Annotated in this window: 202 protein-coding genes, 3 tRNA genes, 8 pseudogenes and 4 CRISPR repeat arrays (2 of these 217 only partly in view); of the genes and pseudogenes, 91 read left to right on the top strand and 122 right to left on the bottom strand. The window is 29.3% G+C overall.

The genetic code is table 11. The annotated features are described in order from the left end of the window. The 4 genes from larE to METOK_RS01290 form a co-directional block, all read left to right on the top strand. Positions 1-370, top strand: partial view of an ATP-dependent sacrificial sulfur transferase LarE gene (gene larE, locus METOK_RS01305; protein ID WP_013866443.1) — the final stretch only. Its footprint begins 446 nt before the window's first position; the window shows 370 of its 816 coding nt (coding positions 447-816); its start codon lies off the left edge, out of view; it ends in the stop codon at positions 368-370. A 136-nt stretch (positions 371-506) separates the two neighbouring features. After that, positions 507-1,652: an O-phospho-L-seryl-tRNA:Cys-tRNA synthase gene (gene pscS, locus METOK_RS01300; RefSeq protein WP_013866442.1), complete on the top strand. Its 1,146-nt coding sequence runs from the start codon at positions 507-509 to the stop codon at positions 1,650-1,652. Between the two features lie 179 nt (positions 1,653-1,831). Then, the gene (gene acs, locus METOK_RS01295) at positions 1,832-3,946 is read left to right on the top strand and encodes an acetate--CoA ligase alpha subunit (RefSeq protein ID WP_013866441.1); all 2,115 of its coding nucleotides are present in this window, start codon (positions 1,832-1,834) and stop codon (positions 3,944-3,946) included. 162 nt (positions 3,947-4,108) lie between these two features. Next, positions 4,109-4,543 carry a hypothetical protein gene (locus METOK_RS01290; RefSeq protein ID WP_013866440.1) on the top strand — a complete coding sequence of 145 codons (435 nt, stop codon included), beginning with the start codon at positions 4,109-4,111 and terminating at the stop codon, positions 4,541-4,543. A gap of 144 nt (positions 4,544-4,687) precedes the next feature. Here METOK_RS01290 and METOK_RS01285 read toward each other — a convergent pair whose 3' ends face one another. The 3 genes from METOK_RS01285 to METOK_RS01275 all read right to left on the bottom strand — a co-directional run bounded on the left by METOK_RS01285 (position 4,688) and on the right by METOK_RS01275 (position 8,491). Continuing rightward, entirely contained in the window at positions 4,688-5,353 is a 666-nt protein-coding gene (locus METOK_RS01285; RefSeq protein WP_013866439.1) for a metallophosphoesterase family protein, read from the bottom strand. 63 nt (positions 5,354-5,416) lie between these two features. Further along, entirely contained in the window at positions 5,417-7,033 is a 1,617-nt protein-coding gene (tfrA, locus tag METOK_RS01280; protein WP_013866438.1) for a fumarate reductase (CoM/CoB) subunit TfrA, read from the bottom strand. A gap of 225 nt (positions 7,034-7,258) precedes the next feature. After that, a complete protein-coding gene (locus METOK_RS01275; protein WP_013866437.1) occupies positions 7,259-8,491 on the bottom strand; it encodes a translation initiation factor IF-2 subunit gamma in 1,233 nt (410 codons plus the stop codon). Between the two features lie 496 nt (positions 8,492-8,987). Between METOK_RS01275 and METOK_RS01270 the strand changes: the two genes are divergently transcribed. Together METOK_RS01270 and cobI are read left to right on the top strand one after the other, a co-directional pair. Beyond that, on the top strand, positions 8,988-9,857 hold the full coding sequence (locus tag METOK_RS01270) for a shikimate kinase (protein ID WP_013866436.1): 870 nt from the start codon (positions 8,988-8,990) through the stop codon (positions 9,855-9,857). An 89-nt stretch (positions 9,858-9,946) separates the two neighbouring features. Beyond that, positions 9,947-10,642, top strand: a complete 696-nt coding sequence (cobI, locus tag METOK_RS01265) for a precorrin-2 C(20)-methyltransferase (protein WP_048057823.1) — start codon at positions 9,947-9,949, stop codon at positions 10,640-10,642. 9 nt (positions 10,643-10,651) lie between these two features. Here the strand turns inward: cobI and METOK_RS01260 are convergent, their stop codons facing one another. The 6 genes from METOK_RS01260 to METOK_RS01235 form a co-directional block, all read right to left on the bottom strand. Then, positions 10,652-11,524 (bottom strand): type II restriction endonuclease, encoded by an 873-nt coding sequence (locus METOK_RS01260; protein WP_013866434.1) that lies wholly within the window; start codon positions 11,522-11,524, stop codon positions 10,652-10,654. A gap of 22 nt (positions 11,525-11,546) precedes the next feature. Further along, positions 11,547-12,410 carry a DNA adenine methylase gene (locus tag METOK_RS01255; protein ID WP_013866433.1) on the bottom strand — a complete coding sequence of 288 codons (864 nt, stop codon included), beginning with the start codon at positions 12,408-12,410 and terminating at the stop codon, positions 11,547-11,549. 122 nt (positions 12,411-12,532) lie between these two features. Beyond that, positions 12,533-13,645, bottom strand: coding sequence for a histidinol-phosphate transaminase (gene hisC / locus METOK_RS01250; RefSeq protein WP_013866432.1), 1,113 nt, complete (start codon positions 13,643-13,645; stop codon positions 12,533-12,535). Between the two features lie 249 nt (positions 13,646-13,894). Further along, the gene (locus METOK_RS01245; protein ID WP_013866431.1) at positions 13,895-15,364 is read right to left on the bottom strand and encodes a TrkH family potassium uptake protein; all 1,470 of its coding nucleotides are present in this window, start codon (positions 15,362-15,364) and stop codon (positions 13,895-13,897) included. 180 nt (positions 15,365-15,544) lie between these two features. Then, positions 15,545-16,498 carry a 2-phosphoglycerate kinase gene (locus METOK_RS01240; RefSeq protein WP_013866430.1) on the bottom strand — a complete coding sequence of 318 codons (954 nt, stop codon included), beginning with the start codon at positions 16,496-16,498 and terminating at the stop codon, positions 15,545-15,547. A 179-nt stretch (positions 16,499-16,677) separates the two neighbouring features. Then, the gene (locus METOK_RS01235) at positions 16,678-17,688 is read right to left on the bottom strand and encodes an adenylosuccinate synthetase (RefSeq protein WP_013866429.1); all 1,011 of its coding nucleotides are present in this window, start codon (positions 17,686-17,688) and stop codon (positions 16,678-16,680) included. A gap of 315 nt (positions 17,689-18,003) precedes the next feature. On the opposite strand from METOK_RS01235, the gene METOK_RS01230 reads away from it, so the two are divergent. Next, the gene (locus METOK_RS01230) at positions 18,004-19,347 is read left to right on the top strand and encodes a phosphomannomutase/phosphoglucomutase (RefSeq protein WP_013866428.1); all 1,344 of its coding nucleotides are present in this window, start codon (positions 18,004-18,006) and stop codon (positions 19,345-19,347) included. A 76-nt stretch (positions 19,348-19,423) separates the two neighbouring features. Here the strand turns inward: METOK_RS01230 and hypE are convergent, their stop codons facing one another. The 11 genes from hypE to METOK_RS01180 all read right to left on the bottom strand — a co-directional run bounded on the left by hypE (position 19,424) and on the right by METOK_RS01180 (position 30,887). Further along, on the bottom strand, positions 19,424-20,428 hold the full coding sequence (hypE, locus tag METOK_RS01225; RefSeq protein ID WP_013866427.1) for a hydrogenase expression/formation protein HypE: 1,005 nt from the start codon (positions 20,426-20,428) through the stop codon (positions 19,424-19,426). 242 nt (positions 20,429-20,670) lie between these two features. Further along, positions 20,671-21,180, bottom strand: a complete 510-nt coding sequence (ilvN, locus tag METOK_RS01220) for an acetolactate synthase small subunit (protein ID WP_013866426.1) — start codon at positions 21,178-21,180, stop codon at positions 20,671-20,673. A 142-nt stretch (positions 21,181-21,322) separates the two neighbouring features. Next, complete coding sequence (locus tag METOK_RS01215) at positions 21,323-23,149, bottom strand: acetolactate synthase large subunit (protein ID WP_013866425.1); 1,827 nt, start codon at positions 23,147-23,149, stop codon at positions 21,323-21,325. Between the two features lie 260 nt (positions 23,150-23,409). Further along, the gene (locus tag METOK_RS01210) at positions 23,410-24,279 is read right to left on the bottom strand and encodes a TIGR00341 family protein (protein ID WP_048057991.1); all 870 of its coding nucleotides are present in this window, start codon (positions 24,277-24,279) and stop codon (positions 23,410-23,412) included. A gap of 199 nt (positions 24,280-24,478) precedes the next feature. Then, on the bottom strand, positions 24,479-25,849 hold the full coding sequence (gene purF / locus METOK_RS01205) for an amidophosphoribosyltransferase (protein WP_013866423.1): 1,371 nt from the start codon (positions 25,847-25,849) through the stop codon (positions 24,479-24,481). A 106-nt stretch (positions 25,850-25,955) separates the two neighbouring features. After that, on the bottom strand, positions 25,956-26,687 hold the full coding sequence (locus tag METOK_RS08820; RefSeq protein WP_232210827.1) for an RNA-guided endonuclease InsQ/TnpB family protein: 732 nt from the start codon (positions 26,685-26,687) through the stop codon (positions 25,956-25,958). Between the two features lie 40 nt (positions 26,688-26,727). Continuing rightward, complete coding sequence (locus METOK_RS08815) at positions 26,728-27,165, bottom strand: RNA-guided endonuclease InsQ/TnpB family protein (RefSeq protein WP_232210825.1); 438 nt, start codon at positions 27,163-27,165, stop codon at positions 26,728-26,730. Between the two features lie 317 nt (positions 27,166-27,482). Next, positions 27,483-29,423 (bottom strand): DUF2207 domain-containing protein, encoded by a 1,941-nt coding sequence (locus tag METOK_RS01195; protein ID WP_013866422.1) that lies wholly within the window; start codon positions 29,421-29,423, stop codon positions 27,483-27,485. Positions 29,424-29,584: 161 nt separating this feature from the next. Beyond that, the gene (locus METOK_RS01190) at positions 29,585-30,169 is read right to left on the bottom strand and encodes a LemA family protein (protein WP_013866421.1); all 585 of its coding nucleotides are present in this window, start codon (positions 30,167-30,169) and stop codon (positions 29,585-29,587) included. A 212-nt stretch (positions 30,170-30,381) separates the two neighbouring features. Beyond that, positions 30,382-30,570 carry a 50S ribosomal protein L37e gene (locus tag METOK_RS01185; protein ID WP_013866420.1) on the bottom strand — a complete coding sequence of 63 codons (189 nt, stop codon included), beginning with the start codon at positions 30,568-30,570 and terminating at the stop codon, positions 30,382-30,384. A gap of 101 nt (positions 30,571-30,671) precedes the next feature. Then, on the bottom strand, positions 30,672-30,887 hold the full coding sequence (locus METOK_RS01180) for an LSM domain-containing protein (RefSeq protein ID WP_013866419.1): 216 nt from the start codon (positions 30,885-30,887) through the stop codon (positions 30,672-30,674). A 314-nt stretch (positions 30,888-31,201) separates the two neighbouring features. Between METOK_RS01180 and leuC the strand changes: the two genes are divergently transcribed. Together leuC and METOK_RS01170 are read left to right on the top strand one after the other, a co-directional pair. After that, positions 31,202-32,476, top strand: a complete 1,275-nt coding sequence (gene leuC / locus METOK_RS01175; RefSeq protein WP_013866418.1) for an isopropylmalate/citramalate isomerase large subunit — start codon at positions 31,202-31,204, stop codon at positions 32,474-32,476. Between the two features lie 147 nt (positions 32,477-32,623). After that, on the top strand, positions 32,624-33,508 hold the full coding sequence (locus METOK_RS01170) for a sugar phosphate isomerase/epimerase family protein (RefSeq protein WP_198005234.1): 885 nt from the start codon (positions 32,624-32,626) through the stop codon (positions 33,506-33,508). Between the two features lie 44 nt (positions 33,509-33,552). On the opposite strand, the gene atwA is transcribed toward METOK_RS01170, so the two are convergent. The 7 genes from atwA to mtnA all read right to left on the bottom strand — a co-directional run bounded on the left by atwA (position 33,553) and on the right by mtnA (position 40,651). Next, on the bottom strand, positions 33,553-35,148 hold the full coding sequence (gene atwA, locus METOK_RS01165; RefSeq protein ID WP_013866416.1) for a methyl coenzyme M reductase system, component A2: 1,596 nt from the start codon (positions 35,146-35,148) through the stop codon (positions 33,553-33,555). A gap of 131 nt (positions 35,149-35,279) precedes the next feature. Continuing rightward, positions 35,280-35,729 carry a DUF134 domain-containing protein gene (locus METOK_RS01160; RefSeq protein ID WP_013866415.1) on the bottom strand — a complete coding sequence of 150 codons (450 nt, stop codon included), beginning with the start codon at positions 35,727-35,729 and terminating at the stop codon, positions 35,280-35,282. A 12-nt stretch (positions 35,730-35,741) separates the two neighbouring features. Continuing rightward, positions 35,742-36,071, bottom strand: a complete 330-nt coding sequence (locus tag METOK_RS01155) for an MJ1244 family protein (protein WP_013866414.1) — start codon at positions 36,069-36,071, stop codon at positions 35,742-35,744. A 168-nt stretch (positions 36,072-36,239) separates the two neighbouring features. Next, positions 36,240-37,487 carry a histidine--tRNA ligase gene (hisS, locus tag METOK_RS01150; protein ID WP_013866413.1) on the bottom strand — a complete coding sequence of 416 codons (1,248 nt, stop codon included), beginning with the start codon at positions 37,485-37,487 and terminating at the stop codon, positions 36,240-36,242. Between the two features lie 164 nt (positions 37,488-37,651). Beyond that, on the bottom strand, positions 37,652-37,933 hold the full coding sequence (locus tag METOK_RS01145; RefSeq protein ID WP_013866412.1) for a metal-sulfur cluster assembly factor: 282 nt from the start codon (positions 37,931-37,933) through the stop codon (positions 37,652-37,654). 176 nt (positions 37,934-38,109) lie between these two features. Continuing rightward, positions 38,110-39,426 carry an aspartate--tRNA(Asn) ligase gene (gene aspS / locus METOK_RS01140; RefSeq protein WP_013866411.1) on the bottom strand — a complete coding sequence of 439 codons (1,317 nt, stop codon included), beginning with the start codon at positions 39,424-39,426 and terminating at the stop codon, positions 38,110-38,112. Positions 39,427-39,673: 247 nt separating this feature from the next. Beyond that, positions 39,674-40,651 (bottom strand): S-methyl-5-thioribose-1-phosphate isomerase, encoded by a 978-nt coding sequence (mtnA, locus tag METOK_RS01135; protein WP_013866410.1) that lies wholly within the window; start codon positions 40,649-40,651, stop codon positions 39,674-39,676. Positions 40,652-41,074: 423 nt separating this feature from the next. Here mtnA and METOK_RS01130 point away from each other — a divergent pair, with 423 nt between their 5' ends. Together METOK_RS01130 and METOK_RS01125 are read left to right on the top strand one after the other, a co-directional pair. Then, positions 41,075-42,286 (top strand): molybdopterin molybdotransferase MoeA, encoded by a 1,212-nt coding sequence (locus METOK_RS01130; RefSeq protein WP_013866409.1) that lies wholly within the window; start codon positions 41,075-41,077, stop codon positions 42,284-42,286. A 199-nt stretch (positions 42,287-42,485) separates the two neighbouring features. Further along, a complete protein-coding gene (locus tag METOK_RS01125; protein WP_013866408.1) occupies positions 42,486-43,367 on the top strand; it encodes a DUF4013 domain-containing protein in 882 nt (293 codons plus the stop codon). 18 nt (positions 43,368-43,385) lie between these two features. Here the strand turns inward: METOK_RS01125 and fsa are convergent, their stop codons facing one another. Then, complete coding sequence (fsa, locus tag METOK_RS01120; protein ID WP_013866407.1) at positions 43,386-44,039, bottom strand: fructose-6-phosphate aldolase; 654 nt, start codon at positions 44,037-44,039, stop codon at positions 43,386-43,388. A 197-nt stretch (positions 44,040-44,236) separates the two neighbouring features. Next, positions 44,237-45,895 carry a tRNA uridine(34) 5-carboxymethylaminomethyl modification radical SAM/GNAT enzyme Elp3 gene (locus METOK_RS01115; RefSeq protein ID WP_013866406.1) on the bottom strand — a complete coding sequence of 553 codons (1,659 nt, stop codon included), beginning with the start codon at positions 45,893-45,895 and terminating at the stop codon, positions 44,237-44,239. A gap of 579 nt (positions 45,896-46,474) precedes the next feature. Between METOK_RS01115 and METOK_RS01110 the strand changes: the two genes are divergently transcribed. The 5 genes from METOK_RS01110 to METOK_RS01090 all read left to right on the top strand — a co-directional run bounded on the left by METOK_RS01110 (position 46,475) and on the right by METOK_RS01090 (position 48,516). Continuing rightward, positions 46,475-47,044 (top strand): DNA-directed RNA polymerase, encoded by a 570-nt coding sequence (locus METOK_RS01110; protein ID WP_013866405.1) that lies wholly within the window; start codon positions 46,475-46,477, stop codon positions 47,042-47,044. Between the two features lie 81 nt (positions 47,045-47,125). Continuing rightward, entirely contained in the window at positions 47,126-47,302 is a 177-nt protein-coding gene (gene spt4 / locus METOK_RS01105; protein WP_013866404.1) for a transcription elongation factor subunit Spt4, read from the top strand. Positions 47,303-47,342: 40 nt separating this feature from the next. Then, the gene (locus tag METOK_RS01100) at positions 47,343-47,819 is read left to right on the top strand and encodes a GTP-dependent dephospho-CoA kinase family protein (protein ID WP_013866403.1); all 477 of its coding nucleotides are present in this window, start codon (positions 47,343-47,345) and stop codon (positions 47,817-47,819) included. A 209-nt stretch (positions 47,820-48,028) separates the two neighbouring features. After that, a complete protein-coding gene (locus tag METOK_RS01095; RefSeq protein ID WP_013866402.1) occupies positions 48,029-48,340 on the top strand; it encodes a 30S ribosomal protein S24e in 312 nt (103 codons plus the stop codon). Beyond that, positions 48,340-48,516 carry a 30S ribosomal protein S27ae gene (locus METOK_RS01090; RefSeq protein ID WP_013866401.1) on the top strand — a complete coding sequence of 59 codons (177 nt, stop codon included), beginning with the start codon at positions 48,340-48,342 and terminating at the stop codon, positions 48,514-48,516. The genes METOK_RS01095 and METOK_RS01090 overlap by 1 nt, the downstream gene beginning before the upstream one ends. Before the next feature lie 183 nt (positions 48,517-48,699). On the opposite strand, the gene METOK_RS01085 is transcribed toward METOK_RS01090, so the two are convergent. After that, on the bottom strand, positions 48,700-49,740 hold the full coding sequence (locus METOK_RS01085) for a site-2 protease family protein (RefSeq protein ID WP_013866400.1): 1,041 nt from the start codon (positions 49,738-49,740) through the stop codon (positions 48,700-48,702). Between the two features lie 347 nt (positions 49,741-50,087). Here METOK_RS01085 and fbp point away from each other — a divergent pair, with 347 nt between their 5' ends. Beyond that, the gene (fbp, locus tag METOK_RS01080) at positions 50,088-51,233 is read left to right on the top strand and encodes a fructose-1,6-bisphosphate aldolase/phosphatase (RefSeq protein WP_013866399.1); all 1,146 of its coding nucleotides are present in this window, start codon (positions 50,088-50,090) and stop codon (positions 51,231-51,233) included. A gap of 162 nt (positions 51,234-51,395) precedes the next feature. Here the strand turns inward: fbp and METOK_RS01075 are convergent, their stop codons facing one another. Continuing rightward, on the bottom strand, positions 51,396-52,781 hold the full coding sequence (locus tag METOK_RS01075) for an SLC13 family permease (RefSeq protein WP_013866398.1): 1,386 nt from the start codon (positions 52,779-52,781) through the stop codon (positions 51,396-51,398). A gap of 24 nt (positions 52,782-52,805) precedes the next feature. Then, positions 52,806-54,161, bottom strand: a complete 1,356-nt coding sequence (gene truD / locus METOK_RS01070) for a tRNA pseudouridine(13) synthase TruD (protein ID WP_013866397.1) — start codon at positions 54,159-54,161, stop codon at positions 52,806-52,808. 337 nt (positions 54,162-54,498) lie between these two features. Between truD and METOK_RS01065 the strand changes: the two genes are divergently transcribed. The 5 genes from METOK_RS01065 (at position 54,499) to METOK_RS01045 (ending at position 66,363) form a co-directional block, all read left to right on the top strand. Continuing rightward, the gene (locus METOK_RS01065; protein WP_013866396.1) at positions 54,499-55,749 is read left to right on the top strand and encodes a tRNA(Ile)(2)-agmatinylcytidine synthase; all 1,251 of its coding nucleotides are present in this window, start codon (positions 54,499-54,501) and stop codon (positions 55,747-55,749) included. 109 nt (positions 55,750-55,858) lie between these two features. Further along, positions 55,859-56,497, top strand: a complete 639-nt coding sequence (gene radB, locus METOK_RS01060; RefSeq protein WP_013866395.1) for a DNA repair and recombination protein RadB — start codon at positions 55,859-55,861, stop codon at positions 56,495-56,497. Between the two features lie 241 nt (positions 56,498-56,738). Beyond that, positions 56,739-57,296: a dTDP-4-dehydrorhamnose 3,5-epimerase gene (rfbC, locus tag METOK_RS01055; protein ID WP_013866394.1), complete on the top strand. Its 558-nt coding sequence runs from the start codon at positions 56,739-56,741 to the stop codon at positions 57,294-57,296. A gap of 163 nt (positions 57,297-57,459) precedes the next feature. Next, a CRISPR array of direct repeats spans positions 57,460-62,848; the repeat unit is 30 nt; unit sequence ATTTCCATCCATCAATGGTCTGATTTTAAC. A gap of 76 nt (positions 62,849-62,924) precedes the next feature. Then, a CRISPR array of direct repeats spans positions 62,925-63,714; the repeat unit is 30 nt; unit sequence ATTTCCATCCATCAATGGTCTGATTTTAAC. Positions 63,715-64,227: 513 nt separating this feature from the next. Beyond that, a complete protein-coding gene (locus METOK_RS01050) occupies positions 64,228-65,679 on the top strand; it encodes a methanogenesis marker 14 protein (protein WP_048057822.1) in 1,452 nt (483 codons plus the stop codon). A gap of 135 nt (positions 65,680-65,814) precedes the next feature. Continuing rightward, on the top strand, positions 65,815-66,363 hold the full coding sequence (locus METOK_RS01045) for a restriction endonuclease (protein WP_013866392.1): 549 nt from the start codon (positions 65,815-65,817) through the stop codon (positions 66,361-66,363). A gap of 214 nt (positions 66,364-66,577) precedes the next feature. On the opposite strand, the gene radA is transcribed toward METOK_RS01045, so the two are convergent. Next, positions 66,578-67,546 (bottom strand): DNA repair and recombination protein RadA, encoded by a 969-nt coding sequence (radA, locus tag METOK_RS01040; RefSeq protein WP_013866391.1) that lies wholly within the window; start codon positions 67,544-67,546, stop codon positions 66,578-66,580. A 241-nt stretch (positions 67,547-67,787) separates the two neighbouring features. On the opposite strand from radA, the gene cbiT reads away from it, so the two are divergent. The 4 genes from cbiT (at position 67,788) to METOK_RS01020 (ending at position 73,359) form a co-directional block, all read left to right on the top strand. Further along, positions 67,788-68,348 (top strand): precorrin-6Y C5,15-methyltransferase (decarboxylating) subunit CbiT, encoded by a 561-nt coding sequence (cbiT, locus tag METOK_RS01035; RefSeq protein ID WP_013866390.1) that lies wholly within the window; start codon positions 67,788-67,790, stop codon positions 68,346-68,348. A gap of 138 nt (positions 68,349-68,486) precedes the next feature. Then, complete coding sequence (gene glgP, locus METOK_RS01030; RefSeq protein ID WP_013866389.1) at positions 68,487-70,046, top strand: alpha-glucan family phosphorylase; 1,560 nt, start codon at positions 68,487-68,489, stop codon at positions 70,044-70,046. Positions 70,047-70,265: 219 nt separating this feature from the next. Next, positions 70,266-72,338: an ATP-dependent DNA helicase gene (locus tag METOK_RS01025; RefSeq protein ID WP_013866388.1), complete on the top strand. Its 2,073-nt coding sequence runs from the start codon at positions 70,266-70,268 to the stop codon at positions 72,336-72,338. Between the two features lie 25 nt (positions 72,339-72,363). Beyond that, positions 72,364-73,359, top strand: coding sequence for a methanogenesis marker 12 protein (locus METOK_RS01020; protein WP_013866387.1), 996 nt, complete (start codon positions 72,364-72,366; stop codon positions 73,357-73,359). Positions 73,360-73,379: 20 nt separating this feature from the next. Here METOK_RS01020 and METOK_RS01015 read toward each other — a convergent pair whose 3' ends face one another. The 3 genes from METOK_RS01015 to METOK_RS01005 all read right to left on the bottom strand — a co-directional run bounded on the left by METOK_RS01015 (position 73,380) and on the right by METOK_RS01005 (position 76,950). Further along, complete coding sequence (locus METOK_RS01015; RefSeq protein ID WP_013866386.1) at positions 73,380-74,636, bottom strand: radical SAM protein; 1,257 nt, start codon at positions 74,634-74,636, stop codon at positions 73,380-73,382. 50 nt (positions 74,637-74,686) lie between these two features. Beyond that, positions 74,687-75,448 (bottom strand): bifunctional fructose-bisphosphatase/inositol-phosphate phosphatase, encoded by a 762-nt coding sequence (locus METOK_RS01010; RefSeq protein ID WP_013866385.1) that lies wholly within the window; start codon positions 75,446-75,448, stop codon positions 74,687-74,689. A 197-nt stretch (positions 75,449-75,645) separates the two neighbouring features. Continuing rightward, positions 75,646-76,950 (bottom strand): pyridoxal phosphate-dependent aminotransferase, encoded by a 1,305-nt coding sequence (locus METOK_RS01005; protein WP_013866384.1) that lies wholly within the window; start codon positions 76,948-76,950, stop codon positions 75,646-75,648. Positions 76,951-77,371: 421 nt separating this feature from the next. On the opposite strand from METOK_RS01005, the gene smc reads away from it, so the two are divergent. Further along, complete coding sequence (gene smc / locus METOK_RS01000) at positions 77,372-80,935, top strand: chromosome segregation protein SMC (RefSeq protein WP_013866383.1); 3,564 nt, start codon at positions 77,372-77,374, stop codon at positions 80,933-80,935. An 83-nt stretch (positions 80,936-81,018) separates the two neighbouring features. Here the strand turns inward: smc and METOK_RS08605 are convergent, their stop codons facing one another. After that, positions 81,019-81,162 (bottom strand): hypothetical protein, encoded by a 144-nt coding sequence (locus METOK_RS08605; RefSeq protein ID WP_013866382.1) that lies wholly within the window; start codon positions 81,160-81,162, stop codon positions 81,019-81,021. Positions 81,163-81,211: 49 nt separating this feature from the next. Beyond that, a CRISPR array of direct repeats spans positions 81,212-81,780; the repeat unit is 30 nt; unit sequence ATTTCCATCCATCAATGGTCTGATTTTAAC. A 560-nt stretch (positions 81,781-82,340) separates the two neighbouring features. On the opposite strand from METOK_RS08605, the gene purL reads away from it, so the two are divergent. Beyond that, the gene (purL, locus tag METOK_RS00995; RefSeq protein ID WP_013866381.1) at positions 82,341-84,545 is read left to right on the top strand and encodes a phosphoribosylformylglycinamidine synthase subunit PurL; all 2,205 of its coding nucleotides are present in this window, start codon (positions 82,341-82,343) and stop codon (positions 84,543-84,545) included. Positions 84,546-84,611: 66 nt separating this feature from the next. Here purL and cofH read toward each other — a convergent pair whose 3' ends face one another. Then, on the bottom strand, positions 84,612-85,691 hold the full coding sequence (cofH, locus tag METOK_RS00990) for a 5-amino-6-(D-ribitylamino)uracil--L-tyrosine 4-hydroxyphenyl transferase CofH (RefSeq protein ID WP_013866380.1): 1,080 nt from the start codon (positions 85,689-85,691) through the stop codon (positions 84,612-84,614). Positions 85,692-86,163: 472 nt separating this feature from the next. On the opposite strand from cofH, the gene mer reads away from it, so the two are divergent. Further along, on the top strand, positions 86,164-87,135 hold the full coding sequence (gene mer / locus METOK_RS00985; protein WP_013866379.1) for a 5,10-methylenetetrahydromethanopterin reductase: 972 nt from the start codon (positions 86,164-86,166) through the stop codon (positions 87,133-87,135). A gap of 79 nt (positions 87,136-87,214) precedes the next feature. Here mer and METOK_RS00980 read toward each other — a convergent pair whose 3' ends face one another. The 6 genes from METOK_RS00980 to METOK_RS00955 all read right to left on the bottom strand — a co-directional run bounded on the left by METOK_RS00980 (position 87,215) and on the right by METOK_RS00955 (position 92,925). After that, positions 87,215-87,394: a hypothetical protein gene (locus tag METOK_RS00980; RefSeq protein WP_048057821.1), complete on the bottom strand. Its 180-nt coding sequence runs from the start codon at positions 87,392-87,394 to the stop codon at positions 87,215-87,217. Between the two features lie 44 nt (positions 87,395-87,438). Next, the gene (locus tag METOK_RS00975) at positions 87,439-88,797 is read right to left on the bottom strand and encodes an FAD-dependent oxidoreductase (protein WP_048057820.1); all 1,359 of its coding nucleotides are present in this window, start codon (positions 88,795-88,797) and stop codon (positions 87,439-87,441) included. A gap of 220 nt (positions 88,798-89,017) precedes the next feature. After that, positions 89,018-90,277 carry a cation:proton antiporter gene (locus tag METOK_RS00970; protein ID WP_013866376.1) on the bottom strand — a complete coding sequence of 420 codons (1,260 nt, stop codon included), beginning with the start codon at positions 90,275-90,277 and terminating at the stop codon, positions 89,018-89,020. A 157-nt stretch (positions 90,278-90,434) separates the two neighbouring features. Next, positions 90,435-91,481 carry an mRNA surveillance protein pelota gene (locus METOK_RS00965; RefSeq protein ID WP_013866375.1) on the bottom strand — a complete coding sequence of 349 codons (1,047 nt, stop codon included), beginning with the start codon at positions 91,479-91,481 and terminating at the stop codon, positions 90,435-90,437. 78 nt (positions 91,482-91,559) lie between these two features. Continuing rightward, a complete protein-coding gene (locus tag METOK_RS00960) occupies positions 91,560-91,964 on the bottom strand; it encodes a Tfx family DNA-binding protein (RefSeq protein WP_013866374.1) in 405 nt (134 codons plus the stop codon). Between the two features lie 97 nt (positions 91,965-92,061). Further along, complete coding sequence (locus METOK_RS00955) at positions 92,062-92,925, bottom strand: ribose-phosphate diphosphokinase (RefSeq protein WP_013866373.1); 864 nt, start codon at positions 92,923-92,925, stop codon at positions 92,062-92,064. Positions 92,926-93,268: 343 nt separating this feature from the next. Here METOK_RS00955 and METOK_RS00950 point away from each other — a divergent pair, with 343 nt between their 5' ends. Next, positions 93,269-94,465: a GMC family oxidoreductase N-terminal domain-containing protein gene (locus tag METOK_RS00950; RefSeq protein ID WP_013866372.1), complete on the top strand. Its 1,197-nt coding sequence runs from the start codon at positions 93,269-93,271 to the stop codon at positions 94,463-94,465. 163 nt (positions 94,466-94,628) lie between these two features. On the opposite strand, the gene METOK_RS00945 is transcribed toward METOK_RS00950, so the two are convergent. Next, a complete protein-coding gene (locus METOK_RS00945; protein ID WP_013866371.1) occupies positions 94,629-95,549 on the bottom strand; it encodes a DUF1611 domain-containing protein in 921 nt (306 codons plus the stop codon). A gap of 254 nt (positions 95,550-95,803) precedes the next feature. Between METOK_RS00945 and METOK_RS00940 the strand changes: the two genes are divergently transcribed. Next, complete coding sequence (locus METOK_RS00940) at positions 95,804-96,241, top strand: CBS domain-containing protein (RefSeq protein ID WP_013866370.1); 438 nt, start codon at positions 95,804-95,806, stop codon at positions 96,239-96,241. Positions 96,242-96,346: 105 nt separating this feature from the next. Here the strand turns inward: METOK_RS00940 and METOK_RS08685 are convergent. The 10 genes and pseudogenes from METOK_RS08685 to METOK_RS00890 all read right to left on the bottom strand — a co-directional run. Continuing rightward, positions 96,347-96,892 (bottom strand): annotated as a pseudogene (locus METOK_RS08685) (ABC transporter substrate-binding protein); the annotation flags it as partial. Positions 96,893-97,138: 246 nt separating this feature from the next. Continuing rightward, positions 97,139-97,411 (bottom strand): annotated as a pseudogene (locus tag METOK_RS08810) (ABC transporter substrate-binding protein); the annotation flags it as partial. Positions 97,412-97,757: 346 nt separating this feature from the next. Continuing rightward, complete coding sequence (locus METOK_RS00925; RefSeq protein WP_013866368.1) at positions 97,758-98,900, bottom strand: Coenzyme F420 hydrogenase/dehydrogenase, beta subunit C-terminal domain; 1,143 nt, start codon at positions 98,898-98,900, stop codon at positions 97,758-97,760. An 80-nt stretch (positions 98,901-98,980) separates the two neighbouring features. Next, the gene (locus METOK_RS08945; RefSeq protein WP_048057819.1) at positions 98,981-100,102 is read right to left on the bottom strand and encodes a molybdopterin oxidoreductase family protein; all 1,122 of its coding nucleotides are present in this window, start codon (positions 100,100-100,102) and stop codon (positions 98,981-98,983) included. A 257-nt stretch (positions 100,103-100,359) separates the two neighbouring features. Beyond that, the gene (locus METOK_RS00915) at positions 100,360-101,664 is read right to left on the bottom strand and encodes a formylmethanofuran dehydrogenase subunit B (protein WP_013866366.1); all 1,305 of its coding nucleotides are present in this window, start codon (positions 101,662-101,664) and stop codon (positions 100,360-100,362) included. Positions 101,665-101,752: 88 nt separating this feature from the next. Further along, positions 101,753-103,723, bottom strand: coding sequence for a CoB--CoM heterodisulfide reductase iron-sulfur subunit A family protein (locus METOK_RS00910; RefSeq protein WP_013866365.1), 1,971 nt, complete (start codon positions 103,721-103,723; stop codon positions 101,753-101,755). A gap of 135 nt (positions 103,724-103,858) precedes the next feature. Further along, positions 103,859-105,018: pseudogene (gene vhuB / locus METOK_RS00905) on the bottom strand (F420-non-reducing hydrogenase associated-polyferredoxin VhuB). Positions 105,019-105,088: 70 nt separating this feature from the next. After that, positions 105,089-106,513, bottom strand: coding sequence for a Ni/Fe hydrogenase subunit alpha (locus METOK_RS00900; RefSeq protein WP_013866362.1), 1,425 nt, complete (start codon positions 106,511-106,513; stop codon positions 105,089-105,091). A 102-nt stretch (positions 106,514-106,615) separates the two neighbouring features. Beyond that, entirely contained in the window at positions 106,616-107,518 is a 903-nt protein-coding gene (locus METOK_RS00895; RefSeq protein WP_013866361.1) for an NADH-quinone oxidoreductase subunit B family protein, read from the bottom strand. Between the two features lie 89 nt (positions 107,519-107,607). After that, on the bottom strand, positions 107,608-108,030 hold the full coding sequence (locus tag METOK_RS00890) for a hydrogenase iron-sulfur subunit (RefSeq protein ID WP_013866360.1): 423 nt from the start codon (positions 108,028-108,030) through the stop codon (positions 107,608-107,610). A 422-nt stretch (positions 108,031-108,452) separates the two neighbouring features. On the opposite strand from METOK_RS00890, the gene frhA reads away from it, so the two are divergent. The 4 genes from frhA to frhB all read left to right on the top strand — a co-directional run bounded on the left by frhA (position 108,453) and on the right by frhB (position 112,011). Further along, positions 108,453-109,685: a coenzyme F420 hydrogenase subunit alpha gene (gene frhA / locus METOK_RS00885; RefSeq protein WP_013866359.1), complete on the top strand. Its 1,233-nt coding sequence runs from the start codon at positions 108,453-108,455 to the stop codon at positions 109,683-109,685. Positions 109,686-109,791: 106 nt separating this feature from the next. Further along, complete coding sequence (frhD, locus tag METOK_RS00880) at positions 109,792-110,295, top strand: coenzyme F420-reducing hydrogenase, FrhD protein (protein WP_013866358.1); 504 nt, start codon at positions 109,792-109,794, stop codon at positions 110,293-110,295. 115 nt (positions 110,296-110,410) lie between these two features. Continuing rightward, a complete protein-coding gene (gene frhG / locus METOK_RS00875) occupies positions 110,411-111,142 on the top strand; it encodes a coenzyme F420 hydrogenase subunit gamma (protein ID WP_013866357.1) in 732 nt (243 codons plus the stop codon). 20 nt (positions 111,143-111,162) lie between these two features. Further along, positions 111,163-112,011 carry a coenzyme F420 hydrogenase subunit beta gene (gene frhB / locus METOK_RS00870; RefSeq protein WP_013866356.1) on the top strand — a complete coding sequence of 283 codons (849 nt, stop codon included), beginning with the start codon at positions 111,163-111,165 and terminating at the stop codon, positions 112,009-112,011. Between the two features lie 132 nt (positions 112,012-112,143). Here the strand turns inward: frhB and METOK_RS00865 are convergent, their stop codons facing one another. From METOK_RS00865 to truA, 5 genes are all read right to left on the bottom strand, one after another. Then, positions 112,144-112,698, bottom strand: a complete 555-nt coding sequence (locus tag METOK_RS00865) for an endonuclease dU (RefSeq protein WP_013866355.1) — start codon at positions 112,696-112,698, stop codon at positions 112,144-112,146. Positions 112,699-112,748: 50 nt separating this feature from the next. Next, the gene (locus METOK_RS00860) at positions 112,749-112,976 is read right to left on the bottom strand and encodes a PLDc N-terminal domain-containing protein (protein WP_013866354.1); all 228 of its coding nucleotides are present in this window, start codon (positions 112,974-112,976) and stop codon (positions 112,749-112,751) included. Between the two features lie 147 nt (positions 112,977-113,123). Then, positions 113,124-114,167 (bottom strand): TDT family transporter, encoded by a 1,044-nt coding sequence (gene tdt / locus METOK_RS00855; protein WP_048057818.1) that lies wholly within the window; start codon positions 114,165-114,167, stop codon positions 113,124-113,126. A 204-nt stretch (positions 114,168-114,371) separates the two neighbouring features. Then, a complete protein-coding gene (locus METOK_RS00850) occupies positions 114,372-115,088 on the bottom strand; it encodes a hypothetical protein (protein WP_013866352.1) in 717 nt (238 codons plus the stop codon). 218 nt (positions 115,089-115,306) lie between these two features. Continuing rightward, complete coding sequence (gene truA, locus METOK_RS00845) at positions 115,307-116,098, bottom strand: tRNA pseudouridine(38-40) synthase TruA (protein ID WP_013866351.1); 792 nt, start codon at positions 116,096-116,098, stop codon at positions 115,307-115,309. A 248-nt stretch (positions 116,099-116,346) separates the two neighbouring features. Between truA and larC the strand changes: the two genes are divergently transcribed. Then, entirely contained in the window at positions 116,347-117,582 is a 1,236-nt protein-coding gene (larC, locus tag METOK_RS00840; protein WP_013866350.1) for a nickel pincer cofactor biosynthesis protein LarC, read from the top strand. Positions 117,583-117,708: 126 nt separating this feature from the next. Here larC and METOK_RS00835 read toward each other — a convergent pair whose 3' ends face one another. From METOK_RS00835 to comA, 4 genes are all read right to left on the bottom strand, one after another. Continuing rightward, complete coding sequence (locus METOK_RS00835) at positions 117,709-118,386, bottom strand: (Fe-S)-binding protein (protein WP_013866349.1); 678 nt, start codon at positions 118,384-118,386, stop codon at positions 117,709-117,711. A 1-nt stretch (position 118,387) separates the two neighbouring features. Further along, positions 118,388-119,098: a GTP-binding protein gene (locus METOK_RS00830; RefSeq protein ID WP_048057985.1), complete on the bottom strand. Its 711-nt coding sequence runs from the start codon at positions 119,096-119,098 to the stop codon at positions 118,388-118,390. 42 nt (positions 119,099-119,140) lie between these two features. Continuing rightward, entirely contained in the window at positions 119,141-119,920 is a 780-nt protein-coding gene (locus tag METOK_RS00825) for an ATP-binding cassette domain-containing protein (protein ID WP_013866347.1), read from the bottom strand. Between the two features lie 64 nt (positions 119,921-119,984). Then, positions 119,985-120,743, bottom strand: a complete 759-nt coding sequence (gene comA, locus METOK_RS00820) for a phosphosulfolactate synthase (RefSeq protein WP_013866346.1) — start codon at positions 120,741-120,743, stop codon at positions 119,985-119,987. Between the two features lie 466 nt (positions 120,744-121,209). On the opposite strand from comA, the pseudogene METOK_RS00815 reads away from it, so the two are divergent. Beyond that, positions 121,210-122,396: pseudogene (locus tag METOK_RS00815) on the top strand (TraB/GumN family protein). Positions 122,397-122,446: 50 nt separating this feature from the next. Here the strand turns inward: METOK_RS00815 and proS are convergent. Further along, on the bottom strand, positions 122,447-123,862 hold the full coding sequence (gene proS, locus METOK_RS00810) for a proline--tRNA ligase (protein ID WP_013866345.1): 1,416 nt from the start codon (positions 123,860-123,862) through the stop codon (positions 122,447-122,449). Between the two features lie 473 nt (positions 123,863-124,335). Between proS and leuS the strand changes: the two genes are divergently transcribed. From leuS to METOK_RS00795, 4 genes and pseudogenes are all read left to right on the top strand, one after another. Continuing rightward, a complete protein-coding gene (gene leuS, locus METOK_RS00805) occupies positions 124,336-127,266 on the top strand; it encodes a leucine--tRNA ligase (protein ID WP_013866344.1) in 2,931 nt (976 codons plus the stop codon). 138 nt (positions 127,267-127,404) lie between these two features. Next, a complete protein-coding gene (locus METOK_RS08600; protein WP_013866343.1) occupies positions 127,405-127,560 on the top strand; it encodes a hypothetical protein in 156 nt (51 codons plus the stop codon). Between the two features lie 11 nt (positions 127,561-127,571). Further along, positions 127,572-128,321, top strand: coding sequence for a serine/threonine protein kinase (locus tag METOK_RS00800; RefSeq protein ID WP_013866342.1), 750 nt, complete (start codon positions 127,572-127,574; stop codon positions 128,319-128,321). 130 nt (positions 128,322-128,451) lie between these two features. After that, positions 128,452-129,221 (top strand): annotated as a pseudogene (locus METOK_RS00795) (proteasome assembly chaperone family protein). 85 nt (positions 129,222-129,306) lie between these two features. Here METOK_RS00795 and METOK_RS00790 read toward each other — a convergent pair. From METOK_RS00790 to METOK_RS00780, 3 genes are all read right to left on the bottom strand, one after another. After that, a complete protein-coding gene (locus METOK_RS00790) occupies positions 129,307-130,002 on the bottom strand; it encodes a hypothetical protein (protein ID WP_013866340.1) in 696 nt (231 codons plus the stop codon). A gap of 127 nt (positions 130,003-130,129) precedes the next feature. Beyond that, the gene (gene fhcD, locus METOK_RS00785; RefSeq protein ID WP_013866339.1) at positions 130,130-131,035 is read right to left on the bottom strand and encodes a formylmethanofuran--tetrahydromethanopterin N-formyltransferase; all 906 of its coding nucleotides are present in this window, start codon (positions 131,033-131,035) and stop codon (positions 130,130-130,132) included. A 169-nt stretch (positions 131,036-131,204) separates the two neighbouring features. Beyond that, positions 131,205-131,993, bottom strand: coding sequence for a DUF7839 domain-containing protein (locus tag METOK_RS00780; protein WP_013866338.1), 789 nt, complete (start codon positions 131,991-131,993; stop codon positions 131,205-131,207). A 306-nt stretch (positions 131,994-132,299) separates the two neighbouring features. On the opposite strand from METOK_RS00780, the gene surE reads away from it, so the two are divergent. Together surE and METOK_RS00770 are read left to right on the top strand one after the other, a co-directional pair. After that, positions 132,300-133,097 (top strand): 5'/3'-nucleotidase SurE, encoded by a 798-nt coding sequence (surE, locus tag METOK_RS00775; RefSeq protein ID WP_013866337.1) that lies wholly within the window; start codon positions 132,300-132,302, stop codon positions 133,095-133,097. A 103-nt stretch (positions 133,098-133,200) separates the two neighbouring features. Further along, complete coding sequence (locus METOK_RS00770) at positions 133,201-133,848, top strand: TIGR00288 family NYN domain-containing protein (protein WP_048057817.1); 648 nt, start codon at positions 133,201-133,203, stop codon at positions 133,846-133,848. 374 nt (positions 133,849-134,222) lie between these two features. Here the strand turns inward: METOK_RS00770 and METOK_RS00765 are convergent, their stop codons facing one another. Further along, positions 134,223-134,576, bottom strand: a complete 354-nt coding sequence (locus tag METOK_RS00765) for a hypothetical protein (protein ID WP_013866335.1) — start codon at positions 134,574-134,576, stop codon at positions 134,223-134,225. A 229-nt stretch (positions 134,577-134,805) separates the two neighbouring features. Between METOK_RS00765 and METOK_RS08795 the strand changes: the two genes are divergently transcribed. The 3 genes from METOK_RS08795 to METOK_RS08785 are packed head-to-tail and all read left to right on the top strand — an operon-like array spanning position 134,806 to position 135,632. After that, positions 134,806-135,129 (top strand): hypothetical protein, encoded by a 324-nt coding sequence (locus tag METOK_RS08795; protein ID WP_052293958.1) that lies wholly within the window; start codon positions 134,806-134,808, stop codon positions 135,127-135,129. Position 135,130: 1 nt separating this feature from the next. After that, positions 135,131-135,460, top strand: a complete 330-nt coding sequence (locus METOK_RS08790; RefSeq protein WP_232210823.1) for a hypothetical protein — start codon at positions 135,131-135,133, stop codon at positions 135,458-135,460. Between the two features lies 1 nt (position 135,461). Continuing rightward, positions 135,462-135,632 carry a hypothetical protein gene (locus tag METOK_RS08785; protein ID WP_232210822.1) on the top strand — a complete coding sequence of 57 codons (171 nt, stop codon included), beginning with the start codon at positions 135,462-135,464 and terminating at the stop codon, positions 135,630-135,632. Here METOK_RS08785 and cobK read toward each other — a convergent pair. Together cobK and METOK_RS00750 are read right to left on the bottom strand one after the other, a co-directional pair. Beyond that, positions 135,625-136,395: a precorrin-6A reductase gene (cobK, locus tag METOK_RS00755; RefSeq protein WP_013866334.1), complete on the bottom strand. Its 771-nt coding sequence runs from the start codon at positions 136,393-136,395 to the stop codon at positions 135,625-135,627. The two genes, METOK_RS08785 and cobK, sit on opposite strands and share 8 nt — an antisense overlap. 46 nt (positions 136,396-136,441) lie before the next feature. Continuing rightward, positions 136,442-137,788 carry a CARDB domain-containing protein gene (locus METOK_RS00750; protein ID WP_013866333.1) on the bottom strand — a complete coding sequence of 449 codons (1,347 nt, stop codon included), beginning with the start codon at positions 137,786-137,788 and terminating at the stop codon, positions 136,442-136,444. Positions 137,789-138,039: 251 nt separating this feature from the next. On the opposite strand from METOK_RS00750, the gene METOK_RS00745 reads away from it, so the two are divergent. Beyond that, complete coding sequence (locus tag METOK_RS00745; RefSeq protein WP_013866332.1) at positions 138,040-139,662, top strand: DUF128 domain-containing protein; 1,623 nt, start codon at positions 138,040-138,042, stop codon at positions 139,660-139,662. A gap of 119 nt (positions 139,663-139,781) precedes the next feature. Here the strand turns inward: METOK_RS00745 and METOK_RS00740 are convergent, their stop codons facing one another. The 5 genes from METOK_RS00740 to lysS all read right to left on the bottom strand — a co-directional run bounded on the left by METOK_RS00740 (position 139,782) and on the right by lysS (position 146,510). Further along, a complete protein-coding gene (locus METOK_RS00740; RefSeq protein WP_013866331.1) occupies positions 139,782-142,061 on the bottom strand; it encodes a DHH family phosphoesterase in 2,280 nt (759 codons plus the stop codon). A 260-nt stretch (positions 142,062-142,321) separates the two neighbouring features. Continuing rightward, positions 142,322-142,858, bottom strand: coding sequence for a 2-oxoacid:ferredoxin oxidoreductase subunit gamma (locus METOK_RS00735; protein ID WP_013866330.1), 537 nt, complete (start codon positions 142,856-142,858; stop codon positions 142,322-142,324). Between the two features lie 144 nt (positions 142,859-143,002). Then, positions 143,003-143,806 carry a 2-oxoacid:ferredoxin oxidoreductase subunit beta gene (locus METOK_RS00730; RefSeq protein WP_013866329.1) on the bottom strand — a complete coding sequence of 268 codons (804 nt, stop codon included), beginning with the start codon at positions 143,804-143,806 and terminating at the stop codon, positions 143,003-143,005. Between the two features lie 160 nt (positions 143,807-143,966). Beyond that, positions 143,967-144,764 carry a hypothetical protein gene (locus tag METOK_RS00725; protein WP_013866328.1) on the bottom strand — a complete coding sequence of 266 codons (798 nt, stop codon included), beginning with the start codon at positions 144,762-144,764 and terminating at the stop codon, positions 143,967-143,969. 126 nt (positions 144,765-144,890) lie between these two features. Beyond that, positions 144,891-146,510, bottom strand: a complete 1,620-nt coding sequence (lysS, locus tag METOK_RS00720) for a lysine--tRNA ligase (RefSeq protein WP_048057983.1) — start codon at positions 146,508-146,510, stop codon at positions 144,891-144,893. A 318-nt stretch (positions 146,511-146,828) separates the two neighbouring features. On the opposite strand from lysS, the gene METOK_RS00715 reads away from it, so the two are divergent. Together METOK_RS00715 and METOK_RS00710 are read left to right on the top strand one after the other, a co-directional pair. Next, a complete protein-coding gene (locus METOK_RS00715) occupies positions 146,829-147,245 on the top strand; it encodes an NUDIX domain-containing protein (RefSeq protein ID WP_013866326.1) in 417 nt (138 codons plus the stop codon). A gap of 252 nt (positions 147,246-147,497) precedes the next feature. Continuing rightward, on the top strand, positions 147,498-147,815 hold the full coding sequence (locus METOK_RS00710) for a transcription factor S (RefSeq protein WP_013866325.1): 318 nt from the start codon (positions 147,498-147,500) through the stop codon (positions 147,813-147,815). A 12-nt stretch (positions 147,816-147,827) separates the two neighbouring features. Here METOK_RS00710 and METOK_RS00705 read toward each other — a convergent pair whose 3' ends face one another. The 4 genes from METOK_RS00705 to cdhD form a co-directional block, all read right to left on the bottom strand. Continuing rightward, the gene (locus tag METOK_RS00705) at positions 147,828-148,523 is read right to left on the bottom strand and encodes a DUF166 domain-containing protein (protein ID WP_013866324.1); all 696 of its coding nucleotides are present in this window, start codon (positions 148,521-148,523) and stop codon (positions 147,828-147,830) included. Between the two features lie 109 nt (positions 148,524-148,632). Continuing rightward, a tRNA-Gln gene (locus METOK_RS00700) sits at positions 148,633-148,705 on the bottom strand. 138 nt (positions 148,706-148,843) lie between these two features. Next, positions 148,844-150,310 (bottom strand): acetyl-CoA decarbonylase/synthase complex subunit gamma, encoded by a 1,467-nt coding sequence (gene acsC / locus METOK_RS00695; protein ID WP_048057816.1) that lies wholly within the window; start codon positions 150,308-150,310, stop codon positions 148,844-148,846. Between the two features lie 162 nt (positions 150,311-150,472). Beyond that, positions 150,473-151,696: a CO dehydrogenase/acetyl-CoA synthase subunit delta gene (gene cdhD / locus METOK_RS00690; RefSeq protein ID WP_013866322.1), complete on the bottom strand. Its 1,224-nt coding sequence runs from the start codon at positions 151,694-151,696 to the stop codon at positions 150,473-150,475. A gap of 312 nt (positions 151,697-152,008) precedes the next feature. Here cdhD and METOK_RS08595 point away from each other — a divergent pair. Continuing rightward, positions 152,009-152,098, top strand: a tRNA-Sec gene (locus METOK_RS08595). Between the two features lie 243 nt (positions 152,099-152,341). After that, on the top strand, positions 152,342-153,292 hold the full coding sequence (locus tag METOK_RS00685) for a hypothetical protein (RefSeq protein WP_013866321.1): 951 nt from the start codon (positions 152,342-152,344) through the stop codon (positions 153,290-153,292). 73 nt (positions 153,293-153,365) lie between these two features. Here METOK_RS00685 and METOK_RS00680 read toward each other — a convergent pair whose 3' ends face one another. Both METOK_RS00680 and lysA read right to left on the bottom strand, forming a co-directional pair. Beyond that, entirely contained in the window at positions 153,366-153,947 is a 582-nt protein-coding gene (locus METOK_RS00680) for a DUF1847 domain-containing protein (RefSeq protein ID WP_013866320.1), read from the bottom strand. Between the two features lie 115 nt (positions 153,948-154,062). After that, complete coding sequence (lysA, locus tag METOK_RS00675; RefSeq protein ID WP_013866319.1) at positions 154,063-155,379, bottom strand: diaminopimelate decarboxylase; 1,317 nt, start codon at positions 155,377-155,379, stop codon at positions 154,063-154,065. Positions 155,380-155,672: 293 nt separating this feature from the next. On the opposite strand from lysA, the gene METOK_RS00670 reads away from it, so the two are divergent. Together METOK_RS00670 and asnB are read left to right on the top strand one after the other, a co-directional pair. Then, positions 155,673-156,443: a coenzyme F420-0:L-glutamate ligase gene (locus tag METOK_RS00670; protein ID WP_013866318.1), complete on the top strand. Its 771-nt coding sequence runs from the start codon at positions 155,673-155,675 to the stop codon at positions 156,441-156,443. A 193-nt stretch (positions 156,444-156,636) separates the two neighbouring features. After that, positions 156,637-158,205: an asparagine synthase (glutamine-hydrolyzing) gene (asnB, locus tag METOK_RS00665; RefSeq protein ID WP_013866317.1), complete on the top strand. Its 1,569-nt coding sequence runs from the start codon at positions 156,637-156,639 to the stop codon at positions 158,203-158,205. 120 nt (positions 158,206-158,325) lie between these two features. Here asnB and dapF read toward each other — a convergent pair whose 3' ends face one another. The 3 genes from dapF to cobY form a co-directional block, all read right to left on the bottom strand. After that, entirely contained in the window at positions 158,326-159,234 is a 909-nt protein-coding gene (dapF, locus tag METOK_RS00660; protein WP_013866316.1) for a diaminopimelate epimerase, read from the bottom strand. 169 nt (positions 159,235-159,403) lie between these two features. Further along, positions 159,404-159,688, bottom strand: a complete 285-nt coding sequence (locus METOK_RS00655) for a PRC-barrel domain-containing protein (RefSeq protein ID WP_013866315.1) — start codon at positions 159,686-159,688, stop codon at positions 159,404-159,406. Between the two features lie 29 nt (positions 159,689-159,717). Continuing rightward, on the bottom strand, positions 159,718-160,311 hold the full coding sequence (gene cobY / locus METOK_RS00650) for an adenosylcobinamide-phosphate guanylyltransferase (protein WP_048057814.1): 594 nt from the start codon (positions 160,309-160,311) through the stop codon (positions 159,718-159,720). 412 nt (positions 160,312-160,723) lie between these two features. Here cobY and METOK_RS00645 point away from each other — a divergent pair, with 412 nt between their 5' ends. The 5 genes from METOK_RS00645 (at position 160,724) to carB (METOK_RS08935) (ending at position 166,609) form a co-directional block, all read left to right on the top strand. Continuing rightward, on the top strand, positions 160,724-161,311 hold the full coding sequence (locus tag METOK_RS00645) for a phospholipase D-like domain-containing protein (protein WP_013866313.1): 588 nt from the start codon (positions 160,724-160,726) through the stop codon (positions 161,309-161,311). Positions 161,312-161,378: 67 nt separating this feature from the next. Further along, a complete protein-coding gene (pyrI, locus tag METOK_RS00640; RefSeq protein WP_048057981.1) occupies positions 161,379-161,867 on the top strand; it encodes an aspartate carbamoyltransferase regulatory subunit in 489 nt (162 codons plus the stop codon). Positions 161,868-162,028: 161 nt separating this feature from the next. Next, the gene (gene sucC, locus METOK_RS00635; protein WP_013866311.1) at positions 162,029-163,114 is read left to right on the top strand and encodes an ADP-forming succinate--CoA ligase subunit beta; all 1,086 of its coding nucleotides are present in this window, start codon (positions 162,029-162,031) and stop codon (positions 163,112-163,114) included. 218 nt (positions 163,115-163,332) lie between these two features. Beyond that, the gene (carB, locus tag METOK_RS08940; protein WP_013866310.1) at positions 163,333-164,772 is read left to right on the top strand and encodes a carbamoyl-phosphate synthase large subunit; all 1,440 of its coding nucleotides are present in this window, start codon (positions 163,333-163,335) and stop codon (positions 164,770-164,772) included. Between the two features lie 25 nt (positions 164,773-164,797). Further along, positions 164,798-166,609, top strand: coding sequence for a carbamoyl-phosphate synthase large subunit (gene carB / locus METOK_RS08935; RefSeq protein WP_013866309.1), 1,812 nt, complete (start codon positions 164,798-164,800; stop codon positions 166,607-166,609). 86 nt (positions 166,610-166,695) lie between these two features. Here carB (METOK_RS08935) and METOK_RS00620 read toward each other — a convergent pair whose 3' ends face one another. Further along, on the bottom strand, positions 166,696-167,091 hold the full coding sequence (locus tag METOK_RS00620; RefSeq protein WP_013866308.1) for a CopG family ribbon-helix-helix protein: 396 nt from the start codon (positions 167,089-167,091) through the stop codon (positions 166,696-166,698). 318 nt (positions 167,092-167,409) lie between these two features. Between METOK_RS00620 and METOK_RS00615 the strand changes: the two genes are divergently transcribed. Beyond that, a complete protein-coding gene (locus METOK_RS00615) occupies positions 167,410-168,153 on the top strand; it encodes a UPF0280 family protein (protein ID WP_013866307.1) in 744 nt (247 codons plus the stop codon). Positions 168,154-168,181: 28 nt separating this feature from the next. On the opposite strand, the gene tmk is transcribed toward METOK_RS00615, so the two are convergent. Continuing rightward, entirely contained in the window at positions 168,182-168,769 is a 588-nt protein-coding gene (gene tmk / locus METOK_RS00610) for a dTMP kinase (protein WP_013866306.1), read from the bottom strand. 53 nt (positions 168,770-168,822) lie between these two features. Continuing rightward, on the bottom strand, positions 168,823-170,748 hold the full coding sequence (locus tag METOK_RS00605) for an OB-fold nucleic acid binding domain-containing protein (protein WP_013866305.1): 1,926 nt from the start codon (positions 170,746-170,748) through the stop codon (positions 168,823-168,825). A 446-nt stretch (positions 170,749-171,194) separates the two neighbouring features. Between METOK_RS00605 and thrC the strand changes: the two genes are divergently transcribed. From thrC to cas6, 12 genes are all read left to right on the top strand, one after another. Next, entirely contained in the window at positions 171,195-172,412 is a 1,218-nt protein-coding gene (gene thrC, locus METOK_RS00600) for a threonine synthase (RefSeq protein WP_013866304.1), read from the top strand. Positions 172,413-172,552: 140 nt separating this feature from the next. Further along, positions 172,553-173,059, top strand: coding sequence for a 3-isopropylmalate dehydratase small subunit (locus tag METOK_RS00595; RefSeq protein WP_013866303.1), 507 nt, complete (start codon positions 172,553-172,555; stop codon positions 173,057-173,059). A gap of 130 nt (positions 173,060-173,189) precedes the next feature. Further along, positions 173,190-173,837 (top strand): archaetidylserine decarboxylase, encoded by a 648-nt coding sequence (locus METOK_RS00590; RefSeq protein ID WP_013866302.1) that lies wholly within the window; start codon positions 173,190-173,192, stop codon positions 173,835-173,837. Between the two features lie 213 nt (positions 173,838-174,050). Beyond that, positions 174,051-176,600 carry a hypothetical protein gene (locus tag METOK_RS00585; protein WP_013866301.1) on the top strand — a complete coding sequence of 850 codons (2,550 nt, stop codon included), beginning with the start codon at positions 174,051-174,053 and terminating at the stop codon, positions 176,598-176,600. Between the two features lie 80 nt (positions 176,601-176,680). Further along, positions 176,681-177,712 carry a type I-D CRISPR-associated protein Cas7/Csc2 gene (cas7d, locus tag METOK_RS00580; protein WP_157198854.1) on the top strand — a complete coding sequence of 344 codons (1,032 nt, stop codon included), beginning with the start codon at positions 176,681-176,683 and terminating at the stop codon, positions 177,710-177,712. Position 177,713: 1 nt separating this feature from the next. Then, positions 177,714-178,157, top strand: coding sequence for a type I-D CRISPR-associated protein Cas5/Csc1 (gene cas5d / locus METOK_RS00575; RefSeq protein ID WP_013866299.1), 444 nt, complete (start codon positions 177,714-177,716; stop codon positions 178,155-178,157). 7 nt (positions 178,158-178,164) lie between these two features. Then, positions 178,165-178,347, top strand: coding sequence for a hypothetical protein (locus tag METOK_RS08775; protein ID WP_232210817.1), 183 nt, complete (start codon positions 178,165-178,167; stop codon positions 178,345-178,347). Between the two features lie 42 nt (positions 178,348-178,389). Next, entirely contained in the window at positions 178,390-180,381 is a 1,992-nt protein-coding gene (gene cas3 / locus METOK_RS00570) for a type I-D CRISPR-associated helicase Cas3' (protein WP_013866298.1), read from the top strand. An 8-nt stretch (positions 180,382-180,389) separates the two neighbouring features. Then, positions 180,390-180,908, top strand: coding sequence for a CRISPR-associated protein Cas4 (gene cas4 / locus METOK_RS00565; RefSeq protein ID WP_013866297.1), 519 nt, complete (start codon positions 180,390-180,392; stop codon positions 180,906-180,908). A gap of 12 nt (positions 180,909-180,920) precedes the next feature. Continuing rightward, a complete protein-coding gene (gene cas1b, locus METOK_RS00560; protein WP_013866296.1) occupies positions 180,921-181,886 on the top strand; it encodes a type I-B CRISPR-associated endonuclease Cas1b in 966 nt (321 codons plus the stop codon). A 9-nt stretch (positions 181,887-181,895) separates the two neighbouring features. Continuing rightward, a complete protein-coding gene (gene cas2 / locus METOK_RS00555; RefSeq protein ID WP_013866295.1) occupies positions 181,896-182,159 on the top strand; it encodes a CRISPR-associated endonuclease Cas2 in 264 nt (87 codons plus the stop codon). A gap of 24 nt (positions 182,160-182,183) precedes the next feature. After that, complete coding sequence (cas6, locus tag METOK_RS00550) at positions 182,184-182,885, top strand: CRISPR-associated endoribonuclease Cas6 (RefSeq protein WP_013866294.1); 702 nt, start codon at positions 182,184-182,186, stop codon at positions 182,883-182,885. A 371-nt stretch (positions 182,886-183,256) separates the two neighbouring features. Further along, positions 183,257-184,892: direct repeats of the CRISPR family, unit length 30 nt; unit sequence GTTAAAATCAGACCATTGATGGATGGAAAT. A 40-nt stretch (positions 184,893-184,932) separates the two neighbouring features. Here cas6 and METOK_RS00545 read toward each other — a convergent pair. Then, on the bottom strand, positions 184,933-186,138 hold the full coding sequence (locus METOK_RS00545) for a geranylgeranyl reductase family protein (protein WP_013866293.1): 1,206 nt from the start codon (positions 186,136-186,138) through the stop codon (positions 184,933-184,935). Positions 186,139-186,446: 308 nt separating this feature from the next. On the opposite strand from METOK_RS00545, the gene METOK_RS00540 reads away from it, so the two are divergent. Beyond that, entirely contained in the window at positions 186,447-186,638 is a 192-nt protein-coding gene (locus METOK_RS00540; RefSeq protein WP_048057978.1) for a DUF362 domain-containing protein, read from the top strand. A gap of 167 nt (positions 186,639-186,805) precedes the next feature. Then, the gene (locus METOK_RS00535; protein ID WP_013866291.1) at positions 186,806-187,828 is read left to right on the top strand and encodes an iron-containing alcohol dehydrogenase; all 1,023 of its coding nucleotides are present in this window, start codon (positions 186,806-186,808) and stop codon (positions 187,826-187,828) included. A gap of 33 nt (positions 187,829-187,861) precedes the next feature. On the opposite strand, the gene METOK_RS00530 is transcribed toward METOK_RS00535, so the two are convergent. The 5 genes from METOK_RS00530 to METOK_RS00510 all read right to left on the bottom strand — a co-directional run bounded on the left by METOK_RS00530 (position 187,862) and on the right by METOK_RS00510 (position 194,746). Then, positions 187,862-189,172: a DUF2117 domain-containing protein gene (locus METOK_RS00530; protein ID WP_083810061.1), complete on the bottom strand. Its 1,311-nt coding sequence runs from the start codon at positions 189,170-189,172 to the stop codon at positions 187,862-187,864. A gap of 396 nt (positions 189,173-189,568) precedes the next feature. After that, on the bottom strand, positions 189,569-190,414 hold the full coding sequence (speB, locus tag METOK_RS00525; RefSeq protein WP_013866289.1) for an agmatinase: 846 nt from the start codon (positions 190,412-190,414) through the stop codon (positions 189,569-189,571). A gap of 354 nt (positions 190,415-190,768) precedes the next feature. Then, entirely contained in the window at positions 190,769-191,758 is a 990-nt protein-coding gene (locus METOK_RS00520; protein WP_013866288.1) for a CPBP family intramembrane glutamic endopeptidase, read from the bottom strand. An 81-nt stretch (positions 191,759-191,839) separates the two neighbouring features. Beyond that, the gene (locus METOK_RS00515) at positions 191,840-192,982 is read right to left on the bottom strand and encodes a class I SAM-dependent rRNA methyltransferase (protein WP_157198893.1); all 1,143 of its coding nucleotides are present in this window, start codon (positions 192,980-192,982) and stop codon (positions 191,840-191,842) included. 114 nt (positions 192,983-193,096) lie between these two features. Continuing rightward, on the bottom strand, positions 193,097-194,746 hold the full coding sequence (locus METOK_RS00510) for an ABC transporter ATP-binding protein (protein WP_013866286.1): 1,650 nt from the start codon (positions 194,744-194,746) through the stop codon (positions 193,097-193,099). A 270-nt stretch (positions 194,747-195,016) separates the two neighbouring features. Between METOK_RS00510 and METOK_RS00505 the strand changes: the two genes are divergently transcribed. After that, positions 195,017-195,811 carry an N-glycosylase/DNA lyase gene (locus METOK_RS00505; protein ID WP_048057975.1) on the top strand — a complete coding sequence of 265 codons (795 nt, stop codon included), beginning with the start codon at positions 195,017-195,019 and terminating at the stop codon, positions 195,809-195,811. 102 nt (positions 195,812-195,913) lie between these two features. Here METOK_RS00505 and METOK_RS00500 read toward each other — a convergent pair whose 3' ends face one another. The 8 genes from METOK_RS00500 to METOK_RS00465 all read right to left on the bottom strand — a co-directional run bounded on the left by METOK_RS00500 (position 195,914) and on the right by METOK_RS00465 (position 201,268). Then, positions 195,914-196,783 (bottom strand): methanogenesis marker 8 protein, encoded by an 870-nt coding sequence (locus METOK_RS00500; protein ID WP_013866284.1) that lies wholly within the window; start codon positions 196,781-196,783, stop codon positions 195,914-195,916. Between the two features lie 168 nt (positions 196,784-196,951). Continuing rightward, positions 196,952-197,368: a cell division protein SepF gene (locus METOK_RS00495; RefSeq protein WP_013866283.1), complete on the bottom strand. Its 417-nt coding sequence runs from the start codon at positions 197,366-197,368 to the stop codon at positions 196,952-196,954. 12 nt (positions 197,369-197,380) lie between these two features. Further along, complete coding sequence (locus METOK_RS00490; protein ID WP_013866282.1) at positions 197,381-197,953, bottom strand: Era-like GTP-binding protein; 573 nt, start codon at positions 197,951-197,953, stop codon at positions 197,381-197,383. A 68-nt stretch (positions 197,954-198,021) separates the two neighbouring features. Next, on the bottom strand, positions 198,022-198,807 hold the full coding sequence (gene minD / locus METOK_RS00485) for a cell division ATPase MinD (RefSeq protein ID WP_013866281.1): 786 nt from the start codon (positions 198,805-198,807) through the stop codon (positions 198,022-198,024). Positions 198,808-198,910: 103 nt separating this feature from the next. Continuing rightward, the gene (locus METOK_RS00480; RefSeq protein ID WP_013866280.1) at positions 198,911-199,864 is read right to left on the bottom strand and encodes a hypothetical protein; all 954 of its coding nucleotides are present in this window, start codon (positions 199,862-199,864) and stop codon (positions 198,911-198,913) included. A 196-nt stretch (positions 199,865-200,060) separates the two neighbouring features. Then, positions 200,061-200,504 (bottom strand): DUF1890 domain-containing protein, encoded by a 444-nt coding sequence (locus METOK_RS00475; RefSeq protein WP_013866279.1) that lies wholly within the window; start codon positions 200,502-200,504, stop codon positions 200,061-200,063. Between the two features lie 9 nt (positions 200,505-200,513). Continuing rightward, on the bottom strand, positions 200,514-200,846 hold the full coding sequence (locus METOK_RS00470) for a DUF1894 domain-containing protein (RefSeq protein WP_013866278.1): 333 nt from the start codon (positions 200,844-200,846) through the stop codon (positions 200,514-200,516). 44 nt (positions 200,847-200,890) lie between these two features. After that, positions 200,891-201,268 (bottom strand): class III signal peptide-containing protein, encoded by a 378-nt coding sequence (locus METOK_RS00465; protein ID WP_013866277.1) that lies wholly within the window; start codon positions 201,266-201,268, stop codon positions 200,891-200,893. A gap of 220 nt (positions 201,269-201,488) precedes the next feature. On the opposite strand from METOK_RS00465, the gene METOK_RS00460 reads away from it, so the two are divergent. The 7 genes from METOK_RS00460 (at position 201,489) to METOK_RS00435 (ending at position 206,356) form a co-directional block, all read left to right on the top strand. Further along, positions 201,489-201,782, top strand: coding sequence for a transposase (locus tag METOK_RS00460; protein WP_048057813.1), 294 nt, complete (start codon positions 201,489-201,491; stop codon positions 201,780-201,782). Beyond that, complete coding sequence (locus METOK_RS00455; RefSeq protein WP_013866276.1) at positions 201,697-202,113, top strand: transposase; 417 nt, start codon at positions 201,697-201,699, stop codon at positions 202,111-202,113. Before METOK_RS00460 ends, METOK_RS00455 begins: the two co-directional genes overlap by 86 nt. A gap of 37 nt (positions 202,114-202,150) precedes the next feature. Continuing rightward, complete coding sequence (locus METOK_RS08370; protein ID WP_157198853.1) at positions 202,151-202,345, top strand: hypothetical protein; 195 nt, start codon at positions 202,151-202,153, stop codon at positions 202,343-202,345. An 84-nt stretch (positions 202,346-202,429) separates the two neighbouring features. Next, positions 202,430-202,903 carry a 5-(carboxyamino)imidazole ribonucleotide mutase gene (gene purE, locus METOK_RS00450; protein ID WP_013866274.1) on the top strand — a complete coding sequence of 158 codons (474 nt, stop codon included), beginning with the start codon at positions 202,430-202,432 and terminating at the stop codon, positions 202,901-202,903. Between the two features lie 223 nt (positions 202,904-203,126). After that, positions 203,127-204,407: a phosphomethylpyrimidine synthase gene (gene thiC / locus METOK_RS00445; protein ID WP_013866273.1), complete on the top strand. Its 1,281-nt coding sequence runs from the start codon at positions 203,127-203,129 to the stop codon at positions 204,405-204,407. 289 nt (positions 204,408-204,696) lie between these two features. After that, positions 204,697-205,314 carry a class I SAM-dependent methyltransferase gene (locus tag METOK_RS00440; RefSeq protein ID WP_013866272.1) on the top strand — a complete coding sequence of 206 codons (618 nt, stop codon included), beginning with the start codon at positions 204,697-204,699 and terminating at the stop codon, positions 205,312-205,314. A 91-nt stretch (positions 205,315-205,405) separates the two neighbouring features. Beyond that, entirely contained in the window at positions 205,406-206,356 is a 951-nt protein-coding gene (locus METOK_RS00435) for a nucleoside recognition domain-containing protein (protein ID WP_048057973.1), read from the top strand. A 130-nt stretch (positions 206,357-206,486) separates the two neighbouring features. Here METOK_RS00435 and rpl18a read toward each other — a convergent pair whose 3' ends face one another. The 3 genes and pseudogenes from rpl18a to METOK_RS00420 all read right to left on the bottom strand — a co-directional run bounded on the left by rpl18a (position 206,487) and on the right by METOK_RS00420 (position 207,837). Continuing rightward, the gene (gene rpl18a / locus METOK_RS00430) at positions 206,487-206,714 is read right to left on the bottom strand and encodes a 50S ribosomal protein L18Ae (RefSeq protein ID WP_013866270.1); all 228 of its coding nucleotides are present in this window, start codon (positions 206,712-206,714) and stop codon (positions 206,487-206,489) included. 76 nt (positions 206,715-206,790) lie between these two features. Beyond that, positions 206,791-207,470, bottom strand: a pseudogene (locus tag METOK_RS00425) (translation initiation factor IF-6). A gap of 115 nt (positions 207,471-207,585) precedes the next feature. Then, positions 207,586-207,837 (bottom strand): 50S ribosomal protein L31e, encoded by a 252-nt coding sequence (locus METOK_RS00420; RefSeq protein WP_013866269.1) that lies wholly within the window; start codon positions 207,835-207,837, stop codon positions 207,586-207,588. Between the two features lie 357 nt (positions 207,838-208,194). Between METOK_RS00420 and argB the strand changes: the two genes are divergently transcribed. Both argB and METOK_RS00410 read left to right on the top strand, forming a co-directional pair. Then, positions 208,195-209,079 (top strand): acetylglutamate kinase, encoded by an 885-nt coding sequence (argB, locus tag METOK_RS00415; protein ID WP_157198892.1) that lies wholly within the window; start codon positions 208,195-208,197, stop codon positions 209,077-209,079. Positions 209,080-209,130: 51 nt separating this feature from the next. Next, positions 209,131-209,793, top strand: coding sequence for an endonuclease III domain-containing protein (locus tag METOK_RS00410; RefSeq protein ID WP_048057811.1), 663 nt, complete (start codon positions 209,131-209,133; stop codon positions 209,791-209,793). A gap of 38 nt (positions 209,794-209,831) precedes the next feature. On the opposite strand, the gene METOK_RS00405 is transcribed toward METOK_RS00410, so the two are convergent. After that, positions 209,832-210,119 carry a SemiSWEET transporter gene (locus METOK_RS00405; protein ID WP_013866266.1) on the bottom strand — a complete coding sequence of 96 codons (288 nt, stop codon included), beginning with the start codon at positions 210,117-210,119 and terminating at the stop codon, positions 209,832-209,834. 218 nt (positions 210,120-210,337) lie between these two features. Here METOK_RS00405 and METOK_RS00400 point away from each other — a divergent pair, with 218 nt between their 5' ends. The 6 genes from METOK_RS00400 to METOK_RS00375 all read left to right on the top strand — a co-directional run bounded on the left by METOK_RS00400 (position 210,338) and on the right by METOK_RS00375 (position 215,502). Continuing rightward, positions 210,338-211,492, top strand: coding sequence for an ammonium transporter (locus tag METOK_RS00400; RefSeq protein WP_013866265.1), 1,155 nt, complete (start codon positions 210,338-210,340; stop codon positions 211,490-211,492). A gap of 152 nt (positions 211,493-211,644) precedes the next feature. After that, positions 211,645-211,983, top strand: a complete 339-nt coding sequence (locus METOK_RS00395; protein WP_048057810.1) for a P-II family nitrogen regulator — start codon at positions 211,645-211,647, stop codon at positions 211,981-211,983. A gap of 259 nt (positions 211,984-212,242) precedes the next feature. Next, positions 212,243-212,581 carry a P-II family nitrogen regulator gene (locus METOK_RS00390; RefSeq protein WP_013866263.1) on the top strand — a complete coding sequence of 113 codons (339 nt, stop codon included), beginning with the start codon at positions 212,243-212,245 and terminating at the stop codon, positions 212,579-212,581. 62 nt (positions 212,582-212,643) lie between these two features. Next, positions 212,644-213,891: an ammonium transporter gene (locus METOK_RS00385; protein WP_013866262.1), complete on the top strand. Its 1,248-nt coding sequence runs from the start codon at positions 212,644-212,646 to the stop codon at positions 213,889-213,891. 296 nt (positions 213,892-214,187) lie between these two features. Continuing rightward, positions 214,188-214,499 (top strand): MGMT family protein, encoded by a 312-nt coding sequence (locus METOK_RS00380; protein ID WP_013866261.1) that lies wholly within the window; start codon positions 214,188-214,190, stop codon positions 214,497-214,499. Positions 214,500-214,545: 46 nt separating this feature from the next. Then, the gene (locus METOK_RS00375; RefSeq protein ID WP_013866260.1) at positions 214,546-215,502 is read left to right on the top strand and encodes a hypothetical protein; all 957 of its coding nucleotides are present in this window, start codon (positions 214,546-214,548) and stop codon (positions 215,500-215,502) included. 242 nt (positions 215,503-215,744) lie between these two features. Here METOK_RS00375 and METOK_RS00370 read toward each other — a convergent pair. From METOK_RS00370 to METOK_RS00325, 12 genes and pseudogenes are all read right to left on the bottom strand, one after another. After that, a tRNA-Thr gene (locus METOK_RS00370) sits at positions 215,745-215,818 on the bottom strand. A gap of 89 nt (positions 215,819-215,907) precedes the next feature. After that, a pseudogene (locus METOK_RS00365) lies at positions 215,908-216,707 on the bottom strand (aspartate dehydrogenase). Positions 216,708-216,850: 143 nt separating this feature from the next. After that, positions 216,851-217,111 (bottom strand): PRC-barrel domain-containing protein, encoded by a 261-nt coding sequence (locus tag METOK_RS00360; protein ID WP_013866258.1) that lies wholly within the window; start codon positions 217,109-217,111, stop codon positions 216,851-216,853. Between the two features lie 69 nt (positions 217,112-217,180). After that, positions 217,181-217,861, bottom strand: a complete 681-nt coding sequence (locus METOK_RS00355) for a DUF2100 domain-containing protein (protein WP_013866257.1) — start codon at positions 217,859-217,861, stop codon at positions 217,181-217,183. A gap of 82 nt (positions 217,862-217,943) precedes the next feature. After that, on the bottom strand, positions 217,944-219,194 hold the full coding sequence (locus tag METOK_RS00350; protein WP_013866256.1) for an ornithine cyclodeaminase: 1,251 nt from the start codon (positions 219,192-219,194) through the stop codon (positions 217,944-217,946). Between the two features lie 123 nt (positions 219,195-219,317). Then, a complete protein-coding gene (locus METOK_RS00345; RefSeq protein WP_048057809.1) occupies positions 219,318-220,202 on the bottom strand; it encodes a radical SAM protein in 885 nt (294 codons plus the stop codon). Between the two features lie 14 nt (positions 220,203-220,216). After that, positions 220,217-220,705: a MogA/MoaB family molybdenum cofactor biosynthesis protein gene (locus tag METOK_RS00340; protein WP_013866254.1), complete on the bottom strand. Its 489-nt coding sequence runs from the start codon at positions 220,703-220,705 to the stop codon at positions 220,217-220,219. A gap of 226 nt (positions 220,706-220,931) precedes the next feature. Further along, on the bottom strand, positions 220,932-221,501 hold the full coding sequence (locus tag METOK_RS00335; RefSeq protein WP_013866253.1) for a hypothetical protein: 570 nt from the start codon (positions 221,499-221,501) through the stop codon (positions 220,932-220,934). Positions 221,502-221,684: 183 nt separating this feature from the next. Further along, positions 221,685-222,305 (bottom strand): radical SAM protein, encoded by a 621-nt coding sequence (locus METOK_RS00330; protein ID WP_013866252.1) that lies wholly within the window; start codon positions 222,303-222,305, stop codon positions 221,685-221,687. 90 nt (positions 222,306-222,395) lie between these two features. Continuing rightward, positions 222,396-222,554, bottom strand: a complete 159-nt coding sequence (locus tag METOK_RS08590; protein ID WP_013866251.1) for a hypothetical protein — start codon at positions 222,552-222,554, stop codon at positions 222,396-222,398. An 85-nt stretch (positions 222,555-222,639) separates the two neighbouring features. Then, positions 222,640-222,801 (bottom strand): hypothetical protein, encoded by a 162-nt coding sequence (locus METOK_RS08585; protein ID WP_013866250.1) that lies wholly within the window; start codon positions 222,799-222,801, stop codon positions 222,640-222,642. A 165-nt stretch (positions 222,802-222,966) separates the two neighbouring features. Then, positions 222,967-224,367: a tetratricopeptide repeat protein gene (locus METOK_RS00325; RefSeq protein ID WP_013866249.1), complete on the bottom strand. Its 1,401-nt coding sequence runs from the start codon at positions 224,365-224,367 to the stop codon at positions 222,967-222,969. A 268-nt stretch (positions 224,368-224,635) separates the two neighbouring features. Here METOK_RS00325 and METOK_RS00320 point away from each other — a divergent pair, with 268 nt between their 5' ends. Continuing rightward, positions 224,636-225,166 (top strand): class I SAM-dependent methyltransferase, encoded by a 531-nt coding sequence (locus METOK_RS00320; protein WP_013866248.1) that lies wholly within the window; start codon positions 224,636-224,638, stop codon positions 225,164-225,166. A gap of 285 nt (positions 225,167-225,451) precedes the next feature. Here the strand turns inward: METOK_RS00320 and METOK_RS00315 are convergent. The 4 genes and pseudogenes from METOK_RS00315 to cfbB all read right to left on the bottom strand — a co-directional run bounded on the left by METOK_RS00315 (position 225,452) and on the right by cfbB (position 229,850). Continuing rightward, positions 225,452-225,864 (bottom strand): annotated as a pseudogene (locus tag METOK_RS00315) (acylphosphatase). A gap of 108 nt (positions 225,865-225,972) precedes the next feature. Then, entirely contained in the window at positions 225,973-227,226 is a 1,254-nt protein-coding gene (gene hacA / locus METOK_RS00310; RefSeq protein WP_013866246.1) for a homoaconitase large subunit, read from the bottom strand. Between the two features lie 102 nt (positions 227,227-227,328). Continuing rightward, positions 227,329-228,300, bottom strand: coding sequence for a DNA integrity scanning protein DisA nucleotide-binding domain protein (locus METOK_RS00305; RefSeq protein ID WP_013866245.1), 972 nt, complete (start codon positions 228,298-228,300; stop codon positions 227,329-227,331). A 173-nt stretch (positions 228,301-228,473) separates the two neighbouring features. Continuing rightward, the gene (cfbB, locus tag METOK_RS00300) at positions 228,474-229,850 is read right to left on the bottom strand and encodes a Ni-sirohydrochlorin a,c-diamide synthase (protein WP_013866244.1); all 1,377 of its coding nucleotides are present in this window, start codon (positions 229,848-229,850) and stop codon (positions 228,474-228,476) included. Positions 229,851-230,059: 209 nt separating this feature from the next. On the opposite strand from cfbB, the gene METOK_RS00295 reads away from it, so the two are divergent. Next, positions 230,060-230,686: the 5' portion of a hypothetical protein gene (locus METOK_RS00295; protein WP_013866243.1), read on the top strand. It continues 183 nt past the right edge of the window; only the first 627 of its 810 coding nucleotides appear in the window; its start codon is at positions 230,060-230,062; its stop codon lies off the right edge, out of view.

Here is a 230,686-nt window from a genome sequence, read left to right as displayed (position 1 = left end):
ATATAATGAATATAATATAAAATCGCCGCTTGCAGAATTAAATTTTTCCAAAGATGATATAATAAATCTCTCAAAATATCTAAATATCGATATTCCAAAAAAAGATACCTGTTTAGCAACGAGAGTTTTAAATCCTCCTATTACAAAGGAAAAAATAAAAATGGTAGAAAGAGCAGAAGAATTTTTGGTTTCATTTTTGGATATTGAGGGTTATTTCAGAGTAAGACATTTTTACGATATTGCCATTATTGAAATAAATAAAGAGGAGATTTATAAATTTAAAATGGATATGGACAATTTAAAAATAATAAATGAGCAATTTAAAGAAATAGGATTTAAAAAGTGTGTGTTAGACATTAACTTAAAATAATCTTAATGGATATATATTATATTAATTTATTAATTATAGATTTTTTAAGATAAAAATTAAAAATAAAATAATATCAAAATAGGATAAGCTATAATCTATTTAATAAAAATATAAAAATAATAATTTAGGTGATTTTATGACTGAAAATATAAATTTCGACAAATACAAAAATATTAAAAGACATATGGGAAGAGAATTAATAGATTTAAATCCTATCCAAAGAGGGGGAATTATACCAGTAGAATCAAAAAAAGCAATATATGAATACTGTGATGGATACAGTGTTTGTGATTACTGTGGCGGAAGACTTGATAAGGTTGAAACACCGCCAATCTGTGAATTTTTAAATGATATGTCAAAATTTCTGAATATGGATATATCGAGACCAACACACGGAGCTCGGGAGAGTAAATTTATAGTCATGCATTCGATATGTAATGAAGGTGATTATGTAGTTCTCGATGAAAACGCCCATTACACATCCTATGTTGCTATGGAAAGGGCAAAATTAAATTATGCAGAGGTTAAAAATGAGGGTTATCCAACATATAGGATAAATCCCGAAGGTTATAAAGAGGTTATAGATAAATTAGAAGATGAAGGTAAAAATATAGGTTTAATACTGCTTACACATGTGGATGGAGATTATGGAAACCTTACAGATGCCAAAAAAGTAGGAAAAATTGCAAAGGATAGGGGCTATCCATTTTTATTAAATTGTGCATATAGCGTTGGAAGAATGCCCGTAAAAGGTAAAAAATTAAATGCCGACTTTTTAGCATGTTCAGGACATAAAAGTATGGCAGCATCTGGTCCTATTGGTATATTGTCAATAAGGGATGAATTTGCAGATAAGGTATTGAGAACTTCAAAAACTCATCCTGTTAAAGAGATTGAGATGCTTGGATGCACAAGTAGAGGAGCTCCGATAGTATCACTTATGGCTAGCTTCCCGCACATTGTGGAAAGGGTTAATCATTGGGATGAAGAAATTAAGAAAACTAGGTTTGTAGTGCATGAGCTCGAAGAGATTGGATTTAATCAAATTGGTATAAAACCAAAGGAACACGATTTAATAAAATTTGAAACGCCTGTGCTCGATGAAATTGCACAGAAAGATAAAAGAAGAGGTTATTTCTTCTATGATGAATTGAAGAAAAGAGGAATCGGCGGTATAAGGAGAGGAACCACAAAAGAAATAAAAATGAGTGTTTATGGTTTAACATGGGAACAGGTGGAATATGTTGTAGATAGCATTAAAGAAATTGTTGAAAATTGTTGAAAATAATCTTAATATAACTAAAAATTATTTTATTATTTTTAAAACACTTTAATTTTTATTTTTAATATTTTATTTTAAATAAAAAAAATAACAAATTTTATAAATTAAGTTAAGATATAATTATAAGATTAAGATATATATTATGAAATAATATTTAACTAAAAAAATTAGGGGTAAATATGCTTGATAAAATCTTTAATCCAAAATCCATTGCAGTAATTGGAGCATCCAGTATCGAGGGAAAAGTAGGGCATGCCATAATGAAAAATCTAATGGCATTTGGAAAAAATAATCCTGATAATAAAATTTATCCAATAAATCCAAAATATGACGAAATACTCGGCATTAAGTGCTATAAATCGGTGTTGGATGTTCTTCCAGACAATATCGATTTAGCGGTAATCACCATACCTGCAAAACTTATACCAAATATATTGGAAGAATGTGGAAAAAAAGGGATAAAGGGGGCTGTGATAATATCCGCAGGTTTTTCGGAGGTTGGCAATTACGAGCTCGAAGAGAAAGTAAAAAGTATAGCTAAAAAATATAATATAAGAATAATAGGTCCAAACTGTTTAGGTATAATAAACATGCACAACAGATTAAATGCTTCATTCAGTAAAGAATATTTTAAAGAGGGAAATATAACCTTTATATCACAAAGTGGGGCAATATTAACGGCAATACTTGATATAGCACCGCTTTTAAACTTGGGATTCTCAAAAATAGTAAGTCTTGGGAATAAGATTGATATTCAGGAAAGCGATTTAATGGAATATTTAATTCATGATGATACAACAGAGGTTGTTGTTTTCTATATTGAGGGGTTAAAGGATAAAAAATTTATAGAATCTGCAAAAAAACTTGCAAAGATAAAACCAATTATTGCCTTAAAAAGCGGAAAAACAGAGGCTGGAGCTAAGGCGGCATCTTCCCATACTGGAAGTTTGGCGGGAGATGCTCAAATATATAACGCTGCATTTAAAAAAGGAAAAGTTTTAACGGTGGAAACTTTTGAAGAATTGGTTAATTTAATGCATGTATTCTCAACACAGCCCCTTATGAAAAGTAATAAAATAGGAATTATTACAAATGCAGGAGGATTTGGAGTAATAGCTGCTGATAGCTGTAAAAAATATGGTTTAACCATTGAAGAATTTGAAGAATCCACGAGAGAAGAGTTAAAAAAATACCTTCCACCAACCTCATCCATTTCAAATCCTCTCGATTTAATAGGCGATGCCGATACCGATAGATATAAAAATGCATTAAATATCGTTAAAAATGATAAAAATATCGATGGAATGCTTGTAATACTTACACCGCAGGAGATGACTAAGCCCTTGGAAGTTGCCAATGTAATTGTTGAAACAAAGAACAAAATAAAAAATGAGGGAATAGGTAAGCCGATTGTGGCATCATTTGTTGGAGGGGCATCTATTAAAGGAGCAAAAAGCTATTTAAGAAAAAATGGAGTGCCTGCATATATATCTCCTGAAAATGGAGTTGAGGTATTGTCGAGCTCCTATAAGTATAATAAAATGAAGATAAAAGAGGATAACTGTGATTATTTAAATAGTATAAAAAAGGAATTATTAAAAATAAAAGAAAATTATAAAGATATTGTTAAAAATCTTCTTAAAAATCCAAATGAATACAATTCAAAGGAATTTTTAAAGATACATGGAATGAATGTTCCAAGAAAATATTTGGCAAAGACTATCGAAGAGGCAGAAGATTATGCCTCCAAGTTAGATAATATTGTAATGAAAATATCTTCTCCCAATATTATGCATAAATCAGACGCTGGATGTGTAATTGTTAAGCCAAAAGATATTAAGGAAGCATTTAACACCATTATGGAAAACGGAAAAAAATATTTGGAAAAAAATAGAATTAAAGGCGTTATTGATGGTGTTCTAATTGAAGAATATATTGAAGGTCTCGAAGTCATTGTGGGTGGAAAAAGAGACCCCGTATTTGGTCCCGTTGTAATGGTGGGATTAGGTGGGGTATTTGTAGAGGTCTTAAAGGATGTTTCCTTTGGTATCTATCCAATTACAAAGGATTATGCCTTGGATATGTTAAGGGAATTAAAATCATACAAAGTTTTAGAGGGAATTAGGGGAAGGCCTAAAAGGGATATTAACTTTATAGTTGATATTATGATTAGGTTGGGTGTAATAATGGATATTTATCCCGAAATAAAAGAAATTGATATAAATCCATTGTTTGTAAAAGAGGATGGAAAAGGTGGATATGTCGGTGATGCTTTGATTATTGTTGGAAAATAATAAAATAAACATAAAAAAATATTAAACATAAATATAAACATAAATATATAAAAACCTTAAAAATTTTAAGATATTAAGGTATTAAAGCATAAATAAGTTAGATATAAATTAGATATAAATATTCTATTAAGAAATTTAAAGTAAATAGCAAAACTGGGAGTTATGAATCTAATTCATATAAATGCATCATTAATGTTAATTATAATATTACTATTGATAACAGTTTTAATTATAGTATCAATATGTTTGGGACTTAATCAATATTTAACTTATAAAAAAGCCAAAAAATCGTGGAGAGTTCTTTATTATGCAGAAATGGACTTGTTAGAAAATTTTAAACATAATTTAGGAATGAGTGAAAAAGAATACTTAATTATGGTATTTATTCTTATTTTAAGTTCATTAATTTTTATAGATGATATGGCACTTCGTGTTATAACTATTACAACAATGATAAGTTTAGTTATTATTTTAAAAAAATCTAAAATAAGAAAAGTAAATATTTGCGATAAAGGTGTAATATTAGATAACGGAAGAGTAGCAGACTATTGGAAAGATTTTAAAGGATATAAAAGAATAAAAATTATATTTACTTAACTAAAAATTCATTATTATCAAAATTTGTTCTGTCTTTAAAATACAATAAAAAACTCGAAAATATTATTAAGAGATATTTAAAAGAAATAAATTAAAGGAATAAAGGAATGAAAAATAAAACTTTTAAATTTATAAATTAATTAATTATAAATCAATTAATTCTATACTTTTAATCCATACCTTACCATCTTTATCAAATATATCGGATATTAAGAATGAGCTCTGTGATGGATTGACAATATAGCTGTTATTTATTTTATCGATGCATTTACTCTCATGTATATGACCGCATATAACCAAAGATGGACTGTATTCCTCTATAATCTTTCTTATAGATGCGCTTCCAACATGGTTTCCTCCAACTCTATCAGCCATGGTATTTTTTGGGGGTGCATGGGTAACTAAAATAAAGTTATTTAATAAATCCTCTTTTTTCATGCCTTTAATTGCATTTTTAAATTTATTGTATAATTCTTCCTCGGTATATTCATTCGGTGTATTGAATGGTGTTGGATTACTTCCCCCTATGCCTATAAATTTTATATTGTTTATCTCTATACATTTTTCATCGATGTTTATATTCAATTCATTTAATTTAGTTATAGATTCCTCAGTGTCGCAGTTTCCAGGAACTGTTAAGACCTTAACATTTTCTTTTTCTTTTAAATATTTTAGATAATCGATTATTTTTAAATCCTTTCCAAAATGTGTAATATCACCAGAAACAACAATTGCATCTGGTTTATATATTAGGATTCTTTTGAAATTTATAATTTTACCGTGTAAATCGGTTAATGCCGCTATTCTCATGAAATCCCCCGTTGCCATTATTTTATAATTTAATAATGGATTATATAAATATTTATTAGCTTATTAATGGATTTTAATAAATTTTATATTGTTATTGCATACAACTAAATTTCCCTTCCATTCATCTTTTGTTTCTGGATAATCCGAACGATAGTGAGCTCCCCTACTTTCTCTCCTTTCCAATGCACATTTTATAATAATTTCTGCAACAGTAATCATATTTTTTAATTCAAAATATTTTTGGATTTCAATAATTCCATTTATATTTATATTTTCTGCTTTATCTCTTAAATTTTTTATCTCCAAAAGTGCCTTTTTTAGCCCTTCCTCATTTCTTACTATCGAAACATAATTCCACATAATATACCTGAGCTCCTCTATCAATTCAAATACATTATATGATATAGATGGATTATTCTTTTTATTTTCTAATTCATTGTTAATATCCATTATCACTTTATTTACATAGTCCTCAATATCTTTTAAATCAAATTCTGATTCTTCTGCAAATTCCCCTGCACTTCTTCCAGCAATTGCTCCAAATACCTGAGTATCGGCAAGTGCATTTCCCCCAAGTCTATTTGCACCGTGTATTCCGCCTGTAACTTCACCACAGGCAAAAAGCCCTTTTATATTTGTTTCACATTTTTCATTTATTTTTATACCTCCCATAAAGTGATGTGCCGTTGGTGCTACAATCATGGGTTCCTTTCTTATATCTACTCCAATACTCATAAACTGCTTAAACATTGTTCCAAGTCGCTCTTCGATAATTTTATCATCTAAATGAGATACATCTAAATAAACACCACCATTTATGCCCCTTCCCTCTTGTATCTCATTGTATATTGCCCTTGCAACGACATCCCTTGTTGAGAGCTCTAACCTATCTTTGTCATAATTTGCCATAAATCTTTCTTTGTTTTTATTGTATAGAATACCGCCTTCCCCTCTTACAGCTTCTGTAACGAGTATTCCTTTTCCAACCATTCCTGTTGGATGGAACTGCACCATCTCCATATCTATTAACTCCACCCCTTCATTATAAGCCATTGCAAAACCATCGCCAACCTTCTGAATTGGATTTGATGTAATTGGGTATAACTGCCCAGCACCACCTGTTGCAAGAACTGTGGATTTTGCATATATTGGAAAAATATTCCCTGTAATCATATTTAAAAACAGAGCTCCGTAGCACCTACCATCCATTACTATTAATTTTATTGCCATTACATCTTCCAAAACTTTAACCTTTTCAAGTTTATTTATATATTCCATCAATCCTGCCATGAGCTCATGTCCAGTTCTATCACCGCTATAACATGTCCTGTTAAAACTCTGCCCACCAAACGGTCTTTGAGCTATTGTTCCATCCTTGTTTCTGTCGAATATAGAACCAAATTTTTCTAAGTTTTTTAGTTCTTTTGGAGCATTTTTTACAAGAATTTCTACAAGTTTTGGATTATTTATATGAGCTCCCCCTTTTATTGTGTCTTCATAATGCTTTTTAAAATCATCCTTTGGATTCAATACTGCGTTATATCCTCCTTCTGCCATAACTGTGCATCCACTTTTACCGAAAAGCCCTTTAACTGCAATAATTACATTTTTATTTCTGCACTCTATGGCACATCTTGCCGCAGCTCCGCCACCACCTATAATTAAAACATCCGTAATCACAAAATCACCTAAAAATAACTTTTTATAATAATGCAATAATATATCTCATACTATACATTATAACCGCATATAAGATAATAAATACCAATTAACAATAAATACGCAAAAAAAGTAAAATAATTTATATTTATTTTTTATTTTTTATTTTAATTATTTTATTTAATTAATTATTTTTATTTATTTTAATTTTTTATTATAATTTATTATAATTTTATCATTTTTATTTTATTGAATAATTCCATAACCGATTAATCTCCATCTTGAACCTACCCTTCTGCTCATTGCCACTCTGTCTCCTTTATCGGCACATATTGGGAGTTTTAATTTTATATCAGCAATATCGTTTCTTGCAGATAATATTACACCAACTGTTGTTGCAGTCCCTACATTAAGCATTAATACCTCATTTGATTTCAACGGTTCGATTGTTAGTTCCTCTTTTGAACCCACGATTCTTTCAAGAAGATGAGCTTTTATGGTGATTTTATCAAGTGTTTCAGGTAATGTTCCCGGTTCTCCTGCAACACTACCGCTTAGAGCATCTGATTTTGTAAGGGCAGGGTCTAATTCTGTACCAACACCAACTAATCCACCTGGATAAGCTTTTTTAACCTTGGAACCTCCAACCCCAAGGGATGTAATCTTTGTAATAATTGGTTCCCAGTGTGTTTTATTGCCTTCTATAACTTTCAATCCCGGTTTTATTTCAATTTCTTTTCCAACTTCAAGAACTCCCTGAATAATACTTCCACCAATAACCCCTCCTTTAAGGTCTTTAATTTCGCTTCCAGGTTTATTGATATCAAAACTCCTTGCAACATACATTCTTGGTGGGAGCTCAGTATCCCTTTCAGGTGTTGGTATAAAATCTTCAATAGCCTTTAACAGCACATCAATATTTGCACCATGGTGTGCTGAAACTGGAATAATAGGAGCATTTTCTGCAACAGTTCCCTTTACAAACTCTTTTATTTGTTTGTAGTTCTCCTTAGCTTTTTCTTCATCTACAAGGTCTATTTTATTCTGAACAATTATTATATTTTTTATTCCTAAGGCATCCAATGCCATTAAATGTTCCTTTGTCTGTGGTTGTGGGCACTCCTCATTTGCTGCAATTACCAATATTGCACCGTCCATTAATGAAGCTCCTGAAAGCATTGTAGCCATGAGTGTTTCGTGTCCTGGTGCATCAACAAAAGATACCTTTCTAATGATTCTGGTTTTTGAACCACATCTTGGACATACGGGATTCACAGTATATGCCTCAGGTTCTGGACATTTTGGACATTTTCTTATCTCACAATCTGCATAACCCAATCTAATGGATATACCTCTTTTTAATTCTTCACTATGTGTGTCTGTCCATACTCCTGTAAGTTGTTTTGTTAAACTGGTTTTTCCATGATCCACATGCCCAACCATTCCAATATTTACTTCTGATTGTTTAACTCTTGCCATGTTATCCCTCTAAAATTTTTCCTTTTTATTAATAATAACCAAACATAAATTAAAATTTAATAAATTTATAAATTAAACTAATGATAAAATAGAATATAACATTTAATAATGTATATTATTTTACTTTTATCTTTTAAATGATTAATATCACATACCATTTATACGACACCATATATATAATTTACATTAAACTATAAAATAAAAAAATAAATAGGTATTAAAATTAGGGAATAAATTTTGATAAATTTATGAATAAAATAATATGAAATAATAAGAAAATAAAAAAGCAGCTAATGTAAAAAAATAGCAGGTAATGCAGAAAAATAATGGGTAAGATAAAATTATGGATAATATAACTAATAATTAAAATATAATAAAATAAAGCTATAATAAAATTTTAAAAATTAAAAATTAAATATTTAATAATTATAAAATATTATACTTGAATATAAGAATTGTAATTATAATCTAAAATTATAAAATATATGGTGAAAATATGAAATCCACAGCAGTATCTCCTGCATCTGGAACAATTATAAATGCAATAGCTACTGGAAAAGGTTCTGCATTTGGCATCGATTTAAAGGTAAAAGCCACTGTTGAGCTCTTGGATGATGGTAAAAAACACATAGTGGGAGAGGTAAAAGACCATCCGAATGTAAATACAAATCTCATAGAAACATGCGTAAGAAATGTTTTAAATTATTTTGAATTGGATTACTCGGCAAAAGTCATTACAGAAACAGAAATTCCAATAAAATCAGGTTTAAGTAGTAGCAGTGCAACATCAAATGCAGTAGTTTTAGCAACCTTCGGAGCTCTGGGAAAAAAATTAAACGATAAACTTATACTTGATTTGGCAATAAAATCATCCTTTGATGAAGGTTTAACTATTACTGGGGCTTATGATGATGCTACGGCTTCATACTATGGTGGAATTACCATTACAGATAATATAAATAGAAAAATAATTAAGAGGGATATTTTCAATATAGAGGGAATAAAAAATGATGAACTAAATGTTTTGGTGCTTATACCAAATTTAAATAAAAATGTAGATGTAAATAGGATGAAACTCTTAAAAAATTATGTTGAAGTGGCATTTAATGAGTGTTTAAATGGAAACTATTGCAATGCATTGTTTTTAAATGGAATTTTATATGCTTCTGCCCTTAATTTTCCTACAAATATTGCCATTGAAGCTATTGAAATGGGAGCTCTGACAGCAGGGTTATCTGGAACAGGACCATCATATATAGCACTATGTGACAGAGACCATACTGAGAAAGTTAAAGGAGCTCTTAAAAAATACGGTAATGTAATTGTTACGAAGTTAAATAACAACGGTGCTGAAATAGTTAAATAAACTATAAAAAAGATAAGATAATCCAAATAAACCAAAAAATATATATAATAACGATTAAATTAAATTTAAATTAATAAATGGTGGTAAAATTGGTAAATAAAGTTTATGGAATAGGCGTGGGACCCGGAGATGAAGAATTACTAACTTTAAAAGCTGTGAAAATATTAAAAAAGGTAGATACTATTTTTGTTCCTATATCCAAAAAAGGAAAAACTTCTGTGGCATACAACATCGTTAAAAATATCGTTGATGATAATAAAAATATTGTGGAATTGCTGTTTCCAATGAGTAAAGATAAGAATTACTTAAAAAAACACTGGAATGAGGCATTTAATATTATCAAAAACACAGATGGGGAGGTAGCAGTAATTACAATAGGAGACCCCACACTTTACAGCACATTTTCCTATGTTTGGAACTATTTAAAGGAAAATAATATTCCTGTTGAGATTATAAACGGTATTCCTTCACCTTTTGCAAGTGCTGGAAGATTAAATATTCCACTTGTTGAAGGGGACGAAAATCTGGTAATACTTCCTCAGGGAAAAGATTTGGAAAAATATTTGGGGTTATTCGATACTATCGTAGTTATGAAAACTAAACGATTAGGAGAAAAGCTTAAAACCCTTCTTGATGAAGAACATAAAGATAACTATCTTGTTGGTATTGTATGCAGGGCATGCTGTGAAAATGAGGAAATTCAAATAGGAAAAATCGATGAAATTGATTTTGATAAGGTAAATGAGTATTTATCTCTTGCTGTGATTAAAAGAATTAAAAATTAAAAATAATACCTACTTTAAAACTATATCTTTCAATATTCCGTCCTTAATCATTTTTAAATTTAATATTGTCACACCACTATTGAAACTCTCATTTAATGGGTTTTTAGCAGTAGTCCATCCCTTACCATCAGTTATCCATATAAATTTAACATTTTTATTGTTGTTATGTATAAACTCATTTAGTGTTTCATACTCTCCCGCTGTTGATTTTAATTTTGAACCGCCCCCACTATAAAAATTAACTTCGATGAGGTATAATATTTTAGTATTTTTGTTGTATAATGCAAAATCAAATTTTCTATTTGTTTTATCTAATATTAAATCTATCCTCCATTTATGTTTTATTTTATTTTTAGTGGCTTGAGGTATATACTCTAATTCTTTATGATTTGCTAAATTTTCCATAATATATTTTTCAACTATATTTTCCATTATTTTACCAGTCCTGTTTTTTCTTGCATTGGTATCCATACCTACCTCAACACCAAAAACATAATCTACTAAATTTTTTATTTTTTTATTTTTTAATAGCTCCTCCAATCCACTTTTTTTAAAAAATTCATAATATCTTTCAATTTCTTTATCCGATAAATTACTTTTTTCTTTAAAATCCAAATCTTCAACTTCCACATTCTCATTTAATATTTTTATTTCATCATCTCTTACAGCTATTAATATTGGAAAAACGGTAATAACTTCTGGATATTCTTTTAATAATCCAAAAAATTCTCCTTTAAAGTTTTCTTTTCCAATTAGATAGTTTAAGATACATAATCTCTTTTCTATCTTTTTTACATTATTTTCAACTTTATTCCAATCAACAAAAAAATCATAAGTTTTTATCGTATCAAGCAAATTATTAATAATATATTCAAAATCCATAGAACTCACCTAAAAATAATAATTAATAATTAGTAATTAATAATTCGTATATATTCCCTCTTTTATCCCCTTTACAGTTAATCATTCTCTTAGCAGTTATCTTTTTTATAAAATAGTTACTATATAATTGCCTAAAAAATTCAATGTCGTAGGAGTTACTCAACATTAACTTAGCCCCTCGTCTATCTAATTTTTTGTAGAGCTCTGATAATCTTATCTGATCACTATCTGAGAAATTGTATTTTGTATATGCTGTAAAAGAGGAGGTTTTATTTATTGGCTTATAGGGTGGATCAAAATATACAAAACTATCTTTATCAACATATTCTTCAATTATTTCAAAATCCCCACATAATATTTTTACATTTTTTAATAATTTAGATATTTGTTTTAAATTGTCCGCATCAAATATCTTTGGATTTTTATACATTCCATAAGGAACATTAAAACCACCTTTTTTATTAACTCTGTATAAACCATTATAACAGGTTTTATTTAGAACTATAAAATATGAAGCTCTTTTTATATCATCCATTTCCTCTTTTGATTTATTAAATTCTTCTCTAATATTATAATAAAAATTTTTTCTATTTTCATCACTTAATGATAAAAATCTATCTTTAATTTCAGATAGTTCATTGATTAAATTATTAACATCATTTTTTACAACCTTATATGTTAAAATCAAATCACTATTAATATCATTTATAACAACATCCCTGAGCTCATACTTCTGCAAAATATAAAAAAGAACAGCTCCACCACCAACGAAGGGCTCTATATATCTTTTAATCTTACCATCTTTTAAGTCTTTTGGTAGATTTTCATCTATGGAGTTTATAATTTGGGTTTTACCACCAGCCCATTTTAAAAACGGTTTAATCATCTAAATCCTCCTAAATTTTACATAAGTCTTGAAGTAAAATAAAATATAAAAAAGTAAATAAAGAGATAAAAAATATAAACCATATCTTATTTATTTCTAAATATTAAATATTAATTTATTAATTATTCAACAATATCCTTTAAAATCTCTAAAAATCTTCTATCCTCTTTAAAAGTTCCAATGGCTATTCTTACATACTCTCCATCAAGACCTTCAAAGGATTTGCAATCCCTAATAATTACACCTCTTTTTAGGAGCTCCTCACAAAACTCACCTGAGCTCATACCATTCTTAACCTCAACTAAGATATAGTTTGCCTCAGAGGGATAAACTTTTAACTCTTTAAATTTCTTTAATCCTTCGTATAGTATTTCTCTACTTCTTATACCATCATTTTTTGATTTATTGAAAAATTCTTTATCCCTCAGTGCTGTAATGGCACAGATTTGGCTTAATCTTGTTAAACTGAATATAGGTTTAACCCTCATCATATAATCTACGAGTTTTTTGTTTGTAATGCCATAACCTATCCTCTGACCTGCTAAACCAAATACCTTTGAGAATGTTCTTAAAACCAAAACATTGTCATATTTTAATGCCCAGTCTGTTAAATCGTATTCCTTTTTTGAGTATTCAATATAGGCGTGGTCTATTACCACCAAGGCATCTGTGGAATTTATGATTTTTTCGATATTCTTTTTATCGATAATATTTCCCGTAGGATTGTTTGGAGAGCATAAAAATATAATTTTTGTTTTATTTGTAATATTGTTTAAAACACTATCAACATCTAATTTAAAGTCATTTTCCTTGTCAAATTTTGCATATTTTATCTTTGCACCATATATTAATGCAGATATCCTATACTGTGTAAAAGTAGGTATTGGGATAATTACCTCATCGTCTTTATCTATTAATATTCTCATAGTAGCATCTATTACTTCGTCTGCACCATCTCCACCAACAATAATATTTTCCATAGGAGCTCCTGTAAATTTGGAGAGCTCCTCCATAAGTGTGGGATTTATAGGTTCAGGATATTGGTGAATTTTTGGAATTTCTTTTAATATCTCGTCTTTTATCTTTGGAGAACATCCCCATGGGTTTTCATTGGAACCTAATTTTATGATATCATTGGGATTTATTCCGTAATTTCTTGCTATTTCTTCCTTTGATTTTCCTGGAACATATGCTTTAAAGGTTTTTACAATATCCCTTATGTTGTTATCTATCAATTTATCACCTTTTAAGTTATTATTATTTTATTAATATTTTGAATTATTTTACTATTTTCATCTTTAATTTATTTTTTTAATTTAAATAACAACAATATAATAAACAAAATGAAAATATAATTCAATAGTATGTTCTATTAATGTTATTAAAATAATAAAGTATTTCTCTAATTAGTTTATTTTACTGTTATATTATTATTTCTTATTATTTCATTTCTATTTCTTATTATTATTTTGCTGTTTTATTTTTTATTTAGTTATGTATTTTTCATCCATATTATCTCCAATTTTACCTTTAATATATCGCATTTGTTTTGAATCCTTTATTTTTAATACCATGGGTAATATTATAAGGACATACACGGGTATTATCTCCAACCTTCCTACCCACATAGAGAATATGCCCAATAATTTTCCAATGGGATTTAAATTATAGCTTATTATATTTACAGAAAGACCCATATTTGCTACAAGTGAAACTGATTCAAAAAGTGATTTAAATGGCTCATATCCAAGAGATATGAATAAAAGTGTTCCAAGTATGTAATGTAATACATAAATAAAAGCCACAATATAGGCATCCACAATAAGATTTGGAGTAAGTGGATTGTTTCCAAGTTTTTTATATATCACTGCGTTGTGAGGATATACTGCCTCTTTTAATTTATAGTAAAAACTTTTTGCCATTATTGCAAGTCTTATAAGCTTTATACCCCCTGTTGTTGTTCCTGTGGAACCCCCAACCATCATAACAAGTATCAAAATGGCAATAGATAAATTGCTTAAATTTGGAATATTAACAGTAGAAAATCCCGTGCTTGTCATAGCAGAAACTACTGTAAAAAGTGCATCAATTGGGCTAATATTGGATGATAATACAATAATAAAAGAGGCTATAAATATAATAGGAATTGCCACCTTAGTTTGAATATCGCCTGTCCATCTTTTTCCAACTAATATTTTATGATGGACTGAAAAAGATACAATACCCCCAATTGCCATAATTATTATCATTATAATCTTTGCAAGATTGTTATATGGAAAACTTGAATTACTAACACTCATTCCACCAGTAGATATACCACACATGCATATATTTATTGCATCCCAAAGTGACAAACCACTTAAATAAAGTAGATTTATACCTATGGCAGTATATAATAAATAAATTTGCCATATTTTTTTAACGGTGCTTGATGTGCTTGGAAGTATTTTTTCTTCCCTAGCCTCAGCTCGGTAATATGCAGAAGCTCCTGTTTTTGATAGTATGGTAATAACCATTACAAGAACCCCTATACCTCCAACCCATTGCTCAAAACTTCTCCAAAATTGCAGTGTATGGGGAAGAGATTCTACATCACCTATAAGTGTAAATCCTGTTGTAGTCCATGCTGACATGCTTTCAAAAACACCATCTATATATCCAAAGTGAGATATACCTAAACAAAATGGTATTGCTCCAATTAACGATGCAAATAACCATGTCAATGCAGATATGACCATGGCATGTTTTAATTTAATATGAATCGGTTTTGTAAATTTATTTATCAAAATTCCCAGTATAATAACCGCTAAACTGGGATAAAAAAAATAATAGACAGGTTCATTAAAATATAATCCAACAAAGATAGGCACCATCATAACAAGCCCAATAATTGATATTAACATACCGAGCTCATGCAATATACCCAAAATATCCTTTTTGTTAAATACATCCATACTATCCCAATAATGAAAATAAGCAAAATAAAAGTCATTATTTTGAATTATTATAAATTATATTATTCCAAATCCATATAAAAAAAATTTTATTATTTATTTTTAATTATTATCTTAATTAATTATTATCTTATTTTTTATTTTTTTATATATTTTATTAATTTATCTTTTTTATTACTTTTAATACATATCATCTTCCCCGTTTTCTCCGTTTTCTGTTTTATCTAAATAATTAAATCGTTCTGTTATAATCTCTAAACATTTTTCTACGCTTTGGCTTATAGATACATTTTCAATTATTGGAACATCATTTTCTTTTGCCCTATCAACGATATATTGATTTATTTTCCTTATTATTTCAAAATTTTTCAAATATCGCTCCATAGGTCTTGCACTAACCTTAGCCCTTGCTGAAAATCTTTTTTTATGCATTTTTTCAGAGCTCAGTGTTAATATGATAGTAATGATATTTGGCATTGATGTATATTTCTCCTTCATAAATCCAGGAACTATATGGGTTCCCTCTATAATAATGCTTAATCCCTCAGTTAAACTTCTATCTATTAGGCTTTCAATACCAACCAATACAGGTTCTATATGCCTTTCAAATCCAAGTATATGTTTATCGCATACATTATCATCTAAACTTGGAATTCTAAGGGATTTCCACGCAGTATATGAAGATTCATAAAGCATCGGAACTAAATCTTTTGATATACTTCTCCTCATTACCTCTCTAATTGAATCAGTCCCTATAACGCTTGGTATTCCCAGTCTTGAAGCTAATTCAAAAGCTATTGTGGATGTTCCAACTCCACTTGCTCCACCAATCAGTATAATAATGGGGTGTTTTTTTAAAATTCGTCTCCATAATAAATATTTTTCAGCAATACTTTCATAATTTTTAGTTAATAGGTAATAATATACCCTTTTTCGGAGCTCATCCTTTGTAATACTTTCATACCCCTCATCTTCCAAAGTTTTTTCTATTTCCTTTGCTACCATATAAGCCTCACTTGGCTTCATTCCCGCAGCTGTTAATGACCTTGCAAGAAGACCTTTTGAAAATGGCATTTCGTAATTTTTACCACTAACGATTATTTTATCAGTAATACTTTTAAAATCGATACCCATACATATCCCTTATATTTTTATTAAACTTAAATTATTAAATTAAAACTATAACGGTATAAATATAACCAAAATTCCATATCTATTAAATTATATATAAATCTTATAAAAATATAATATACATTAAAATGTAAATATATAAAAAAGTAAATATATTTTTATTTTTATTTTATAATTATTTTTTATCTTAAATCTATTGTTTGATGGAGCTCAGGTCCTGTGGATATGATGGTAACTGGAACTCCCACTTTTTCTTCGATTTCTTTAATAAAAGCCTTTCCTTTTTCAGTTAAATTATCATAGTCAGTGATTCCATAGCATTCTTTATCATATTTGTCTAAACAGGTTATTGCTATTTGAGTAGCACCATTTAATCTACATACTCTTCTTGCAAGCTCATAGTCAAAGAATCCTACCCTTCTTCTTCTACCTGTAACTGTTCCATACTCTACAAGACCTAATTTTTCAGATTCATCAAATGACATCTCAGTAGGGAATGGACCTTCTCCAACTCTCGTAGGGTAGGATTTAAATACAACTACAACTTCATCAACTTTTGTAGGTCCGATACCAACATCAGCTGCAAAGGATGATGCAGTTGTGTCTTTTGAAGTAACATAAGGATAGCTTCCATAGTATAATGATAGAAGTGTTCCCTGTGTTCCTTCAATCAAAACATTTTCGCCATTGTCAAGTGCGTCATTTAGTGTGTTTGACACATCGCCTAAAAATGGTTTTAAAACCTCAATATCCTTTGCAAGTTTCAATGTTCTCATTGCCCTATCAACATTTGCTGGGCCGCATCCTGTCCCAGTGGAGCCTATTTCTTTTGATAAATGGTTGTTTGATTTATCCATTTCCTTATGTTTTTCTTCGATTATTCCACAGTGTTTATCTACAATCAACCTATCTTTTATATTGAATTTATCGAGCATTTCAATTTCTTTTAAAAGCACCTCAGGGTCAACCAAAACTCCTGCACCTATTGCAAGTTTGGAGCTCCTATTTGGGAATCCTGTTGGAACCATTCTTATACCGTACTTTTCACCATTAACTTCAACGGTGTGTCCTGCATTAGGACCTACTCCCCCTCTTGCAACTATTGAGGGATTATCTTTATCACATAAATAACTTATAATTTTACCTTTTCCTTCGTCGCCCCACTGGCCACCTACTACTATGGTGCATGTCATCGCTTAGACCTCCATAAAAATTAACCTTTAATTAATTTAATTATAAATTATTTAAAGATTTCTATTATTTACAATATATTCCAATTAATTAAGATGATTATAAGCTGGAAAATAGGACTATAAAAAGGATATAAAAAGTAAAATTAAAATAAAAAGAAAACTAAAATAAATCATTAATATGATATATAATAAATTAATAAAATAAAATGATAAATAAACTAAAATAACCAAAAAAATAAAATTAAAAAGAAAATTAAAAAATAAATAATTATGAAAATATATCTATAAATATAATTTTTTATCAATGGTGGTAATATGGTATTCAAAGCTTATGATATTAGGGGAGTTTTTAAAGAACAGATAGATGAAAATTTTGCATATTCCCTTGGAAAATCCATTGGAAAACAATATAACAATATACTTGTTGGAAACGATGTAAGGATAGGTTCAAAGGAGCTCACCAAACCATTTATATATGGACTATTAAAATCTGGTGCAAAAGTCTCCTACGCTGGAACAATCTCCACGCCATTGATATATTTTGGAACAAAGGATAATTACGATTTAGGGGTAATATTAACGGCATCTCACAATCCACCAGAATATACTGGATTTAAGATGTGCGATAAAAAAGCCATTCCAATATCACCAATAGATGAAATAAAGCCTATTTTTGAAGAATATAAATTAAATGAAACTCAGAAAAAGGAAATTGAAGAAATCGATTTGGATAAATTAAAGGTAGATATTATTACAGATTATAAAAGGTTCTTTTTAAATAGATGTGCATCTTGGGATATTAAAATAGCTGTTGATTTTGCAAATGGAAGCACATCACTTGCAGAAAAGGATATACTGGAAAAATTGGTGCCAAATCATGTATTTATAAATGATTATCCTGATGGAACATTCCCTGCACACCAACCAGATACATTGAAAAAATCCTGCCTTGTAGATATAATAAATGCCGTTAAAGAAAATAACTGCGACATGGGGGTAATATTTGATGGGGATGGTGATAGAATTGGAATAATAGATGAAAAAGGTAATGTTTTGCAGGGGGATATTTTAACGGCACTAATTGCCATAGAAATATTGAAGGAGAAAAATAAGGATAAAGAGAGTAAAGGTGAAAAAATAAAAATAGTATATGATTTAAGATGTAGTAAAATTGTCCCTGAAATTATTGAAAAATATGGCGGAGCTCCTATAAAAACAAGGGTGGGACACTACTTTATAAAAAAACTTATGCACGAAGTAGATGCAGAATTTGCAGGTGAGCTCTCAAACCACTTTTACTTTAAAGAGGTAGGATATTTTGAAAGTCCTTTGCTTGCTTTAAATTATATATTATGTGCTGTAAGAGATATGAAAAAACCGCTTTCTGAACTATCAAAGGAGTATAAAAAATACTTCCACAGTGGAGAGATAAACTTTAAAGTAAAAGACCAAAAATTAATAATGGAAAAACTAAAAGCTAAATACAGTAAATGTAAAATTGAAGAAATCGACGGCATATCTATATACTGCGATAATTGGTGGTTTAATATTAGAGCTTCAAACACAGAACCTCTTTTAAGGCTAAATTTAGAGGCCAATACTGAGGAGCTCATGCATGAAAAAATCGAAGAGATAAGAAATATTATTGAAGAATTATAATAATTATTTTAATTTTTTTATCAGAGGTCCTATATATAAAAAGTTAAATTATTTCTTCACTTCGATAAATTTTATATTAACAAACTCTTGGAATTGGGTCTCCAATAGGTGTATCTACAATCCTTTTACCAACTATTGTTTCCATGATAACCCTGTTGTGTTCTGATACAACCTCCCCAATTATTTGAGCATTTTTACCGAGAGGGTGTCTTCTTAAAACTTTTAGTGCTTTTTCAGCATCTTCCTTTTTAACAGCCATTACAACCTTCCCTTCATTTGCCACAGTCATAGGGTCAATACCAAGTGCATCAGCTATTGATTGGACTTCATCACTAATGGGGATTTTTTCCTCATAAATATTTATTCCTAATCCACTTTTTTCAGCCATTTCATTCAATGAATCGGCAAGTCCCCCTCTTGTTGGGTCTTTCATGGCATGAATATCTACACCTGCATCGAGAACATTTTTTATAAGATTATTCAATGGTGCAACATCGGATTTTAAATTGGTTTCAAATTCAAATCCTTCCCTTGATAAAAGTATTGCCATACCATGTTCTCCAATATTTCCAGATACAATAATTACATCTCCTTCTTTCATTCCAGAATCCCTAATGGCTTTTCCTCTATCTACAATACCAACTCCCGCGGAGGATATTACAATATCATCTACATTTGATACCTTTGTATCTCCTGTGATTATCGGAGCTCCGGCTTCTTTACAAGCTTCATTTATTGACTTCATTATTTTATCCAATTCATCTATATCAAAACCTTCTGGAAGCACTATTGATAAGGACAGTGCAAGAGGTTCTGCACCCATAACGGACAAGTCGTTTATTGTTCCGCAGACAGATAGTCTTCCTATATCTCCCCCTGGAAAGAATATTGGATTAACGGTATGACCATCAACTGTAAAAACGATTTCTTTATCACCAATCGGAATTGTGGCACCATCATCTAAATCTTTTAACCCTATCCCACCATTTACAGAGGTATTTTCTAAATTACCCAATATTGTGTTTTTAATTAAATCCTGCATAACTTTTCCGCCAGCACCATGCATTCTTGTTATTTTCATAAAATCATCTCCTTAGCTAATCATGTAATAAATAAAAAATAAATAAAATAATTAAAAGTTAAATTAATAAAAGTTTAAGTAATTAAGTAATTACAAAAGTAAATATTAAAAATAAGGAATAGTACTACAATATTCATTTAAGACCCACCATGGAAATATATGACATATATGGGATTAATTTTGATTTTTTTATAATTTATAATAATAACATTAGTTTATAATATTTATAACATTTATAACATTTATGATTTTTTTGATTTTAATATTTTTGGTCCTCTCATAAGTGCAGTTAATCCAGTTCTTGCCATTTCTTTAATGCCCATTGGCCTAACAAGCTCAATAAATGCATTGATTTTGTCTATATTTCCCGTAATTTCTACGGTCAATGATTCAGAACTTAAATCTACAATATTTCCTCTAAATATATTTGTATATTGTATTACCTGTGATTTACTACTTTCAGTAGGTGCATAGACTTTAATAAGACATAACTCCCTCTCAACACATTTTTTATCATCTAAATCACTTACTTTAATAACCTCTATAAGTTTATTAAGCTGTTTTACAACTTGTTCAAGAACTTCATCGTCTCCTTTAACTACAATAGTCATTCTAGACATATTTGGAGAATCTGTGGCACCAACTGTGATGCTCGAAATATTATACCATCTCCTCGTGAAAAGCCCAGCAATCCTTTGAAGCACCCCTGGGTTATTTAAAACTAAAACTGAGATAATATGAGTATGTTTCATAAAACCACCATTTGGTTAATGTTCCATTAAGTCGAATTACTATTATTATCATTATCATTTATTATCATTATATATTGTTATTTTTTATTTTTTATAAACTAAGAAGTTAATAATACGTTATAATTATTATAATAAATTAATATTAAATATTGGCTGTTTCAGATTCTGATGCTCCATGCCTCTTTACATTAAAAGTTTTGGGTTTTTCCTTATTGTTAGCCAAAAATCTTCTTTTTATTTCATCGAAACATATTATTTTTTCATTTGGATGCTCCCTTACAGGTTCTATGATATTTGTTAATTTGCCACCTGGTGGAACCATGGATAGTGCCTCAGCAGGGTCAATAATGAAATCAAGTAAGTAAGGCTCATCACTAATTATGGCTTCCCTAAGAGCCTCTTTTATTTCATCAGGTTTTGATATTCTAAGAGCATTTATTCCAAAACTCTCTGCAAGTTTTACAAAGTCTGGTGTTTCTCCGAAATTAACACTGCACTGTCTTTTTCCATAATATAGGTTCTGCCATTGATAAACCATTCCAAGGGTTCTGTTATCGAACAAACATAAAACAATAGGTATTTGATAATCCGCAATTGTCCCGAGCTCCTGTGAATTCATCATAAATCCTCCATCACCACTAACGCATATTACCTTAGAGTCTGGTTTAGCTATTTTGGCACCAATTGCAGCAGGGAATCCAAAACCCATTGTTCCTAAACCACCAGATGATAAAAATGACCTTGGAGCACATGATTTAAAGTAATGTGCCATCCACATTTGGTTCTGCCCAACATCTGTGGTTATTATTGAATTTTTATTAAGATTCAAATCGTTTATAACTTCCATCAATTCTTTTACTATTCTTTGAGGTTTAAGTGGTATATCATCGTAATCCATTTTAGGGGTACTTGATTTTTTTAGAGATGCTACATATTCCATCCATTTTTCATTTGGTTGAATGTCTATTTTTAGGATATGGATAAGCAAATCCTTTAAAACGATTTTTGCATCTCCAACGATGGGAACTTCAACTTTAACATTTTTTCCAATTTCAGCAGGGTCTATGTCAATATGAATAATTTTTGCGTATGGTGCGAAGCTTTTTATATCTCCTGTTATTCTATCTGAAAATCTACATCCTATTGCTATTAAAACATCACTTTCAGATACACAGTAGTTTGCAGCTTTTGTTCCATGCATTCCCACCATTCCAAGTGCTAATGGGTGCTCCTCTGGAAAACTACCTTTTCCCATCAATGTTGTGCATACTGGAATGTGGGTGAGCTCTGCAAACTTTATGAGCTCAGGTGTAGCATTTGCAATATTTACCCCACCACCTGCAATTATTACAGGTCTATTGGCTGTGGATATTAAGTTAGCAGCTTTTTTAATCTGTCTTGGATGGCCTATTGTGGTAGGTTTGTAGCCTATTAAATTTATTTTGGCAGGTATTGGATATTTTTCTAAATCCAACTCCCTTTCTTGAACATCTTTTGGTAAATCGATATGAACAGGTCCTGGTCTCCCTGTTTTTGCTATTTCAAATGCTGCTCTAAATGTTTCAGGAATTTCCTCAGTTTTGTGAATTTGAAAATTATGTTTTACTATTGGCATAAAAAGCCCAAGTGCGTCTATTTCTTGAAATGCATCATTTCCTATTAATTTTGTAGGGACTTGTCCTGTAAGGGCTACAACAGGGGAAGAATCTGCATATGCCGTAGCTACACCTGTTACAAGATTGGTTGCACCAGGTCCTGATGTTCCTACACATACTCCAACTTCTCCACTAGCTCTTGCATAGCCATCTGCTGCATGAGCTGCGGCCTGTTCATGTCTTGTTAGTATGTGTATGAAATCGCTATCATATAACGCATCATAGAATGGCAATAGTGCCCCACCAGGATACCCGAAGAGAATATTGACTTTTTCTGCTTCAAGTGCTTTTATCATTGCTTCTGCTCCTTTCATAAAACCACCAAATATACATTAAAATCTTTTAGATTTTTAGATTTTACGCTTTAATTCGTTGAAAAGATAATAATTTTGAGTATTGATAATTAATTAAATTAATATTATATAAATTTTTGTCTAATGAAATTTTCAACAAAAATAAGAAAAAAGAAAATTGAAGTTAATCCTTTATTTCACAACTTACAAAACCTCTAAGGGTAGTTATTATCTATTTATAATTTTTTAAATTAATTAAATTAATTAACTTATTTTAATGTTCATCTATGATTCCATAATTTATATTTTAATCCAACATATCCGCCAATATCCAATAGAATGATATTTATTATGAGAAACACAAATGTGGTGTATATTAACGCGATATCTTGTGTAGATAATGCCAAACCCACTAACAATGCAGGTATTAATATGGATACATCTATCGTAACTCCTATTATTTCATAATCTTTTCCAGATGCTATACTCATACCCCCCGACACTCCTGCAATAATTGCTATAATTGCACTTAACAATAAGGTGTTTTCATGAAGGTATGTTGTAATTATAGGTTTTGGTATATCAAATAAAATACCCAATAAAAATGCACAGGCTATAACTATTAAGGTGCATATTATTTCTTTTTTCATACCTTTATATACTAATTTTTTTTCTCTAATCACATTCCCAATGGCACTGGCCATTACAGTATCCACCAAGGGAGCTATAATCATGGCACCGATTAATGTGGGTATATTATGTTCAATTAAGCCAATAACTCCCATGACACTTGCCAATACGATTTTTATTATAACGTCCTTTGATAATTTCACCATTGATGTGGCTTTGTAGTAGAGCTCTAATGGTGAAAGTTTTGATGATGCTAAACCTTCATCCCTGCATGAAAATGTGATATTTGCAGGCATAATATTTATTGAACCATAACCTTTTTCGCCGATGCCCATTTTCCTCAGTTTTATAACTATCTTTTCGGCATCATTTGTCTTAGCATTGCAGGTAATTATTACTCCATCTTTTATTGAAGTTTTTAAAGGTTCAATTATAGATATAGAATATGCATTATGTTCTTTTAAAATATCCTCCACTTCATTTAATAGTTTTTTAGGCACTATTATTTTAATATACTTTATATAACTCACCCCTCTCTATTTTATTGAAATATATTATTTTATATTATATAAATTCCACCAACAATCTTGATAAAAAATAAAATAATAATAAAGATAAAAATTAATAAAAAAAGGAAAAAATTATAATTTATTTCGCAACTTAAAAAATCCCTAAGAAACTAAAAACTATCTTATATGTCCTGCATTTATTTTAAAAATTTTATTTTTTAAATTTAAGTGATATATCCGTAGGATAATTACCCGACACACATGCAAGACATAGATTTTTTCTGCCTATTGCTTTTATTAATCCTTCAATACTCAAATAACCCAAAGAATCAGCGTTTATAAATTCCCTTATTTCATCAACAGATTTTGAACTTGCAATTAATTCTTCCTTCGTAGGCATATCTATCCCATAAAAACAGGGAGATATTATTTTTGGAGAGCCTATCCTTAAATGGACTTCCTTTGCACCTGCTTTTCTGACCATATCTACAATTCTTTTTGAAGTTGTTCCTCTAACGATACTATCATCAATTAAAACTACTTTTTTATCTTTTAATATGGATTTTACTGGATTTAATTTTAATCTAACTGCTAAATTCCTCTCTTCTTGGGTAGGTAGTATAAATGTTCGTCCGACATACCTATTTTTTATTAAACCCTCATAATATGGAATATCCAATTCTTCGGAGTATCCTATTGCTGAGGTTATTCCAGAATCTGGAACAGGGGACACTATATCTGCATCACAGGGCTCCTCTTTTGCAAGTATCTTCCCAATATTTCGCCTTACATTATATACACTGATACCGTCAATTACTGAATCAGGTCTTGCAAAATAAACATATTCAAACATACAGGTTGAGGCATTTTTCGGGGATATGTTATCTGAAACATAGCAGCTCTCAATACCATCTTTATTGATTGTTACTATTTCTCCTGGATTAACATCCCTCACCAATTCGGCATCTACAACATCTAAACCACAGCTCTCCGATGAAATATAATAGTTATCATCATCTTTTCCAATGCACAACGGTTTAAAACCTTTTGGGTCTCTAACAGCTATAAGTGTATTGTTGTATAATATTATTAAAGAATAAGCTCCAATTAAATCCTTTGAAACATTTGATATAGACTGTATAATATCTTTTGTTTTTAGGAGCTCCTTTACAATGAGATGTGCCAAAACCTCAGAGTCTGTTGATGATGTAAATATATGTCCTTGTTTTTCGAGCTCCTTTTTTATAATATGGGAATTGACGATATCTCCATTATGAGCTATTGCCAAGTTTCCAAGTGAGCTATTTACTATAAATGGCTGGCAGTTTTCAATTACGGAACCTCCTGTGGTTGAATATCTAACATGACCTATTCCAATATATCCTTTAAGAAGGTTGATATTTTCATTGTTAAATACTTCTGGAACCAACCCCAATCCTTTATGAGAATGAAATTCAGTTCCATCGCTTACCACAATTCCTGCTCCTTCCTGACCTCTGTGCTGTAAGGCATAAAGACCATAATATATTTTTCTTGCAACATCTTTATTTGAAAAAGAGTATATTCCGAATATTCCACACATTTTATCACAGTTTAATTTAGTTTATAAAATTATAAAATATTTTGATAATGATATATTATAAAACTAATAATAAAATAATAATAAAATTATCAACCTAATATGTGAATTACCCCTCCCTTACGGAAGGGGCTTCCTGACTCATAGGGGAGTCTAACCCAGAGATTACCTTTATATAAGGTATAACTCTGAGTAGGGGTCTCCCCTCTGCAGGCACAGCGGACTCTCCCAGCCCTGATTTTAGTATATTTAGGGATGCGTTGTAATCCCTGTCAATCTTCCAACCGCAGTTGGGACAAAAAAATACCCTATCAGATAATTTTAAGTTATCAACTACACAACCGCAGTTGGAACACTTTTTAGAAGTATATGCAGGATTTATTAATATTACTTCTCTACCAGCACCCTCCGCCTTGTAGAGAAGTAAGTTTATGAATTTACGCCAAGAACCGTCAAGAATATGACGGTTTAGAGTCTTCTGACCCTTTCTATTTTTAACCATGGACTTAATGTTTAAGTTTTCTAAAACTATTTTATCATAATTGTTTATGTAGTATCTTGATAGTTTATGTAGAAAATCATTTTTCTGATTGTTTAGTTTATCATATACCTTAATAAGTTTTAATTTAGTCTTTTTATAGTTGCTCGAACCCCTAACTTTTTTAGATAGGTTTTTCTGGACTTTCTTTATTTTATCCAAAGTTTTGTCAATAAACTTTGGATTTTCAAACTTATTGCCATCTGAATCGATGGCATAACCATCGATTCCTAAATCGATACCTACAACCTTATTGGTTTTAGGTAGTGGTTTAGGTTCTTCTTCCACTTGGAACGAAGGCATGCCCACTTACCTGTTTAGTTCTTTTTTAATAATAACTCCTTTAATTTCTCCCTTTGAATTTTTGATGTAGTTCTATAGGAATTTCTCCTATTTTAGACAGTTTGAGTCTTTTGGTTTTACAATCAAGTTTAAAACCTGATTGATTGTATTCTAATGTTTTGTAATGGTTTTTGGATGATTTGAATCTTAACTTACCTACTTTATATCCGTTCTGTTTTAGTTTTCCTAATGCTTTGAGATTGCCCCAAAGCTTATTATTCACCATTTGGAGAACTTTGGAATGGACTTTTTTAAGTTCAGGATATTCCTTTTTATGCTCTGTGATTAGTTTTTGAGTATCCTTTTTGTTTAGTTTTGGGTTTTTAGTTTTTTGTTCTAAAAGGTAATTATAGATGTATCTACAAATGTTTAGATGCTCTTCTATTGTTTCCCTGATTTTCCTGGATGGATAAATCCTGAACTTATAAGTCCTCATCATTAGCATCACAGTTTGATTTACTTATAAATAGTAGTTTATACTAAAAACCATATAAATGTTTTGCCCGCATTTCCGAGCAATAGCGAGGAAACCGTATAAATCCCGAAGGGATTTTGAGGATTCATCCCCTCCCTTATCGAGCGAAGCGAGGAGATTTTACAATCACAACGAAGTTGTGAGTAATGAAAATCGTAAGATTTTCATCTAAATCCGGAGGATTTATATAACGGAAGGGGACTTCTTGCGGAATAAGTTAAAAGATATTGATAAAAATTTAAAATAAATGTTCTAAAAATTAAAATAATATATGTTGTAATTTATCGAGCTCCTGCACCTCCCCCTCCAAATCCACCACCTGCACCGAATCCACCACCACCAAAGCCAGTAGTTCCACCAGATGGGTTTGTAGTGGCAGTATATGCCATATTTACTGAGGAATACATGGAGCCAAAGGAATAATACATCATAGGATAGTAATATACCATCTCCTGCACATTTTCGGGTAATTCAATATCCAATGATTTCAATGCCTTTTCAACATTCTTCCCAACACCAAGGGCTGTTCCATATATTAACCAGTCTTTCCACATATTTATGTCTTGAATACCATATTTTTTTATCATGGCTATATTTGATAAGAAATTTTTAAAGGCGTCCCATTCAAGTTTTTCTTTATAATAATCATTTTTCCATCTACCAAATAGAGGTTTAGGGGCGATAAGTAATACAATACATTGTATAACCCATACTAATGATAAATGGGATATATTTGGAATATCTGGATACAGTATGTTATAATTTTCTGAGAAAGAAAGTCCAAAAAATACAAGTGCTACAATTATAGAACAGGCAAGTAAAGCCCATATTATGTAGTTTCCAGTATTGCTTATATATTCACTGACATAATTTCTATATGTTGGTGTGTATATAATACCATTGACTTCATTCCATAGTCTCTGAGCTCCGGTGCTGTCTTTATGGTATTTATAATCTGAGGCCATTTTCTCAATTGTGGATGGTTTAAATATATTATTTGTTGAATATCTTATTAAGAAATCCATTACCTTTTTTTCGTAGTAATCTAAATTGGACAAATCCTTATTGAGTATCTTTATATTAATATCTTTATTGGATTCCCCGGGTAATATTTTAACATATTTTTTGTCGTGAAGGTATAATAGCGTGGCATAAAATCCTTCCTTTCCAAATTTTCCAAATTTTCCATTAAATATTAAATTAACAATCCAAGGTTTTCTATTTTTATTTGGAACATAGCTTAAATACTCTGGAACAATATAATTCTTCTCTACACCGTATTTATTGTATATAATATAGGCTATTAATGGAAATATTATAATTATTAAGGCAAATAAATATTTTATTATTGATAATATATTATTTATTAAAAAATAAAAGTTATTGGCTGATAAGGTCTTTTCCTTAACATTATTTACATGTTTATAATATCCTGTAATGGCATTTGGTTTTAAAAGCATTTCCAATTCAATCAATCCATTTTTAGGGCTATGTCCTGTAATAATATAACCATCATAAGTTTTTGATACCTTAAAACCTACTGGATGCACAAACAAATTTAGAATATCATTATTTTTATCTACAATATATATATTCACATTTTTATATGGGAAATGTTCATCTGCAAGTTTTAAGTTTAAATGAGATGTATGGTTATCATATTCTATTGGGGGATATATATTAAATAAATAGGATGTGGAATAATCTCCTGAACTGTATCTATTGGGGTTATAAAATCCTACCTCGTTTATTACATGATATTGAAATATTAAATCTTGTAGTTTAGTAATATCTTCGGAGGATTTGGTATTTGCATACAATATCCCCCTATAATTTACTACATAACCAATTAACTTATTATTTGATGCACTTAGGTTAATCACAGTTATATGTGGGGATGATATATCATCATCTGTATTATTAATAAATGGATTATTGGAGTATATACCTACTTTTGGTATATCACATTTGCATATCAAAGGCTTCTTCCAATCCCTGTAAAGCATTCTATACCTATTATTCTCGTTTATTTGATAATTGTAGGTTTCTTTTAGCGATATATTTTTATCCAATATGAGCTCCGCATTGTAGGATTTCACATTTATTGGACTTGAAGATAAGGATATATCTTGACCTTCTAAATTTAAGGTTATACCTACCCCTAATATGCCTATAATTCCTATTATAACCAATATAATAATCAGTAATTTTTCTTCCCTCATATTATCCCATAAAATAATATTAAAAAGTAAAATTTTTAGTTATTCTACATTTATAGTATTTATATTTATATATCCATATATTTCTATAACTTTTTATATTAAGTTTTTATAATTTTTTCGTTTTATTATTTTTTATCTATTTAATAGAATAATTATGGATTTTAAAACTCTATTTTAGGTCTTTGATTTAATTCGTGTTCTCCTTCCTCAAATTCTAAATAATCCATCTTTTTAAAATTAAACATATTTGCAACAATATTTGATGGAATAACATCAATTTTTGTATTGTATTCCTGCACTATATTATTGTAAGTATATCTGTGTCGTGCTATTTCATTTTCTATATCTTTAATGGCATCCATAAGCTCTTTTACACTGGAAGAAGTCTTTAAATCTGGATAATTCTCAACTGCTACCATTACATTTCCTAAAAGCTGTCTTGACTGTTTTTCTATGTCTTGTATTTCTGATGCAGAGTGAGCTCCTAATACACTACTTCGGAGTTCTGTTATTTTTGATAGGGTTTCTTTTTCAAATGAAGCATAACTTTTAACGCTATCAACAAGTTGATTTATCATATCCAATCTTTTTTTAAGTGCTACTTTAATCTGACCAAGGGTAGCTTCTGCCCCGTTTTTGAGAGTTTTAAATCGATTATATACTATTATAGTATATACAACAATAATTAAAATAAGTATTAAAATTGATATGCCTATAATTACGCCTAAAATTAGCATTAATGTCATAATATTACCTCCCCATTATTTTAATATCACATTGAATATTTATAAAAATATACTGATTATAATTATATATACTTATATGTATTAAGATTTAATAAGGTAGAATTAAATATATATAAATTAATAAATATAAATGATAAAATTGCGATAAAAAAATAAAATAAGAATAAATAAAAAATAAAAAAAGATTATTAATTATTTTTATTAAACCTATATTATTTTACTCTTGTTCCATTTACTTTTTTGGATTTCCATGAGTATCTTCTAATTTTTTTGCTTGCTCCAAATCCACATGCAGCACATACTTTCTTTTTAACATGATATGCCCTTCTTCCACATCTTCTGCATATTATATGATTTGAACCTTTGTTATGCTTACCTTGGGAAGGCGTTCCTTTGCTCATTTTTTCACCGTGTTTTATTTTTATTTCCTTAGGGTAATAAAATAACTTATAAATTTTATGTTATATCGATGTATAGGTATTTTATTATACAATTTACAAGATTATAAGGATATAAACAGAATATTGTCTCCTCTTATAACAATAACTTGATATTCTTTTTCATCATTTTCAAATTTTGCACTTTCAAGTGCCACATTTAAATGTAAATCGTAAGCTTTCAATTTACCTTTTACTATGTTACCGTCTTTTAAATGAACTACTACATTTGTATTTATTGATTTACCTAATGCATCTAATGGTCTTTGAGTATCTATCATTTGCTACACCTCATATAATAAAATAGTGTATTTAAGATTTAGAAATTATTAAATACTTCTAATATATAATAGTTTCTAATATATTTTTAATACATAATTATATAAATATATTAATTTTTTAAAATTTTAAATTTTTATGATAAATTTATATAATAATTCTTATTAGTGTATTTTATGTCAAAAAATAAAAAATAAATTAAATTAAAATAATATAGTAAATAAATAAATTAAGTAAAAATAAAAAGTTAAGTAAATAAATTATTAAAAAATATTTAATAAATTATAATTAAATCTGTAAAAATGGAGGTTATACTATGGGAATGACATTATCTGAAAAAATACTTGCAAAGGCATCAGGAAATAAAACCGTATCTCCTGGAGATATAGTAATGGCAAAGATAGAAACAGCAATGGCACATGACATTACAGGTCCATTAACTGTAAATACCTTAAAAAATGAAGGAATAGATAAAGTTTGGGATAATGAAAAGATAGTAATATTATTTGACCATCAAATACCTGCTGATAGTATTACAGCAGCAGAAAATCATATATTAATGAGAAAATTTGTAAAAGAACAGAATATAAAGAATTTTTACGACATAAGGGAAGGAGTATGCCATCAGGTATTGCCTGAAAAGGGGCATGTTCTTCCAGGCACTGTATTGGTTGGAGCAGACTCTCACACATGCACCCATGGAGCATTTGGAGCATTTGCAACAGGTATAGGAAGCACAGACATGGCAGCAGTATTTGCAACAGGAGAATTATGGTTTAAAGTTCCTGAAACGCTATATTTTAATATTACAGGAGAATTAAAACCTTATGTAATGTCAAAAGATGTAATCCTTCATATCATTGGAGAAGTTGGATTCGATGGTGCAACATACAAAGCAGCACAATATGGTGGAGAAACTGTTAAAAACATGACAATAGCTTCGAGAATGACAATGTCAAACATGGCTATTGAAATGGGAGCTAAAACTGGAATAATTGAGCCAGATGAAAAAACAATAAACTATGTAAAAACTGCCATGGAAAAACACGGAACAACAAGACCATTTGAACCACTCAAAGCAGATGAAGATGCAGAGTATGAAGAAGTATTCGAAATTGAAGTAAATGATTTGGAACCTGTATTTGCATGTCCGCATGCTGTTGATAATGTGAAACAGGCAAGAGAAGTAGCAGGGAGACCAATTGACCAGGTATTTATAGGTTCATGCACAAACGGAAGATTGGAAGATTTAAGAGCTGCAATAAAAGTTATAGAAGAGCATGGCGGCATAGCAGATGATATAAGGGTAGTAGTTACGCCTGCTTCAAGAGAGGTTATGCTCGCCGCAATAGAAGAGGGTATAATTCAAAAATTCTACAAGTATGGATGTGTTGTAACAAACCCCTCATGTTCCGCATGTATGGGAGCTCTGTATGGTATATTAGGACCAGGTGAAGTTGGAGTATCTACCTCAAATAGAAATTTCAGAGGAAGAGAAGGTTCATTAGACTCAGAAGTATATCTTGCATCACCCATTACAGCAGCAGCCTGTGCAGTTAAAGGAGAATTAATTGACCCAAGAGATTTATAAGGGTATGTGGGTATATTTTATAATGTAAATACCAATAAACTATAAAATTAAATAATTTAAAATTAAATAATTTTTTATTTAATTATTTTATCTTATTTACTAATATTTTTAATGTCATGTTTTTATTTAATGTTTATTGGCGAAAATATGTGTGAATTGAAAATAGGCTGTTCAACACTGTTTTTTTGGGAATACTCTATTGAAATCATCTGCGATATATTCAAGGATATGAATTTAAATTGTATGGAATTTTTTCCAGAAAATCCTGAATTTTGGGAAAGAAGAAATGATTTAGATTATATATGCAGTTTAAAAAAAGAATTAAAACATTTTAATTTAATACTTCATGCACCTACCATAGAGCTCAACCCCTCATCCACAAATGATTATGTTCATGAAGCATCCATAAAAGAAACCCTTTGGTCAATAAATCTTGCGAAATTATACGGTGCAAGGTATATTACAATACACCCCGGAAAGAGACCAACAAAAAGACCCCCTAGGAAACAAGAATATGACAGATTCTATAGATATTTGGATGAAGTCCTTGATTATGCTAAAAAAAATAACATCACTTTATGTTTGGAAAATCTTCCAAAGAAAATTAATTATATCTGTTATTCACCCCAAGAAATGGGAGAAGTTTTAAATAAATATAACAATAAATATGATGACCCTAACAATGATAAATATAAAAAAAATGAAAAAAATAATGATTTAAATTTAAAAATGACCCTTGATTTTGCCCATGCAAAAGAAGAAGCTCAAAATTTTGTTGATAGGTTAAATCAATATATAAAAAACATCCATATATCTGGAGTAGTAAATGGCAAAGACCACTATCCATTGGAGCTCTCACAAATAGATTTTTCAAAACCTGTAAATGATTTAGTTTATAAATATAATTATAAAAATTGTTTTAATCTTGAAATAGACGATAAAAATTGTAAAATCCGTTCAAAAAATGAAAAAATAGAGTTTATAATCAAAGAAGCAGAATATTTAGAGAATTTAATAAATAAAAATAAATAGAAGATAAAATAATAAAAATAAAATAATAAATAATAATAAAAATTTTAATGTCCAATCATTTCTTCTTTTTCTTCCTCAGTTAATATCTTAACGATTTCTTCTGGTTTTCCCATTTTTATTACTTTTCCATTTCTCATCAATGCAGCTCTATCACAAACATTTAAAACAAAGTCCATATCGTGGGATACTATAATATATGTTTGTTCCAATTCTTTTCTTGATTTTTGAATGGATTCTGCTACCATATTTCTTGTAAATGGGTCCATGGTTCCCGTAGGTTCATCGAGAAGTATTACACGAGGTTCTTTTATCAGCACCTGAGCAAGTGCCACCCTGTGCTTTTCACCTACACTGAGCTCCCTTGGATATTTATCCAATATAGTTTCTGCTTCCTCCTCGGTGAAACCTACTGATGTTAATGTATGTTCTGCCTTCATTCTTGCAAATTCCCCTGGGAGCTCTAACCCTATGGATTCTGTAAGGTTGTATAATATTGTTCTATGGGGGTATAATGTATATTCTTGGAAAAGCATTCCAATATATCTTCTTGCCCTTCCCCTATACATAGGACCTGGTTTTGTCATATCTATCCATTCATCGCCAAGCCTAAATTGGTATTTCCCTTTTGACGGTGGAAGGACTCCCGCTATAATTTTTGATAATGTGGTTTTTCCTGCACCGCTTGTTCCAACAAGTCCAAATATTTCCATCTCATTGATGTCCAATGAAACTCCATTAACTGCCTTTACAACACCCCTTTCAACTGAACAGTATTTTTTTTCAATATTTTCCAATATTATCTGTTTATCTTTCACCTCTACCTTTTCAAACTTCTTAAACTCGGTTATTGTTTCCATAAACTTATTTACGACCTCTTCACTATCCCCGTATTCTTTAATCTTCCCACCTTCAAGCCATATCGCTTTGTTTGAGAGTTCAGCTATAACCTCAGCCCAGTGGGAAGTAATAATCATACCAATATTGTTTTTAATAACGGTTTCTTTTAGTGCCTCATGCACGAGTTTGGCAGTTTTTGGGTCAAGTGTTCCAGTAGGTTCATCTGCTAAGAAAATCACAGGTTTTTTAGCAATCTGTCTTGCAAGAACAACCCTCTGCTTTTCACCACCACTTAAATCCCTTGCAATATGTGTAATTCTATGTTCCAATTTAACCATTTTTATTAATCTCATGGCGATATCTGTTGCTTCTTTACCTTCAAATCCTGCTGATGATAATGCCTCCAATATATTTTCAATTACCGATTTTTCACCATATAGGGCAAAGGTTCTTTGAAGCATTATGGCAATTTTTTTCTTTAAATTATAGGTTATTTCTTTGTTATTCCAGAAATCTACTGAAATTTCATGAAAGGTCCCACCGCATTTACACTTTTGACCGTCTTTTGAAGGAACATCTACCTCTCCACATTTATCACATCTTGCAATATGGTAAATAACCTTTCCTTCCGTAGGTTCATAGCCCTCCATACCTCTGAGCATGTGGAGTAAAACTGATTTCCCTGCACCACTTCTACCGAGAATACCGAGAACCTCTCCTTCATTTAATTCGAAGTTTATATCTTTTAATACCTCATGTTCTCCAAACTTTTTTGAAACATTTTTAACTTCCAACAAAAGCATATTATCACCAAAATAATTAATAATAATACTTTAATTCTTTAATTTAATTTTATTATTAATTTAATAATTTGTTTTATTTTATTTAATTAATTTAATAATTTAATTTTATTTATTTTATTTATTTAAAATCGTTAATCTTTATTATCGGTGTTATTATCAGTATTATATCTATCATCATCATTAACCTGGAATCTAGGACAACATCTTGTAGGTTTAAATATACAGTATTTGCCCTTACCACATATATCATTCATTCCACATTCTCTTAATTTATAATATCCACCTTCTATTCTTATAATTTTTCCATTAACTAAAAAATCACTTACCTTTTTTCTTGCAGATTTTAAAATATTCCAAAATACTCTTCTTGATATGCCCATAGCGTTCGCTGCTTCTTCATGAGAATATCCTAAATAATCTACAAGTCTTATGGACTCCAATTCTTCCAAACTTAAATGTAAAACCTCTTTTTCATTATTATTAGTAGTATTACCTAAAATTTCCGCTGGTTTAAATATTCTTGCTTTTGGTTCTTCTGATATAATTCTTGGAATTTTAGGCCTTCCTTTTCTAAATCTCATAAAAATCACAAATTAGTCTGTTCTATTTACTTTTAATCCTACGATTGGGATTTCTGCAATGGTGTATCTTTCATCTGAAAGTCTTTCATGAATACATTTTTTTATTGAATTTAGATTTTTCTCATTTACGATGGTGCCTATCATCACGGCATTATGTGCCATGTCGTTAATTATCTTTAAGGCTTTTTCAGGTTCTTCATCTAATAAAAATCCACTCCAATCTTGGGGAGACATTCCTTTATATTCATTTAAAAAGAATCCAGATATTCCTCCTTCGGATAATGCATTTATGGCTTTTCCAACATTTTCAGTTTCGACAAATAGGTAGAGTAATACCTTCATAATAGCCCTCCAATTATATTAATCCCTTATGTGCAAAATTTATTTAATAATAAAATGATATATATAATTATCTATCGTTAAACAGGATATTAAAATGTAATATAATTATAATAATTGTAATTTTAGCAGATACATTACTTATGACTTAAAATTATGCAGTTAATTTAATTAAATATTTTCCAACTCGTCTAAACCCACGAGCTCCTGTTCACCTGTTTTCATATTCTTCAATGAAACTTTACCTTTACTGAGCTCCTGCTCACCAACGATTATTACCTTGTTAATTCCAACGGCATTGGCATAATTTAAAGCTTTGTTTAATTTTCTGTTCATTAATTCAATTTCTACGCTTTTTCCACTTTTTCTAAGCACATCTGCAATATTTAAACACTCCTTTAAAAGTTTTTTATCTTTTTTAATTGGTATTATTAATATGCTTTCATCTTCAACTTCAAAATCATCAATATTTAGCATAACCCTGTCAAATCCATAGGCAAAACCAACTGCTGGCGTAGGCTTTTCTCCAAATAATTCTATTAAATTATCATATCTTCCACCACCACACACCTGCCGAGCTCCTTCCTTCTTTCCGTAGATTTCAAACACCATTCCTGTATAATAATCCAATCCTCTTGCTATACCGAAATTTACTACAATATTATCATGTTTTACAAATTCTAAGATTTCCTCCAAATTATTCATTGCTTCAATTGATGTTGGATAATCCTTTAAAACTTCCTTTAAATCAGATATTACTGATTTATCTCCTTTTGAATTTAATATTTTAAATATTATATCCCTCAATTCATCGGATGATTTAATTTCGGAGAGATAATTTTCAAGACCTTTGTAATCTTCCTTATCAATCAATCTCCTTATTTTTAATTCCTCATCCTCTGAGAGATTAAATTCTTTAAATATTCCCCTTAACACCCCTAAATGACCTATATTTATTTCATAATCCATATCTATTTTATTAAGTCCATCCATTGCCAAATTTATAATCTCTGCATCTGCTATTGGATATTTACTGCCTATCAATTCACAGCCCATCTGCCAAAATTCCCTATATCTCCCAGCCTGTGGGTTCTCGTATCTAAAACAGTTTGCAAAATAGTATAATTTTAACGGCTTTGGAAGGTTTTTAAGCTCATTTATATAGAATCTTACTACCGATGATGTGAGCTCAGGTCTAAGTCCCATCTCCCTGTTTCCATGGTCTTTGAAAACAAATAACTGTTTTCTTATATCTTCACCAGTTTTTTTAGATAGGAGCTCGAAACTTTCAAAAGTCGGGGTGTTTATTTCCTTAAAATTGTAGCTGTCAAATACATTTCTTAATTTGTTCTCGATGATTCTTCTCTTTTTCATTTCTAAGGGTGTAAAGTCTCTTGTTCCTTTTGGTTTTTTAAACATTATTTCACCAAATATAAATTTATAATTGTAATAATGAATGATAAAAATAATAAAAATAATTATATAAAAAATATAGTATTTTATTAATAATAGATATGTTAAAATTCTAAAATTCTTTTTTTCTATTGATAAAAAAATAAATAATAAATAAAAAAATTTAAAACTTATCCATTAATAATTTTATTTATGTCTTCTTCCATAAGATGCCCTTTTACAGTTACCTTTACATCCTTTACCCCTTCAATAGCTTTAACAGCTTCTTTTGCATCCATAGCCATGCCCATGACGCTCATACATCCTGGGTTTGTGGGGATTAAATCAAATGAAACTTTGTTTTCTTCGTCAATTTCTATATTTTTTATTAATCCCATGTCTACTATGCTTACACCCATATGTGGGTCTGCGACTTTTTTTAAAGCATTTAAAACATCGTCTTTTGAAACCATATTTTCACCAAGTAGTATTTAATAGTATATATTATAACATATAGTATGATATATTCATTATTTTATATATTATCATATATATACTATATGCACTAAACATATCCACAACAACCATATTGATAAATTAAAATATAATTAAAATTTATATTATTTTTAAATAATCCTTATAATCCTTATTATGGGGTTAATCTCTGCCTATCTCTTGGGAATAAGACACACTCCCTAATATTTTCCTGACATGTAATTATCATCATAAATCTTTCAGCTCCCATACCCCAACCTGCATGTGGTGGCATACCATATTTAAATGCTTCTAAGTAGGTTCCAAAGCCTTCTGGATTGAGTCCCATTCTTTTAATGCCTTCAACAAGCAAATCGTATTTATGATTTCTCTGAGCTCCGGATGAAATTTCCAAATCCTTATACATTAAATCAAAAGCCTTACAGATTTTAGGGTTTTCCTGATTTGGAAGTGTATAGAATGGTCTTGTTTCAGTTGGCCACTCTGTGATAAAATAGAATCCTTCCATAGAATCCCCAAGTATTTTTTCAGCAGCCCTTGAAAAGTCTTCACCCCATTCCATATCGATTCCTTTTGAATTTACAATATCAACTGCTTCTGTATAGGTTACTCTTGGAAATGGTGTTTCTTGAACATTTAAATTTATATCTAATGTTCGGAGCTCCTTCTGGTTATTTTCATACAAATCAACAAATACATTATGAACCACATTTTCAAGAACATTCATGGCATCCTTTTCATCTGAAAATGACATTTCACAGTCAATAGATATGGCCTCGTTTAAATGTCTTCTTGTGTTGTGTTCCTCTGCTCTGAATATAGGTCCAATTTCAAATACCCTATCAAATCCTGCTGCCATCATCATCTGTTTGTATAACTGCGGACTTTGACCTAAAAATGCCTCCCTATCAAAATAGGATATTGGGAATAATTCTGTTCCTCCCTCTGTTGCACTTGCTACAAGTTTTGGAGTATTTACCTCAATAAATCCATTATTGTAAAATGTATCTCTTACTGATTTTAACATTTCAGACCTTAATCTAAATAATGCCTGTATTTTTGGTCTTCTTAAATCTAAAAATCTTCTATCCAATCTTGTATCAATATCAGCGGGAACCTTCTCGGATGGGTCTAATGGAAGTGGTGTTTCTGCCTTATTCAATATTCTAATTTCAACTGGTATTATTTCAAATCCTGCTGGTGCCTTTTCATTTGCCACAACTTTACCTTTTATAGCAATTACATCTTCCCTTCCTACGGATTTTGCCGTGGTGAATACCTCTTCGGATACCTTTTGTTTAGGAACTACTATTTGAACTGTTCCCTCTCTATCTCTCAATATAATAAATACCAATTTTCCCAATTTTCTTATGGAATGAGTCCATCCCATAACAATGATTTCTTCTCCATCCATTTCTGGTGTTATTTCATTTGAAAAGTGCGTTCTTCTCCAATCTCCTAATATATACATATTATCATCCTTTTTATTTTTTAATATTTTAAATATTAAGTTTCATTTAATGATTTATGGAGTATAAATAAATTATAATTATAAACATCCAATATAGAATGAACCATAACTTAAAGGTAATTTACATTATAAATATTTTTTCGTATTTTCCATTTATTTTTTTATCTTTTATTTTTTACTTCTATTTAATCCAACAATACTTAATTATTATTTATTATTTATTTCGATTTTATTATTTTATTATTGACTATCTATTATTTGGATGAATTATGCCCTTCTCAGTGATTATTCCAGTGATTAACTCTGCTGGTGTGGCATCAAACGCATAATTATATGCCGAAACACCTTCTGGAATTATTCTAACGCCGTCTATATATATAACCTCCTTTTCATCCCTTTCTTCAATTGTAATATCCTCAATGTTGTTCTTAAAATCAAATGTTGAATAGGGTGCTGTCACATAAAATGGTACATTGTGGTATTTTGCAAGAACTGCAAGGGAATAAGTGCCTATTTTATTAAACACAGTATAATCCCTTAAAACCCTATCTGCCCCAACTACAATCTTATCAACCATGCCCTTTTTCATTAAAAAACCAGCGGTATTATCAGGAATAACTTTAACAGGAATGCCTTCATAATTAAGTTCAAATGCCGTTAATTTTGCACCTTGTAGTCTTGGTCTTGTTTCATCTGCTATAACATTAATTTTTTTGTTGTTATAGTATGCGAACCTAATAACACTTAATGCCGTCCCATATGCCGAAGTTGCAAGAGCTCCTGCATTACAGTGTGTTAAAATAGTATCTCCATCATCGATAATCTTTTCTCCTATTTGCCCTATTTTTTTACATACTTCGATATCTTCTTTGTGAATCCTCTTAGCTTCCTCCATTATGGAAGATTTATTATTGTATGCTTCTATACACCTATCCAAAGCCCAAAACAAATTTACAGCGGTTGGTCTCGTGTTTTTTAACTCATTATATGCTTTTTCTATATAATCCCTGCTGCTGTTGTGTAATTCAGCAAGCGCCATACCGTATGCTGCGGATACTCCTATTGCAGGAGCTCCCCTTACAACCATGTTTTTAATGGCAAATGCAACATCATGATAGTTTTTACAGGTATAATACTCTAAACTATTTGGAAGTTTTCTCTGGTCAATTAATATCAATTGTTTATTGTCATCATCCCATATAATAGGTCTTAAATCGTTATTCATATCATCGCCTTAAATAATTTAATATAATTTATAAGAAATAAAAATAAAAATAATAAATATATTAGCGCGGGTCATAATAACTCGTTTCCATTAACTTTTTAATTTTCATATATATAAGGATGATTAAATTTGTTTTAATATTTGGTGTTGATATTTAAAGAATATATAAAATGACCCACCCTAATAATAAATATATTTTAATATTAATGTAATTTAAAATATAAACTAATATTTAGTAATATTTAAAATAAAAAAGTATTGAGTTGATTAAAGATATATAATTATAATTAGGGATATAAATATTAAACTTAATGTTCATTAATTATTTATTATTTATTTATATATTAATATTCATTCTATTGTTGTTGGTATTTTTTTATTTATTTTAATTTATTTTTATTTATCTATCAATGGGTGTTAAATATGCTTCTAAAAGACCTAATTAGCTATAATGATGCTAAAAATATTATATTTAATAGTTTTAATGAACTAATGAGATATAAATATAAAGTTGTTGATATTCGGAGCTCCTATAACAAAATTTCTTTTGAGGATATAAGAGCTCCAACAGATTTGCCCATGTTTGATAAATCTGCAATGGATGGATATGCTGTAATAGCAGAAGATACCTTTGGAGCATCTGAAACTAATCCTATAATCCTAAATTTAATAGATAATACAAATAATATAATTAAAACTGATGAATGTGTGAAATTATCCACAGGAATGCCCCTTCCAAAAGAAGCTAATGCCGTAGTGATGAAGGAATATTGCATCGAAGAAGATGGATTTATAGAGGTTAGAAGGGGAGCTCACCCTTATGAAAATGTGGCAAGAGTTGGGGAGGATGTAAAAAAAGGAGATATTGTTGTAAAAAAAGGGGAGGTAATCACGCCGTATCATATAGCGTTATTATCGTCCTTAGGCATAAAAAATATTAAGGTTTATGATTTAAAAATAGGACTATTATCCACAGGGGATGAATTGGTTGATTTGGATGACTTTAATACAGTAAATGAATTAAAAAATGGATATAAAATAGTAAATTCAAATTCCCTTATGCTTTATTCCCTTATAAATGAAATAGGACTTACACCAACAATATATAAAAGAGCAAGGGATAATAAAGAGGAAATAAAAAATTCAATATTAAAGGCACTTGGTGAAAATGATATAGTAATTACCACAGGTGGAACATCCGTCGGGGATAGGGACTATACCATTGAGGCTATCAAAGAAATTGGAAAGTTATTATTGCACGGCGTCCAAATAAGACCTGGAAAACCTTTTGGATTTGCAAAAAGTATTCTAAATGATGAAGAAAAATTTGTATTTATACTTTCTGGCTATCCTGTGGCTTCTGCGGTTCAGTTTGAACTGTTTTTTAGAAATTATTTCAGAGCTCGTAAATATGTCTATCTTCCATTAAATAGAAATATTGCATCTACACTTGGTAGAACCGATATTGTTAGGGTAAAATTAATAAATAAAGATAATAAAACATATATTGAACCATTGAGGATAACGGGCAGTGGGGTTTTATCTTCAATAACAAAGGCTGACGGTTATGTGCTTATTGATGAAAATATTGAAGGATACGAAGGAGGAGATATTGTAAAGGTTTATTTTTTATAGATATTGTAAATAAATCATAATGTAATTAAAAAATATATATAAATAAGAATAAAATAAAGTATATAACATATAAAATAATATAGAATATGATGAATATATAATTAATTAAATGAATAATAACTAACTAATTAATAATAAGTAATAAGTTAGTAATGGGTAAAAAAATAATTAAAATTTTAATTTGGGGGTGAGCTCTTATATGTTTGTAGATAAATATATTAAAGAACCATTTGAATATGCCATGTCTGACTGGAAAAAGATATTTGTTGGGGGGGTATTGGGTATTATAGGTATTTTACCATTTAATTTATTTTCTGCTGTGATGGATGGTTTTAATCATAGATTTGGCACATCTGCTCCTTCAATAAGCAGTTTGACTCCAATAATTGCCCTATTTATAGTGGCTTCTTTATTTACAATAATAATTTCAATAATATTAACGGGCTACTACATAAAGGTATCAAAACATACATTGAACTCTATAAATATTCTTCCAGAATGGGAGAACTTCGGAGCTCTCATTAAAGACGGATTTATATATTATATAGCCATGCTTATTTTAGCTCTTATAGTTGTTGGAATACCTGTGGTGTTAATGGCAATATTGTTTGTAGCTACAGGATGGGTTAGCATAGCAAATCCCCAATATTTAGCAGGCATGCCAAATAGTTCAGTTATTGCAGGCATATTTTTGTTTATTGCAATATTATTTATATTATTTATTATTTTGGCAATATATACGCCACTTGCAACGGTAAATTTTGCTAAAAAAGGATTTGAAGGTGTCTTTGAATTCAAACAAATATTTAAATTGATGTCGGTAAAATATATTATTTTACTTATATTACTGTGGATAATATTTTTAATAATTCAAATAATACTGAATTTACCAGCCACTATATTGTCAATATGGTATATATTATCTCCTAACTTTATAGTGTTGTATAGCTCAGCAGTTTTATCTGCAATTATAAAAGGCTTTTTGTCATTCTTCTTAGGGGTAGTATTTTATAAATCCATCTCCAATTACTATGTGGATAGAATAAATGAGATTATAAGTAAAAAAGAAGAAATAATTTAATAATTTATTTTATTTTTATTATTTCTTATTTTTTAAATATTCTTCCCAATCTTTCATAAATCTATCAATACCTTTGTCTGTCAATGGATGGTTAAACATTTTGTCCAATACTGCAAATGGAATTGTTGCAATATCTGCACCGAGCTCCGCTGCTTCAATTACATGCATTGGATGTCTTACCGATGCTACAATTATTTCTGTTTTTATGTCGTAGTTTCTGAATATCTGAACAATTTCTGCTATTAATTGCATACCGTTTTGACCGATATCATCCAATCTTCCAACAAATGGGGATATATAGGTAGCTCCTGCTTTTGCAGCCATTAATGCCTGATTTGCCGAGAAAACAAGAGTAACATTTGTTTTTATTCCTTCTTTTGATAAAACATTTACTGCCTTTAACCCTTCCTTTGTCATAGGTATTTTAACCACAACATTATCTGCAAGTTTTGAGAGCTCTCTTGCTTCTTTTATCATGCCTTCTGCATCAAGTGCCGTTACCTCAGCACTTACTGGACCTTTTACAATAGAACATATTTCTTTAATTACTTCGTGGAAGTCTCTTCCTTCCTTTGCAATGAGTGTTGGGTTTGTTGTAACACCATCAACCAATCCTATCTCAGCAAATTCTCTAATTTTATCAACATTTGCAGTATCTAAGAAAAACTTCATTTTTTCACCATATTTATTTTATTATTTTATGCTATATTATATCCTACATTTTTTTATGTTTTATTATTTTTAAGTTTTATTTTTTAGATTATTTTATATCTCTTTCTTTTAAAATATTTTAAATATTATAATTTATATTTAGTGTGATTTTATTTAAATGCTATCACTAAATAATTTTCATTTATTTTTAAACTATATTATATTAAATCTTTACCCATATAAGCCCCAACTCGCTTATAACCCAACTTTCTATAATATTCCCTTACGCCAATACCACTTGTAATTAGCAGTTTATTCTTATCAAATTCCTCTTTTGCTATCCTTTCAGCCTCTTTTAGTAATAATCTTCCATATCCTCTATGTTGCCATGAATTTTCTTTATCTTCTTTTTCGGTTAATTTTTGCTCTTGACCGCATACATGCAACTGTCTAACAAGTGCAGTTTTATCGTCTATCTCTGGTCTAAATGGTTTATACGGTATCCTTAATCTTAAATACCCAATAAGTATATCATTTTTAACATCTTCATAAGATAGGAATATCTCTTTTCCGCCACTTGCAATATAATCCTCCCTACATAATTTTATATAGTTAATATCGGGAACTATTCCCTTTTTATACATTACATGACCTACTTCCCTACATCTTATACACTTGCATTTTATGCCCTTTTTATCGAGGTTTTTATATACCAATTCACCTAAATTACTTTTTTTAACACCTTCTTCAATTACTGTTGCAGGTATATCCCTCTGTATTCTTGAAGTTCTCACCCATTTTGGCATTATGGATTTTGCATAGGTTATGAGCTCTACGGCTTCCTCATCGGTTATTGGTTTAAATTCCCCTTTTTTCCATAAATCATATAGCTCGGTTCCTTTTATTACCAAACATGGATATATTTTTATTAAATCTGGTTTGAAATCTGGATTATTAAATATTTCATAAAATACCTTTTTATCAAGTTCCTTTGATGATTTTGGAAGTCCAGGCATAATATGATATGATACCTTTAAACCGCTATCCTTTAATAATTGCGTTGCTTTTATGCTATCCTCAACAGTATGCCCTCTTTTTACATAGTATAATATATCGTTATATATCGTTTGAACACCGAGCTCTACCCTTGTGGTTCCCAATTTAAGCATTTGATTTATCTCATTTTCCTTGCAGTAGTCTGGTCTAGTTTCAACTGTAAGAGCTACGCATCTATGTTTTGCAGTTTCATTTATTTTTTGTGCCTCTTCAAGTGTTTCAGATATTGTACCATTCATAGCATCGAAGCATCCTTTTATAAAATTATCCTGGTATTCAGTAGGTCTTGCAGGAAATGTTCCCCCCATTATAATCAGTTCTATCTTATCTGTTGGATGTCCCACCTTTTCAAGTTGCTCTATTCGTTCTTTTGTCTGAGTGTAAGGGTCAAATTTATACATAAGACCTCTCATTGTGGCAGGTTCTCTACCTGTATAACTCTGAGGAACATCTCCAAAAGTGCTTTCAGTTCCTCCTGGACAGAATAAACATTTTCCATGGGGGCATTTCTCAGGAGAGGTCATTACAGCCACAACAGCTACCCCAGATAATGTTCTAATAGGTTTTTTTCTAATAATCGGAATAATATCCTTTTTCTCCTCATCTGTTGCATATTTTATTATTTCAGAATTAGGGGGAAAACCTATATTTAAGTTAAATTTCCTTAAACATTGTGCTTTAATATCCTCAACCTTTTGTTTTTTTCTTTTTGGGGGTAATGCGTTCAAATTATTTTTATTTGCAAGTAATTTATCAATTATGCATCTTATAAATTTTTTATATGTGGAATCATCGAGGGCATTTTTATTGAATCCATTCATAGTATCACCAAATCGTTGAGTTTATATATTATAAAATTGCTATATTTTAGTTGTAAATTAATAATATGAATTAATTCTAATAATAAAATAATAATAGATAAAATAATAAAAATAGTTATTACTAAAAATTATAACTTGTAAATAATTAATAAAACGGGTATAAATTATTAAATTATAATAAATAAAATATAATATAGATAACTATAAATAAATAACTATAAATGAAAAACATAAAAATAATGTAAAATATTATTAGGATAAAAATATAATAAATGTTATGCATGATTATTATAAATATATATAATATTTTATATACAATTAACTATAATAAAAATAATATAATAAATATATTGAGATTTAAATTAATTAACATTTCTGATTTTTCTATCCGATTTCTATTGAAGTATAATAATATAATAATATTTTTTAGAAAATTTCTAATTTTAAATATTTTTTTATATATGAATTATGTTATTTATTTTGGTTTTTCTATTTAATATAAATGAGATAAATAATATAACTAATAAAATATATATTAACAGGGCAAATAATGTGCTATTTAAAATATGAGGTGATTATTTGTATAAATTAATAACTATTTCAGACACTGTAAGAGTACCTCCATATATGTTCGGAGCTCCGCTAAATGAAAGTCTCCATAATATACTTATGAAAAAATATGAAGGCATACTTGATAAAGATATGGGCTTTATACTATCAATAGGTGAAATAAAAGAAATTGGAGAGGGCAAAGTAATATATGGAGATGGTGCTGCATATCACCCAGCAATTTTTGATGTTTTATGTTATATGCCTGAGCTCTATGAGGTTGTAGAGGGAGAAGTTGTTGATGTTGTGGAATTTGGTGTTTTTATAAGGTTAGGTCCTCTCGATGGACTTATACATATATCTCAGATTATGGATGATTATGTATCTTATGACCCAAAAAGAGAAGCCATAATTGGAAAAGAAACGGGAAGAGTAATCGAAAAAGGAGATAGAGTAAGAGCGAGAATCGTAGCAGTTAGTTTAAGGGAAGCTAAAAAAAGAGGTAGTAAAATAGCACTGACTATGAGACAGCCGGGATTGGGAAAACTGGAATGGATAGAAGAGGATAAAAAGAAGAAAAAAGAAAAACAGAATAAATAGATGTAATATCGTAAAATATAATATAATAGCAATAAATAACAATAAATTATAGTAATATTATAGTAATTGGGTGAATTATTCATGAAAGCGTGTATAAGATGTAAATATTTAACAAAAGAAGATAAATGCCCGCTTTGTGGCTCTGAAACTTCTGAAAATTGGAGAGGTTTTTTAATTATACTGGACCCTATAAATTCAGAAATTGCCAGAAAAATTAAAGTGGATTGCAAAGGTAAATATGCATTAAGCGTAAAATAGATATAATTAAAGTATTATATGTATTCAATGAAGGGACATCATGTATATATTGAATGAGAGATTACGGGAAATACTTAAAAAACCCTTTGGAAAAGTATATAAAGAACTACCGCTTATAAATGGAAAGGTCATTTCTATTGGTGATATCACTACCAAAAATCTTTTATCAAAAAATATAATACCAAATTTATCAATCTTTGATTTAAAAACTAAAAGAGATATATCTGTGGAAATAAATCACAAATTTAAAAAAGTTTTTGAAATAAACAATCCTCCGGGATGTATATCTGATGAAGCAATGGAAAAAATTAAATACCTTTCCACAAGAAATAATGAAGATGTTGCTTTAAAAGTAAATGGTGAAGAAGATTTGCTCACCATACCAGTTATAAAATATTTTCCCGAGGATACTATTGTATTATATGGACAACCTAATGAAGGTGTAGTGTTGCTAAAAATAAACAAGGATTTAAAAAATAGAATAGATGAAATATTGAATATGATGGATAAAAGATAAATAATTTATATAAAACATTAAATAACATTAAAATATTATAAGATTAATAAAGGAGATATAATATATACTCTAACCTATTATTATACACTATTTAATAAATTATAAAATATAGAATATATGTTATATAAAACATAAAAGATATAGAACATAAAAAATAGATTATCCTTTTATATTATTATGTAAAATAGTTATAAGTTACGGTGATATTAATGGAGATAAAAATAATTTCAGATAGGGAAAACCCACTATTGAATAGAAGAGAAGTTAAATTCATATTGGAATATGAAGGAGCTACACCTTCAATAAAAGATGTTAAGATGAAGCTCGTTGCAATGCTAAATGCAGATAAAAACATGGTTGTAGTAGATACGCTTAATCAGGAATTCGGTAAAATGGAATCCAGCGGATATGCAAAAATATACAACGATGAAAAAATGATGAATTTGATTGAAAAAAAATCAGTTTTAGAAAAAAATAAAATTGAAGAAGAAAAAGAAGAAATTGAAGCGGAGGGAGAATAATGGCTACAAAAAATACAGGCGTTCAAAAATACAAATACTACAAAGTCGAAGGAGATAAAGTAGAAAGATTAAAAAAAGTATGTCCAAAATGTGGTGCCGGTGTATTCATGGCTGAGCACTTAAACAGGTATTCATGTGGAAAATGTGGATATACAGAATGGAAGAAAAATAAATAAAAAATAGATTAAAAATAAAAGATAAAGCTTAAATAAACCTAATAATTATAACTAACTAAAAATAATTTATTTTTGTATTAATTTATATTTTTTATTTTTGTATTATTATTTTTAATTATTATTTATTATATCTATTTATCATCATTATTATCGTGTTTATAATTTTATTATGGCTTTTTTTGCTTATTTTTTATTATTTTCATTATCCTCATATCTTTTTAATCCCAATAATTTTAATATTCTAATTATGTCTGTTTTTGAGATAATACCTTTCAACTTATTGTTTTCTACAACATAAGCCCGCTCAGAATTACCCATTTTAAGCAAAAGGTCGTTTAAATCCATATTTTTAGATACCACAATAGGAGGTTTCATAATGTCTTTTACCGATATATTTTCATCAACATTTCTTATATCATTAAAAGAAACGCTACCTACAAGTTTTCCATCTTTAACTACTGGATAACCCATATACTTATATTTAAACATTAAATCTACCAAATCTTTGATAGAATCATCTGGTGAAACCGATACTATATCTTCTGACATGATGTCTTTAACCTTTATTTTATTGAATACATCATGAGATAATAAGGCGTGATACTCCTGAGAAGCTCCATAATATATAAAGATGGCTATTAAAATCAATATAATATTTAATGATATAATACCAAAACCAAGCATAATCAATGAAAGATATTGCCCAATGGTGGAGGCTATTTTTGTAGCTTTTAAATACCCCACCTTATGTGAAATCAGAGCTCTCAATACCCTTCCACCATCCATGGGAAATGCAGGAAGCAAATTAAATACTCCCAACATGAGATTTAACACGCCAACAGTCATAAATAACGGATATACCATATTATCAATTTTTAGAATATTAAAATCCATAAAAGTCGATAGCCCTAAAAATAAAATCCCTAAAATAATGCTTACAATAGGTCCAGCAATAGCTATCTTAAATTCTCCTTCTTTTGGAATTCTATCCATCATAGCCATTCCACCTATTGGAAGAAGAAGAATTTTCTCTATATGCACCCCATATTTCTTAGCCACATATGAATGACCCAATTCATGCAAAACTACGGATGTAAATAGAAATACATATAATATAAAACCTCCAATATCCCAAAAATAATATACCAATATTAAAAGCAAAATAAATGTGATATGAAGTTCAATTGGAATCCCCATAACCCTTGCGATTTTAAACGATTGCATACATATCCCTTTTTTAATTATAAATAATATTAATAATATTGTTGTTGTATAACTATAATAGTTGTTATAAATATATAAAATGATACATATAATAAAATTATTTAATAATTTATTAATTTATATACTTCCATATATTATTACTTTAATTTTATTATTACTTTAATTTATGTAGATAACAAATATTATATAATATAACAATTTATATTATGTTTGTATGACAAGAAATTTATAGATATATATTTAAAATATAAAACCTAATTTTATAAATAAATAGCTAAAAATACTATATATTGTAAATATTAGAATATCTATAAAAATAATTAAAAATAAAATAAGAGGGCGTGATTATGGAAGAAAAAATAACCCTAAGCGTTATCAAAGCTGATGTTGGAGGATTGTGCGGACACACCTTGGCACCAGATGAATTGTTAGACACCTGTGAATATGTTCTTGAAGAGGCTATTGATGAGTTATTAATTGACTATTATGTCACAAGATGTGGTGATGATATAGATTTAATCATGACCCACAAACTCGGAACAGATAATGAAAATATACACGGCTTAGCATGGAAAGCATTTGAAGAAGCAACAGAAGTTGCTAAGGAATTAAAATTATACGGTGCAGGTCAGGATTTACTTGCAGAAGGATTCACAGGAAATGTAAAAGGTATGGGTCCAGGATGTGCTGAAATGGAATTTGTTGAAAGACCAAGTGAGCCTGTAATAGTATTTTGCTGTGATAAAACAGACCCAACAGCATTTAACATGCCATTCTACAAGATATTTGCAGACCCATTCCATACAGCAGGATTAGTTTATGATAACTCCATGACTGGTGGATTTAAATTCGATGTATTGGACATGTATGGAAATAAACAAATTACCTTAAAAACACCAGAAGAATCTTACTCTTTATTGGCATTAATCGGAAACTTAGAAAAATATGCTGTAAAAAGAGTATTCAGAGCAAAAGATAACGAAATTGCAGCAATTGCAAGCTCCGAAAAATTGAACTTAATGGCTGGAAAATATGTAGGTAAGGATGACCCTGTTGCAATTGTAAGAGCTCAGAGTGGTATGCCAGCAGTTGGTGAAGTATTGGAAGCATTTGCAACACCTCATCTTGTTCCAGGATGGATGAGAGGATGTCATTGGGGACCATTAATGCCTGTTGGTGAAGATGACGCAAGACCTTCAAGATTTGATGGACCACCAAGAATAATGGCATTAGGATTCCAACTATCAGAAGGAAGATTGGTAGGACCTAATGATTTATTCGCAGATATTTCATTCAACAATGCAAGACAGAAGGCTTTGGATATGGCAGATATGATAAGAAGCATGGGACCATTCCAGCCACACAGATTGCCAGAATCTATGATGGAATATTCCTCCATTCCTCAGATAATGGAGGCATTAAAAGATAGATTCGTAGATACTGAAAAAGTTAAAAAATTGGAAAAAACAAGAGAAAGAGGGGACATGGAATAAACAATAGTATTTCATTTATTTTTTTATTTTTCAATTAATTATATTAACATCTTTTTTACAGGCCATATAATAATAATTTATAGAGCTCCGAAGAAATTAAAAAATTTTTATTATTTATTATTATTTTTTAATTATTTTTAATTATTTTTAATTACTGGTTATTCATAATAGTAGGAAATAACCTGCAATAATAACCGATGATATCAACGATAATATAAAACCTACTTTTATCATATCCTTTTCATTTAAATAGCCCTCTGCAAAAACTATGGCATTTGGAGGAGTTCCCACTGGGAGCATATATGCACAGGATACTGCAATCCCAACAGGTAAAGCAATTAATTCTGGACTTATGTTTAGTTCCATTGCGGCTGCTATCAATACTGGCATTAAAACGCCTGCAACGCCTGTATTACTCATAATGTTGGTTAATATCATGGAAAATAAAATTATTCCAAATATAAACATGGAAATTGGGATGCTATTCATAAAACTTATTAGAATATTTGCAATAAATTCCCCTGTTCCTGTTGTGGATAATATACTGCTTAAAGACAGAGCTCCTCCAAAAAGCATCAGCACTCCCCAATCGGTAGATTCATTTAAATCCTTCCAATCTATTAGTTTTAAAGAAAACAATAGAATTATGCCAATTACTGCAATTATGGAATCCATATAACTACTTACTCCAATCAATTTTGCAATTTTTCCGCTAACCATCCATAAAATAGCAATTGATAAAAATATAATAAATGTTAAAATTGTTTTATTTGTATATTTAAAATTATTATTTAAATTAATATTATGATTTTTTACATTTGGCTTAAAGTAAAGATATAATATAACATAGATTACAGGCATTAAAATTAAACTTATTGGAAATCCCACCTCAAACCACTCTAAAAAACCCATATTCAAAGAACTGCTTGTAATAGCATTTGGTGGGCTTCCAATTATGGTTGCAATTCCTCCAATACTTGCAGAGTATGCAATACCTAAAAGAAGAAATGAATAAATATTTTTAAGATTGTTTCGTTCATTACTGTCTTTATCATTACCATTATTATTTAAATCTATATTTTCGTAGGTGGACAGCAAACCAAGGGCAAGAGGCAGCATTATCAATGTCGCCGAAGTATTGCTTATCCACATTGAAAGAATATAGGTTGTTAGCATAATTAAAAAGCTTGCTGTTTTAAAATCTCCGTTTCCTAGTTTAACAATCTTGTATGCAATTATTTTATCTATATCATGCTTCTTTAATGCCGATGCCAGTGCAAATCCTCCCAAAAATAAAAATATGATGGGGTGAGCAAATGATTTAAAAGCATCTTTTACATCAAAAATTCCAAAAATAACGGCAAATACTGGAATAAACAATGCAGATATGGATATAGGAAAAGCCTCAGATACCCACAGAATAGATATGAACAATAATATTGCCAATCCCTTTTTTACCTCAGCTTCTGCTGGAAAAAACACTAATATTAATACCATCAGCAAAAAACTGAAAAATAAAATTATAATGTTAGTTGTATTCTTCGACATTCTGCACCCCTATATCACTATAATTTATATATCTATAAATTCCCTTAAAACCACCGTAGCATAGTTTCCTTTCTCCATTTTGAATCTTAAAACAATTCCCTCATCCTCCACATTATAGGTAAAATCATACACCTTTGCTATTAACTTTCTCCGAGCTCCTGGAAAGTTCCCAAAGTCTTCAATTTTAAATGCTTTTAAATCGAGATTTTCTTCATCTATTATCTCTTTTTCGATTTCGCCCTGAATTCCACCAGATAGTTCTGAATGGCTACCAATCAATACTCCTGTTGGAATACCGTTTATTAAAACATCCCCCTCCATAGCTTCAAAGCCATATTCGTATCTTTTATTTATCATTTCGTTGAATAGATAAGATTGATAGGCATTTACAAACATACTTTTTAACTGTGGTGGAAGAACTTTAAAGCTTTCTTTATAACTTCCTGTTTTTAAGTAGTGTCTTATCATCTTTTTTTCGTAATACTGACTGTTTGGATATATTTTTAGAGCTCCTCTAAAATCCCCCTCATCTACAAGTTTTCTTGCTTCAAGTGTTTTTCCTATTTCATTTATAGGAGTTCCGCAGTAGGTATAAAATGCACTTTCAAAATCCCTATTGTATATAAATTTCCCCACTATGTGAGTAATAGGACGATAAGTTCCAAATCTTTGCATACCATAGTAATTTAAAACATAATCCAATTTAATATTTTTTAATATATCATTTAATTTTTCAATATCGGCATTATTACCGTTTTTATTATTACTGTTATTATCACATTTATTTTTATTATTATCTTTATCGTTTAATCTAATTCTTATAGTAAATTTATTACCCCATAAACTACCCATTCTAAGTTTAACATTTGTTTTTTGAATATCTCTTATTTTTATATCTTTTATGCTGTTTTTTATCTCTTCCAATTTTTCAGGTTTTACCCCAAAACACCCCACCCTTTGTGTTGTTAAGGCGAATTTATCTTTTGTCCCTGCAAAACCAAAATTTTTTCTCTTTGTGCCTGTTCTTTTTGCAAGTTTCCTTATGGCATCCATAGTATTCCAGTTTATTTTTTCCAAGGTGAAGTGTATAAATGAACCATTCCAATTTTTTGTATTTTTAAAAACATCCTTTAAATCTTTTCCATGTTCTAAAACAATTCCATTCTCTGTAATTTCTTCTACAATAAAGTCTTCTGGATATTTTTTTATACATCCCTCTATTTTTAGATTTAAAAGATATTTATTTAAATTTGGTCTCATTTTATCAATTGTATTATATATTTTGTTTTTTCTAAATTTTAACACAATATTTTTACGATAATTGTTTAAATTTTCTTGTGATTCTGCTTTTCTTTTGTTTATCAATAAATAATTTCTCATAAATATCCCTTAATTTTTTAAATTTTTAAATTTTTATTATTTATTTTATTATTTTTATTATTTAGAAAATATTTTAAATTTTAATTTTATATTATTTTATATGTTAATATTAATTTAATTTTTAACATAATGTATTTTAATAGAAAATAGATTTAGTATATTTAGTATATTTTATAATGTATTTGTTATTTTTAGGGTATTATAGATTAAATAGGTGTATATTGTATTATTATTATAGTATTTGGTATTATGTGTTATGCATTTAAGGATATATAATAAAACAATCCAATTTTTAATATTCTTTTAATCTTATCTTAATCTTTATTTGGTGAAAAGTATGCTTATAGGAATAGATGATACAGACAGCAGGGAGCGATATTGCACAACATATATTGGTATGCTTCTTATGGAGGAGCTCGGGAAAAGATATAAAATGGATACTCCAAAGTTAATAAGAATGAACCCCATGGTTAAATATAAAACCCGTGGAAACGGCGGAGTTAGTTTAAGAGTTATGGAGGATGAAAAAAAATTAACTGAAAATGATATAGATTATATAAAAAAAACCGTTATAAATCTCGTTGAAAAATATTCTGATTTTGAATGCGAAAACACAAACCCAGGAATAGTATTTTTAAGTGAAAAAAATTATAGAAAAAATAAGGAGATACTAAAAAATTACTACAAAAAAGTGCTTTATGATATAATCACCGTAGATTATGCAAAGAAAATAATAAACAAAATCGGAGGAGAATATATAATTTATAAAAAGGGACATGGTATAATAGGAGCTCTGGGCAGTATATCATCAGTAGCACCATATACCTATGAATTATTGGCATATAGAAAAAAGGAAAATTGGGGAACTAAAAGAATAATAGATGATAAATCAGTAGTTGAAATGGATAAAAAAACCATTCCATTTACATTTAATAATGTAGATGGAGAAAAACAGATAATTGCACCAAATACAAAATGTCCAGTTCTCTACGGTATTAGAGGTATAAAAAAGGATATTTTATTGGATGCCATGAAAATGGTCAAATGTGAGGAGATAGATAAATATATGATATATAAAACCAATCAGGGCACAGATGTTAATTTAAGATATATGAAAATAAAAGATATTTATCCAAATACTGGTGTAATTATTTATGGGACAGTTGTAAATAATCCAAAAGATATTGCAGGTGGAATTGTAGTATTTGAAGTAGAGGATAATACGGGAAAAATAACTTGTGTAGCTTATGAACCTACAAAGGATTTTAGGAATATAGTGAGAAAATTAAGAAAAGGCGATATTGTTGGAGTATATGGAACGGTTAGAGAAGAACCTTTTGAAATAAATATTGAAAAATTAAAGATATTAAAACTATCCAAAGAATATATAAAGGATAAAAAATGCTCTTGTGGTGGAACATTAAAATCAAGGGGGGTTAAAAGTGGTTATGTTTGTAATAAATGCGGCAAAAAAATAAAATATAATGAAATAAAATTAATAGAAGTTAAAAGGGATATAAAAGAAGGATTTTATGAAGTTCCACCATCTGCAAGAAGGCATTTAAGCAAACCATTAATTTTATTTTAAGTTATATTATTTTATTTTAAGATGTAGCTTATAGTATATTATAATATTATATATTATTTATATTAATTTTATTATTATATTAATTATGTTATTTATTAAGGGATATATTATGTTAAAGGAAATTTTAAAGGGAAATATCGAAAGAAAAACAATTACTCAGATTTATGGACCACCAGGAGTTGGGAAAACCAATATTGGTATAATTTCTGCAATAAATTTTATAAGAAAAGGTTTTAAAGTAGTATATGTAGATACCGAGGGCGGATTATCTATTGAAAGAATAAAGCAAATAGCAGGGGATGAAATTGAAAATATACTCAATAATTTGATTATTTACGAACCCGAAAGCTTTGAAGAGCAATCAATACTCCTTGAAAAATTATTATACATTGATAATTTGGGTTTAGTTATCGTTGATGGCATATCGTCATTATATAGGTTAGAGCTCTCAGACAAGGTGGATGAAAATACCCGATTAAACAGAATACTTGGCAGGCAAATACTTACCCTATTAAATACTGCCAAAAAAAAGAACTTAGCAGTTTTAATTACAAATCAAGTTAGCGATACCTCAAATGGATTTAAAGCAACTGGTGGAAAGATACTTGAATATTGGAGCAAAACCATAATTAGAATGGAAAAGCTAAATAAATTAAGGGAGTTAATATTAGAAAAACACAGATATTCGGAAGAAGGAGAACGAATTAAATATAAAATAGTAAAAAAAGGTATTGATATAATACCATAATACTTATTAGAAATAGAATAGCTATAATAGCATAAATAACATATTATATATTACTTCCTTAGCTTTTAGAGTTAAGAAAAATTTTTATTAAATGAAAATATATTTTATTGCAAAGGAGAATTATGAAGTTATTTTTTATTAAATAATAATGAAAGATGATAAATGTAAATAAATAGTTTTCATAAAGTCGTTTAGAAAATATTTCTAAGATTAACAATAAATAAAAGAAGAGCGTGATATAATGCCATTTGAATTTATAAAAACCAAAATTCCAGAGGTAATTTTAATAAAACCAAAAGTTTTTGGGGATGAAAGAGGATTTTTCTTAGAAACCTATAAAAAAGAAGATTTTGAAAAGGTAGGTATAAACGGAGAATTTATTCAAGATAACCATTCTAAATCTTGTTATGGCGTGTTAAGGGGATTACATTTCCAAAAAGAACCTTATGCACAGGCTAAAATAGTAAGGTGCATAAGGGGAGTTATCTATGATGTTGCCGTGGATTTAAGGAGGAGCTCCCCAACATTTGGGCAGTGGGTAGGTGCTGTGCTCTCAGAGTATAATAAACATCAATTATATATTCCAAGAGGATTTGCCCATGGTTTTTGTGTTTTAAGTGGTGAGGCTGAGGTTGTTTATAAGGTAGATAATAAATATGCTCCTGAATATGAATGTGGTGTGATTTGGAATGATGGTGATATTGGTATTGACTGGCTTATTGATGAACCAATACTGTCTGATAAAGATAAACAATGGCATACATTAAAGGAATTGGATAAAAAGGGTGAGCTCTTTTAAATATATATTTTTTATGATTAACATATTTATTATTTTATGGTTAATCAAAATAAATATAGCTATAAAAGAGACTATTATCAATGAATTTTAAGAAATAATAAATGAAATAAAAAATTACCTGTTTTTTATCGTTTTTAACAACCCAATATATATTAAATACAGCATTTCCATCCATCAATGGTCTGATTTTAACACTTCTAAATTATACTTATCGCTCATAGTATATAAATTTCCATCCATCAATGGTCTGATTTTAACTTATTTTATATATTGCTTTTTTTATATGTGTTATTGGATTTCCATCCATCAATGGTCTGATTTTAACGATAATGTAAATATGATAAACTCTGGTATTGTAAATTAATTTCCATCCATCAATGGTCTGATTTTAACAAAATGACTCAGAAAATTTTTATTCCAATAAATTTATATTTCCATCCATCAATGGTCTGATTTTAACGTTGTATTTGGATTGTATGTTTTTGAACTTGAACTAATTTCCATCCATCAATGGTCTGATTTTAACTTCTTAAATCACATTATGGTATCACGCCAGCACAAAAATTTCCATCCATCAATGGTCTGATTTTAACTATTGATAATGTTATCATTCCTAACCTTTCAGAATTATTTCCATCCATCAATGGTCTGATTTTAACGTTAGATACCTCAGGGCTCTTGAAGTTTTTAATCTCACATTTCCATCCATCAATGGTCTGATTTTAACACATAATATTTTATTTTTATTTTATTAAAACAAATGATTTCCATCCATCAATGGTCTGATTTTAACAAGTAGGGGCTGGTGTAGCCGCAGGTATTTATACTAATTTCCATCCATCAATGGTCTGATTTTAACGCAATCCCATACAAATATATAGATATAATAATTATCAATTTCCATCCATCAATGGTCTGATTTTAACTATGATGGTGGTGTTGCTAAATTTAATCTCGTATCGAATTTCCATCCATCAATGGTCTGATTTTAACCATCATTAGCACTTGCGGGAATAGTTCCTCCAAGTAATTTCCATCCATCAATGGTCTGATTTTAACGTGGAGGGGAAGAACCATACGGAAAGGATTAAATCATTGATTTCCATCCATCAATGGTCTGATTTTAACAAGGAAGTCAATATTCCAACAAGAAATATTATTGAATTTCCATCCATCAATGGTCTGATTTTAACAGTTATTCAAAACCCAACGGAGTTAATAAATAGATAATTTCCATCCATCAATGGTCTGATTTTAACAATAAAAAAAATAAAATAAAAGGGTGATAAAAATGCATTTCCATCCATCAATGGTCTGATTTTAACTTATGTAACAAATTCAAAATCAATAACCCTTACAAAAATTTCCATCCATCAATGGTCTGATTTTAACAGGATTACTGGAATTTTGAGGGTTATGATATAAAAAAATTTCCATCCATCAATGGTCTGATTTTAACAACTCAATGTAAAATACCTTATTGATTAAATAAAGGAATTTCCATCCATCAATGGTCTGATTTTAACAGTTATTGTCGATACGCTTGTTGTATGTTTTTTTGATTTCCATCCATCAATGGTCTGATTTTAACCTTAACTACAAACAAACTATTTGTAGCATCATTGAAATTTCCATCCATCAATGGTCTGATTTTAACCCCGTATTTTCCTTGTTTAGTTACTTTCTTAACTGATTTCCATCCATCAATGGTCTGATTTTAACATCTAACTCAAACATTTCCTCAGGAGATATACAAATAATATTTCCATCCATCAATGGTCTGATTTTAACGTGGGGATATAACTGATGAATTCTAATATAGAAATCATTTCCATCCATCAATGGTCTGATTTTAACCAGGCGAAGCCTGACAATCGGAATTAAAAAAGTGATTTCCATCCATCAATGGTCTGATTTTAACTTAATTACGACATTTCCATTGTCATCATAGGTTCTTGATTTCCATCCATCAATGGTCTGATTTTAACCCAATATCCAGTAATAAAGTAGGGATAAGATTTGACAAATTTTCATCCATCAATGGTCTGATTTTAACGGTGAAATAATGATAAAATATTTTAAATTCAAGAAATTTCCATCCATCAGTGGTCTGATTTTAACTGATTTAGAGGAATTTTTAGATTTCTGCATCAATGAATTTCCATCCATCAATGGTCTGATTTTAACATATATTGTTTTAGAAGGAGTAAATGTTAAATTTAGATTTCCATCCATCAATGGTCTGATTTTAACTTAATTTTTATATTTTATTTATAATCAGACCATTAGAATTTCCATCCATCAATGGTCTGATTTTAACGCCATTGCTCCGAATTTCATTTATTATAAAATCCCAAATTTCCATCCATCAATGGTCTGATTTTAACAATATGTTAAAGATGAACATATAAATGAAATTCCAAGAATTTCCATCCATCAATGGTCTGATTTTAACAATATGTTAAAGATGAACATATAAATGAAATTCCAAGAATTTCCATCCATCAATGGTCTGATTTTAACAAACAGTTACGACCTAAATGATTTCCAAGTAAAAATTGAATTTCCATCCATCAATGGTCTGATTTTAACTATTAATAATAAAATAGAAATGACATTAAAAATTAAAAATTAATTTCCATCCATCAATGGTCTGATTTTAACATATAATAGGGGATGAAATAAGTATAGATATATATGACAATTTCCATCCATCAATGGTCTGATTTTAACCTGCAAATGAACTTCCTGAGTTGAAAGATACCTCTTTATTTCCATCCATCAATGGTCTGATTTTAACGGAATGGATACTTAGCTCGGTAGGGGCGCGCCCCAAAATTTCCATCCATCAATGGTCTGATTTTAACAGCTAAGCATAAAACAGAAATTGAGAATTTAAAAGATTTCCATCCATCAATGGTCTGATTTTAACAGACAATAGGTTATATTGGGAGGTTGGATATTAATAAATTTCCATCCATCAATGGTCTGATTTTAACGAGCTCTGGCGGTTCGCATTCATACATACATTTTGCAATTTCCATCCATCAATGGTCTGATTTTAACGTTAATGGAACAATTGTATCAGATTCAGATGCAAGTGGATTTCCATCCATCAATGGTCTGATTTTAACTCTTTGGTGAAAGAATGACAGAAGAAGAACAAGATATAAAAATTTCCATCCATCAATGGTCTGATTTTAACTATTGATCAGTATATCTCAGATACTAAAAGTGAGATAGATTTCCATCCATCAATGGTCTGATTTTAACGCTTTTGGTGTTTCTTCTTTATCCTCATCAGATAATATTTCCATCCATCAATGGTCTGATTTTAACGTAGGGGACTGGGAGAAAGAAGTCACCCCATTAATGGATATTTCCATCCATCAATGGTCTGATTTTAACCGAAGGAAAGTTGGTAAGAATCTTTTGTAGTATAAGCAATTTCCATCCATCAATGGTCTGATTTTAACTCATAATATTGTTTATAACACCATTTTTATAGTAATTTATTTCCATCCATCAATGGTCTGATTTTAACTCGCTATATCAATTCCATTATCTGGAACGAAGACTTTATATTTCCATCCATCAATGGTCTGATTTTAACTGCTTCCTCCGTATTTTTGTATGAAATACTCACTTATTTCCATCCATCAATGGTCTGATTTTAACTAGTCCTTTAGCTACTGTTATGACTTATAGGCAGAATATTTCCATCCATCAATGGTCTGATTTTAACATTTAGATGAGACTTTAAATAATTCTATTGTTTTAACATTTCCATCCATCAATGGTCTGATTTTAACCTTGGTATAGCTACCTATTTCAATGAACCACATAGATTTCCATCCATCAATGGTCTGATTTTAACATTATTTTCTTGTGGATTATTTTCTTCATTTTCATTTATTTCCATCCATCAATGGTCTGATTTTAACTAAAATTTACGAAAAAGATAATGAATATTTACAAAAGATATTTCCATCCATCAATGGTCTGATTTTAACAACTAAATTAGACTTCATTAAATTCTTTAACTATCATTTCCATCCATCAATGGTCTGATTTTAACGCCCTCAACAAGGGTGACATCGACTGGCCATTACAAATTTCCATCCATCAATGGTCTGATTTTAACGAAGTATATCGACATGAGAAATTTAAATACACAACCTATTTCCATCCATCAATGGTCTGATTTTAACTTGAAATGCTGTCGTATCCTCCATCTTCATCATCATAATTTCCATCCATCAATGGTCTGATTTTAACAAAAATACCCTATCTTTTTTACTATTTTCAGCATTTATATTTCCATCCATCAATGGTCTGATTTTAACCCAACCGGGTATGGTACATATAGAATTATAAAAGAATTTCCATCCATCAATGGTCTGATTTTAACCTTCAAACGAATAGATATTCTCATTACCTTTATTTATATTTCCATCCATCAATGGTCTGATTTTAACGAGTTTCCGCAGGCTCTGGCTCTTCAATATCTTTAATATTTCCATCCATCAATGGTCTGATTTTAACAGTGTATATCCATATAATTTATTCTCAGTTTAATTATTTCCATCCATCAATGGTCTGATTTTAACTATCTTCCTCTTGGAAATGTCCCTCTCCTTTATATTTATTTCCATCCATCAATGGTCTGATTTTAACTTTGTAATTAAACAAGTTAAAAAAGTATTGGGGGTATTTCCATCCATCAATGGTCTGATTTTAACAGGATTAGCCCCCATAACCAGATACATGTCATTATAATTAATTTCCATCCATCAATGGTCTGATTTTAACAGTATATGTTATCTCCATCTCCTAATTTTATGAATTTATTTCCATCCATCAATGGTCTGATTTTAACGAATATGAGTATAACAATAATTTAGATGATAATTGGATTTCCATCCATCAATGGTCTGATTTTAACATTTCCATATTTACATCTTATATATTAACATTGTATATTTCCATCCATCAATGGTCTGATTTTAACGTAATATATTCATAAACCTCACCTCTTTGATTGGAATTTCCATCCATCAATGGTCTGATTTTAACAATCTATTGAGGATATCACTATTAAAATTGGAAATAAATTTCCATCCATCAATGGTCTGATTTTAACCCGATATAAGCAAAAAGAAGGCATAAAAGATTTAGAGAATTTCCATCCATCAATGGTCTGATTTTAACGGAGGGGAAACGCCCACCATTTTTGCAGTTTCAGGATTTCCATCCATCAATGGTCTGATTTTAACAGGAAAAGGAAAGGCTTTTACAATAGATGATGTCTTAAACAATTTCCATCCATCAATGGTCTGATTTTAACGTAAGTATAGATAGTAAATTACAAGTTGAGGAAAGAGGATTTCCATCCATCAATGGTCTGATTTTAACGTGTCAATCGTGACACATCCTGAGTGCTCACGATATTGATTTCCATCCATCAATGGTCTGATTTTAACAACTAAACAGGGATATATAACGAGCGTAAAAGCAGTAAAATTTCCATCCATCAATGGTCTGATTTTAACAGTTCAAAAATTTTCTTATTTTATGTAAAATACAAAAGGAAATAATGAGCTCCCCGCACTGGAAGCATCAGGGTAAAATTTCCATCCATCAATGGTCTGATTTTAACGAGCATAACATTTCTTCTAAAAAATACATTGATAAACTTACCACATTTCCATCCATCAATGGTCTGATTTTAACGAGCAAAACCATTAGTTTATGAAATTCCAAGCAAAAAATTTCCATCCATCAATGGTCTGATTTTAACCTTCCACCTATGGGTTAATAGAAATATAGTTCCAGAATTTCCATCCATCAATGGTCTGATTTTAACTTGATGGAGTTTAAACCTCATTTTTGATTCTAATAATGATTTCCATCCATCAATGGTCTGATTTTAACATGGAGGCGATAGCTTGTTCTGATTTACATTTTGAGATGCCAAAATATAAATCAATTTCCATCCATCAATGGTCTGATTTTAACGAAAATAAGAGCTTAAAAAATCATCCCGTCATCAATGTAATTTCCATCCATCAATGGTCTGATTTTAACTCTTCAATTATTGAGTCTGTAATGCTGTCAAGGTCATTTCCATCCATCAATGGTCTGATTTTAACAAAAATAATTATTTACTTTTTTCAAATTTTATACGGATTTCCATCCATCAATGGTCTGATTTTAACCATTTTTTATACCATTATACTACCTATATACCAAAAAAATTTCCATCCATCAATGGTCTGATTTTAACCTCTGAGCTGTAAAAAAAGATAAGGTGAAAATATGGATTTCCATCCATCAATGGTCTGATTTTAACGCTGTCCCCGTATGTTACGCCATTATCGTCTTCATCATTTCCATCCATCAATGGTCTGATTTTAACAGTTCAAAAATTTTCTTATTTTATGTAAAATACCTTTGCATTACCCCTATATAAACTTTTCGAATCTCGAATCACATTGATTTTTGTTATTTATATAGTTTTAAGGGTGATTTACGACGGATAATTTAAAGGTATTTAGGAATATAAAAGATATTAAATTGATATTTTTTTAAAATATAAAAAATTTACAAGGAACAGATAAAAATAATATAATATATAAGAAATCTCTTAAAAAATCTCTATAATTTTATTTATATAAATATATTAATTATACTAAAAAATCCATCGATTTACGACAGATTATTTAAAGAGATTTTAAAAAATAAAAATTATATAAGCAATATAATAAAAAAATAAGGAATATTTGTAGGGATAATAATAGGTTATTGATAAAAGAAATAAAAATGATTATTAAAATAACTTAATATTTTTATACAATAAAAAACAAATTATAGATAAATATATATTAATATCAAATATGCAATGACTAAAAAACAGGAAGAGGATGATATTATGGGGTTTTTTGATTCAATTACATCTATTTTTAAGAAATCTCCTAAGATACACTATGCAAAGTCTCAAACAGTAGATTTAATAGAATTAAAGAAAAATCCTTATTACATAGTAGCATCTGTTGAATTAGGAAATACCACGACAAAATCCATCATCACAGGAACCAATATGGATACAGGAACTACCTATATAATAAGCAAAGATGTAAGGATGACCAGAGATGTGCGAGCTCCTAAGAAGGGAGAAGCAATATTTGGAAGAACACTTTGGGGAGTAGAATTAACAAAAGAAGCTGTTTCTGATATGGTTAAAGAAGTATTAATCGGAGCTCTGAATAAGGGAAATTTATCAATTGAGGATTTGCATTTTGTTGTTAGAAGTACAGGAGTTACAGCAGGATTTGCCTCCCCCGAAGAAATAAGTAATATGATTATAGCACTTGCAGATGGATGTTTAAAAGCAGGCATTCCACCATCAAAAATGGCTCCTGCAATGACTAAAAATCAACTTCCAAAACCTTTTGATAAATACACACTTATGGATAAAGTAATATTTGATGGTGCAGTTACAGGAGTTGTTCCGCCCACAGGCAAAGAAGTTGTGGCAAATGAGATGGAGGGTGAGCTCGTTACAGCAGGAATAAAAGTAGGTGCAAAATGGACAGAGGTGGATTTTAGAAACCCCTGTATGAGTATTGATTTTGGAACCACTCTTGCAGGAAGGATTACAAATGATTCAAAACCTTATGCTAATGTTGTTGGAAATTTATGTGGTTTAGCAGGTGCCATTGCCGATGCCATAGCTAAAGGTAGTGGGTTGGTAAATAAAAACAAAGGTGCTGTTTTAGATATTAAAAAGGAAAAAGGTAAAGTAAATAAAGAACTTGCAGAAACCTATGCAGAAAAGGCTCATAAATATATAAAAATATGCGAAGTTCCAAAAGATATGGAACGATTTGGTACTGTTCCAGTAAATCCTAAAAGTGCAGAAAAAGCAGGAACTGTATTAATTGGATGTGATGTTGGAGAAAATGGAAGCGATATTCCAAAATTGGAAGAAATTGGAAAAAAAATTATGGATGAGAGCAATACCCCAACATTGCTATATACCCTCGATATAGTATCGGCTGAAATAACTAAAAAACTTGTGCAACTTGCAAATAACAAAGGTATTGTAAATGAAAAGAGTGCTATTGGAATAACTGGACGAGCAGGGATAACAGGCAACAAACCTAAATTAATAATTGAAAAACTTGGAGAATTAAATATTTGGGAAAAACCTGAGGAAAATATCGTATTTGTTGAAGATGGTCTTGCATTGGGTTCCAGCGTAATGGCAAGATGCATGAATTGTCTTGGAACTCCAAAAAATCCTATTGGTGGTAATCGAGGAGATAAATGTATATTAGGGGAAAGAAGAAAATGGCAGAAACAAAGAGGCATGATAAAGTAAAAAATAAAAAAAGAATAAATAAATAAAGACTTATATTATATGTTATAAATAAAATAATAAAGACTATGGTTTAATTATATAAAAAAGATTACTTAATTAAGTTAAAATCTAATATTCGGATATATCATTTTTTAAATGTCTGCAAGACTAAATGATTATAAATGGGGTGAAAATACGAGTGTATGGATAAATAGAGCTGGACAGAGCAATAGTTTAGAATTTAGAGACTTATTTTTGAAAGAGAATATCATTGCAATTGATTGGGCAGATATTAAAGAAAATTTAACAAATATTGATAATAAAGAAAAATTGAGAAAAATCTTTATGAAATCATACCCTAAACATATATATGAACAAGAAAATCCCGGAAAGAATTATAAAGGCTGTGTTGGGAATTCAGTAGGTCAGATTTGGAGTTTTTTAAAAGAAATGAAAAAAGGTGATATTGTTTTAATTCCCATAGAAAATAATAAATTAGTTGTTGCAGAAATAGTTGGAGATTATGAATGGGTTGATGAAATTCCAAGACATAGAAGAAAGATTAAAATAATAGAACGTATTCCAGAGTATTATTATTTAAAACGTACTGGTTCTAAGGGCTTATATAGTGGCACAGTTGCAAGATTAAGATACAAGGATAATAATAAAAGAAAATATTTATCAAACGAAAAATATTGGATATAATGAGAGAAAGCAAAGCATAGTTAAAGATGGAATATTATACGTTAATTAAGTTATATAGAAAATCGATAAATAATAAGTAATTATTGATTTAATGCATAAATGAAGATATATTTAGAATTAATAAATTATTAGCTAATTTCATGTTAAACAATATATAAAAAAATTAATATTATAGCCTATAATAATATTATAAAAAATAATAATAATAAAGGAATTAATCATGAATTCCTTTTTCTGTTATTCTAAATATTGCCTCGGCATCTGGAAGATGTGGAGAGTCGTATAATTTTGCAACTCTTTTATCTCCTTTTCCTTTTCTTAAAAAGAATCTAAATGTTGCAGCATGTCCAACGATATGCCCCCCAATTGCCTGTTCAGCAACACCAAAGAATGCATCAGGTCTTGCCGAAACTTGGTTTGTAATAACAACAATACAGTTGTGGAGGTCTGCAAGTTTATTTAAAACTGCCATGTGCCTTCCAAGTTTTTGCTGTCTTTCTGCGAGTTTTCCTCTCCCTGTATATTCATTTCTAAATGTGCTTGTTAGAGAATCCACAATTACTAACTTTATGTTATTCCCTGATTTTATGAGTTCCTCTATTTTTTCTGCAAAAAGCATCTGCATATCTGAATTGTAGGCTCTGGCTACAAATGTGTTATCAAGCACCTTCTGACCATCTATACCAAGAGCTTCTGCCATTTGAGTAATTCTTTCAGGTCTAAATGTTCCCTCAGTATCTATATAAACAGCCTTTGGATTTGCCAATTCCTCATCACTTACCCATTCATTATCTACAAAAATTGTATCTTCACATTGGAGATTAACACATGCCTGATGGGCAATTTGCGTTTTTCCACTTCCAAATACTCCTGCAAATTCTGTTATGGATTGACTTTCCAATCCTCCATTTAATATCCTATTTAATTCATCGCTACCAGTGGATAATCTCCATACTGTTTTTCTTTGATTCAAAAGGTCTGCACCACTTTTAAATCCTAAATCACATAGTTCTCTGGCACCCATTATCATTTTAGCCGCAGCTTTCTCGCTAATTCCTTCAATATCTGTGAGTTCACCTATGGTGGCAGTGGCAATTTTCATAAAATCGATATATCCTGCTTCAATAAGTTTTTCAGCGGTTGAAGGTCCTACTCCTGGTAAATCCGTTAAATTATCAGCCATATATTCACCTATATTAATATGAATTGATGTAACATCATATCATTATATATTAATTAATAATTGGTATAATTTATTATAAAAAATATATATTAGTTATATACTTAGTAAAATATATAGTATCTATATTAAATTATATTTAAATACATATACCTATTATAGTATAATAATGCAGTTTTAATATAGGTATGCAACCTATTTATAATTTTTTATAAGTTTATTAATATATATAAATGGTGTTAAAATGATTAAAGATGACGATTTTTTTAGAATAGATGGCGTTCCAATTACAAAAGAAGAAATAAGGGCAGTAAGTATAGGAAAATTGCAATTAAATCATAATGATGTGGTTGTTGATATAGGATGTGGCAGTGGTGGAATGACTGTTGAAATGGCAAGAAGATGCAAATTTGTTTATGCAGTGGATAACTCAGAAGATGCTATAACAACTACAAAAAAGAATCTTGATAAATTTAACATTAAAAATTGTGAATTAATAAAAGGAAATGCAGAGGATGTTATATATAATTTGGAATTTAACAAGGCATTTATCGGTGGAACAAAAAATATAGATATTATTTTGAATATATTAAAAGAAAAAAATATAAAACATATTGTAGTAAATACGATAGTTCTTGAAAATGCCGTGAAAATAATAAAAATAATGAATAATTTTAAAAATGATAATGAGATATATGATATTGATATTGTAAATATATCTGTTAGTTATGGAAAAAAAATAAATACAGGGCATATGATGATGGCAAGAAATCCAATAACCATAATAACTTATAGGAAAAAATAAAAAATAAGAAAAAAATAAAAATAACTAAAATAATGAAATAAATGTAAAATATAAAATAATAAATGAAAACCAAATAAAAACTAATACTAAATAAAATATAATAACATAAAACTTTTAATATTAATAAGGGGGAAATTTATGAAACCTACGGCTTATTTTTGTATGGAATTTGCAATAGACCAGCCTTTAAAAACTTATGCGGGAGGATTGGGTTTTTTAGCGGGTTCTCATTTTAGGGTTGCCAATAGATTGAAGTATCCACTTGTTGGAGTTTCAATGCTATGGAGTTATGGATATTATGACCAGGTGCGAGATAAAGAAGGCAGGATGAAGGTTGATTATGTTAGAAAATATTATGAATTTTTGGAAGATATTAAATTAAAAATTCCTGTAACTATAAATAATGCCACAGTTTGGGTAAAGGCATATAAACTTGAAGAGGATGTATTTGGAACATGCCCAATATATTTTTTAACAACAGATATTCCAGAAAACGACTATTTATCAAGGACAATATCCTACAATTTATACGATGGGAACAATTTAACACATATTGCCCAAGAAATTGTTTTAGGTGTGGGTGGTTATAAGGTTATAAGGGAATGTGAAAATGTTAAACTATATCATATTAATGAGGCTCATCCATTGCCATTGGGTTTCAAAATGCTTGAAGATTATGGATTAAATTATGTAAAAGAGCATTTAGTTTTTACAACCCACACGCCAGTTCCCGCAGGGAATGAAACACAAGATATTAATTTACTAAAAAACATGGGATTCTTTGGAAATGTTGATATAAAAACTGCTGAAAAACTCGGGGGGAATCCATTTAATTTAACTGTTGCAGCGTTAAGAATGTCTAAAAAGGCAAATGCAGTTTCAAAACTACACAAAGAAACCACTGAGAAGATGTGGAGTTGGGTAAAGGATAAATGCCCCATCACATATATAACAAATGCTCAGGATAAGTGTTATTGGCAGGATGCTGTTATAAGGGATGCTGCAAAAGATTACGATTATGATAAACTGAGAAAAAGAAAGATGCAGTTAAAAAAACTACTTTTCGAAGAGGTTGCCGATCAAACTGGAAAATTATTCGACCCAAATATAATGACTGTGGTATGGGCAAGGAGATTTGCAGGATATAAACGACCATATTTACCATTACATGATGAAACTAAATTAAAAAAACTTCTCGATGATAAAAAAATTCAAATAATATGGGCTGGAAAACCGCATCCTAATGACACAAATGCCCAGATTACATTTAATTGGATAGTGTCAAAAACAAGAGATTTAAAAGGTGCAGCGATATTAACTGGATATGAATTAAAATTAAGTAAATTATTAAAAATGGGTTCTGATATATGGTTAAATACTCCAAAACGACCTAATGAAGCCTCTGGAACATCTGGAATGACTGCCTCAATGAATGCATCTATTCACATGAGCTCCCTTGATGGTTGGCATGTTGAATGGACTGAGATGTATCCCGAGGATAGCTTTACCATAGGAGATGGAATACATACTGATGACGACTACGAGGCAAAATGCATGTATGAACAGCTTGAAAAAGCCTCAAACATGTATGACACAGAGGAATGGTGGAAAAAGGCATGCAACTGTGTTAATCATATAGTTGAGTATTTCGATGCCGAGAGAATGATTAAGGAATATGCTGAAAAAATGTATAAATAAAAATTAAATGAAATTAATTAAATAAATGAAACTATACTAAAATTAAATGAAATATTAAATCAAAAATAGATTAAAAAAATAGAATAATTTAATTATTTTTAATATTTTTAAATGCGTTTATGCTTATAATTTACATTTCACATTTTTAATATTTTTAAATTTTTTTATAAAATGTTATTTTTATTTTTATATTATTTTATTTATTATTTTGGTGATTTGATGAATAGAGGCATTTATGAATTTAGGGAATACTATAAAAACAAATTTCCATACTACTCTATAAGAGCTCAGCAAAAAAAGATGATGGAAACCATATTTAACAGTGTAAATAATAAAAAGAATTTAGTAATTGAAGCACCAACAGGCGTTGGAAAAACATTATCCTATCTTATTCCATCGCTTTATTTTGCAGAGAAAGGAAAACGAATAATGATACTTACAGAAACAATTGACCAACAGGAGAGGATTTTTGAAGATTTGAATTCACTAAAACACAATTTAAAAGTATCTTTTATGATGGGGAAGAGTAATTTTTTCTGTAAATCAAAAGGAGGCAAAGCTAATAGATTATACTGTCAATTAAATAAAAAATGTCCTTACAGACCAAATAAAAAACCATACTGTATATGTGGAACAAAAAAGGAACCTATCACAATAGATGGAGTTACAAAATATTACTGCCCTTTCTGTGTATGCGATTATCAAAAATCAAAAATAGAATGTTTAGATGCCGATATTGTTGTAATGAACAACAGCATATATTATTATATAAAAGAGGAAATCGATGCAAAAAGAAACACCGACATAATAATTTGCGATGAGGCACATAAACTTGAAGGAAGCATAAGAAATTCTGCCACCATATCCATAAATCCAGAGATAGCACTTAATAGATTGAGATTTATGGCATACTATTTTGCACCAAATACCTTGAGAAGGCATTTTAAAAGACTCGATGATAAATATAAGCATGATGATATTTTAAATTATAATTATAATTATGATAATGACAATAATGGTAATAAGTATAATAATTATAATGATGGATATAATGAAGATTTTTGGAAAATTATTCATAATTATGTATCTAATTATGCGAATGTTGAGGATTGCAAAAACACATTGATATTTGACGGGGAACATATTACTTCTTGGAAATTAAAGGAGGATGTGGCAATATTGGGAACTCTTTTAGATGGATATTATCAGATAACAAATATAAAGAAAAAAATAGAATCTTTTGAAGAAAATAGGGAGCTCAGTAAAAAAGACCTTAAATTTAAAATAGATAATAAGGCATTAGTTCCTTTGGAATTTCAATTTATATTCAATAAAAAAATATCCGATATGCCACTTATGGAATTTATAAACAATATAAAAGACTTAAAAACTACAAATAGCAACTTTGTAATATACAGAAATGGGAGCTCCTTATTATGTGAGCCTGTCCTTGTTTCGTCCTACTTAAAAAAACTTTACGGGGATGCCGTAGTAATACATTGTTCTGCCACTATTGGAAATTTAAAGATTCATGCTCTTAAAACTGGAATGGGGGTATCCAATACACTTGTTTTAGATAGTCCTTTTTCAGAGCATAGAAAAAAGATAATAGCTCTAAGTGATGGAGAGGATATGAAATACGATAGTAAAAAAGAATTAAAAAGAAAAAAGGCAAATGAAAATATATTTAAACTATTGAAATCTGCAAAATGCAATAGTTTGGTATTGTTTAAAAGTTTTGAGGATTTAAATAGTGCATATAAATATTTAATAAATAACAGCAATAAATTGGGTCATAAAATATACTGTTATGAATTTGGCATGGATGGAAAGGAGGCTAAGGAATTAAAGGAACGCTTTGAAAGAGACGGAGGAATACTATTAGCAACGGGGAGATTTGCCGAAGGTGTAGATATACCTGGTGATGCCTTAACAATGGTAATAATAGACAGCCTTCCTTTTCCAGTTCCAACACCATTATTAAATCGTGAGCAGAAATTACTTGAAGAAGGATTTAAAAAGAAAAATATAAATAGTAAAAATGCTCATTGGACGGCATTTTTAATGACTTCATTTCATATCATGTCTAGGACAATTGTTCAAATGATTGGTAGGTTAATAAGAACAGAGAATGATTACGGTGTTGTAGTTGTGCAGGATAAAAGATTTAATGACTGGGTTGCTGAGGAGATGAAAAAGAGAGGATATTTAAAGGATAGTTATATATCTATGGACATAAACAAAGCTGTTGAATATATACCTAAGTTTTTGAATGAATTTAAATCTAAATGATTTTAACTATTATCGGTGGTAAAAGATGATTACAGTTGGAATAGACCATGGAACATCGGGTATAAAAGTATGTATAAGAAATAGCAATAGTAATAATAGTAATAATAAAAATACATTTTTCACCATGACACGAACAGAATTAAAAAATAAATCTTTTTTAGAGGAATTAAAAAATTATGTAATGTTAAGTGATATAGACCTTATTTCAGTATGTTATTCAATGGGAGATGGCATAAATAAGATACTTCCAATAGATAAGGTAAAAAATAGAGGAGTAATAAACATAGAAGGAGTTGGGGAAAAGATAGGCGGGGGAACAAAGGTATATGATGAGATAAAAAACTCGGGAATTCCTGCAATAGTTATACCTGGACTTCATAAAAACACGGAATGTATGGATGAAAGATTCAGAGCTCTATACTCTCATGTGGCATCACCCGAAAAAATATCCATATCTTATACTGCATATAAAACATTTGGATTTAATGATTTTATATTATCGGATATTTCTTCAAATACTGTGAGCCTATTAATAAAGGATAAAAAGATTTTTGGAGGATTTGACGCCTGTATTGGTGCCATAGGCATATTACACGGTCCAATAGACCTAAAAATGATAAGAGACATTGATAGTCATAAAATTACGGCAAATGAAGCATTTTCAACTGCTGGAGCCATAAAAATAGTTAAAGATAAATATAAAGGTGTTGAAGATACAAAGAAAGAAATTTTAAAAAACTATAAAACTGATGAAAGATGCCGTCTTGCAATAGATTCTCTTATTTTAAGTGTAGCAATGGAAATAAATTCCTTAATGTTCTTAAATAAAGATAAAAACATAATTTTAGCTGGTTCTGTTGCTACTACGAAAGAATATGGAGTTCCAGAAAAATTAAAGGAATATCTAGATGGGAATATATATGTTTTAGATGGTGAAAGTGGAGCTCTTGGGGGAGCTCTGATAGCCGAGGATATATTGAAGGGTGAGAGAAATATTTTAGGAATAAAGGTGGATTATTAAAAATTTTAAATATATTTAAATTATTTTAAATTTATTTTTCCTTCTATTTTTATTTTTTTATTTTTTCTTCTTCTTATGCTTTTTAAACTTCTTTTTTTAACAATTAACGGCGTTCTTTCTACTTCCAGTCCATCGCTTGTTGGATATCTCTCGGAAATATAGGCACTGAAATTTATATTATAATCCATATTTTTTAATTCATCAATTAAATCTTCCAAAACATAAGGATTTAAATATATATTGTTATTTACCACTTCATAGGGGAGCTCGTTATAATCTAATATATCGATTATATCCTTAATATTCTCTAAATCATTAAAAGATATTATTCCCCTCAATATAAGTCCTTCGTTGGTAATTATGTCGTAATCCTTTGCTGTGTTTTTAGCTCTATTTATAAGCCGATTTTTCATTTGTATGCCGTCTTTTAAAGCAGAAGGGCAGTAATGGATGATAAGATTAAATTTATTAATAGTATTACTTTCATCTTTTTCTGTTTCTACTTTCTTTTTTTCTTTAAAATAATCAATTACCTTTTTAGCGGTTTCTTCACTTCCTAAAATTTCTGAAGCGTAGTCGTTTTTTTCTTTAAATCCCCTATGTTTTAAATTGTTATAGTTAGTTTCAGAATATTCTAACTCGTTAATATTTAAGAATTTTACACCTATTCTGTTTAATTCTTCCGCTAAATAAATAATTTCTTCTTCCATATTAGGTATTACTGGAATTTCCACGCCTACATCTTTTATATACTTCATACATAATTTTAATTTATTTAAAAAATCATCCATATAGGTTTTAAAATCCTCACTATCAAAGTCCTTTTTGCCATATATATTAAAGAATTTTGTAGGATGTAGCCTTATTTCATCCAATCCTGCATTTTTAAGCATTTTTAATTTATCCTCGTCTAAGTGGGTTGGTGTCGTATATAGGTGAGTATGGAAGTTTGAATTAAATTCATTTTTCAGAGCTCCGATATACTCGCAGGTTCTTTCTATTTTTAATAGTGGATTGCCTCCCGTAATACCAACGCCTTTACTTCCGCAAAGGTGAGCTTCATTTATGGCTTCTTCAACTGAGTTTATTTTCCTTTCATTTGCATAAATAATGTCTTTTTCTTTTCTATTTTCTGAAACTGGACAGTAAAAGCAGTTTTCTCCACATAATCCAGTGATGAATAAAACGAGTTTTTCTCCTCTTATACAGTATTGGCATCCTACTGGAAGATTTTTAATATTTTTAAATAAATTTCTCTCCAATTCTTCAATATCCATAATTATACCTTTTATTATACCTTTTAATTTTTATTATTTTTTATTATTTTTTATCTATTTATTTTTATCTCCTCTAAAATTATATTCAACAATTTTTTATCATTGGCAACAATCATATTGTACCTATCCGTTGTATTTAAATTAAATTTAAATTCATGTCCCTTCTCATCGGTAATTATAGCTCCTGCTTCCTTACATATAATATAGGAAGATGCAAAATCGGTTGTTCTGACATAGGGTCTAATATCAAATACAGCATCCAGAGCTCCCTTTGCAACATATGCCATCTCAACGCCAAACGCTCCCATAATCCTTGCACGCCTAACCTTTCCAATTAAATTTAGATTTTTATTTGAATAATAACTTATCACTGCTTCTTTTTCGATATATTTCTTTACTTTAATTTTTTCCCCATTTAAAAATGCTCCCTTCCCCACATAAGCTTCATAAATATTTTTTGTTAGGAACTCGTAGGTTAAACCATAGTATGGCTTGTTATTTTTAAATATTGCAAAGCAAAAGCCAAAACATGGAAAACCTGTTGTAAAATTAAATGAGCCATCAATAGGGTCAATTATAGCAGTCCATTCACTATTGTTATTTATAGTTCCTATTTCCTCACTTACTATATTGATGTTTAATGGTTTTAAATGTTTTAAAACAATATCTTCACTCATTCTATCTATTAATTCAGTGGTATCCCCACTTGGAGAATATCCAATAATTTTAGCCCCTTCTTTTTTGCCGAAATATGGCATTACTTCTTTTTCAATCTCTTTTGCTATTTTCAATCCGAGCTCATCCCAGTTCATATTTTCTCCCTTACTTTTTTTTATTTTATTATTATTAATTTATTATTCATATTGGTATCATGTATATTAGGTAATTGGTAAAATTGAAATTAAAAAATGAATGTAAAATTTATTTATATGTAAATTATAAATATTTATAAAATAATAATATGGAAAATAAAAAAACTTTAAAACTATTTTAAAATTATTTTAATTATTTAATTACTGCTATTTAAATATTCTTCTATTTTCTCTGCAAGGATTTCATAAGTCCATTTTAATTTATTTTCATCCCTTTCAAGAAGTGTTGTTCTGAATCCGTTTAATTCAGAGTTAAAGGATGACATCGGAACAATACATAAACCAGATGATGCAAGTAAATTATAAACAAATTTCATATCATGAGGTTTTCCATTTGATATTTCATCGACATATTTTCTGAGCTCAGGGTTTTCTATTTTTAATTTTTGATTATTGTTTAAATATTCTTCGTCAAATACTACTCCCATATAGAAAGCACCGTTTGTTTTATTTACTATGAGCCCATCAATAGGTTTTAATTTGTTGTATGCAAAATTTGAAGCTCTTTCATAGTAATTTCTCCTTTCGTCCAAATATTTGTAGAATTTTGGATTGCTCATAATTTCAGGTATGACTTTTTGGGGTAGTGTTGTGGAGCATACCTCAATCATCTTAAATTTACAGATGCCCTCGACATATTTTTTAAATACTGGGTCTTTGTCTGCATTATAGGTTTCCATCCATCCACATCTTGCACCAGGCCAAGGGAGCTCCTTTGATATACCTTTTAATGATATTCCGCATATATCATCTATAACTTCCGATAAATAGGTATGTTTTTTGCCGTTATAAACTAAATTGTGGTATATTTCATCGCATAATATAAATAAATCATATTCATTTGCAATATCTACAATCTCATCCAATACCTTTTTTGAATAAACTGCACCAGTTGGATTTCCAGGATTTATCACAAGTATTCCAGACACTTCGGGATTATATTTTACCCTATTTCTTAAATCATCCATATCAGGATGCCAATTGTCATTTTCATCCATCTTATACATAAGGGGATTACATCTTGCGTGCAATCCCTCTGCTGATGAGTGAGTTGGATATGCTGGTGAAGGTCCAATTACCCTTGATTCCTTTTTTAATAACCCGTATATTTTTGTTATTGCATCCCCAAGCCCATTGAAAAATATTATATCATCTGCTGTTATCTGAGCTCCGTTTTTTTTGTTGTTCTCTTCTGCAAGAAATTCCCTTGTTTCTAAAAGTCCCTTTGTTGGGCAGTATATGTATGAATCGTCCTTCATAACTGTTTCTGCAATTATTTCTTTTATCCAGTTAGGGACTTTTTCTCCCTTTATAATTGGGTCTCCTATGTTTTCCCATGTGATATTTAGTCCATAACCTTCTACTTTTTTTGCAATTTCGACAATCTCCCTTATCTCATAGGTGAGCTCTGTTGCTCCTTCGTGTATGATATTTGTTCTCATGCTATCACATTCTTTTATTTTAATTTAAAAATAACAACATGCAATAATAATAAATCAAAGTGATAATTATTATAATAAATAATAATTTAAATGTGGTATAATAATAGGAGCTCATAATAGGGCTCTAACTATAATTCTATAATAGAGTTCTATTATAAAGGTATTCCATAAAAAATTAAATTTATTTAATGAAAAACTATGTTATACTATATAATATTTTCGATTATTCATTTATAATAGGGCGGTATTATAATAAATATTTTAAACATTTTTATATTTATATATTTTATTTTATTATTTTTTTAAACATTTTAAAATAGATATTAAAAATTAAAAATGGATATTAATGGTTTATTATATAAAAATTTAAATAATAATAAATTTATTTAATTATATAACTTTATACTAATTGGTGAAAAACATGGTGCATTTATCCGAGATTCATTTAAAAAATTTCAAATCATTTAAAAACGCCAAATTAAAAATACCATCTGGATTCACTGCCATACTTGGTCCAAATGGTTCAGGAAAATCAAATATTATAGACGGTATATGTTTTGTTCTTGGAAAAACCTCCGCAAAATCATTAAGGGCTGGAAAATTTAATGAATTAATCACATACCACAAGAATAAAAGAGCGGATTATGCCGAAGTGATATTATTTTTTGATAATAAAGACAGAAAAATTCCCATAGATTCTGACAAGATAGGTATATCTAGAAAGGTAAAATTAAAGGGGGATAATAATTATTATATGATATGGTACGAGAAAAAAGAGAAAGAAAATGAAAAAGGAATAGAAAAACGAAAGAAAATGAAAAAATCCCAAATAATAGATATATTCAATAGAATTTCATTAAGTGGAGAGGGATTAAATATTATACTTCAAGGAGACCTTATAAGATTAATTGAGATGTCTCCAAAGGAAAGAAGGAAGTTAATCGATGAAATATGCGGAATTTCAGAATATGATGAGAAAAAAGAAAAATCACAACGAGAGCTGGAAAAAGCCAGGGAATATATCGAAAAAATAGATATAAGAATAAACGAAGTAAGAGCAAATCTTGAAAAACTTAAAAAAGAAAAGAATGATGCAGAACAGTATCTAAAACTAAATGAAGAATTAAAAACCACAAAATATATACTCACTTCAAAAAAGGTAGAGCTCCTAAAAGTAGTGATGGAAGATACCGAAAAAAATATTAATGCCTTGAAAGAATTAAAGGAAAAATTTCAGAGTAATATTTACAATATAAACGACGAGATAATTAATTTAAAAAATAAACTTGAAAATATCATAAATGAATTAAATGAGAAAGGAAATGAAGAAGTGATGGAGCTCCACAAATCCATAAAAGAACTTGAATTAAATATTGAAAATGATAAAAAGCAGTTAAACCATAGTTTGGATGATTTAAAAAATTCAAAATCCCAATTAGAAGCTAAAAAAATGGAATTAAATGAAACTCGGCTAAAAATAGAAAATATAAGAAAAGAAACGATGGAAAAGGAAAAAGAAATAAAATCCATTAAAGAAACTATAAAAAATTTAGAGGATGAAAGGAACTCCTTAAAATCATCTGTGGAGAGAAGTGAGACCCATATAAATATACTAAAACAGCAAGAGAGAAAACTTTCTGAGCGGTTAAATGAATATCAAAAGGAACTGCATAAATTAAGAACTGAATTAAACAATATAGTCGGTGAGATAAATAAAAAATCCTTTGATTTAAAACAAAATAATGAAACTATTGAAAAATTAAAAGAAGAACTTAATTTAATAAATAAATGTGCCGAAGATACAAAAACACTTTATAAAGAACTTGAAGATGTTGTTGTGGAATTGGAATTTTCAAAAAAACAACTGCAAAAATATGAGGGAGAGAAAAAGGAGCTCCAAAATAAAAGGGATAAATTATACTCAGAATATGCCAAAGAAAATGCAAAAATTAAGGCATTAAAAGAGATGGAAAATTTCAATGTAAATAGCACCATAAAAAGTATATTGGATGCTAAGCTTCCCGGTGTTGTGGATATCGTTGGAAATTTGGGAAAAACAAAAAATGAGTATAAAACAGCAATTGAAATTGCAGGAGGGGGGCGATTAAACCATATTGTAGTTAAGAGGATGGATGACGGAGCTCGGGCGATAGAATATCTAAAAAGAAATAAGCTTGGAAGGGCTACATTTTTACCTATGGATAGAATAAAGGGATATGAACCTAAACATATAAACGAAAACGGCGTAATTGGAAGGGCTGTTGATTTAGTGGAATTTAATGAGGAATATAGAAATATATTCAATTATGTATTTGGAAATACCATTGTTGTAAAGGATTTGGAAACTGCCAAGAATCTTTCAAAAAAGTATAAAGTTAGGTTTGTATCTCTTGAAGGGGATGTTATGGAGGCTTCTGGTGCTATGGTGGGAGGAAGTATAAGGCGGTCTTCAAATATAAAGGTTGAAATAGACACTTCGAAACTTGAAAAACTTGCAAATGAGTTAAAAGAAATAGAAAATAAATTAAATGGTGCTGATGGAATAAATAACAAAATTGATGAAATTACTAAAAATATAAATCTATATTCAGCTAAAAAAATGGAACTAAAAAATAAATTACAACTTATAAAAGAAAATGAAAACAGAAAAATAGATATTATTAAAAATAATAATAAAAAAATAAAAGAAATTGAGCTTGCAAATAAAAAACTTATGGATGAACTGGAAGAATTGAATGATTCAAAAGAGGAATTAGAATATAAAATAAAAAATCTTGAAGATAAAATCGATGAAACAATATCCACAAGAGAAAGGGTATTAAAGGAATTAAAATCATACGAGGATTCCACACTTATAAAAAGGATTAGGGAGGTGGAGGCAGAGATAGAATCACTTATCAGAAAGAGCGATGAATTGGAAAATGACACAAAACGAAATGCCGTTCTTATAAAAGAAGTTCTTATTCCTAAAATGGCGGAAACCAGTGAAAAAATAAAAGAATTAAATGAAAAAATAGGAATGTTCCAAAAAAATATAGAATTTTACAAAAATAACATTGAAAAAAATGTGCAAATATTACTGGATAAAAAAGATAGATATAAAGATCTCACCAAAGATTTAAAGGAGCTCACCGAGAAAAAGGCAATGTATCAAAAGCAGATGGAAGCATTAAATAATAACAAAAAAGAGCTTATCGAAAAGATTGAAGGTATTGATAAAGAAATAAATACGCTATTGATAGATAAGGCAAAATATGAAACTCGATTGGAGGAAGAAGAGAAAAAACTTTATTTATGTGAAAAAATTGAGGATGTATCTAATGGAATATTTAATAAAATAAGTGCCATGGAAATATCAGAGCTCGAAAAATATATTATAAAACTTGAAAATAGTATAAAAAAACTTGAACCAATAAATATGAGGGCTATTGAAGATTACGAATACATTGAAGAAAGATACAAGGAACTATTCGATAAGAGAAAAGAATATGAAGAAGATGAGAAAAAATACCTTCAATTAATAGAAGAGGTAGAGAAAAGGAAAAAAGAGGTATTTATGGAAGTATATGAAAAAGTTGCTAAAAATTACGAAGAGATATATAAAAATATTGGGGGAACTGGAAAACTGAGTTTAGAAAATCCTGAAAATCCATTTGAAGGAGGGCTTTTAATAGATGCTTCGCCTAAAAATAAAAGTCTTCAAAGCTTAGATGTGATGAGCGGTGGAGAAAAATCACTTACAGCTTTGGCATTTTTATTTGCCATACAGAAACTAACACCTGCACCATTTTATGTGCTTGATGAGGTTGATGCTGCACTGGACACAAAAAATGCAACTTTAATAGGAGATATGATTAAAAATGCATCAAAAGAATCTCAATTTATAGTGATATCCCATAGGGAGCAAATGATAGCTAAGGCTGATACACTTTATGGGGTTTATATGGAGGATGGTTTAAGCAAAATCGTTGGTATTAAATTATGATATTTATATTTTTTATTTCCATCAACAACAGTATGATGATTTTAACTTAATTATTTCTCAATGTTTTCATAAAATCGACTTTCTTATTTATTATCATCTTTTTTTTGCATTTCTTCGATATCTTTATCTATTTCTTCAACAAGCACTTTTCTCACATTGTGGTTTGCTAACGCATATAAGCCACAACCACAAAGAAATATTAGAAGTAAACTAAACAGAAAATCCATTTTTTCACCCAATTATTTTTATACTCTATTTATTTTAAATAAAATAAAGATTTCCATCCATCAATGGTCTGATTTTAACTCTTTTATAGATTAATATAAGAAATTCAAAAAGAGAATTTCCATCCATCAATGGTCTGATTTTAACCCAATCATAATCAGTTCCTTTCGAAACTAAAAATACATTTTCCATCCATCAATGGTCTGATTTTAACAAAAGAAAAGTTGCTGGAAATGGGGTATCCTACGCATTTTCCATCCATCAATGGTCTGATTTTAACTAAATATGTAGATATAGGATTAGGTTAAGGTGAGACTATTTTCCATCCATCAATGGTCTGATTTTAACAAGATAATGAAGAATCCTATCGAAGGGTGTATTATGTATTTTCCATCCATCAATGGTCTGATTTTAACAATTTAAATGTTTCTCCTTCCGAAAGCTTAATTTCGAGTTTTCCATCCATCAATGGTCTGATTTTAACTGATTATATTGTAGATAATGTTATCATTCCCAATCTGTTTTTCCATCCATCAATGGTCTGATTTTAACATTTAGCAGCATATCTAATGTGCTATGTTTTGTCATTTTTTTCCATCCATCAATGGTCTGATTTTAACAGTTCAAAATTTTTCTTATTTTGCATAAAATAACTTTGCATTACTCCGATATAAACCTTGCATCTCGAATCTCATTGATTTTTGTTATTTATATAAGTTTTAAGGGTGATTTACGACAGATAATTTAAAGGTATTTAGGAATATAAATGATATTAAATTGATATTTTTTTAAAATCTAAAAAATCTACAAGGAACAGATAAAAATAATATAATATATAAGAAATCTCCTAAAAATCTCTATAATTCTATTTATTTAAATATATTAATTATACTAAAAAATCCATCGATTTACGACGGATAGATTAAAGATATTTTAAAAAATAAAAGTTAAATAATCAATATAATAAAAAAATGATGAATATTTACAGGGATAGTAATATATTACTAATAAAGAAAAAAATATTAAAATAACTTAATATTTTTATAAAATAAAAAAATCTCCTAAGATGCACCATAGAAAATCATAAACAGTAGATTATAAATATTAGATTTTATTTAATTTTTATTGATAATCTATCTTTTTTATTATAATATTATATTCTTAATTACGGAGGAGAACCATGGATTTAAACGATTTAAAATATATAGAAGAAAAACTTGGAAGAAAACCAAATGACGTAGAAATTGGGATGTTTGAAAACCTTTGGAGCGAACATTGTTCATATAGGAGCACAAAACATATTTTAAGAACATTTGGAAAAACTATAAAAGAAAACCAAAACATTGTTGTAGGTCCCGGAGATGATGCAGCATTAATAAAAATTGATGAAAAAAATGATTTATGTGTAGCAATGGCAATGGAAAGCCATAACCACCCTTCATATATCGACCCATACAACGGTGCTGCAACAGGAGTTGGAGGGATTGTAAGGGACATAATTTCCATGAATGCCAAACCAATAGCTTTAATGGATGCTCTTAGATTTGGAGATATAAACGGAAAAGAGCAGGACAAAGTAAGATGGCTTGTTGAAGGAGTTGTTGAGGGCATTGGAGATTACGGAAACAGAATAGGGGTTCCAACTGTTGGTGGAGAATGTGAATTCGACAAATCCTACGACTACAACAACCTTGTAAATGTGGTATGTATTGGACTTGTAAAGGAAAAAGATATAATTACGGGAAAGGCAAAAGAACCAAACTTATCCCTTATACTTGTTGGAAGCACGGGAAGGGATGGAATAGGTGGAGCATCGTTTGCTTCAAAAGACCTTACAAGCGAAAGTGAGGAAGATAGACCAAGCGTTCAGATTGGCGATGCCTTCACAGAAAAATGCTTGATTGACGCCACCTTAGAGGCATGCAAAACAGGTAAGATTAAGGCAATGAAAGACCTTGGAGCTGCGGGTATTACTTCGTCGTGTTCTGAAATGTGTTATAGTGGAGGTGTTGGTGCCGAGCTCTACCTTGAAAATGTTATACTTAGGGAAGAAGGTATGACTCCTTATGAAATAATGGTTTCAGAATCACAGGAAAGAATGCTTTTAGCTGTTGAGGAGGGAAGCGAAGAGGAAGTTATAAAAATATTTGAAAAGTATGAACTCCCTGCATCTGTTATAGGAAAAACCACAGATACAAAAAATTTAGTGGCAAAAATGAATGGAAAAACGATTGTAGATTTGCCGTTGGAATTACTTTGTGAAGCTACACCCATATATAGAGAAGAAAAAGATTCCATATTAGAAACCCCTGACAATAAGGATGAAATACCTCAACCAGATGATTTAAACGATATTTTATTGAGATTATTAAAAAGCCCAAATATAAATTCAAAGGAATGGATTTATGAGAGATACGACCATGAGGTTCAAATAAGAACCGTTGTAAAACCTGGAAAAGATAGTGCAGTATTGCGACTTATTGAAAGTTATCCAAAGGGATTAGCCTTAACAACAGATTGTAATCCAACATACTGTAAATTAAATCCATATATTGGAAGTGTTAATTTAGTATGTGAATCAGTAAGGAATTTAGCTACTGTTGGAGCAAAACCTATTGGAATGCTTGATAATTTGAATTTTGGAAACCCTGAAAGACCTGAAAGAATGTATCAAATAAAAAAATGTGTTGAAGGAATCGCTGACTGTGCTGAATTCTTTAATATACCCGTAGTTGGAGGAAATGTAAGTTTATACAATGAAACCATAATTGACGGAAAGGATTATCCAATAAACCCAACACCTACAATATGCATAGTTGGAACGATTGAAGATGTTGAAAAGGTTCCTTCTGTATTTAATAAAGTAAAAGAAGGGGATATATTAATAATTACAAATGAGACAAAGGACGAAATGGGGGGAAGTGAATACTATAAATACATACACAACATAGATAAGGGAATAATTCCAAGAGCAGACTTAGAAAAGGAAAAAATAATATATTCCACAGTAGCTGATTTGATAAATGAAGGTCTAATAAATGAAGCTTCCGACTGTTCAAGAGGAGGTCTTGCTGTTGCTATCTCAAAAATGTGCATAAATAACAATATTGGTGCTGAGCTCGATTTAACAGAATACAATAAAAACAATTTAAGAGATGATATACTGCTATTCTCAGAAACATCTGGAAGAATAATACTTGCTATAAGTGAAGAAAATAAGGATAAAGTTATCGGAGCTCTTGGGGAAAACGCATATATCATTGGAAAAATCGGTGGAAGTTCATTGAAAATTATAAACAACAATAAAGAAATTGTAAATATAGATATAGAAAAGATGAAAAAAGGATATAAAAATGCATTCTCTGAAATGATGGGAGAGATGTAATAATGTAGTAAAATATAAAAAATAAATAAATTTATATTTTTTATAATTATTTATTTTATTCTTTATTTATTCTAAAATTTTATATAAAGTATTTCTCTCTTTTGGAATTCTTCCTATCCTTAAAATCATATCTTTTATTTCATCAACAGATACATAAACACCATGCTCTGCCCCAGCTGATTTTGAAATATTTTCCTCAATAAGAGTTCCACCAAAATCATTAGCACCGCATTTTAAACCGATTTGAGCCATTTTAAACCCTAATTTAACCCATGAAACTTGGATGTTTTTTATAACATCTTTAAATAAAATTCTACTAATAGCATAAACCTTTAAATCTTCCAATCCAGTAGCTCCTCCTCTTGCTTTTCCTTCATTGTATATAGGGGCCAGTTTATGCATAAAACTTAATGGAACAAATTCAGTGAATCCATTAGTTTCTTCTTGAATTTCTTTTAAAATAAATAAATGATTTACTATATGTTTATACTCTTCGATATGACCATACATCATAGTAGATGTTGTTTTTATACCAAGTTTATGTGCAGTTTTTATTATTTTAATCCATTCCTTAGTAGATAGTTTTGATGGACAGAGCTCCGACCTAACTTCGTCATCCAGTATCTCAGCAGCAGTTCCAGGCATTGTATTTAGTCCGTTTTCTTTTAGTATTTTAAGTGCCTCTTTAATGTCAATACCTGCGTTTTCAGCCCCAAATTTAATTTCCATCGGTGAAAATGCGTGGATATGTATATCACCATAAGGTCTTGTAATATCATGAACTTTTTTTAATATCTCAGCTTGAAAATAGGTATCTACAACAGGATGAAGTCCCCCTTGAATACATACCTCAGAACATCCATATTTTTTTGCATCAAGAGCTCTTTTGGCAATTTCATCAGTATCTAAAAAATATGCATCTTCATCATCTTCATCCCTTCTAAATGCACAGAATTTACAATCTCCAACGCAGATATTTGTAAAGTTGATATTTCTATTAACAACATAACTTACAATATCCCCATTTATTTTTTTTCTAAGATTGTCTGCACATTTTAATATATCAAAAAAATTTTCATTATCTTCAAATAGTTCTAAACATTCTTTTTTTGAAATATCTCTTTCACAATATTTTTCTAAGTCCATATAACCACCAGATATTTAAATAAATCTAAATTAAATAAACCTAACTAAATTTAAATAATTTAAATTAGAATATTAATTTTATAATTAGTATCTTGTTATATTTTGTTATGCAAATTATGAATTATTATGTATGACATACTCACATACTGTAAATAATGGATATTTACCACCTATAATAATATTAAATAATGTTATGTTGAAATAAATATGATATGATAAATACATGGTAATAAACATATAGTATAATAAACATAATTATAAATAAATATATAATCATAATAAAAATAAGCATATAATTTATTTTATACCCCATATTAGATTATTTAACTATTATTTTAAAGTTTAAAGGGTTACTTTATTATATAAATACTTTTCTATTTAACTTAAATAGAAACCAAATATATACTAATAACAACAATATATATTATGGTAATACTGCCTAACTCATAAACAAAAACCAAAAGGTGAAAAAATGAAATTTGGTATTGAGTTTGTTCCTAACGAACCTATAACAAAAATTTGCTACTATGTAAAATTGGCAGAAGATAACGGATTTGAATACTGCTGGATTACAGACCACTACAACAACAGAAATGTATATATGACTTTAACATCAATTGCAGGCGTAACAAACAAAATTAAAATGGGTCCTGGTGTTACAAACCCCTATGTAAGAAGTCCAGCTATCACAGCATCAGCAATAGCTACCTTGGATGAAATATCTGGAGGAAGAGCTACATTAGGTATTGGACCTGGTGATAAAGCAACATTCGATGCATTAGGTATTGAATGGACAAAACCAGTTGCAACAATTAAAAAATCAATTGCTGACATGAGAACCTTATTAAAAGGGGGAAGATTAGAAACAGGAGCTCAGTTGGCAGTAAAACCATTAACAGAAGTTCCAATTTATATGGGAGCTCAGGGACCAAAGATGCTTGAAACAGCAGGTATGATTGCAGATGGTGTTTTAATTAACGCATCAAACCCAAAAGACTTCGAAGCTGCTGTTCCATTAATTAAAAAAGGTGCAGAAGCAGGAGGAAGAAGCATGGATGAAGTTGATGTTGCAGCTTATGCCTGTATGTCAGTAGATAAAAAAACAGAAAAAGCTAAACAAGCAGCAATTCCCGTTGTAGCATTCATTTCAGCAGGTTCTCCAGCTATCGTATTGGAAAGACATGGTATTGATGCTGAAAAAGTAGAAACAATAAGAGGAGCTCTTAAAAAAGGAGACTTTGGAACAGCATTTGGAACAGTTGATGATACAATGATGGAGGCATTCTCATTGTATGGAACACCTGATGAAGTTGTTGAAAAAATAGCAGCATTGGCAAAAATGGGAGTAACTCAGGTTGTTTCAGGTTCTCCAATTGGACCTAACAAAGAAACAAGCATTAAATTAATAGGTAAAAAAGTAATTCCAGCATTAAAAGAATTATAATTGCTTTTCTTTTTAATTATTTTTTATTAAAATTTAAAAAATTAAAAAAGTTATAAATAATTATAAAATTATAAATTTATTATTTTAAATTAAGCTCTTTTATCAATGTTCCAATTTTTGATGGATTTACTATATTTACATCTATCTTTTTATCTTTCACAGTTATTTCCACTGTTTTTTGACCTTCAACGGATAATTGAACCCCCACTCCTTTTTTTTCAAGAGCTCCTATTAACCCAATAAGCATTTCCATATCCATAATATCACTTTTTTATTATTTTATATTATAATTATAATATATATTTACTCGTTTTTTTCCATCTTTTTAAATTTATCGCAGGCATTTTCAGCTGCAAGAGCTAACGGGTCAATTACCATTGAAACTGGTGGAGCATAGCAAAACTCCATATTTGCGAGCTCATCACAAGTCATATTTTTGGCAATAGCTATGGACATGGCATCTACTCTTTCAGCCACTCTCTCCCCACCAACAATTTGACATCCTACAATGTTTTTATTCATATCACATATTAATTTAATATCTATCAATTTTCCGCCAGGATAATACCTTGCCCTTGTAAGAGCTCTTGCTCTTCCAACTATTACATCGAGTCTATTTTGATGAGCTCCGAGCTCACTCATACCAGTGCCTGCTATTTCAATATCTCCTATTTTTGACACCATGGCATTTAAAACTGGATTAAATTTGGCATCAATACCTACAATATTTTTTCCTGCAACTTTGCCCTGCCTTACAGCCGTTGTTCCAAATGGTGATAATGTAATCTGTTTTGTTATTAAATCCACAACTTCCACACAGTCTCCAACGGCATATATATTTGGTATTGAAGTTTGCATTTTTTCATTTACCTTTATAGCCCATCTTCCTATTTCACAGCCTGCCTTTTTTGCGAGCTCGGTATTTGGTCTTACCCCAGTAGCCATGATAACCATATCGCAGTTATATAAATCTCCATCAATTACTGCACCACTTACTTTGCCATCTTCATCTCCGACGATTTTTCCAAGTGGTTTTTCAAGTATAAATTTAATACCTGCATCTTCTAAGTATTTCATAACAATCTTAGCCATGTCTATATCCAGAGCTCGTGGTAATATTTGAGGCGCCATCTCAACAACTATCACATCAAGTCCAAGTTTTTTCAATGCGTATGCTGTTTCAAGTCCAATTGCCCCAGCTCCTGCAACTATTGCACTTTTTGAATTTTCTGCATATTCTTTTATTTTCATACCATCTTCAATTGTTCTTAATTTAAAAACTCCTTCTAAATCCGCACCTTCAATTGGTGGAACAAAAGGAGAGCCCCCCGTGGCTAAAACAAGGTAATCATAAGTTAATCCTATTTTATTATTTCCTTTATCCTTATATATTATTTTGTTATTCTTTGAATCTATATCCAAAACCTCTGACTCTGTAATCACATTGATATTTCTATCCTTTTTATATTCTTCGGGAGTATGCATTACTATATCTTCAAATGAAGGTATTTCATTACATATTACATAGGGAATAGCACATGGTGAATATGCTATATGTTTCTCCTTTGTGATAACTATTATATCCATTTCTTTATTATATTTCCTTATTGTTGAAGCTGTGGTTAATCCTGCTGCACCACTTCCGATTATAACAACTCTCATTTCTTCACCTATTTTTATTATATTTAATATGGTATCTTGTTTATCATATATATAAATAAATTTCACTGATATTTAATTATTATTGATTTATATAACTTATTTTTGATTGTTATATTTAAAATTTTTATGTTTTTAAGATTTAAAAAATAACGCAAATAATTGATTATATTATAATATAAATAAAATTAAAAAATAATTAAAATAAATAACATATATCTATTCATTGTTTATTTTTTAACAATACCTTAGCCAGTGGTTTTGCCCAAGAGGCTTCCAAAATTACACTTATTATTATTGTTGCAAAGGTTGCAACTAGTATTGCCCCAGCTAACTCTGTTGGAGGCATATATTTTGATATTGAACTTGGAACAATACTTGGATTGTTCATAATCTCAGAATATACCATTGCAGACATTGTTGCAGGAACTACTCCCCTTGGACCTTCCAATGCAATATATATACGCTCTAAAAATGGTCTTGCAGGAGGTATCGAAGTTGCAATTAAAACACCAATAGGTCTTGCTAAAAGTATGGAACCCAAAGCACATATCGTTGCGGGAATTGCATAATTTTCTAACAATGAAATGCTCACACCTGCACCCAACAATACAAATATTAATATTCTAATAAATGTGGATAATTCTCCAAAAAACATTGAAACTCTTTCCATTTCTTTTTTATATCCTGGTTTAGGAGCCATGGTATTCCCTATGTAAAGTCCCATAATTGCAGCTGCCATAAAACCACTAATTTCATAGCCTGTAATTTGCGGAAAGATGCCCTCAGCAAAATACCAAAATGCTATACACAAGCCAAGTGTAAATGGTGCTATATAATCACCAAACTTAATTTTTGAAACAATAATTTCATAAAATTTGCCTGCAATAAGACCCAATATAATACCGCCAACTGCAAGAGAACTAAATTCAAGTATTGGATTTTCACTAGCAGCTAATCCCATTGCCGACAAACATATCAATGCTACAACAATACCAAGGGGGTCATTAAAAACACTTTCAGCTTCGAGAGTTATTGCCACCTCTGGATTCATATTCATTTTTGAGAATATTGGAATTAGAGTTGCAGGGTCAGTAGCACATACAATTGCACCAAATAAGAACCCGATTATAGCCAACAATGGTAAATGAAATACCCAATTAAATACTATTCCAGATATTGCACATACTACAAGCAATGCAATGACATCGAGTTTAACTATTGTTCCAAGGACCTTTTTCATAACGTCCCATTCCATTTCATAAGAGCCTATGAACAAAAGAATTATTAAACCAAAATTACCAATAAATTCAAATGAGGTTTCCACAATACCTTTTGGTATAATGTTGAAAAAGGAAATAAGCAGTCCAAATATCAAGAGTAATGGAATATCTGGAATACCAAATTTTTCTGCCAATTTTGCTATCAGGGAACCTCCTGCAAACAGAATGGACAGATAACCAATTGCTAATATAACATCCATATATATCACCCAATTTTGAATATGGTATTAGTTACATCCATACTATAAAAAACTTATGTAATCCTCTTAAATTTAAATATAGTCATATTATATCCGACTAAAAAATAATATAGATAAAATAAAGTAAAATTTTACTATTATATCTCTGCTTAAAATATTATTCAATAGGAAATCTTAATATTGCTCCTATTCCACCAAGACCCTTTAACTGTTTTCCTGCATCGTGTTCTGTGGATATAATTACGGTTTTTCCACCAATATTCTCAACTGAATTTACAATATTTTCCATCTTTTTCCTATTTTTTCTCAAAAATTCATCCGTTATAAGAAGTGTTTCTATTGCAGAGTAGTTTAAAGCATTCTTAACATCATCAAATCCATAAACTGCAAGACCCCTTTTTGAAATCTCTTCTAAAAGTTTATTTACAAGTTGAGTTTCTTTACTTAATCTTGCCTCACCATATATCCTATCGATTATTCCGGATTTTAAAACTTCATTAAGTCCCAATCTTCCAGTATGGTTTGTAGATTCAAATATGGTTCTTTGATAGATATCGTTATATTTTTCAGATAAATATTTTTGAAAATTATTTTTTCCAAATCCTGGACCTGCTACAAGAATTTTACCCTCATATTGACTTATTGCATTTGCTATTTCATTATAATAACTTAATTTTTCTTGTTCCTGTTGTTTGTAATTTAATCTCTTTGACAGACTTGATTTTATATGTGCTACTTCCTTAGCACCATATTCTCTAACTAAATATATATTTGCTTCGAGCTCATCCATGATAACTATTACAACCTTTGGCTTTTTCGCAGAATTTTCTGCATCTTTTAACCGTTCTAAATCCCATCTTTTCCAATTTTTTTGGATAGATACCTCTGTATATGGCTCTATATCAATTGTATGATAGGAACCTAATGGAATATCATCTGGACCATATATTATCTTACCACTTACCCTCAACCTATTTGTATCCTCATGAAAATTTATTTTTTCTGCCTTAATTCCTAAATATACCCTTTTTTTTGCTCCTCTATCAGCCCTTAATTTGTCTCCTTTATCTTCAACCCTTCGTTCTGTCATGGCAGATACTGCACTGTTTTTTTCAATAATATTGTAAAGATGCCAAAGGTCATCCAAGTTCTCAGGCATCACTTTAATTATATTTTTTTCAGGTATTTCCTTAATAATTTTCATAATCTAACCTTAATTAATTATATATTTTTATTTATCTACTTTTAATTTATATTTTTATATATTTTCATTCATTAATATTTATTCAATAAATGAGAGCTCGCCATCTTCAAGAATATTTATTATGAATGGTTTTTTAACAATTCTTTTATTGATGTTATCCTTCACATTTTTGTGTATTAAATCAAGTATTTCCAATGAGCTATATTTTACATGAATATCATTTTCATCGGAGGTTTTGAATACCATTTTTGGAATATCAAAAACATCAACACCTTCTTTGATGGTTAATTTTACAGGAGAAATTATATCGTTGTAAATCCTTAAAGTATTTCTTGCCTTTTCCACATTTTCCTTTGCCCTTTTTTCTATCATACTTATATTTGCTCTGCTTGTATTCATCATTTTTGCTATTTCTTCCTGAGTTAATCCCTTTTTTCTTAATTTTAATACTTTTATTTGAGTATCTGTTAAAAACGAATCCATAAAATCCCCTTATGTCTAAATTACAATAAATTAATAATAATAAATTTAATAAATAATGAATAATAAGTTAAAATAAAATATATTAATTATATAGTGATTATTTATTAATTAAATCTGCAATAATGGTATCCACGCTAATTTTACTTACTTCTGATGGGTAGGTATCGGTGCCAATAACTTCATCGGCACCCCCAACATATAACTTATTCAGGGCATCGCCAATCAATACGGGATGAACACAGGATGCTATTACCTTTTTTGCCCCCTGCTCTTTTAACATACCTATTGCTGTTGCCATTGTGCCTCCTGTGGATATGATGTCATCTACAATAAGAACATCTTTATCCTTTACATCCAAAGTTTTAGGAGCTATATTTATTTCAGTTGGAGATATTCTTGTTTTTTCAAGATAATCATATTCACAGTTTAAAACCTCCGATGCAGTTTTTGCCAGTTCTATTGCTCCTTTATCAGGTGAAAGAACAACGGGATTTTTTAATTTATCCTTTACATATTCTGCCAATTTATCCACTGCATTACCATAAATAAACGGAATATCGAAAAATGCCTTTATATGTGTTTCATGAGGATTTATGGTTATAAGACTGTCGCATAAATTAGAATATAACTTAGCCAGAGCTCTGATACTTATGGGTTCTCCAATATTGAATTTTTTGTCCTGTCTTGCATAAGCCAAATAAGGAGCTACTAAATTTATGGATTTTGCACCTTCATCCCTCAGTGCATCGCACATTAAAATAGTCTCGACAATGGAATCATTCTGATTATTCTGCGTCTGAATCAAAAAAATATCTTTATCCTTTACATCTCCATGAATTCTAACATACAATTCTCCATCTGGAAACTTTCTAAATTCTGTCCGTAGGAGCTCCGAGTTTGTTAATTTCGAAACTCTAAATGCCAAGTCCTGAGAGTCTGAACCTGATACAATAATAACCATTTTTTATCACCATATATTAAGTATAATAATATTTTATTTTTTTATTTTATTTTTTTAAAATTTATTCTTTTTATTTTTCATTTTTCTGCTTTTTTCTGATTTTAATCTTATATCATAAATTAATATATAATTCATTTTTATAATTTTAAATTTTAAATTATTACATATTATTACATAGTTATCTTATAAAATAAATATTATGTAGTTTAAATATTATGTAGTTTATTTTATTTATCAATATTCTATGTTATGATTATTCCAATATACAATAGGTCTATAATTTATTACATGAAATATATAAAATATATAAAATTAATCCTATTTATTGTAAAAAAGTGAAATTATGTATGATTTTATTATAATTGGTTCTGGTGTTGCTGGATGCACTATATTTAAAGAATTAATTAATAAATACCCCAATAAAAAGATACTTCTACTTGAAAAAGGAAATAGTCCAAAATACATCTCCGAAGGAAATAACAAGGTGCAGGTTTTGTATGTAAATTCCCTTGGAGGTTCTGCATTATATTCTGTTGGAAATGCCTTTAAAATTGATTTAAGATACATGGGGATAAGTATTAAAGACGATATATATAATGAGATTGAAAATGAGCTAAATGTTAATTTAGTTCCCCCAAATTTTATTAATAAACCTACTCAAAATTTATACAATTATGGATTTAAACGAACTCCAAAATTTATAAATTTCAACAAATGCCGCTCCTGTGGAATGTGTGCAAGTAAATTATGTAATGCAAAATGGACTCCACGGAATCTTTTATTACCTAAAAACAGTAATGGTAAAATAATCACCAATTTTGAAGTTTTAAATATCCAGAAAAAAGAAAGGGTATTTTTTGTTGAAGGGAGTTATAGAACTAATAAAAATAATAATAAAAATAACACCAACATTAATGAAAAAAGAATATTTAAAGGAAAAAATGTCATACTTTCTGCTGGGGGAATCAATTCTCCAAGAATATTAAGTTCTATATTGGATAATGAGTATATTGGAAAAAACCTTTTTGTAGATACATTTATCACAGTTGGTGGTGTTTTAAACGATGCAAATTTAAATAATTCAATCCCTATGTCGGTTTATAAAAAATACGATGATTTTATACTTTCGCCTCATTATTCTACATTATTATATAATCAAATAAAAGAAGAAAATAAAATAATAAAAAACAGTGATATATTTGGTTTAATGATTAAAATAAAAGATGATAATAACGGCATAGTTGGAAAAAATTATGTATATAAAGATATATCAAAAAAAGATGATGAATTATTTTCAAAGGGATTTAAAGAGGCATTAAATATATTTTCAGATATGGGAATAGACAAGATATATAAAACCATTCCAAGAGGCTCTCATCCATCAGGAACATGTGCCGTAGGGAAGGTAGTAAATAAAGATTTTGAAACTGAAATAGATGGTTTATTTGTTTGTGATGCTTCTATATTTCCAAAACCTATTGGATTACCGCCCATCCTTGGAATAATTGCAATTGGCAAAAAATTGTCACATATACTTTAATATGGATATATAGTTATAAATAAATATAACTAAATTAAATATAACTAAATTATAAATAAATACATGCATAATTTAAGATATATCTTATTTTTTAGGTTTTTAACTATATTACTAATAAATTCATCTAAATTTATACCCGTTATTACATCGGCAACTGGAATATTTAATTTATAGGATATATCATCCAATAAGTTTTTAAAATTTTTTTATCTTTAAAATTTTTGCCGTTTATGGTAATTCCAATAACCTTTTTACCACTTAATAATTCTATGGTGTTTATATTCTTTTTTATGCAGTTTATGTCATCAGTATTTGATGCGAGTATAATATAATCAGGATTTGAACCGAGAAGAATAGCTATACTAATAACGCCCCCCCCTCTTCCAGTTCCAACCTCTAATGGATTCGAAAATATACCTGTTTGTCCAGATACAATAATTACATCGTTATTATTCAAATCAACTTTTTTAATAGCCCCAAATATTGTAGAAGCAACATGGCATGTGGGAACAAGTTGTGGTATTACCATCTCATCTATTCCGCATAATTTAGATTGCGGTTCTGTTCCGACTGTGCCTACCTTAAAATATTTTCCGAGCTCATGTTTTAAAACCATAGATGTGGTAAATTTCCCACATTGCCTTCCTGTTCCCATTATTGTAATTACCTTTGAATCGATACCATTTAATCCCATTTTGGCATATTCTTTATATTCATCAAACAAATTGGGATTTGAACAATCGAAAAATTCAACATTATGTATTTTGGCAAAATCTACGAGCTCCTTATAATCGGTTATTCTATAAAGTCTTGCCATATTGTATATATTTTTACCATTTTTTATCTCATTTATAATAGTTTTTTTCCAAATTTCTACCTCTGATGATTCAAGAATTTCCTTTGTCCAGATAAATGTATCGTAATTATTATTGGTAGCACTATTATTTTTATTATTAATAGTATTATTACTTTGATAAATACCTGAGCTTATGCATCCATATCCTATTATGGATATATTGGCAAATTTTTTTAATCCATCCGAAATCTTGTTTTTGTGAGATAATTTTGCCGTTTTTATAATCATAGCATCCCTTGCATATTTTTAAAAAAATTATGAAATCATGATATTAATTTTATTTATGTTTATTTTTATTCATAGTTTATTCATATATTATTTACGATATTAAAAATTTTAAGTCCTAAAATATTAATTATATATAAACTTTTTCATTTAATCCAAATAGGATATTTAATAAATTTAATTTTATATATATTTACATCAATATGTTTTTAGTTTTAACTTTAATTTTACATTTAAGATTTTCAAGGAGGGAATTTATGAAAAAGCATGAGGATATATCAAATATATTTAATATCAAAATTAAGGACATTATGGCAAAAGATGTTATATATACTCACCCCGATACTGGCGTAGTTAAAGCATTTGAAACTCTTTTAAAATACAAAATAAGTTGCCTACCTGTTGTAGATAAGGATAAAAAAGTAATTGGCATTATTACTACCACCGATATTGGATATAATTTAATATTGGATGAATACACCCTTGATACGAAAGTTAGCGATGTTATGACAAAGGATGTAATTACAATAACCTCAAATAAATCAATCATTGAAGCCATAAGAAGAATGGACGAATACGGGCATAAAGGTGAGATAATAAATCAACTTCCTGTTGTAGATGAAAATAATAAGTTAATTGGTGTTGTATCTGATGGGGATATAATCAGAGCTCTGTCAAAATTTCTAAAAAAATAATAAAAATATAATCAATAAATTAGAATGTAAAAAAAAATTAATATATAATATAAAATAATAAAAAGTAATAAATAATTATAAAATAATTAAATATTAAATAATTTATTCAGTATATGTAATATTTTCTGCTTCAAGGGCCTTTTTTATCATTACATACTGTATTGATACAGGCAATGGATGACCTATTTTTACCTGTTTTCCTTCTTTGTGCTGTTCTTTTATCCAATTTACAAACTCTTTCCAATTATTTACTGGAATATCGCTTCTTACAACAACTGCTGAACCTTCACCGTGTAATGCACTAATGATTTTTGCATTAGTTCCTTTGTCAATAGCAAATACTGCTGGTGGAACTCCATTAAATCCTATATCAACCTGATTTTGAGCCATTAAGGTCATTATTTTTGCTCCACCTTCTGAAACCTGTATTAATTTAATATTTGCTATTTTTTTACCGTTTTCGTATAATTCATACTGTTTTTTAGGTGTTATCTCTTTTAAATATATATTGTATTTATTTTTAAACAATTCTGGATATTTAGCTGCAACAAACAATGCTGCATGGTGGTCTGTTGGTAAATATGCTACTCTTAATGTTGGTATATTATTATCATTAACATTTGGTGAATTATTATTTTTTATTTCGTCCATAACGGTATTGTATGGTTTTAAATCGAATAATGTATTTACGATAGTATCTTTATCATTTACCCCTTTTAATTTACCTGTAAGGGATTTTTGAGAATTCATAACCTTTACAAATTCTATTGTTCCAGGAACATCTTTTTCTGGATTTGTGAAATATTCAATATGAGGCACAGATAATTTTTCAACTGATTTATCTACACCAAGCCAATAGGCACTTGCATCTATTGCAAGGCTTTTGTTATTGTTTATCTCATTTGTAGATAAAACCACTAATTTTAAAAATTCATCCACAGCAACTTTATTATTTTTTAGTGCGTTATCTGATGCTACAATAACACAGCATGGATGGTCTTTCCACATGCCTTTTGGAGGTAAATTTTGACTATATATAATAGGTTTTCCTATATTTTTTGTTTTTAGAATTTCTGGCATAGGTTCCCATGCAATTACAGCATCAAGTTCTTTTGTGCTTAGAAGCTGAGGCATTGAACCTTGACCTTTACAATTTACAAGTTTTACCATTGGCATACTTGCGGCCGCATTACTACTGCTACTACTGCTATTGTTGGTATTGTTTCCAACACATCCACAAAGCATGACAATTCCAATAACTGCCAAGCTCATAAATAAAACAGCTAATTTTTTAATGATACCACCTCAATAAATAAATGATATGTTATAAGATTTATAATAGTATATAAAAGTTATGATTTTTTTATGAAAATATAAATAAAATTTCTTAAAGTAAAAAAATAAATTTATACTGCATATATTTTAAAAATAGTAAAAAGTATTATAATTTATACCATAAAAAAAGATTAAATAAAAATTATCAATAATAAATAAAAATCATTTAATCATTAACTAATTACTCCTTTTCCGAACCATACATTGGAGGGAGCTCATCATCTACACCAGGTATAAATCCAACAGTGTCTCTATACCTTAACTGCATTCTATGATATATACAGCTCAATGGAATCTCCATTGGACAGACATCCTCACACTGACCGCAATTTACACAGCTAAAACTCATGTGGGATAGCCTTATACCTTGGAACATTATAGGGTCTGGTGGAATTTTTCCTTTATCTACATAATCCTCATTTAAAACACATTCCTTACAGAAACATATTGGACAGACATCCCTACAACCGTAGCATTTTATACATCTGTTCCAATACTCATTCCATTTTTCAATGGATGGATATTCCTCTTCAAGCTGTTTCTTTTGAGATGATTTGGATAATTTAATCATAATTTTTTCAATCTTTTCTCTGATTTTAATGTTATTTTCAGATGGGGTTTTAATCTTAATATATCCTTCTTTTTCAGCACTTTCAATTAACTCTCTTCCTTTTTCTGAACACACTTCAACAAAAGTCCATCCTTTCTCTGCCCCCCAATTTCCACAGGCGATATCGGCATTTCTTGGTATTTTTAATTCACATCTTTGACAGTTTTTTCTTCTACCATATCCCTTTTCTTCCAATTCATCTATTTTTATTCCTTTTTCTGTTCCATCCTTTAATTCAATTATAAATTTTCCTTTATCTATTTCTTCCTTAACAACATCCTCAGGATTTACATCATAAAATAATTCTATCATTTTTATGGCTGTTATGGGTGGAACTGTTCCACCGCAGTTTAAACCTATGGTATAGATATTATCCTTATTTATTTGATACCTTTTTTCGAGCTCCTTTATAGCCATAGCATCACATGGTTTTACAGCTACTGCTAACTTTAAATCGTATAGATATTTGCTTATAATTTTAGCAATATTTGTTGGAGCACAGTGTAATGAACCGCATGTTTGTATTAATTCCTCTGAATTTTCTACAAGAGTAGGTATTCCGTCATAAACATCTTCTCCTTTTTTTAGGGTTAAAACTCCATCAACAAGTTTTTTATCAAGTAGATATTTGAATAACGAAGTTACTGCCCCACCACATTCTGCATGTTTTAATATATTTTCATCTGTTGATTGGACTAAGAGATATTTATCCATATAATCACCTATTTTAACTTATTTTAGTTCATTATATTTTTTTATTTTTTTAAGTTAACAGTTATTTAATAGTTATTTAGTCATCTCATTTTTTCTGCCAATTTTGATATTATTTCATAATCGGGTAAAGCCTCCCCCGGAGCTCCTATAATTTTATTTATCTTTTGAGTGGTGCCCATGGTATTTGTAAATGTTCCATCCTTTTCAGCCCAACATGCAGATGGCAATACAACATCAGCCAGTTGAGCTGTTTCAGTTAAAAATATATCCTGAACTACAAGGAAATCGAGGGATTTTAAAATATTATTATCTTTGTCGTATAATGCAGGATTTTCTCCAACGATATATGCACATTTAACATCTTTGATTAAGTCAAACATCTCTTTCCTATTCAGCGGTGGAAGGATTTTTATTGCTCCCATAGTATTGCAGTATTTTAATAAAGGCAATAATTTACATCCCGTTTTTTCTGAAATATTATAAACCAAATTTACATCCTCTCTTTCTATTATTTTGTTAAATATTATTATAGAATTCTCATCAAGTCTTTTTAATGGTTCTTTATCTATATTTTTTAAAAATTCGGAAAAATTATTTATTTTTATAAATTTGTTGGAATTTAACTCACCAACCTTATTGTTGGTTATATCTTTTTCTTCAATTACAGTAATTATTTCAGACCCTTTTTCCTTTGCTTTAATAACTCTTCTTCCAATTAGAGGACTTTCTCCAAATATATCTCCAAGAATTAAAATAAATTTGCTATTTTCGACATCATCATAAGAGGCTATCTCTTTATTTAAATCAATTTTTGGAGAATTGCATATACAAACTCCAATATTCTTGACATTTAGATTATCTGCCAATTTTTTCAAAGCATAGTTATCTTCATTTGTGCATTTTCCAGAACCTATAATGGCAATTTCGTCTGGATTATAAGTTTTTAATTTTTTAGACACCAACTCCAATGTATCATTCCAGTTTGATTCAATAAATTCCACATTTTTTCTTATTAGCGGGGTTTTTAATCTATTTTTATCATTTATGATTTTATAACATTCCTTTCCATTGATACAATTTTTTCCCTCATTTATGGGATTTCTTCTGTATGGGTAAGTTCCTATTACCTTACCATCTTTTACTATTAAGTCTATACCACAACCAACACCACATACTGGACATATCGCATGCTTAATTTCCATCGTTTCACCCATATATTTTTTAAATCTTTTTAAAATCTTCCTAAATATCTAATTTTAATACATAAAATTTCATAATAATATTAGTTATTATATTACTATATTTAATTAATATCACTTATCATTATTGTATATAAAATTTATTATTTATATTTTATTTTTATTATTACAATAAGATAAATTTTTAAAAAGTATTACTAAATATCTAAAAAAATAATGGAAGTTATAATAATATTAATAATAACTCCCAAAATAAACAATTACATCATTTCATCGACTTTTTTCATCAACATTTTTAGGATTTCACTATCTGGTAATACACCTTCTGGTGCATCAATTACTTTTCTAAGTTCTATTGGAACTCCATCCATCCTATATGCTGTTCCATCAACCTCAACACCTGCTATTGCAGGAGGAATTATAATGTTTGCCAATTCTGATGTTGGTGTTTGGTGAGGGTCAATACATACCAGAGGGATTTTTGCCATGTGTTTAACAGCTTTTTGTGGGAAGTGAGCTCCTGGGTCAGAGGCTATGTTTAGCATTATATCCCCCTCTTCCCTCATTAATGAATCTGTAATACTTGAATCCCCTGGGTTGTATCTTGGATATCCCCTTGTATAATCGACACATAATGGATAACCACTTATCCAGGTGCATACTTGGTTAAAACCATTTACATTGTAGTGTCCTCTCATTGGCATTAAACCAAATTTTGTATGGGCATTTAAGTCAATAACAAGCTCAATGGCATTGTCAATGTTTCTGTGTTTTCCTTTTGATTGAGTCATTCCCATGGAAAAGAACAATTGTCCGAACTGGGCATTTTTACAGATATCCACAGCTTCGTAGATGGTTTCAGATGGAACACCTGCAACTTCATCCACTTCCAATTCAAAGCCTTTTAATACAGCCCTCATAGCACTTATTAATTCATAATCCTTATGAGGTTCAACCTGTAAATGAATATCTGCCAATTTTGCAGTGTCGGTTTTTCTTGGGTCTACAACAATCATTGTTCTGTCGTGTCTTCCTCTTTCTCTGAAAAATCCTCTGGAAAATATTGAATATCTACTCATATGTCTTGGGTGAGCATGCATTGGGTTTGAGCCCCAAAATATAACAACATCAGCTCTGTTTTTAACTTCTCCAAGGGTGCAAACTGGGTATCCTACATCTTGTAAAGCCCAAACACTCGGTCCATGGCAAACTTCTGCGGTATTACTTATAATACCTCTAACTTTTTCAGCTAATTCCATGCCATAAGCCTGTGCATGACATTCTGTGGTTGAAAACCCGTATATCAAAGGTAATTTCGATTCTACCAATAATCTTGCAGTTTCTTCTATTGCAGTTTCATAATCTGTTTTTTTGAAGTCGTCTTTTTTATTTTCTCTCATTAAAGGTTCTGTATATCTTACAGCACCTTCAAAATGCATGAATTTTGCATTTCCTATTCTGCAAGCATTTTTTGTTCCAACTATGTGTCCATCTTCAACCATAATTTCCAAGTCATCACATAGGGTGCCGCAGAAAGGACATACAACATTTTTGACAATTTTCATGTAATCACCACATACACTAATTATTATTAAAATTAAAAATTAAATTAAAAATTAAAATTAAATATTTATTTACATTAATATTTATGTATTAATTAGCTGGGTCTTTAAATGCCCCTTCAATCTGATTAAATAATTGAATAGTTTTAAAGTGATGTTGTTCCATAGCACCACTTGGACATCCTGCTGCACAGGTTCCACATCCCTTGCACAATGCCGAAATAACATTTGCTACAAGTTTTCCATTTTCTTTTTCTACCATTATAGGAGCTCCGTAGGGACACTGTTTTACGCAGACACCACAACCTCCACAAATATCCTCATTTACCTCAGCGATTATAGGTTCAACATTAACCTCTCCCTTAGCCATAGGTATTGCAGCCCGTGATGCTGCTGCTGAACCTTGTGCAACCGATGTTGGAATATCCTTAGGTCCTTGACAGGCCCCTGCAAGATAAATACCATCCGTGGCTGTATCAACAGGTTTAAGTTTTGGGTGAGCTTCCATAAAGAACCCGTCTGCTGATTTTGAGATGGCAAAAATCTTCTGAACTTCATCCATAGATTTTGCAGGCACCATACCCACTGAGAGAACCACCATATCGTATTCTTTTTCAATCAATTCCCCAAGTAATGTATCTTCCGCCCTTATAGTTAGATTTTTAGTTTCTGGATTTTCTATGATTTCTGCTGGCCTTCCCCTTATGAATTTTATGCCGTATTGTTCCTGAGACCTTTGATAAAATTCTTCGTATCCCTTAGAAAATGCCCTAACATCCATATAATAAATATCTATCTCTGTATCCGGCTCATGCTCTTTTATTAGTTGGGAGTTTTTCATGGCATACATACAGCAAACATTTGAACAGTATTTATTCCCTACTTTTGCATCTCTTGAACCTACACACTGTATAAATGCTACTCTTTTTGGAGTCTTTCCATCACTTAATCTTACAACATGCCCCATTGTTGGACCTGATGCATTTATTAGCCTTTCAAGTTCAAGACCTGTAATTACATTGTCATAGATTCCATAGCCATATTCTTCCTTAACTGATGGGTCAAATGGGTCGTATCCTATTGCAACAATGATGCTCCCTACCTCCTCTTCAACAAGCTCTGGTTTTTGATTGTAATCTATGGCTTTTGGACCACATACTGTGGAGCATAACCCACATTCTATACAGTGTTCCTTGTCGATTGTATATTTTGCAGGAACAGCCTGTGGGAATGGTTTATATATTGCCTTTCTTGTTCCAAGTCCCATATCAAATTCATTTGGAACTTCAATTGGACATACCTCTGCACACTGACCACATCCTGTACATTTTGTTTCATCGAGATATCTCGGTTTCTTTAATATCTTAACCTTGAAGTTTCCAATATATCCACTTACCTCCTTAACCTCAGAATAGGAATATAATTTAATATTTGGGTGTTTTGCAACATCTACCATTTTTGGAGCTAATATACAGATAGAACAGTCGTTTGTTGGAAATGTTTTATCCAATTGAGCCATCCTTCCTCCAACAGATGGGGTTTTTTCCACCAATACCGTTTCAAATCCCATATCCCCTAAATCCAATGCGGCTTGGATGCCTGCAACCCCTGCACCAATAACCAGAGCTCTCTTTTTAACCCCGACTTTGATAAACTCCAATGGTTCCAACAATCTTGCCTTTGCAACCCCCATTCTTACAAGGTCTTTTGCCTTTTCCGTGGCTTTTTCTGGCTCATGCATATGCACCCAAGAATCATGCTCCCTTATATTTACAAACTCAAATAGGAAAGGATTTAATCCTGCTTCTTGGACACATCTCCTAAATGTAGGTTCATGCATCCTTGGAGAACATGCTGCAACTACAACCCTGTTCAAATTATACTCTTTAATATCTTTTTGTATGAGCTCCTGCCCTGGGTCAGAACACATATATTTGTAATCCCTTGCAACTACAACATTTTTCAATGTTTTGGCGAATTCAGAAACTGCTGGACAATCAACTACTCCACCAATGTTAATTCCACAATGGCATATATAAACACCAATTCTTGGTTCTTCCATGGTATCACCATTTATAATAACTATATTATATTTTTTAATAACAATATCTAAAAAATACCAATTAATATAATTAATTATTAATACAAGTTTAATTTTAATTTAAAATTAATTTTAGTTTTAGTTTAATCATCAAATCTATTTTAAATCAATGACTTTACCTTTTCCCTTTATCTGCTCTGCACAGCTTAAACATAAAAGACACATTACACAGTATCCCTTTAAAGGAAGGTGTTCATCATTTTCATCTATCTCTAAAACCTTCATTGGACAAACTTCTACACATTTTCCACATTTATCACATAGCGATGGGTTAAATTCTATTCTATTATAATCCTTTCCGTTATGGTTTATTGTGCCCATTTTTAAGGCACCAGTAGGACAAGCTACTGTGCAGGCTCCACAAACTATACACATTTTTACAGTTTTTGATTTTTCATCTACCTTTATAGCTCGTGTAGGACAGACTTCTGCACATTCTTTAAGGGTTTCGTAATCTTCATCGATGATTACAAGACCTTCATCTGTAATTGGATGAGCACTGTCATATTTTACATCGAGTGTTAAGGCATTTACTGGACATACATTGACACATAAACCACATGCTGGACAAGCCTTTGGAGGCATTACTATTAAATTATTTTTATCCACTTTAATCATATTTCCTGGACATATCTCAGCACATTTGAAACATCCTATACATGCGTTTCTATCAACATTAAAGGATATAACTTCTTTTTTCTCTTTTTAGGTATCTTTCCAGATACTGCAATTGCATTCCATGGGCAGGTTTGACCACATATAGAGCAGTATATACATTTTGTTTTATCTATAACTGCCTTGTTGTCCTCGATTGTAATGGCCTCCACAGGACATTCTGGAACACATACTCCACATCCAACGCAGTTATCCATTACAACTATTGGTTCGTCTGGTATTGTAATTTGTTTCTTAGGTTTTTCTACAAGTCCAGGTATTGATATAATTTCAATTGGACAGACATCTACACATTTTTGACATAAAACACAATGTCCCTTTGAATAAGGGTATGTATTATCTACTCTTTTTATCTTTGTAGGGCAGGCCTCTGCACATTTTCCACATTTCATACATTTAACTGGATTATAATCTATCTTACCATCTATTTCTGATAAAGCCCCTGTTGGACATACTTCCACACACTGCATACAGAGTGTGCATGTTTTAAAGGGGGCTATCTCTATGGCGTCTGTTGGACAGACAGCCTTACATGCATTACATACCAAGCATGCATCCTCTTGAATTTTTATTCCTTCCAATGTAATACACCTTTTTTTGATTTTAGTAAAGTTTCATAATGTTGTAGATTTTACTCGAATGGTTAAAAATTTATATTTTAACTGATTTAACCCAGTTATTTCCTTTATATACCTCCAACGATAAACTGCCATTATTATCTCCTATTACATGAGTTGCACAGGATAGGCACGGGTCATAAGCCCTAATTACCATTTCCATATAATTTAAAATCTTTTCATTTGCATCTTCTGGTTTTTTTAAATATTTTTCAGCAACCTTTCTAACCCCAAGGTCCATTGCAGGATTGTTTTGAACCGTTGCAACAACCAAGTTTGTATCTTTAATAATCCCATCGTTATCAGTTTTAAAGTGATGAATTAGAGTTCCTCTTGGAGCTTCAACACACCCTACACCTTCACCAACTATATCATCGGCGGGTTCTGCTCTTATATCGGTACCTACAATTTTATCATTTTCTAAAAGTTCTTTTATTTTCTCAGCACTTGATAGGAGCTCTATCAATCTTGCATAGTTAAATAATATTGGGTAGTGACATGGTTTTCCAAATTCCTCAATAAATTCTTCATAGTATTTTTGTGCCAATGGTGTTGCCATTTTATCTGAAACATTAAGCCTTGATAAAGTATTTACTCTATAAATTCCTTCTTCTTCCCCTTTATCTTTTAAGTATGGAAATTTCAAGTATGAATATGGCTTAACTCCTTCGGCAATATAATTTGAATATTCCGATGGGTCAAATTCATATTCTGTTTTTCCTTTTGGATTAACCACTCTAATTTTTCCATCATAGAGCTCATGTGTTCCATCATTTACCATACCTGCATGATAGGATTCAAAGTATCCAATATCAAGCAAATCATTTTCTTTTATATTTTCAATTAGTTTTTTTCCAAGTTTTATGGATTTTTCAGACAATTCAATAGCCCTATCCGATAATTTTAATAATTCGTCTCTTTCTTCTTCACCTAAGGATTTTGACTGTCCTCCAACAACTGCTGTAACGGGGTGTATTGCTCTTCCTCCAACTGTTTTTACAATAGTTTGGCCTATTTTTCTCAATTCTATGGCTTCTTTGACAACCTCAGGATTTTCTTTTGCCATGCCCAATAAATTTCTTTTTAAAATATCATCTGTTGTTGGATACATTAAATCAGGAGCTGCAAGAGCATAAAAATGCAATGCATGACTATGAACTGTTGCCCCCTGATGCATTAAATTCCTTAAAAGTTTAGCTGTTTCAGGAATCTTTACTCCAAATACTTTATCTACGGCCTTTGCACTTGCCAAATGGTGAGCTACTTGGCATATTCCACAAATTCTTGGAGTGTAGGTTGGTGCATCTTCAATATACCTCCCTTCTAAAAATTTTTCAAAACCCCTGACCTCTACCACATGAAAATGAACTTTATCCAGATTTCCACTTTCATCAAAAGACACAGTTATCTTTCCATGCCCTTCAACCCTTGTGACTGGTTCAACTGATAATTTTACCATTTTATCACCGTATCCTTAATTATTAATTAGATATATTGCTATAATTAGTAATGGCATATAGTTAAATATTTAATTATACTATCTATCTTTTAATTATAGTATTCATTTCTTTAATTTAATGGGAATTAAAGCACTTGGAAGCGTAAATTTATAGAAACATCCGATTTTATCTTTTATCGATTTTGGAAGTATTGTTGGGTCTATCTCTTTATCTTTATCAATGCCATAATCTGAACATAGTGCAGAAATCATTTTTGCTCCTAGGTCCACAACAGTTCCCGCAGGACCGCAGCATCCAGCACATGGAATTCCTACCTTGGGACATTTTGCACCACATACAGCCCTTGTAGCAGGTCCCATGCATAGATATCCTTGTTCTAATAGGCATTTTTCTGGGTCAGGTGTTCCTTTGAATCTTCTTTTTAGTGTTGTAATAGAGACCCCTTCTTTACTTTTCTTTCTAGAGCATACCTCACAAAGATTATTTTTTGGTAATTCAGGAGTCTCCCCCTCTAATAACATGGTAAGCACTTTTGCTGTAACTTCAGGTTCTGGCGGGCATCCTGGTACAACAAAATCCACATCTATTATCTGAGATAATGGTTTTACTCTTGAAGTCAATTCTGGAACTTCTTCATTTGGAATACTACCTTTTTCATTTTCTGTTGTTAATGTTGTTTTATATACCTTGTCTAATATTTCTTCATTTGAATATAAATTTCCCAATCCAGGAACTCCACCAAATGCTGCACATGTTCCAAATGCTATAACTATGTCAGCCTTTTTCCTCATCTCTTTTGCTATTTCTTCGTTTTCTTTATTTCTTATTCCTCCTTCAATAATTGCAATATCTACCTTATCAGGAATTTCTTTAACATCCATTAATACAGGACAATGGACAAGTTCAACTCTATCAAGTATGTTTAGGAGCTCCTCATGTAAATCTAACAAACTGATATGACATCCAGAACAACAGCATAACCAAGTTGTTGCTATTTTTACCATTTAATCACCGTTTATTATCAGTGTATCCTATATCACAGTATATTATAATATGTTTAATGTCTAATTAATTTCTAATAATTCCTAATTAATTATTCTTCCAATTTTTCTTTTAATTTTAAAGGACCCATAGATTTCACAGTATTATATACATCTATCATAGTTTGCTGGAATTTTTCACCTTCTGATGCTGAAATCCATTCAAATTTAAATCTTTCTGGTTCTATTCCGAGCTCGGGTAGTAATTCTTTTAAAAACATAGCCCTTCTTTGCCATTTATAATTTCCAGCATCATAATGGCAATCTCCTAAATGGCAACCTCCAACAAAAACACCGTCTGCTCCTTCACTAAATGCTTTTAAGATTAAGGAAGGTTCTATTCTTCCAGAGCACATAACCCTGATTATTCTAATGCTTGGAGGATATTGCATTCTACCTACACCTGCTGTGTCTGCTCCACCATAGGTGCACCAGTTGCAACAAAAACCTATTATTTTTGGTTCCCATTCGGACATTTTATCACCTATTAAATATATTAATATGTTTATTACATAATCTAATGTTAGTTTTAACTTTTTATTATATATAATAATATATCTAAAATCAAATAGTAAAGTTTATAAAGTCATTTAAAATAATTTAAAATGTTTAAGTTTATTCAATAATTTTAAGCATTATGAAGTTAAATATTAAAAAATTAATAATATTTTACAAAAAAAGAATATTTAGTATTATTTTTAGTTAATTAATATTATTAAAATAATATAAACTCGGATTTTTGTTTTAACATATATATCTTTCTATTTTAACTAAATAACAGTATTTTAAATATATTATATCGTATATTATATTTTATAATAAATATATTAATTTTTTAAATATCAATTAATTAGTTAGATAACATATTATCTATTTTAATAACATATATGGTGGTTCTATGGGTAAAACGGTGGAAATAAATCCAACAACAAGGCATGAAGGACATACAAAATTAGTTTTAAAAGTAGATGATGAAGGAATTGTAGAAAAAGGAGCCTATTTAAGTGTAACACCAGTAAGAGGTTTTGAAAGATTTTTAGAAGGAAAACCTGCGGAATTCGCACCGCTCGCTGTGATGAGATTCTGTGGCATTTGTCAGTCTGCACACGGGATTTCATCGGCTGAGGCAATTGAGGATGCCTGCGGTATAATTCCACCAAAAGACGGATTATTATTAAGGGAATTACTTGGAATTGGGAACAAAATGCATTCTCATCCACTTCATCAGTTTTTAGTTTCACCTGATTTTGTGCCTGAAAAGGATAAAGTTGAATTTATTAAACGAGTTCAGGCAATGAGAAAGGTAGGACAATATATATGCGATGTCGTAGGTGGTGAAGCAATACATCCACCAAACATAAAAATTGGTGGTATGGCAAAAAACATTACAGAAAGTGTTAGGTCAAAAATATATTACAAATGCAAAAAATATGAAAAACTTGCAAAGGAACAGATAGATTATTTAATTCCAATATTTGAAAGTAGAGCATTAGCTGATGGAACGGAGCTCCCAGAAAAACTTGGATACCATGATTTTGGATATATTGCTACTCACCCGACTTATGGAGATAGAACAAAAATCGACCAAGATAATGTTGTAGAATACACACCATTTGATGTCTATGAAAAGGAGGTAGCATTACAGGCATCAACAACAATTCCTACATTAAATGGAAGATTGGCAGAAGTTGGACCTAGGGCAAGATTTAACAAATTCTTTGATTTTAAAGAAAAAGGAGCCATGGCTATACATATAGCTAGGGCTTATGAATTAATTGTTTTAGTAAAAAGAGCAATGGAAATTGTTGATGAATTAAATGTAAATGGAAAAACCCTTTCAAACGAACCAATAATTGGTGATGGTGAAAAGGTGGGTTTAGGTGTTCATGAAGCAGCAAGGGGGCACAATACCCATCAAGCTTCAATCGATAAGAACGGAAGAATAACATACTATAACGCAATTGTTGCTACAACTTGGAATATTCCATTAATCGGTAAAGCAATTGAGGGAAGCCATTATAAATTTGCAGAACATGTGGTTAGAGCCTATGACCCATGCGTTTCCTGTGCAACTCACATGATTGTTAAGGATTATGATAATAAAACAGTAGATGAAAAACTTATTCACTAATCTAATTGATAATTGGCTATAAATTAACTAATATGATATAATAACCAAAAAATAATAACAAAAATAATAACCAATATAATTTAATAACTAAATTTAAGGGTGTAATATGCCTAACTATTTAAATAAAGAAATTTTAGTCCTTGGATGTGGAAATATATTATTTGGAGACGATGGATTTGGATATACTGTAATAAATGAATTAAATAAAATGAAAGAAAATAATCCAATTTTGAACTCCAATAAAATAGAACTAATAGATGCAGGAACTGGTGCATCTCACTTTATATTATCTTTAATTGATGAGAATACGCCAATAAGAAAGATAGTGATAGTAGATGCAATAGATTATGGATTAAAGGCTGGAGAATTGATAAAACTTTATCCTAAGGATTTACCCGAAATTGAAAAATATCAAGCAGATGCCCATAATATGCCACTTGCAGGAATGTTAAATGAGCTCAGTGAAAATTATAATATTGATATAGTGGTTATAGGATGCCAAATAAAAAACATGCCTGCACCAGATATATGTCTTGAACTATCAGAAGAAGTAAAAAAATCAGTTGATAAGGCAGTAAATATGGTGTTGGACGAATTAGCAGTTGAATGATTAATAAGTAATAATTAATAACTAAAACATTAATCATGGTCAATAATATTAATAGTATAAATATATATTTAAATATATAATTTTTTGTAAATATTATTTTAATTGAGGTGAAAAAATGGTAAGGGTGGCACACATTCACATGAGTGGATGTACTGGATGTTTAATATCATTAACTGATACCTATGAAAAGCTTTTGGATATATTGGGAAGTATAGATTTAGTTTATTCATTGACTTTGATGGATGAAAAAACAGAGATAAATGAAACCGATGAAAAAATATTGATTGAAAGAAAAATTCCTGATAATATAGATATTGCACTTGTGGAAGGTGCGGTTTGTTTGGATGATGAACATTCTATAAAGGATATTCTCGAAACAAGAAAAAAGGCAAAGATTGTAGTTGCATTGGGAGCATGTGCAGCAACTGGTGGAGTTTTAAGATATAGTAGGGGAGGACAGATGTCAAAACCAGCTCATGCCTCGTATGTTGCTGTTGGAGATGTGATAAAAGTTGATTTGGCAATTCCTGGATGTCCTCCATCACCAGAAACAATAGTTAAGGTAATTATATTGGCAATAAATGGAGATACAAAATATTTACAACCATTTGCAGAGTTTGCTCAGAATAGCACAGAAGCCTGTGGATGTGATTTAATTACAAATGTAGTAAATAAATCCCTCTGCATGGGATGTGGTTCCTGTGCCTCTGCATGTCCAACAAGAGCTATTGAAATGGTTGAAGGAAGACCTAATATTTTAAATGAAGTATGTATAAAATGTGGAGCATGTTCATTCCAATGCCCAAGAATAAGAATTCCAGAACAGGTTAAAGAGATAGAACAATAAAAATCCTTAGGGGTGATTAAATGGATGCTTTTGGAAATTATAAGACAATAATATCCGCAAGAGCTACGGATAAAAAGATATTAAAAAAATCCCAAGATGGTGGGATAGTATCTAGCGCATTTATATATGGGTTGGAAAATAACCTTTTAGATGGTGTAATAGTAGCAGATAAAGGTGAAGGTTGTAAGCCAGTTCCCAAGGTTGCCACAACACCAGAAGAGGTTTTAAAAGCAGGAGGAACAAAATATACAGTATGTCCAAATATAAGCGTTTTAAAAAGTGCTATTAGAGAATACGGCTGTGAAAAACTTGGAGTTGTAGGAACTCCATGTCAGGTAATAGCTACAAGAAAAGCCATGAAATATCCAGTAGGATTCAGACACATGCCAGATAAAATTGCATTGATTATGGGTATATTCTGTATGGAAAACTTCCCATATAATGGTATGAAAACCATAATTGAAGAACACTGCGGTGTAAAAATAGACGATGTTGCTAAATTGGATATAGGAAAAGGTAAATTCTGGGTATATACAAAATGGGGAGAGGCAAAATCTATAAAGTTAAAAGAAACCCATCCCTACGAACAAAAAGCATGCCATGTATGCACAGACTATACAGCAGAATTGGCAGATATCTCAACAGGTTCAGTAGGCAGTCCTGATGGTTGGAGCTCGGTATTTATAAGAACATCAAAAGGTGAAGAATTCTTCAACAAGATGGTTGATGAAGGATACTTAGAAACCAAACCAATAGATGAAGGTAAATTTGGTTTAGGAATCCTTGAAAAACTTGCATTAACTAAGAAAACTAATAATTCCAAAGAAATTGAACATAGAAAAGAGATAGGATTACCTGTTCCTTATTAATTATATTTTAGTTTTATTTTTTTAATTATTTTATATTTTTTTATTTTATATTTTTTTATTTTTATTTAGTTTTTAATTAGTTTATTTGGTTTATTTAGATAATTTAGTTTAAGAAAGTTATTTAAAATAAAATTATAACTCCAAAAATCCTCTTCCTATTAAGTGGGATATTCTTAAACATTCTGGAATTTTGCTTTTTAATCTTGTTTTTTGTATTATCATTTTTAGGAGCTCCTTCTCTATACCGACATACTGAACATATATATCACTAATTTTTTCAGGCTCTGGGAATGATTTTAAAAGGTAGATTCTTTTTTCATAGTCCTCAAAATGTTTTTTTAAAGCATCCATCATTTTTTGTCGATTGGGCATCCTGTCAATAACTGCAACCACAGGGATATTGGTTTTTTCATTTATTTCATATAGGTTTGCTATGTTAAATCCTCCAAATGTAACGCCGTCCAAGAATATAACATTTATCTTTGTTTTATGTTTTCCCATGATCATTTCAATAATCTTTTCTGTTGAATCCATTCCATCTCTGTGTATTTTTTTAAAGTAAATGCCATCTATTATCTTATTTCCTCGATAATAAGTCCCAATTAATAGGGCTTCTTTATCGTTTCTATTAAATGGGGCATCATCTATACCTATTACTCCAACTTCGTCTTTAATATACATTACCATATATCTATACCTTTATTTTTTATTTTATTTTTTATTTTTAATTTTTTTAATTATCTTCGTTTAGACAGCAGGTAATAAATTATAGCTCCAATTATTCCCAAAAACCAAACAATTAACAGCCATAAAATTTTTTCAAGAATGTCTAAATCATCTCTTTTAACTATATCTACAACAACCAATATAAATACAATAATTTTTATTACAGTCCAAAATCCAAAAAACATAAAACCAAAATTCCAATAATTTCCCATCATCATATTCATCGGAGAAATCCACATAAATTTTCACCTAAAAATAGCTATAATATTAATTATAGAATAATAAAAATATAATAAAATATAATTACAATAAAATATAATTAAAATTAATAAACTAATAATTAATAATATCTACTTAATATTTATTATTAATGTTTTGCTTCTAAATTAGTGCCCTTTAAATGGATATCCATGATATGTTGATATTGCAGTTTTTATAAGGGTAATTGCCCAGAAAAAGAACAATAGCCAATATAAACCAAATCCTATATAATTTACTATATTGTAGTGGAATAAATTATATATGTAATATGTTGAGCCAACATAGGCACCAAGAGGGAAGATAAATGCCCACCAAGGCATGCCATATGGGAGTTTTAAGTTTTTAATATAGTGCAATGTCATAACTATTGCCATTATAGCCCACCAAAGTCCAAATCCCCAAAATATAAATGAAAAGATATAGTATGGGTCTTTAATATGTATTATTGGAGTATTATGAACAATATTTATCAATGCAATAATACCTGCACCTATTGGACCTAAATTAATCCATACAGTCGGAGCAAGGGTTGAGGGTAGTGGATGGTGAAGCATAAATCTATAAAATACAATTGCCAATATAGCCAAGTATAAGAAAAATCCTGCTCCCCATCCAAAGAAATTTGTAATAACGGCTAATTCATGGAGCAATCCTGTAAAATGGGGTGCCAATAATCCACCTGCAATAGGAATAACTATTAAACCAACAGGAGGAATATACCATCCGGGATTTACATGGTCTAATTTTATATTTTCAGATTTAAACATTTGGAATGGAACAATTATACTAAATACAATCATAGACAGAGCTCCAAGTATCCAAAATATTTTAGACCAATATATGTTGTGGAGGATTGTAAAAAAATCCGATGCAAGAACTAACATACTAACAGCAAATGTTGGGTAAAATGCAGATAATACTGGATGATTTAAATCTGCTTTTGCATTTTTTGGAAATATTATCCATCTCAATGTCCAAGGTATGCTAAATAGTATAAACAGAAATACATTAAAATAAACAAGATATACAGCAACTGTATTTAGTATGGGCAAATACATGGCATACATATGACTTGTAATTGCCAATATACCTGTTCCCATTATCGCTGCAAACCATGATGGTATGAAATTCTTTATTATATCCCATTTCGATTCGCATGCCTCTAGCATTTTTTCACCTCTTTTATCCACATATGTGCAGTGGTAATATTGCTATATTTAAAGTTAATATATTTAAAACTTCCGATTAATCGATGTATTTTAATATTTTTAAAATATATTTAAATATAATGATATACATTAAAATAAAAAATGAAAAGTAAAAAAATAAAATAATTAAAATAAATTAAAAGAATAACCAAATTAATTAAATAATTAAAGTAAATTATATTTTCTCCTTATACCATCGTATAAATCTATTACATTTCCATTTAAAAAGGCAGACATCGTATAAATTACCCCTGGTGGTAGTATATTCGTGGCAGTTCCTTTTTTAACAAAATATAAATTGTCAAAACTTAGCAACCCACCAAATATTAATCCTGCTAATTTTGGGAGCTCCTTTAATTCTTCAAAGGTAATGATAACAACAGGGTCATCTGTGGCAATGCCAGAATATCCAACGCCGTGAATCTTTTTAGGCTTGTTAGATACGCTGGAACCCACATCAAAGCCGTATTTTTTCCCAATATCTTCAACAAACAATGCCATTTCATTTACAATATCTTCTCCCCCGTAGGTGTCAAAAGAAACAATTAAAGAATCCCCATATTTAGAGCCCGCCTTAGCTATTGCATAGGATACTCCCTCCCCTGCATCCTCAGGATGTTCGGAAATCCCATTTAAATCTTCAAAACCTTCGGCATGTTTTTTTAATAATTTTATAATATTTTTATTGGTTTCTTCGATTAAGTTTTCAGGAACAAAAGAGGTAATTACTATATCATCCCCCGTAATATTTGAAAGTGCTGATTTTACATCTGGATGAGTAATTAAGGACAATTCCCTCCTTATTTTTTCATTTACAATAGGATTTGTTTCTACATCATTTGAGGATATATCTATACTTATCGAAGTAATGTATTTTTCCATATTATCATCATATCTAATTTTTTCTAATTTTATCTCTCTTCTATCTTATCTATTTGAGATTTTATAATGTATATGGTATAAATTTGAATAAATTATAATATAATATTAAATTATTTTAATTTTTTATGGCTTAATACTTCATTATATCCCATATGAATATGTAATTATAATCAAAAATATTTTATATAAATTATGAATTATAAATTATATGGATTATTTTATATAAATTCCATCATATTTCTACATACTCCTAATTTCATGGTTGTTTTTTTGTAGTTTTCCATCCATTCCCTTCTAAACCTATTTAATACATATTTGTCATAAATATACTCTATATCAGTTTTTGCTTCCATCAGTATAAGCCCTTCTGCTGGTGCGGGTGGAACACCCCCTTTATGGTTCTCACACAGGAGCTCATCTATCCACCCCACAGGTTTATTTTCTTTTCCAACTTCGGATAATGCAGTGATTATCTTTCTTACCATATTCCACAGAAAACTTTTGCCGATAACATCAATTGTAATATAGTATAGATTTTTTTCAATTTTTATATCATATATTGTCCTAATGGGGCTTTTTTCCTTTGTTCTATCTTTTTTTGATAGGTTATGGAATGAATGTTCCCCTATAAGTTTTTTTGAAGCTTCTATCATTAAATCAATGTTGTATTCATCGATATGTGGTATAATAGGCAATATATATCTATAATGTCTATATTTTACCTCAGGAATAGTATCTATCTTTTTGTAGCCAAATATCCATATTCCTTTATTTTTTAATTTTGAATAAATATGGGATAAAATCGGCTCTTGGCTTAATTCTACAACTATAAAATTTCCAATTGCAGAAACGCCTTTATCGGTTCTACCTCCACAAAAAATTATTTTGTCATTTGCTAAATAATTACATTCTTTTAAAGCATCCATTATTTTATCGCAAACTGTTTCTTTATGGGGTTGAGTTTGAAATCCATAATGGTGTTTGTTATATGCTACCTTTAAGATATACATAATATCACAATATGATGATGATAAATATTAATAATTTATTATGATGTTATATATAGATATACTTAAATTATCTACTATAAATAATGAAAACATATAGCGATAAAAACTTTATCGGAGAAAATTATCGGAGCTCCGATGAATAATAATTACATAACCATTATCCGATAATGCCTAACCAATATAAGAACATGAGCGTTATTTTATTTTATAATTTATTTTTTTATTTTCATCAATATAAAAGTGATAGTATGAAAACTCTAATTATAGACCCTAAAATATCAGGAATATCTGGTGATATGTTTATATCCGCACTTATTGATTTAACGGATGATATCGATTCGTTATATGAGCTCACCTCTGTCATCAACAATTTGGAAAACTGCAAAAAATTTGAAGTAAATATTAAAGAAGAAAAAATAAACGGCATAATGGCAAAAAAGCTTTATATAGATATAATTGAGGATAGATTTCACCATCCAGAAGATTTAAAAAATGCTATTGCAGAAGTTTCAAACAATTTAAAATTATCCAATAGGGCAAAAAGTATAACAAACAATATTATAAATGATTTAATATATGCTGAAAAAAAGCTCCATAAAACTAATTTCCACCTTCACGAAGTGGCATCTCTTGATACTATTTTTGATGTTGTTGGAAGTATAATGCTACTTGAAAAAAACGGGTTTTTAAATGGGAAAATATACTCTACACCCCCAGTTCTTGGTGGAGGTTACACTAAGATGGAACATGGTATATTATCGATTCCTGCACCTGCTACCCTTGAAATATTATGCAAACATGGTATAAAATACTCCAATCCTCCTTATGCCACTAAATTTGAACACACCACACCTACGGGCATTGCCATACTCTCCAATATAGTTGATGAAATTGTAGATAACTTTCCACCTATGATACCTATAAAAGTTGGATATGGCGGAGGCTCAAAGACATTAAAAGAAGTCCCAAATATTTTAAGGGTTGTTGAGGGAAAAATAAATGAAGATATAATGGAAAAAAATATGGTTGTGCTTGAAACCAATGTGGATGATATATCCGGTGAGGTTATAGGAGCTCTGTTTGAAAAATTACTAAATGAAGGGGCAAAAGAGGTGTTTGTTGTAAATGGTATTGGAAAGAAAAACCGACCTACCAATATTATTTCTGTAATTACAGATTATGCAACTTCTGAAAAATTCGCAAAAATGCTTATGGAAGAAACTGGAACATTGGGGGTAAGGATAAAAGGAATAGATAGAATAAAAGCAGAACGAATTAAAAAAACCTATTTTATTAACATAAATGGTAAAGAATTTAAATGTGATGTAAAAATATCCTCCATTGATGATAAAATAATAAATATAAAGCCCGAATATGAAGATGCCAAAAAAATAGCAGAAGAATTAAATATACCACTTAGAAAGGTTTTGAAAATATTGGATAATAAAATAACACACATAACTGGTAATGAAATCGTAAAATAAGTTAAATCATACATATTTTAAGAATATTTACATAAACATAAAAACTGTAAAATTTAAAAAATCTAAATGAAAATAATAATAAAATAATATATATTAATATTAAAATGGAAATTTAAAATCACAAAATTACCAGACTTTTAAATCAATACCTTCAATATATGCCCTGTTTCCCTCAACTTCAACAACTACACCTGAATGAACCTTCTGCATCATGCAGTGATTTGGTATAAACTTAACAGTATGCCCTACCTCTGGGACCTTTCCAATAACTATTCCTTCAAATGCCACGACCATGGCTATACCTACATTTATATATTCTTTTTCCTTTCCTGTGATTCTATGGCATGGACCTTCAATATGGACTATATACAACCCATGATTTTCATCAATTATTTTAGCAAAATGCGGTATCGGACATCCCAACGGCCTATATTGAATATAATCCCCAATTTTTAAAGGCTTTTTATCAGCAATCATTAAAGTTTCCCTGCATGAATGTTCATTAGGTAAAGGGTCTAACAGAAAATCTGCTTCATATTCGTCAATTACCCCTACGAGTTTTTCTTCTTCTTCCGCTTCTGATTTTACCTCTTTATATTCCACATCTTTTAATAATTCTTTTAACTCGATCATGTTCTGTTTAAAATCTTCTCTAAATAAAAATGGGCATTTATCCAATGAAGTTCTACCATTTAAAAGTTCCTCTGCAAAAATATCGCATCGCTTATAACCACATGCTCTGCAATTATATCCTGGAAGTAATTTTATTATTTTATTTAATTTATCCGATTTATCTACGCCCATATCATTCCCCTGTATATTTTGTAAATCCATCGATTCTTCTTAATACCCCTCTGTGGTATTTCTTTGAAACTCTCGTTTCTCCAACACAAAGGGTACAAATGCATAATGGAGCATTATGTCTTAATTCTTCATTTTCTAAGCTATTCAGTGGTTCTGTTTCAGCTATTTCATCGGCTATCTCCCCGCAACCTTGTCCACTTAATCCATTTACATCATATATTCTACAATTAGGGTTCATTTCCAAAATTCTTTCTCTAAATACTTCTCTTTCTGCCTGAGAAATTATATCCCCTTTCGTAATTGCTACAACATCGGCACTTGTTAAAAATGGGCCTACCTTTCTCGGTGTATTTGGTCCAGATGTTGCATCTATCACACAGATTCCAAGGCTGTTTTTTGTATATGGGGCACATCTATGGCACAATCCTGCGGTTTCAATTATAAGTGTGTCTATATCTTTGTCCTGATTTTTTGCCCATTCAACCATCTCTTCCAAATTATATATTGCAAAATGGTCTGGACACATATCTTTACTAAGTCCTATAAGCGTGGGAATACCTAATTTACCATATCTTATGTCATCATCTGTATAAAGACAGTCAATTTTAACAACCGCTGGATTATATCCTGCATTCATAAGATTTTTAATTGTATGTATTAATACAGAAGTTTTTCCTGCTCCGGGAGTTCCTGCCACTATACTTATTTTTATATCTTTATTATTCTTTTCTATTTTATCCATTTATTTCTCACCTTATACGGTAAATTTTATATCTTCCAATGCCAGTCTATCGCCATATCTTATTTTTTCTCTCATTGATAACATCCAATTATCTATACAATTTAATTTCTTTGAAACCTCCTTTTCTTCCTCAGAGGTTTCTATAATTTCGGTCATTCCTCCGTTTTTCATTACAACCCTTCTATCTGTCATAAGTGCTAAAACTGGGTCGTGGGTAATAACCATTACAATTTTTCCATAACCTGCTAAGAGCTCTAAGGCTTCATGTTTTTTAATACCTGCATTTTCTATTTCATCAATTAACACGATAGGAGAATCACTTATAACAGCCACATCTGCAACCATTAAACTTCTTGACTGGCCACCGCTCAATATGGTTAAATTATATTCCTTTTTAATCGGCTCTCCTGTCAATTTATTGGCTAAATTTATTATTTCATCCACTATTCCTTCTTTTTCTATGCCTCTACTTTTTGCATGCATCAATAGGAATTCTTCAACAGTCATGTCTGCTAAAAAATTCATATTTTGTGATAATTGAGCTATTCTTCTTTTTCTTGGGTCTCTTCTCATATCAACCGGCGGAACTTCCCCGTTTATCAATATTTTTCTTCTTGAAAGAGTATCTCCCTGTGCTAACTGCTCAATATCACTTATTAAATTAGATTTACCACTACCTGTTGGACCTACAACACCAAATATTTCTCCTTTTTTTACAGTTAATTCTTTAACTGCCTCTGCCTCTCCAAATTTGTTGTATCCACCTATTATTGTAATTTCGTTTATATCCATATTATCACATTTCTATATTTTTATAAATTATTTGGCTTATTAATTGGGTATATCTTAATTATTTTTACTGTATTTTCCCAAAAGTATCTCCCCTTAATCCTCTTCTAAGGGTTTCCAATGAAATTACTTCATTATATGCAATATTTCCTAAATTAACATCATTTCCAACTTTTAATATGAATTCAACCTGCTGATTTTTATTTGGAGCTTCAAATATAATTTTTTCAACTGGGACATTGTTAATTAAGGTTTCAAATTCTGATAATTTTACATTTCCTTCCTTATCAAACAATCCAATGGATTTTCCGCTTTCTCTACCTTCGATAATTACATAATCAGCTCCTACTTTTAGGTCTTCATTTATCAGATTTATTCTATCCATTATGCTTAATTCTTTATCTTTTTCTATGTTCTTTTTTCCAACCTCTGTTAAAACGATAAATCCCTCATCTTTTGCCATTTTTATAGCATTTTTTCTATCTTCTAAACTTAAATCCATAGAACCATTGGATATTTCCACAGCTTCAAAACCGAGCTCCTTACATTCATTTAAATATTCGTCAAACATTCCTCTTGAAAAACAGACCTCAAATAAGGTTCCGCCGGGATATGATTTTATTCCATATCTTTTGTAATTTCTTATCTTTTCTTTTACAATATCCCTATTTTGAACTGCACTAGTTCCCCAACCAAATTTAATAAAGTTTATATACTCTCCACAAACTTTTAAGTAATCATTTATAAAATCGGGGGATAATCCTTTATCCAATACCATAGTAATGCCTTTTTCTCTCTCAATATCTAAAAAACTAAATGCATTCATATTATCGCCTTTTTATTTTATTACTTTTAATTATTTTATATTTTATTATATTATTTTATATTTTTTATCTTATAAGAAAATTTTTGTGATTATTATATATTATAATATAACTTTTGATTATTATGAGATTAATATTTTATATATTTTTTGATTTGATTTTTATGATAGTATTAATCAAAAAAATATATGTATAAATATATAGCTATAAATATATATAACTATATAAAAAATAATATAATAATTTAATTTATTATTTTTAATTTTAAATTTTTATACTCATTTTTGTAATAATTTTATTTATAGAGAGTATATATTAGAAATAAATTAAAGATACTTGATTTATTATAATAATATGAAATAAAATAGAAATAATATCCAAATATATAAACATAAAAATTATAATTAATAATTTAAATAATATTAATTTAAAACTAAATAATTAATATTATTTTATTTTGGTGAAATAATGCATATAAAAATTAACAATGGTACCAATGAATGTGATATTTACTTAGTAGGAACAGCCCATGTTTCAGGGAATAGTGTAATGGAGGTTGAGAACGCTATAATTGACATAGACCCTGATGTAATAGCGGTTGAATTGGATAAAGATAGGTTTTTTGCCATTACAAACGATATGCATCATGGCAATAACAGTATTAACAATAAAAATATTGATGTATTGAAATTAATAAAAGAGGGAAATGTGGGTCTTTTTTTGATTCATACAATTTTAGCAAATTTTCAAAAGGACATTGGGGAGAGATTTGGTATAAAACCAGGTAGCGAAATGAAAAAAGCGGTTGATTTGGCAATGGCATATAATAAACCAATATCGTTGATAGATAGACCTATAAATATTACCTTGAAACGAGCTCTGAAAACTATGAGTTTAAGGGAAAAGTTAAATTTTTTGTATGAGTTATTTAATGACGATAATAATAACGTTGAATTGGATGAAAAATCTTTAAATGAAATGGTAAATAATGCAGAAGACTTAATTAAAATGTTAAAAGAAATGTCTCCTTCAATATATGAGGTTCTTGTGGATGAAAGGGATAAATTTATGGCAAAAAATCTCTTTGAAATGAGTAAAGGAAAAGAAAAAATCTTGGCAGTTGTTGGGGCGGGTCATTTAAGTGGAATATGTAATTATTTAAAAAAATTAGAAAAAAATGAACTAAATATAGATTTAAAGGAATTGATGGAGGTAAAAAAGGAAAAAACTATTTTAAATTAATAGTATCATCAATAATATTATGTATTATATTATATGGATTCTATGCAATATCTTCTAACCCAGAAGCTTTAAAGAAATTAACCATTGATTGGATACTTATAAATGGTAGTTTATCGGCACTTGGTGCAATTATTGCTCGTGGGAAGATTCCATCAATTATTTCGGCATTCCTTGCAGCACCAATTACCTCCCTTATTCCAGTAATTGGAGCAGGTTATGTGGCAGGTCTTGTTGAATTAAAATATAGAAGCATATCAACAGAAGATATTGATGAATTATTCAAATCCAACAGTTTAAAGGAATTAATGAATAACAATATAATAAGGATTTTAATGGTTGCCACACTTTCCAGCATTGGAAGTGCCATAGGAACTTTTTATTTTATTCCAGGATTTTTAAGTCATTTATTTTAATATTCTTAGTTATATCTATTTAAATAATAAAAAATAAAAAATAAATTAAATCAATAGGTTCTTGCAACTGCAATATATTCATTACCATTGCATTTGGTGATTCCAAGAACAGAGGCTTCTATTGATTCTTCAAACTCTTCATTGTATAAGTTTTTATCATAAGGTATTAAAACCACCCCCTTCTTCTCCGCAAGTATTTCTTTTACATTGTCTATAAGAGCTTCGATATCATTATTATTTTTATTATTTTTATTATCCATTATGGTGATAAATGAATTTACTCTTTCATTGGCTTTTTCTTTAATTGTTTTCATTATGGAGTTCATTGTGTTGTTTATTCCATCTAATAAATCATCTTCATTTATTTGGAATTTTTCCCCAGTATCTCTTCTGAATAATGTAATCTTTTTATTTTCTATATCTCTTGGACCTAACTCAATTCTTATAGGGGCTCCTTTTAATTCCCAATCATTGAATTTCCTACCTGGTCTTATATCTCTATCATCAAGTTTTACCCTAAATCCTTTTTCTTTTAAGGTGTTATATACCTCTTCTGCCTTATTCATTGCAATTTCTTCTTTTCCTTTAAACAAAAGAGGTATAATTACTATTTGAATAGGTGCTACATTTGGTGGAAGTATAAGCCCTTTTTCATCTCCATGAAGTGCTATAATTGAAGCAATCACCCTATCGGATATACCGTAGCATGTTTGATAGGCATAATCTTTACCGCCATCGGCTGTTTCGAATTCCAACTCAAAGGTTTTTGCAAAATTCTGCCCTAAATTATGGACGGTTCCAATTTGCATGGTTTTTCCATCTGGGAATATGGTATCAAATGCCATGGTATATTCTGCACCTGGAAATTTATCCCATTCTGGTCTTTTTGATATAATTGTTGGAATACCGAGCTCATCAAAGAAATTTTTATATATGTTTATTGCTTCCTTCACCTGATTTTCAGCATCCTCCTTTGTAGCATGTGCTGTATGAGCTTCCTTAAATGTCATAATCTCTCTTAATCTAATGAGGGGTCTTGTGTGCTTTGTTTCATATCTAAATGTATTTACGACTTGATAAACTTTTATTGGAAGGTCAGTATGCACCTTTATCCATAACTTCATCATATAATAAATTGGTGTTTCAGATGTAGGTCTTAAAGCAAGTTTTACATCGAGAGGCGTTTTTCCGCCATGTGTTACCCAATAGACCTCATCTTCAAATCCTTTTATATGCTCTCCTTCCTTTGCAAGAAGGTCTTCTGGAATAAGCATAGGAAATAGTGCTTCGTCATGCCCTGTTTCATCAAGCATGTTTCTTATTATTTCAAATGCATATTTTCTTATTTTAAACCCATAAGGTAGATAAACACCACATCCTTTTATTGGATATCTTAAATCATATATTTCCGCTCTTTCAAGTATATTTCCATACCATTCTGAGAAATTTTCCACTGTTTCACCCATATTTATATAAATTAATATTTTATATTTTCATTATATTCTACTCAGTTATAAATGAGATTACTAAAATAATAAAATTAAAATAAATAATAAAATAATAAGAAATATTTTAAATTATTTATAAATATGCCTTAAATATATACTCTATGAATCATTTTTAAATATATTGCCATATTATTAAGAATAAGTTTATGATAATATTTTATTACCATAACGTTACTATCCTAACGCTCTATTATTATTCTTTAAATTATATATAAACTCGGTATTTGTTATAAAAAGTATTTATTAAATTCAGTTATTATGCTTTATGATGTATTATATTTGATGCAGTATTATTTAATTAAGATTTACAGTGATATTCAATAAAACGAAAAAAATAAAATAAAAAATAAAAATAAAAAATTTAGAAAATTTAAAAAATAAAATATATAAAAAAAGGAGATATAAGAAAAAAATAAAATAAGAGGTATAGTATGTCAGTTGATTTTGTTAAAATTGCTGAAAAGTGGCAAAAAAGATGGGAAAAGGATAGGATATTTGAAGCAGATGCTGGAAATCCAGAAGAACCAAATAAAAACGAAAATAAGTTTTATATAACTGCGGCATTTCCATATTTAAATGGTGTTTTACATGCCGGGCATTTAAGAACATTTACAATTCCAGAAACCGTTGCAAGATACCAAAGAATGAAAAATAAAAATGTTTTATGGACTTTTGGATTTCATGTAAGTGGGACCCCAATATTGGGATTAGCGGAGCTCATAAAAAAACAGGATAAACATACGATTTGGGCATACAATACATTACATAATATACCTATGGATGAGTTATTAACATTAAACACGCCAGAAAATATCGTGAAATATTTCTCAAAAAAGGCTACTGAATCATTTAAAAAAATGGGATTTGCACTTGATTGGAGAAGAAACTTTAAAACGGACGATGAAACATTTAAAAAGTTCATAGAATGGCAGTTTTTAAAGTTGAAGGAAAAAGGATATATTAAAAAAGGTTCCCACCCCGTCAGATACTGTCCAAGATGTGATAATCCTGTGGAAGACCACGATTTATTAAAGGGAGAGGATGCAACCCTTATTGAATATGTGCTTTTAAAATTTAAAATGAAAATGGATATAGATGGAAAAGAAGAAGAATGTATAATGCCTATGGCTACCCTTAGGCCTGAAACAATATTCGGTGTAGTAAATGCCTGGATTAACCCTGAAAAAACCTATTATATAATAAAAGTTTATGATGAGGTTCAAAATTCCAACAGTGAGGACATATCTCTAAAATACAACGGAATATGGATTGTCAGCAAAGAAGCTTCTGAAAAGCTTAAAAATCAAGATAAAAAAGTGCAGTTGATAAAGGAAATAAAAGGCAGTGAATTAGTTGGAAAAACCGTAGTAAATCCTATTACAAATAAGGAAGTGCCAATATATCCTGCATCATTTGTTGAAACAGAAATAGGAACAGGCTGTGTAATGAGCGTTCCAGCACATGCTCCTTATGATTATGTTGCTTTAAGAGATTACTATGAAAGTATTGGGAAGGAATTAACTGACGATGAATTGATATCTCTTATTAAAATAGAAGGATATGGAAAATATCCTGCAAAGGAAATTGTAGAAAAAATGGGGATAAAAGACCAAAATGATGAGGAGAATTTGGAAAAAGCCACAAACAAAATCTATAAGGATGAGTTCCACAAAGGTATATTAAATGAAAATTGTGGAGAGTATAAAGATGTTGCTGTGAGGGATATAAAAGACATACTTACAAAGGATTTAATTAAAAAAGGAATTGCAGAGGTTCTTTATGAGTTATCAGAACCTGTTGTTTGTAGATGTGGAACAGAATGTGTTGTAAAAACAGTTAAAGGGCAATGGTTTATCACATACTCGGATGAGGAATGGAAGAAAAAAGCACATAAATGCGTAGATAAGATGAAATTTATTCCAGAATCTGTAAGGGTGGATTTCCACAATAAAATTGACTGGATGAAGGATAAGGCATGTGCAAGGAAAAAAGGACTTGGAACAAAACTACCATTCGATAAAAACTGGATGATTGAGAGCCTTTCAGATAGCACCATATATATGGCATATTATACAATAGCAAAGACCATAAATACAAATAATATAAAACCTGAACAGCTTCTTCCAGAATTATTTGACTATGTATTCCTTGGAAAGGGAGATATAAACGAAGTTTCAAAAAACACAAATATAAATGCTGAGCTCATAAAAGAAATGAGAAAAGAATTTTTATATTACTATCCATTGGATTGGAGATGTTCGGCAAAAGACCTTGTGCCCAACCACTTAACATTTATGATATTTAACCATGTAGCTCTGTTTGATGAAGAATTTTGGCCAAGGGGCATTGTTGTAAATGGATATGTGACAATAGAAGGCAGAAAACTTTCAAAATCAAAAGGTCCAGTTCTTCCAGTAATGGAGGTTGCCGAAAAATACGGTCCTGATGTTGCAAGGTTTTATATTACCACCTGTGCAGAGCTCCCACAGGATGCAGATGTTAAGTTTAAAGATATGGAAAAGGCTAAGGATAATTTAATTAAATTCTATGAATTGGCAGTTAATGTAAAGGATATTAATAATAATGATAATAATAACAATAATGATAATAATGATAATAACTTGGATGAACTAAATGTAAGTAAATTATCGACAATCGATAAATGGTTATTACATAAAACCCATAATGCCATAAAAATAGCAGATGAATCATATAATAAATTCCACCTTAGAAAAGTAGGAATACTGTTCTATGGTCTAATGAATGATTTAAGATGGTATAAAAGAAGGGGAGGAAATAATAAGCATATACTAAGATATATCGTTGAAATATGGACAAAGATATTGACACCTATGACACCGCATTTATGTGAAGAAATATGGGAGCTCCTAAGTAAAGACGGATATATCTCAAAGGAATCATTTCCAGTAGCTGATGAAAAATATATAGATGAATCCCTTGATTTAGCAGAAGAGTTTATAAAATCAACAATGGACGATATAAGAAACATTATGGGTGTTGCAAAAATAAAACCAGAGAAGATATATTTATACACATCGGACGATTGGAAATATGAGGTTTTAAAAATCATGGCTGAAAATAAAGATAAAAATGTAAAACAGATGATGCCTATTATAATGAAAAATCCAGAATTTAGGAAGTATGGAAAGGAGATTCCAAAATTCATAAATGAGATAATGAAAATTGGAATAAAACCTATCATTGATGAGGTTGCAATATTAAACGATGCAAAGGAATTCCTTGAAAAAGAATTTGAATGTGAAATTATTATAAACGGCGAAGATAAAGCAAATAAAAAGAGATTTGCAATACCCTACAAGGTTGCCATATATATGGAATGATTTATAAATAATATATCTACATTAGTTTATTTAATTTATTTATTTTAATTATACTTGTCCAATATATATTATTTTATTATTTTTTTACTTATTTTTATTAATTATATTCATTTATTAAATATAATAAGTGGTGTGATAATGATAAATCATGTAATCATGGTAATTATAGCACTATTGATATTGATTATAATGGTAAAAATAGTGATATCTGCTATAAAAGCTGCCTTTAAATTGGCAATAATGGGGGTTTTGTTCATAATATTGCTTTGGATTTTGTTGAAGATTATTATTTAATTGGTGAATATATGGATATAAATAAAAATAACGCTAATAAATATAGTGATATATGTAATAAATATAACGATAAATACAATAATATTGATAATTTGAATGCTATTAAAAAATTTAAAAATCATCCAATAATTTGTAATTTAGTAGATTGGAATATGCTAAATAAAATTTTAAAAGAAAATAATATAAGATTGATAGATTTTGTAGGTAAGGGACATAGGGGAGTAGTTTTTAAAGGTTTGATGGATGATAAATTAGTTGCCATTAAGGTGCCAAGACTTGGGGCTAAAAATACAATTTATCATGAGGGGAACATACTAAAAGAAATTAACAAATTTGGAGTAGCTCCGATAGTTTATAATTTTTCAGAGGATTTTCTTATTATGGAATTTGCAGATGGTATTACTTTAAAGGACTACATGAATCAAAATGATATTGATAAAAAAGAACTATTGTGTATTATTGAGGAAACACTTAGACAGTGTTTGCGTCTTGATTTACATAAAATAGACCATACAGAGATTCAAGGGGGAAAACACATTATTGTTAATAGAAATGATAATAAAAATATTAATAAGATATACATTATCGATTTTGATAAGGCAAAAAAAAGGAGAGCTCATAACTTCACAAGTGCCATGGCTTTGTTTTTTGGTAAGTGCTATATGGCAAATAAGGTAAAGGAAATATTAAATATCTCTGAGGATGAAGAAAGATATATTATGGAGCTCGTAAAACTTTATAAAAAAATCGTTTTAAGATAAAAAACAATATAATCGATAATATAACATAATTATTAAATTTAACTTAGAATCTAAATAATATTTATATAAATTAGAAGATATATATCATCAAAAGAATATTATATAATATAAAAAATTATATGGCGAGATTATGGTAAAAATTATAGAAAAAAAATAAAGGATATAGAACCATTGAAGGATGCCGTATTAATAGAAGGTCTTCCAGGAATAGGTCATGTGGGGAGAATAGCCGCAGAACATTTAATACATGAATTTAATGGAGAGAAGATTTTAGAAATTTACTGTGATGATTTTCCACCACAAGTTTTGGTTAATAACGATGGAACAGTAGATTTTATGAATAATGAGGTTTATATAATAAAAGAACCTGTATCTATGGTGGTAGTTCTTGGAAATACCCAGGCACTTTCGCCTGCTGGTCAATATCAGCTTTCTCAAAAAATAGTAGAGATAGGTATAAAGTATGGTGCAAAAATCACCTATACATTAGGCGGATTTGGTATAGGTCAAATAAAAGAGGAGATGCCAAAAGTTTATGTTGCTTCCACATCAAAAGAATTGGCTGATAAAATATCTGAGCTCGGTGCTGAGTTTAGACAGGACGGTGGAAGTATTATAGGAGCTGCGGGATTAATGCTGACATTTTCAAAATTAAATGGTATTGAGGGCGTATGTCTTATGGGAGAAACTCCTGGATATTTGGTTGACCCTAAATCTGCAAGAAGAGTGTTGGAAATACTTTCAAAATTTATTGGATTTGAAATCAGTATGAAAGAACTGGAAGATAGGGCAAAAGAGATGGAAAAATTCTTAGAAAAAATCAAAAAGTTTGAAGAAGAAGCTATGCAACAGCAACAGCGAGCTCCTACAAATGAAGAAGATTTAAGATATATAGGTTAATCACATTATTATTTTTCATTATATTTATATTTTTTATAAAACTTATATATCTATATTATTATATTTATAAATTATTTTTATTTTATTAGTATTTTTTAATATTATCTCTAAAATAAAGTCCATGTTCTTTAAGGAATTCTGAAACCTGTTTTTTTAAATAATTATCATTTGAAACAATACCATGAGGATAAATATAAACCTTATTTTCAATATTTATTCTTGGATGATTAACTTCAAGTTGAACATCATCCAAAAGACATTTTTTAAGGTAATTGGTTGTTTTCGTTAGGTTTAAAAGCATGGGTGGGTTGTATGGTGCATTATTCTTTGGCAGATTCCACCTTGTGCCGTAATATATAACATAATTGGGATTTATCAGAATAACCACTTCACCGTATATCTCTAAAACAATAGTCCATGAAAATATACCTCTTGTAAATCCCAAAAGTCTTCCAAGGTATGTTGTTTTTGGGTTGTTATAACAAACCTTTAAAGTTCGTCCAACAATTCTTGAAAGTGCCTCTTTTGTATGTATATTTTTTGGATTCGTAGGTAATGAGGTCTTTGGGAGGATATTTACAGGAATGCATTTTTCTGGTTTAATCATGTGAAGTGCCTTTAATGGATAAAAATAACAATGATTCTTTTTATTTAGCATTACAACGCCTTCCATTAGCCCGTTAAAATCGGATTTTATAACCTTTCCCTTGTATGTATTGAAGGACTTATTGAGTGTAAATTCTGCAAATATGTCATTTTTTAATACATATTTTGGTTTCAAAGTAAAACCCCCAATATATTAAAATTATATTATTTTAAATTTTTGAAAAATATAAAAAATTAAAATTATAATGAAATAAATAATATAATGTATAATTAAATAATTAAATTAACATATAATAAGTTAATTATTCAAATAATTCTCTCAATTTTATTTGGAATTTACCTAATTTTCCACCGTAGTTTCCTGCTGTGATTTTCTTAACACCTTTAACAGTTGTAGCTGCTAAAATTCCTGCTTTTGTAGCTTCTTTAATAGCTTCTTCATCAACACCATCGATTACAATTTCATAAACTCCATTTACATCTTCTGGAACTTCTGAATCTTCAACAACGCCTTTTAATGTTGGGCACATTTTATGGTTTGTTGTAGCTACCATGAATTTGTATTTTGGATTTGTATATCCTACCTTACTACCTGATGCAACTATTCCTCCTGGGAATGGTGTAATGGTTTTTTCTACTGTATTTATAGCATCTATTGCAGCTTCTGCTGCTGTTAAAGCTGTCATATTACTGTCAGCCATTATAAAAAAGTTTCCTCCTGCTACTCCTTTCTTAACTCCCAATTTGTTTTCTACTATAAATTCTCCGCCCATTATTGGTATTTTATAAACTGTTCTTTCTCCAACTTTGTCTTTTTTCTCATAACCATCGCCGAAGAATTTCAATTTAAATCCTACTTTCAACTGTTCATCGGCATCCTCTCCCATAGCATCAAATACTGCTGTGGTAGGTGCTGTTAAAACGCACTGTCCAAGTCTTTCTAACAATTGATGTTCGAGCTCGGATTTTTTAGGATGACATATTTCTACAATATATCCTGGTCTTCCATCTGGGGTTTCTTCTGGTGAAACATATTTTTCAATACCTGCCTCTGCTGGACACATAATAACTGAACATCCAAATCCTGTTGCTTCTGTTGCTGCTATTTTTGCAAGTCTCTCTGTTGCTGCTGTAATTAAAACTCTTGAAACCCATATTGGGAATGCCTCTGCAAATGTGTCTTCTATAAATACTCCGTTTATTTCCACAATTTCACCTTTTTTATTTTTTTATATTTTAATTTTTCTACTTTATTTCTTATTTTTTAAATATCAAATATTAACAGTATAAAATTATTTAAACTAATATTAATAATTTATTATTTAATTTTTTAATTATTATTTTTAATTTATGTGTTTTAATTATTATTTTTTTAAGTTATTCATCCGTATTTTTTGCAGTATCTAACACTGTATAACTTATTTTATTTTTATCCAATATCTTCACAATTTTTTCGGTCATTTTTCCAGTAATAAAACCTATAACATCACACCCTCTATTGCAGGCACTTACAACCCCCTCTGGAACTGCAAATCTTATATCTGGCTTAATACCCAATTTGTTAGATACCACATAGGATATGGTCCCCATACTTGCTATTACTGCATCCTTATTATCATCAAGTATCTTTTTAATCAAATCATAATCGACATTCTTAGAACCTCCTTTAACTTTTGGAGGAATCTTTAATATTATAACTTTTCCTTTTTTTATATCTATTATTCCTTTTATATCTGTTATGGCTATATCTTCCCCCTCTTTACCACCTTCAACAACTTTTGCGGTTGATTCTGTTTTATTAAATTTTGAGGCATATAAATTCCCTTTTTTCATAAATAGATATACCTCATCCCCTTCTTTTAAATCCTCATAAGCAATAGCAGGCCATATTTCTTTATATCTATATATATCCTGATTTACATCATTTAAATAATTCTTAAATTCAGAAATCCAGGTTTTTAAAGCTCTCATTCCTGTATCTGTAAGGACATACTCCCCTCGACCTCTTGATTTGATATAATTCTTCTTTAATAGGTTTCTTATATGTTCGGAAACGCCTTGAACAGTTATGCCTAAAACTTCTGCTATTTCTTTCTGTTTTACATGGGGCTGTTTTCTTACGATTTCAGAAAGTATTTGAAATTCAGTAATATTCCTCTTTTTCATATTATCACCTAAATAGAACAAGGAATTTAAAATTTAATCATAATCATAATAAAATATATCACTTAAATATCACACTTAGATTGACTAATTTATATAATTATTTATATGATATAGGAAATAATTTAAGTTATTACATTGGTATAAGTTTATGTTAATATTATTTTTTTATTTTTTTACATTAAAATAAAATAATGTTTAAAGATATGTTTATCATACTTTATATATCTATTCAAATTATGTTTAATATATAGTTTATTTGATATAGCTTATATATAGTTTATACATTTATTTATCCGCGGTGATAATATGGTAGATATTCTTTTGGTAAATGATGATGGGATATATTCAAATGCTCTATTGGTGTTAAAATCTGTTTTAAAGGAGGAGTTGGATGCCAATGTTATAATTGTAGCTCCTACAAACCAACAAAGTGGGGTTGGAAGGGCTATTAGTTTGTTTGAACCTTTAAGGATGACTAAGACAAAACTTTCTAATGGAGATTATGGTTATGCAGTTTCTGGAACTCCTACGGATTGCGTAATATTGGGGATTTATAAAATTTTGAAAAAGATTCCCGATATGGTTATTTCTGGCATAAATGTAGGCGAGAATTTAGGAACTGAAATAACAACTTCTGGAACACTTGGGGCAGCATTTGAAGGAGCCCATCATGGAGCAAAATCCCTTGCATGTTCATTGCAAATCACCGCAGACCACTTGAAATTTAGGGAGGGGGAGACACCAGTAGATTTTATTACGCCTTCAAAAATTACAGCTAAAATTGTTAAGAAATATCTCGATGGCAATTTTCCCTGTGATGTGATTAATTTGAATATCCCTGAGAATGCCGATGAAAAAACACCCATAGAAATTACAAAATTGGCAAAAAAGATGTACACCACCCATGTGGAAGAAAGAATTGACCCAAGAGGGAGGGCTTATTACTGGATAGATGGTTATCCAATAATGGAAGAGGAAGAAGGCACAGATGTATATGTTTTGAGAAAAAAAGGATATGTATCATTAACACCTCTTACCTTAAATACTACCATAAAAAATTTAGATGAATTTAAAAATAAATATGAAAAGCTATTAAACTATTAATTATTTAATTTATTAATTATTATAATTATTATTTAATTTAATTATTGTTTTATTTTTATTTAATTATTTTAATTATTTTATTATTAATTTAATGTGTGATAATATGTGGGAGAAATTAAGCAATTTGAAAAAATTTTATGTAAAAAAAAGTAGTAAAAGAGGAAATAATAGGATGGCACTTTTAGTAGATGGTCCAAATATGTTAAGAAAAGAGTTTAATATAGATTTAGACAAAATAAGAGAAGTTTTAGATGAATTTGGAACTATTGTAATTGGGAGGGTATATTTAAATCAATATGCATCTGATAAATTAATTGAAGCTATTGCAAATCAAGGTTTTGAACCAAGAATCTCAGCCGGAGATGTTGATGTGGAGATGGCTGTTGAAGGAACTGAGCTCATATTTAACAATAACATTGATACTATTGTTTATATGACAAGAGATGCGGATTTCCTCCCTGCAATTCGAAAGGCTAAGGAACATGGGAAAAAGATTATAGTAATTGGAGCAGAACCTGGATTTAGCACGGCAATTCAAAACATAGCAGACCATGTAATTAAAATAGAAGAAGATTTTGAGTTAGATAGGGAGAAATTAGAACAAAAAAAGAAAGACAAAAAGAATTTAGGCGATAAAAAAGAAAAGATGGAAAAAGAAATGGAAGATAAAATAGACATAGAAAATGAAATGGAAAAAGGAGAAGATTATACTAAACAAAAAGATGGAAAAAAAAGAACAATTAAATCATGATTTTCACAGTGAAGAAAAAATAGATAAGGATAAACCTTCAATCATGAATAAAATAAATTGGTTTAAAAAATAATAAAATAAAATTTATAAATATATTACAACCAATGAAATAATAAAAAATAAAAAATATATATAAATGAAATATTTTACTTTTTTTTGATATTCCCTAAAATACTAAAAGAATTAAAATTCTATTTTTATATTTTATGGCAGTATTTAAATTTATATTTAATAAATGGTTCCTATGGTTTAAATCCAACTTATTATTTACAATAACTTATATATAATACTTTCTATTTATTTTGTAATATTAAGAATTAATTATATATAAATTAATATTAATAGCTGATGATAATTATGATTATATGAATTAGTTATGATGCTATTTTTTGAGAAACTTCATCTTTAATATTTAATGGTATATCCATTTTTATTTTTATTTCTTTTTCTTTTGATAAGTTAAGGAGATTTGGTATTATATCTACAACATTGTTCAATATTTTAAGGGACACCTCTTCTGGAACTTCGTTAAAATCATTATCCAGTATCATACCTTTTACAGATATTTTAAATGGAAATGCTCCATCAGTTTTTAATTTGCATTTATACTCAAATCCATCCTCTTTTTTATTATAGTCTATACTCCAGTCAGTATTTAGTTCTAATTCTGCATTTTTTGGATTTTTTTCAGGTCGTTTTATACAGAGCTCCGATACTGTTAATAGCATACTATCACCAAAAAATTTAAGTTCTTAGTAATTTTAGTAATATTATTATGCAATTAAGTATATATAGTTTATGATTTAATTTAATAATAGTATTACTAATGATGATTAATATATAATTAGTAATATTGGTGATAGTATGGATATAAAATACAATACAATAAAACATGATAAATACGACAAACTTGTTTGGAATGAGAATAAGCATAAATTATCATATTGTGGTTAATATTTGGACGAAAGCAAAATAGAAGATATTTTTTACCTGTTTTTTAAATATCATGTGGAGATTGTAAAACCTGATACAACGATAGAGGCTATTATGAATAACAGGCATTACAAAAACATTAAGGTCATTACTAATTTGGATGAGTCCTATTCTATTATTGCTACATCTTACTTTTCTGAAAAATTCGATAAAAAAAAGAAAGAAGAAAAAGAGGGTTATGAAGAAAATATGACAAATGATATAAACAATATTATGAAGGAGCTCGATAGTTATATGGGAGATATCTCATCTTCAATAAATACTCTATGCGGTATTTTCAGAACATAGATTGTTAAATTATGAAGTTTTAAATCATGAAGACAAAAAGGATTTTATTGTATGTTTGGATTTGAGTGGTTCCATGAGGGGGACAAAAGAAATATGGGCTAAGGCAATTGCATTATCGCTGTTGGAAATTCAGTTAAGGGATAAAAAACGATTTATTTGCATATTATTTGATGATAATATTCGAGAAATAGGGATATTTGATAAAAAACATGTTCAGAAGATATTATCGAATTTGCTTCTGTATTTTTTGGAGGAGGCACAAATTTCGAGAAACCTATTAAAGCATTGGATTTCAATGAGATATTGTATTTATAACCGATGGGGAGTGTGATATGCATAGGCGGTTCATTGAATATGTGGAAGAAGTTAAACAAGGAAAAATATTTACATTCTGTATAAATACAAAACCTACTTTAAGTTTAAAAAAGATATCTGATAAGATAATTACAATTCATCAATTAACTTCAAGAGGGGCGGAGGAATTATTTGATACCCTTATTTAGATGTATTATCGTTAGATTTAATATAATTCAATATATAATTTAATAAATCGTTTATATTATCAAACATTAATGGATAGTATAATTTAGGCCTTTCCACAATTATTGGAGTTGCATTTGCTTCAATAGCTCCCATTACCTTTTCATTTAGTCCGCCACTATCTCCGCTATCCTTTGTGATTATTACATCGCAGTTGTAATCCATTATTAAATATCTATTTAACTCTTTTGAAAATATTCCCTGCATACCTATTATATTTTTTGATGGCAATATATTCAAGGCTTCATTTACAGATATAGGAAGCACTCTTGCTATTAACCTATCCTTTCCAATTATTTCAACAACATTTTTTAAATTTTTTATGCCTGCCAAATACATTATATTTTTTTTACTAATTTCAAGAGCTCGCCTTGAAGCCTCTTTAAAATCTTTAACATATATGGCATTTTCATAAAATTTTTGAGGTCGTTCATATCGAATGTATGGAATATTTAAATCTTTCGAAACTTGCAGAGCTCTCTTGGAGGCATTTATAGCAAAGGGGTGGGTAGCATCTATTAGAATAGATATGTTATTGTTTTTAATTATGTCTTCAAAGGTTTCTTTGTTATCTTGCCTTGAAATCACCTTATTGGCATGTTTCCTTGCCAATTCACTGCCGTGATTTGTAGTTGTAGTTATTACTGTGTAAATATTATTTAGTTTTTTTAGTTCTTCCGATATTTTATTAGCGTCGCTTGTTCCGCCCATTATTAATACATTCATAAAATCAACTCAAAATAAATAAAAATTAATAGGTTAAAAAAGTAAATTAAATGGAAGAAGATATGGAGTTTATGATATTTTCAATTGTTGATATTATAGCGTCAATAATATTGGTTTTACTATGGCCTTCTTCAATTGTTATATTAGCATGTGTTGCATTAAAGGATAGGTAGAAATGACCCATTCCATTATTATTTCCTTTATGTGTTATTGTATAGTTTATAGGATTATCCTTGCTTGCAATAATAGTTATTTTATGCTCTTTTAAAGCTGATGCATCTACCCCATCAATTATAAGTGATGAATCACTTCCTATCCATCGGTATATGATTGATGTGGCTTTCCCTGAATGGGAGTTCGTTTCATTTAGATATACTATACCACCATTCTGGTCTATCAATCCTTTCTTACCGTTATTACCTTTATTACCTTTATTATTGTCACCATTATAAAGATTATATATAGTACCATTTATTTCAGTAATTGTTAATTCATTATTTCTACCGCTGGATGTTGGACTAATCCTTGAACCTCCGGATATATTTACATTAGTTATACTTGTTGAATTATAACCAATAGCATTAACAGTTTTTGAATCTATATTATTACTTTCATTTGATTCATCAATATCATCATTTGCATCCACATAAGATACTAAATGATGTTCCCCAATACTACCAGGATACCAATTAAATGAAACTATTTTAGACTCACTGGCATTTAATCCATTTATTGTATCTTCGCCTATTAAATTACCATTATCTTTTAATGTAACAACAAATGATTTATTTGTATTTTCATTTCCAATATTTGAAACAATTATATTAACCATATATATATTATTGTGTATGACTGTATTGTGATGACAACTGCATGAATTATTGTGTATGACTGTATTGTGATGACAACTGCATGAATTATTGTGTATGACTGTATTGTGATGACAACTGCATGAATTATTGTGTATGACTGTATTGTGATGACAACTGCATGAATTATTGTGTATGACTGTATTGTGATGACAACTGCATGAATTATTGTGTATGACTGTATTGTGATGACAACTGCATGAATTATTGTGTATGACTGTATTTCCAACTTCAAGAGCCCCTACTAAATCAGGTTTATTGTTATTTGTATTGGTTGGGTTAGTATTCGTATTATTATTTCCCGTTGTATTAGTAGTCCCACCACTGGTTCCATTATTAGAAACATGTCCATTAGCAAATGCTACGGATGCTGCATATTTAACCTCATTTGCGGCATTAGTTCCCCCACTTAGTTTAACCTTACTCATTTCAGTAGCTACAACCGCAGCTCCTATTACAACGACCAACATTAGCAATATTAATTCTATGGATATCTGTCCTCTTTTATGGCAAAGTTTAATCATAATATCACCTATATAAAATATATTAAAAGAATTATATATAATTTTCTTTTTGATTTTTTAATTTATTTTTTAATTTTAAATTTTTATATGCCTACAAATTAATTAAAGTAGTTTTATAATATAGGATTAATATATAAAAATGAAAAATAAATAAATTATAATAACTGGCAATATATATTATCTATTCTCAATCTAATTAAGTTTTTAAGTTAAATAATGTGAAGATAATACTATTTATAATAGGTGATATTTTGACTAACAATTTAGACGAAAAACTTGTTGAGATTTTAAGCATACTTTCAGAATATGATGAACCAGTTGGTGCTAAAACCATAGCAAACGAACTTAAAAGGCGAGGTTATGAGATAGGGGAGCGAGCAGTTAGGTATCACCTTCAATTACTTGATGAAAAAAACCTAACTGAAAAATTTGGGTATTCTGGAAGAGCTATTACTAAAAAGGGACTAGAAGAACTTAGAAAGGCGAATATATCATATAGAATTGGTTCTGTATTTTCTCAAATTATGGAGAAAGTATATTTATCAAATTTTCCAACGAAAGTTATCATAAATAAAACAGTTTTTGAAGGAGATTATGATATAATAAGGGACTTAGTATTAAAAGTAGTAGATAGTGGTTTTTCTATTGGAGATTATGTAAATATCAGAAAAGATAGCGAAAATCCAAACTTAGTAGATATAGAAACATTGTGTTCCATTACATTTGACAATTTTTTGTTAAAAAATGGTATACTTTCAATGCCAAAATATGGGGGCATTGTTAAATTTGAAGACTATGAACCAGTTTATTTTGAAGGGGTGATAGATTTTAGAAAATCATCCATAGACCCATTAGAAGCCTTTATTACTCGTGGAAAAACTGATGTATTGGGCATAATAGAAAATGGAGAAGGGTATTTACCTGCCAATTTTAGAATAATTCCGAGCTCAGTAATGGAAAAATTTGAAAACCTATTAAAGAGAGATTTATTAAACGGTGTTTTAAGTTATGGTGAAGACAATGTATTGGGACTCAGTTTAAACGAAGGAGAAATCGGTGTTGCCCTTGTTGGTGGATTATCCCCAATATGTCCTGCCGTTGAAAAAGGTTATCCTGTAAAGATTAATGCAGCTACAACTTTAATGGATTTGTCGCTTATGGAAAAGAGAAATAAAAAATATCTTCATCCAATAAATAAAAAAGGGAAAGTTAAAATAATGCCTGTTTTATCAAAGATGTTATCTATGTTACATAAAGTAAATTACGATATGGAAAGTGAAAGAGGAAATGTGCTTGTAAATACAGCTTATATTAATAGAAAATATGAAGAGGAGGTTTTAGATGCATTGAAAGAATGTCATAAATCTAAAACCGTAATATCCGATAGAATTGGGATGGAAATAAAAGGCGATAAAATAATAATAAATACATTATGCTCCTCAACAATAGATGGTATTTTCGTAAAATATGGTGTTCCAATTATACCATATTACGGAGGTGTTTTAGAGCTCGGCAAAAATAGATTCATCGATATAATTTCCTACGAGGGAACATCATTAGACCCCCATGAGGTATTTTTTAATAGAGTGGATGGTAAAAAAACAATTTTGTCGGGAGTAAGAAAAGTTCCAATGGCTGCAAGGGATAGTTTAATTAACATCGCTGAAAAACTTAATTGGCCAGGAATACTTGAAATAGGAAAACCAAACAATGATATTTGTGGAATAAAAGTTGAAAAAGGCATGTTTGGATTTGTAAGTCTTGGGGGAATAAATCCATTTGTTATAATAAAAAATAAGGGTATTCCTATCGAAATCGAAGCACTTCACGGTATAAAAGAATATTCAGAATTAGTTCCATTGAAAGAACTATAAATAAATTTTTTATTAATTAAATTTTTATTAAAATAAAGATTTTTATTGGATTATTATTTATTTTATATTATATTTTTTAATTATTTTAATTTTTTTAATTATCTTTTATTTATTTATTTCTAATATTTCATTTCTTTAATGATTTCTATAAATTTACTTAATACTTTTTCTCTTAATCCTTCAACAAACTTTAAACTTCCAGCGCACTCGTGACCTCCCCCATCTAAGGAAGCCTCTGGAATCTCTTTTATAAGCTGCTCTATTATAATATTTAGGTTGAAATTAAATCTTTCGCTAACTGCATCAGTTGCCCTAACAACACCAAAATCCGGACCATAAGCTATTGTTATTATTGGTGTTTCTTCCCCATATTTTTGAACTATGGAATCATGGGCAAAGCCACATGTTTTTCCGGGTGCTGGAAATGTAAATTTATGGGCATATTTTTCTACATCCAATGTATTTAGTATTATTCCATTATCAAGTTTTTCGGTTTTTATGGCAGGAATTACGGCTTTCATTTGCCTATCTACCATTTGCATTGCCCTATTGTATAATATATCAATTAGTTTTTCATGCCTATGAAATTCCTTTTTATTTATTCCAAGTATATCCTCTACAATACCCCTTCCATTCATAAACCTTAAATAAAATGCCTCAAAATCCATGCATAATCCAATTTTATCTAAATCCTCTCTTGTATATTCTTTTCCACTACCGTATTTTTTACTACATTCTGTTAAATCTTCCAATGCTATTTTTATATAATCTTCTACTTCTTTTCCTTTTGCATGGTCTCCAACCACAGCTATACCTGGAAGATGCTTTATTTCATCAGTAATATCTTTATTTATCATCCTTGCAACTTCTGTTGCTAAAACCCCTGCGGTTAAATTACTATCACCACCAACAAGGTATGGATTTACATGAGCTCTTACATATTCATCCACTTCCACTTTACCATCTACCACCTCTCCTGGATAGTGGTGATCTACAACAACAACATCTACATCGTAAGCCTCAGCCTGAGATATTGCAGGTATATCCTCATTGGTGCTTCCATTATCCGTTAATACAACCAATGGCATCTTTTGACCAAACCTTAATTTATCCTCCAATGAAAATACTAAATCTTTTGTAATATCTTCCAATTCATAAAATGGTGCCTTAGATGGACTTCTCCTAAAATAATGCCATTGTGCATCATTATCTATTGAAAATTCGTTTAATATGGGTAGTATGGCTTTTTCAAGTGCTATACCTGCACAGTAACCGTCGGTATCTGCATGATGCCTTATAATTACAGGTTTGCCATCTAATATTGCCCTTCTTATCCTTTTTGCCACATCAGTCATTTTAGGTCTCAATTTTTCAAGTATTGGACTATCCACAAGGAATTCTATATCACTATATGGTTCTGATTTTTTATCCAATTCTCTTTCTATCTTTTCTTTTACTATGTCTGCCTCTTCCCCTTCCAGTTTTACTAATTTTATTCGTTCAATTTGAAGTTTTCCATCTCTTATGGAAACAGTTCCTACCACATCTACAATATCCCCTACCATTATTTCAGGGTGAGTTCTTAAACCTGCAACTTCAAATGCTGCTATCCATGCCGTATCTGTTCCATCGGTAATGGTAAATATTGTTGGACCTGGCGTTTGAGTGATTTGAATAATTTCCCCTTGAATATGGACCACTTCATCCCTCATTTCAAGTATGCCTTTATCGGTGATTTCCTTTATTGTTGTTAATGGGATGCTCTTTTCAAGTTTTTCAATTTTATAGTTTGCAATTGGAATATATCTAAAATCCACTTCCCTCTTTTGTGGTTTTAATTCAGATACCTGCACGACAACTTCATCCCCTATCTTAAAGTCCCCTAATCTTTTTCCTACCATTTCACGAGCTCTCAACAATCCTCTTGTTTGCTCGTTTAATGAAATAAAAACACCGTATTTCTCAGTTCTTGATACTTTACCTTTGTAAAATTTACCTTCTTCCAAATCATTCATTCCACATAGATTATCCAATATATAGACTGTTTTCAAGTTTTTCTTTTTTTCTTCCTCCTCTTTTCTACATTTATCGCACAATGTTTTGTCCTTATCCTGTGGATATTTTCCAATATATTTTCCGCATTTATCGCATTTTACGATTTTTCCGCTTCCTCCACAATAATCACAGGTATCATATTCTGGAATCTTTCCTGTTCCTTTGCAGTTTGGGCACGGCACTTCTGCAACATCCAAATCGTATTTGGATTTTTTAGGAGCTCCTTTAAACTGAGATTTTGTATTGAATTCTTCAATATATCCTGTTCCCTCACATTCAGGACATGGTTTATAGCCAACAATTTTTTTTCCTGTTCCTTTACAAATTGGACATTTATCTATCATAATACACCACTTTAAGTTTAGTTAAATTTAATTTAATAAAAATAGTAAAATAATAAAATAAATAATATAAATATAAAAATAAAATATATAAAAATTATAGAATAAATTCATTTTATTTATTTTATAAATTTATTTTTTACCAAGGTCTATATTATACCTTTAATTATAAAAATTTAATCGTTATTAATCTTAGCAAATAAAAATCAAATAATAAATAAAATCGAGTAATTAAATTAATAATAAAATTATTACATTTAAAATTATTCAATATAGTTATAACCTTTTTCAAAAGCTAATATATTCTTTTTTTCAGTGCCCTTAGGAACTGTATCCAATATTGCTTTTTCCATAGCATCTTTTGAAACAATATTGGTTATTTTTGTAAGAGCTCCGAGCATTACAATATTGGCAACTATCTTTAAACCAACCTCTTTATTGGCAATTTCTGTAAATGGAATTTGATAAATCTTAAAATTATTTATATAATCATTAGGTATAGAAACTAAGTCTTTATCAACAATTACATATCCATTTTCTTTTATATCTCTCCCATATTTGTCAAAGGCAGGTTGGGACATACAAACTAATATGTCTGGTTTTATTACCTTTGGAAAGCTTATTTCCTTATCGGATATTACGACCTCTGATTTACTTGCCCCCCCTCTTGCCTCAGGTCCATAGGATTGGGTTTGAACTGCGTTTTTATTATCGTAAAGTGAAGCCCCCCTTCCTAAAATTACGCCTGATAAAATTATCCCTTGACCTCCAAAACCTGACAACCTAATTTCTTTCCTCATAATTCCACCTATTAAATTAATTATTATTTTATTTTATTATTTATTTTGTTATTCCATTATATCCTGTAATTTTCAGTTATTTATTTTAGTATTTTAATTAGTTTTATCCAATAACAACCGTTTAACAGTGTTGTTATATAATTATTATTTTTGCAGCATATTTATTTGCTCTATAAATTCAGGTTTTTCGATATCTAAAAACTCTCCCACAATAATTTTATCCTTTAATTCTTCATCTGAAAGATTTTCAGTTTCAACTTTTTTTATAGTTATTGAATTTTCCTTAAAGAATTTAATCATTTCAGCAGGATTTCTCGAAACATTAAATCTTCCATAGTATGTTGGACATTGCGATATTGCCTCAATAAATGAAAATCCTTTTTTTTCTATTCCTTTTTTTATAGCATTTGATAACTGAATAGGGTGTGCCGTTGTCCATCTTTCTACATGGGTGGCACCCGCAGCAATGGCCAATTTACATAAATCCATAGGGTTTTCTGCATTTCCATAAGGTGCAGTGGTGGCTTTTTTCTCATGCGGTGTAGTTGGTGAATACTGACCTCCTGTCATTCCATATATGTTGTTATTTACACATATCACCGTTATATCCAAATTTCTCCTACAACCGTGGATAAAGTGATTTCCACCAATAGCCGATAAATCACCATCTCCTGTAAATACAACGACTTTTTTATCATTTCTAGCAACCTTTACCCCTGTTGCAAATGCTATTGGTCTCCCGTGTGTTGTATGTAATGAATCACAGTTTAAATATCCTGCAAGCCTTGATGAACATCCAATTCCAGATATTGCTATATAGTCTTCGGAGCTCATATTCAATTTTTCAAGGGCATTTATAAAACAGTTCAATACAATACCATTTCCACAACCTGGACAAAATATGTGTGGGAGTCTGTCCTCTCTCATATATTTTATTGCTGGATGCATATTATCACCAAATATAAAATTATATAATTATCTTATGGTTATTTTTATGTATCATTAATTTTTTTATTTTTCATTATTTTTTTATAATTATTTTAGTGTTTTATTAATTTTTTTATTTTTCTTTCTGTTTATTTTCTATTAGTTTCTATTTATTATTTTTTTAATTTAAGTTTTTCATAACTGCTGCATGGGTGAGCTCGAAAACTGCACCTCCTAAATCATTTCCAATATCTTGCAATTCTAAACCATCTATTTCAATATATCTATCTTCAATAGATATAACAACAGGTAAAAATTTATAAGCCATCTCTACAATATCGAAAGGTTTGCAAAATATTTCCACAGCTATTAATCCATAAAAATTCACATTTTTATAATTTCCCTCTTTTTCCAAAGGTTTTGTAATAACCTTATTTACCACTATATTATCCCCAAATGATAGTAATACCTTTTTAATTACCTCATCCTCGGAGCTCCCAAACCCTTCAAAAACAGCCTTTACTTTTATAAGTCCTTCCTCCTGTAATGCAAATATGTCATCCTCATCGTAAATGCCGTTTTTATATTCCTCAACATTAATATTATCTTCTTCTTTTATATGGACATTGAACATTATATTATATTTTTCATAAAATCTTTTAAAAAACTCAATTATATGGGCAACAGTCTCTCCAAATTCCTTTGAACTAATTTTTAATTTTGATGGACTAACTATATCCAAATCAGCACCATAATTTAAACAAAAATCCACATATTCCAAAAAAGAGTTAAATGTTATTTTCAATTCTCCAACTTTTATATATAATATTCCCTCTTTTCCATCCTCTTCTTCATAATCTACGGACAATATTTCGGCATTATATTTATTTTTTATTTCATTTAGTAATTTTTCAAATTCATTATTTACAATATCTTTGTTATTTCCTTTAACTTCTTGATAGGATATAATCTCTATCATATTTTCACCCAAAATAGAAAAATTATTAATTACTAAGTATCGAGATAAATAAATAATATATAATATATAGTATATAATAAATAGTAATAAGTAATAATAAATAATAATAAAAATTTTAAAAATATTTTATTTTGTTAAGGAATATCGCCCAATTACAAAATCCCTATCAAGTGATGATAAAAAACTTCCTAATTTAGGACCATATTTTTTACCAAGAAGTATTTTATACGATGCTAAAAATGCCTCTTTTGGATTTAATTCCATTTCCTTTGCACTGTTATATATTAACTCGTGTATGGATAATGCATCGAATTCAATTTCTCTCAATTTCTCTCCAAAGGTTTTTATCCATTCTTTCTGTTTTTCATTTAATTCATTATTGTATATTTCCTTTGCTTTTTCTAAATCTATTATTTTTAATACTTCACCATAATTTAAAGCCCAATTCCTAGCCATATATAATCTTGTTTTCAATCGTTCGAAATCACTTTCTTTTATTGAATCAATGGATTCGTAGTTATTTCTTTTAAGGATTTCAAGCACTTTATCCATATTAATTTCTCCTTTTTCAGCATCGTAGGCTATCTGAGATATTATAACGCAGAATCTATACGGTATCTGCAAAGGCAACTCATCAGGTATCTTTGGTGTTGAGAGCTCATACAACCTTATCTTATCCATATCATTTTCATTCAATTCAACGCCTTTTTCTCTTTTTTTCATGAGCTCGAAATATTTTCTTTCCAGTTCTTCGTAGTCATCTACAAGATTAGGAATTGCCTTTAAATCAAAGTCTATATGTTTTGTAGGCTTGCTTCTCAAAAGTAAAAACCTTAAAATTTCAGGATGGCAGATTTTTACCCAGTCTTTAACTGCAAATACCACACCAGATGACGAAGACATTGGAACAGCTTTTTCTCCTATTTTTAACTGAATCCACTCATAAATTATTTTTTCAGGTGCTTGATAATTGTATATTTCTCTGGCAATTTTAACCCCTGTATCGTAGGAACCACCAGATGTTCCATGGTCTTTACCCATAGGTTCTGCTATTACATTGAATATACTCCATCTTGCAGGCCAATCAACTCTCCAAGGAAGTTTTCCCCTACCTTTAAAGGGCTTTACCGTGTTTTTATGTCCGCAGGAACATACATATTCAATAGTTTTATTTTCTCTGTTATAGTTAATTACCTTTGTTGTGCTTAATTTTCCGCATTTTTCACAAACTACATTTAATGGATACCAATCTTCTGGAAGTGGCTCTTTTCTATATCTGTTTAGTATGTCCCTTATTTTATCCCTATTTTCCAATGCTAATATTATCTTTTCATCGTAAAGTCCTTTTTTATAGTTTTCATCAGACTTGTATAATGTTAAATTAATACCCAAATCCTCTAAACTATCCACAAATGGTTTTAAAAAATGCTCTGCATAACTTTTACAGCATTCCTCAGGACATGGTATTTCACTCAATGGCATACCCACATACTTTTCATATCCCGCAGGCAAAAAAGGATAAACCTTTCTGAGTGGGTCGTAGGTATCGGCAATAAATATGAGCTCAGCCTCTACACCATTATTTATTAGTCCTTTATAAAGTGCATCTGCTGTAAGTGTTTCTCTTGCATTTCCTACATGTATATGCCCTGATGGAGTAATACCACTTGCAACAAGATATTTTTTAGGATTTTGTTTCTCTCTTTTTTTTATTATTTTTTTAGCCATAGCGTCAGCCCAATGCAAATAATCGCCTCCATATATATTTTCTTTATTTTTTATTATTATATTTGTATTCTTTATCATCTTATTTTATTATGTTATTTTTATCATATTATATTTAGTTTATTTAAATAGATATATAATGCATATATACTTTGTTAAATTTATCGTAAATTATAAATATTATAAAAACTCTCTTAATTCAAAACCTATTTAATGATATTGTATAATATCATAAAAAGTAAATTTATTAAAGAATCTAAGAAGTATAGTAACCTACTAACCCTTTTTAAGGTTATTTAAACCATTGATATAATGAAATAAAATATTTTTGATGATAATATGTGCAAATATAAATCACCATCATTAACTGTTGATGGCATAGTTCAGATTGACGATAAAATACTATTGATAAAAAGAAAAAATCCACCTTTTAAAGATTTTTGGGCATTTCCAGGAGGCTTTGTAGAGTATGGGGAGACCACAGAAAATGCTGTTATAAGGGAAGTTCAGGAAGAAACAAGTTTAAAAACTCGAATAAAACACCTTCTTGGAGTTTATTCAGACCCAAATAGAGACCCGAGGGGCCATACAGTTTCTGTTGTTTATGTGTTGGAACCTATTGAAGGAACTATCAAAGGAGCTGACGATGCCAAAGAGGCTAAATTATTTAAAATCGAAGAGGTTAAAAATTTAAATTTGGCATTTGACCATAAAAAAATATTTGAAGATTATTTAAATTACCTAAAATTAAAATGAAAAATAAACGCTAAATTTTGATAAAAACCCTTAAACCTTTAATTTTTAATGAAAATATAAATTTAAATATATTAAGGTGATAATATGGTAATATTCCACCCGCAACCTTTAAAAAAGGTTGCATCAATCAGATAAAATTCCTTCGGAATTTTATTACTCGAAATCAAAGATTTCGAAAGTCCAAAACTCACTTCGTTCGTTTTGGAGCCTTTATTTTTGATAAAAATATATTAAATACATCAAGGTGATAATATGGTAAAATTCTGTCCAAAATGTAAAAATATAATGCTTCCAAAAGATGGAAAACTGGTATGCACAGTATGTGGTTATGAAGAGGATTTAGAACAGACTGATGAATCATACGAATTAAAAGAAAAAATAGAATCAAATAAACAAGAAATTGTGGTAATTGAAGATGTGAATACCTTGCCAACTACAAGGATAGAATGTCCAAAATGTGGAAACATGGAAGCTTACTGGTGGTTGCAGCAAACAAGATGTGCTGATGAACCTGAAACAAGGTTTTATAAATGCACAAAATGTGGCTATACATGGAGAGAATACGACTAATTAATTTTATTTTTAAATCTTTTTTAAATTTATTCCCTCTACTAATATTCTGCCCGCCCTACTCTTTTTGCTTTCTTTTTCAGTAAAAACTCTTAGTTTTCCGGCTCTGCAAAAATGCTGAACCCTCAATCCAATATTTATTAAAGTTTTTTTATCGTATTTTTTTCCGATATATTCTTTCAATGTATCGGAGCTCGAACCACACGGAGCTTCCCTTATTACATCTATATATTTTATTATATCATTATCATCAAGATATACCTCAACAATAGGTTTTCCAAAATATTTTAGAAACTCTCTCAACTGGGGATATTTTTCAATTTTATCTTTTAAAATATGTTCATCCAAATTGCACATCAAATCTGGACAAATTACATTTCCAAAACTTTCAAGCTGTTTTTTAAATCCTTCTCCCTTCCATGCTCCCACGATTACGAAGATATTCTTTTTCTCTTTTTTGTTGATATTGCTTATCTCGTTTATAAGAGTATATGTTAAATCTGGATTTATGGTATATGTGATTATTATATCATATTTTTTCATCTCATCCAACTGAGCTCTGTCAATTTCAATATCTTCAAAATCTCCGGTATAATTTATCTTTAAAAAATTGCAATTAAACTTTTCTCCAATGACTTTTGTAGCTCTGTCTCCATATTTTCCCTCTGAGACAATGGCAATATTTATACATATACCTCGTTTGTCCATAATTACACCGTGAATGTTAATACGATATATATCGAATATGTGATTAATGAAACTATAATTTTTATATAATATATTTAGATATACAAATATATATGTCTAAAATAAAAAGTAGCCCGGTGCGGATTCGAACCGCAGTCCCCAGGTCCAAAGCCTAGGATGATTGGCCACTACACTACCGGGCTAATTCCAAATCAGAGCAAACTCTAATAATGTTGTTCCCATATATATACTTTTCTATAATTATTATTTGTAAATATGTTGATATATAAATAAAAATAAACTAAAAATAAAATAAAAAAATTTACCAATTATTATACTTTTTATGCATTTTTGGCTTTCCAATCATTCAATATCTTTTCCCAATTCTTCTTTAAAAACTCCCCTACTTGCGAAGAATCTCTTGTTCCAATTACACAAGTCCATCCTGTTTTTTCTTCAATATCTCCTCTTGCAGGGGCTGCTAATCCAGGTAGTATAATTATCCTATGATTTACTTTTTCCTCAATCTTAGTTTCTTCGATTAGGTTTTTAGCATTTTCACCGCAGTATTGACCACCAGCAACTGAAACATCCACGGCTTTACCTTCGGTATCAAGCACCAATAACCAGCATTTAACATTGTCTTTTTCAAAATCTCCTGTTACAGTATAGAATGTCAATGAGAAGTTCGTAGTCATAATTACAGGACTGTTTTCATCAGGATTTCCTATTGGATATAAGCCAGGTTCAACTGCCTGAGGTTTCCTTGGGTCTGTGAATATAGCCTGTCTAAGAGTTAATATAGGCATCAATTCCCATACCTCTGTTCCATGTAGAATCATTGCATCGGCATACCTATTTAACAGTGCATTTGCAGTTCTAGCCTCAATAATCCCTGCTGCTTTATCAGACTCTTCTATAAACTTACTTAGGGTATTATTTCCATTTAGCACATAGAAATAACTGTTTATAGGAAGCCCCAATAATGGATAGCCCAATAATTTATCCTCTCGTTCTATTGCACTTCTTCTTATCATTACAAACTTATCAAGTGTTTCTGCAATGTTTTCAGGTGTTGTATGGGGGTCTAAAACCAAATCTTCAATACCATATTTAACGCATTCCTTAGTCATACCCTTTAATGTTTTTATATCATCTGAGGATAAAACTAATGCAAATTTCTTTCCAGATTCTTTTTTTTGTATTAGTATTTTTAGGAGCTCTGCAAAATTATCCTTTGTAGCGGCATATATCATAGTTTTTGATTTAACAACATCCAAAGCCTTTTCAATATTATCTGGATTAAGAGAACACAATGCAATAGGCAATTTTGTAGCTTCTTGAACAATTTCAATAGCTTTTTTAAATTTTTCGGGGTCATTGGATGCGTTTCTTATGGCAACAAAATCCAATTTTAATTTTTCCCCAGTTCTTTCAAATACAAAATCCTCAACATATTTTGCCCTATTTTTTATTTCCTCATCGGATAAATTATCGGATATATCTATACCAAGAGGAGTTTGGTTGAAGAATGAGAGCTCATATCTATACATTACCTCGTCTCCACCCATGACGCATTTTTTATCTGGATAACCAAACCAAACTTCTTTCACAGGTGGGGATAACATCTCTATAAGTTTCTTTTTATTTTTTTCAAATTTTGGTGTGTTCATTATAGGGCATTGCTCAACCATTGCTTTTTTATTTTGCAATTTTGTTGCAAAAGCCATACAGGAAGATTCACCACATTTTTTACAGTTTGTTTTTGGAAGAAGTTTGTAAATATCCATAGCACTTACTTTTGCCATTATCATCACCAATATTCCATATTTTAAAAATATATGATAAATGAATAATTAATAAATATTAATTAATAAATTAAATAATAAGTAAGTAAATGTGATTTAGGAGTAAAATAAATGATAATAATTAATACATATTGATTAATGAATATTTTAAGTATAAATTAATTATGCCTTTATCCATTCGTAATTGTCGGTATTTATTTTTATTTCCCCAGGTTTTGTTGTTAGTGTTTTACCAAGTTCTTTTAATGCTGTAATGGATACAGGATGAAGCATCATGAATATATCTACACCACTTAAAAGCATGGTTAAACCTGTTGTAATTTCCCATAATGGAAGTCTATATGCTCTATCTCCCCATTTAGGGTTTTTCATCCATGCTTCTCTTGCCCCAATAGCATTTGTTGTTCCTGATGACATCGGCATATTTACGAGCTCATCCCCTTTTAACCCTGATATTCTTAACCTTGTCATGGCATTTATAGAGAATTCAGAACCATATCCTAATGAACAGGTTGTTGGGTCCATTACAATCCTGTCTCCATCAAGTCCATGAGATATTAACCTTCTGTTTAAGTCCTTAGCCATATTTGGGTCCATAATAGTCCATGATAACACATTGTGGTCGTATTTCATAGCAGCATCTGCAACCTTTTTATAATCCAAATCAAGGTTTGCCGATGCAAGTAAGCATCTTTCTCCCTCTGCAACCTCTGCACAAGCTTCCAACACAAGAGGGTCTTTTTTAGGGTCTCCACTACCACCAATAACAAATGGAACATCTACTGCCTGTAATAATTCTTCCATTAATTTAGCTGCATCTTTTACAGGAGTATCTTTAATTTTTGGGTCTGTTGATATGTGGTGTATTGTAATCATATCTGCTCCAAATTCTTTTACACATTTTTTAGCCCATTCAGCAGGGTCTTGCATAACATCCTCGAAATACTGCCTAACATTTTTTGGAAGTCCCGGCATAGGCATATCGAATATATCAAAGGTTACCACAGGTGCGTTTGGTTGTGGTTCTTCAAATCTATATAATGCTTTTTGACCACCAATTTTTACAACTTTACCTCTTCCTCCTTCGGATTTTGGTTTTCCAAATTGAACTTCCCTTATATGTCCTTTATATTTATTTATTGGTATTTCCCAATCTATCTCTGGAATTTCTATTTTTAATTCTTTGCTTATTCCAGTTTCTACAAGTGTTTCTTTTAATGCAGGTGTTTGTGGTATTACTAATGGTGGTGCCGAAGGTATATTTATTACAAGTTCATCTGCTGTAACTTCAATATTATCTATTTCTATTCTACCTACTTTTTCCACTATTTTTATTAGTGCATCAAGGTCCATAGAATCACCAAAAAATCTATCATTATAAATCATTACAAATTAATATGTTATCTAAAAAAAGTTATATATAAATCTTTTGAATAAAATTCTATCGCAACTCTTTAAAATGGATATCGAAGGTTAATTAAAGGTATATTTCACAATTATAAAAAATTTTTTAAATATTGTAAATAAATTATAGAAAAAGATATATATTAGAAATTATAATGGTTAAAAGGAATTGTGAAATATTATAATTTAAAAACCTATGGTGTAATTTTTTATGTTTTGAATATATTAATCTTATTAGATATATAACTGAAATGCTAATAAGAAGAGTATTACATCAATATAATAATACATCGTGGCGCGGGGTGCTGTGTCTGGTGACACAGGGCGGACTTCAGATCCGTCAAGTTCGTTTGAACTCGGGGTTCGATTCCCCCCCCAGCGCCGTTTTTTTTATATGGTTCTTTACATTTATATATAATTATATAAACAATTATATACAGATAATTTTACAGGTCATATTTTTTATTTTGATTACTTCATCGATGCCTTTATTATTTACTGTTTATATATTATTATCCATATATTTATTCTTTATATATTATTTAGGCATTAATTTATATTTAATTTTATTTAGTTTAGTTAAAGTTTATTATTCATTACATTTATCTTATTACTATAGGGGAGATTATGAAGAGAATATACTCCAAAGTAGGAAATTTATCTGATTTTAAACAGGCTGTCTCTTTTTTGCAGGACTTTACAGGGTTTATAAAAATAGATAATGCCATGCTGTTTTACAGTAATTCAAAATTAATACTCTCGATTTTGGATGGAAAGAAATCTAACTTAAAAACAATATTAAAAAATCTACCTGATTTGTTTTTGATAGAAATATATAAATGTTCAAATGAAGAGGTTAAAAGAATTATAGATGATGAGTTAAATAACAATAAACTTACATCTCCAATATTCAAATCACGAGAAAATATATGTAATTCAATCTCTTCTTATGTAAAACCAGATATAAACACGGAAAATGGTATTTTAGTAAATCAATACAACAATATATATAATTATATAGGAATGGGTTTATATGAAGTAATTTTAATACCAAAAAAATATAAATCTGACAAAGGAACATTGATATTCAAAAACTGCGACGAAATTTTTGCATTATATGAGTCTAAAAATAAAAAACTTGAAGGAAAAAAAGCTCTTGGAAAAATAAAAACCATCTTTGCGGTTAGCGAAGTTACCGCATTTATCAATAAAATATCTCTCAATAAATTTAATAATTATGTAGAAACTCATCCCCGAGCTCCTTTGAAAACCTCTTTATCATTTGATGAATTGATTAAAAAAATAAAAGAAAAGGGATTTAAAACGGTTAAGAACGATTCTTTAATAAACATTTTAACAGAAGAGCCTTCATTGATAGAAATTGATAAAAATATGTATATTGTATCTAATGAAAAAAAACCTATTTATGCCTTTTTTGAAGATTACACAGGTGATAAAGCCTACCGTTATATTAAAAATTTCTGTATATTTAACAATTTTGAAATTAAAATATATCCTCTTGATAATGAAGAGTTTAAATTATTTAGAGAATTTCGGGAGAATAAAATAAAAGGATAAGACGCTAATAGAAATAAAAAGGATAATATAAAAATAATAATAGAAATAATAGAAAATAAGAAATAAAAAAAGATTATTCTATATGAAATTTCTTTTTTACATAGTATTTACTGTATAGAACTCCTGCGGGATTATGTGCTAAAACCCTATCCTTGACTAAAAATGTTGTTGTAGGAGCTCTTGAATATTTCTGAAATAACATATCATGACCGATACATAAACCTATCATAATATTTAAATCTGTATTTTTTTCATTTAAAATCATTGCCTGAGCTATTGGATTACACATGGATTCTCTATTGTTTGGATTTATTTTTGTTAAGCCTAAATCATCTTTGCTAATCCCGCAGACTTTGCAACATACGGAATAGGTTTTAAAATATTTAGATAAGATTTTATCCAAAGTTTTTGCTTCATTCTCCACTCCAATACAAAAAGCTATTCCAATCTTTTTATATTCCATCAATTTACAAAATTCTATAATCTCTTCCAATCGTGTTTTTTTCATATAGTATGTTCCTTCGATGTAGGATGAAGTTTTTGCTATCTTTAAATTTTCATCATTTTCATACTCTTTCATTGCCTTTTCACTAATTTCTTTATAACAATTCTTTCCTTTTGCACAGGATTTTTCATTGCATTTTGCACATTGCATTATTTTACCTTCGATATATTTTTTTAAAAATTTAAAGTAATATAATGTAATATTAAAATAATAGAGTAATAAAATAATATTAGAGTAATAAAGTAATATATGATAATTACGATAATTACAGCAAATAATTAGGCACAATATCTTTTGATAGCAAATCTGCATAGGTTTCTCTTTCTCTAATAATATATACACCTTTTTCTGATGTTAAAATCATTCTAGGTCTGCCCCTTGCATTGTAATTGTTTGCCATGCTTATACCGTATGCCCCAACATCCAATATGGCGACTATATCATTTACTTCTATTTTTGGGAGCTCCCTATCTTTTCCAAATACATCTGAGCTCTCACATAATCCACCGGCAATATTCACAACTTCTTTCTTATTTTCATTTCTTATGATACATGGTGTTATCTCATGGTAGGCGTCATACATTGCAGGTCTCATCATGTCATTCATACCAGCATCAACCATTATCCATTTTGCAACAGGTGTTTCTTTAATATGATGCACTTTTCCAAGTAATACCCCTGCTGTTGCTACCAGGCTTCTTCCAGGTTCAAGTATTAAATTTGGGAGCTCGATTTTATCCTTATATTCCATCATTGTATTTATTATAGCATTTGCCAAATCCTTTTGAGTTGGAATTTCTGTATTTTTGTCATAAGGAATGCCCAATCCACCACCTAAATTAACATCTTTTATTTTAATGCCTTCTTTTTTCAATTCAACGACAAAATCCATAACTTTTCTTGTCTCTTCAATAAATGGAGTAATATCCGTTAATTGAGAACCTATATGACAGTGCACCCCTACAATATTTACATTTTCCATATCTTTTGCCATTTTAATGGCTTTCATTGCAATTCCAGATTCGACATCAAGTCCAAATTTGTTCTTTTTCAATCCTGTTGAAATTTTTGGATGGGTTTTTGGATTTACATTAGGGTTTATTCTAAATGCAACATTTGCCACTTTTCCCATTTCTTTTGCAGTTTCATTTATTAATATCAATTCGCTTATGCTATCTACATTGAATGACCTTATATTTGCTTCAATACCCATTATTATTTCGTCTTTTGTTTTGCAGTTTCCATTGAATACAATTTTTTCTGATGGAACATTTGAAAGCTTTGCGGTGTAGAGCTCACCTCCACTTACAACATCTGCACCACATCCCAATTTTGATAACAATCTTGTAATTGCCAAGTTTGAGTTTGCCTTGTATGCATAACCTACAATAAATTCTTTGCCTGTTTTTTCGGTATATTCTTTAAATGCTTCAACATATCTTGTAAAGTTTTTAACAATCTGACTTTCACTCATTACATAAAGTGGCGTTCCATACTCTTTTGCGAGCTCTGTTGCATTGTATCCATCTATCTTTAAAATACCATCTTCAACAGTTATCATTTCATTTCCAAGAAATTTCATGTTTTCACCGTTTTTATCGGAATTTATTATTATTTGCTTATTACTAATTTTTATCTTTTTTTATCTTATTTTTATTTTTATTATTTTATTCTATTTTAAATTAATTTTATATATTCTTTATAACCAGGTTTTATTTATTTTTATATTTTTTATATTTTAGTTTCTTATTAATACATTTATTTTTTTAATTTATTTAGCGTTTATTGAATTAAAAAATTATATATATTTCATGTAAGAAGTTATAAAAAGATATTATAACAAGAATTTAGTTTATAATAATATAAGGGAAAATTATGCTAAAAGATAAAATCGTAGAAAAAAGAAAAATGGAAGTTATAGGTTTGGAGATACCAATAATCTCAGGAGATGAAAAGTTAGGTCTAAATTATCTCGCGGATTTAATTTCAAAATATCCAATAGAGGATAAAGATATAATAGTTATAGCGGAAACTGTTATATCAAAACTTGAAGGAAATATATTAAAAAAAGAGAACATAACACCATCCAAAGAGGCTATTGAACTTGCTAAAAGACTGGATAAATCTCCAGAGGTTGTGCAGGTTATACTTGATGAATCAAATGAAATAGTTAAAGTTGGTGAAAAATTTATTATCACTGAAACAAAACATGGTTTCGTATGTGCAAACAGCGGAGTTGATGAGAGTAATTCCCTTAATGCTATAAAACCCCTTCCAAAAGACCCAGATAAAAGTGCATCGGAGCTCCGAAAAATGATTGAAGAAAAAACGGGAAAAAAGATTGGAGTAATAATAAACGACAGTATGGGAAGACCATTTAGAAAAGGTTCTTGTGGTGTGGCAATAGGCGTAAGCGGGATATGTACATTGTGGGATAGGAGAGGAGAGGAAGATTTATTTGGAAGACCCCTTCATACAACAGAAGTAGGCATAGCAGATGAGCTCGCAGCTACTGCATCTGTTGTAATGGGACAGTCAAACGAAGGAATACCTCTTGTAATTATAAGAAATGCACCAGTTCCATTTGTTGAAGGAAATGGGAAGGATTTAATTAGAAAAAAGGAGGAAGATATATTTAGACAGTAAATTTAAAAAATTAGTAATGCAAATAACTAAAATAAAATATATATAATATAACACATATAACATATAAATAATAAAATTTATATATGTATATCAATAATAAATAAAAATAAATAATCTAAAAATAACTAAAAAATAAAACTAAAAAAATAAAAAATAAAGATAAAACTATATAGCATAAATTTAGTGATGCATCATGTGTTCAATAAATGGAATAATAGTAAAAGATGATGACGACGAGGGTCCGAGTAGTAGCTGTAAAAAAGAAATTTTAAGACATTTAATTAATGAAATGAAGATTTTGAAACATAGAGGACCAGATAGTTCTGGATTAATGTTTGATGATGAAGTTATCTATTTTAATGACTTTAACAACTTAAATATACCATTCGATAAATCCAACAGGTTAGGTATGGGACATAACCGTTTGGCTATTGTGGGTAATGCAAGTCAGCCCATTTCAAATGAGGACGAAAGTATATGGACAATCTGCAATGGAGAAATATACAATTACTATGAGTTAATGGAAGATTTGCAAAATAAACATGATTTTAATACTGATACAGATAGCGAAATCATAATTCATAGTTATGAAGAGGGTATTTTAGATGAGCTCGATGGGGATTATGCTTACTGCCTATACGATAAAAATGAAAATATAATACTATTGAGAAGGGATATTTTTGGAGTGAAACCACTTTTTTATATAGATAGACCTAATTATTTTGCCTTTGCGTCTGAGAAAAAGGCATTATGGTATTTATTAATGGAAATAGATATAATGTCATTTGAAGAGGCATACCATTATCCAATATCTCGTTTAAATCCCAATAGTCAATTAATATACGATTTAGATGAAAATGAATATGAAATTGAAGAAAATATTCAAAAAATCAGGACTGATTATTTTGAAAATAATTATAAAAATATAGATTATGAATCCTGTAAAAAAGAGCTTGAAGATGCATTATGGGATTCCATATCAAAAAGAACAAGAGGCATTGATAAGGTAGGTATTATCTATTCCGGAGGTGTTGATAGCACACTTGTGGCAAAACTGGCGTCAGAATACTGCGATGTAGTGTTATACTCCGTAGGCACAGAAGAGAGTGAAGATATAAAATATGCCGAAAAAGCTGCAAAAGATATGGGCTTGAAGTTTAGAAAAAAAATCATATCTCCCGAAGAATACGAAAAATATCTTTTTAATGTAGCTTATGCCATCGATGAATTGAATTTAATGAAACTTGCAGTGGGTATTCCTATATATGCCGCTTCTGAAATGGCTAAGCAAGATGGAATAAAGGTGGTATTGTCTGGGCAAGGTGCAGATGAGTTATTTGGTGGATACAATAGATATTTAAAGGCACTAAATGAAATGGGAAAAGAAAAACTTAAAAAATTGCTATATAACGATGTAATGAATATCTATAAAGTAAATCTTGAAAGAGATGACCACTGCACAATGGCTAATGGTGTAGAGCTCAGGGTACCATTTTTAGATAGGGATGTAGTTGAAGTAGGTTTATCACTGCCTATCGAATACAAATTAAATGATACTGAAAGAAAAATAATATTAAGAGACATTGCTTCAAACTATATACCTGATTATATAGCCTATCGACCTAAAAAAGCTGCACAGTATGGAAGTGGAAGCGAAAAAATGATATATGCCACTGCAAGAAAATATGGATATTCAAAAAAGAAAATAAATGAATTCTTTAAAAATGTTTTAATGGAAAAAATGGAAAAGCACCATATTTAATTTTTAATTCTATTATTTATCTAATTATTTTATTTTAAGTATCTATTAATTATTTTATTATTATTTATTTTTATTTTTTATTTTAATTTTATTTAAAATTATTATTATTTTTTTAAAGCATTACCATCCTATATTTTGCAATTTACCGTCATAAACAATTACAGCATCTCCCTTCATATAAACTCCATCCTCTTTTATTTCAATTTCCAAATCTCCTCCGTCTAAATGTGCTAAAACCTTATTTCCTGTTTTTCCAAGTTTATGAGCAATAATTACTGAGCTCGTGGTTCCAGTTCCACATGCTGTGGTATATCCTGCTCCTCTTTCCCATGTTAATATTTTTATTTCATTTGGATTTATAACCTCTATAAAATGGACATTTATTCTTTCTGGAAATACTTCATGGTTTTCTATCTCTTTACCTAATGTATTTAGGTTATCTCTCGCAAAATCCATGGTAATATTGTTATCCTCAACAAATATCACAGCGTGGGGATTTCCAACATTTACAACGCTTAATTTAATTTCATCTATTAAATCATTATTCAATTTAATGGCTTCATTTAAAAATTCATCATTTTCTGATTTTCCTTCTACCTTCATAGGTATATCTTTTAATTGAAATGTCGGAGCTCCCATATATACCTTAATCTTTTTTACAATGTCGTTTTCAATATCCATCTCTGAAACTCTTAAACCTCCTTTTGTTTCCACATTTAAAGGATTTTTCTTTAATATTCTCTCATAAACATATTTGGAGAAACATCTTATGCCATTTCCACACATTTCAGCCTCTGAACCATCGCTATTAAATATTCTAAATCTCACATCGTATTTGTCATTGGTTGGTTTTTGAACATATATAACACCATCTGCACCGATGGAAAATCCTCTTTTACATATTTTTCTTGAAAATTCTTCTTTATCTTCTTCTTTTATTTTTATTCCATCAAATTCATTTATTACAATATAGTCATTTCCTAAACCATGCATTTTTGTAAATTCTAAATCCTTAACATTTATATCCATTATATCACCATTTAATTTAATTATTAATTATTTATTTAAATATATTTTAAAATTTAAAAAAATAAAGCAGAAATAAAAGTAATATAATATATAAAATAAATATTGAAAATATATACTAAAAATAAATTATATAAAAATAACTATAAGTAGATTAGAATTTATATGGAATTTATTCTGCATTTGGTCTTTTGCTTATAATTCTAACCTTATTTATTTTTGATTCATCAATAACAACAACATCCCTTATAGCCAAAACTATTTTATATGGTATCAATCTATAACAATCATCGGAAGGAGGAATGGGACTTTGCTCTGATGGTTCTACATCCAATGAAATGATTTTTCCAGTATTTTCATCCATAACTACATCGGTTACAGTTCCTATAATGCTCCCCATATTTCCTACAATGGATTTTCCAACTAATGTTCTAAATGGAATTTTGGTTTTATTCATACTCATAAACTCACCATTATTATTTATTATTATTCCAACAGTATTTTTTCAACAAGGTTTTTATCTTCCAATGTATTTACATTTAATATTGGTTCATCAATTATATATAATTCTTCTTTCTGTTCGCCATATTTTGGACTTAATATATTGATACCTAATGGGATATATCCATCCATCACAATACTTGGATTACTTGGATAAATATCCTTTTTAACAACTACACATAGAGATTCCACATGGGCTTTCTTAGACTTTATAATATGATATTGAGTTATAATTTTATTTATGATTTTTGGTTTAATCGTAGGAATATCGCAGGACAATACCATAAAAGGTTCTGAAAAATAGGGTATGCATTCATTTAAATCATGGATATAATTTAGCCCCGATGTTTTAATTAGGTATATGTTTTTATTGATGTAATATCTTTTATAGCATTTAATATATTCCTCGGTTTTTGGCGTATTTTTTGATACTGCAATATATATATTATTTATATTGGATTCTAAAAGTGCTTCAACAATATAGTCTATCATAGGTCTTCTTAGAATTGGCAAAAGGGGTTTTTCAATATCAGAATTTAGCCTTGTGCCTTTTCCGCCAGCCATTATTAATGCATCCATACTGCCACATTATAATGTTATGATATTGGGATTATGATTATTATATTACAATATTATATTATAATATTATTAATGATATAAATATTCTCAGTAATTATATTCATATATCAATTTAATAAACCAAATAATAAAATGAATGGTAGTAATAATGAAAGGTAATAATGATTAGTTTTGATTGATTAATAATATATTTAATAGATAATGATAATAGATGAATATGAATCCATATATAAAATATATTATTTAAAAAATAAAAATAGTGTGGGTCATAATAATTCGTTTCCATTAACTTTTTAATTTTCATTTATATGGAAACGATTAAATTTGTTAAATATCAGGTGTTGATATTTAAAGAATATACAAAATGACCCGCCCTAAATAAAAAAGAAATAAAAAATAAAAAGGGAAAATCATGGTGTTATTCTCATATATAAATATAATAAATTTGATAATTTTGGTTATATTATTATATTTTGTTTTTAATTTGTCCAATAAAATCGATATACTCACATCCGACAAAACCAGTAAATCAAGCATTACAACCATAAGTCCTAAAATCAGAAAGACCAAAATAGAGATATTAAATGACGAAAAATATTATTATTATGTTCTTAATTTAATATCTTCTGCTAAAAAAGAAATAAATATAATTATGTTCTCGGTATATAAATGTAAAAAAACAGAAGATATATTATATGAGCTCATAAATGCTAGGAAAAGAGGTGTGATGGTTAGGGTTATTCTCGATGGAGAGGTAGAATCTAATAGAACCATAAAACATTTATTGAGTAGCGAGCGAATACCTGTTAAATTAACCGAACGCCAAAGAACCCACAATAAACTTATAATTGTAGATAATGAAACAGTAGTGCTTGGAAGCCATAATTGGACTGATAAAGCACTTTTTGAGAATAGAGAATCTAGTGTCGCCATAATTGACAAAAAAATAGTTAATAAAGAAAAAGATTATTTTGAATTGGTGTGGGGCTCAGTAAAATAGTAAAATAGTAGAATAGTAGCAAGTTATTGCATGGTGATATTGCATGATGGATAATAATATGGAAGATATGGAAAAAATAAGAAATATAAAAAACATAAAAAAAAATTTAAAGGAAAAAAGTTTAAAGGTAAAACCCATTAAAAATGGGACAGTAATAGACCATATAACAAAAGGAAAAGCATTAAAAGTTTATAAGGTTTTGAACCTAAATAATAATCAAACTGTAACTATTGCCATGAATGTATCATCTAAAAAAAATGAAAAAAAGGATATTTTAAAGATAGAAGGAATAGAGCTCTCAAAAGAGGATGTAAATAAGATAAGTCTTATATCTCCAAATGCCACAATAAACATCATAAAGGATGGAGTGGTTGTAAAGAAATTTAAAGTCGAGATTCCTGACGAAATAGAAGGCATATTAAAATGCACAAATCCAAATTGCATAACTCAAACTGAAAATATAATTGGTAAATTTAAAGTTGAGGAAAAGGAACCTCTAAAAATAAGATGCAAATACTGTGAAAAATTCTTAAATGCTATTGAAATATGTAGATGATTGGATAAATTACTAAAAAATCGATAAAACTGAAAAAAAATAATAAAATAAAAAAGAAGTTAAAAAAGGGTAAAAATATAGAATAAATATAAACTGAATAAAAAATTAAAATAAGTATAATAAAATATTGAAAAAATAAAATAATAAAATAAGGTGATATTGTGAAATTACACGAATATGAGGCAAAGGAAATATTTAAAAAATACAAAATACCTGTTCCAGAGGGATTTATAACATCAAATGAAATCGAAAAACTAAATAAACCCGTTGTAATAAAGGCACAGGTTCTTGTAGGTGGAAGAGGGAAAGCAGGAGGGGTTTTATTTGCAGATACTGTGAATGAGGCTAATGAGAAAATTAAAGAATTGTTAAATAAAGATATAAAAGGAGAAAAGGTTGAAAAAGTTCTTGTTGAGGAGAAGCTCCCTATTAAAAAAGAATATTATTTGGGTATAACAATAGATAGAGCAGAGAGAAAGCCAGTAATTATGTTTTCAACAGAAGGTGGTGTAGAAATAGAAGAAATCGCAAAAACAAACCCTGAAAAGATAATAAAATATCATGTTAATCCACTAAATGAATTTTTACCATATATTGCAAGGAATATCCTAAAAGATGCCGATATACCTTCAAGTGAAATCTCCAAGGTTGCAGATATAGTTTATAAATTATACAATGTATTTAAAGATATGGATGGAATGCTTGTGGAGATAAATCCTCTTGTAATAACCGAAGATGGCAGAGCTCTTGCAGCTGATGCAGTTTTAAATGTGGATGATGATGCATATTATAGGCATGATTATACACAATTTGAAGAATTCAATAAAAAAGATAAACTTGAATTTGCCTATGTGGAGCTCGACGGAGATATTGGAGTAATAGGTAACGGTGCAGGTCTTACTCTTGCAAGTATGGATATGATAAAAGAATACGGTGGAAATCCCGCATGTTTCTTGGATATTGGAGGAGGGGCTAATGAAGAAACTGTTAAAAAGGCACTTGAAAAGGTATTGAAAAAGGATGTAAAGGGAATATTCATAAATGTGCTTGCAGGTATTACAAGGTGCGATGAAGTTGCAAGGGGTATCGTTGAAGTATTGAAGAAACATCCAAATGTGAAGTTTGCCGTAAGAATGATGGGAACAAATGAGGAAGAGGGAAGGAGAATATTAACTGAAAACGGTATTCCATTTGAATATTCGATGGAAAAAGCTGCTAAAAAATTGATGGAAATGGTTAATAATTAAGCCATTCATATTCATAAGTTAAAGTTATATATTATATTAAATTTAATTAATATAACCTAATTACATATCGTATTTTTATATTTTATAAATCTATAAATCTATTTTAAAATTAAGTTAAAAATAAATACTATTTGTTATAATCATTTATGAAAAATATATTTAGTTTATAATTTTTATGGTGTAATTTAAATAATTCAATATATGACATAGGTGGAATTTTGAAAAGGAAGGATATAAATAAGGTAATGATATTAGGTTCTGGACCAATTGTAATAGGTCAGGCGGCAGAATTCGATTTTTCAGGTTCTCAAGCATGTAAGTCGTTGAGAGAGGAAGGAATATATACTATTTTGGTAAATTCAAACCCAGCAACAATTCAAACTGATACCAATATTGCAGATAAGGTTTATCTTGAACCACTTCATCCAAAGATTGTGGAGAAAATTATAGAGAAAGAAAGACCTGATGCCATACTTCCAACTATGGGAGGCCAAACTGGATTAAATTTAGCCATGGACCTTCATAGAATGGGAATTTTAGATAAATATGGCGTAGAATTACTTGGTTCAAAAGTAGAAGTTATAGAAACTAGTGAAGATAGGGAACTATTCAACAAAGCAATGGAAGAGATAGGCGAACCTGTAACAAAATCACATGCTGTACATTCGGTTGAAGAGGCATTAAATGCAGTAGCTGAGCTCGGTTATCCTGTGATAGTTAGACCTGCATTTACACTTGGAGGCTCTGGTGGAGGTATTGCCCATAATGAAGAAGAATTAAGAGAAATAACCGAAAAAGGACTTAATTACTCATTAATTAATCAAGTATTGATAGATGAAAGCGTTCTTGGATGGAAAGAATATGAATACGAAGTAATGAGAGATGCAAAAGATAACTGTATCGTTGTATGTAATATGGAAAATATGGACCCTATGGGAATACATACAGGAGAAAGTATCGTTGTAGCTCCATCCCAAACCCTAAGCGACGAAGTGCATCAGAGACTTAGAAATGCAGCATTAAAAATTATAAAGCATTTAAGGATAGAAGGGGGCTGTAATGTCCAGTTTGCAGTAAGTAAAGACATGACTGAATATAGGGTAATCGAGGTAAATCCAAGGGTAAGTAGGAGCTCCGCACTTGCAAGTAAAGCAACAGGATATCCAATTGCCAAGATAGCATCCAAAATAGCCATTGGAATGACCCTTGATGAGATTAAAAACGATGTTACAAAGGAAACACCTGCAAGTTTCGAACCTACATTGGATTATGTCGTTGTAAAGATACCAAGATGGCCATTTGATAAATTTAGAACTGTTGATAAACATTTAGGAACAAGCATGAAATCCACAGGAGAAGTAATGGCAATAGGCAGAACCCTTGAAGAAGCACTTCAAAAGGCTATCAGGAGTTTAGATATTGGAAGATATGGATTAATAGGGGATGGAAAGGATATTAACCATAGTAATGAAACTATTAATAATATATTAAAAAATCCAACAGACGAAAGATTGTTTGTGATTGCCGAAGCACTTGATAAAGGATGGACTGTTTCAGAAATATGCGAATTAACAGGCATTGATGAATTTTTCATTAAGAAAATAAAAAATATTGTTGATACTAAGAAGGAGCTCGAAGTTTTATCTAAATTAATTTAATTAATTTAAAAATTGGTGAAACACTATGATAGAAAACGAAAAACTAAAAGAGGTAATACTTAAAGCAAAAATGCTTGGTTTTTCCGATGTTCAATTGGCTAATTTACTAAATAAAAGTGAAAATGATATTAAGGAATTAAGAAAAAAACTCAATGTATTGCCTGTTTATAAAATGGTAGATACCTGTGCTGCTGAATTTGAAGCAAAAACTCCATATTATTATTCTTGTTATGAAAATTTATTTTACGATGAACAGAATGAAAGTATTCCTTCATCTAAAAAGAAGGTAATAATTTTAGGTTCTGGACCTATAAGAATTGGTCAGGGTGTAGAATTTGACTATTCAACAGTTCATGCTATATTTGCCTTAAAAGAAATGGGTATTGAAGCAATAATAGTAAATAACAACCCAGAAACCGTATCCACAGATTACGATACCTCTGATAAACTTTATTTTGAACCTCTTACTTTTGAGGAAATTATGAATATCGTAGAAAATGAAAAGAAAAATGGTAATCTATTGGGTGTAATTGTTCAGTTTGGAGGACAGACTGCAATAAATCTTGCTATGAAGTTATACAATGCAGGCGTAAATATCCTTGGAACTTCTCCTCAATCTATTGATTTAGCAGAGGATAGAGAGCAGTTCTCCAAAATATTAAAAAAATTGAATATACCTCAGGCTGAGGGGGCTACGGTATATAACGAAAAAGATGCTTTAAAAATTGCTGAAAAAATTGGGTATCCTGTGCTTGTTAGACCTTCCTATGTGCTTGGTGGAAGGGCTATGGAAATCGTATATAATGAGAATGAATTAAAGGATTATATGAAGGAGGCTGTAAAGGTATCCTCTGAGCATCCTATACTTATTGATAAGTTTTTAGATGATGCTGTTGAAATCGATGTGGATGCAGTTTGTGATGGTGAAGATGTGTTTATAGGGGCAATTATGGAACATATCGAAGAGGCTGGAATACACAGTGGAGATAGTGCCTGTGTAATACCTCCTCAAACACTTTCAAAAGAAATTATTAACACCATTGTAGATTACACAACAAAACTTGCAAAAGAATTAGGGGTAGTTGGCTTAATAAACATACAATATGCCATAAAAGACGGAATTGTTTATATTATCGAGGCTAATCCAAGGGCAAGTAGGACTGTTCCATATGTGAGTAAATCTATCGGAGCTCCGCTTGCAAAGATTGCCACAAAAGTTATGCTTGGTCATAAACTTAAAGATATGGGATATACTGGGCTTGCTAAACCAAAATATGTAAGTGTGAAAGAGGCAGTATTTCCATTCCAAAAACTACCCGGTGTGGACCCTGTGCTTAGTCCAGAGATGAAATCAACAGGAGAAGCCATAGGTATTGATAGAGATTTTGGTAAGGCCTATTATAAAGCTCAGTTATCTGCAAATATGGAGCTCCCAACTTCTGGAACTGTATTTATAAGCGTTAAAAATAAGGATAAACAACATATATTGAATATAGCCAAAAAATTTAACGAACTTGGATTTAACATTGTTGCTACAAAGGGCACTGCGGAAGTTATTAGAAATGCAGGATTAAATGTAAAGATTGTTAAAAAGATATCTGAGGGTATGTCTGGAAATATCCTTGAATTAATTCATAAGGGTGAGATAGATTTAATTATAAACACATCCTCAGGAAGTAAGGCAAAATCTGATGGTTATTATATTAGAAGAGCAGCTGTGGAACTTAATATACCATACATTACAACAATCCAAGGAGCATTATCTACAATTAAAGCAATAGAATCGATTAAAAAAGGAGATTTAGGAGTTTATTCATTAAATGAACTCGAAAATTAAATAAATCTATTATTTTATATATTACTTATTTATTTTTAATTATATTATTTATTATTAATATTACATTTATTATTTATTATTACTTTCTATTTTTTATTTTCAAAACCAACTGTTGATAATTTTGCGTATTTTATGTCATTGATACTTTTTAAATTCTCCGTTAATTTAATAATATCCTCCTTTGGACCTTTTAAAACTATTACTCTTAAAAATTCATTATTTACCATATAACTAACTGAGGTCAATATTATATTTCTATATCTATTCTCAATATCTAAAACTTTTTTATGAACATTTAACGGGTATATTAAAGTGATTTCTCCAGCTCTTGAACCTATTTGATGAAGCCATTCATATTTTTTTATATAATCAATTAATGCCTCTCTAATTATTTCAGACCTCGATTTATTTGATTCTTTAATGCATTCCTCCAAATCTTCCAAAAGATTTTTTTGGATAGTCATGGTTATTCTTTCAGCCATATAATCACCAATTTATAATATCGTTAATACTTCTAAAAAGAAATAATCCACATTTTTATGAATACATTTCTAAATAATATTATATTATTACTAAATAAATTAATAGTATTATATATACATTATTATTTTGATAAATTTAATATCCTACCATTTGAGGAAATAATAATATAATGTATAGTAAAATACCAAATAAAATAAATATAAAAAATAAAAAATGATGAATAAACATAAAAATAATAATTAAGATAATAATTAAAATAATAATAATTAAAAATAAATTTTAATTAAGATACATAAATAATAAGGTGTCATCAGGTTATGTTCTTGGTAAATAAAAGGATTTCAATAAAAGAAACACATATTACTTTAAAAACAGACTCAGAAAAATTTATAAAACTTGCAAAAAATACCATTATAAATGAACGAATAAATCTTGAAAATTATATATTAAAGCATCCCGAATTTTTAACAAGCTATGTTCCTATAAGTGTTGGTGTTGATGCACCTAAAATAGTTAAAATAATGGCAAGAGCAGGCGAAAATGCCGATGTTGGTCCTATGGCATCCGTTGCAGGAACTATAAGTCAGATGGTAGTTGAAAATGCTATAAAATATGGATGCAAAAATATAATATCAGAAAATGGTGGGGATATAGCCCTAAGAACTGAAAGAAATATTATAGTTGGATTATATGCTGGAACCTCTTCATTATCTGGTCAGATTGGATTTGAGATAAAAAAAGATAAAGCCTTGAATGGATATGGAATCTGCACATCCTCGGGAACTGTTGGACATTCTGTAAGTCTTGGAAATGCCGATGCAGTGGTGGTTTTTGCAGATGAGAGCAGTATAGCAGATGCCGCAGCTACAAGCATAGGAAACTTTGCCACCGGAGCTCCCGATGAAGCCATTAATAAATGTCTGGAAAAGGCAGAAGATATTGATTATTTAGATGGAGTTTTTGTAGTTGTTGGAGAATATGCAGGCAAAATTGGAAAAATACCTAAACTGGTTAAAACCGATAAAAAAGTTACACTTGGAGAGCTCTTTGAGTTAATGTAATAAAATATGATATTAAAATATATAGTTCTTAAAATATATTTTTTTCCCTGAGCTCAGTCAATATATTGTCATGCACCTCTTCAATAGATTTTCCAGTGGTATTTATTTTGATATAACCATATTTTGGTTCAAATAGTCTTTTTTTAATAATTTCGTAGTATTTAGCTCTTACCTTATTCAGCATTTCTTTATTTTCAAATATCTCTTTATTTTTACCATTCATTCTTTTAAATGATTCTTCAACATCCACATCCAAAAATATTAAAATATCTGGTTTTTTTGCAAATTGGTTAATATTCATAATAAAATTTAAGTCAATACCTTGAATAGCCTGATAAACCATTGAAGAATAAACATACCTATCGCAAACAATATGGGTTTTTTTTAAATGCTGTTCTATATCCACCACATGCTCAACTCTATCTGCTGCAAAAAGTAATGCAAGTGTTTCTTTTTCGCATTTTTTACCACTTAATATATCTCTTATAAGCTTTCCAATATCCCCATTTGTAGGCTCACAGGTATATTTTCCATTTATTTTTTCAGCAAGTAGTTTTGATTGGGTGGTTTTGCCACTACCATCTATGCCCTCGAACACTATAAATTTATTAGCCATCTATTCCACCAAAGAAAAATAATTCATAAAATAAACATATATAGAAAATTAATTTATAAATTAGACAATAATTCAATTTCTTTATCTAAATCTAATTTTCTTACGCTTTTTACTGAGAATTCAAGGTCTTCTAATCTTTTATTCACCAAACCATTAAATATAAATTCTTCACCAAGTAATTTATTTAATATATCTAAATTAGCCCCTTTCAATTTATCCATTGGAGTTTCAGTGATTTTTTCCACAGTTTTACCGAATAATTTACAGGTAATGTTGCCCGTGCCGTCATCTACGGTTAATGTAGCCACTGCAACTTCCCTTGGTTCAACTTCTCCACATTCCTCACAGATATATTTTCCTTCACTTAAAACAGCCCTCTTATTGCAATTTGGACATAAATGTAATATTAAATCCTGTTTTCTATAATCTACCACTGTTCCTCTAATTTCAGCGGTTTCTCCTTCTTCAAGCTCTTTTATAAATTTTCTATTTATTTTTACAGATACACCTTCTGGATTAACAATAATCCTTCCAAATCTACCTATATTTAAATCTACAAATTCCCCGTTATCCTTTGCGTATCCATGAACTATCTTTACAATATCTCCTTCCTTTATATCGAGCTCGGCATCTTTATCCCACAACACCACTCTAATTTTTCCAGTTTCATCCTCTATTATTATATTTCTTACCTTTCCTGTTGTTCCATCGCTTCTTTCAAATTCATTAATGTCGTATATGGTTAATACCCTTCCTACTGTGGTAATGTCGTTTTTTGATTTCTCATCTAAGTTATAAATATCATTTATTTTTATCAGGTTTTCAGTATATTTTGGAGCTCCGATAGAGTCATCTTTTATTATTTGAGAATTGGATTGGGCAGACAATGATATTATTTCGTTCCCTTCAAAATCATTGTAGGATTTAACCTTGCAGTTTGTGATTTTTACAGCATCTCCCTCGGTTATATCATTTAAAGCATTGATATTATTTCCCCAAAATGATATTCTAACACTTCCCGTATTATCCATTAAATAAATCTCTCTAACCTCTACCTCTCTATCGTCAAATTTAACCATCCTTGGATTTGAAATATTGGTAATCCTACCTTTTACATGCACAATGTCATCCTTATATTTTGGGAGCTCCGATATATTTACCTCTGGAACCTCTGCAACTTCGCCTTTATTTAATATATTTAGGGTATTAACATTTATATCAAGTCCCCTTAGTCCTTCCTTTACATAACCTTTTATCTCAACAATATCTCCTTTATTTATCTCAATTTCTGCTAAATCATCCCAAAGAGTGCCCCTTATTGTTCCAGTATCATCTTTTAATATAAATGATTTTACTCTTCCAGTGGTTCCATCTTTTCTTGGAAATTCTCTCTTATCATAGGATGCTATAATTTCCCCCCTTATTGTAGCAGGCATATTTGGTGTGAGCTCGGATATATTATAGCATTCCTTAACAACCGGATATTTGGATTCATCATAATTCTCTATTTTTGTAATAGTTAAATCAGAACCGCTGTTTAATTCAATTTTATTGTTCCATTTTCTTGAAAATGCGTTTGTTATCTCAACAACATCTCCTTTTTTTAGATTATTTACCAAATCTGCTTTATCATTCCACAATGTTAATCTAATAGAACCTGTATTATCTGCAACAATTATACTCCTTACTTTACCTTTTGTACCGTCTTTTCTGCTAAATTCCCTTACATCAGAAATATCCATAATTTTTCCAGTTATTTCAACATTTCTTTGACCTTCGGCTATATCTTTAATAGAAAATCCATATTCTTCGTTATCGTCATAATCCATAGATATACCTAAGTCGTTTGCAATTATTGAAATTGCTGCTTTTTCATCTATCAGTCCTGAGTTTTCCTTTATTATATTATTAATTTTAGTTTCAAGTTCTTTTTCAGACATTTTTGTTAATATTTTTTGTTTTAATTTTTCAATATCCATAATGTCACCGTTTAGTTTGAATTTATGTATTATTATATTATTATACTGTTATATTATTATATTTCGCTTTTAGAACATATTTCCTATTGTATCTTACTAAATACTTAAATAAACTTTATAAATTATTGTAAATATAATCTGTTTTATATATATTCCTTACTACATATTGATAAATATTATATAAAAAAATTATTTAATACATTCTCTTAAAGTGATTTAAGATAGTGATATATAATAAAAAGATATAAAATAATATAAAGAAGATATAAAAATAAATATTAGAAATATAAATAAAAAAAATAAATAAAATAAATAAAATTTAAATGTAATAAAAATTAAAATTAAATTATAATTAAATAAATAATAAAAATGAAAATAATAGCTTATAACTAAAACTAAAATAAGATAATATAAATATGGAATAAAATTAAAAGGATGATGAAAAAATGATTCAAAAATGTATAGTATGTGGAAAAGAATATGATATAGACGATATAAGATATACATGCGAATGTGGAGGATTATTAGAAATTAAATACGACTATGAATCCATAAAAGAAAAGGTATCCAAAGAAAGCCTAAGAAAAAGAGAAATTGGAGTTTGGAGATATTTAGACTATCTTCCAGTAAAAGACCCAAAAAAAATAGTTACGCTTCATGAAGGAGGGACTCCATTATATAAATGTGATAACCTTGCCAAGGAGCTCGGCTTGAAGGAGCTCTATGTGAAAAATGAAGGGGCTAACCCAACAGGTAGTTTTAAAGATAGAGGCATGACAATGGGCGTTACTAGGGCAAACGAATTGGGAGTGAATATTGTTGGATGTGCCTCCACAGGAAATACCTCTGCATCACTTGCAGCATATTCTGCAAGGTCCAATAAAAAATGTATTGTGTTGTTGCCAAGTGGAAATGTTGCACTTGGAAAATTAGCACAGGCTATGTTTTATGGTGCAAAAGTTATCCAAATAAATGGAAATTTTGATGATGCCTTATTGATGGTAAGAAAACTTGCCGAAGAAGGAAAATTGTATTTATTAAACTCGGTAAATCCATTCAGATTGGAAGGGCAGAAAACCATAGGGTTCGAAATTTGTGACCAACTTAATTGGGAAGTTCCCGACAGAGTTATACTTCCAGTAGGAAATGCAGGGAATATAAGTGCAATATGGAAAGGATTTAAAGAATTTAAGGAAACAGGCATAACTGATAAACTTCCAAAAATGACAGGTATTCAAGCCGAAGGTGCAAAGCCAATAGTTGAAGCATTTAAAAAAGGACAGAAAACCATAGTCCCAGAAAAGCATCCTGAAACAATAGCAACCGCCATAAGAATAGGAAATCCTGTAAATTATCCAAAAGCACTCGATGCAATATATTCATCAGGAGGTCTTGCAGAAAGTGTAACTGATGAAGAGATAGTAGAAGCTCAGAAACTTCTTGCAAGAAAAGAAGGAATATTCGTTGAACCGGCATCGGCAGCATCAATAGCAGGACTTATAAAATTAATTGAAATGGATGCTATCGATAGGGATGAAAAAATCGTATGTATTACAACAGGACATGGGTTAAAAGACCCTGATGCTGCAATAAGAGCAAGCGAAAGACCTATTGAAATTGAATGCGATATGGATGTCCTTCACAGTATAATAAACGAAGAATAATATAAAAAATATATGATAAAAATAAAAAATGAATTTATAAAATAAAATATAATATAAAATAATAAAATTAATAAAATAAATTAAAAATTATAATGAAATAAAAATACATAACTGATAAATAAAAATTTGATGGTGGTAATGTGGAAAAAATAATAGAAGGTAAAGCGTGGGTTTTTGGAGATAATGTCGATACAGATGCTATCCTTCCTGCAAGATATTTAATATATACCACAGAAGAAGAACTGGCAAGGTATGCAATGACTGGAATAGACCCAGAATTTCCAGAAAAAGCAAATAAAGGAGATATTATTGTAGGCGGAAAAAATTTTGGTTCTGGAAGTTCAAGAGAACATGCTCCTATGGGATTAAAAGGATTAGGCATATCGTTGGTAATTGCTGAAAGTTTTGCAAGGATATTTTATAGAAACTCCATAAATATCGGTCTTCCACTGTTGGAATGTAAAGACATTACAAAACATGTTAAAGAAGGAGATATTCTAAGAGTAGATATGGACAATGGAACAATAACAAACCTTACAACAGGGGAAGAGTTGAAAGGTCAAAAACTTCCAGATTTTATGATGGAAATTTTAAATGATGGTGGATTAATGCCTCATTTAAAAAAGAAATTATCTGCTAATGAATAACTAATAAATAATTATATAATAATTACTAATTATGGATTGATATGACTAAAAAATAAATAAATGACTAATTTAAGGGTTTATATTTTATATCAATTTTTTATTTTTTATTATTTTTTTTAAATTTTATTTTATGGTGATTTTATTGAAAACTAAAAAAATTAAAACTTATCAAAAGCTTTTTGCTGTTGGGGTGTGTTCAATTTTGTTATTTACAGTTTATTTTTATAGAGACCCTGACAGAACCATACCTAATGGCAATAATCTATGTCTCTCCCCAGCAGATGGAAATATATTGTATATAAAAGAATACAATGGCATTCCGGAGATTTACAAGGATGGGAATAAATACATCTTAAAAGACATCAACAACTATTACAAAAACGGTTCCTATGTTATTGGAATATTTATGTCACCGTTTGATGTGCATGTCAATAGAGCTCCTGTGGGTGGCGAGGTAGTATATACAAAACATATAGATGGTGGATTTTATCCTGCGTTTATGGGGGATTTGACTAAAAAAAATGAGCGAAATATAATTATTATTAAAAATGGTAGCGATTATATCGGTGTTATTCAAGTTGCTGGTATTTTAGCAAGAAGAACGATTTGTAATGTTAATGTTGGGGATTATGTAGCCATGGGTCAGAGGATAGGTCGTATAAATTTAGGCTCCCAAACAGCACTAATACTTCCAAAAGGAAAATACATTCTAAAAGTAAAGAAAAATGAAAGGGTATATGCAGGAAAAACTGTAATAGCAGAGAGAATAAATAACTAAAAAGATTTACAATACTAATAAAGTTAGTAATAAAACCATAATTAAAAATAAAATAAAAAGAATAGTTAAAATAATATAGATAATTCTTTTTTTCCTTTTATTCGTTTAATTTAATGTAATTACCATAATACCTAACTATTTTAGTTAATGGTTATATTTATATATTATAATTAACCCAATATATATTAAAGTTTTTAAGTTTTGGGTGGCACGATGATAAAAATAAAATCAAATGATATATTCAAATCAAAGGTTTTTAAGAGGGAATCGAAATCTTATTTTAATAATGTATTTATAAAAATATTTAAAAAATATAGATTATATCCTGCAAAAGGAGGGAGAGCTTTTGAACATAAAATTAAAAAAGGGGAGATAAATGCGTTAGATTTACCAGATATGAGTTATCCCATGCATATTTTAAATGGAATAATTCCCTCACTAAAAGTTTTAGAGAATATGTGGATAGATAGAGAATTAATAAATAAAGATAATGAAGATAACGACATAAAAATGCTTTTAAAGTGCCTATTAATTGCTTTTACATTTCACGACATAAATAAACTACACAATGAAATTGATTTAAAAATAGCAGTTGAGAAATATTTTAAAGATGATTTAAAGGATTTAGAAATTGAACTAAATGAAGAAGAAAAAGAAATTATAAAATATCTTATATTGGCCACAGAAGAACGAACAAGATTTACAATTTCAGATGAAAAATTACCTGAAAGACGAGGCATTGATAGATTAATAAAAGATGATTTAATTGAAATTATCCATTTAGCAGATTCTATCTCTATTCCAATAAATGAATATGGAGATTTATTAAAAATATGGAAAAAATTAAAAGAGTATGTGGATGTGAATATAATTTATTTTGATGAAACTCCATATGAAGTTTTAGTAAGATTTGTTATTGAGATACTAAGAGAAACTATGGATTGTTATGTTATTTCTCCAAGAGGATTTATTTATAAAGGAAATTTGAAAATAGATGAAAAAATAAAGGAAATAGTAAAGGCAATAGAAAATGTAATAATTAAATATTCATCAGAACTTATCACAATTGACAACCAAAAAGCTCAATTAGATGTTTTTAGATTTGTAAGTCCTACAAAAGAAAATATTGAAAATCTTATCAATGAGCTAATTAGTAAAGAAGAAAATCATAGAAAATTCTTGATATCAAAATTACCTACCGATAAAGAAATTAGGGATGAAATAATAAAAAAATTTGAGGATTTAGTATTAAATAGAGAAAAATTGGAAAGATTCGTATTATTAAAAATGATATTACTAATAAGTAAAAAAGGAGCTTCAAAGGAACTTTTAAAACTAAAAGAAAATTTAAGGAAAAAATATATTCCAAAACATAAGGGGGCTATTACCTATCAAATATTAATAGAAAAAGCTAATGAACAAATTCCAAAAGACGAATTGGGTACTGATTTAATCTTATTGATAACTGAAAGATACAGAAACGAGAAAATAAATTTAGAAGAAATTATTCTGGAATTATTACAATATTCTAATTTAAGAAAAAATATCAATCTGAATTACGAGATAGGTTCAAAAAAGGATATTTGTGCGTTATGTGGTAAAAAAGCTACAACAACGGCTACAGAAAACTTATGTTTTGGATTTAGTTCTCAAGGATTTACTAATAGGGTAGTAGTTTCACTGAAAAATGAAAAAAAATATATTTGTTCTTTATGTTTAGTTGAAATCATTCTAAGAAAATTAATTTTTGGTAAAAATCATAAAAAGAAAGAGATAGGGGAGCTTAAAGCGGTATATATTGACGCTTATGATTACTTTGTTCCAATACTCGATGAAAAATTAACAAAATATGTAGAAGAAATATCTGAGAATTTAGGAAACTTCTTAAAAAAAGATATTGATGGTTATAAAAATTCCATAGTATATGGATTTGGAGTTAAAAGTGAGGAGGAATTAACCCCATTTTTAATGGGCTTTGTAAATATATCAAATCAGATTGATTTTATAAGATTTTATAATAATATATTGAAATTTGTATATAATACAGATTTTAAAATTTATTTAACTTATCCATTTAATCCAGATAGAATAAAAAAATATACTATAACATTTGATTATGCTCCCAAATCATTCAAAAAACTGAAATGGGATGGGGTGAGAATCGATGAAATAGAAAATGTAAAAAAAGAGTTTGATTTGCTATGGAGATTAGGATATACGCTAAAAGGTAGTTCTAAATCTGCAAATATTGTAGTTTCTCTTATTAATGATTATGCCGATAATCCTCTGGCATTTTTTTACTATTTATTCAAATTAGACCATCCGACATCCTTTATAAATAGGGGGGGTATTGAATTAAATCCAGTTTTAAAACGAATTGGCGGTGAAAAAATGAATATTCTAGAAAAACTAGCAAATATAGCTTCCGAAATAGAATGGTCAAGAAAAAGTGCTTCTTCTAAAACTTCCATGATTAGAGAAAGTTTGGAGGTGTTGAAAACTGGCGTAAAAAAAGGATACAGTAAGGAAAATATAAAATCATTAATGGCTGGGATGCTCTATCGAAAATATCCATATTCAAGCAAAAAAGAATTGATAGAGAAATTCTGTGATATATTATACGATGAATTATTTGAGGGCATTTGGAACGGAAAAATCCCTTCTAAAAAGGAACAAAGATATTGGACATATGGATTTGGATTATACTATACTACAAAATCAGATGAAAAAAGAAATGAATATTACTCTAAAAACGAAAACTAATACATTATTGCATATTTATTTCTACATCACATATTATTAAATGTTAAATGTTTGCTTATAACGATTTATATGGTGATAATATGGCAAAAAAGAAAGAAACTGTTGAATTTAACATCCCATACAATAAAGAGATTGTAGATGAGTTTAGAAATAAAATGTATTCTATAATCCCTGAAGAGTATTTCCAAGACAAATTTGATAAAAGAACTCCAAATGTAATAAAAGTAGCTTCCATCAGAGAAACCACAGGATATTTCATAAACCGTTCTACCGAATCAGATGAGGTTATAAGCACATCCATAGGGAATAAAGAACCTGTGGTTATTCCATCAAGAAAGTTAAAATCTAAGGAAAAACTTACAGGATTGATATTATGTAGAAAATACAAAGTAGTTCATCCAGAATTAGAGTATAATTTTATAAAAGAGTCAAAACAACTGGCAAATCCAAATTCAATAATATTTGGTGATTCAGTGACTCAGTCTAATGATTCCACAGGCTTGCCTGCAAGGGCAATATATGAATGGGCTTATTCAATAAGAGATAAAGATGAAATAACAGAAGAACTTACACATAATGCATTAAGTGAAGAAGGAACAATGTGGGATAAAGATAAAGGTTCTCAAAGACAGAGTTTGTATGAAATCCAATATATAAAACCAGGAACATATTTTCCACAGTTTTTAACATTTTATGATATTACCCCAGAGGGTCTTCTTCATGTAATAATATCCCATCTAAAAACCATGAGATACGGAGCTCAGCAAAATGTGATGGATGCAAATATGAAAAATAATATTATAGCCATAGCATTAGATACATTTGAACCTGCTGTATCTTCCTATTTAATATCTAAGGACTATACAGGAGAAATTAATTTTGAAAATATTAAAAACTTTGTTATTAATAAATTAAAAGAAAATTCATCGATAGTTATTGAAAATGAAAAATTAAAAGAGTTTAATTCCTTAATAAACGAATATTTAAATGATGACGAAAAACTTAGGCAACTATATTTAAAAATGTTAGATGACAGTTTAAATTACATGACAATGTGCAAAATATTGAAAGAAAAAGAAGTGGAGAAATTAGTAAATGAATTAGGTGTCTAATATGCTTAAACACTATAAAATAACTCTCTTATCTCCATTATTTTCATACAATAGGACCGAGGGAGGTGTGGCATCTACTGAGCCATTCATAGGGGATATTGCATTGGATTATGCATTAAATTTCAATTTAGCCATGAAACGAGAATACACCTATCAGATGAAAGATAAACCAAACTACGAAGAAATAAAAGAGTTTGGTTTTTTTTGGACTATTGGACGACCAATATTAGTTGAAAAAACACCAATATATGCTAGAAAGACATCTGAAATTTCCGATTACATGGTTAGAAAAAATATCATTGAGAAGATGGGAAAAGGTCTGTTTAAAAATTATTTTCATATTCAGGGAATTAAAGGGGGCTCGATATTTGAAGCGTCATTATGGATAAATGATAAGTCCATTAATCTTCCAAAAAAAATTCACACTAAGAATAGGAACGGGTAGGGAATGTTTGATACTGTTGGAAGAGAAAAATCATCATGAATCGGAGCTCTGGTTAAATCTGTATACCATCAAAAAAATATTTGGAAAAGATATAAAATTGAAGGAAAATCAAATTATAAAATATATACTTTCCAATTATATATTAATTACCAACTGTAATGATAATGATATTTTAGAATTATTTTCTTAATTTTTTTATATTCATAATTTATTTACTCGGTCGTGATATATTATGGAGCACTTAAACATTAGGATTTCTAAAAAATCCCTCCCTCTTGGAAATAAAACAATAGATAGATACAACATAAACCTTCACAAGTTTCAAGAAATTTTTTATTCTGATATTGCTGAATTAAACAATGTAAATTTTATAGTAGCTCCCACTGGAGCAGGCAAAACCTTTTCTTTTTCATTTCCAATTAGTTATGCTGAGGATAATAACTTTTTTACAAAACCGAGGGGATTAATCGTAGTACCCACAAATGCCTTGGTAAAGGATATTGAGAAGACTTTTAAAAATTTGGGGATAAAAACAGCAATATTAACTGGAAATTCGTTAATAAAAAAAGGTAGGAAAAGAGGGGAAGAATTAATTGAAACTACAAAAGATAATGAAATTATTATAACAAATCCAGATATAATAAATTACCTATTGCATAGCGGATACCACAGATTTGGGCATGTTAAAAATTTCTCAGATTGGATTGAATTTTTTAATAAATTTGATTATATTATTTTTGATGAATACCATTTATACGACGAGGAACAACTTGGAACAATATTAATTTTATTTTTATCTTTATGGAATTATTTTAAAAAGATAAAATGGTTTTTTGTTTCTGCCACTCCTGAGGAAAACTTAATAGAGCTCTTCAAAGAACATTCCATCATACCAAATATAGTTACACAGCCATTGGATAACAATAGTGATGGAAGAATAATTCAAGGAGAGATGAATATTGAATTTATTAAAATCTCAAAAAATATTGAAAGAAGTTTATTTGGATATTTGGTAACCAATAAAAGGCTAAATTATAATGTAAAAACAGAAATAATGTCTTCATTATCAAAAAATGAAAAGGTTTTGATAATATTCAATTCTTTAAGGGATGCTATGAACTTTAAATATATACTTAAAAAGGAATTAAAGGAAGAAAATGTCAAGGTATGGATAGACACAGGATTACAAACAAAAGAAAAAAGGGACAATAATAATTATAACCAAATAAATGCCGCCGATATTATAATTACAACTTCAAAGTCAGAGGTTGGTGTAAATTATCCTGTGTCATTATGTTATATGGATTCTGGGATGTATTTTAGAAATTTTATGCAGAGGATTGGGAGAGTTGGGAGAGGTAAAGAAAAATGTAAGATATACTGCACCATAACTCCAAGGGTGTATAATAATTTAACAAAAAATATTGATAATGTAAAAAAATATTATAAGATAAATTATTACGATTTTGTGGATTTAATGAAAAATGTCTTTGAAGATAGGGAATTTAAAAAAGACAAAATCCCTAAATTTTGCGGTGCCATATTATGGAGTATTATAAACTCGATGGAGGAGTATTTATATAAACCATCATACAATAGGAGGAAAATTTTAAACGATTTAACTAATAAATTTCAATACTATTGGGTATTTTATTACTTAAATAAAAAGATGAAAGCTATTAAAGATGATATCGATGAAGATATCGTTGATAAAGATGTGGGAGACAATCTATTGAAATGGTGGAAAACCATAAAAAATTCATTTAAAAGATTTAGAAATGACAGCATAATTTGGAAAGTAATCTATGATAGTAAAAAGGAAACAGAATATGATTTAATGTGGTTATTGAATAATGCATTTGTTAAAATAGATAAAGAAACTAAAACTATTTTTATTGAGGATTTTAGGGATAAACGGAAAAATGTAGTTGTTGGTATTGATACATATTCGTTATTAGAAGATGCCATGGGTGTAACTACCATTGGTGGAAAAAATAAATCTGAATGGTTTAAGTTTATATATTCTGATTATATAGGCGACATATTTATGGAAAAATTTGAGATTTGGAAAATTCATGCAAGAAAATATTTTAATGATAGGAAATTTTTTGAGAATTTAACAAAAAATATTGAAATGTTATCACCCATATATTCTAAGAAAAGGATTGAAATATATGATTTAAAAGTTAATTTAACGGAGATATTTGATGATGATATTCTTTAAGGGATATTATGGACTTAATAAACTCATTTAAGGAATTAAAAATCAGAGGAGCTCAGATAAATTACTACTTCATATGCAAAACAAAACTTTATCTTTTTTCAAAAAATATTCAGATGGAAAAAGAGAGCGACATTGTAGAGCTCGGTAATATTATCCATAGGAGCTCCTACAAAAATGAAAGAAAAGAGGTAATTATCAACAGCATAGCCATAGATTTTATAAGAAATAGTGAGGGGATTTTAGAAGTTCATGAGGTTAAAAAATCCGATAGAATGAAAAAGGCAGATATATATCAGCTTTTATATTATCTGTATTATCTAAAAAAATTAGGTATAGAAGCCATCGGAATTCTAAATTATCCATCAAAACATAAGGTAGAAAAAATAATATTAACTAAAAAGGATGAAAAAGAATTGATGAAAATTATCGAAGATATTGAGAACATAATACACCAAGATAAACCTATAAAACCTGAGAGAAAGAGTTATTGTAAAAAATGTGCCTATTATGAATTTTGTTTTTCATAACGGGGGAGGAATATGAAATCAAATAAATATATTACAACAGATGGAAAACTTGTAAGAAAAGAAAATACCATATATTTTATAGATAAAAATGGGAAAAAAACACCGATTCCCGTTGAAAAAATATATGCTATTTACAGTTATGGTGCAGTTTCATATACTTCAAAGGTTGTCGAACTATTGGCAAAATACAGTGTTCCAATTCATTATTTTAATAGAAATGGTTGGTATGTTGGGAGTTTCTATCCAAAGGGGGAGCGATTTTCTGGAAATGTGGTGGTGCATCAGTCAAGTCATTATTTGGATAAATATAAAAGAAACTACATTGCAAAGAAATTCGTTGAAGGCAGTGCTAAAAATATTTATCGGAATTTAGCAAGATATAAGATTGATTTTCCAATAGAAGACATAATGAAAAGACTAAATAATTCAAATAATATAACCGACATAATGTCTGTTGAGGCTTTGATGAGGAATGAATACTACGGAAATTTTGATAAGATAATAAATCACTTTCAATTTGAAAAAAGAAGCAGAAGACCACCACACAACGAGTTAAACGCCTTAATCAGTTTTGGAAACTCCCTTTTATATGCCACGGTAATTACTGAAATATTCAATACCTATTTGCATCCAACAATATCCTACCTTCACGAGCCTTCGGATAGAAGGTATTCACTTGCTCTTGATATTGCCGATGTTTTTAAACCGTTGTTGGTGGATAGGTTAATATTTAATTTGATAAATAAAAAAATAATGCAAGAAGAGCATTTTGAGAAGGATTTAAATTACTGTCTATTGAATGAAGATGGGAAGAGAATATTTTTAAATTATTATAAAAAACAGCTTGAAAATACCATAAAACATAGAAAACTAAACAGAAAAGTATCTTATCAAAGATTAATAAGGTTGGAATGCTACAAACTTCAAAAACATATTTTAGGAATGGAAAAATACGAACCTTTTATAATTTGGTGGTGATGATTATATATGTATGTGATAATCGTTTATGATGTAGGGGTTGAGAGGGTAAATAAAATAAAGAAATTTTTAAGGGTTTGGTTGAATTGGGTTCAAAATAGTGTATTTGAAGGAGAATTAACAGAATCAGAATATATAAAAGTGGAGCAAGGTATTAATAATATAATAGATAAAAAACTTGACAGCGTAATAATATTTAAATTAAAAGATAGAAAATTTATAGATAGAAATATTATAGGGATTGATAAGAATATTCAATCCGATATATTATAAAATAAAAAGAGGGGAAGTGTAAGTATGAGGATAAAGTTAGAGCTCCGAACTGAAAAAGAAAAACTAATTCCATTCAATTATCAGTATCATTTGGCATCTGCGATATATGATGTGCTTCATAATTTTAATCCAGAATATTCTAAGAAACTTCATGATTATGACAGATATAAATTTTTCACATTTTCGAGGTTGGATATAGCAAGAAGAAAGCTAAATAAAGATAACGGGATAATTACAAAAGATGGGCGGGCATATTTACATATATCTTCACCAGATGATGAATTTATGAAAAATTTTATTGATGGATTATTCAATTGCTATGGCGAGCTCGATGTTGGAGGTATTAAATTCATGCCATATACATTAACCATTGAAAAAATTCCTGAGGAATTTAACATGTTAAAAACAATATCTCCTGTATATTTAAGAATGGGAAACAAAGAAAATGATAAAATAATAGATATCCTTCCCGATGATAGTAGGTTTTACGAATACTTTAAAAATAACCTAATAAACAAGTATGAAAGATTCTACGGCAAATGCGATTATGATTTTGATTTTGAAATAAGGGCATTTAAAAAGAAAAGGGTTGAATTAAAAGGTATATATCATAGATGTTCGGAGCTCGTGTTTAAAGTTGAAGGAGACTATGAATTAATTAAGTTTGGTTATGAATGCGGATTTGGTGAGAAAAATTCAATGGGCTTTGGAATATGTAAAGTATAAATCCTTACTAATTTTACTTATTTTTTTATTATATTGCTTATATAATTTTTATTTTTTTAAATCTCTTTAAATTATTCGTCGTAAATCACTAAAATTTTTAGTATAATTAATATATTTATATAAATAAAATTATAGAGATTTTTAAGAGATTTTTTATATATTATGTTGTTTTCATCTGTTCCTTGTAAATTTTTTAGATTTTAAAAAAATATCAATTTAATATCTTTTATATTCCTAAATATCTCCAAATCATCCGTCGTAAATCACCACCAAAACTATATAAATAACAAAAATCAATGTGATTCGAGATGCAAGGTTTATATAGGGGTAATGCAAAGGTATTTTATAGAAAATAAGAAAATTTTTGAACTGTTAAAATCAGACCATTGATGGATGGAAATTATTCTTCGCATTCTTCAGGGTTTATATTTCTATTAGTTAAAATCAGACCATTGATGGATGGAAATCTATATGTGTAATGGTGGTGGTTGTGGTAACCCCCGGTTAAAATCAGACCATTGATGGATGGAAATAAGATGATGATAGCGGCTAATATAATAGGGATGATTGTTAAAATCAGACCATTGATGGATGGAAATTAAAAGAAAAACTGTAAAACCAACAACCCCTAAAAATGTTAAAATCAGACCATTGATGGATGGAAATTGGAGTAATGGTATGCCCCACCTGGACATTCCAATATCTCTTCCGTTAAAATCAGACCATTGATGGATGGAAATAATTCACCAATATATTAGATACGTATGAGGTGAACACAGTTAAAATCAGACCATTGATGGATGGAAATGATGAAACACATAATTCAGTTAAACTTATTTCATTTTTGTTAAAATCAGACCATTGATGGATGGAAATTCTGGTAATAAAAAATCAATTGGTGTTGTAGTTCCTAAGTTAAAATCAGACCATTGATGGATGGAAATAACATATCCGTTTAAACTTCTTGCTGGAAATTTCCAGGTTAAAATCAGACCATTGATGGATGGAAATCCTAAACTAAAACAGATGTTAATTACAAACTACTATGTTAAAATCAGACCATTGATGGATGGAAATTTAGCCTACTGTATAAGTTATCAACATCAATAACGTTAAAATCAGACCATTGATGGATGGAAATGAATCATCAACTACATATGCTTTAACGGATGTGATAGTTAAAATCAGACCATTGATGGATGGAAATTTTTTTAGATAATTTTTTAGATAATTTTTTAACGACTGTTAAAATCAGACCATTGATGGATGGAAATTAAAAAATTTAACAAAATCATGTGTTTTAAATTTATCGTTAAAATCAGACCATTGATGGATGGAAATACGACCATCCGCAAGCCAAACTAAAAAAAGACATAAGGTTAAAATCAGACCATTGATGGATGGAAATATAAAATACTCTCAATAATTTGAAGTATTTGTCCGTTAAAATCAGACCATTGATGGATGGAAATTTTTTTATTAACATAGGTTATTATTTCGCTTATTTTGTTAAAATCAGACCATTGATGGATGGAAATATACTTTTAATATGTATTCTTTTAATGTTGGTTCTTTAAGTTAAAATCAGACCATTGATGGATGGAAATGCAAGGAAAGTTAGGTTTTTTCTGCACGAACTTTTAAGTTAAAATCAGACCATTGATGGATGGAAATAACGATTTTGCTATCATTGAAAGAATATCTGCACTTGTTAAAATCAGACCATTGATGGATGGAAATATTTTAGTATCAACTGATATAATACATTCAAATTGATAGTTAAAATCAGACCATTGATGGATGGAAATTTGAGCTCTTTAATTATAATTATCTCTTCTACTGCGTTAAAATCAGACCATTGATGGATGGAAATGGAGATGAATCATATAATAAATTTAAAACATTTTATGTTAAAATCAGACCATTGATGGATGGAAATACTATTTTTACATTTTCAATTTTTGCTGTTAATTTTCTGTTAAAATCAGACCATTGATGGATGGAAATCTAAATAAAGAAAAATAGTTTATTTTAAAAGGATATAAATTCAATTAATACCCAAAAATCTTTTAAATAAATCTTTTAAAATGGTTGAAGGATTGTCCATATCCCCTTTTTCATTTATATACTCTATAAGATTATTTTTTATTACAAATTCCAGAAACATATTTAATTTTTTATCATCCATTTTTTTTAATATGCTTCTAAATCTTAATCCAAAATCAATTTCATTACCTATACTTTTTCTCCACATGAGTTCATATTTTTTTAAATAATTTATATTATAATCATTGGATAAAAATTCATCCACAATTTTTCCACAGATTTTAGCACATTTTGCCCCATAATATAGACCTCCTCCACTTAAAGGTTTTACCTGTCCTGCGGCATCACCTACAAGCATTAAATTATTTTTAACAGTCGTTTTTAGATGACCTATTGGAAGAGCTCCGACTGAAAATTCTACTGGAACAGCATTCTTCAAAATTTCAGATGCTATTGGATGATTGTTTATAAAATTTAAAAGTTTGTTATAGGTATTTGAGCTATCACACATGCCAACCCTTGCCCTATCTTTTCCCATTGGAATTATCCACATAAAAAAATCTTTACAGTAGGATTTATCAAAAAAGACATGGACAAAATCATCATCGATATCTACATTAACCACCTCAACCTGAGCTCCGGATAATATTTCTCTATTCATAGGAATACCTGCGGATTTTCCAATACTTGACCTTGCACCATCTGCACCAATTACCACCTTTGGATAAAGTTTATATGTATCCCTAAGATGATTAATGGATAATCCATATTTATTCCCTGAACGCTTTAAAAAATTTAACCTGTTAAAATTTAGTAAATTCTTTTTTTCATTTATTGTATTATTCTTATCAGTTATTAATCTTCCATAGGCTTTTAATAAAAAATCAACTTTTTTTGAAGCTCTTATTGCTATGTCTTTGTCCATAACTTTTCTTTCAAATACATAAGCCCTAACTTCTTCATTTCCTATTTTTACAGTGTGATTCTTTGAATGAATATATGCTCCCCTTATCTTATTTACTGCTCCCTTAGGATTACCGAGCTCTTCCACACCTTTTTTACTCACCAATCCTGCACACTGTAAAGGAGCTCCTATTGTTTGATGTTCCTCAACAATCAAAACTTTATGATTTTTTATATGTTCCCCAGTAATACAGCCCACAGGACCTCCACCTATTATAACCACATCGTATTTTTCAAAATCCATATAACTTCCCCTAATTTATTCAATTTTTTCTTATTTTATTTATCTTATTTTTATTATTATTCTTCTTATTATTCTTATAGTTTTATTTCTTACTCTTTTTATGATACTATAATTTAAATATATAACATGATTTAGGTTTTATAAAAGAAAAATTTTAATATAATTGGAATAATGATTTAATTATAAGTAAGTTTAACAAAAACAAAAAATATAATAATATTAAAATTTAAAAATTAATAAAAATAATAAATTTAAAAATTATATTAAAAAATTATTTACATTAAAAAACCATGCACTGTGAAAATATGATGACTGTATTGGATAAATGTGTAGGATGTGGAGAATGTGTTCCTTTCTGCCCTTTTGAAGCTATCACCACCTATGGGATGGCTATTGTTGATAAAGAAAAATGCACAGAATGTGGAATTTGTGTGGATTACTGCCCTATTGATGCTTTATATTTAAAAGGTAATAAAATAAAAGATAACAATAGACAATAAAAAAATTAGTATAAAATAAAAAGTAATATACGATAATATATGGAATATAAAATAGAAAAGACAATATCAATGAAAATAAATGAAATAATATAATAATAAAATGACATAATAATATATAATAAGTGCATATAGGGAAAATAAGCAAATAATACTTTTATAGTGAAAAAATGATAACCATACCAAGATATATAGTTATTGAAGAAAATGGGATTAGTGCATTATATGATATACTTTCAAAACTTAATTTAAAGAATCCCCTTGTAATATCTGGCAAAAAAACAAAAAAATATGCTCCCAATTTTGATAGGATATATTATTCAGATGTTAATTTAGATGATATTGTATCCATTAATAAACTTACAAAAGATTATGACGCTATAATTGGTGTTGGCGGTGGAAAATCCATAGATATTGGTAAATACATTGCATATCATTCAAAAAAGCCGTTTATATCCATACCAACTACTGCATCAAATGACGGTATAGCATCACCTGTAATCTCATTAAAACAGCCTTCAATCATGGCAGAATCCCCAATAGCAATAATTGCAGATATAACCACCATAGAAAAATCCCCCAAAAGACTTTTAACTGCGGGATTGGGTGATGTTGTTTCAAATATTACTGCTGTATTGGATTGGGATTTAGCACATAAAGAAATTGGTGAAGAATACAGTGAGAGCTCCGCCATATTTTCAAAAACAATAGCCAAAGAATTAATAGAATATGTGGTAAATGAACCAGATGATTATGAGTGCAATATCCACGAATATTCAAAAAAACTTGTTAAAGCACTTATTGGAAGCGGTATTACCATAGCCATAGCAGGCTCTACAAGACCTGCATCTGGAAGTGAGCATCTCTTTTCCCATGCCCTTGATTACTTAAAAATAAAATATGATTTGAAAGTAAATAGCCTTCATGGAGAGCAGTGCGGAGTAGGAACAATTATTTCATCATATATACACCATATCGAAGGAAATTTAAGTAAAGAAATTATAGAACATATAAAATTATCACTTAAAAAAACAAAAGCTCCAACCACAGGGCATGAGCTCGGTTTTGATGATGATGTATTAATAGAAGCACTGACAATAGCTCATAAAATTAGAAATCGCTATACCATATTGAGAAATGGAATTTCAAAGGAAAAGGCAGAATCAATATTAAAAGAAACAGGAGTTATTTAAGTAAGTTATTATACAATACATTTTTTTCATTTATTAATGTTTGTTAATATCATAGTCAATTTTATTCCTATCCAATATTTTTATTATATAACTTAAAACCTCTTCATAATTCATATTTTTATTTTTTAATTCTTTTTTCAATAACTCCCCTACATCATCATCTTTCCAATTTTTTATTAAAAATATATTTGAACCTCTGGTTATTATTGGATTTTTTAAAATTTCATCCCTGTCTCCATCTGTTATTCCTATTATTTTAATGCCAAATCTTGCTAATATATCACCACATACTGTTGTTGTATCATCTCCAATAGTAATTACAGCAGAAACTTTTTTATTTTTTATTTTCTCCAAAACATCCTCGCCTGCATGATTTACAATGATAATTTCTCCTATGTTGGATAAATTGGTTTTATCTATTATTATTTTATTTTCTGTATTTTCCATATTATTTTTATTTTTTATATTGTTGTTATTTTCTACATTATTTTCTATATTTTTTATATTATCTTTTTTGATATTGGATGGATGCCTCCTTAAAACCCCTGTTTTTACAATGGCTCTTTTTAAATCAATCTCTCCAAGTTTCTCAACTCCATGCCATTTTACCTCACCGTTTATTATATCTACCAATTTGTTATTTTCTGACACCAATATTAAAGGAGCTCCTTTTGCCTTACCTACAACTATTCCATTTATCATTATGGCTTCTCCAATATCAACCCCATGAAGCTTTCTAAATACTTTATTATCCTCTTCCCAAACATTTAACCCATCGCTTATACATTCTTCGATATTTAAGTTTAGTTTTTTTGAAAGGTATTCTATTAACCGATTTAAATTTTTGTTAGTTTTGTTTTTATCGTTATTCCATATCAAAATAGTTCCATCCTGTTCTCCTGGCCTCTCTATTTGAATTATTGGTTTATGTACGCCTGACCTCCCTACAACAATTTTTCCAAATGTGTGCCCAGTTTCCTTTGATTTTCCATAGTTCATCAAAATTAGAATATCGTTATCTCTTAATTTTTTTAAACTTTCAGATGGGACAAGTTTTTCCGAAATGTCTATTATATTATCTAAATTATTATCTATTACGGCTACTCTTCCCATTGTTCCGCCGAGTTTTGCCCTTATATCTGTATTTAATCCATATTCCTTTGAAAATTCTTTTAAATATTCTAAAATCTTTTTAGCATATCCCGTATCAATTATTTCAGGTCCATGGATTACTACGCCAATATTTAAGATATTATTTTTATTAATATTTTTACTGCTATTTTTATTATTGCTGTTTTTGTTATCGTCGGTATTGTTTTGGTTGTTATTTTTTCTGTCATTCATATTCATATAATTTGAAATTATAAGGCCTTTATTATAGCATTTTACTGCTTCATCCATTCTTTTTAAATTTCTAAGAGCCAGAGCTCTGTAAAAATATGCCTCCTCATTTAATGGATTTAATTTAATGGATATATCAAAACATTTCAGAGCTCCTTCATGATTTCCTATATTGCCCAATTTTATTCCTTTTTTTATCCAATATTTAGGGTTGTTTTTATCGAGAATTTCTTTATTTTCCTTATTTTCTTTATTATTTGCATTATTTTTATTATTTTTATCCTCATCCATTATACCATCCCATAAAAATTATGATTATTATATTTTTCTATAACATTTCCATAATATTTCTATTTTAATTCTTATTTTTATATTACTTATATTAAGTTACATCAATTATTATGATATTGTCAGCATGAGCTCCCTTATTATCTTTGCCGCAGCAATAGATGTAATATCGTTTATATCATAATGTGGAGATACTTCTACAACATCAAAACCTACAATATTATCCTTTAATTCTTCAAATAAATAGAGTGAAGTTATTAATTCCTTTGTAGAAAATCCGCATGGTTCAGGAGTCCCTGTTCCTGGGGCGTATGCAGGGTCTAAAACATCGATGTCTATTGTGATATACACAGGTTTATCCAAAGATTTAATTTCTTTTATATCATCCTTTTTAGGTAAATCTGTGGATATTTTTGTATTCTCCATTCCAAATTCCCATTCCTCTTTATCTCCGCTTCTTATCCCAAATTGATATATATTATTTGTTAAATCGAAACATCTCCTTATCACACTTGCATGAGAATATTTATTACCCAAATACTCATCCCTTAAATCACAATGAGCATCAAATTGTATTAAAATAAAATCCTCATATGTATCTTTTACAGCCTTTACTACTGGATAAGTTATTGAATGCTCCCCTCCCATCATTATAGGTACTTTACCTTTTTTCATAATATTTTTAGAGGCCCTATATGACCTCCTAATAATTTCATCCTGAGCTCCTTCAATGATTATATTGTATAAATCACATAACGCGATGTCTGTTAAATCCTTTTTTAAGACAGGACTATATGTTTCCAATCCCCAAGACGCCTTTCTTATTTCATCAGGTCCAAATCTTGTTCCAGGTTTGTAAGATGTTGTAGCATCATAAGGTATTCCAAATATTGCAAAATCCGCATCTTCAAAATCAGAATAGGCACATATATATTTAGAAAAATCCTCAAAATACACGATATCACCATATATGCTTTAATATTAAATTTATTTATAGAAAGGTTAATATTTTCAATTTCTATTGAATTTTAAAGTTTATATTTTTTATTATTATATGAGCTCCGATATTTTTCTTGCTTTTATATACTCCCTAAGTAAAAATTACTAGAAAAATATAAAAAAGTATTACTGTTATAATATAATCAATAAAATTTACTTATTTTTTATTTATTATTTTATTTATGTTTATTATGATAAAATATATTTTAACCATTTGCTATTTTTAAAATAAAAATCAAATATGGATTTTTAAAAATTTAGAGTATATAAATGTTAATTTAAAGTTTTATTTTTATCATATTTTTTAATATTTTATATTTGGAACCATATTGAAACAAAATCATAAATTATATGGATAAATGCCGTAGTTGATGTATTGGTTTTTTCCTTTATAACACCCAAAAGATAACTAATTATATATATCTCCAACAATGCCAAAACTGAAAAATACTGGAAATGCAATACTGTAAATAATAAACTCGTGTAGATATTTCCAAATCTTGGTTGTAGAGCTCCCCTAAATATGAGCTCTTCACTTATACCTACAACAGTGGTTAGTATTAAAGTGTCCATTAATGAAGGTGCAATATTTTTTATAGATTGAACGGTATTTTCTACATTTGAAGATTCTACTGTGATTTTTGAATACATATCAAAATTTGGTAAAATATGAGATATAATTTTAACGATAAATGGCAATATATTCCATACAAAATAATCAAAGAAAAATATTGCCAAAAATCCAGCAATAATATATTTTATATTTGGAATACCAATATTTAGCCTATTTAAACAGCTTTTTAATCCTCTTCTGGTTCCCAAGCCAACGCCTATAAAAGAATAAGCAAACATCAAAATATGAAAACTCAACTGATTAATCATTTGAAAAAAACCATTTAGGAATATCATAAGGTGAGCTCCCATTGAAGTGGTATATCCAATAGGATTTAACAATACATAAAGTGATAATGGAAAAAATATTCTATGTGTTATTTTACTCCATTGCATATCCATATTTAACTTTTTTACGCATGTATCGAATAATCGTTTGTTTATTAATAAAATCATTGATAATAGAGATATTCCTAAAAAAATACCTTTGTAAATATAGTCTATATTGGTATATAGTGAAGATATCGCTATAATTATATCAAACAAAAGCACAACATTTAGAATAATATTTTTCAGTTTATTACTGTTTAAACCTTCTACTAAATTAGTCAAATAAATCATAACTGCAAAAAAAGAAAATATAATATTTATCAAAAGTGATACATTGAATATCTCTATAATACAACCCATAATACACACCACATAACCTTAAAATATCTATTTGGTTAAATATTTATTTATAATTATTTGATTATTTTTTATTATTTTATATTATAAGTTATTAACACCAAAAAACAGACATTTTAGATATTCTAAATTTTTATTGGTCATTGTTATTATATGGTCAGGAGATTGAGTTCTATATCCTCCGATTTGCCTAATTTCTTTTTTAGCCCTTAACGAAGATGAAACCACCATGTTTTTAAACATTTCTCTATCTATATGATGAGAGCAGGAGCTCGTAATAAACATTCTTTTTGCAAGTTTTAGCCCCAAGTAATTCAATGTGTTGTATGCCTTTAAAGCATTTTTTACATCTTTTGATGATTTTGTGAAGGCCGGCGGGTCTAAAATAACAACATCGAATTTTTCATTTTTATTTATCATATCCCTCATTATATCAAAGGCATTACCTTCAATAAAATTATAATGTTTAATATTATTTAATGTCATATTTTCCTCTGCAACTTTTAAAGCCTCATTGGACATATCAACACCTATAACTTCTGCACCCTTTATTCCACAATGAACAGAAAATCCCCCAGTATAACAACAAATATCCAAAACTTTATCCCCTTTTTTGATATAATTTTCCAAATCCATTCTATTTTCTCTTTGGTCTAAGAAAAATCCTGTTTTATGTCCTTTTAAATTTACTTTGAATTTTGCATTTCCCTCCTTTATTACTGTTTCGAATTTTTTATCCCCATATATTTTTGGTATTATTTTGTCCCCCTTTTTAGCATTTTGGACATACAGTGTATTGATATCTGCTATTTCTTCTAAACATTCAAATATAATACGGGAATAACCCTCTATAATTTTTGAAGATACCTGCATTGAAGCTATATCGTTATATCTATCGATTATTATTGACGGCAAATAATCTGCCTCTGCATATATCATCCTATATGTGTCTTTGTAATTTAATACATTTTCCCTATAATCTTTTGCTTTTTTTATTCTATTGTAAAAAAAGTCTTTATTTATCTCCTCATCTTTTAAGGTTAATATTTTGATTGTCGGAGCTCCGCTATCATATATTGCCTTAGCCACAAATTTATTTTTGTAATACAACTTTATTATTTGCTCATTATTTGGCAAATCCTCTTTATTTATTATTGCATTTTTATAAATAATCCTCGAAAAATTTAAAATAGAATTATACGCCCTTTTATCAATCTCTAATTTTATCAAAAAACCACCTGGTAAATAATAATTGTAATAATTAATAAATGTAAATAAATAATAATTATAAATATAAGTAAAATAATAATCCCAAATTATAATTTTTTTCTTTTTTATTATTCATTCTTTATTTAAAAATTTTAAATTGCTTCTCTCTATAAATGTATTACAAACCTCTTCTGGTTTGCCCTCCATTATTATTTTTCCTTTATCTATCAGTATAACCCTGTCGCTTATTTCCTTAATAAGTTGTATGTGATGACTTATTAATACTATTGTTGTTCTAAATTCATCATTTATCTTTTTTAGATAGTTAGAAATGTCCCTAAGAGTTATTGGGTCTAAATCACCAAATGGTTCATCAAGAAGCAGTATTTTAGGTTTTGTTATAAGTTGCAATGCAAGGGCAACTCTTACCTTTTCACCGCCACTTAATTCCAACGGTGTTTTTTTCAAAATTTCCTCATCCAAGTCAAGAGCTCTAAGAACATCTTTTGGATTAAAGTTATCTACAATGGAAGGAAAGAGTATCTTAATTATGTCCTCTGATATACCTAATTTTTCAAGTTTGTTTTTCATTTCCTGCTCTGGAAGGTCTATTAACTGATAAATGGCATCCACAATTTTTGGTGATATGCCGAGCTCAGCTGATTTTAACTTTGCGTTTGCCACTGCTTTTTCCCCTTTAATTCCAAGTCTATATTTTAACATACTTTCAACAGTTAAATAATGAGGCAGTGAAAATTCCTGATGCATAATACCCATTTTTCTTCTTAAATTGATTCTCTCCCATCCATAGTCATTTAAATTTAGTCCATCAACAACAATATCTCCCTTATCTGGTAATTCAACACCACCGAGAAGTCTTAAAAGAACAGATTTTCCAGTTCCACTAGGTCCAATAAGCGATAATATTTCGCCTTCCTTAACATCAAAGGAAATATTTTTCATATTAAGCGTTTCTCCACCATGCACAACAAAGTATCTCTTTGATACATCATTTACAGTTATAATATTTTTATCCACTGGAGTGGTTTTTTTAATGTATGGTTTATCCATGTCCTTTAAAAACTCATTAATTACCTCTTTTGGCTTTCCTTCCATTATTATATTGCCTTCATCCAAAAGAATACATCTATCACATAGATACTCATGGACTTCTGGAAGATGTGATGTGATTATTATTGTAATTCCTAATTTTTTGTTTATATTTTTTAGAACATCCAATAATAACTGTTTTGAAGCTGGGCAAGACATGGTGCCTGGTTCATCAAGCAGTAAAACACCTTCTCCTTTTTCGTACATTTTTGCTATTTGCCTACCCAATATCAATCTCTGTTTTTCTCCCCCACTTAATATATTTGAAAAGGCATCTTTTTTATGTTCCAATCCAACTAACTTCAAAATTTCTATTGCCGTTTTTTCATATTCTTCCCACTCATCTTCCATTGGGAGAGATTCATCAGAATTAGTTCTTATGGCATATAGTTTTCTTATTATATTATATATTGCAGGTTCAGCCCATAATGCAAAGTTTCTTTGTAAATGTATGGCAGTAATTTCCCTAAAATTATCGTTTTTTCCGCAAATTTCAATATCTCCACTATAATTATTATCGGCTCCTCTCAAAATTCTAATTAATGTGGATTTTCCAGCTCCTGATTTTCCAATTATACCCAACACTTCTCCTTTTTTAGCTTCAAAACTTATATTATTTAATACCTTTTTTTTACCATAATATTTGGATAGATTTTTAACTTTAACTGCCATAATCTGCACCTTTAAATTTATATTATTTTTAAAATTTTTTATAATTAACCTATAATAGTTATATTAGTGGTATTAAATATTGTATAAAATAAAATATAAAATATTTACCATAATATTTGAATGATATGAATAATAACATAGTGGTGTAAAAATAAAATAATGATAAAAGTATAAAATAATAAAATTTGTGATATTATGAAAAATACTGATAAAACAGATAATAATCGTATAACTAATATAAATAAGGTATATAATATAGAAATAAATAGTATGGACGATATAAATAATATTAATATTTTAAAAACAATATTAAAAGGATTAGGCATAAAATCTGCAAAAATAATTGAGGAAAATGTAGATTTACAATATCGCTATTTAGAAAATCTTCAAAAAACCTTAAATAATGATGAATTATTTTTAAAACTGGTAATACTCAATGCTATTGTATCCTATCAGCTCTCAACCACAGGTGAAAAGTGGTGGAAGGAATTTTCAGAATACCCTTGGAATAATATTTTAAACAATAATAATAACAATGATAACAGAAACATTAATAATAACTTATTTAAGGAATATATATTATTTTTATCCAATTCAAAAGGAAATAAGCGCCTTAATAATGTAAAGATAAAGAGAATTAATAAAATAACACCATTTTTAAAGGATTTATCTATTTCAGATTTGGAAAATTATTATCATAATATGAATAAATTTAGAGATGATATTGCAAAGGAATTAAACACGAAAAAATCATCAAAAACTGTTGTATTTACCATTAAAATGTTTGGATATGCTTCAAGAATGGTTTTTAAAAAGTTTATCCCTTATCCTTTTGAGATTGAAATACCAAAGGATAGTAGAATAGAAAAATACACAAAAAGATTTGCCAATAATGGTGATGTTATAACATTTTGGAACAATATCTCATCAGAGGTGGGAATACCTCCCCTCCATATCGATTCAATACTATGGTCGGCACTCGGAAATTCAAAAGATGTTAAGATTCACCTAAAATCGCTTGATAATAAACTATATAACATGATAGAAACATTAATACATTTGTAGTAAATGTTTTTTAGTAAATATTAAGAAAAATAAATATTTATTTTCTTTTATTTTTATTTTTTTGTTTATACATATAAGTAATTACATAACCTTGGTATATACTTATATATAAAAATCACCGTTAATATTTGGTAATTTATCACAGGGTATAATAAATATTGGTCTTTCTAATTCCTTCATCCTTTCCAGTATTAATTCCCTTCCTTCCTGAGTAAGTGCAAATATTGGAATAGATTTTCCCACCTGCACCTTAACATGCCCTTTTACTGCTTCTAAAACACCTTTTGACGCACAACATGTAATTAAATCTAAATATTTCAAATATTTTTCAACATCCAATTTATTATAACCTGTTGTATGGACTCCAAACGTTACAATTTTTATAGATTTAGAGTTATTGGTATAAGTTTTTTCCAATTCTTTAATTTTTTTAGCATCTTCTAAATTACTTACGCTTACTCCAATTTTTTTATAACCTAATTCCAATGCCTTTTTAACACCTTCTATCTGGTTTATTTCGGCATTATCTTTATTTAATACAACACCATTGGCATTTTCTATTTTCTCGATAACTTTTGGAATAGGCGTAGTTTTTATTATTCCCGATATTCGCCCACATAACCCCTGAACTAAATATGGATTATTTGTTATTACTGTTCCGGCACAGTCGCTAACAATTACCACGACATCAAGTAATTTATTTTTTAATGCAGTCATAAATATTTCAGATGTTCCAAATTCCACTACACATTCTTTGGATTCAACTATCCTATTTTCTGTAAATAATCCAAAATCTTTTATTCTAAATTCTATATTCTTTTTAATGGTTTCTTTATTTAATTCAGATATTTTTCTATATTTTACAAATAATGGACAATATTTTATCAAAGGCTCGCCTACCTCAATGACTTTTCCATTTTTCACAACCACCTGAGCTCTTCCAAGAGCTTCCATTATATGTATGTCTTCCATTTTTCCATCCATTGTTCTTAATATTTATATCTATCAATAGTTATGTTAATTAGTAGTTCTATTTATTAATGTTTATTTATAACATTATTTTATAAAATCATTGATTATTATATTATATTTTATATTATACATCCCAAATTTTATGGTTATTATTAACTTTTATATAATTTATTCATTTGATGTTGGTTCTGGTTCTGATTTTTCTGTTTCTGGTTCTTTAACTAATTTTTCAATTATCACATTGTTGGGAATTGCCATTATTTTGTTATCACATAATCTTATTATTGTTCCATTACTATCTAAAAGTTTATCCTTCAAATATTTTAGTAATTTTGCATATTCCTCGTCCATTTCTCTATCTAAATCTATGGTATTTGCAATAACAATATATCCTGCTTCAACCATTACAGCTATATCTGTTGCATCCCTATAATCATCGAGCTCGCAAACTTTTATTTTTACAATATTGCTATCATCATGAACTTTAACTGGAACCTCAACATAGTCATCCAATGATACAGGAGCAGATTTTAACTGATTTTCATCAGTCCCACCAAACATTTTTTTTATAGATTTAAGCACCATATTTTCACCACTTTACTTTTTTAAGAATTGTATAATTGCATCAATTAAATTTGTTATACCTTCGTATGTTATTGTTGATGTAAATATAACTTTATTTTCCAACCTATTTTCAATATGACTTTTTAAATACTTCCGTTTATCGTTATCAAGTAGGTCACATTTATTAATAACTACTATGATGGGCTTTTGATATCGATATTTAAGTAAGTGATGGAGTTTTTCAAAACTTTTTGATAGGCCTTTTTCTCCATCAATAACATGGATAATTATATCTGCCTTTTCTATCTCTTTATATGTCTCTTCAAGAATTTTTCCAACCATTATTGGAGATTTTTTCTCGCCTACATAGAGCCCACCTAAATCTACAAATGATATGTTTGCAATCTTCGGCTCCTTTTTCGATTTACCATATTTTAACTTTCCCCAAAACTTTTTTACAGGTTTCTTCGTAGTTCCTCCAACTTCCGAAACATTAGAAATATATTTTCCAAAAATAGCATTCAACAGTGCCGATTTTCCACAATTCTCTGGACCTATCAAAACTACTTTAAATTCTTTATTATATGATGGTGCGTTATTAATCATACTACACCTTTTTTTAAAATAGTATATAAATATTTTTATTTTATTCTTATTTTAATTCCTTATTTTATTTATTTTTTAAATCTTAAAAAAATTCTTTTTACCTTATCAATGAAGCCCTCATTATAAACTTCTTCAATTTTATTTATATCCACATAAGAACCAACAATTTTAAGTGCAAGTTCCATATATGCCTTTGATGAAGGAGATTTTGGAGAATACTCAATTACAGTCATCCTCTTTAATGTGGCGTTTCTTATATTCTCATCCTCAGGTATGGTGCTGATTACTTTTTCATTAACAATCATTTCAATTTCATCTACTCCCATTTCTCCAAAATCCCTCCCAGTTTTATTTAAAACAGCACCCAATATTGAAGTTCCAGCCATTTCACTACTTTGTTTTATTTTAATTCCATCGGCTATTGAAAAGAGCTCCGGTGTTAGTATCACTAAAACCTTATCTGCTATTGCCAAATGTATAGCCATATCTCTATTTAGCCCAGCTGGTGCATCTATAATTACATAATCGTAGTCATCGGCAATATCTGATATAACTTCGGGAAATAAATCCAAGTCAGATTTTTTATAGCCCTCTATCGATAAACTTGTGGGTAGTATGTGAGCTCCGGTTTTATGTTTATATATTGCCTCTCTTACATCACATTCTCCCGAAAGAACATCATGTAATGAAGGTTTCTTTTTTTCTAAATTAAATATTAAACCTAAATTAGCCATTGAAATATCCCCATCTACAATGAGGGTCTTTTTTCCAATTTTTGACAGTGCAACCCCTAAGTTTGCAGAAGTTGTAGTTTTTCCTACGCCACCCTTTCCAGAGGCTACGGTAATAATCATATAATCACCAGTATTTTACACCGCATAATACTTTCTATCAATTATATTTAATCATATTATATATCTATGTTTAATTAATAATTTTTAATAATTTCTAATAATTTTATGAATTTATTATTTTCATAATCTTTTCAGAACCTTCTGTTGGTTCTATTAATCCATCATATACATTTGATACTATTTCTTTTATTAATTTTATTTTTATTTTTACATTATTTTTATTATTATTTTTATTTTTTTTACAAGTTTGTATCATCAAAGGGCAGTTTAAATAAGGGCTTCTTAAAGAGCCTCTTTTTAATGGATATATCTTTAAAAAATTTAAAATATATATTTTGGTATTATCATCTCTTCTGTAATCTTCTGATATATGGTTATTTACAATATATTTTATATTTTTATTAACACATTCTTTTATAAGATATTTGCCCATATTGCCACAGATAATATCGCATGGATAACTATTTAACGCTTTTAGTATGTTTTTTTTATCCAATTCAACAGGTTTTATAAAATTATATGGTATTTTATTATTTATGAGATAATCTTCAATTATATTTTTATTTTTTGGTGGCAATACAACACTTCCGATATCCAAAGATATGGCATACACATCAAAATATTTTTTTAAGAAGTCTAAAATGGATAAATCATAGCTACATTGAACTAAGACCATTATTTTTTGACCTTTTTTTAATCCGATTTTATTTAAAAATAAAAATGCTTTTTCCTTTTTTTCTTTTAATATAATATTATCAATGTAATTCTCCACCCTTATTATTAAATTTTTGTCAAATTGGTTTTTTAAATCTTCTCTCAATTTCCCAACAACCCATCCACCAGGACCTATAATTGTAGATTTATCGGAGCGGGTTAAGGCATATATTATTAAAAATATATTTTCATTTTCTTTTATGTTGGTATCATTATTATCCATTAATTCAATATCTACTATTTCAAAATTTGTATCTTTTAAATTTAAGCTTTTTCTTATTTTCTTTATTTTTTTAATTATTTCTTCCAATAATTTTTCTTTTTCATTTTCTTTAAATCTCATACCATCACTTTAAGATAAAAAAATATTTAATTTAGATTTAAAAAATAATAAATAGGATTTTAATTCCTTTAAAATTTTTAATGATATAAAATATTATATAAAAATAGTCCATTGTAAAATTATATTGTTATATTATTGTATTATTATATTTAAATATACTTTAAAGTTGTATCAATATTGTAAATTTATGTCAATGTTATATGCAGTCTTTTAATCTTTTTAACTGCACAATAACGGGTGTTGGATTATGGAATGCCCTGGCGGTAAATGTTTTAATATTTTCTTCTTCCAAGGTTTTTACAAATTCTTCGTTTATGTTTTTACCAAATACCAATGCCATAGTTTTTGAATTATAGACTGTTTTATATGTAATAATATAATTAACAGCAGCATCATTATGTGCAAAACCTATAATTATATCAACATCAAACTTGTTTTTTAATCCTTCATCTATATTTTGAAATCCTACTCCTTTTAAATAATATTTTTCAGGGTCAGCAGTTTCAATCAATTTTAATGCCGCAGGATTGGCTGAAACAAATACCTCATGACCACTGTTTTTTAGCAGATTTAAAAAATATATAAAAGAAGGTATCAACACAGGAGGTTCTGGACATCCTAAAATAATCATTATCTTCAATATACCACCTTACCAAAATTTTAATTTAGATAATATGCTTTTATCATCTTTTTTATCTTTATTCATATCTTTATATTTCTTTTTTTCACTTTTTAAATATTCTTTTAAAGGCACCTTTAAAACAAAACTTCCATAGCAGGGTTTTGTATATGGAAATATGATATAATCCCCCTCATAAGCTATTGGAATTGGTGGTTTGCCGATTAACATAACACCCTCTATAACTTCCTCTCCTGCATTTAAATCTCTTATATTCTTATAATTATTTTTAATATATTCTGCACATTCCCTAAATGAACCTTTTAATAATATCTCATAATTATAGTTATCAATACATGCCATACAATCCCCTTTAATAATTTATTGTAATTATATCTTTTAACTTTTTATTGATATGATATCGATATATTGTATTTTGAATTATTTATATGTTGGGTATTGATAATATAATTAATAATAAAATTATTTGTATAACTATTTACAGGACTTCGATTTATAATATATATTGTAACATTAGTTTTACTATTATCGTATTTCATACCTAAGTATATTAATGGATAACGAGTATAAGTTCCATTATAATTAGAATTTACAAGTGAAACAGCAGTTTTGGCACCTATATCTATTTTATCCATTGTTCTTTCTTTTTCATTAAATGTATTATGTAGAAAATAATAAATCGAGAAAGTGGACATTACAATTATTGATAAAATTAACATGGAGAATTCCAAAGATAGCTGAGCTCTCTTAGATAACAATTTCATATTAATACCCCATTTAAAAATTAAAAAATAAATTACATTATAACCACATAATAATAATTACATAACAGATAATTACATAAAAAATATGGTATAAATTACATCTAATATTATTTATTTAATACATACATTTATTAATATATTTAGAGCGTGGTGCATAATTAAAAAACTTAAATATAAGAAAGTGAGTATAGTCCAAATAAAAATCAAAAAAGTGACAAAAATGAATCCTGTTGAAATAGTTATTACTTCAATAGATAAATACCTTACTGATAAAATCAAGCAACCAAATCGTAGAGGACCTAATGGTTATGAGTTAGTACTTAAGTTGAGATTGTTAGTTTATGGAGTTTTAAAAGGATTACATTACACTAGGGAGTTATGGAGACATTTAAAGAAGAATCCTGACATTTCAAAGGAGTTGGGCTTTGATGCAGTTCCACATAGAACAACCATATATAGGTGGAAAAAAATCGTTAGACAAAGAATTAAAGGAACTAACTTCCTTATTGGGTGATACTTACTTATGTTTGAATGATTCTAAATGGCTTGTAATGGATTCTACGCCTATAATCGATGAGGAAGATGAGGATAGTGAGGTAGGATATAATAGCAAGGGAAGGTTTGTAGGATTTAAATTACACTTATCCTGTGATGAACACTTAGTGCCATTAAGGGCAGAATTTACTAAAGCCAATATTCATGATGTAACTGTTTCTGAAAGTTTATTATCTCCTGTAAAATATGGTAGTGCAGATTCTGCCTATGATTGTAAGAATTTAAAACTAACAGCATGGCAAGTTCATGGTGTTATGTTAGGAACTGGACAATCCAAGAAGATTAGGTAAAGATAAGAAAAGGAAAATGAATAAAAAATTTGCAAACATGAGAAAACGAATAGAACAACTGAATTCAATAGTAAAAAACCAGATTATGAACAGATTCTGGACGAACATTAAAGGTTTTAAGAAGAAATACATTTTCTGCATGTTATCAGTTGCAGTGGCACAAGTATTAGCTATTTATACATTAAAAACTTATGTTAATCCATTCATAAGGATTAAAGAAGTTAGGGTGTAAATTCAAATGTATGAATTATGCACCATGCTCTAAATTAACCTATATTATAATATATATTTACAGTATATTGATGGTGATAAAAATATGATATGTATAATTATGGGAAGCGAAAGCGATTTAAAAATTGCTGAAAAAGGAGTAAATATTTTAAAAGAATTTGGTGTAGATTTCGAAGTAAGAGTAGCTTCTGCTCATAGAACACCTGAGCTCGTAGAGGATATTGTAAAAAACAGTGATGCAAAAATATTTATAACAATTGCAGGACTTGCGGCGCATCTTCCAGGTGTTGTGGCAGCATTAACAACAAAACCCGTAATAGCTGTTCCTGTTGAAAGCAAACTTGATGGAATAGATGCTCTTTTAAGTTGTGTTCAGATGCCCCCAGGAATACCCACTGCAACAGTAGGAATCGATAGAGGAGATAATGCGGCAATTTTGGCTATTGAGATGCTTGCCATATCAAATGAAGAACTGTCAAAAAAATTAGATGAATTCAGAGAAAAACAGAGAAAAAAGGTTATAAAATCAGATGAAACCGTTAGAAATTTATTTTCCTGATTTTATAATTAAGAATTAGTAATTAACAGCCAATAATTTTAATTTTTAATTTTTAACATATTTTATTAAATGTTTTATTAATTTATTTATTAACATAGATTTAAATTATATTTAATATTACGGGATTATACACGATATAGATACATAAAATATGGATATTTAATTATTATAATTTTATTATAATTTAATGACATAATAATTATAAACTATACATGGTGGAATTATGACTCAAATGACAGATGCTAAAAACAACATAATTACAAAAGAAATGGAGATTGTAGCAAAGGAAGAAAAAATAAATCCCGAAAAACTAAGAAAATTAATAGCAAAGGGATATGTTGTAATACCCAAAAATATCCACAGAAACACTAAACCCATAGGAATTGGAGATAACCTAAGAACAAAGGTAAATGTGAATATCGGAACCTCTCCCGACTGTGTAGATATCGATATGGAAATAAGAAAAACAAAAATAGCAAATAAATACGGAGCTCATGCTATTATGGATTTAAGCACTGGGGGAAATTTACCAGAAATAAGAAAGGCAATAATGGAAAATACAAATTTACCGATAGGAACGGTTCCAATATATGAAATAGGTATAGAATCAAGGAAAAAATACGGTAGAGTAATTGATATGGATGAGGATATCATATTTAATGTAATAGAGAGGCAGGCAAAGGAAGGCGTAGATTTTATGACACTTCACTGCGGAATTACAAAAAACAGTGTAGAATCCTTAAAAAAGGATAAAAGAATAATGGGAGTTGTTAGTCGAGGAGGAGCATTTTTAACGGCATATATTATGTATCATAACAAAGAAAATCCCCTTTATGAGCAGTTCGACTATCTCCTTGAAATATTAAAGGAACATGATGTAACCCTAAGTTTAGGGGATGGAATGAGACCTGGATGTCTATGTGATAATACGGATAGACCTCAAATACATGAGCTCATAATACTTGGTGAGCTCGTGGATAGGTGTAGGGAAGCTGGAGTTCAGGTAATGGTTGAAGGTCCTGGGCATGTTCCGCTGAATAATATTGAAACCAATATGAAAATACAAAAATCAATATGCAAAAATGCTCCATTTTATGTATTGGGACCTATTGTAACTGATATGGCACCAGGATATGACCACATTACAGCTGCCATTGGAGGAGCTCTGGCTGCATACAGTGGGGCAAATTTCTTATGTTATGTTACACCGGCTGAGCATATTAGATTAATGGATGAAAATGATGTGAAAGAAGGGTTAATAGCTTCAAAAATAGCAGCTCAGGCTGCCGATGTTGCAAAAGGAAATCCCTTAGCATGGAGCATGGAAAAAGAAATGGCTATTGCAAGGAAAAATCATAACTGGGAAAAACAGTTTGAATTGGCTATCGATAAAGAAAAACCTAAAAAAATGAGGGAGGAATTGCCTTCTGCTGATGAAAAGGCATGTAGTGTTTGCGGTGAATTTTGTGCATTGCTGATGGTGGAGGAGCTCGGAAAAAGATAAATTTTTAATTTTAATATTGTGAATAAAATATCATAATAAATTCATATTTTATTTATATATTTTTATTTCATATCATCCTCACTTTTACATATTCTTTTATTATTTTTTTAATTTTTATTGTTTTCTTTTATTAGATTATTATTTTTTATACTAATATATGTTTATTTTTAAATTTTTTATTATATTATATTACAAAACCATAAAATATAAATATTAGATATTATTTATTTGATATATCATAATATTAGTTATGTAAATTTTAGTAATTAATGATATAAAGTGTGATAACATGGTAAATAATGTAAAAAAGGAAGTTAAGACCTATTGGGATTTTAGAAGCCAGTCTTATGATGATTCTCCCGGTCATTCTGGTTTTGTAGATATTTGGAGGACTGTTTTGTCTGAAACTTTTAAAGGGAAAATGAAGATTCTTGATGTAGGATGCGGAACAGGTTTTTTATCATTAATTTTAGCTGAGCTCGGACATGAAGTCGTAGGTATTGATTTATCTGAGGGTATGCTCAGTAAAGCAGAAAAGAAAGCGGGGGATTTAGGATTAAATATTGATTTTATAATAGGTGACGCTGAAAATCTGCCTTTTGATGATGGTTCTTTTGATATTGTTGTGGAGAGACATATATTATGGACACTTCCAAATCCAGATAAGGCAATTAAAGAGTGGTCAAGGGTTATAAAAAATGAGGGTAAATTAATATTGATTGAAAGTGAAAAGAAAGAAGAAAATGTTGGTAGTCATCACTATAATGAAGAGATTGCAAAGGAGCTCCCTTTTTCAAACGGCATAGATTTGGAAAAATTCAAAGAGATAGCAAATAAATGCAGTTTAACATTTAAAGTAGAAACTTTAAACTGCGAAAAAATAAATTTAATGATTATTTGTGAATAAAAATTTAATTATAACTCATTATAAACTTGTAATTATTGTTGTAAATATTGGTGGATATTACTATTAAATTAAGCTACTTATGGGCGATATTTTGAATATATTACATTATTTAATCCAAATATTATTTTTATCATCAGTTGGGATTATTATTGCAGGAATTATTGAAGAAACTAATATATTTTTTATAATTAAGAAAATAACAAAACCATTATGTTTAATTTCAAATTTACCTGAGGAGTGCGTATTATCCTTATTGGGGAATTTTATAAATCCAACTGTTGGAAAATCTATGCTTGCTAAATATTACAAAGAAAATAAAATAAATAGCAAAGAAACCATAATTACAACGATAATAAGTCCATTACCTACAATTTTAGGAGAAAGTATTTTTAGGATTATATTACCTTTGGCTGTTGCTATTTTGGGTGTTAAATTGGGAGTTATATATGTATCTATTATAGTTATTTCAGGATTTTTGCAGGCTTTAATTGGAATATTATATGCAAACCTATTTTTTGAGAGAAAAGCAGTAAAAATAAATAATAATGATGATAATTATAACAGTAAAACCGACATAAAATTACATTTAACAGTAAATGATATAATTAATGGTTTTAAGAAATCATTAAAAATCTTAAAAAAAATTATTCCAATGATTATAATATTTACCTTTTTAATGGATATTTTAATAAAACTTGGTTTGATGGATGTAATTGGTTATATTTTTACTCCAATATTCAAAATTTTTAACTTGCCCGGAGATGCAATAACTGTATTGATTGCAAATATTATCCATTCCTCTGCTGGATATGCTACTGTGGATATGTTAATAAAAAACGGGATTTTAAATGAAAAACAGGCATTGCTGACATTATTGATTGGAAATATTATAACAACAACTATGTTATATTTAAAATACACATTTGGTAATTATATTGCTTTATTTGGTAAATTTGGCATAAAATTAACTATAATTAATTATAGTGTATCGTTAATCATAAAAATTTTATTGATAGCATGTGTAATGCTATTAATGTTTTAATATGATAATAATGATGGGTAATAATAAAAAATAATATAAAAGTAATAAATAATAAAAAAATAAAAGTAAAATAATAAAAAAATTAGACAAATAAAATTAAATAAATGAATAAAATTAGTATAAAAATAACTTACATTGCTACTATTTTTTGCAGAATAGGGTCTGTAACTTCATCCTCGGATATTTCTTTAATTTCTTCAATTTTTATCAATGTTCTTTTTACATTATGTTTACTTCCAATATCTGAATATATATATTCCAAAGCATCTTCTTCTTTTAGAGCTCTGCATTCTTTTGTGAATACCATAGGTTCATCTTTTCCTAATATTCTTCCTGTTATTTTAAATATTTTAGCCATTTTATCACCTTTTAAATCTCATTATTTATCCTATTACTTTTTACCACAATTATAGTTTTTATATATATCATTATGTTTATATTAAATCAAGACCTTCTTCTATTTTTAACATCTCTGGTCCTGTGGTATCTCCACCCACTACGGCACCTTTTGAATTTGCTATAATACAGGCTCCTACTGATGGGATACCTTTATTTGCAGTTCCTCTTTCTATGGAGTGTATTTTCAAGACATCCTTTATTAGTCCGAGCTCATCCTCTGTTGTATTTGGATGAACTAAGCAACCTTTATTTGTAGCTACACCATTTGAACCTACTGTGGAAAGTCCTGCAATATCGCTAACTACTCCCTCTACATCAAGGATATCTTCGATAGTAGTCCTAAATTTTTTAATTCTCTGGAAATTATACAACCTTTATCGTTGGCTAATATTAAATTTCCAAATGCTGTGTTTTTGGCACTTAATTTTTTAACGGTGATTTCTATATCATTTTCCTTTAAAAATTTAGTGATTAATTCTTTTTCTTTATCCAAAGTAAATGGTGGAAGAATAAGACCATTTGAGTTTGCTACACATAGCGAACCAATTAAGGAACTATTTCCAATATTTAGGTTTTTAACTGGAACATCCAATATCTTGCCACATTTATTTAGCGATTTTTCCCCTATAAAATGAGGAAATAATCCAAACTTTTCTGTTGCAAGGGAAAGGACTCCAATCATTGATATTCCAGAAAAGTATTCTTTCATTATCATAATTATCACAATAAGATATATAGATGTATAATATTTAGTCAAAACATCTAATAAATTAAATAAATATAAAAATATAAGATATAAATTTTAAAATTTAATTTTAATAAAATATATATTATTCTACCAATGTAGCTTTTGCTACACCTTCTTCTTTAACAACTTTAACTCTTATTCTTGCAGGGATTTTATTTAAACTCCTTTCCCAGATTTTTTCGTTGATGGAATTGTCTAATTTTACGATTTCTGATTTTGTATGCCTTTTTAAAAATTCTCTAACTTTTCTTACTGCTCTTGGAGCTCTCTTTGTAGCTTTTGATTTATTTGTTATGTCTCTCAATGGTATAGTATATATCATTTCGTTTTCCATACTTGCACCTCAAATATAATCTTTAATATAGGATATTCAAAATATATAGAACATGTAGGCATAGTTTATAACTATATACATTCTACCTTTTAGTTTTTAATCTTTTTTTAATCTTTTACTTTTATAACCATATATAAAATAGATATTTAAACATTGTGGTTATAGTTTTAATATTTAATATATTATATAACATATATCTTTTAAATATATAACTTTTTAATCATATAATTTTAAACATTTAATTCCATAATTTAGTTTTAATAATTATAACCTTCATAAATACATATTTCTAATATATAAATTTAAGGAAATGTGGGTGAAAAAATGGAGAAAATAGAGAAAACGAAAATGAACAAAATGAACAGAACATTGAAAGCAGAGGTCTTGATTGAAGCATTACCATATATATGTAAATTCCAAGACCAAAAAATAGTAATTAAATACGGCGGTCATGCCATGGTAAATGAAGATGCTAAAAATTGGATAGCAAAAGATGTGGTTCTTTTAAGATTTGTAGGTTTAAACCCTGTGGTAGTTCATGGAGGAGGTCCTGAAATAAATAAAGCCATGGAAAAGATGGGAAAAGAACCAAAATTCATCCATGGTTTAAGGGTAACTGATGAGGATACCCTTGATATTGTTAAAATGGTGTTGGTTGGTAAAATAAACGGTGATATTGTATCAAAACTTGGGAAATATGGGGGAAAAGCCGTAGGTCTTTCTGGAAAATCTGGGCATTTAATTAAGGCAAAGAAAAAAATTCAGTATGTGGTAAAAGAGAATGAAAAAGTGGAGGTTGATTTAGGAAGAGTTGGAGAAGTGGAAGAGATAAACACCGAGTTAATTGACATATTAATTGAAAAAAGATATATTCCTGTAATATCTCCATTAGGTATTGATAATTATGGAAACGCATTTAATTTAAATGCAGATATTGCAGCAGGAGATATTGCAGGAGCCATTGGTGCAAAAAAATTGATAATGATTACAGATGTTGATGGCGTTATGGCAGATATAAATGACCCTTCTACACTTTATAAGAAACTTACAATTTCGGAAGTTGAGGAGATGATAGAAAAAGGAATAATTACAGGTGGAATGATACCAAAAATCGAAGCCTGTATCAATGCACTAAACAAAGGGGTTGAAAGTGTTCATATTATAAATGGTAAAATACCACATTCTGTTCTTTTGGAGATATTTACCGAGGAAGGTATTGGAACTATGATTGTTAAGGATTAATAAAAAAATGATTAAATAAAAAAGAAATAAAAAAATATAAAATATGATATTATGGATTTAATGAAGATATATAATAAATTACTCTCGCACTTTGGAATTCAGTATTGGTGGCCTGCTGAAACAAAATATGAGGTTGTAATAGGAGCCATCATTACTCAAAACATATCGTGGAAAAATGTTGAAAAGGCATTAAATAATTTAAAAAATGAGGATTTAATTGATGAGAAAAGAATTTTAAAAATAAACACCGAAAAATTGAAGGAATTAATAAAACCTGCTGGATTTTACAACATAAAAGCGGAACGGTTAAAAAATATAACTAAATATATTGTTGATAATTATAAAACCACAGATGAGTTGGCAAAAACAGAAAAAGATACTAACATATTGAGAAATGAACTATTGAATATAAAAGGTGTTGGAAAAGAAACAGCTGATAGTATATTACTTTATGCATTGGATAGAAAGATATTTGTGGTTGATGCATATACAAGGCGGATATTTAGTAGATATGGAATTATCAATAAAGATATGGATTATGACGAAATCCGTTTAATTTTTGAAGATAATATTATACCAAGTCTAAATATATATAAGGAATATCATGCATTAATTGTAGAGCTCGGAAAAAATTATTGCAAAAAGAAAAATCCCCTTTGTAATACCTGCCCATTAAATTTATACTGTAGAAAACTATTTAATAAATTCTATTAATTTTTTAATATTATCATTTAATTTCTTTTTATTTTTTATTATTTTATATTTATTTTTATTTTATTTTTTAAATTATCCATTAAAGATAGATATAAAAGAGGTATCCAAAACATAAGGGAAATAATATTGAATATGATTATCGGGTAATCATTTCTAAATAACCCGTATATTAGCCATAAAAATAACCCTGTTGTAAATGACATTACAAAATATGGTGATATCCCCTTCATATCTTTCGTTTTTAATGACTTAATCAATTGAGGGAGCGATGCAAATGTCGTTAATGTGCCTGCTATATATCCAATAATTGTAAAGTCCAAAGCCATATTATCATCTTTCTTTATATATCATTCGTATTTGCATTTTTAATAATTCTATTCTTATTTTATATTATATATATCATTAAGTAATATACAAAATTTTCCGTATAATTTAAAAATAAAAAGAAAACGGCTTCCCTTTTCTTTGAAAAAACATATATATAGGATATAGGAAAACACATTCCTATTAATATTAAAAATATAACTAAAACTGAGGTGCATATATGTCTGGTTTGGATGTGTTCTTCTTTTTATGGGCAGCATCATTAATATTTTTCATGAAAGCTGGTTTTGTTGCATTGGAAATTGGTCAGTTTAGCCATAAAAATGCGGCTTATCACTGTGTTTTAAAATTAGTTGATTTATTTGCAGTGTTTATTGGATATTTATTTATTGGATATGGAATATCCTATGGATTTGAACATATTATGCCATTGATAACTGGAACATTTGATGTTGATGTAGGAGCTCAGTGGATGAAAATGGTGATGTTTGCAGCGGCGGCTGTAACCATTATTACAGGTGGAGTTGCTGAGAGAATAAAGATTCTTCCGTATTTTATAGGTGCATTGCTTGTAGGTGGTATTCTATATCCAATAGTGGAACATCTCGTATGGGGTGGAGGATTTGCAAGTTTAGGCATACCCTTTACAGACTATGCTGGAAGTGGAGCAGTTCATTTATTTGGCGGTTTGGTTGGATTAACTGCGGCATGGGCGTTGGGACCAAGACTCAGAAAATATATAAATGGTATTCCTCAGGCATTACCTGGTCATAACATTCCACTTGCTGTTTTAGGTGCATTTATATTGGCATTTGGATGGTATGGATTTAATATAGGAAGTGCTTCAGGTGTTGGTAATGGCTTAGAGCTCGTGCAGGTTGCAATAGCTACAACCATGGCACTTGCCGGCGGTATTGCTGGGGGAGCTCTAAGTTCAAGAAATGACCCGCTTTATACTGCAAACGGGATGTGTGCAGGACTTGTTGCAGTATGCAGTGGAGTTAATTTATACACTCCAATAGGAGCTCTAATTGTTGGGCTATTGGCAGGATTGCAGCAGCCATATACCTACAAATTTATTGAAGAAAAGTTAAAAATAGATGATGTATGTGCCATTGGACCTGTTCATGCCATGAGTGGATTTATAGGGGTAATCTGTGCAGGTATTCCATTTTTGTTAAGAGACCCATCGGCAACATCATTTATCGGTCAGACAGTAGGGGCAATAGTAATTGCTTTAATAGCCATAATTGGTGGTATAATTATATATAAGGGGCTTGATTTGGCAATAGGTTTAAGAGTTTCCGAAAAAGAAGAAAAAAATGGGCTTGATGAAAGTATTCTTCAAGTAAGGGCATACTCTGAATTGGATTAAGGGTTATAAAATAACCTAAAATAAATATAAAATAAAAAAAGAATAAATATTCCCATTAGGGAATTAATATCTTTTTTGTTTAGGAATTAGGATTCTTTTTTCCGTAGTAATCTATTTATGGTTATTTTAAACTCAAATTAATGGGTGATAATATGAAAAAGGTTGAGGCAGTAATTAGACCTGAAAGAATGGATATTGTTAAAAATGCATTGGCAGAAGCTGGATATGTTGGTATGACTGTTGATGAAGTTAAAGGTAGAGGTATTCAGGGAGGAATTACCGAAAGATACAGAGGAAGAGAGTATGTTGTTGATTTAATTCCTAAGGTAAAAATAGAGTTGGTAGTTAAAGAAAAAGATGTGGAAAATGTAATTAAAATTATCTGCGAAAATGCAAAAACTGGAAATCCCGGCGATGGAAAAATATTCGTTATGCCTGTTGAAACAGTTGTAAGGGTAAGAACTGGCGAAAGAAATGAAAATGCTATTTAATTATTTTTTATATTAATAATATTTTATTATTTATTTTATTGCTTATTATTCCATTTTTGTTATTTTATTTTTTATATATTTTTTAGTTTTCATTAATTTTTCAGACATCATCTTATTTTATGATACTTTTATAATATTTATAATTATTGATATAATTAAATTTTTGAATTTTAGAAAGGTATATATATACCTTGTTTTTTATATACTAATCGGAAAGAGAATTCCTTTTCTTAATGTTTTTATTTTTAAAGGTGATAATATGAAAAAGGTTGAGGCAGTAATTAGACCTGAAAGAATGGATATTGTTAAAAATGCATTGGCAGAAGCTGGATATGTTGGTATGACTGTTGATGAAGTTAAAGGTAGGGGTATTCAGGGAGGAATTACCGAAAGATACAGAGGAAGAGAGTATGTTGTTGATTTAATTCCTAAGGTAAAAATAGAGTTGGTAGTTAAAGAAAAAGATGTGGAAAATGTAATTAAAATTATCTGCGAAAATGCAAAAACTGGAAATCCCGGCGATGGAAAAATATTCGTTATGCCTGTTGAAACAGTTGTAAGGGTAAGAACTGGCGAAAGAAATCACGATGCAGTATAATACAGAAAAAATAAAAGTAAAACAAAAGTAAAATGTAATATATACAATAAAGGTGATAATAAATGGTTACAGCAGATTTATTTGCAAATGCAACAACTATACATTCAATAGTCCAGGCTTTGACTACCATGGCTAATGCTTCGGATGTGTTCTTCCTTGTTGTTATGGGAGTCCTTGTTTTTATGATGCAGTGGGGCTTTGCAATGCTCGAAGGAGGACAGGTTAGGAAGAAAAATGCCAACAATGTTATGATGAAAAACATGGTAGATTGGTTGATTGGCTGTGTTTCATGGTTGTTTATAGGTGGTGTTTTATGTTCATCAGGTTTTGACATCTCAGCATATACAAGCTGGTGGGGTCAAATATTGGGCACAAATTGGCCAAATAATGGTTTAGATTTAGCAAACTGGTTCTTTGGTTTAGTATTCGCAGCAACCGCAGCAACAATTGTATCAGGAGGGGTCGCTGAGAGGATAAAATTTGGAGCCTATGTTATCATATCAATAGTAATTACAGCATTGTTATATCCATTGTTTGTATATTTAGGTCCATGGGGGGCAAGTATAGTTCCATGGCATGATTATGCTGGAAGTTTGGTAGTCCATGGATTAGGTGGATTTTTAGGGTTAGGTGCTATTGCAGCATTAGGTCCAAGGGTTGGAAGATTTATCAACGGAAAAGCAGTGCCAATATTGGGACATAATATTCCAATGGCAGTATTTGGGGCATTTGCATTGGCTATTGGTTGGTATGGATTCAATGTAGGTAGTTCATTAGCATTAGGTAATGTATCGGGGTTAGTATGTGCAACTACTACACTTGCTATGGCAGGTGGTGGTATTGGTGCCCTTGTAATGTCAAAAAATGATGTATTATTTACGGCAAATGGTATAGTTGCAGGTCTTGTGGCAATCTGTTCGGGAACTGATGTTGTAAGTCCAATAGGGGGGTTAATAATAGGATTATTGGCAGGTCTCCAAGTCCCTATAACTTACAAACTTATTGAAAATAGTGGATTGGATGATGTTTGTGGTATAGTCCCAGTTCATGGAGTTGCAGGGGTTGTAGGGGCTATCTGTACAGGGATATTTGGAATGACTGCATTAGGTGGAGCAGGAGGAATTAGTTTAATAGACCAAATAATAGCATCAATATTTTGTATAGTATATGGAACAGGTCTTGGATATATATTGGCTAAAATAGTAGGATTAGTTATGGGTGGTCTTAGAGTATCAGAGGAAGATGAGAAAAGAGGTCTTGACTTGGCAGAACATAAATTACCTGCATATCCTGAGGAAGAATTACTTTAATTAATTAAAAAATCTTTTTTATATTTTTTAAATGTTAAAGGGGAAAACTACTTAAAGGGAGGTTTAATTTACAAAAATATTTTTAATTACATTTTAAGTTAATTTTTAATTTAATATATAATAATGTTTTTCAAGAATAACTTTTATTTTTGTATATTTTATTTTTTACATTGAATTAACTAATTATATAACCACTATATACTATTATTTAACTATGGCTATTCATCATAATTTTATCTAATTATTTAACATAATACCCATTATACAATTATAGTAATATAACATAAGGGATACATATGGACTTTAAAGAAAAGTGCTATAAACTTGTTAAAAAGATTCCAAAAGGAAAAATAACAACATATAAAGAAATTGCAGAAGCTCTTGGAACTAAGGGATATAGGGCTGTTGGAAATGCACTACACAATAATCCAAATCTTGTAGTGATTCCATGCCATAGGGTGGTTAAATCGAATGGTGAAGTTGGAGGATATGTGGAGGGAATAGAAAGAAAAATAGAGCTCCTAAAAAAAGAAGGCATTCCAATCAAAAATAACAGAATAATAAATTTTGAAAAATACTTTTTTAGATTAAATAAAAAATTTAAATAATTAAATAATCAATAAATATTAACCTATAATATATATTGGTGATAATGTGGTTTTCGGACTTTTTAGTAAAAAAAAGAGCACCATAAATGATTTTTTAGATAAAAATAAGGAGCGAATTTTAAATATACATCTAAATGAACCTATTGATTGCATCTGTGATTTTACATATAATTTTATATGGCAGAGCTCCTTTGACTACAATCAAAAAGTCGTTGATGGAGTATCATTTAAAGATTTAGTAGAGCATTTAAAAAATGGAGGGATAGTCTATATTAAAGGAAATGTTGGTCATAGATTTTGCAGTTCAATGGGTGCAGATTTAAAGTATTTTGGAGGCACTGGTAGTAAAATAGATACTGGGACTGTGATTGTTGATGGCGATATTGATACAAGATTTGGAATAAGCATGGTTTCTGGAACAGTTTATGTAAATGAGCATAATAACATAAAAGAGCCTGTTGGAAATATTATTGAGGTTGAAAGTGATATTAAAGGTTATAAAAAATATATCTCCATTACTCAATATGTTGAAGGAAGATATAAAGATGAAAAACTTTTAAAACCAAACAAATTCGATAAAAACAACCACAATTTAATATTAAATGATAAAATTATTAGGGACACTATCGGAGCTCGGTTGGAAAAGGATGTTACTATAACAATAAATGGAAATGTTGATTTATCCACAGGAATATTGATGAAAAAAGGGAAAGTCGTTGTAAATGGAAATGCTGGAAAAAATACAGGTGCGGTTTTAAATGGTGGAACTGTAATAATATATGGGGGAGATACGGGAGATTTTACAGGTTTCGAAATGAAAAATGGTATAATAATTGTAAATGGAAATGCTGGAAAGTTTTTGGGTGCTAAGAAAAAGGGAGGAGTAATTTATGCCAAAGAAGGTTCGCCAGTTTCACCAACAAAAAAATATCCATTGGATAAAAAAGATAATGAGTTACTCAATAAATATGGATTATTTGGAGGATTTTATAAATTTCAATAATAATTATTTTATTTAAATTAATAAATATATATTTTTAAAAATAAAAAATTTTAGAATAAATTGAAAATCCAAAACTCATTCGTCGATTAACCTAAAAATAATCTTCTTAAAATAATATCTATTAAAAAAGCCTTGGGTGAGGTTCAAACGCAACTTTTAAAAAAGTTGCATCAAAAGTCCAACCTCGCTTCGCTTCGGTTGGAATCTAAAAATAATCTTCTTAAAATAATATCTATTAAAAAAGCCTTGGGCGGGGTTTGAACCCGCGGCCTTCTGCTTACCAAGCAGACGCTCTACCAGGCTGAGCCACCAAGGCACCAAGATATATAAAATATAAACTAATATATAAAGTTTTCGGTGATTTTATATACAACATCAATTAAAAATTTAAAAATAAAATATTATTTAAGTTCCTACTCTTACAGGTTCTGATAGGTCTTTTATAAGCCTTATTACAGAGTATGCAGCTAATGCTGAGGTTTTAGGATTATCCTTGCATGGGTTATTCTCAACTACAGTTTTTATAGTCCCTATGGAACCTTTAACCAATATCTCGTGTTTATTTGATACTGCGGATGGGTCTGCCACTATTTTAACTTTTGCAGGAACTTTCGAAGCCAGTGAAAGGATTACAGATACATTTATATTTTGTGGGAATTCTTTAATGGCTTCAAATACATCTCCTTCAAAAACTGTTGTAGGTTTTGAAATAGCATTGGTATCTACTCCGAGTTTTTTTAATGCATCCTTTAATCCATAAACCGGTTTTGTTGTTGTTAAAGTAACTTCATCAATATGACCTAAGGATGAGGCTTTAACGGCATCAACTCCTGCAATAGCACCTGATGGAATATATATTTTTTTATTTTTTCCTTAGCAAGATTGTATAATTTTAAAAATAAGTTTTTATCTGCAAATGCTCCAACACTCATTACAATAGCATCCTTGCCATTATTAAGTGCCTTGGATACTGTCTCCTCAACAGCATTAACTGAGGCACATTCAATTATTAAATCTAAGTCCTTGCTTACAAGTTCATCTACTGAATCACATATTTCTGCATCTATCAATTTTTTGAGCTCTTCTGATTTATGTCTATTTTTATCATACAGTGCAACAATTTTTGGGTTTATTTTTCCTGATATCACTGCTTTTGTTATCAATGTGGCTATTGTTCCACATCCAACCACGCCTATTTTTAACATTTTAGCATCACTTCGTAATTTTATAATAAAAAAATAAATTAAAAATAAAAAATGATAAATTAAACCATATATACTAATTATAATATTATATTAATTAATATTTTATTCCTTCTACTTATTAATATATATTCTATAAAAAAGTTTTATACTAATTTTCTTTCCGTTGCAGGTGGTTTTATTAATATGATATTACCTATTGACTCCACTATCCTATATGGAAGAACTATTTTTTTAGTGGGGTCACTTACATTATCTTTTAAACAACCTTTTGATGCATCGGATATTACAATGCCACTTACAGACGATTTTTCAATATCTACCATAGCATCATAGGTTTTTCCAACATAAAGTCCTTTTGTTGTATATACCTCTTTACCCAATATTTCGCTAATTTTAATTGCCATTTTAAAACCTCCAATATTTATATATAATCTTATAATATTGCTATTTGCTATATATAAATAAATGTTTAATTATAAATCAATATCATCAATACTTATTTTTTCAGCACCATATAGTTCTTTTGCCCTTATATATATTAATTCATCTGCTTTATTGCTATCATCCACAATTACAATGACCTTGGAAGGATTTAATTTATTTATCAATTTGGTTATTTGCTCTTTGGTTATATTACATTTTTTTTCAATGCCTTTAAGAGCTCCTTCTGGCATATTTGGATTTATGACTTTCATATCTTCGGCTTCCAAAATGCCCTCTGTGGAAATTATATTTAAATTTGGCATTTTATTTTTTAGATTTTTTAACAATTTCTTGTTGCTTACAATATATAATGCACTTTCATCCAACTGAGCTCCTTCTTCAAACTCAAATCCAAATGCCTTTAATACATTGTTAAGATGCTTTTGAGTTTGGAATACTAATTTACAAAACATCTTAGCCTCATCATCATTTAAATTATGTAGCGGTGCTTTTTTGTAAAGGTAATCATCTGCCTCAATAATTGCATAAACTGCCTTTTTAAATTCATCTACATTGATAGTTCCAGATTTAGCATCTTTATATGATATACTTTTAGATTCTGAAATGGTTTTGGTTTTAGTGTTATTTTTTAATTTCAATTCATAATCTAACTTATCTATTGTATTTACTGCCTTTTTTATAAGTATTTTTGAATCATTTAATCTGTTCATATTATCACATTTTATTAAATCCTTAATTTATCCTTATTTATTTTATTATTATTTCATTTTTTTATTACTTATTCTTAATTTTTTATTTTCTTTCCATTTCCATTCTTTCGAGCTCCTCTACAAGTAATGTTATAAACACCCCTACATCAGTTACTACTCCAATAGCTTGGGATGTTCCCCTATCCATCAGTTTTGTTACGGCATCCGAATTAATATCTACACATACAGTTTTTATATATGAAGGCATTAGATTTCCAGTAGCTATGGAATGTAATAAGGTAGCCATCATAATAACCATTTTTTTATCAAGTATTGCCTCTCTCATTTTGTTTTGAGCTTCGATTGTATTTGGAATAACATCTGGAAGTGGTCCATCATCTCTTATACTACCTGCAAGCACATAAGGAACATTATTTTTTACGCATTCATACATAATCCCTTTTTTAAGTACCCCCTGTTCAACGGCATTTTTGATACTTCCTGCTTTCATAATAGTATTTATGGTGTATATATGGTGTTTATGACCTCCAAGGACAGGCTTTCCAGTTTTTATATCTACACCAAGAGATGTTCCATATAAAACGCTTTCCATATCATGAGTTGCAAGAGCATTCCCCGCAAGAAGTGCCTGCACATAACCCATTTTGATTAACTTTGCAAGAGCAGGAGCTCCGCCTGTATGTATTATAGCAGGACCTCCCACAACAGCTATACCTCCTTTTCCTGTTTTTCTATATTCCTCTCTTATTTGATACATTTCATTTGCTATTTTTCTTATAATTGCCTGTTTAGGCTTTTCAGCAGATACCTCAGAGTTCATAAATTCAAATAATTCTCCTTTTTCCCTAGGTCTTTCTGGTGGCATTACCCTTATACCTTTATGACCTACAACAACCAAATCGCCCTTTTTAACATCTCTCATAACCTTTGTTTCTGCCCTTTTTTCATCAGGATATACTACAATTACAGCATCCATTTTTGGCTTTTCTACCAATATCCATTCCCCATTATATTTTATATATGTTGGATGATTGGTTGTTGAATAAAATCCATCTGGTAAGACTTTGTCTCTTTCAGCAGCTTTTACCTCTACATCTTCAATTTCTGGAATTTCTGCCCCTATATTTTGTAGCTCTTCAAGTATTCTATCGAGATGAGATTGATTTTTTCCTATTACAAGCAACTTTGCATAGGACGGGTCGGTTTTTCTTTTTCCTATATCAAATTCTAATACTTTATAATCCCCCTCGAGCTCCAATATTGTATCAAATGCCTTTGGAAGTATTAAATTATCAATAATATGTCCCCTTAATTCGATTTCCCTAGCAAACATATAATCACCATTTCTTTCTTATTTTATTTTTTTATCCTATTAATATAATTTTTAATAATTTAAAATTTAACTAATTTATTATAATTTTATATATTTATTTTATTTTTAATAATAATTAGTTATTTATAATATAAATGGATAATGTTCCCTTTTAATTTCTGGCACATCTGCAAAACAGTCAGAAGTTATAGAGTTTAGCATAAAACCATCCATACCTTTTAAATTAACTAAAAGACATCCCTTTATTGTAATGTTAATATTCGGAGCTCTCTTTTTCATTTCATCAACAAGTAAGAGAAGGTCTCTAATCTTTCCAACCATATCTATATTTCCTATATTTTTTAAATCCTTTAAATTTTTATCATGAACGATTAATTGATGAACCATAATCTCTTTAACATTCGTGTTATTATTTAATATCTCTGCTAATTCAGTAAGTTCATTTTCATTAAAATTTGGAATATATACACATCTTACAATGGTATATATATACTTCGATGCTATTTGTATATTATTTAAAACCTTTTCAAAGGTGTCTGAATTTGTAATAATCTTATGAGTTTCAGGTTTTGAAGCACTTAAACTTATCATTACAATATCAAGCCCTATTTCCTTAAATTCTTTTATTAACTCTTCATTCAAATTAACCCCATTAGTCTGCAAATCACACCTTAAATTTAATGATTTTGTAAATTTTATAGCCTTTTTAACCTTATCTGGATAGGTAAGCGGTTCTCCATATTGACTAATTGTTATAGCGGTATGTCCTTTGGTATCTGGATTGTTGGGGTCAATTCCATAAATTCCCGGTTTTATTTTTACCAACTTTGAATAACAAAATATGCAGTTATGTTCGCACTTTTGGGTTATTTCTATTGATGGGTGATGGTATGGATTTTTATTATTTAAATCAAGCCCTTCGCAACCTATACAGTGTTTTGATACCTTTAAATTTTTCACAATAGATTCTAATCTGTCGCAAATTTCATTTCTAAGAACAATTTTCAATATCTCACCCATAACTATTCCAATAGGTGTCTTATAATATGACCAGTTTCTTTTTTTATAATATTAATTGCAGTTTTACAGGCATTTAATGAGCCAGGTAGTGCGTATATTACTTTATTTCGGTAAATTCCCGCAGTTGCTCTTGAAAGAACTGTTGCATACCCTACTTCATTATAGCTTAAATTATGGAATGCTATTTTAAATCCATAGAGCTCCTTCTCAAATAACTCGCTCAATACATCGGGTGTGTTATCCCTATTTGATATACCCGTTCCCCCGGTGATTACAATGCAATCTATATCAAAAAAATCTATTATATGGTTTATTAATCCTTTTAACATATCCCTGTTATCTGGAATTAGTGCATAATATTGAGCCTTTAATTCGTTCCTTAAATAATCTCCTGATTTATCCTCGATATCTTTTCCACATAGGAGCTCATTAAATCTACTATCACTTACAGTTATTACAGCATATTTTACATTATCCAGTCCTTTATGCATTATATTTCACCACCGTGGGTTATAAAGGGATTATATAAATATTATAATATAATAATAGTTTTTCTTATATTTTATAGTATCTTAATTTATATATTTATATGAATAATAATGGAGATAAAAAATAAATAGAAACTAAATAAAAAACTAAAAATAAAAAAGTGTTGAAAAATAATTAAAAAGAAAAAAATAATAAAAATTTAAAAAATAAATATAAAATTATTTGGTCTTATAGGTAAGATTCCAAATGAGGTTTTAAATATTTTGCAATATATTTAGCAACAATATCCCCAACATATCCTGAGACGATGCTTAAAACAAATGCAATTCCTAATCCTGAATATGTATAGGCTGAGCTCCATGTTGGGTATTGTGCTAATCCAGCAAAACAAGCCCAATTTATAATCACAAAAGATGCAAGTCCCACAGCACCGTTGTATTTTTCGGTTAAATAACCTAATACAATAGCAGATATTACACCTACTATGCTATACCAGGTAGGGGATACAATATTAAACCATGGCTGAACCATTAAATAAAATCCTGCCATTAACAATGCAATTACAATTCCATAGTATTTTCCACATAACTCTTTTCCTAAAACTACCCAAAATATCCATTGGATTCCCCCAAATATTGCAGGTCCTAAAAAAGGAGCATGTATCCATGAAGAAAGTGAAGCTTCACCACCCATTAAGATACTTATATAATATCCACAGCATGCAAGCACAAATGCTATTGCAAATTTTATAAAGGCTGATGTAGAAACATTACCAGATACATTGCTTACAGATGTCATTTTTTTTCACCTTTTTTATAAACATTATATGCCGTTTTCTTAATTCAGAATATGTAGTTCGTGCATCGCCTAATGAATCGTTGGTAAGATATACACATGGAGATTGTTGGCAATCCCATTTTACAAACATGCAATTTAATAATATTCTACATGGTGTTGTATGGGGCAAAGGTGGATATACATTTATTTTACCTTTATATTTTTCAACAATTTCCCTTGTAAATTTTTTTCTTCTTTGCTATTTAAACCATATTTAATACTGTCATCAACACCATATATGTCAAAAAGTCTATGCAATACTATTCCACTAACACCGATATCTATACCTTTATCTATAATTTCAGGAATATTTTCCAAGTTATCCTTAAACATTGTAATGTCGATATATGTTTTAATTGGATTATTATTTCTTTTTGCTTCTTCAACAAGCATTCTTATGTTTTCAATAACTTTATCCTTACCTTCTAGTGAATATATTCCAAATGCAATTTCATCCAATCCACTATTAAGAAGTTCATCTAATCTTTTATCCAACAATGTTCCATTAGAGCATAAACTTGTTTTTACTCCGAGAGAATGAACATAGGACACCATTTTAAACAAATCAGGATGTAATAAACATTCTCCCCAACCGTGTAATGCTACCTCATTAAAATCTTTCAGTGGTAATTTTTTAAAGTCTTCGAAATTCATGTAGCCTACTGGACGTTTTAAATAACTTCTCATACATATTTTGCAATTACTATTACAATCGTTGGTAGTTTCAATCTGTAATACTTTTGGTTTTATCAACAGTGATATCATGATTTCCCGATAATAAATTTTATAACTATTCAATAAAATTTTAGTAATATGTGTGTATAAAAAAAATAAAAAATTAGTTATTTAATTATTTTACTGGGCAGTAGCTTCTACTACTTTTGATTTTGAACCTTTTACTGCCAATAACACAGCACCTAATAATACTGAAATACCTAAGATTTGTGCTACTGAAAATGCTGTTGCTAATGTTGATGCAGTAACACCTACTGTTGCTGAAACTGGTGCACACATGGTTTATCACCTCTTATCCCTTTATAGGTTTTTGTTTTAATATATTTAATATTATATAGCTCTTTAAAACAAAACATTAAGGCATTTAAGCCTCAACTGCTGTATTTTTTGTAGTTTCTGGAGCTCTTGCTGATATTAAAGCTGCTATACCTGCAACTCCTAATATTACCATACCCATTAGTTGTGGCAATACCATTCCTAATGTAGGAGCTCCGTATCCGGTTGTTATTGCAATTGGTGCACACATGGATTATCACCTCGTTAATTTTACATATAATAATGTTTATTTTATAATATATAAAGTTTCCTATATTAACTTAATAGCAGTTTTTTTAAAAATTTAAGAATAAATATTATTAATTTTCCTAAAAATAATATAAAATTAAATAGAATTTAAATAAAAGATTATTAATTAATGTTCTACCTGATACAGGAATGAAGGGAGTGGGCTATTGGATAACTTGCCTTCTTTTGCGAGCTCATATATATTATTTGCATATTTTCCAAAGTATTTATTCCATCCAACAAGTTGGAGTTTATCGTTGTTTAGCTCATAAACAGCCTTTTTAGCATATTTAACTGCATCTTCATTATTTCCTAATTTAGCACTGGTAAATGCAGCCATTTCAGTTCCTAAGAAATAATAGTTTTCATGGGCAATAATTCTATCGCTGACATTTTTATTGTTTGCTAAGTATTCGAAATCTTTTAAAGCTTTTTGATAGTATGTTTTATTTCCGGTGTATTCTCCAAGATAGTAATATGCTAACCCTCTTTCATAGTATCCAACTGGAATATCTGCTGGAGCATCATCTCCAGCCTCAGGAGTCATGCTTGTGGAGAATTCAACATTTTTCATAAGGTGTTTTATGGCATCTTCTTTTTTACCTTTTTTCATATCTACCATTGCAATATATCTATTTGCTTCTCCTGTGTATGCGGATTCTGAGTCATAATCGAATATGCCATTGCACATTTTTAGAACTTCATCATATTTACCTAATTCATAAGCTGAAACTGCTGTTGGCATCATTCCTAAATCCATTGTCCAATCTTCTTTTGGACCGTATTCATCTACGAATTTATGACAGAAGTAATTTGCTGTTTTATAATCTGAATTTCCGAATTCTGCATTTATTATATATGACCATATATAGTGCTCGTATGCTGGACCTTCTGGAACTACTTCGGCAGATTTATTGTAATATTCAAGAGCCTTTGGGAATTCGTCCATAGCCAAATAGGTTCTTGCTATGTTAGCATATAATGTAGATACGGCTCCTTTTCCACCGTATTTTTCAAGAACTTTTATGTTTTTTGATGCTTCAAAATAAGGTGGTAATACTTTATTTTTTCTATCTGGATAACTATCGTAGTAGAAGTAATTTGCATCTCCAATTCTTACAAGACCTAATGCTTTTGCCTCAGGCATTAGTTCCATGAACTTTTTAGCTGCATGGATTCCTTCATCGTAGTATTTTTGTTCGTCAGATAATCCATCCTGTTCATAAGTGTGGTATGGGTATTTATCGTAGTGATGGAAATGGTCTTGATTTATATATACATTTGCTAAGTTATACCAAGCCCAAGGATAATTTGGGTCGGCGTTAATAGCTTTTTTTAATAAACTTTCTGCTTCTTGATATTCCGTCATGTTGTCGTTTGCTATTGCGTCTCTTACTATGGGTATTGCTTCATTTGTATATTTTATTGCTGTTGCCTTTGATGTATATGTTGAATATGCGTTAATTGCCAAAGCAACAGTGGCTATAATACATATGATACCCACTATAATTTTTGCATTTTTATTCATGGTGTCACCTATATTTTAGATATTTTGGTGATTTTTTTATAATTTAAAGAATAATATAATAACACTAAAAATAAATATACATCTAATATTTAAAATTAACTATATCATTAATAAAAAAAGGTTAATAACAATAATTTTGTAATTATTATTAAATATTATTAAGTATTGTTAATATTTTGGTATAATTATTTAGGCATATCTATATATTGTTATGTATCTATATATATTATTATTTATTATATAAAGTAGAAAGTTAAAAGTTGAAAATATGAATAGAAAGTTGGTAGAATATTATGATAATTTAGCAAATGAATACAATAATTTGTATTATGGAAGAAAATTAAGATGGATGAGGGAAATAGAAAATATAATAATAAAAAACGAAATTAAAAAGGATTATTTGGTTCTTGATATTGGATGCGGAACAGGCGAGCAATTACAAAAATTGAATAATACTGCAATAGGTCTTGATATATCCCTAAAAATGGCAAAAATAGCACATAGCAAAACAAATAAATTTATTGTAGTAGGTAATGTAGAAAATATCCCATTTAAGAGTAAAACTTTTGATTGTGTAATATCATTTTTCGGAGCTCTGAATCATGTGCAACTTAACCGAGCTCTGAAAGAGATAAGACGCGTATTAAAAAACGATGGAATTTTAATATTCACAGTTGCAAATGTCTATGATATAAGATGGATAATTAAAGCCCTAATGCGAAAAGGTATAAAAAATACTAAAAAAGCTGTTAAAAATAAAAAAGGAGAGATTGTAAAAGTTATAGCTGGAAAAAAATAAAGGTAAAAACGAAGTTTTATAATTTAGACGATGTCATTAAGGCACTTGATAAATATGGTTTTCATATAAAATACACATTTGGAACAAATATCACCAATTCTTTTATAGACACATTCCTTTATAAAAGTTTTTTAAAGAACTTTGGATGTTATATTGGTGTTGTAGCAATAAAAGAAAAAATTAAATCTTAAAGTTTCTGTTCAATTTTTATTGATATCTCTTTCATTTCATTCTGTCCTTTCAATAGTTCTTTCTGTCCCTCCAATAGTTCCCTCTGACTATTGACTAACTCATTTGACTGCTAATTAATATTTCCTGACCTTTTTTAACTTCATCCAAAACCCCAAATATCATTTTAATATATTTAACCCCCTTCATCTAATTTTTTATTAAGTTCTATTAAATCATCTGCTGATATTCGGTTAATGCCTTTTGGAAATTCAATAAACGCATTTAGTTCTTTTTCTTCGATTCCTTCTATCCTAATTAAATTGTCTTTTTTTCCAAAAACTTAATGCTTTTCTTAAAAAAGTCTTTTATTTCTTCGTCATCAAAATTTGCTAAAATCCTTAATTGTCCATCTTCGTAATTATATACCACCCCATCAATTCCTAAACCCCTTCAATATTTTCTATTCTACCTCTAAGTCCTACATGCTGAACTTTTCCATATATCTTTAATTCATAGGTTGTAGCCATATTCTCACCAAAATAATCCATAAATTATAACCTATAACGATTGAATATGTTAATAAATGTATATAAACTTTTATATTTAAATTTAAATATTATTTATCAATTTTATAATTATTCTTCATTTGATATATATCCCTTAACAGCACTTATTGCTGCAATTTTTGGAGATGATAAATATATTTCAGCATTTACATTACCCATTCTTCCTTTAAAGTTTCTATTTGTCGTTGATAAACAAACATCCCCATCTGCTAAAACACCTTGATGAGCTCCTAAACATGGACCACATCCTGGCGTGCAGATGAGAGCTCCGGCATCAACAAATATATCAATTAAACCTTCTTTTAAAGCCTGTTTAAGTATCGACTTTGATGCAGGTATTACAATCAATCTCACACCCTCATGAACTTTTTTTCCCTTTAAATACTTTGCAGCTATTCTTAAATCATTTAATCTTCCATTTGTGCATGAACCTATAAACACCTGGTCAATATGAGTTCCACTCACTTCTGAAACAGGTTTTACATTATCTGGATGGTGCGGGCAGGCTATTTGCTCTTCCATATTGGTTATATCTATATCTATTACCTTATAATAATCTTCATTTTCATCCACTGTAATTCTATTCTTTTTTAAAGTTAGTAGTTCCTTTTCAGAAATCCTATTTTTTAAATAATTGTATGTTATATCATCAGCTTCAATAATTCCAACCTTTCCACCCATCTCGATAGCCATATTGCTCAGAACCATTCTATCTTCCATTTTTAGATTTTTAATGGCTTCTCCACCATATTCAAGAGCCATATATGTAGCTCCTCTTCTTCCAACCTCTTTGCAGATTCTTAAAATAATATCTTTTCCACTAATTTTTTCATTTTTTCCATTTACATTTACCCTTATGGTTTTTGGGACTTTCATCCATGTTTTTCCTGTTGCAAATATGTATCCCATATCTGTTGCTCCAAATCCTGTGGAAAAAGCTCCAAATGCTCCATAAGTGCATGTATGACTGTCTCCTCCTGCAATTACCATGTTTGGTTTTACATGTCCCTTTTCAGGAAGGACTTGGTGGCAAATCCCTTCACCTTCAAAATAATGGTGTATTATATCCTGTTCTTTTATAAATTCTCTTGTTATTTTTTGCATGTTTGCAGCTTTTGCCGTATTTGCTGGAACATTGTGGTCAAAAACTATTACTATTTTTTTATTATCCCATACTTTATCGGCTATCTGTTTAAATGCCTTTGCTGAAAGTGGCGTAGTTCCATCATGCGTCATTGCCAAATCGATATTTATTTCTATGGTATCTCCTGCATAAACCTTTTTTCCTAATTTTTTTGATAAAATTTTCTCTGCTAATGTCATATTTTTCCTCTTTTTTTAGATTTACCAATATAAAATCGTAATTATAAAATTATAAAATTTACAGTTCAATGGTCATAAATTAATAATTTAATTTAGTTTAATTTAATATATATAAGAATTTTCATCATCCAATTTATTTGGATTTATTTCTACAAGTATTTCTCCATCTTTAAAAACTCTAATTATTCCACCACTTTCAGAAACTGTAATGGCTATTGCATCGGTATGTTTTGAGATAGCCGCAGCTGCATAATGTCGAGCTCCGAGACCAAGTGGAAGATTTAAATTACCACCAATACATTCTATGTATCTTCCAGCAGATTTTACCTCCCCCTTTTCAGTAATAATAAATGCACCATCTATTGTAGAGAGCTCCTTTATTGTTCCTTTTACTTTTTTATCAAATATTATTGCATCGTGACACTTAAACGGATTCAGTATAAGCTGACTTGACATTTTAAGCACTTTTTCAGTATCACCTATAACAAATATGGTTCCTACGGGTTTCCCTTCCCTACCTTCCACAGCGAGCTCCATGGCAATATCCAATATTTCACTTATGACCATTCCTTCAATTTTTTCTATGGAATTTATATATTGGTAGAATTTTAATATAGGGTTATAAGTATTTACCTCAATTAAGGTTATGGAATTAGTCCCACCTGAAACTTTTGGAAGTCCTAATACTGCCACTATTAAATCACCTTTTTTTATAAGGTTATTCTCGAATAGTTTTATAACCCCCTGTTTTATCATTGTAGCTTTATTTTTGTTTCGATAATTCATTAGTATAGGTATTATTCGTTTTTCATTTTTAAGATTAAAATATGTATCCTCATTTGGTGTAGAAACGATTATTTTTAAATTACGGCTAACACGCCCCTTACAATCTCTTTCATCGGTAGAATTATTATTGCCATATTCTACCGTACTTTGAAGATGTTCAACAGATTCCACATACTCTTTAAATATGTCGTATGTTTTACCTGTTTCTGTAAATATTAAAAATATATCTGCATTTACATCGATAGCTAATTTATATCCATATTTTAAAATTGATTTAATCCTGTCCATCAAGCCACCAACCAATCCTTAGTAATAATCTATTTTTAATAACCCATTTTTGTTTATTATATATTTATATACATTCATCCTCATATATTATTATTTATTTTTACCTATCATTACCATCAACCTCAATGTATTGTTATTATTATATTATAATATTTAGTATTATTAAGTATTATTTATTTTAAATCCTCCACAATGGAAGAAGCGAAATATGGGTTTCCTACACAATGTTGATGGGCATATCCCCCAAGTATTCTCCCATTATTGGATAATATCCCATCCATATTATTTATTATACCTTTTCCCCTATTTATTTTATATGCAAATAATTTTTCTTTTATATTTATTAGTTTCGAATAATGGAATTCATGAGCTCTGAATTTACCACCAATTTTTCCAGTTGGGCAGTCATGTATAAATGTGCCATTAACATAACTTAAACCTTGAACATTTTTAGTCATTATAGCATCGCAGTTTAACATTTTCAACATTTCAATGCCATTTATGGAGTTGGTTAAATACATCAATCCCCCGCATTCCCCGTATATTTTACCATCAAAGTTTCTTATAGATTCAATCATTGATTTATTTTTATTCAATTCATTTGCAAATATTTCTGGATACCCCCCCCCAAAATAAAGAATATCACAATTTGGAATAGATTCATCATTTAAAGGGCTAAAAAATTTAAGTTTTGCTCCATTTTCCTCCAATGCATCGAAATTATCCCAATAATAGAAATTAAATACCTCATCATAAGCTATTCCAATGGTGCATCTGTTTTTATTTACATTCCAGAGTAAAAAATCATTATAATGGTTATTGTTATAATAGTTACTACCGAGCTCATTATTTTCACTTTTTTCACTTATTTCTACGATTTTGTCCAAATCAAGATATTCTTCAACTACATGCCCCCACATATCTATATTTTTATTGATATTATCTCTATTTTCAGGCGTTGGAACAAGCCCCAAATGTCTTTGAGATACTTCAAGTTTTTCATCCCTTGGTATTGCCCCAATTATTTCTATATCTGGAATATAATGTTTTACTGCATCTTTCAATTTTTTATAGTGATTTTTTCCTCTTATTTTGTTAAATATAACGCCTTGAATATTAACATGCTCATCAAAACTTTTAAATCCTTTTATAATTGCGGCTGCACTTCTAGTTAAACTCCTCGCATCCATTATTAATATTACAGGAGCATTTAATGATTTTGAAACTGATGCTGTGCTTCCTACATCGTTATATGGAGATATGCCCTCATATAATCCTCTAACTCCTTCTATAATACTTATATCCTTATTTTTAGAATTTCTTTTAAATAATTCCCTAATTTGATAATCCTCCATAAAAAATGAGTCTAAATTTCTACTGTAATTCCCTGTGGCTAATGTATGGTATGTTGGGTCTATATAATCTGGTCCTATTTTATAAGGCTGGACATTGTATTTTTTTGAAAGAGCCTTCATTATTCCTGTTGATATGGTGGTTTTCCCTACCATTGAAGAAGTTCCAGCTAATACAACTCGTTTAAAGTCTTTCATAATATCCCTTTATTTTTTATAATATTAAATCTAATTTAATTTTAATTTATTTTAATTTATTTTAGTTTAATTTTAATTCTAATTTAATTTTTAAATATTTTTTATTTATTTTATGTATTAAAGTTTTTTATATATACATTTATTGAATATTTATAAAGATATAGAATGGAATATAATTTAAAGAATTTCATATAATTTGGTGGAATAAAATGTTCTGCGACCAAAATTACAAATTTGGAGTTCTTCCAAAAAAGGACGGTTTTATGATAAGAATATCTCTAAAACCAGGATATATTACATCTAAACAATTGGATACTATATCCCATGTTGCAAATCACTATGGTGATGGTAGAGCTCACATAACAAATAGGCAAGGCATAGAATTAAAAATAAAACATGAGTATCTTGAAGATGCAGAAAAACTATTAAATGAATCAGGTCTTAAATTAGGCTCCACTGGAAAGCGTATAAGGCAGGTTAAGTCATGTATTGGTTTGGAATGTCAAAACTCCATTGGAGATGCCATAAGTATAGCGGAAAGATTGCACAACGAATTTGAAGGAATATGGGTTCCAAAAAAATTAAAAATAAATATAAGTGCCTGTCCAAATGATTGTGCATGGGCTAAATTCTGCGATATAGGTATTATATTTCGTTATATCATAGGTATGGATTATAAGAATTGTTCAGGTTGTGGAAAATGTGAAGAATTCTGTGAAGCAGGAGCTCCAAATTGGAGAGCTCATACAATATCTGAAAAATGTATTGGAACAGGAGAATGCCTTAAACTTTGCGGAGCTCTACATGTTAAAGAAAAGGTAATGGCTATATATGTT

Origin of the sequence: Methanothermococcus okinawensis IH1 (assembly GCF_000179575.2) — an archaeon.
GTDB classification, from domain to species: Archaea; AGJL01; Methanococci; order Methanococcales; family Methanococcaceae; genus Methanofervidicoccus; species Methanofervidicoccus okinawensis.
Note: the sequence above shows the minus strand (reverse complement) of the source record. Positions and strands in the feature narration are given on the sequence as shown.

What these genes read in the sequence shown, in the direction of transcription:
- pscS (WP_013866442.1), top strand. Translation starts at nt 507, where the DNA reads ATGACTGAAAATATAAATTTCGACAAATACAAAAATATTAAAAGACAT.
- acs (WP_013866441.1), top strand. Translation starts at nt 1,832, where the DNA reads ATGCTTGATAAAATCTTTAATCCAAAATCCATTGCAGTAATTGGAGCA.
- METOK_RS01290 (WP_013866440.1), top strand. Translation starts at nt 4,109, where the DNA reads ATGAATCTAATTCATATAAATGCATCATTAATGTTAATTATAATATTA.
- METOK_RS01285 (WP_013866439.1), bottom strand. Translation starts at nt 5,353, where the DNA reads ATGAGAATAGCGGCATTAACCGATTTACACGGTAAAATTATAAATTTC.
- METOK_RS01275 (WP_013866437.1), bottom strand. Translation starts at nt 8,491, where the DNA reads ATGGCAAGAGTTAAACAATCAGAAGTAAATATTGGAATGGTTGGGCAT.
- METOK_RS01270 (WP_013866436.1), top strand. Translation starts at nt 8,988, where the DNA reads ATGAAATCCACAGCAGTATCTCCTGCATCTGGAACAATTATAAATGCA.
- METOK_RS01260 (WP_013866434.1), bottom strand. Translation starts at nt 11,524, where the DNA reads ATGGATTTTGAATATATTATTAATAATTTGCTTGATACGATAAAAACT.
- METOK_RS01255 (WP_013866433.1), bottom strand. Translation starts at nt 12,410, where the DNA reads ATGATTAAACCGTTTTTAAAATGGGCTGGTGGTAAAACCCAAATTATA.
- METOK_RS01245 (WP_013866431.1), bottom strand. Translation starts at nt 15,364, where the DNA reads ATGGATGTATTTAACAAAAAGGATATTTTGGGTATATTGCATGAGCTC.
- METOK_RS01240 (WP_013866430.1), bottom strand. Translation starts at nt 16,498, where the DNA reads ATGGGTATCGATTTTAAAAGTATTACTGATAAAATAATCGTTAGTGGT.
- METOK_RS01235 (WP_013866429.1), bottom strand. Translation starts at nt 17,688, where the DNA reads ATGACATGCACCATAGTAGTAGGTGGCCAGTGGGGCGACGAAGGAAAA.
- METOK_RS01230 (WP_013866428.1), top strand. Translation starts at nt 18,004, where the DNA reads ATGGTATTCAAAGCTTATGATATTAGGGGAGTTTTTAAAGAACAGATA.
- hypE (WP_013866427.1), bottom strand. Translation starts at nt 20,428, where the DNA reads ATGAAAATAACAAGAATGCATGGTGCTGGCGGAAAAGTTATGCAGGAT.
- ilvN (WP_013866426.1), bottom strand. Translation starts at nt 21,180, where the DNA reads ATGAAACATACTCATATTATCTCAGTTTTAGTTTTAAATAACCCAGGG.
- METOK_RS01215 (WP_013866425.1), bottom strand. Translation starts at nt 23,149, where the DNA reads ATGAAAGGAGCAGAAGCAATGATAAAAGCACTTGAAGCAGAAAAAGTC.
- purF (WP_013866423.1), bottom strand. Translation starts at nt 25,849, where the DNA reads ATGTGTGGAATATTCGGAATATACTCTTTTTCAAATAAAGATGTTGCA.
- METOK_RS08820 (WP_232210827.1), bottom strand. Translation starts at nt 26,687, where the DNA reads ATGCCTTCGTTCCAAGTGGAAGAAGAACCTAAACCACTACCTAAAACC.
- METOK_RS08815 (WP_232210825.1), bottom strand. Translation starts at nt 27,165, where the DNA reads ATGATGAGGACTTATAAGTTCAGGATTTATCCATCCAGGAAAATCAGG.
- METOK_RS01195 (WP_013866422.1), bottom strand. Translation starts at nt 29,423, where the DNA reads ATGAGGGAAGAAAAATTACTGATTATTATATTGGTTATAATAGGAATT.
- METOK_RS01190 (WP_013866421.1), bottom strand. Translation starts at nt 30,169, where the DNA reads ATGACATTAATGCTAATTTTAGGCGTAATTATAGGCATATCAATTTTA.
- METOK_RS01185 (WP_013866420.1), bottom strand. Translation starts at nt 30,570, where the DNA reads ATGAGCAAAGGAACGCCTTCCCAAGGTAAGCATAACAAAGGTTCAAAT.
- METOK_RS01180 (WP_013866419.1), bottom strand. Translation starts at nt 30,887, where the DNA reads ATGATAGATACTCAAAGACCATTAGATGCATTAGGTAAATCAATAAAT.
- leuC (WP_013866418.1), top strand. Translation starts at nt 31,202, where the DNA reads ATGGGAATGACATTATCTGAAAAAATACTTGCAAAGGCATCAGGAAAT.
- METOK_RS01170 (WP_198005234.1), top strand. Translation starts at nt 32,624, where the DNA reads ATGTGTGAATTGAAAATAGGCTGTTCAACACTGTTTTTTTGGGAATAC.
- atwA (WP_013866416.1), bottom strand. Translation starts at nt 35,148, where the DNA reads ATGCTTTTGTTGGAAGTTAAAAATGTTTCAAAAAAGTTTGGAGAACAT.
- METOK_RS01160 (WP_013866415.1), bottom strand. Translation starts at nt 35,729, where the DNA reads ATGAGATTTAGAAAAGGAAGGCCTAAAATTCCAAGAATTATATCAGAA.
- METOK_RS01155 (WP_013866414.1), bottom strand. Translation starts at nt 36,071, where the DNA reads ATGAAGGTATTACTCTACCTATTTGTCGAAACTGAAAATGTTGGAAAA.
- hisS (WP_013866413.1), bottom strand. Translation starts at nt 37,487, where the DNA reads ATGTTTAAAAAACCAAAAGGAACAAGAGACTTTACACCCTTAGAAATG.
- METOK_RS01145 (WP_013866412.1), bottom strand. Translation starts at nt 37,933, where the DNA reads ATGGTTTCAAAAGACGATGTTTTAAATGCTTTAAAAAAAGTCGCAGAC.
- aspS (WP_013866411.1), bottom strand. Translation starts at nt 39,426, where the DNA reads ATGTATATATTAGGAGATTGGAGAAGAACGCACTTTTCAAATGAAATA.
- mtnA (WP_013866410.1), bottom strand. Translation starts at nt 40,651, where the DNA reads ATGAATAACGATTTAAGACCTATTATATGGGATGATGACAATAAACAA.
- METOK_RS01130 (WP_013866409.1), top strand. Translation starts at nt 41,075, where the DNA reads ATGCTTCTAAAAGACCTAATTAGCTATAATGATGCTAAAAATATTATA.
- METOK_RS01125 (WP_013866408.1), top strand. Translation starts at nt 42,486, where the DNA reads ATGTTTGTAGATAAATATATTAAAGAACCATTTGAATATGCCATGTCT.
- fsa (WP_013866407.1), bottom strand. Translation starts at nt 44,039, where the DNA reads ATGAAGTTTTTCTTAGATACTGCAAATGTTGATAAAATTAGAGAATTT.
- METOK_RS01115 (WP_013866406.1), bottom strand. Translation starts at nt 45,895, where the DNA reads ATGAATGGATTCAATAAAAATGCCCTCGATGATTCCACATATAAAAAA.
- spt4 (WP_013866404.1), top strand. Translation starts at nt 47,126, where the DNA reads ATGAAAGCGTGTATAAGATGTAAATATTTAACAAAAGAAGATAAATGC.
- METOK_RS01100 (WP_013866403.1), top strand. Translation starts at nt 47,343, where the DNA reads ATGTATATATTGAATGAGAGATTACGGGAAATACTTAAAAAACCCTTT.
- METOK_RS01095 (WP_013866402.1), top strand. Translation starts at nt 48,029, where the DNA reads ATGGAGATAAAAATAATTTCAGATAGGGAAAACCCACTATTGAATAGA.
- METOK_RS01090 (WP_013866401.1), top strand. Translation starts at nt 48,340, where the DNA reads ATGGCTACAAAAAATACAGGCGTTCAAAAATACAAATACTACAAAGTC.
- METOK_RS01085 (WP_013866400.1), bottom strand. Translation starts at nt 49,740, where the DNA reads ATGCAATCGTTTAAAATCGCAAGGGTTATGGGGATTCCAATTGAACTT.
- fbp (WP_013866399.1), top strand. Translation starts at nt 50,088, where the DNA reads ATGGAAGAAAAAATAACCCTAAGCGTTATCAAAGCTGATGTTGGAGGA.
- METOK_RS01075 (WP_013866398.1), bottom strand. Translation starts at nt 52,781, where the DNA reads ATGTCGAAGAATACAACTAACATTATAATTTTATTTTTCAGTTTTTTG.
- truD (WP_013866397.1), bottom strand. Translation starts at nt 54,161, where the DNA reads ATGAGAAATTATTTATTGATAAACAAAAGAAAAGCAGAATCACAAGAA.
- METOK_RS01065 (WP_013866396.1), top strand. Translation starts at nt 54,499, where the DNA reads ATGCTTATAGGAATAGATGATACAGACAGCAGGGAGCGATATTGCACA.
- radB (WP_013866395.1), top strand. Translation starts at nt 55,859, where the DNA reads ATGTTAAAGGAAATTTTAAAGGGAAATATCGAAAGAAAAACAATTACT.
- rfbC (WP_013866394.1), top strand. Translation starts at nt 56,739, where the DNA reads ATGCCATTTGAATTTATAAAAACCAAAATTCCAGAGGTAATTTTAATA.
- METOK_RS01050 (WP_048057822.1), top strand. Translation starts at nt 64,228, where the DNA reads ATGGGGTTTTTTGATTCAATTACATCTATTTTTAAGAAATCTCCTAAG.
- METOK_RS01045 (WP_013866392.1), top strand. Translation starts at nt 65,815, where the DNA reads ATGTCTGCAAGACTAAATGATTATAAATGGGGTGAAAATACGAGTGTA.
- radA (WP_013866391.1), bottom strand. Translation starts at nt 67,546, where the DNA reads ATGGCTGATAATTTAACGGATTTACCAGGAGTAGGACCTTCAACCGCT.
- cbiT (WP_013866390.1), top strand. Translation starts at nt 67,788, where the DNA reads ATGATTAAAGATGACGATTTTTTTAGAATAGATGGCGTTCCAATTACA.
- glgP (WP_013866389.1), top strand. Translation starts at nt 68,487, where the DNA reads ATGAAACCTACGGCTTATTTTTGTATGGAATTTGCAATAGACCAGCCT.
- METOK_RS01025 (WP_013866388.1), top strand. Translation starts at nt 70,266, where the DNA reads ATGAATAGAGGCATTTATGAATTTAGGGAATACTATAAAAACAAATTT.
- METOK_RS01020 (WP_013866387.1), top strand. Translation starts at nt 72,364, where the DNA reads ATGATTACAGTTGGAATAGACCATGGAACATCGGGTATAAAAGTATGT.
- METOK_RS01015 (WP_013866386.1), bottom strand. Translation starts at nt 74,636, where the DNA reads ATGGATATTGAAGAATTGGAGAGAAATTTATTTAAAAATATTAAAAAT.
- METOK_RS01010 (WP_013866385.1), bottom strand. Translation starts at nt 75,448, where the DNA reads ATGAACTGGGATGAGCTCGGATTGAAAATAGCAAAAGAGATTGAAAAA.
- METOK_RS01005 (WP_013866384.1), bottom strand. Translation starts at nt 76,950, where the DNA reads ATGAGAACAAATATCATACACGAAGGAGCAACAGAGCTCACCTATGAG.
- smc (WP_013866383.1), top strand. Translation starts at nt 77,372, where the DNA reads ATGGTGCATTTATCCGAGATTCATTTAAAAAATTTCAAATCATTTAAA.
- METOK_RS08605 (WP_013866382.1), bottom strand. Translation starts at nt 81,162, where the DNA reads ATGGATTTTCTGTTTAGTTTACTTCTAATATTTCTTTGTGGTTGTGGC.
- purL (WP_013866381.1), top strand. Translation starts at nt 82,341, where the DNA reads ATGGATTTAAACGATTTAAAATATATAGAAGAAAAACTTGGAAGAAAA.
- cofH (WP_013866380.1), bottom strand. Translation starts at nt 85,691, where the DNA reads ATGGACTTAGAAAAATATTGTGAAAGAGATATTTCAAAAAAAGAATGT.
- mer (WP_013866379.1), top strand. Translation starts at nt 86,164, where the DNA reads ATGAAATTTGGTATTGAGTTTGTTCCTAACGAACCTATAACAAAAATT.
- METOK_RS00980 (WP_048057821.1), bottom strand. Translation starts at nt 87,394, where the DNA reads ATGGATATGGAAATGCTTATTGGGTTAATAGGAGCTCTTGAAAAAAAA.
- METOK_RS00975 (WP_048057820.1), bottom strand. Translation starts at nt 88,797, where the DNA reads ATGAGAGTTGTTATAATCGGAAGTGGTGCAGCAGGATTAACCACAGCT.
- METOK_RS00970 (WP_013866376.1), bottom strand. Translation starts at nt 90,277, where the DNA reads ATGGATGTTATATTAGCAATTGGTTATCTGTCCATTCTGTTTGCAGGA.
- METOK_RS00965 (WP_013866375.1), bottom strand. Translation starts at nt 91,481, where the DNA reads ATGAAAATTATTAAGGAAATACCTGAAAAAAATATAATTAAAGTGATG.
- METOK_RS00960 (WP_013866374.1), bottom strand. Translation starts at nt 91,964, where the DNA reads ATGGATTCGTTTTTAACAGATACTCAAATAAAAGTATTAAAATTAAGA.
- METOK_RS00955 (WP_013866373.1), bottom strand. Translation starts at nt 92,925, where the DNA reads ATGGTTATTATTGTATCAGGTTCAGACTCTCAGGACTTGGCATTTAGA.
- METOK_RS00950 (WP_013866372.1), top strand. Translation starts at nt 93,269, where the DNA reads ATGTATGATTTTATTATAATTGGTTCTGGTGTTGCTGGATGCACTATA.
- METOK_RS00945 (WP_013866371.1), bottom strand. Translation starts at nt 95,549, where the DNA reads ATGATTATAAAAACGGCAAAATTATCTCACAAAAACAAGATTTCGGAT.
- METOK_RS00940 (WP_013866370.1), top strand. Translation starts at nt 95,804, where the DNA reads ATGAAAAAGCATGAGGATATATCAAATATATTTAATATCAAAATTAAG.
- METOK_RS00925 (WP_013866368.1), bottom strand. Translation starts at nt 98,900, where the DNA reads ATGGATAAATATCTCTTAGTCCAATCAACAGATGAAAATATATTAAAA.
- METOK_RS08945 (WP_048057819.1), bottom strand. Translation starts at nt 100,102, where the DNA reads ATGGAAATTAAGCATGCGATATGTCCAGTATGTGGTGTTGGTTGTGGT.
- METOK_RS00915 (WP_013866366.1), bottom strand. Translation starts at nt 101,664, where the DNA reads ATGAAAATTGTCAAAAATGTTGTATGTCCTTTCTGCGGCACCCTATGT.
- METOK_RS00910 (WP_013866365.1), bottom strand. Translation starts at nt 103,723, where the DNA reads ATGGAAGAACCAAGAATTGGTGTTTATATATGCCATTGTGGAATTAAC.
- METOK_RS00900 (WP_013866362.1), bottom strand. Translation starts at nt 106,513, where the DNA reads ATGGTAAAATTATCAGTTGAACCAGTCACAAGGGTTGAAGGGCATGGA.
- METOK_RS00895 (WP_013866361.1), bottom strand. Translation starts at nt 107,518, where the DNA reads ATGGTAAAAATAGCAACAACTTGGTTATGCTGTTGTTCTGGATGTCAT.
- METOK_RS00890 (WP_013866360.1), bottom strand. Translation starts at nt 108,030, where the DNA reads ATGTCCGAATGGGAACCAAAAATAATAGGTTTTTGTTGCAACTGGTGC.
- frhA (WP_013866359.1), top strand. Translation starts at nt 108,453, where the DNA reads ATGGGTAAAACGGTGGAAATAAATCCAACAACAAGGCATGAAGGACAT.
- frhD (WP_013866358.1), top strand. Translation starts at nt 109,792, where the DNA reads ATGCCTAACTATTTAAATAAAGAAATTTTAGTCCTTGGATGTGGAAAT.
- frhG (WP_013866357.1), top strand. Translation starts at nt 110,411, where the DNA reads ATGGTAAGGGTGGCACACATTCACATGAGTGGATGTACTGGATGTTTA.
- frhB (WP_013866356.1), top strand. Translation starts at nt 111,163, where the DNA reads ATGGATGCTTTTGGAAATTATAAGACAATAATATCCGCAAGAGCTACG.
- METOK_RS00865 (WP_013866355.1), bottom strand. Translation starts at nt 112,698, where the DNA reads ATGGTAATGTATATTAAAGACGAAGTTGGAGTAATAGGTATAGATGAT.
- METOK_RS00860 (WP_013866354.1), bottom strand. Translation starts at nt 112,976, where the DNA reads ATGTGGATTTCTCCGATGAATATGATGATGGGAAATTATTGGAATTTT.
- tdt (WP_048057818.1), bottom strand. Translation starts at nt 114,167, where the DNA reads ATGCTAGAGGCATGCGAATCGAAATGGGATATAATAAAGAATTTCATA.
- METOK_RS00850 (WP_013866352.1), bottom strand. Translation starts at nt 115,088, where the DNA reads ATGGAAAAATACATTACTTCGATAAGTATAGATATATCCTCAAATGAT.
- truA (WP_013866351.1), bottom strand. Translation starts at nt 116,098, where the DNA reads ATGTATATCTTAAAGGTAGCATATAACAAACACCATTATGGATTTCAA.
- larC (WP_013866350.1), top strand. Translation starts at nt 116,347, where the DNA reads ATGAAAACTCTAATTATAGACCCTAAAATATCAGGAATATCTGGTGAT.
- METOK_RS00835 (WP_013866349.1), bottom strand. Translation starts at nt 118,386, where the DNA reads ATGGGCGTAGATAAATCGGATAAATTAAATAAAATAATAAAATTACTT.
- METOK_RS00825 (WP_013866347.1), bottom strand. Translation starts at nt 119,920, where the DNA reads ATGGATATAAACGAAATTACAATAATAGGTGGATACAACAAATTTGGA.
- comA (WP_013866346.1), bottom strand. Translation starts at nt 120,743, where the DNA reads ATGAATGCATTTAGTTTTTTAGATATTGAGAGAGAAAAAGGCATTACT.
- proS (WP_013866345.1), bottom strand. Translation starts at nt 123,862, where the DNA reads ATGGGTGAAACAGTGGAAAATTTCTCAGAATGGTATGGAAATATACTT.
- leuS (WP_013866344.1), top strand. Translation starts at nt 124,336, where the DNA reads ATGTCAGTTGATTTTGTTAAAATTGCTGAAAAGTGGCAAAAAAGATGG.
- METOK_RS08600 (WP_013866343.1), top strand. Translation starts at nt 127,405, where the DNA reads ATGATAAATCATGTAATCATGGTAATTATAGCACTATTGATATTGATT.
- METOK_RS00800 (WP_013866342.1), top strand. Translation starts at nt 127,572, where the DNA reads ATGGATATAAATAAAAATAACGCTAATAAATATAGTGATATATGTAAT.
- METOK_RS00780 (WP_013866338.1), bottom strand. Translation starts at nt 131,993, where the DNA reads ATGAAAAAGAGGAATATTACTGAATTTCAAATACTTTCTGAAATCGTA.
- surE (WP_013866337.1), top strand. Translation starts at nt 132,300, where the DNA reads ATGGTAGATATTCTTTTGGTAAATGATGATGGGATATATTCAAATGCT.
- METOK_RS00770 (WP_048057817.1), top strand. Translation starts at nt 133,201, where the DNA reads ATGTGGGAGAAATTAAGCAATTTGAAAAAATTTTATGTAAAAAAAAGT.
- METOK_RS00765 (WP_013866335.1), bottom strand. Translation starts at nt 134,576, where the DNA reads ATGCTATTAACAGTATCGGAGCTCTGTATAAAACGACCTGAAAAAAAT.
- METOK_RS08785 (WP_232210822.1), top strand. Translation starts at nt 135,462, where the DNA reads ATGCATAGGCGGTTCATTGAATATGTGGAAGAAGTTAAACAAGGAAAA.
- cobK (WP_013866334.1), bottom strand. Translation starts at nt 136,395, where the DNA reads ATGAATGTATTAATAATGGGCGGAACAAGCGACGCTAATAAAATATCG.
- METOK_RS00750 (WP_013866333.1), bottom strand. Translation starts at nt 137,788, where the DNA reads ATGATTAAACTTTGCCATAAAAGAGGACAGATATCCATAGAATTAATA.
- METOK_RS00740 (WP_013866331.1), bottom strand. Translation starts at nt 142,061, where the DNA reads ATGATAGATAAATGTCCAATTTGTAAAGGAACAGGAAAAAAAATTGTT.
- METOK_RS00735 (WP_013866330.1), bottom strand. Translation starts at nt 142,858, where the DNA reads ATGAGGAAAGAAATTAGGTTGTCAGGTTTTGGAGGTCAAGGGATAATT.
- METOK_RS00730 (WP_013866329.1), bottom strand. Translation starts at nt 143,806, where the DNA reads ATGCATCCAGCAATAAAATATATGAGAGAGGACAGACTCCCACACATA.
- METOK_RS00725 (WP_013866328.1), bottom strand. Translation starts at nt 144,764, where the DNA reads ATGATAGAGATTATATCCTATCAAGAAGTTAAAGGAAATAACAAAGAT.
- METOK_RS00715 (WP_013866326.1), top strand. Translation starts at nt 146,829, where the DNA reads ATGTGCAAATATAAATCACCATCATTAACTGTTGATGGCATAGTTCAG.
- METOK_RS00710 (WP_013866325.1), top strand. Translation starts at nt 147,498, where the DNA reads ATGGTAAAATTCTGTCCAAAATGTAAAAATATAATGCTTCCAAAAGAT.
- METOK_RS00705 (WP_013866324.1), bottom strand. Translation starts at nt 148,523, where the DNA reads ATGGACAAACGAGGTATATGTATAAATATTGCCATTGTCTCAGAGGGA.
- acsC (WP_048057816.1), bottom strand. Translation starts at nt 150,310, where the DNA reads ATGGCAAAAGTAAGTGCTATGGATATTTACAAACTTCTTCCAAAAACA.
- cdhD (WP_013866322.1), bottom strand. Translation starts at nt 151,696, where the DNA reads ATGATTTATAATGATAGATTTTTTGGTGATTCTATGGACCTTGATGCA.
- METOK_RS00685 (WP_013866321.1), top strand. Translation starts at nt 152,342, where the DNA reads ATGAAGAGAATATACTCCAAAGTAGGAAATTTATCTGATTTTAAACAG.
- METOK_RS00680 (WP_013866320.1), bottom strand. Translation starts at nt 153,947, where the DNA reads ATGCAATGTGCAAAATGCAATGAAAAATCCTGTGCAAAAGGAAAGAAT.
- lysA (WP_013866319.1), bottom strand. Translation starts at nt 155,379, where the DNA reads ATGAAATTTCTTGGAAATGAAATGATAACTGTTGAAGATGGTATTTTA.
- METOK_RS00670 (WP_013866318.1), top strand. Translation starts at nt 155,673, where the DNA reads ATGCTAAAAGATAAAATCGTAGAAAAAAGAAAAATGGAAGTTATAGGT.
- asnB (WP_013866317.1), top strand. Translation starts at nt 156,637, where the DNA reads ATGTGTTCAATAAATGGAATAATAGTAAAAGATGATGACGACGAGGGT.
- dapF (WP_013866316.1), bottom strand. Translation starts at nt 159,234, where the DNA reads ATGGATATAAATGTTAAGGATTTAGAATTTACAAAAATGCATGGTTTA.
- METOK_RS00655 (WP_013866315.1), bottom strand. Translation starts at nt 159,688, where the DNA reads ATGAATAAAACCAAAATTCCATTTAGAACATTAGTTGGAAAATCCATT.
- cobY (WP_048057814.1), bottom strand. Translation starts at nt 160,311, where the DNA reads ATGGATGCATTAATAATGGCTGGCGGAAAAGGCACAAGGCTAAATTCT.
- METOK_RS00645 (WP_013866313.1), top strand. Translation starts at nt 160,724, where the DNA reads ATGGTGTTATTCTCATATATAAATATAATAAATTTGATAATTTTGGTT.
- pyrI (WP_048057981.1), top strand. Translation starts at nt 161,379, where the DNA reads ATGGAAAAAATAAGAAATATAAAAAACATAAAAAAAAATTTAAAGGAA.
- carB (WP_013866309.1), top strand. Translation starts at nt 164,798, where the DNA reads ATGATAGAAAACGAAAAACTAAAAGAGGTAATACTTAAAGCAAAAATG.
- METOK_RS00620 (WP_013866308.1), bottom strand. Translation starts at nt 167,091, where the DNA reads ATGGCTGAAAGAATAACCATGACTATCCAAAAAAATCTTTTGGAAGAT.
- METOK_RS00615 (WP_013866307.1), top strand. Translation starts at nt 167,410, where the DNA reads ATGTTCTTGGTAAATAAAAGGATTTCAATAAAAGAAACACATATTACT.
- tmk (WP_013866306.1), bottom strand. Translation starts at nt 168,769, where the DNA reads ATGGCTAATAAATTTATAGTGTTCGAGGGCATAGATGGTAGTGGCAAA.
- METOK_RS00605 (WP_013866305.1), bottom strand. Translation starts at nt 170,748, where the DNA reads ATGGATATTGAAAAATTAAAACAAAAAATATTAACAAAAATGTCTGAA.
- thrC (WP_013866304.1), top strand. Translation starts at nt 171,195, where the DNA reads ATGATTCAAAAATGTATAGTATGTGGAAAAGAATATGATATAGACGAT.
- METOK_RS00590 (WP_013866302.1), top strand. Translation starts at nt 173,190, where the DNA reads ATGGTGATTTTATTGAAAACTAAAAAAATTAAAACTTATCAAAAGCTT.
- METOK_RS00585 (WP_013866301.1), top strand. Translation starts at nt 174,051, where the DNA reads ATGATAAAAATAAAATCAAATGATATATTCAAATCAAAGGTTTTTAAG.
- cas7d (WP_157198854.1), top strand. Translation starts at nt 176,681, where the DNA reads ATGGCAAAAAAGAAAGAAACTGTTGAATTTAACATCCCATACAATAAA.
- cas5d (WP_013866299.1), top strand. Translation starts at nt 177,714, where the DNA reads ATGCTTAAACACTATAAAATAACTCTCTTATCTCCATTATTTTCATAC.
- cas3 (WP_013866298.1), top strand. Translation starts at nt 178,390, where the DNA reads ATGGAGCACTTAAACATTAGGATTTCTAAAAAATCCCTCCCTCTTGGA.
- cas4 (WP_013866297.1), top strand. Translation starts at nt 180,390, where the DNA reads ATGGACTTAATAAACTCATTTAAGGAATTAAAAATCAGAGGAGCTCAG.
- cas1b (WP_013866296.1), top strand. Translation starts at nt 180,921, where the DNA reads ATGAAATCAAATAAATATATTACAACAGATGGAAAACTTGTAAGAAAA.
- cas2 (WP_013866295.1), top strand. Translation starts at nt 181,896, where the DNA reads ATGTATGTGATAATCGTTTATGATGTAGGGGTTGAGAGGGTAAATAAA.
- cas6 (WP_013866294.1), top strand. Translation starts at nt 182,184, where the DNA reads ATGAGGATAAAGTTAGAGCTCCGAACTGAAAAAGAAAAACTAATTCCA.
- METOK_RS00545 (WP_013866293.1), bottom strand. Translation starts at nt 186,138, where the DNA reads ATGGATTTTGAAAAATACGATGTGGTTATAATAGGTGGAGGTCCTGTG.
- METOK_RS00540 (WP_048057978.1), top strand. Translation starts at nt 186,447, where the DNA reads ATGACTGTATTGGATAAATGTGTAGGATGTGGAGAATGTGTTCCTTTC.
- METOK_RS00535 (WP_013866291.1), top strand. Translation starts at nt 186,806, where the DNA reads ATGATAACCATACCAAGATATATAGTTATTGAAGAAAATGGGATTAGT.
- METOK_RS00530 (WP_083810061.1), bottom strand. Translation starts at nt 189,172, where the DNA reads ATGAATGACAGAAAAAATAACAACCAAAACAATACCGACGATAACAAA.
- METOK_RS00520 (WP_013866288.1), bottom strand. Translation starts at nt 191,758, where the DNA reads ATGGGTTGTATTATAGAGATATTCAATGTATCACTTTTGATAAATATT.
- METOK_RS00510 (WP_013866286.1), bottom strand. Translation starts at nt 194,746, where the DNA reads ATGGCAGTTAAAGTTAAAAATCTATCCAAATATTATGGTAAAAAAAAG.
- METOK_RS00505 (WP_048057975.1), top strand. Translation starts at nt 195,017, where the DNA reads ATGGACGATATAAATAATATTAATATTTTAAAAACAATATTAAAAGGA.
- METOK_RS00500 (WP_013866284.1), bottom strand. Translation starts at nt 196,783, where the DNA reads ATGGAAGACATACATATAATGGAAGCTCTTGGAAGAGCTCAGGTGGTT.
- METOK_RS00495 (WP_013866283.1), bottom strand. Translation starts at nt 197,368, where the DNA reads ATGGTGCTTAAATCTATAAAAAAAATGTTTGGTGGGACTGATGAAAAT.
- METOK_RS00490 (WP_013866282.1), bottom strand. Translation starts at nt 197,953, where the DNA reads ATGATTAATAACGCACCATCATATAATAAAGAATTTAAAGTAGTTTTG.
- minD (WP_013866281.1), bottom strand. Translation starts at nt 198,807, where the DNA reads ATGATTATTACCGTAGCCTCTGGAAAGGGTGGCGTAGGAAAAACTACA.
- METOK_RS00480 (WP_013866280.1), bottom strand. Translation starts at nt 199,864, where the DNA reads ATGAGATTTAAAGAAAATGAAAAAGAAAAATTATTGGAAGAAATAATT.
- METOK_RS00470 (WP_013866278.1), bottom strand. Translation starts at nt 200,846, where the DNA reads ATGGCATGTATTGATAACTATAATTATGAGATATTATTAAAAGGTTCA.
- METOK_RS00465 (WP_013866277.1), bottom strand. Translation starts at nt 201,268, where the DNA reads ATGAAATTGTTATCTAAGAGAGCTCAGCTATCTTTGGAATTCTCCATG.
- METOK_RS00460 (WP_048057813.1), top strand. Translation starts at nt 201,489, where the DNA reads ATGAATCCTGTTGAAATAGTTATTACTTCAATAGATAAATACCTTACT.
- METOK_RS00455 (WP_013866276.1), top strand. Translation starts at nt 201,697, where the DNA reads ATGCAGTTCCACATAGAACAACCATATATAGGTGGAAAAAAATCGTTA.
- METOK_RS08370 (WP_157198853.1), top strand. Translation starts at nt 202,151, where the DNA reads ATGAGAAAACGAATAGAACAACTGAATTCAATAGTAAAAAACCAGATT.
- purE (WP_013866274.1), top strand. Translation starts at nt 202,430, where the DNA reads ATGATATGTATAATTATGGGAAGCGAAAGCGATTTAAAAATTGCTGAA.
- thiC (WP_013866273.1), top strand. Translation starts at nt 203,127, where the DNA reads ATGACTCAAATGACAGATGCTAAAAACAACATAATTACAAAAGAAATG.
- METOK_RS00440 (WP_013866272.1), top strand. Translation starts at nt 204,697, where the DNA reads ATGGTAAATAATGTAAAAAAGGAAGTTAAGACCTATTGGGATTTTAGA.
- rpl18a (WP_013866270.1), bottom strand. Translation starts at nt 206,714, where the DNA reads ATGGCTAAAATATTTAAAATAACAGGAAGAATATTAGGAAAAGATGAA.
- METOK_RS00420 (WP_013866269.1), bottom strand. Translation starts at nt 207,837, where the DNA reads ATGGAAAACGAAATGATATATACTATACCATTGAGAGACATAACAAAT.
- argB (WP_157198892.1), top strand. Translation starts at nt 208,195, where the DNA reads ATGAACAGAACATTGAAAGCAGAGGTCTTGATTGAAGCATTACCATAT.
- METOK_RS00410 (WP_048057811.1), top strand. Translation starts at nt 209,131, where the DNA reads ATGGATTTAATGAAGATATATAATAAATTACTCTCGCACTTTGGAATT.
- METOK_RS00405 (WP_013866266.1), bottom strand. Translation starts at nt 210,119, where the DNA reads ATGGCTTTGGACTTTACAATTATTGGATATATAGCAGGCACATTAACG.
- METOK_RS00400 (WP_013866265.1), top strand. Translation starts at nt 210,338, where the DNA reads ATGTCTGGTTTGGATGTGTTCTTCTTTTTATGGGCAGCATCATTAATA.
- METOK_RS00395 (WP_048057810.1), top strand. Translation starts at nt 211,645, where the DNA reads ATGAAAAAGGTTGAGGCAGTAATTAGACCTGAAAGAATGGATATTGTT.
- METOK_RS00390 (WP_013866263.1), top strand. Translation starts at nt 212,243, where the DNA reads ATGAAAAAGGTTGAGGCAGTAATTAGACCTGAAAGAATGGATATTGTT.
- METOK_RS00385 (WP_013866262.1), top strand. Translation starts at nt 212,644, where the DNA reads ATGGTTACAGCAGATTTATTTGCAAATGCAACAACTATACATTCAATA.
- METOK_RS00380 (WP_013866261.1), top strand. Translation starts at nt 214,188, where the DNA reads ATGGACTTTAAAGAAAAGTGCTATAAACTTGTTAAAAAGATTCCAAAA.
- METOK_RS00360 (WP_013866258.1), bottom strand. Translation starts at nt 217,111, where the DNA reads ATGGCAATTAAAATTAGCGAAATATTGGGTAAAGAGGTATATACAACA.
- METOK_RS00355 (WP_013866257.1), bottom strand. Translation starts at nt 217,861, where the DNA reads ATGAACAGATTAAATGATTCAAAAATACTTATAAAAAAGGCAGTAAAT.
- METOK_RS00350 (WP_013866256.1), bottom strand. Translation starts at nt 219,194, where the DNA reads ATGTTTGCTAGGGAAATCGAATTAAGGGGACATATTATTGATAATTTA.
- METOK_RS00340 (WP_013866254.1), bottom strand. Translation starts at nt 220,705, where the DNA reads ATGCATAAAGGACTGGATAATGTAAAATATGCTGTAATAACTGTAAGT.
- METOK_RS00335 (WP_013866253.1), bottom strand. Translation starts at nt 221,501, where the DNA reads ATGACATCTGTAAGCAATGTATCTGGTAATGTTTCTACATCAGCCTTT.
- METOK_RS00330 (WP_013866252.1), bottom strand. Translation starts at nt 222,305, where the DNA reads ATGATATCACTGTTGATAAAACCAAAAGTATTACAGATTGAAACTACC.
- METOK_RS08590 (WP_013866251.1), bottom strand. Translation starts at nt 222,554, where the DNA reads ATGTGTGCACCAGTTTCAGCAACAGTAGGTGTTACTGCATCAACATTA.
- METOK_RS08585 (WP_013866250.1), bottom strand. Translation starts at nt 222,801, where the DNA reads ATGTGTGCACCAATTGCAATAACAACCGGATACGGAGCTCCTACATTA.
- METOK_RS00325 (WP_013866249.1), bottom strand. Translation starts at nt 224,367, where the DNA reads ATGAATAAAAATGCAAAAATTATAGTGGGTATCATATGTATTATAGCC.
- METOK_RS00320 (WP_013866248.1), top strand. Translation starts at nt 224,636, where the DNA reads ATGAATAGAAAGTTGGTAGAATATTATGATAATTTAGCAAATGAATAC.
- hacA (WP_013866246.1), bottom strand. Translation starts at nt 227,226, where the DNA reads ATGACATTAGCAGAGAAAATTTTATCAAAAAAATTAGGAAAAAAGGTT.
- METOK_RS00305 (WP_013866245.1), bottom strand. Translation starts at nt 228,300, where the DNA reads ATGGACAGGATTAAATCAATTTTAAAATATGGATATAAATTAGCTATC.
- cfbB (WP_013866244.1), bottom strand. Translation starts at nt 229,850, where the DNA reads ATGAAAGACTTTAAACGAGTTGTATTAGCTGGAACTTCTTCAATGGTA.